The organism is Cryobacterium sp. TMB3-10 (assembly GCF_004402305.1).
Lineage (GTDB): Bacteria > Actinomycetota > Actinomycetes > Actinomycetales > Microbacteriaceae > Cryobacterium > Cryobacterium zongtaii.
Window position 1 is genome coordinate 1 of sequence record NZ_SOGH01000020.1, and the last position, 227,691, is coordinate 227,691.

A 227,691-nucleotide genomic window follows, 5' to 3' on the forward strand; every position below is an offset into this window, starting at 1 on the left:
CCCCCAGAGCAGACCAAATCCACGAACCTCGTCCGCGTTCCCGCCGGAAAAAGCTTGACCATCCAACACTCCTTGAATCAGAGCGTTGCTACGACCGTATGACTTTGCCGCGAATTTCTGGGGCTTAACTCACGGTTCGCGGGGGAGATCCGGGTTAGGTTGGGCGCATGGCGAGTGAAGCGACGGAGCTTGTTGTCCAAGGGCCACACGGCGAAAGAGTCATGCGCATCTCCAGCCCGAGCCGGGTGCTCTGGCCGGAGGTCGGCATCACCAAGCTCGACCTGGCCGAGTACCTCGTGGCGGTGGGGGAGCCCTTCGTCGCGGCCAACGGCGACCGCCCGGTGTCGCTGCAACGGTTTCCGGCCGGCATCGACGGTGAACAGTTTTTCTCGAAGAACCCGCCCAAGGGCGCCCCCGAGTTCGTGCGGGCGGTGCCGGTGGTCTATCCGAGCGGGCGCACCCATCCGCAGCTCGTGATCGACGAACCGGCCGGTGCCGTCTGGGCGGTGCAGATGAATACCGTGGTCTTTCACCCGTGGCCATCGCGGGCAGAGGACACCGACAACCCCGACCAGCTGCGCATCGACCTCGACCCGCAGCCAGGCACCGACTTCGACGACGCCATCCCGGTGGCCATCGAGCTGCGTGCCGTGCTCGCCGAGGCGGGCCTCACCGCGTTCGTCAAGACCTCCGGCAATCGCGGCCTGCACGTCTTCGCGCCCATCGAGCCGAACCGCGAGTTCCAGGTGGTGCGGCATGCGGTGATCGCGGCCGCACGCGAGGTCGAACGGCGGATGCCGACGACTGTCACCACGAACTGGTGGAAGGAAGAGCGCGGGGCCCGCATCTTCGTGGACTTCAACCAGGCGAACCGGGACCGCACCATGGCCGGTGCCTACAGCCCGCGGGCGCTCGCCCATGCGCCGGTGTCGTGCCCGATCACCTGGGACGAACTGGGGCGCACCGACCCCAAGGCGCACACCATCCTGACCGTGCCGAAGCGCCTGCAGAGCACCGGCGATCCCTGGGCGCAGATGCACGAGAAGCCGGGCCGTATCGACGTATTGCTTGAGTGGTGGGAACGCGACCTGGCCGCCGGGCTGGGCGAGCTGCCCTTCCCGCCGGACTATCCCAAGATGCCCGGCGAACCCCCGCGGGTGCAACCCAGCCGGGCCCGGCACGACCCGTAGCGCGGCTCCCGGCATCTCCGCCGCGCGACGGATGTCGGCCGGTCGGTTGCTGACTAGCGTTGCAGCCATGAGCACACCAACCCTCAGCGATCCACAACCCTCGACCACCGCGGCGGCGGTGCCGTTTCCGGATCGGGTGCCGTGGACCGCGGTGGCGGTGTTCGTGATTCTGGCGTGCGGCCTCGCCTGGCTGGTGGCCCTCCCACTCTGGCTGGACGGCAGCGGACTGGCCAACCCGCTCGCCGCACTCCTGCTGCCGGTCATGATGTTCACCCCCGGCATCGCCGCGCTCTTTGTGGTGCTCGTGGTGCAGCGCCCCCGCCCCCGATCCATCCCGGAGTACCTCGGCCTGTGGCCGTTGCGCCCGCTCAAACGCACCCTCTGGATGACCGTGTTCGGCCTTCTCGGCAGTGCCCTGCTGGTGATCACGGGCGTGTTCCTCGCCGCGGCGCTCGGGCTCGCGCAGCTTGACCTTGTGACCTTCTCCGGCTTCGCGCAGGTGCTGCAGGACGCCGATCCCACCGGGGCGGCCGCACCGTCCTCGGTTCCGGTTGGGGTCATCGTGCTCCTGCAATTGCTGACGCTCCCGGTGGCCGCGATCTTCAACGGTCTCTTCGCGCTGGGCGAAGAGATCGGCTGGCGCGGCTGGCTGCTGCCGTCCCTGCGCCCGTTGGGCACCTGGCCGGCCTTGCTGATCAGCGGGGCGGTCTGGGGGTTCTGGCACAGCCCGGTGATCCTGCTCGGCTACAACTTCGCCCAGCCCAACCTGCTCGGCGTCGCCCTCATGATCGGGGGCTGCATGTTCTATGGCGTCCTGATCGGCTGGCTGCGGCTCCGCACCGGCTCGGTGTGGCCGGCGGTCTTCGCGCACGGCGCATTCAATGCCGCCGCGGGCTTCCTGTTCCTGGTGGCCGTTGACGGCACCTCCGCCGACCCTGTGGCGCTCGGCCCTCTGGGCTGGGTGGCCTGGATCGTGATGGCCGTTGTCATCGCGGTGCTCGCGCTCACCGGACAGTTCCGGATTCAGCCGGCCCTGCAGCGTCGGGCGCGTCAGCTGGCGCCGGCCGACCGCTAAGCGCACGTTCCCGAGTTGCCAGTTGCGGCCTCTTCGAGCGCATCGAGAGGGCGTCATCTGCCAACTCACTGTGGACACCGTTGCGAGTTGCCAGTTCCGGCCCCTACGAGCCCATCCAGGGGGCGCCAACTGGCAACTCACCGGGCGTGTGTTGGTGGCTAGGCGGGTTCGCGATGGTAGCTCACGAAGCGGTAGCGGAGGTCTGTGCGGGAGGTCTGCCATTCTGTGACGGCGGTCTGCGTGAACGCGGCGTCGATCACCGGAGCCAGGGTGTCTCCGACGGGTTCGGCGTCGACCTCGGTGACCTCGAGATGATCGGCCAGCGGCATGGCCTGGCGATAGATCTCGCCGCCACCGATGATCCAGACGCGCTGGCGGGCGGCAGCGGACTCCTGGGCGGCCCAGTCCAGCGCGGCCGTCAGGGAGTGCAGCACGGTGGCGCCCTCGGCGACCCAGTCCTCCTGGCGGGTGACGACGATGTTGTCGCGCCCGGCCAGCGGGCGGAACCGTTCCGGCAGCGAGTCCCAGGTGCGGCGGCCCATGATCACGGCGCCGCCGAGGGTGAGCTCCTTGAACCGGATGAGGTCCTCGGGCAGTCGCCAGGGGATGCTGCCGGCGTCGCCGATGACCCCGTTGACCGCCTGCGCCCAGATCAACCCGATCCGGGCGTCCTCAGACGGCAACTGGAGCCTTGATCGCGGGGTGGTGCACATAATCGACGACCTCGAGGTCCTCGAACTCGTAGTCGAAGATGCTGTCGCGCTCGGTGGTGATCTTCAGCCGGGGCGCCGGGAACGGGGCGCGGCGCAGCTGCTCGGTGACCTGTTCGAGGTGGTTGGAGTAGATGTGGCAGTCGCCGCCGGTCCAGATGAAGTCGCCGACCTCGAGGCCGGTCTGCGCGGCGACGAGGTGGGTGAGCAGCGCGTAGCTGGCGATGTTGAACGGCACGCCGAGGAACAGGTCGGCGCTGCGCTGGTAGAGCTGGCAGGAGAGCTTGCCGTCGGCCACATAAAACTGGAACAGGGCGTGGCACGGTGCCAGGGCCATCTCGGGGATGTCGGCGACGTTCCAGGCCGAGACGATGATCCGACGGGAGTCCGGGTCGGTCTTGAGGGTCTCGATGACCTGGGCGATCTGATCGATGTGGCCGCCGGCCGGGGTGGGCCAGGAGCGCCACTGCACGCCGTAGACCGGGCCGAGTTCACCCTGCTCGTCGGCCCACTCGTTCCAGATGCGCACGCCGTGCTCCTTGAGCCAGCCCACATTGCTCTCACCGCGCAGGAACCAGAGCAGCTCGTAGGCCAGCGACGGGAAGTGCACCCGCTTGGTGGTGATCAGCGGGAAGCCCTGGCTGAGGTCGAAGCGCAGCTGGGCGCCGAACACGCTCAGCGTGCCGGTGCCGGTGCGGTCGGCCTTGGTGGCGCCGGTTTCCAGAACCAAACGCAACAGGTCTTCGTACGGGGTGGCGATCGGGCTGGTCTCGGCTCGAGTGTTCATCGACTCAAATCTACAGGGCGATGCCAGAAGACGGGAGTCACATCCGGTGCCCTGGCCGCCAGACTCGGTAGCATGGGGCGGTGAAGCCCTTTCTGCTGCTGGCGACCCGTTCCGAGGATGAAGCCGCCGACGACGAGTACGCCGGCTTCCTGGCCGCCGGCGGCCTGCTGCCCGAGCAGCTGCACAGGGTACGCCTCGAGGCCGCCCCGATGCCGCCGATCACCCTCGCCGACTACTCCGGCGTGATCGTGGGCGGCAGCCCGTTCAACGCGAGCGACGCCGACGAGACCAAGTCGGCGGTGCAGCACCGCGTCGAAGGTGAACTCGCCGGCCTGCTCGACGACGTGGTCGCCCAGGACTTCCCATTCCTCGGCGCCTGCTACGGCATCGGCCTGCTCACCAGCTACCTCGACGGCGTCGTCGACGACACCTGGTCGGAGGTGGCCGGCCCCATCGTGGTGAGCCTCACGCCCGAGGGCAGCGCCGACCAGCTCTTCGGCCGGATCACCCCGACCTTCGAAGCCTTCGTCGGCCACAAGGAGGCCTGCACGGTGCTGCCGACCGGTGCGGAGCTGCTGGCCACGGGGGAGGACTGCCCGGTTCAGGCGTTCAGGATCGGCCGGAACGTCTATGCCACCCAGTTCCACCCGGAACTCACCCAGGCCGGCATCCTCACCAGGCTGCGGGTCTACCACGACAACGGCTACTTCGAGCCGGATGCCTATGACGAGGTCATCGCCGCCATCGATGCCTCGACGGTGACCGAGCCGGCCACCATCATGAAGGCCTTCGTGGAGCGGTTCGGCACGGCCTAACCCATTAGAGCAGTTTGCGCGCCGTGGCCCACGCCGTGAGCTCGTGCCGGCTGGAGAGCTGCAGCTTGCGGAGCACCGCTGACACGTGGGTCTCCACGGTCTTGGGGGAGATGAAGAGCGCACTGGCGACCTCCTTGTAGGCGTAACCGCGGGCGATCAGCCGCATCACCTCTTGCTCTCTGGCCGAAAGCCTGTCGAGCTCGTCGGTGGTCGCCGCGGTCTCGCCGGCGACCGCGCCGAAGGCATCCAGCACAAAACCGGCCAGGCGCGGCGAGAAGACGGCGTCCCCGCCGGCCACCCGGCGGGCGGCTTCCGATACCTCGGTCCCTGACGCGCTCTTGGTGATGTATCCGCGGGCACCGGCACGGATGACCGTGACGACGTCGTCGGCCGCATCCGACACGCTCAGGGCCAGGAACAGCGTCGACGGAGCCAGCGGCGCGGCGGCCCGGATCACTTCGGCGCCGCCACCGCCGGTGCCACCGGGCAGGTGCACGTCGAGCAGCACCACCCGCGGCTGGGTGGCGACGACCACCGCGATGGCCTCGTCGACCGTCGCCGCCTCGCCGAGCACCCGCAGCGCCGGGTCCAGCTCCGAGCGCAGCCCGGACCGGAAGATCGAGTGGTCGTCAACGATCACGACGGTGAGGTCATTCATGGGGTGTCTTCCTGGATGTCGAGGGGGAGGGAGAGCCGGATCTCGGTGCCGGTACCACTCGGGCCTGGGCTTACCGAGGCGGCGCCGCCGGCCCGCTGCATGCGGGCCAGGATCGACTCGCGCACACCCATGCGGTCGGCTGGGATGTCACCGATCGTGAAGCCCGGCCCGCGGTCGGTGACGCTGACCTCGATGGCGGTCGGCGACGACTCCACGTACACCGACACACTGCCGCCGGCGTGCCTTGCGGCGTTGAGGATTGCTTCGCGTGCGGCCGCGAGCAGGGCCTCGGGCACCTCCCGGTCGACGGAGCCGACCGCGACGACGTCCACGTGTACCGCATAGTCGCGTTCGACGGTGGTCGCGATACCGCGCAGCTCCGCGGCCAGGTCGACCGGACCGTTCGCGGCCCCGGTGAACAGCCAGTCCCGCAGATCGCGTTCCTGGGCGCGGGCGAGCCTGGCGGCATCCGAGTGCGGGCCCGCCTTCTGCTGGATGAGAGCAAGGGTCTGCAGCACCGAATCGTGCAGGTGCGCGGCCATCTCGGCCCGGCCGGCCTCCCTCTCGCGTGCCGCCCGCTCGTCGGAGAGGTCGCGGGTGAGCCGCACCGCCCAGGGGGCCACGACCACGGCGACCCCGACGAGCACCGACATGGCCGCCACGACGACGGTCCAGACGTTGGGGTTCTCGCTGGTGACGAAGAACAGCAGGATGCCCAGCGCCACCAGGACCAGCGCCCCGAGGGCTCGCACCAGCATGCCGGAGCTGCGGGGACCGGCGCCGCTGCGCAGCTCGGCGAACTGGCGCCAGGCCAGCCCGGCGCCCGCCAGTGCCACGATCGCGGGGATGATGGCGTCCAGCGGCAGGTCGGCGCCGAGCCGGTTGGCGATCAACGCGCCGGCCGTACCGACCAGCGCGAGCCCCAGCAGGATCTCGGTGACCGGCGCGCGACGGGGCTCCGCGGTGCCGGCATCCGCCTCCGGCCCTGCCGTTGCTACGGCCGGACCCGACGTCGCACCGGCGGACGGGGCGCCCGGCGGGGTGCGGGCATCGGGCAGGGTCACGGTGGAGCCGGTGAGCGCGGCCTTGGGCAGGGGGTCCCGGTGCGGGGCACTGCCGGCCGCGCCATCCGCCGATTCGTCGGGGGTCGTGGCCCACAGCCAGCCGTAAAGCAGCACCCCGGCGCCGCCGCAGAGGGCCAGTACGAAGGTCACGGTGCGTACAAAGGTGACGGGCAGGCCGGAGTGCCGGGCGAACCCCGCGCACACGCCGGCCACGATGCGCAGGCGTGGCCGCACGAGGTGCCCGGTGAAACGGGTGTCGGTGGGACGCAGGTCGGTCACAGCACCATCCAAGCACCCATGGGCTGCTCGCTCGCACCCCGAACCGCTTCGTCAGGGTGCAATCAGGGTCTTCCCCCATGGTCGGCCGCGCCGCACGGCAGCAAGATGGAGTCATGACCGAGACACCGTCCTACAACCCGCCGCCGACCCCGTACGGCGCTCCAAGCGCCACCCGGCCGCCCCAGGCCCCTGGCGGCGCCGCGTTCTTCGACTGGGTGCGTGGCCTCGGCTTCGTGCGTGGACAGGATCGTTGGCTGGCCGGCGTCTGCGGGGCCGTCGCGGCACGTACCGGTCTCGACCCGTTGATCGTGCGCGGCATCGCCGTCGTGGTCGCCATCCTCGGTGGCCCGATCTTCTTCCTGTACGCGGTGGGCTGGGCGTTGATGCCCGATGAGTCCGGTCGCAGCCTGGTGGAGCAAGCCGCCCGGCAGATCTTCGAACCTGCCATGATCGCCGTCGGTGTGCTGTTGTTTCTCACCTTCGTCCCGTGGATGCAGGGAATCTGGTGGCAGGGACCGCCGGAGGTCTGGGGGATGCCCGGCTGGCTGGAGGTGCTGCTGCGCACCAGCTGGGCCATCGGGCTCACCGCGGGCATCATCGTGCTGGTGATCTACATCGCCAAGCGAGTGCCGTCGCCGCGTAACCAGCCGGCTGGGGGCAAGACCGCCGGGGGGTACCAGCCCAGCACAGCGGCGCAGCCGAGCGCGGCTCAGCCGACCGCTCAGTCCGAGTCAGCTGGTGCGTCCCAGCCGACCCCCACCGCGACCTTCATCCCGCCGATTCCGCCGGTGCCGGAGCCGCCCGCCGCCGGCCCGTCACTCTGGGACGACCTGACGGGCAAAACCAGCGCGGCCGGATCAGCGCCGCACGGATCTGCGCCCTACGGGTCCGCCGCCCCTTACGGGACGGACCCCGGCCAGTCTGCCCCGGCGTCCACCTTCGACCCGCACAGCTACCGGGCGATCCAGCGCCGCAAGCACCTCGGCGCCGGCTTCATCTCCGTCGTCGCCGGTCTCGCCCTCAGCGCGGGAGCCGTCGCGGCATCCTTCGTTGCCGACGGGGCCTGGTCGAACAGCGCCTTCCTGGTGGGTGCCTCCGCCGCGCTCGCCGTGATCGCCCTGGGCATCGTCGTCGCCGGAGTACGGGGCAAGGAGGGCGGCTGGCTGAACTTCTTCAGCATCGTCCTGGCCGGCGCCATGGCCTGGACCGCCGTCATCCCGGTGGGAACCGATGTGGTCCCCGTCGGCGATCCCACCTGGCAGTACAGCACCAGCAGCCCCAACGGCTTCGCGATGTTCGCCGGCGCACCCGTGATCGATCTGACGGATGTCGACACCGCGCCGGCCGGCGCCGACCACACCGTCGACGTCTGGATCGCGTTCGGCGACGTTGAGCTGCTGCTGCCCGACAACCGCACCGTGGCCGTCGAGGCCAGCAGCCTCGCCGGCGGCGTGGATTACACGGGAATGGACGACCTCGACAGGGGCGGCGTGCTGTTCCACGACTCCCGCGTCGTGGCCGAGGGCCGCGGCACCGGCGTCACGACAGTCCGGGTCTGGACGCTCTTCGGCCAGGTCACCATCAACCAACCGGCACTGCGCTAGCCGGCACTGAGCTCGTAGGAGAACACCATGACCGACCCGAACAGCCCCACCGAAACCACGCCGCTGAAGACCTCACCGACGGCAGAGACTTCCTCCCCGACGCCTGACCGGCTGCCCAGACAACGACCGCTCTTCGCGACCATCCTCTGGGGCTCCCTGATGCTCGCGCTCGCGGCGTTCATGGCGGCCCGTGAGCTGGTGCCGGGTGGGTTCGACCTGGTCACCTGGCTTCTCACGGCTGTCGTGGGCATTGGGCTCCTGCTCGTAGTGGCCGGCATCATCGCCGCTTCCCGTCGCGCCGGCTGATGATGCCCCAGGACCGCGCGCATTTCCAGCCCCGACGAGCTAAACGACCCTGAACACCTTGCTGATCACGGGTTCATCATCCGTCAGCTGCCAGTCGGGCTCGCCGAGGTGCTTGCGGACGGCGGGAACCAGGGTCTCCCAGTAGTCGCGGTGCACGGTGCGCCAGTGCTCGAGCGTCGGCGCTTCGTGCTGCGCCTGCTCGAGGGTGACCTCACGAACCGTGGTCTCCACCACCTCGAGGATCTCGAGCACGGCGACGCGCGTGTTGGCGGAGTCGACCAGGGCGTAGAGCGAGCCCACGGTGGGCAGCGCCTCATCGGTCATCTCGTAGGCGACCCGCAGGTTGGAGGAGCCGGTCTTCGCCCCGGTCATGACCAGGGCCACCATCAGTTCGCGGAACTCGCTCGGTTCACCGAACACGAGCGGGGGAAGAGTGTCGATATCGGCGATCATGGTGGCTTTCTTACGCGGGCGCCCGCGTCTACGCGCGCGAGAGGGGAACACCAGCATAAGCGGCACTGACAGCTCAATGTCCCGGCGCGTCGCGCGAGCGGTGCGCCGGTGGCATGATGCGACTAACGCGCTCCGCCAGTTCCGGTGCCTGCGCGGCAACGATGGGAGAAAACCATGGCATCACGGAAGTGGAGCGAGATGACCGGGGGCCAGAAATCCGGCGTCATCGCCGGCGGTCTCGTGCAGCTGGTTCTGGCCGGACTCGCCTGGAGCGACCTGGCGCACCGGCCGGCAAAGAAGGTCAACGGACCCAAGGGTGTCTGGGCCGCCGTGATCTCGATCAACTACGCCGGCCCGATCGCCTACTTCATCGCCGGCCGCAAGGACTAGCCACCGAACGATCGTGACCCCGCGGTGTCGGTGATCGGTCAGCGGCGCATCCGAAAGCGCAGGTGGAGCACCCGGGTGCCCTGAATCACCACGTCCGGATCCTCCAACAGATGCTGTGCGTGCACCGACCCGAAGTAGCGCTTGCCGGACCCGAACACGACGGGGACGACGTCCATGCGCACCTCGTCGACCAGGCCCGCGGCGAGCACCTGGCCACCGACATCGCCGGCGGCGACCTCGACGATGCGGTCACCCGCGAGCTCCCGCGCCATGGCCACTGCCGCCTCCACCCCGTCGACGAAGTGAAACGGCGCCTCGGCATCCCAGCCCTCTGGCTTCGGCCGGTGCGTCACCACGACCACGTGGTCGACCCCGCCCGGAGGTATCCCGTCCCAGCCGTCCGTGATGTCGAAGACGTGACGGCCGACGATCGTCACCCCGATCTGGTCCCAGTAGGGCCGGATGTAGTCGTAGGACGTCTGCGACACCGTCACCGCGCCGCTCTCGTCCACTGGGACGTCACCGCCGGACAGCCAGTCGAACAGCGGTCCGGGCTGGTCGTTCTCGTCCGCGATGAAGCCGTCCACCGACACCGAGCTGTACATGACCACCGTGCTCACGGGGCTCTCCTTTGGTCGGGGGTGCGCCAGACGTCACACCCGGTCATCCTGCCGGTCAGTCCAGCACGTCGCCGAGGTCGTAGTCGATCGGCCGTTCCAGCTGGTCGAAGGTGCAGGACCGGGCGTCCCGGTCCGGGCGCCACCGCTCGAACTGCACGGTGTGCCGAAACCTCTCGCCCTCCATGTGGTCGTACCGCACCTCGAGCACCCGGCTGGGCTGCAACCGCACGAAGGAGGTGTCCTTGTTCGCCGAGAACCGGTTGCGCTCGGTCTCCCCGGTGACCACGGCGCCCTCCTCGTCGCGGAGCACCAGCGGTTCCAACTCGTCGATCAGCCGCAGCCGCCAGGCATCGCTGAACGCGGATGCGCCGCCGACGCTGTGCAGTTCACCGTCGTCGCCGTAGAGGCCGAGCAGCAGCGATCCCACACCGCTGCCGCTCACGTGCGTGCGGTAGCCCAACAGCACGACATCGGCCGAGCGGTGGTGTTTCACCTTGAACATCGACCGCTTGCCCGGCGCGTACACGGCCGCGAGCGGCTTGGCGACGATGCCGTCAAGGCCCGCGCCCTCGAACTCGATCAGCCACCTTCGGGCCAGGGCGACATCCCGCGTGGTTCGGGTGAGGTGGATGGGGTCGCCGAGGTCGCCGATCAGGTCTTCGAGGGCCGCCCGGCGGTCGACGAACGGGGTGTCGAGCAGGCTGTGACCATTGCGAGAGAGCAGGTCGAAGGCGACGAAGGTGGCCGGGGTCTCGTCGGCGAGCCGGCGCACCCGGCTGGCCGCCGGGTGGATGCGCTGCGACAGCTGCTCCCAGGAGAGGTGTTCGCTGCCCGGGTCCCCGGTGCGCAGCACGATCTCGCCGTCGAGGACGCAGGGCTCCGGCAGCAGGTCTTCGAACGCGTAGGTGAGTTCGGGGAAGTACCGGGTGAGCATCTTGGATCCGCGGCTGGCGATCGTGCTGCTGGTGCCGTCGAAGGTGACGATGCTGCGGAAGCCGTCCCACTTGGGCTCGTAGCTCAACCCGCCGGGCACACTGTCCGGTTCGGGAACCGTGTCGACGGCCCTGGCGAGCATGGGGGAGACGGCTGTTGCGACTGCCATGCCCGCAGTCTGGCCCGCTTCGGCCTGACCGAACACCCCTTCGTGCACATATTCCCAGCCAGATGGGTGTCCATGCCCGTGGAGGCATCCAGGGTGAGGAAGATGGAACCATGACTGAGCGCCCGAGTACGACCAACTTCCGCCGCGCCCGCGACCAGCTCCTCGAGCTGCGGGCCGACCACCAGGGCGCCGCCGCCGCCTTCGTCTGGCCGGACGTGGGCGACAGCTTCAACTGGGCCACCGACTGGTTCGACGTGATCGCCACCGGCAACCACAAGACCGCCCTGTGGATCGTCGAGGAAGACGGCCGCGAACTGAAGGTCAGCTTCGACGCGATGGTCACCCGCTCCGACCAGGTCGCCACCTGGCTCGTGCAGCACGGCGTCACCCGGGGCGACCACGTCATGCTCATGCTCGGCAACCAGGTGGAGCTGTGGGAGACCATGCTCGCCATCCTGAAGGTCGGCGCGGTCATCCTGCCCACCTCCACGGTGCTCGGCAGCCACGACCTGGCCGACAGGGTGCTGCGCGCCGGCGTGCAGCACGTGATCGCCAACACCCAGGACACCGCCAAGTTCGCCGACGTGCCCGGGGAGTACTCACGTATCTGCGTCGGTGAGCCGGCAGCGGGCTGGACCGACTACGCCGAGTCGCACCGCGCCGAAGCCGACAAGGTCGACGTCGCGGTGTCCTCCACCGACCCGTCGCTGATCTACTTCACCTCCGGCACCACGAGCAAGCCCAAGATGGTGGTGCACAGCCAGACCTCGTACCCGGTCGGGCACCTCACCACGATGTACTGGCTGGGCCTCCGCCCCGATGACGTACACCTGGCCATCAGCTCACCGGGCTGGGGCAAACACGCCTGGAGCTGCTTCTTCTCGCCGTGGATCGCCGAGGCCACGGTGTTCATCTACAACTACTCGCGATTCAACCCCGCCGCGCTGGCCCACCAGCTGCACCGCGCCGCCGTCAGCACCTTCTGCGCGCCGCCGACGGTGTGGCGCATGCTGATCCAGGCGGATGTCGGCGCCAAGCCGGCGAGTCTGCGCGAGATCCTCTCGGCGGGTGAACCGCTCAACCCCGAGGTCATCAACCAGATTCAGCGCGCCTGGGGTCTGACCATCCGCGATGGCTACGGCCAGACCGAGACCACCGCGATCGTGGGCAACGTGCCCGGCTCGGTCCTCAAGGCCGGTTCGATGGGGCTGCCGCTGCCCGGTGTTGCCGTGGTGCTCGTCGACCCGGTCACCGGGGCACTCACCGAGGAGGGCGAGATCTGCCTGGACCTCAGCACGCCCGCGGCGAACCTGATGTCCGGCTACCACGGCGACACCCGGCGGAGCGCCGAGGTGCTGCGCGACGGGTACTTCCACACCGGCGACGTCGCCATCCGCGACGAGAACGGCTACCTCACCTTCATCGGTCGCACCGACGACATTTTCAAGTCCTCCGACTACAAGGTCTCGCCGTTCGAGGTGGAGAGCGTGCTGATCGAGCACCCTGCCGTGATGGAGGCCGCCGTCGTGCCCGCCCCCGACGACACCCGGCTGAACATCGCCAAGGCCTATGTGGCCCTTGCGGCGGGCTGGGCGCCGGATGCCGAGACGGCCCTGGCGGTGCTGCGGCACGCCCGCAACGGCCTGCCGCCGTACATGCGGGTGCGCCGGGTGGAGTTCTTCGAGCTGCCCAAGACCAACTCGGGCAAGATCCGCCGGGTGGAGCTGCGGGCGCGGGAGACCGAGGCCGCGGCAGCGAACGTGCGCCTGGCCGATGAGTGGCGCGACGACCAGTTCCCCGAGCTGAAAAAGCGGTCCTAGCGGGGAAACTCGCGGGAGGTCAGCCCGGGCTGTTGGCGGCGGCGTTGGCCTCCTGGGCGAGGCGCCGCACCGCACGCAGCGGAATCGGCAACCAGGTGGGCCGGTTGCGGATTTCGTAGATGCTCTCGTAGACGGCCTTGTCGAGTTCGAACGCGGCCAACAGGGCCTCCTGCCCGGCATGGGCGGTCCCGGCCTGGTAGTCGACGTCCCCGGCGTGGTAGCCCAGCAGGAAGGCCGCCCGGGCGGTCATCGCCCACTCGATCGCGGCGGGCGCTGCAGCGGGGTCCCGCATGGCGATGGTCGCGCCCACGTAGTCGAACGAGCGGAGCATGCCGGCCACATCGCGCAGCGGGATGTCCGGCAGCGAGCGTTCGGCGAGCGGGCGCAGAGGTTCGCCCTCGAAGTCGATCAACACCCAACCGCGCCCGGGCACATCAAGCACCTGGCCGAGGTGGTAGTCGCCGTGGATGCGCTGCAGCCGCGGCCACGGCGCCGCCTTCGCCCTGGCGAATACGGCCTCGATGGCCTCGCGGTGCGCGGCCAGCTCCGGTACCTCGCGGGCGGCCAGACGGTACCGTTCCCGCATGGTCAGGCACAACTGGTTGATCACATCCGGGGTGGACGCCACGGTGGGGAACACCCTGTCGAGGTCCCGGTGTACCGCGGCGGTCGCGACTCCGAGGGCGTGGGCGGGGATGCTGAAGTCGTCACCGGCCGCGGCAGCAGCCAGGGCGACCCGCCAGGCGTCGTCGACCCCGGGCAGGAACTCCTGAGCGAACACGAGGTGACCGCTGTGCCGGGCGGCAGAGAGCGGGTTCGTCCACTCGCCCGACACGGCTCCGATCGGCTCGGGAACAAACCTGGATCCGGCGCCGGCCAGGGCCGACTGCACCGAGACATCCGGGTTCGACCCGGCTGCGACCACCCTGAACACCTTGCAGATCACCGGGCGACCGGGCCGGCCGGTCTCGTCGGCGACGTCGAGGATGATCGAGGTGTTCGACTGTTCGCCGCTGATGACCCGGCTGGCCGTGACGCTGTACGGGGTCGAGTCAGCGGGCCCCACTCCCGCCCGCAGCAGCTCACCCCGCGCGGTGACACCGTCCGGGTCGTCGGACGATGGCGACGCGGCCGAGGTGATGAACCCGAGCAGCGCCGCGGCGTAGACGGGATCGTGCGGGGCGTCGTACACGTAGCGGGGGAGCCCGTCACGACCCACCGTCTGGGCGATGAGAGCCGACGACTCAGGCAACGGCGCCGTGCGCTCGGTCAGCGGCAGTTGGTAGAGCGTGGAGAACCTGCTGGCCGTGTCGAGCACCAGGTGGCAGGCGATGCGCACCCCCGCCTCGTCGGCCGGCAGCGCCCACTGGCCGATGCTGCGCAGCACCGGGCTGTGCGCCTTGCCGGCAAACCAGCGCTGCGCGCCCACCCAGCCGTCGATGGCCGGGGTGAGGTCGATGCCGGTGCCGGCGCTGGCGTGCTTCATGTGGTTCAGCGTAGCCGGACCCGCTACCGCCCAGACGCCGAACGAACCTTCGGAACGGCTGCGCTCAGCAGCGACACGACCACGGTGTCGTTTTTGGTGGCCTGTTGCCCGATCTCGGTGAAGCCCAGCCGGCCGTGAAAGGCCAGCGACTCGGGATTGGCCGGCCGTAGGTTGACCTCGCAGAACACCACATCGGCGGGCAGGGCACGCGCGGTGTCGAAGACCGCCGCGTAGAGCCTGGCGCCGAGGCCCCTGCCGCGATGGCCGGCCGTCACGACGATGCGGTCCACGTAGAGGAAGGTGCGGGCGCGGCCGGAGAAAAATCGGTAATTCTCACTGGCATAGTCGGCGCCGGCCGCGAACAGAATCGCGAAGCCGAGCACAGTGTCCGGCTCGGCATCCGCCACGACGACGATCGCGCTGTGGCTCGCAATGATCAGCGCCGCCAGGGCGTCGGCGTCGAGGTCGTTGACGGCGGGCACGGCGGCGCTGTTGAGCGCGAGCACCTGCGCGGAATCGGTGTCGAGGAAAGGACGCAGGGACACCTGAGGCAGCGTTGCGGTCATTCTCTGACGATAATCGATGTTTGCTCCGGTGTATCGCTGGGCACGGGGGCGGGGGCGCTACGCTGATCCCGACGTGAGGGGGAGCCGTGACGCAGGACCCGACGCTCGCGGCGCCCGCCGTCGAACCGTCGTCCGCCCCCACGCCCCATCCCAGAACGCGCCGCACCATCCTGACGACGCTGGCCGTGCTGCTCGCCGTGGCCGTGGGCGGTGGCGGATTCTGGGGTTGGGGCGCAGCCGCTCAGGACCGCTACGAGACGGCAACCTCTGCGCTCACCGCCCAAGTCGGCGAGGAGACCGACGCCAGGAACGCCTCCGACGCCAGGTCACGCAACCTGGTCTGGCTCGCCGAGCGAATCCGCGCTGTGGCCGCCACTCCCGCCTTCGCCGCCGACGCACTCCCCGAAGCCGACGCGCTTCGCGAGATCCTGGCCGAGCTCGAACCCGTCCTCGAGGCATCCGACACCGCCGAAGCGATCAGACCCCCGGCAAACGACGAGCCCGTCAGCGACAACGACCACAGCCTGCCCTGGCAGGCCATGGCCGAGGCCGAGCGCATCGAGGGCCTGACCGGTCAATCACAGAGTGCCGAAGACCGGCTTCGCGCGTCGGCTCAGGCGGCGACGACCGGCCGGGACGACCTCGATGCGGCGGAGGCGGCATATTTCACCGCGGCGGCGACCCGGGCCGAGCAGACGATCGTCGACAACCGACTCTCGAATCGTTCGGTGCAGGTTCCGCTCATCCGGCTGATCGAATACGCGCGGGATCCCGCCATGTCGAGCGCCAGGGACGCCGTGTTCCTGACCTCGATGACGGATGCCGAGGCGCAGGTGCGTTCCTCGGAGGCCATCCACCAGGCCGAGGCCCACGATCCGGCCTGGGCGGTGCGGCGGGAGATCGAAGCGTACGCCCGCTCGCTCAGCAACGGCATCGCCCTGGAGTTCATCTGGGCACCCGAGGTATCCGGTCTCGGCGCGGACTGGCTCTCCGGCACCGCAGAGACCTACGATTCCGATGGCGGCTGGTCGATCATCAGCCTCAACTACACGATCGAGAATGTCTGGTACGAGGGCTCGGACGCCCACGCGGTCGTCGCCCACGAGGTGGGGCACACCCAGGTCTACCGGGAGAACTGCTGGCCGCTCTTCTCGGGCTCCGCCTTCAGCCAGGATCAGGAGGCCTGGGCCACGGCCTGGTCGATCAGCCAGGGCTTCGACGAACCTGGGTCGGGCATCGAGGCCTACGGCCGCCCCACCGACGAGCAGATCGCCGTCGCCGGTACGTGCCGCTGAGCCCGGCCCCGCAGGCCGCGGCACTCTAGCCGCATCCGCCGCAGAGCAGTAAGTTGCGGCTGGGGAGTGCGGCGCTGCACCAATGCCAGGAGGAATCATGCGTGGTCGCGAAGTGGTCTGGTTCAATTCCATCGGCCTGACGGACATCCCGCAGGTCGGCGGCAAGAACGCCTCCCTGGGAGAGATGGTGCGCTCGCTCTCGGCGCGCGGCGTGCGAGTACCCAACGGCTTCGCCACCACCGCGGATGCCTACCGCGCGTTCATCGAGGCCAACGGCCTGGAACCGGTGATCCGTGAGCAGCTGGACCGCTACCACTCCGGCGCTGCGTCACTCCGCGAAACCGGCCAGAACCTGCGCGAGGCCTTCCTGGCCGGCGAGTTCCCAGCGGCCATCGCTGAGGACATCCGGGTGTACTACCGCACCCTGTCCAAGGACGCCGAGGTGCCCAACCTGCCCGTCGCCGTGCGCAGCAGCGCCACCGCCGAGGACCTGCCCGACGCCAGCTTCGCGGGCCAGCAGGAGACCTTCCTGAACGTGAGCGGCGAACGCGACCTGCTCGACGCCTGCCGCCGCTGCTACGCGTCGCTGTTCACCGACCGGGCCATCAGCTACCGCGAGGTGAAGAAGTTCGACCATCTCGACGTGGCCCTGTCGATCGGGGTGCAGCGGATGGTGCGCAGCGACCTCGCCGGCTCCGGCGTGATGTTCTCCATCGACACCGACACCGGTTTTCCCGGCGCCGCCGTGATCAGCGCGGCGTGGGGCCTGGGCGAAACGGTGGTGCAGGGCGCCGTCGACCCCGACAAGTACCTGGTCTTCAAGGCACTGCTGGACGAAGAAGACTACGAGCCCATCATCGAGAAGACCCTGGGCCGGAAGGACCGCAAGATGACCTACGCGGAGGGCGGCAGCGCACGCACCCGGGTCATCGACACCCCGGAGCGGGAACGCCGGGCGTTTGTGCTCAGCAACACCGAGATCGTGCAGCTCGGGAGGTGGGCGACCATCGTCGAAGACCACTACGGCCGGGCGATGGACATGGAATGGGCCAAGGACGGCCTCACGAGTGAGCTGTTCCTGGTGCAGGCTCGGCCGGAGACCGTGCACTCGCAGAAGAGCCTGACCCGGTTCTCGGTCAGCCGCCTCACCGAGACCGGACCGCTCCTGGTCTCCGGCGTGGCCATCGGCGACAGCATCGCGTCGGGTACGGCCTGCGTCATCCGGGACCCCGCCGACATCGAGAACTTCCGCGACGGCGCCATCCTTGTCACCGAGATGACCGACCCGGACTGGGTGCCGATCATGACCAGGGCGGCCGGCATCGTCACCGATCACGGCGGCCCCACCAGCCACGCCGCCATCGTCAGCCGCGAACTCGGCGTGCCCGCGGTGGTCGGCACCCGCAATGCCACCGAGGTACTCACCGAGGATTCGCCCATCACCATCTCCTGCGCCGAGGGCGACGAAGGATTTGTCTACGCCGGCATCCTGGCCTCTGAGACCGAACAGATCGACCTGGGCGCCGTGCCGATCACCCGCACCCAGGTGATGGTGAACATCGCCAGCCCGGCGGCGGCCTTCGAATGGTGGAGACTGCCCACCGCCGGTGTGGGGCTGGCGCGGATGGAATTCATCATCAACAACCTCATCAAGATCCACCCGATGGCGCTGGTGCATCCGGAGCGGGTCACCGACTCGGCCGTGCTCCGCCAGATCACCGAGCTCACCCGCGGTTACGCCGACCTCGGCGAGTACTTCGTGAACACCCTGGCTCTGGGTATCGCGAAGCTGGGAGCGCCGTACTACCCGCACCCGGTGATCGTGCGGCTGAGCGACTTCAAGTCGAACGAGTACGCGCACCTCATCGGCGGCGACGTCTTCGAGCAGGCGGAGGAGAACCCCATGCTGGGCTTCCGCGGCGCATCAAGGTACTACGACGCCAAGTACGCCGAGGGTTTCGCGCTGGAGTGCCGGGCGCTCAAGCGCGTGCGCGAGCGGATCGGCTTCAGCAATGTGATCGTGATGGTGCCGTTCTGCCGCACCACCACCGAAGCCGACAGGGTGCTCGCGGTGATGGCGGAGAACGACCTGGTGCGCGGCGAGAACGGGCTGCAGGTGTACATGATGTGCGAGATCCCGGCGAACGTCATTCTGGCCGAGCAGTTCGCCACCAGGTTCGACGGCTTCTCGATCGGCTCCAACGACCTCACCCAGCTGGTGCTCGGTGTCGACCGGGACTCCGGCGACCTGGCGGCGCTCTTCGATGAACGCAATGAGGCGGTGCTGCGGATGATCAGCGAGGCCATAGACAAGGCTCACGCGGCCGGCATCAAGATCGGTATCTGCGGGCAGGGACCGAGCAACTACCCCGATTTCGCCGAGTTCCTGGTGGGCGAGGGTATCGACTCGATCTCGCTCAACCCGGATTCATTCCTCAAGACCGTGCACCGCATCAAGGAGGCCGAGACGGCGGGGGCGGCCGGCGAATGGCCCCAACCCGCCAGGGTGACGAAGCCAGGCTGACGAGGCCAGGCGGCGAACCTAGTCCAGGTCCTCGTTGCCACGCAGATCCGCACCGTCGAGCACGGCACGTTCGTAGTCGGCCTCTGCGGCGTCGGCGACCTGCCGGGCCGCGATCACACGCTCGCTGATCCGGTGTTCGACGGCCTCGGCCATCGCCACCTCGTCCGGGGAGGCGTTGGCCAGTAGGTCCTCGAGAACGTCGGGATCGCGATGCATGGCCTCGATCGCGGACACCTCGGCACGAGCCACCGCCGCCCGGCTGCGCAGGAAGGTGATCCGCGCCTCCCACCGGCTGTCGGTCAGGCTCGGCTTGGGTCCTGGGTCCGGGTTTTCGCTGTTGTTGTCGCTCACGGCGCCTCCCTTGTCGGTGGGAGCCTAGCGCCGCAATCCGGCCTGCGGAATGGACCGTCAAACCGGACCGGACCCTCAGTCATAGGCACGCAGCAGCTGCCAGCGGCCGCCGCCGTCGTCGTGCTGGATGTCGAAGACGAGCGAGGTGCCGTCCTCGGCGGTGCCCTGGCAGCGCCAGGCGGCCACCGGTTTGGGCGGATGGGTGAGGAAGTACAGCAGCTCGTCGGGCAGCGACACCGACGCCGTCAACGGCGTGGGGGTGTCGGTCACCCTGAACCGGCGGGCACGCCAGACCAGGCGAACCGGAGAACCCTCCGGCGATACCCAGACCGCGACGGTTTCGTTAATCAGACTCATGGCACATCACCTCAACAGTTAGAACATATGTTCGAAGTTTACTCCTCGGGGTCTGACAATGCGAGATCGGGTTGCCTCCGGTGCGAATGACGCTTCGGGTGATCACCGACCCGGCAGGCCGACTCAACTGCGGCTCATAACCGCCGCATAGCCGACTCATAGGGGTGTCCGGCTAGATGGACAACGTTGCGTTACCGATTGTTCATTTGGAGGACACCATGCTGCAGGCCACGATCATCCTGATCGATCTGCTCTTCATCAGCCTGCTCACGTTCGGGCTGTATTTTCCGCGTCACCGGCGCCGGGACCTCGTTGTCGCGTACCTCGTGGTCAATGTCGGCGTGCTGGCCGTGGCCCAGGTGCTCGCTTCCAGCACCGTCGGCGTCGGCCTCGGCCTCGGCCTGTTCGGCGTGCTGTCGATCATCCGCCTGCGCTCGAGCGAGATCGAGCAGCACGAGGTGGCCTACTACTTCGCGGCGCTGGCCCTGGGCCTGCTCGCCGGCCTCAGCGCCGAACCGACGGTGCTCACCGTGGTGCTGATGACCCTGATCCTCGCCGTGGTCTACGTCGGCGACAACCCGCGCCTGTTCCGCAGCTACCGGCAGCAGAGCGTGGTGCTGGATGCCGCGTTCGCCGAGGAGTCCGCTCTCATCGCTCACCTCGAGGGGCTGCTCGGTGCCCGGGTGCACGGGGTGCACGTACGCAGTCTCGACCTCGTGAACGACACCACCCTCGTCGACGTGCGGTACCAGGTGGGTGCGGGGCGTGCCCCGACTGCCACGCCGGCTCCGGTTCTGCAGGAGACGAGCCGATGAGTGCCGTGCCGATGAGTGCCGTGCCGACCGGCGTGGTGCTGGACGTGCCGCTCGCGGGCCTGGGCACCATCGGCCTGGCCGAGCTCACCGACCGGGCCGGTCTGCTCACCCGCATCGACCGCAAGTACGTGGTGCCCCGCTCGGAGCTGGACGCGGTCCTGGTCGACCTGGACCCCGGTGTGCGGGTGCTCGACATCGACGGGGTGCGCTCCAGCGCCTACGAGTCGGTGTACTTCGACACCCCCGATCTCACCAGCTTCCTGATGGCGGCGCATCCGCGCCGGCGCCGCTTCAAGATCCGCACCCGCACGTACGTCGACTCGGCCCAGAGCTACCTCGAGGTGAAGACCCGCGGCGGCCGGGGCGTGACGGTCAAGGACCGCCTGCCGTATCCGATCGGCGACAGGGCAACGCTCACCACCGAGGGGCGCCGGTACACCGACACCGTGCTCGACGAGGCCGACATCACCGGCGCCGAGGGGCAGGACCTCGTGCCGACCCTCACGACCAGGTATCGACGGACGACCCTGTTCCTCCCGGAATCCAGCAGTCGCGCCACCATCGACACCGGACTGTCGTGGTCGACGGTTCGCCGGGGGAGCACCCCGCAGCTCCGGCTTGACCGGCCGGGGCTGTCGATAGTAGAGACCAAGTCCGGCTCCCGGGCATCCGCCGTTGACCGGATTCTCTGGGCCCACGGCCATCGCCCGGCCACCATCTCGAAGTACGGCACCGGCTTGGCCGCCCTCCGCAGTGACCTGCCCGACAACAAATGGGCGCCGGTGCTTCGCCGGTACTTCCGCTAGCCGGCCCCGCACTCCTTGATCCTGTTCGACCCCACCGATTGTGAGTACCCCATGAAGAAATCTCCCCAGACCCCCTCTCCCCGGACCGCCCACCGGGTGCTGCCGTTCCTCGTCACCGCGGCACTGCTGACCGGCTGTACGGCCGTCACCGCGACCACGGACTCGACGGGAACCACGTCCGCCGGCACCGCCGCGGTCGCGATCGACGAGTCCACCACGGCCGCCGAAGTGCTGGCCGCCAACCAGGCGACCCACGCCGACGCCGACGACGACGAGTGGGACGCCGCCGACGTGGTGCAGATCACCCTGGCCGGCGACAGCGTGTCGGCAGAAGGCGGTGCCGTGACCGTCGCCGGCAGCACGGTCACCATCACCGCGGCCGGCACCTACGAACTGAGCGGCACCCTGGAGGACGGTCAGATCGTCGTCGCCTCCTCGGGCGAGGGCACCGTGCGCCTGATCCTCAACGGCGTCGAGGTCAGCAACTCCACCGGGGCAGCACTCGTGGTGACCGAGGCCGACGAAGCGATCATCGTTCTCTCCGACGGGTCTGCCAATACCCTGGCCGACACCGACTCCTACGCCGAGGACACCGACGCGAACGCGGCGCTTTACAGCGCGGCCGATCTCACGATCACGGGCAGTGGGTCGCTCGAGGTGACCGGCAACGGCAACGACGGCATCACGAGCACGGATGGCCTGATCATCAGCTCGGGCACCGTCACTGTGACGGCGGTGGACGACGGCATCCGGGGCAAGGACTATCTGGTGGTTGACGGTGGCACCGTCAGGGTGACCGCCGGCGGCGATGGCCTCAAGTCCGACAATGACGAGGACGACAGCCGCGGCTACCTCGCTCTCATCGGCGGCGCCGTCGAGGTGATCGCCGGCGGCGACGGCCTGCAGGCGTTCACCGATGTGGTGTTCGCCGGGGCCACCGTCACGGTCGAATCCGGCGGCGGCCACACCACCGCGGTGTCGGAGGACGCGTCGGCGAAGGGCGTCAAGTCTGGGGTGGTCACTGTCGTCGACGGCGGCACCCTCACCGTCGACGCGGCGGACGACGCGCTGCACTCGGACGGCACCGTGCGGATCGCCTCCGGAACGGTGAGACTCGCGGCCGGTGACGACGGTGTGCACGCAGACACGGCGCTGGACGTCATCGGCGGTGACACCACCATCACGACCTCGGATGAGGGCCTGGAGAGCACCGCCATCAGCATCGGCGGCGGCACGGTCTCGATCACCGCCAGCGACGATGGCATCAACGCGTCCAGCGGCACCGAGACCGGTGCTGGGACCGGCACCGAGGCACAGGGCGGCGGCGGTGGCGGTATGGACGCCGACGGCGGGGAGACGATCACTATCACCGGCGGCACCACCACGATCGACGCCGGCGGAGACGGGTTCGACTCCAACGGGTCCGCGACCATGAGCGACGGCATCCTCGTCGTGAACGGGCCGACCGACAACGGCAACGGGGCACTCGACGTGAACGGTAGCTTCACCGTCACCGGCGGCACCCTGCTGGCCGCGGGCAGTGCAGGAATGGCGGTGTCGCCGGAAGCCGGGTCAGAGCAGACCTTCGTGGCCATCGCCCTCGACTCGACGCCGGCTGCCGGCACCGTCGTGCAGCTCGTGGACAGCGCCGGCGACGTGGTGATGGCCTACGAGTCGGCCAAGGACTTCCAGTCCGTGGTGTTCTCCTCCGACGAACTGGTCGCGGGCGAGACCTACAGCGTCTACGTGGGAGGCACGGCGTCCGGCGAAATCGCCCCGGGCGTTTATGCCGACGGTGATTACGCGTCGGCGACGAACATGACCACCGTCACGGCCGGCGAGGCCGCGACGGGCACCATGGGCGGCGGCGCTGCCGGCGGACCTCGCTGACCGAGACTCTCACCGCAGTGTGACGGCCGGCCCCGACGGGCCGGCCGTTTCGCGGTGCGGAGCCTCCCACAGCAGGTAGAGCAGCCACAGGGCGGCCGGGGATGACGCGGACCCGTGGCGGCGCTACCATCGCGGCATGATTCGCATCCTGCTGCGCGCGCTGGTCTTTCTGCTTTCGGCGGCCCTGGGCCTGTGGGTGGCGTCGCTGGTGCTGCCTGACCTCACCGTCACCCCGAGCGGATTCGTGACCGCGGTGGTCGTCTTCGCGGTGACCCAGAGCGTGCTCTCGCCATTCTTGGCCAAGGTCGTCGCGCGGGGAGCGCCGGCGTTCCTGGGCGGCATCGGCCTGCTGTCGACGTTCGTCGCGCTGTGGATCGCCTCGCTGTTCCCGGGCGGCCTCACCATCGAGGGCTGGCAGACCTGGATCCTGGCCGCGCTGGTGGTCTGGCTGATCACGGCCGTGGCGACTCTCCTGCTTCCGCTGGTGTTCCTGCGTGAGGCGAAGGACAAGCGAGGCACGACCGCGCGCCCGACGCCCTGACAGCATCCTGAAGCCGGCGCTCACCGCTTACGCGCGGCGCAGTCCCACCGCGGTCAGCGCCAGGCAGCCGGCGCACGCGGCGGCTAGCAGCGAGAGCATGGTCGGGTAGTTCGCGAACTCGGTCAGGCTGGCGAAGGCCACCGGGAGCAGGAAGCCCAGGTAGGTGAGGCTGTAGTAGACGCCGGTGATGCCGGCCAGGTCGGTGGCGGTGGAGATCCGCTGGATCTCGACGAGGCCGGCGACGACCGTGATGCCGTAGGCCGCGCCCAGCACGATGCCCGTGATCAGCGCCAGTAGCGGGGAGAGGGTGACTGCTGTTCCCACGGCACTGAGGATGCCCGTGAGCATGAGGCCCATGCCTACCAGGAGAGCCCGGCCGTTGGTGATCGAGTTGAGCCTGGAGACCTGAGGCTGCACCAGGGCTCCGGTGCCCAGGGTGACTACGGTCAGGAGGGTGGCGAAGGCCAGGTTGAGCTCGCCGAGCTGCGACTCCACGAGCTTGGGCATCATGGCGTAGGCGATGCCGGCGGCGCCGAACACCCACGGCGCCGTCGGCAGCACCACCCGCAGGAAGCGGCGGTGGCCGGCCAACGGCACCTGCAGGTCGAGCCACAGCGACCCGTGTGCCCGGCTGTGCGGCACGGTCTCCGGGGTGCGCAGCAGGCGGGGCAGGATCAGCAGGCTCAGCACGATGTGCACGACGTAGGGGAGCAGCGTTGGCATCGGGCCCCACTGTGCCAGGAGGCCGGACACCCCGGCGCCCAGGCCGAAGCCGACGGTCAGGGTGAGCGCGGGACGCCGGGCGCCGGCGGTCGGTCGGGCCACGAGGTCGAACGGGGCGCTCGAGAGTTCCTTGATCCACGCGGTGCCGACCGACATTGCCACGCCCACGCTCAGGCCGGCGAGGAACCGGCCCAGGCAGATGACGACCTCGCTGGAGAACCCGAGCCCCAGCAGGATGCTCGCGGTGATGCCTGCGAGGACCCCGGCGACCATGAGGGGCTTGCGTCCGTGGCGGTCGGAGAGAGCCCCGGCCAGCAGGAGACCGGGAACCAGGCCGACGACGTAGAAGCCGAGGAACAGATCGGCGGTCACCGTGGAGTAATTGCCGAGGGTCTCGTACATGTGCAGGAGCGGGGTGAAGTGGTTTCCGCCCCAAGCCATGACGAACAGGGCGGGTGCGGCGAGGTGCCACGGGGGAGTAGAGCGGGGAGTGCGGCGGCTGGTCATGGTTCTTTCTGGTTGCTAGAGCATCCGGGGCAGGCGGTGCCCGGATTCCAGGTGGGCCCGCAGCGCCTGGTCGTAAGCGACGGTGTCGCCTGCCCGTAGGTGCTCGGCCAGGAGGCGGTGTTCCGCGATGAGCCTGTCGATGCTGTCGGGGTCACGGGCGGCCACCCTGTGCACCAGGCGTTCGAGCCGGGGGCCGAGGCGGGCGTAGATCCCGTCGATGACACTGTTGTGGGTCTCGTCGACGATCCGCGCGTGGAAGCGGTGATCGGCGCGGGCGTAGGCCAGGAGGTCGCCGGCGGCGGCGGCATCCGTTTGTGTCTGGATCAGGGCAGTCAACTCGGCCTCGACGGCGTCGATCTGGCTGGGGCGCTCGCCGAGGACCTGCACGGCCTTGGTCTCGAGCAGGATGCGCACCTGCAGGAGCTCGGCGGTCTCGGTGTCGTCGGCCGCGGTGACGATGGCGCCCTTCTTGGGGAAGAGCCGCAGCAGGCCGGCCGACTCCAGTGCGAGAAAGGCCTCCCGGACCGGGGTGCGGCTGAGTCCGAGGGAGGCAGCGACATCACCCTCGGTGATCAGGGCGCTCGCCGCGAGCTCGCCGGAGATGATCGCCTCGGCCACGTGGGTGTACGCGCGGTCCACGGCCGAGGAGCCGGCCGGGTGGGAACGTGCCGAAAACTGCATTCCTTCATCGTACCGAGAAACCGGACTGATAAATGCATCAATAACCTCAACAGGGTTCGGCGGCGGTTCGGCTGCGGCTCGTTTGACGGCGTCCCGGCCGCCCGCAGTAGAGTTCAGGCACTGTGAGTCGACGATGCCTCGCCCCGAAATGAGCGGAAGAGCACCAGATGACCGACCGAACCATTGTGATCACCGGTGCCAGCGACGGCATCGGTGCGGCAGCCGCCCGAGCCTTGGCAGCGACCGGTGAGCGCATCGTGATTGTCGGGCGCTCGCCGCAGAAGACCGAGGCCATCGCCGCCGAGCTCGGTGCAGACCACTTCATCGCCGACTTCGGCCGGCTCGCCGAGGTGCGCACCCTGGCCGCCGAACTCCTGCAGCGCTATCCGCGCATCGATGTGCTCGCCAACAACGCCGGCGGCATCATGGGCAACCGCGAGATCACCGTCGACGGCCACGAGAAGACCTTCCAGGTGAACCACCTGGCGCCGTTCCTGCTGACCACCCTGTTGATGGATCGCCTGCTCTCCAGCCGGGCGTCGGTGATCAACACGTCGAGCACCGCCAACCGGTTCGGTCGAATCGACCTCGACGACCTCGAGAACGACCGCAAGTACTCGCCCAACAACGCTTACGGCGATGCGAAGCTCGCCAACATCCTCTTCACCCGCGAACTGCACCGGCGCTACAATTCGCGCGGTCTGGTCACGGCGGCGTTCCACCCGGGTGTGGTCGCCACGAGCTTCTCCACCGACTCCACAAGCATCATGCGGCTGGTCTACCAGACCGCACTCAAGCGCATGCTCATCACGCCGGAGAAGGGCGCGGACACCCTGGTCTGGCTGGCGAGCACGGCCGCCGGCGTCGACTGGCAGTCGGGCGAGTACTACGAGAAGCGCAAGGTGCACTCCACGAACCATCAGGCGACGGATGCCGGCCTCGCGACGGCGCTCTGGGAACGCAGCATCGACATGGTCGCCACCGACCTGCTTCCACAGGGCAGCTGAGCCCGACCGATACCTGTTCGGCCTAGACGATCTTGGTCAGGGCCGTGAACGACATGGTCGAGGATTGCCCGTTCTGGCAGGTCTGGTAGAGCAGGTCGTAGCCCCGCGGGATGTCAGCGGTGCTGTCCCGGTCGGCGTTGAGCATGACCACGATGCCGTCCACCCGGTAGGTTCCGGCGTGCACCCCGGTGAGGGTGATCACGGTGCCGGCGTCGTCCGGAAAGTCCTTGCCGCCGCACGACCAGTGCTCGGCGATGGTGGGAACGTCCTGGTAGTGCGCGGTCACGTCCACGGAGCCGATGCACTGGTCGAGCTCCGGCGTCCAGCCCGTGGCGTGCACATTGTTGGTGTACCTCTCGCGCAGGATCCGCTCTTGCTCGGCCTGCCACTCGGCCATGGCGGCGTTGACGGCCGCCATCGGCACGGCGAGGTCCTCGGCGACGCCGTCGACGCCGTTTGCGGCACCGAAGTCGAACGCGGAGAGGGTGCGGGCGTCATCGCGCACCCCGACGCCCATCTCGAAGAGGGTGGTCGAGGCGGCCGACGACGCAGCGGTGCTCTCCGCTGTCGTGAGCTTCTGGGCGGCCGCGCTCAGGCGCGTGGTTGCGGTATCGATGGCGTCAGCCAGCTCGAGTCTGGGTTGCTCGGTGAAGACCTTGCCCTCGCTCGCGGCCAGGGTGGCGATGGCATCGTCGAGCGCGGTCTCGCCATCGGTGACGGTTCGCACGGCCGCGGCCTGATCGCTCTGGAAGGCGGCAGCGGCGGCATCGTATTCGCTCTGGGCCGTCGCCAGGGAAACCGCCCGTACGACCAGGACGACAGCCACAACCAGTACGAGGGTGATCGCGGCCACGATCATCCGGGCGCGGTGGCCCGTCGCCCAGCGCGCCGGTGGCAGGCGTGGGCGAGACGTGTGTCGAACATCCCCTGAAATCCGTGCCACCCCCCGCTGCGTAGACGTGCCGGTCATGTCGCCGGACCGTGACTTGAAATACTACAGACCCGGTGTTATGACCGGACCGATGATTCACATCGGTACCTCGGGCTGGAGCTACGACCACTGGGAGAACGTGCTCTATCCCATCGGCCTGCCCGCAGCGAAGCGGTTGGCGTACTACGTGGCGGCCTTCGACACTGTCGAACTCAATGCGAGCTTCTACCGGTGGCCCCGCGCGACGGTGTTCGCGGGCTGGCACCGACGGTTGCCCCCGGGCTTTCAGATGTCGGTGAAGGCTCCCCGGGGCCTGACCCACGCGAAAAAGCTCTATGCGCCGGAGGTCTGGGCAGAGCGGATCGGCGCGGGCTGGCACGAGCTGGGCGACCGGCGCGGCGTTCTCCTGGTGCAACTGGGCCCAGGCCAGACCCGCGACGACGCACGCCTGGACTACTTCCTCGGCTCCCTTCCGTGCTGGATCCCGGTGGCGGTGGAGTTCCGGCACGAGAGCTGGCTCGACGACGAGGTCTTCGCCCTGCTGGAGCGGCACGGAGCCGCCTATTGCGTGATGAGCGGGGCGGGGCTGCCCTGTGTGCTGCGCGCGACCGCGCCCTTCGTCTATCTCCGGCTGCACGGCCCTGCGCATGACTCCCTCTACGCGGGGTCGTATTCCGATGCCGACTTGCGGTGGTGGGCAGGCCGCATTCGCGAGTGGTCGGCCCAGGGCCGGGAGGTGTTCGCCTACTTCAACAACGATGGCGACGGCAACGCGGTGCGGAATGCCTGGGCGCTGCGCGCGGAACTCGGGGTGTGACGGAACACGGTTCCCCGGGTCACAATGCCCGCACAAGGCCCCTAGCGCCCGCGGCGAGGGTGAGATATGCAAAGCGGTATGGACGCCCAGAATTACCGGGCCGGCCTTGCCAAAGCGCGGGTCACGGTGAAATCACCTGCATAGAATTGTGGCCCCGGGCGCGGTCTGACGAGTGAGCGCGTCGATGAGGCACCGGTCGACGGTGCGATTCCAGCAGAGGTATTCATGACCGAGACCCACGTCGCGTCCACAGTTGTCACCGAGCTCTCCGCCGTGCTCTCCGCCGCGCAGATCGTGACGGGTCCCAGCACCGAGAGCAACCGTCGGGACCAGTCCGAAGGAACCTTCAGCGGTGAGCCGCTGGCCGTGGTCTTTCCGGCCAGCACCGAAGAGGTCGCCGCGGTCGTCACCATCGCAGCCGCCCACCGCATCCCGATCGTGCCGCAGGGAGCTCGCACCGGGCTGGCCGGCGGGGCGAACGCCATCGACGGCGCCATCGTGCTGAGCACCACCCGGCTCAAGAAGATCCTGGCCGTCGATGCCGCAAACCAGACCGCCACGGTGCAGGCCGGCGTGCGCACCATCGCGCTGGCCCGCGCGGCCGAGGCCGTTGACCTGTTCTACCCGCCGGATCCCGGCTCGTGGCGAGCCTCGACCATCGGCGGCAACGTGGCCACCAACGCCGGCGGGATGCTCTCTGTCAAGTACGGCGTCACCGGCAACTTCGTGCGCCAACTCACGGTGGTGCTCGCCGACGGGTCGATCGTGCGCACCGGGCAGCGCACCATCAAGGGCGTCGCCGGTTACAACCTCACCGCGTTGCTGGTGGGCTCAGAAGGAACCCTGGGCATCATCACCGAGATCACCGTGGGCTTGTTGCCCAAACCCGGGAGCCCCTCCGGCGTGGCGGCGACCTTCGCCAACACCGCGGATGCGCTGGCGGCCGCCAATACGATCGTTGCCGGGGACCGCCGGCCGAGCGTTGTCGAATTCCTCGACGGTGCCTGCATCGCCGCGATCAACGCGTTCGATCCGGCCTCCACTCTGCCGGCCGGGGCCGGCGCGCTGCTGCTTGTGCAGTCGGACCAGATCGGCCAGGCCCACGACGACGTCGAGGTCTACGCCGAGGTGCTGCGAACCGCCGGAGCCGGCGTGGTCACCATCGCACACGATGCCGAGTCGCTCGAGCGGCTGATGAGCGCGCGGCGTCTGCTGCACCCGGCCGTGCAGGCCGTGCGTGGCGGCTGCCTGAACGAGGACATCACGGTGCCACGCTCCCAGCTCGGCGCCCTGCTGCAGGGTCTGGCCGAGATCTCCCGGGAACTCGACGTGCCCATCAGCACCGGCGGCCACGTGGGCGACGGCAACCTGCACCCGGTGATCGGCTACGACCCCGAGGTGCCCGGTGAGATCGACAAGGCGCACGCGGCGTTCGCCAGGGTGATCGACCTGGCGATCTCGCTCGACGGGTCGGCGTCGGGGGAGCACGGAATTGGTGTGCTCAAGCGGGCACACCTCGATGACGAGCTCGGCCCGGTGCTGCGCGACCTGCAGTTGCGGGTGAAGGCGGCCTTCGACCCGCACTCGATCCTCAACCCCGGCAAGAAGCTCTAGGGCGTCGGCCCGCGCGCGAGGTCCGAGCGCTGGTCGGGCGCGAGAGTGTTCTATCCCCGCTTGTCGTGCCTGTCGATTTCGTGGTGACCATGCCGAATTCGAACCCGCAACCCGTCCTCGACAACGCGCCCGTCCCGGCGGGCGAGCTTGTCGAGACCCCGCGAGCCATCCTCTGCAGTTAGGAAATGTTTTCGATATCCGTTCCGGAACTTGCTGACATTTCCTCGCATATAGGTGCGATTCGTGAGAGAATGGGGGTATGGACGACGAGCTGGATAGTGGCTCCACCGCACCGACGGGAATGACTCCCACCGGTCCGAACCTGCACGACTGGAACACCGGTCTGGTCGGTCCGGATCCCTTCACCGGCCCGGATGCCGACAGTCTGAGCGGCACCACCGACATGAAGGCCGCCGCTGCAGCCGGCCCTGCGGCCGGCCCCGCGACGGGCTCGTCCCGTCCCGGTCGGTCCGGTCGGGGTCCGTCTAAGCCGCGGCCTGAGTGGCGGGATCCGGCCGAGCTGCCAGGGGTGCAGCGCGCGCATACTGGTGCGTTCGGTCAGAAGCTCCAGGCGTTGGATGATGCGGCGCGGACGGTGATGGCGGTGATGGATTCCATTGATGTGAACGCGTTGAGTGACCCGGAGGTGGTCGCGTTGACGCAGATGGTCGAGCGGACCGGCCGGCCGGTGGATGCCGCCCGGGTGGCCACGGCGACCGTGGTGGGTTACCGGTCCCGCAGCGGGCTGGGCACGGAGTCGTTGGCCTGGCGGTTGGGGGCGTCGCACCAGAATGATCTGCTGATCGGGCTGACCGGCACGTCGGTGCCGGAGATGAAACGGCGCGTGGCCCTGGGTGAGAAGGTCGCCCCGCGGATGCTGGGCGGCATGGTCCTCGAGCCCGAGTTCCCGTTCGTGGCCGCGGCACTGAGCGCCGGGGAGATCGGTCTTGATGCGGCGGAGAACATTGTGAAGGGCCTGGCCGACTACAAGGTGCACGGCCGCTTCGATGCCGACCAGTTGCTGGTGGACGGTGGTGAGGCCGAGCTGGTGGAGTCCGCGACCGGGTCCGTGTTCGGCCGCACCCCCGGACCCGGCGACATCGCCACCGCCACCGATGCCGATGATGCCGGCGCCGGCGCCGGCGCCGGACAAGTCTGCACGGGGCCGGTCCGGCGTCTGGGTGCGTCGGCGGGGTTCACTTTCCCGGCGGACCGGATCCGGGAGATGGCGGCGACGTGGCAGGCGGTGTTGAACCCGGACGGGGCCGCGCCCACTGCGGAGATCCTCGAGGCCAAATCCACGTTCTCGTTCGGCAAGCTCGCCCAGGGGTTGCACCCGCTGCGCGGCGGGGTGACCCCGGAGCTCAAGGGCATCATGCAGAACCTGTTCGACACGTTCCTGTCCGCGCGCAGCGCTCCCGCGTTCCCGTCCGCGGAGGAGCAGCAGCGTATCGAGGCCGGCGAACTCGTGCCCGGCGAGATCCTCGACGAACGCGACGGTGGTCAGAAACGCGCCGATATTCTCCGCGGCATCCTGGTCCAGGTCGCCCAAGACCCTCGCACCCCGACCATGGGCGGGATGCCGCCGACGGTGATGGTGCACGTGAACGCAACCGACCTGATCAACGGGGTCGGGGTCGGTTGGATCGACGGCGTCGAGGGGCCGATCCCGATGAAGACGATCAACCAGATGGTCGACAACGGCGGCTTCCGGCCGATCCTCTTCGGCGGCACCGGCGCCGTCCTCGCCCTCGGCGACACAGTCCGCTGCTTCACGCCGCTGCAACGCAGGGCGATCACCGCCCGAGACGGCGGCTGCATCATCCCCGGCTGCACCTGCCCACCGCAATGGACCGAAGTCCACCACGTGACACCGTGGCAGCACGGCGGCCCCACCAACGTCTCGAACGGGGTACTGCTGTGCTGGCGCCACCACCACAACATCGACACCTCCGGGTGGCACATCCGCATGGTCCTGGGCATGCCCGAAGTCAAAGCCCCACACTGGATCGACCCCACCGACACCTGGCGAAAACCACCCCAACACCGCGCCCACGACCCCAAATACCGCCGGCAAGACGAGTAGCCGCGGCATGAGGGCGCCCGAGTCCGGATTCTGGGTCACCAGGCTCGACGGGCTCAACCGACGGTGATTTGTTGCTGGCCCTGCCATCGGGGCGGCCCGCGACGTACTATCGCCTTGGGCGTCAGCCGGCGCCCGGTTACGGCTACGGAGGTATGCAGTGGGCATCAATGACGACGACATCACCACATCCGGCGCGGATGCGAACGAAGGTACGGCCGATGGCGGCGCCAATTCGGCGGGCCACGACGGCGGTGCCGACGGAACCGCGGACGCCGGAGAGGGCACCGCGGACGGCGGCGCCAACCCGGCAGGCCACGACGGTGGCGCTGACGGCTCCGCCTCGAGCGAGGGCGTTGCAGACGGCGGCGCCAACCCCGAAGGTCACGACGGCGGCGCCGACGGAACCGCCTGATGACGAGCGAAGGGCGCGGGGCGAGCGATCGTCCCGCGCTCATGCGCTTGCTCGAGGTCACGCCGGAGGCCTTCGCCACGGACTACTGGGACCGTCGGCCGCTCTTCACCCGCGCGGCCGCCCTGCGGGGCAGGTTCGATGACCTCTTCACCGCAGACGCCGTCGACGAGCTGGTCACCCACCGTGGTCTGCGCACCCCGTTTGTGCGCATGGCGCGGCAGGGCACCGTGCTCGACCCCGGCCGGTACACCGCACCGGGCGGCCTGGGCGCTGAGATCGCCGACCAGGTGAGCGCCGACAAGGTGCTCGACGAGTTCACCGACGGAGCCACCCTGGTGCTCCAGGGGCTGCATCGCACCTGGCCGCCGCTGGCCGAATTCACCCGGCAGCTCACGAGAGACCTCGGGCACCCCGTCCAGGTGAACGCCTACGTCACCCCGGCCGCGGAGCGCGGCTTTGACCCGCACTACGACGTGCACGATGTGTTTGTGCTCCAGATTGCGGGGGAGAAGCGCTGGCGCATCCATCCTCCGGTGCACCCGCGCCCACTCCGCGACCAGCCGTGGACCGACCATCGCCGTGCGGTGGAGCGACGGGCCGAGGACGAGCCGGCCATCGACGAGGTCTTCAGGCCGAACGACGTGCTCTACCTGCCCCGAGGGTGGATCCACTCGGCGACGGCGCTGGGCGGCACCTCGATCCACCTCACCATCGGCGTCGCCGCCCTCACCCGCCACGATGTGCTGCGCGAGGCCGTCGCGCACGCTGCGGCCGCCGAGAGCCTGCGCGCCGCCCTTCCCCTGGGTGTCGACCTCACGGATGCGGCGACCGTCGGCGCCCTGCTGGCCGACACCGTCGACGACTTCAGCCGGTTCACGGGCGCGGATGCGGCCCCGGCCGAGGCGGTGTCCCGGCGACTGGCCGGGCGCCTGCGGGCGTCCACCCGGGCCGAGCCGATCGGCCCCTTGGCGACCACGGCGGCCGCCACCGCACTGCACGAGGCCACCACCGTGAGCCTGCGGCGGGGACTCGGCGCCCGGTTCCGGGCGGGCCCGAACCCCGGTGACGTCTCTCTCGTGCTGCCGGACAAGACCGTGACGCTCCCGGCGGAGGCCGCCGACGCCCTGGCCCAGATCCTCACCGGACACCCCCTGCAGGCCGGCGGCCTGGCCGGACTGGATGCGGCGTCCTCCCTCGTGGTGGCCCGGCGCCTGGTGCGCGAGGGTGTCCTGGTGGTGCGATGAGCCTCCCCTCCGCCCCGGGCTGGCTGCCGTGCAGCGATCGGTCGCTGGAGCGCGGCGATCCGCTCCCGGGTACGGCCGGCTATGGCGAACGCTGGTTCCTCGTCGAGATCGACGGGGCCTGGGGCGCGCACGCGTTCCTGCAGTCGCCGCTGGACCCCGCACTCGCCCGGGCTCTGGTGACCCGCATCGAATCCGCGGGCATCCGCCCGCTCGCCATTCGTCGAACCGGCCGCACCGCGCACCAGCGCCGCGCCCAGACCGAATGGCGGTGGGCGGCCGTTGACGCCAGGGTCGGACACGAACGGGTGCACTGGGGGGTGGTGACCGATCCCGCCGATCTGTTGCAGGTGCCGTTGGACGGTGCGACCGGCGCGCCGTCGACCGAGCCGCTCATCTGCGTGTGCACCCATGCCCGGCACGACCAGTGCTGCGCCGTGAAGGGGCGGCCGGTGGTCACCGCCCTCGCCCAGGCCTACCCGGCCGCCACCTGGGAATGCTCGCACCTGGGCGGAGACAGGTTCGCGGCCACCCTGATCCTGTTCCCGCACGGGTTGTACTACGGCCGGGTGACCGCCGCCGAAGCCGCGGACCTCGTCGACGCCTACCTCGACGGTCGTATCGAACCGCGCTGGTTCCGGGGCCGCAGCTCGCTGCCCAATGTGGTGCAAGCGGCTGCCGCGTTCGCGCGGGCGAACCGGGGTGACGACCGCATCGACGCCTTCGACTACAGCTCCTGGACGGAATCGGGGGGAGTGCACACCGTGAGCTTCATCCACGGCGATGAACGGCTCGCGGTGAAGCTCACCGAGAGCCTGTCGGCGCCGCTGCTCAGCACCTGTGCGGCCAGCACTGCCCGGCCGGTGCGGGAGTTCGAACTGCGCTCGATAACCCCGGGCTGACACCCCCCAACTGGAGGTGAATACGGGACCAAGGTCCCGGTTTCGGGCCCCACTCGGAGGGTAGTGTTCCCAGTAGAGGGCGAATCACCGGCACCGTGGCACTAGCTGGTACCTCGTGGTCCTGCTCTCATGGCCCGCACGGTGGGATAAACACCCAGTCAGCGGGAAAGCCTCGATCCTACAAGGAGAGCACACCATATGACCGTCACAGATGGCATCCGAAGCGACCAGCAGGGTCTTGCAGAAACCGGCGCCGCCGAATTCGTCAGCGGCCCGTGGCAGGACTCGATCAACCTGCGCGACTTCATCCAGCGCAACTACACGCCGTACCTCGGCGACGCGAGCTTCCTCGCCGGCGCCACCGAGCGCACCACCGGCATCTGGGCAAAACTGTCCGCGATGTTCCCGGTCGAGCGCGAAAAGGGTGTCTACGACATCGACGCGACGACCCCGTCGTCCATCACCGCGCACAAGCCCGGCTACATCGACGAGGCCAACGAGGTCATCGTCGGACTCCAGACGGATGCGCCGCTCAAGCGTGCGATCATGCCGTTCGGCGGCTGGCGCATGGTCGCCACCTCCCTCGAGACCTATGGCTACCCCGTGTCGCCCGAGCTCGAGACGATCTTCACCGACTACCGCAAGACGCACAACACCGCGGTCTTCGACGTCTACCCTCCCGGTGTGCGTCGTGCGCGCAGCAGCCACCTGATCACGGGACTCCCGGATGCCTACGGCCGCGGCCGCATCATCGGTGACTACCGCCGTGTCGCCCTCTACGGTGTCGACGCGCTGATCGCCGGCAAGAAGAACGACCGCGCCGAGCTGGACATGGAGCCCTCGACCGAGGACATCATCCGTGCCCGCGAGGAGAACTCGGAGCAGATCCGGGCCCTCAAGGAACTCGTGCAGATGGCAGCCAGCTACGGCTCCGACATCTCCAAGCCCGCCACCACCGCCAAGGAAGCCGTTCAGTGGCTGTACTTCGCGTACCTCGGTGCGGTCAAGGAGCAGAACGGTGCGGCAATGTCGTTCGGCCGCAACGCGGCCTTCCTCGACGCCTACATCGAGCGCGACCTCAAGGCCGGCACCCTGACCGAATCCGGCGCCCAGGAGCTCATCGACGACCTCGTCATCAAGCTGCGCATCGTCCGGTTCCTCCGCACCCCCGAGTACGACGACATCTTCGCCGGCGACCCCACCTGGGTCACCGAGTCGCTCGCCGGCATCGGTGAAGACGGTCGCCCGCTCGTCACCAAGACCGCGTTCCGCTTCCTGCAGACCCTGTACAACGTGGGCCCCGCACCCGAGCCGAACCTGACCGTGCTGTGGAGCGACAAGCTGCCCGAGGGCTTCAAGCGCTTCTGCGCCCAGGTCTCGATCGACACGTCGGCCATCCAGTACGAGTCCGACGACCTCATCCGCAACGAGATGGGTGACGACGCCGCGATCGCATGCTGCGTCTCGCCGATGCGCGTCGGCAAGCAGATGCAGTTCTTCGGAGCCCGCGTCAACGCTGTCAAGGCGCTGCTGTACTCGATCAACGGCGGCCGCGACGAGGTGTCCGGCAAGCAGATCGCACCGGCCACCGCAGCGAACACCGACGAGGTCCTCGACTACGACACCGTCTTCCCGGCCTACCTCGAGACCCTCGAATGGCTCGCCGAGACCTACGTCACCGCGCTGAACTGCATCCACTACATGCACGACAAGTACGCGTACGAGCGCCTCGAGATGGCCCTGCACGACCAGAAGATCATCCGCACCCTGGCCTGCGGCATCGCCGGCCTGAGCGTGGTTGCTGACTCGCTGTCCGCTATCAAGTACGCCACGGTCCGTCCGGTGCGCGACGAGACCGGTCTGGTTGTCGATTACACCGTCGAGGGCGAGTTCCCCGCCTTCGGTAACGACGACGACAGGGTCGACGCCATCGCGATCGACGTCATGGAACGCTTCATGACGATGATCCGCAAGCACCCGACCTACCGCGACGCCATCCACACCCAGTCGATCCTGACGATCACGTCCAACGTGGTCTACGGCAAGGCCACCGGCAACACGCCGGACGGCCGTCGCAAGGGTGAGCCGTTCGCACCGGGTGCAAACCCGATGAACGGCCGCGACACCCACGGCATGCTCGCGTCGGCACTCAGCGTCGCCAAGCTCCCGTACAGTGAAGCGCAGGACGGCATCTCGCTGACCAACACCGTCGTTCCCAGTGGCCTCGGTCACACCAAGGACGAGCAGGTCACCAGCCTGGTCGGACTGCTCGACGCGTTCACCTCGGCCAGCGGATACCACCTCAACGTCAACGTGCTCAACAAAGAGACTCTCGAAGACGCCATGGAGCACCCGGAAAACTACCCGCAGCTGACGATTCGCGTCTCCGGCTACGCGGTGAACTTCGTCCGGCTCACCCGCGAGCAGCAGATGGATGTCATCAGCCGCACGTTCCACTCGCACTAAGAGAACACCCTTACAGATGACCGGCAACGCTAGGTAGGACGAGACCATGACCGCAATCAACCTCGGCTTCCCTAGCGTTGCCTGTCCTGTAGTCGTCGAGCACGTCGACCTTTCGGTCGACGTGGCCGACGAGATCAGTGCCCTGAACGACGTCGACCGCAAGGCCGAACTGCACACCCTCGAAATGAAGGCAATCCGCGAGGGCACCGTCGCCAGCGTGCACTCCTGGGAGCTCGTGACGGCCGTTGACGGCCCCGGCACCCGCATGACCCTGTTCCTCTCCGGCTGCCTGCTGCGCTGCCAGTACTGCCACAACCCGGACACCTGGAAGATGCGCGACGGCCTGGTCACGCCCATCGACGACCTGGTCGCCCGCATGACCCGCTACCTGGGCGTCTTCAAGGCCACCAACGGTGGCCTCACCATCTCCGGCGGCGAACCGCTGATGCAGCCCGCTTTCGTCAAGCGGATGTTCAAGGAGGCGCACGCCCTGGGCGTGCACACCACCCTGGACACCTCCGGCTACCTCGGCAAGAGCGCCTCCGACGAACTTCTCGACAATGTCGACCTGGTTCTGCTCGACGTCAAGTCGGGCCTGCCGGACACCTACAAGAAGGTCACCGGCCGCGAACTTGCACCGACGATCGCCTTCGGCGACAGGCTCGCCGAGCGCAACATCCCGGTCTGGGTGCGCTTCGTGCTGGTGCCCGGGCTCACCGACGCCGTCGACAACGTCGAAGCCGTCGTCGACATCGTCGCGAGCTGGCCCAACGTTCAGCGCGTCGAGGTCCTGCCCTTCCACCAGATGGGCGAGGACAAGTGGGACCGCCTGAGCATCCCGTACCCGCTGCACGGCGTGCACCCGCCGGAGAACGACGTGCTCACCCGGGTGCGCGGCCAGTTCGAGGCACGGGGACTGACGGTCTTCTAGGAGTCGAGAAATCTGACACACCGACGAATATCGGCCTTACGCATATAAATGTGTGAGGCCTTTTTTCGTTCTGATCAGCACCTTAAGTGTTACGAATTTGAAGCCAGGGACTTTGTACCCTGACTGGGAAAACCGGATGCTGCCAGACTGTGAGCATCTTCAGAACCGCAACGAAAGGCAACATCGTGTCAACAGCAACCGTTCCGGCCACCACCCTGGGAGCCACCAAGGTCAAGGTCCTCAAGCTCATCGGCTGGGCCGGAATTCTTGGCGCCGTCGTCATGATCATCGGTGGAGGTGTGGTCTGGGGCGTTGTCAGCTCGCAGCTCTCCGCCGAGAAGATCACCGTCTCCGAAGACGCCGCGTTCCTCGCCGGCACCCCGGTCGTCGGACCGTTCTCCGCATTCGCCCAGGCCGACATCATCAACCACCACGCGCTGGACATGGCCGAGGGCAAGACCTACGCCGAACTCGACAAGGAAGACCCGCTGCGTGCGACGGTCATGAACGCGTCGTTCCTGCGCACCTCGCTCTTCACCTCCGTGGTGTCGTTCGGTGTCTCGGCCTTCGCCATCGGCATGGGCGTCCTGTCCGGCCTGTTCGGTTGGGCCATCCTTACCCTCGCTCCGGCCTGGCCCAAGAAGACCACGGCCACGGGCGTTCGCGCGTAGTCGTACCCGCTTCACGAACGACCCGGCAGCTTTCGCTGCCGGGTCGTTTCGGGTTCAAGGGGGTTGGCTCGCTCTGGAGCTCAGTACTCGGTCGCGCCCTCGGTGTCTTCGCCCCAACTCACGATGCGCGGCGGCAACGGGTACTCGTGGGTGCCGCTGGCGGCCAACACCTCAACACTCACCACGCGGGGAGCCGTGGTGCCGGCCCGGCTCACAAACCAACCGCCGACGAGCACCACATCGCTCACCGTCGACGCGACAGCCACCCCGGTGACGGTGAACGGCCCGTAGGCCGGGTCGACGAAGAGCACCGAGATCAGGTCGCCGTGTGCCACGGCGGGTGCTGTGAGGTCCTGTTCGATGCCCGGCGCCTCATCCGCCGTCTCACCGTCGCTCGGCTCAAGGGTGCGCAATGCCTGCAGGGACTTGTGCGGCTTGAGATTCTGCTCGATGGAGCGGCCGCCGACGGTGAGTGTCTTGACCGACGCGGAGATGAATGCGGTGCCGTCGATCGTGAAGGCGCCGTAGCGCTTGGTCAGGAACATGGCGGACACGCCGGTTCCGGATTCGAGGGCGATGATCGCATCCGTGAGCACCTTGACGTTGCGCCTGCTGGGCACATTGGGCATTGCCGGTCCGGCCATCTTTCCTCCAGAGAACGTGACACGCAACTCTAACGCCGCCCGAAACCCGCGCCGTCCGTCCAGCGGCGCACTGCCCCTGTTCGAGGGGTTCGGCAAGCCCCTAGCGAAGCGTTCCCGAGCGGCATTGAGTGGATGACTACTGGCGCGATTGGGCGTGCCTGGTGTGTGGAGGGGCGGACGGCGGAACCATGGTGAGCACAGAATGGTGAGCAACGGCACAAACGGGATGAACGGAACCGGAGTCACCCCACCGCGATCCTTCGGCGGTGTGCTCGGCGGCCTGATCGGTCTGGCCGCGACGAGCGCCATTGCCGGGCTGTTGGTCACTGTGAGCCTGACACCGGTCGTTGCGCTCACCGGCGTGGCGGCGACCAGCACGATCAACGTCTTCGAGACCCTGCCGAACTACCTCGAGATCGAGCCGCTCGCCCAACGCAGCAACATCTATGCCACCGGCCCGGACGGAACGTCGATCCTGCTCGCGACCCTGTACGACCAAAACCGGGTCGAGGTCGGCTGGGACGACATCGGCCAGAACGTGAAGGACGCCGCGATCGCCGGGGAAGACCCGCGCTTCTACGACCACGGCGGCGTCGACCTGCAGGGAACCATGCGCGGCGCGTTGACGACGGCGTTCCGGGGAAGCGTGCAGGGCGGATCGTCGATCACCCAGCAGTACGTCAAGAACGTGCTCGTGCAGAAGTGCGAGATGCTCCCTACCGAGGAGGAGATCTCGGACTGCTACGCGGCGGCCACGGTGACGACGGCATCGCGCAAGCTCAAGGAGATGCGACTGGCGATCGGCGTGGAAAAGAAATACGCAAAAAACGACATCCTGCGCCAGTACCTCAATATCGCCGGCTTCGGCGGCCGCGTGTACGGCATCGAGGCCGCGGCCGCCTATTACTACGGGAGCACGGCGGCCGATCTCACGGTGGCGCAGGCGGCCAGCGTCGTGGCCATCGTCAACAATCCCGGCAAGTTCAGGCTCGACCGGCCGGCGAGCGAGACCAATGGCGTGGCCAATGGCTACCTGGACAACCGGCAGCGCCGCGACTACATCCTCGGGGAGATGCTCAGATACGGCAAGATCACCCAGGTCGAGTTCGATGAGGCCATGGCGGCACCCATCGAACCGACCATCCATGAGCCCAGCACCGGATGCCAGACCGCCGGGGCAAACGCGTACTTCTGCGACTACGTGATCCATGTCCTGGCGAACGACCCGGTCTTCGGCGACGACGAGGATGCGCGGATCAAGAACATCCGCCGGGGCGGCTTCGACGTGTACACCACCCTCGACCTCGACCTTCAGAACGCCGCAGTCGCGACGATGAACGAGAACGTGCCGAAGACCCGCGCCGGCTGGGACGTGGGCGGTGTCATCTCGAGCGTCGAGGTCGGCACCGGCCGAGTGCTCGCCATGACGCAGAACAAGGACTACAGCCAGGACCCCGAGGTGCAGGCCACCGGGAGCAACTGGAGCAGCGTGAACTACAACACCGACTTCGTCGCCGGGGGATCCCGCGGGTTCCAGCCCGGCTCCACCTACAAGGTCTTCACCCTCGCGGACTGGCTGAACACCGGCCATTCCCTGGACGAGCGCGTCGACTCCGCGCCCAGATCACAATGGGGAACCTTCAACGACAGTTGTTTCGGCCCACAGAACTACGATTCGGAGGGCTGGAGCCCCAAGAACGACGCCAACGAATCCGGTCGCAACTACAGCGCGCTGGAGGCCACCATCGGGTCGATCAACACGGGGTTCATCGCCATGGCCAAGCGGCTCGACCTCTGCGGGATCCGGAAGATGGCCGAGGCCTTCGGAGTGCACCGCGCCGACGGCGAACCGCTGAGCCAGAGCGCGGCATCCGTGATCGGCACGAACGAGATCGCCCCGTTGAGCATGGCCGTCGCCTTCGCCGGCATCGCCAACAACGGGACAACCTGCAGCTCGATCGTGATCGACCGGATGATCGGCGCCGACGGCACCGAGGTGCCCATCCCCGTCTCGCGGTGCGAGGACTCAGTGCTGCCGGAAACCCAACGTCAGATGGTGGCCGCTCTCAGTCAGGTGATGTCGAGGGGAACCGCCGTGCAGTCGAACACCGGCACGGTGCCGTGGGTGCCGATGTTCGGCAAAACCGGAACCACCGACAACGCCAAGGACACCTGGATGAGCGGAGCGAGCAGCAAGGTGGCGACCGTCGTCGGCGTCGTGACCGTCACGGGGAACGCCAATCAGCGCGCAATCAACTTCGAGAGCGGGCCCGCCGCCACCGCGCGGCACCGGATGTGGCCGGCCGTGATGTCGGTGGCGAACGCGAAGTACGGTGGAGATCCGTTCCCCGGGGTGTTCGTCACTCCACCGGCGGTCGCGGAGGAGGAAGACGTGGGTGTGGACGTCGACGAAGACGTCGATGCAGACCAGGATCTCGGGGGCGACGACACCGAGCAGAACGATCCGGCACCTGACGTTCCCGAGGGGACCGACTAGAGATCACGCGCTCTGCGTCGACCACAGGTCGAATTCAGTCGTACCGGAGCCGGCCGCCCGCCGCATCGGCGGCCGGGCCACCGCGGCCGCCGTTGCTTTGGCGACGGACGGTTCGGCGTCCAGCGCCGCCGCCCTGGCCGCCTTGAGAGCCTTGGCCTGTGCCCTGGCCCGGTCCCTGGCCACCGTGACGAGGTCCCACATGCCCTCACCCGTCACCGAGACCCCGCGGGCACCCGAGCGCCGGGTGCGGCCACGCACCAGCATCAGTTCGGTCTGGAAGACGCCGCCGCCGATGCGTTCCTGGGCGTCGTGGAAGAACACCACGTTGGCCACCGGACCGGTGCCGTCGTCGAGGCTGACGAACACCACCCGGCGCCCGTCACGCATCGGCGGGGTGTTCGTGGCCCGGCGCACGCCGGCCAGGAGCACATCGGTGCCGCCGGGCAGGGTGGCCAGCTGGGCGGCCGGGGTGACGCCGAGTTCGGCGAACAGCGGGTAGTACTTGCGCATCCGGTGGCCGGCGACGGCCAGACCGGTGTCGAGCAGCTCGAGGTCGGACTGGGTGCGCCCGCGCAGCTGCAGCGAGGTGACGGTGTCGAAGCGCGCACCCTCGTAGTCGAGCACCGGCAACGGAACCTCGAAGGCGAGCTGGTCATCGGCGATGGTGATGGCCGTGCCCCGCAGCGACTGGATGTGCGCGAGCAGCTCGTGCCGGCGGGTGCGATCGTGATCGATGAAGCTGTCCAGCGCGCCGACGCGGGCGAGGGCCTCGAAAGTACGCCGACGCGGGTGCACCCGGTCCCGAAAGTCCTGCAGCGACGTGAACGGCTGGTGCCGCACGATGCGGGCGCGCTCGGCGTCGCTCGATCCGGAGAGCTCCGGCAGCGGCATCCGGATGCCCTGGCCCTCACCGACGGACTCCACCCTGTAGTCGAGGGCGCTGTGCTGCACGTCGAGGCCCAGAACCGGCACGCCGAGCACCCGGGCTTCGGCCACGAGCAGGTCTTTGGGCCACATGCCCGGATCGTGCGTGAGCAGTCCGGCCAGGAACGCCGCCGGGTGGTGGGTCTTCAACCAGGCGGACTGGTAGGTGGGCAGGGCGAACGCCGCCCCGTGCGCCTTGGCGAAGCCGAAGCTGCCGAACCCGGCCAGCACGGTCCAGACCCTGTCGATGGTGCCGGCATCGAAGCCACGGCCGAGGGCGTTCTCGCGCACGTACGCCTCGATCACGCTCAGCTGCTCCGGCCGGCCCAAGTGCCGGCGCAGCACGTCGGCGTGACCGAGCCCGCAGCCGGTGAGCTCGTCGAAGAGGCGCATCACCTGTTCGTGGAAGATGACGACGCCATTGGTCTCGCGCAGGATCGGTTCGAATCGAGGATGGATGTAGTCGGGCGCGACCTCACCGTGCCGAGCCTCGAGGTAGCGCAGCGGCATGTTGTTCTTCATCGGCCCGGGGCGGAACAGCGAGATCTCCACGGTGAGGTCGTTGAACACCTCCGGCTGCAGCTTGCCCACCAGCTCCATCTGGCCGGGGGACTCGATCTGGAAGATGCCTAAGGTGCGGGTGGAGCGGATGAGCTCGAAGGTGGCCGGGTCATCCAACGGCACCCGGTCCAGGTCGATGTGTTCGCCGGTGAGCCGGTGGTGTTCCTCCACGGCGTGCGCCATGGCCGACTGCATGCGCACACCGAGGATATCGAGCTTGATCAGGCCCATCGGGTCCATGTCGTGCTTGTCGAATTGGGACATCGGCAGGCCCATCCCCGAGGCCTGCACCGGGGTGCGATCCAGCAACGAGGCATCGGAGAGGATGACGCCGCAGGGGTGCACCGAGATGTGCCTGGGCAACCTGTCGAGCCTGGCGGTGAGGTCCACGAGCAGGTCGAGCTGCGAGGACTCCCGCACCTCGGCGGCCAGCTCCTCCAGCTCCGGCTTCTCGGCCAGGGCCGCACGAAAGTCGCGGGCGTTGAACCGCCACATCTGCTTGGCGATCGTGGCGACCTGGGCGTCCGGCATGCCCAGGGCGAGGCCCGCGTCCCGCACGGCGCCCCGACCCCGGTAGGCGTTGGTCATCGACATCAGCGAGACCCGGCTGGCGCCGAACGTCTCGAAGACCTTCCGATAGATGTCGTGTCGCCTGGCCGACTCCACATCGAGGTCGATGTCCGGCAGCGTCTGCCGTTCGGGGGAGAGGAAGCGTTCCCAGAGCAGGCCGTTGCCGATCGGTTCCACCGACGAGGTGTGCAGGGCGTAGTTGAGCACCGAACCGACCCCGGAGCCGCGGGCCTGGATGCGGATGCCCATGTCACGCACGAGGTCGGCGACGGTGGCCACGGTGAGGAAGTAGCTGGCGAAGCCGAGCGATTCAACCGTCGACATCTCGTGGGCGAGCCTGTCGTGGGCCGCCGTGAGCCCGCGGCGCCCGGCGTCGGCGTAGCGCTCGTCGATGCCGTGACGGGCGCGGGCCCACAGCTCGGCGAGCGGGTCGCGGGTGACCCCGATCACGCTCGCCTCCGGCATCCGCGGCCGGCCGAGCCCGATGTCACCGACAGGGTCGAGCGCACAGCGTTCCGCGAGGTCGTGGGTGTCGCGCAGCAGCCGGGCCAGCGCTCCGTCGCTGTGCTGCCCGGCGTCGACCACCATGCGGGCCACCTGCCGCATGGCGGCCGCCGGCTTCAACCAAGCTTGGCCGTTGACCTGCAGGGGACGGGCCTCGGTTTGAATGTTCGGCGGCTGGGCCTGTGCTGGCTGGGCGAGCTGCGCGAGCGGCATGAGGTGCCTGGCCGCATCGGCGAGGTCGGCGGTCACCGCCTCCTCGGCGGTGCCATAGCGCACCGCGTTGCTGAGTACGGCGGGCAGCCGGGCGTACTCGGCGAGGGCGAGCATGCGCGTGGCCGGGGCGACGCTGCCCGGCATGCCCGGTTCGGTGAGATGGCAGACGACCTCGAGAGCGAGCGACTGGGGCGGCATGATCCGTTGCCACTCGGCGAGGGTCGCGCGGGCCAGCGGGTTGTCCCGGCGCTCAATCGCGTGGCCGACATCGGAGGCCGGCCCGAGCAGCACCGTCAACGAGTTCAGGCCGGCCAGCTCGGCGAGGCGGCTGCGTGGGATGCTCGGCGGGTGGCCGGGCACGCGCACCGTGGTCTCGTGGGCGCTGGAGACGGCCCGGCAGAGCGCCGCGTAGCCGCGGCCGGCACCGCCCTCACCAGCACTGCCGCCGTGCGCCAGCACCACCACCCGGCCGAGAGGTGCGAGGGTGTCGTCGTCGTGCACCTCGAGATCGGCGCCGAGCCCCGGGCGAATGCCGGCAGCCACACAGGCACGCACGTGCTTGACGGCCCCGTACAGTCCGTTCCGATCGGTGACAGCCAGGAAGGTCGCCCCGTCGGCGGCCGCCTGCCCGGCGAGGGCCTCTGGCAGGGTCACGCCATAGTGGGTCGAGTAGGCGCTGGCGACGTGCAGGTGCGGAAAACTCATCGCGGCGTCACCCCCAGTCGAGCGCGAGCACCCAGGTGCCGTCGGCGTCGTGGCGCAGGTCGTACCGGTGCTGGTCCTCGCCGCCCTTGGCGGCATCCAGCCGCCACAGTTCGGTGTCGATGCGGGTGGGCGTACCGCTGTGCTCCCACCATCGGGTGCGCGTGAAGACGGCCTGGGGTTGCCCGATGACAGTGTGTTCGAATCGGTCCCACACGAAGGCCCGGGGGTCGCCGTCGGCGGAAAGCTCGACCTGCACTGCCTTGTCTATGATCACGGCTGTGTCTTCGAACTGAGGGGCGTCGACAATCTGGGTCATGGGCCCACCTTCCGCGTTACTTCGAACAAATGTTCGATATTCGAAAGTGTACGTCACGCCTCCGACAGACGCCAGCGGATGGAGCGCGCGGTCGGTGGGTGGTTCGCGGGGGTAGCCCACGGACCGGCGCGGGGGCACTCTGGTGTTCCATGTCGACGAATCCGGAATTCACGCAGATCAATCCGCTCTTCGCCCGGCCCGGTGAAGATTCCCGCGCCCCCCGCCACACGTTGGCGGCCGGCCCGATGGGGCCGGAAACGGCCTACCAGATCATTCACGACGAGATCATGCTCGACGGCAATTCCCGGCTCAACCTGGCGACCTTCGTGGGCACCTGGATGGACGACTACGCCCGCAGGCTCTACGCCGAGTCCTTCGACAAGAACATGATCGACAAGGACGAGTACCCGCAGACCGCGGCCATCGAGGACTACTGCTGGCACATCATCGCCGACCTCTGGCACGCGCCGGAACCGCGGGCGACCATCGGCACATCGACCATCGGGTCGTCCGAAGCCTGCATGCTCGGCGGACTGGCCTTCAAGCGTCGCTGGCAGCAGTCCCGTCGCGCGGCCGGGCTGCCCACCGACAAGCCCAATCTGGTGATGAGCAGCGCCGTGCAGGTCTGCTGGGAGAAGTTCTGCAACTACTGGGAGGTCGAGGCGCGTCTGGTGCCGGTGACCGACGAACATCCGTGCCTGGACGGGCACGACCTGGCCGCCTACGTCGACGAGAACACCATCGGTGTCGTGGCCATCATGGGCGTCACCTACACGGGGATCTACGAGCCGGTACAGGAGATTGCCGCCGCACTCGACGCCATCCAGGCCGCGACCGGGTTGGATGTTCCGATCCACGTCGACGCGGCGTCGGGCGGCATGGTCGCGCCGTTCCTGCAGCCCGAGCTGATCTGGGACTTCACATTGGAGCGGGTGCATTCGATCAGCACCTCGGCGCACAAATACGGCCTGGTCTACCCGGGGCTGGGCTGGGTGGTCTGGCGCAGCCGCGAGCTGATGCCAGAGGAGCTGGTCTTCAACGTGAGTTATCTCGGCGGAGACATGCCGACGCTGGCCCTGAACTTCTCCAGGCCCGGCGCCCAGGTGCTTCTGCAGTACTTCCTATTCCTCAGGCTCGGCTTCGAGGGCTATCGGCTCGTGCAGCAGACCTCGCAGAATGTCGCGCTGTTCCTGTCCAGCGCCGTCGCGGAACACGGCGCCTTCACCCTCATCAGCGATGGATCCGACATCCCGGTGTTCGCCTGGAGTCTCAAGGCCGGGCACACCGACAAGTGGAACCTGTTGACCGCGATCACCGAGGAGACCGCATACCTCGACAGGCTGGAGGGTGCGATGCCGGCGGAGAAACACCACCCGGGCTTCACCCACTGAGCGCCCGAACTGAGCGCCCGAACTGAGTGCCCGGTCTGAGTGCCCGGTCTGAGTGCTCGATTGGAATGACCGGCAATCCTCCCTATTCCGAGCCGGCCGAGCGTAGCATTTGCTTGGGGCGCATTGACATAGACGCCCGCGTTAGAAGGTACTCATGACACTCAAAGTGGAGTCTCAAGAATCGGTGGAGGTTCGGCCGGCGGAGTCTCCAAAAGCAGAGTCGTTGACAACGGAGTCTTTGAAGACAGAGCCGCGGAAAGCGGAGTCGCTCCGAACGGAAACTCGGAAATCGGAATCCCGGGAAACGGAGCCTCCCGCGACGCGGTCTCACGACATGAGGCCCCAGACGATGGAGGACCAGGCCGCGGAGGTCGTGAAGGCCCCGAGCCCGGTTGCGCTGGTCACCGGAGCCGGCTCGGCGATGGGACGGGCGGTCGTCCGCAAACTCCTGGAGAACGGCTATGCGGTCGCCGGCATCGACGCCAAACCCACCGACCTCGCCGGCGAACAGCACTTGGTGCTCGTCGGCGACATGAGCACCGAGCACGGCTCCAGGCTGGCGGTCTCGCAAGCTATCGACACCTTCGGCCGGCTCGACGCCGCCGTGTTGCTGGCCGATATCGGCGCGTCCAGCACTCTGCACATGCCCGGAACGGAGGCCGAGGGGGAGCGCCTCCTTGCCCGCAATCTGAACAGCATCGCCCTGGGCATTCAGGCGGCTGTCGAGGGACTCTCGATCGACGGGCACCGGAGCATCGTGGCGACGGCGTCCGTAGCGGGACTATTGGCCGACCCGGGCAACTGGGCCTACCACGCCTCGAAGGTCGCCATGATCGACCTCGTGCGCTCCACAGCCCTGACCTATGCGGCCAGGGGAATCCGGGTGAACAATGTGGCCTCCGGCCTGATGCGGGCGGATGAACCGAATGACACCCCGACCACTCAGACCTTCGGCCGGGATTTCTCCCGCCGCATCCCACTCTTCAGGCTCGCCCAGCCATCGGAGATCGCGGCGGTGATAGCTTTTCTGATCTCCCCGGCAGCGTCCTATGTGACGGGCACCACCCTCGCCGTCGACGGCGGGCTGACGGCATCCGCCGGGCTCGTGTTCTGAAGCGAGAGCGGCCGACAAACCTGCGAATGCCCTGACCAAATACCCGCGGCCCACGAAGCGAATGATCCACATGGGAGAATGTCGCTCCGGGGCAAACTCTTACGGGATCGGCACCGAAGTACCAGCGCGGAGTCCGCTCCGCCACGAGAGGCGGACGCATCCGCCGCGAGGGAGACACCGTGGGGACTCACACGACGCTGGACGAGATGCGCCAGGCCGACAGCATCCTGGCCGGCATCCGCTCTGCAGACGACCTGACCATCGCCGCCAGCCGGGACGGCGGTAACCGTGCCGTTCGCCTGCTCACCCAGGCCGCGCTCGACCCTACCGACCAGCTCACCGCCATAGCGGCCGTGCACTCGCTCGCCCAGGTATTCGACGAGTCCGCCGACGACGTCCTGGTGTCGCTGCTCGAGCACGACTCGGCCTACCTGCGCGAACACGCCGCCTGGGCGTTCGGCACCAGGCTCCCGCGCTTCGATGCCATCGGAGGCCTGTTGCAGATGGTCGTCGCCGGCGGCTTCTCCGGCATGATCGCCCAACGTACCCTCGAGCAGTGGGCGGCATCCGTCCCCGAACACGTGGCACTGGCCACCGAAGGCGCCATGCTCGGCATCGCCGACCCGGCCGCCCGCGCCCGCCTCGTCGAAACCCTGGGCCTGATCTCCGGGCGGATCCCGGAGCGGATGCTGCGACGCATCGCCGGGGACGCCGGCGAAGGCCTCGACCCCCGGGCGGCGGCCGTGGCCGCCCTCGGCGATAGACCGGCCACCGACGCCGCCATCAGCTTGGTGACGGTCCTCGCCCGCGGCGACGACGACCTGGCCGACGTGGCCAGGCTCGCCCTGCTCGACCTGACCGTGCCCGCCTACCCGCGTGCGCCGTGGAGCCGGGGCCAGACCGTGGCCCAGCTGTTCCTGCACGCTGACATCGACCGTGAGCTCAGCCAGGTGGGGTCCGGCGACAACGGCGGCATCGCCACCCTCCTGGTGCGGCTCGGCGACGCCCTCGTGGCCGGCGACGACGGCTCACCGGCCGTCGACAGGGTGCTCACCCTGTCACGTGGCGGACCCGCCGCCGCCCTGGCCTGCCTGCCGGAGGTCAGTTCCACCCTCTCCGGGCACGCCTTCGCCACGGTGCCGTTCTTGGGCGCCCCGATCTCCTCCGCCGACGCGTGGCCCCGCCGGGTGGCCGTGCAGCGCGGCATCCGCCGGATTCTGCGAGCCGCAGGCACCGTCGACGTCATGCACCTGCGGATGGCCGACGTCGGCACCCTCGCGGCATCGACCGTCGCCCGCGAGCTCGAGATCCCCATCGTCTTCACCGTCGCCCCAGACCCGCACAGCGTCATCAACGCCATGGACGCCTCCGGCGCCCTCACCCGGGCCAACTTCGGCACCGTCGACGAGGTCGAGCACTTCTGGTTCCGGGCCCGACTCGTTCAGCGGATCGCGGCCGATGCCGCGCACACCGTGCTCTTCCCCCGCCCTGAGTTGGAGCGGGACATGCGCGACCTCGTCGGTATCGACATCACCGCGCACCCCGAGCGGCACTCGGTCGTGGCGGAGGGCATCGACCTGACCGTGATCGAACGCTCCGCGCAGGCCGCGCTGCAGGCCGACCCCGCCGACTTCACCGACCTCGACTCCCTGCTGGAGACCCTGCCGGCGTCCCGGCGCCACCTGCCGCTGGCGGTCACGGTGGGCCGGTTGCACAGGGTGAAGGGCATGGCCACGCTCGTGCACGCCTGGGCCGATGACGCCGCCCTGCGGGAACGGTGCAACCTGCTGATCGTCGGGGGAGACCTGCTCACCCCGTCGGTCGACGAACGCCGTCAGCTGGACCTGATCGGCACCGCGGTGCCGCTGGACGCCGCCGCCGAACACGGCCTGCTGCTGGCCGGCCACCGTGCCAACGACGCCGTCGCCCGCTGGCTGGCCGCCGCCCGGCACGGCCGGCCCGGCCTGGCCGCTCCGCGCGGCGTGTACGTCTGCGCAAGCATGAAGGAAGAGTTCGGCATCGCCCTGCTCGAGGCCATGGCGACCGGGCTCACGGTGGTGGCCCCCGACGCCGGCGGGCCGGCGACCTACGTCGAGGACGGCACCACGGGGTTCCTGGTGAACACGGCTGATGCCCGCAGCCTCGCCGGCGGGATCACTGCGGCTCTCGACCTGGCCTCCAGCCCGTTCGGCGACGACTTCGCCCAGCGGGCCGCCGACATGGTCTCGTCGACCTTCGCCATCCAGGCCATGGCCGGAACCCTCGGGGGCGTCTACACCTCCGTCGCCGAGGCCCAGGAAGCACTCAACTGGGCGTTGAGCGTCTCATGACCCTCCTGATCATCAGCCCGGACTACGCCTCCCACCTGTTCCCGCTCGCGACCCTCGGCAGCGCCTGGCAGGCCGCCGGCGAACGGGTCGTCGTGGCCAGCGGACCGGCCACGGCCGGCATCGTCGCCGACTTCGGCTTCGAACGGGTGAACCTGCAGCTCGGCCGCGGGTCCAACCCCGGCACCATCCGCGCCGAAGACCAGCCCACCGGCGAGGACGACGCCCTGCGCGGCTTTTTCGACGCCACCAGGGTCGGCCTCGTCGAAACGCTGAGGTTCCAGGCCGAGGCGCGCAGCACCGACCTGCTCTGGAACCCCGTGGTCGTGGCCCGCGAGGTGCAGCGCATCGTCGCCGAGATCCGGCCGGACCAGGTGATCGTCGACCACCTCGCCTTCAGCGCCCGTCTGGCCCTGATCAGCGCCGGGGTGCGGCACGCGGACGTGGTTCTCGGGCATCCGTCGGCACTGCCCGTTGGCGACGAGGTCTACGGGTACCCGGGCGCCTGGCCCGCCGCGTTCACCCCTGACCCCCAGGAACTGGTGCAGCTGCGACTGCTCTGCGAGCGGGTGCGGGACGACTTCACCCTGGCGTGGAACGATGCGCTGCTGCAGCTGGATCCGACCGCGCCGCCCAGCGGCGATGCCTTCACCGAGACCGGCGACGTGCTGCTGCTCAACTATCCGGCCGAGCTGCACCCGGTGGCGCGCACGGCGCTACTGCCCGAGCACGCCTTCCTCGGTTCGGCGGTGCGGAGCGAGGCCGACGACCCCCAGGTGACCCGCTGGCTGGCCGACGCCGACGAGCGTCCCCTCGTCTACGTGAGCTTCGGCAGCTTCCTGTCGGTGCGCGGCGATGTACTCGCCCGGGTGGCCGAGGCCCTGCGCGGCCTCGACGTGCGGGTGGCGATCGCGGTCGGGTCCACCGACGCCGCCGAGCTCGGGCCCATCCCGGAGTCCTGGCTGGTGCGATCGTTCCTGCCCCAGGTGACGGTACTCGGCCACGCGGCCCTGGCCGTCACCCATGGCGGCAACAACTCGGTCACCGAGGCCATGACGGCCGGGGTGCCTCTGCTGGTGCTGCCGTTCTCGACGGACCAGTTCGCCGGCGCCGCAGCACTCGACGAAGCCGGCTTCGGCATCTCCCTTGACCCCAACACGGCGGGTGCGGATGCGCTGCGGCAGGCCGCCGCGACGCTGCTCGGGTTGAGCGATGAACCGCGGCAACGGCTGCGGGCGCTCAGCGCGTCGCTCGCCGACGGCGCGGGGCCGCAGCGGGCCTACGCGGCACTGCAGGGGGAGTCCAGCGACGCCCGACCGGCGGCCTGAACCGCGACACGGCGGGGCTACGCGTCGATCGCGTAGACCAGCGACTCCTGCATCATGCCCAGCCAGTTATAGACGTCGTTGACGACGTGCGCCTGTTCGTCGTCGAGCTGCGGAGTGCCGTGCGGGTCGATCTGCAGGCGGTCCGCCAGGACCAGGCGCAGGTCCGTGAGGGTGCGGAGCCAGGACTGCACCTGCTGCTCGGTGAGCACGATCGGCACCGGCAGCGGGTCGTGCGCCGGGGCGTCCAGGGAGGCGTCCGCTGAGGCATCCGTCGGCTCGTCGTCGCCGAGGGCGGCGAGTACCGTGGTGGCGTTGGCGAGCTTGCCCTCGAGCAGTCCGTCGGCCGTGAAGCGGCGGAACTCCTCGGCGGCCTCCGGGTCGTTCGGGTAGGCGTCGGGCAGTAGTCGCCGGATGGCCGGTTGGGCGAGCATGGCCGCGTCGTCGGCGTCGACGGAGCCGAGCATCTGCAGCAGCTGGGACGTCACGTTGCGCAGCAGGTCGACCTCGATGGGTTCGAACATGGCCGAGACCGTGCCGGAGTCTTCACGGCGGAATTCCATCACGCTTCGGCGCTCATTCTTCGGCACGGTCCAGGGTGGCCCAGAGCCCGTAGCCGTGCATCGCCTCGACGTGCCGTTCCATCGACTCGCGGTCGCCAGTGGCCACAATCGCGCGGCCGTTGTTGTGCACCTGCAGCATGAGGCGCTCGGCCTCTGCCGCGGTCACGCCGAAGTAGCTGCGGAACACGTAGGCCACATAGGACATCAGGTTCACCGGGTCGTCCCACACCACGGTCACCCAGGGGCGGTCGAGGAAGATCGCCTCTCGGACTCGGGTGGATTCATCGATCTGGGGCACCCGTTAAGCCTCACACGCCCGCGCCGATCCTGCCACCACCGGGGGAGAAGCGGCGCATGGCAAGATGGGGAGATCGTGAGACACCAGCACCCTGAGACACCCGCATGAGCCGCCGCCGACCCAATCCGTCCCTCTTTCCCCGTCGACGGGGCACCCGGGGCCAGAGCCCACGCCTCCTGCTGACCCTGCTCGTGATCGGCGGTATCGTCGCGGGCGTCAGCTACTTCTCCACCGACCTGGCCGACCGGCCCACGACCCAGGCGACGGTCCCACCCGGCGCCTCGTCGACCGCGCCGATGCCGGTACCGCCCTCCGGGCTCACCAGCGCAGAGGCGCTCGCGTTGGTCGCCGCGCTGCCAGACGCCGTCTACACCGACAACGGCAGCTATGCCGGCAACCGGGAAGAGCTGTTCGGCGATGCCTGGGCCTTCGATTTCGACCAGAACGGCTGCGACACCCGCAACGACATCCTCACCCGGGACCTCACCGGCACCGACATCGATCCGGCCACCTGCCGGGTGTACACGGGCATCCTCACCGACCCGTACACGGGCGAGACCATCGATTTTGTGCGTGGGCAGGACACCTCGGCCGACGTGCAGATCGACCACCTGCTGCCGCTGAAGGCCGTGTACGCCACCGGCGGAGAGGCCTGGCCGGCCGAGAAGCGGGAGGCGCTGGCCAACGACCCGGTCAACCTGCTGGCGGTGAAGGGCACCGAGAACTCCTCCAAGTCCGATTCGCTGCCGAGTGAATGGCTGCCCGGTTTCTACCCCGACGTGTCCGACCGGCACGACCTGGGCCAGCGCGTGGTCTGGGACGACCTGCCGGAGGACACCGGCCTGCAGTGCTGGTACATCGACAAACTGGTGCCGGTCTTCGTCGCCTACGACCTCGGGCTCACCCCGGAGGACCGCGCGGCGATGACGGCCGTCCTCAGCACCTGCGACGCCTGAGCCTGACAGCCGCGATTCCGTTCAGCCCAGTGCTGACCGCGGGCCAGGGGATCAGGCCTGGGGCACGGGGGCGTGGTGCGGGCGGCCCGCGGCATGGCCGATGGCGGTCACCACGAGGGTGATCACGGCTGTGAGGGCGATGCCCCAGCCGATGTGCACCATGAGCAGCAGGGCGCCGACGCCGGCTCCGGCCAGGATCAGCACGATCGCGGCGAAGCGGCGGAACCAGGGCTGGTTCTTGGCGCCGCCGAAACGGGAATCGGCGGCGAAGCCGGTAATGGTGGAGGTGACGACGACCGTGGTGACATCCTTCACGGCGATGTGCCGGGCCACCGCTGCCTGCAGACCCATCACGGCCGCCAGCAGCCCGGTCACGATCAGGTCGAACGGGGCCGGGGGAGTGCCGTCCACCACGAACAGGACGATCGACAGCGCGGCCATCACCACGCCGACCGCGCCGAACAGCACCGTCGACTCGGTGGTCCAGCCGACCTTGACGTGGCGCAGCACCCGGCCGCCGATCGCGGCACCGACCATGAAGGTGAACAGCGCGATCAGCGGGCCCACCACGGGCAGGTCGTCGGCGCCGGCGATGGCCATGCCCAGGATGACGACGTTGCCGGTCATGTTGCCGGTGAACACCTTGTCCAGGCCGAGGTAACCCACCGCATCCGCCACCCCGGTGGAGAACGTGAGGGCCAGCATCAGGCCGAGGTGCAGGTGGTCGGGCTTGCTGCGCAGACGGTGGATGACGGGGGTGGAGGGCACGGGGGTCCTATCGGCTCGGAATTGTCACGGTAGTGGCTGGTCGTCCCGGCCGCAAAACTGGCGCTACTCTCGACCAACGGGGATGCGCCGGCCGGCGTCGAGCCGGCTCCCGACCCACAACGGAAAAGGCGCATCCATGCCATTCGACGTCATGCCATTCGACATCCTGCAGCCCGGCACCGGGCCCATCCGCGCCGCGCAGTACCTGGCCGCCACCCCGGCCACCGTGCTCTGGGGCCGGCTGCCCTGTGCCACGGATGCGCCGGTGCTCGTGATCGATGCCGGCACCGAGGTCACCATCGACACGATCAGCCACGAGGGCGTGCTCGAAGACCAGGGCCGCGACCCGGCGGCCTTTTTCGCCGGCCACGGTGTCGACCGCGCCTTGGTGCTCGACGACGCCGTGCTGCTGGCCGCCTCGAACACGACCCGGGACCCCGGCGTGGACGGACCACACCTGGTCACCGGCCCGATCCACGTGCGCGGCGCCCGGCCGGGCGACCTGCTCAAGATGACCGTGCTCGAGGCCACCCCGCGGGTGCCGTACGGCGTGATCTCCAACCGGCACGGCCGCGGCGCCCTGCCCGGCGAGTACCCGCTCGGCGAGGGCAATGTGAGCGTGTTCGCCGCGCTTGCGGACACCGAGACCGGCCAGGTCGGCACCCTGCCGCTGGTGCCGGGCGGGGCGCGGAGCGTGCACTTTCCGCTCCGGCCGTTCCTGGGCATCATGGGCGTCGCCGTCGCCGGTGACACCCGCCCGCACTCGGTGCCGCCCGGTGCGCACGGCGGCAACATCGACATCAACCTTCTCACGGTGGGCTCTGCCCTCTACCTGCCGGTGCAGGTGGACGGCGCGCTGGCCTACGTGGGCGACCCGCACTTCGCGCAGGGCGACGGCGAGGTGGCGCTCACGGCCATGGAGGCGTCCCTGCGGGTGACCATCCGCTTCGACGTGGTGAGCCAGGCCGACGCTATCGCGGGCTTCGGCGAACTGGTCGGACCTCTCGCCGAGACCGGCGAATTCCTGGTACCGACCGGCCTGGACGCCGACCTCGACGAGGCCGTGCGCAAGTGCGTGCGCGCCGCCATCGACCTGCTCGCCGCCCGGTACGGCATGGACCGCACCCTCGCCTACGCCTACCTGAGCGCCGCTACCGACTTCAACATCTCCCAGGTGGTCGACCTCGTCGCCGGCGTGCACGCCCGCATCCGGGTGGCGGACTTCAATGCCTGAGCCGCTGGTTGTCCCGACACCCACGTCGGTCACGGGCGCGCTGCCCGATGGGCTCCTGACCGCCTTCGCCGGCTATGAGGACGCGCTGGCCACCAACGACCTCGCGGCGCTCGACGCCTGGTTCGCGCCCGGCGAGAACACCTTGCGCGGCGACGCCGCAGGTCTGCTGGTGGGCCACGACGCGATCAGCGGCTTCCGCGGCGCCCGCAGCGGAACGGTGGCCAGGGGCATCCGGTCGCTGCACGTACGCGTGATCGACCCGCGGCACGCCGTGATCGTGTCGGTGAACGCCCCGGATGCCGGCGGCGCCGGCCTTCTCACCCAGCTCTGGTCGCTTTCGGCGGCGGGGGATTGGCAGGTGGAGGTGGCCCAGGTGGCCGCGCCGCCGGCCGCGATCAATCCCACGGTGTGGCGTCTGGTGGGCAACCCGCTGATGGCCGCGGCCGCCTCGGGTACTCTGGCCGGCGAGACCATCGCCGTGAAGGACCTCTACGACATCATTGGCTTCACCGTCGGCGCCGGAAACCCCGCCTACCTGCGCGAGGCCTCTCCCGCCACCGAGACGGCTGCTGCCGTCGCCGCGCTGCTGGGCGCCGGCGCGAGCGTGCGCGGTATCGCCCAGACCGACGAGTTCGCGTACAGCATCGCCGGCGACAACGAGCACTACGGCACCCCGCCGAACGTGCGGGTGCCCGGCGGGCTGCCCGGTGGCTCGTCGAGCGGACCGGCCGCCGCCGTGGCGCTGGGTCAGGCCAGCATCGGCCTGGCCACCGACACGGCGGGGTCTATCCGGGCGCCCGCCTCGTACCAGGGCCTCTGGGGACTGCGCAGCACGCACGGCGCCGTCGACAGGGCCGGTCTGCTGCCGCTGGCGCCCTCGTTCGACACCGTCGGCTGGCTCACCCGCACACCGGGTGTGCTGCGGGCCGCCGCTGCCGCCTCGCTCGACCCCTCGCAACAGACCAGCGCTGCCCAGGCGGATGCCCCCACCCGTTTCGCCGTGTCGAGCGCGCTGGTCTTCGCCTGCGACGACGACGTGCAAGACGTATTCGTGGCCGGACTCGACAGGCTCACCCGGGCCGGGCTGCTGCCCGCACCCGACCTTGTCGATGTCGGCGACCTCGCCGAGGCGCTGCGCATCTTCCGCGCGATTCAGATGGCCGAGGCGTGGAAATCCAACGGGGACTGGGTCACCGCTCACCCCGGCGCCCTCGGTGCCGCCGTCGCGGGCCGGTTCGAGATCGCGTCCCGCACCGACCCGGCCGCCGAGGCCGAGGCTCGCATCGCGCTGGCCGCCGCCCGCGAGCGGTTGGACGCTGTGCTGGACGGACGCATCCTGCTGCTGCCCTCGGCGTCGTCGACCGCCCCGTCGCGGCACGCGAACCCGGCCGCGATCGATGCGACCCGCACAGCCACGCTCACCCTGACCAGCCCGGCCGGGATCGGCGGCTACCCGGCGCTGTCCGTGCCGCTGTTCGAGTCGCGAGGCAAACCGGTGGGGCTCTGCCTGGTGGGACCGCGGCACACCGACCTCGCCCTCATCGACATCGGGGCGAAGCTGGCCGCCGGGAGGTAATCACTCGAAACACGACTGAAACACCTGTTGCGTAGACTGGGCATCTGAAACAGATGATTCAGAATTGCCGAAGGGTGAAACAGTCATTTCCAGTCTGCCGATCAATCCGCCGTCCCGCCTGCTGATGGGCCCCGGCCCGGTGAACGCCGACCCCCGGGTGCTGCGTGCCATGTCCGCCCAGCTCGTCGGCCAGTACGACCCGTCCATGACGGCGTACATGAACGAGACCATGGCGCTCTACCGCGGCGTCTTCAAGACCACGAATGAGCACACCCTGCTCATCGACGGCACCTCCCGCGCCGGGATAGAGGCGGCGTTGGTTTCGCTGATCAGCCCCGGTGACCGGGTGCTGGTGCCCATCTTCGGCCGGTTCGGCCACCTGTTGCGCGAGATCGCCGAGCGCGCCGGCGCCGAGGTGCACGTGCGGGAGATCGAGTGGGGCACCGTGTTCACCCCCGCCCAGATCGAGCAGGCCATCCGCGAGACCAAGCCGGCGCTGCTGGCGATCGTGCACGGCGACACCTCCACCACCGTGGCCCAGCCGCTCGACGAGCTCGGCGATATCTGCGCCAGGCACGGCGTGCTGTTCTACACCGACGTGACCGCGTCGCTGGCCGGCAACACCTTCCAGGCGGATGCCTGGGGGCTGGACGCCGTGACCGCCGGCCTGCAGAAGTGCCTGGGCGGCCCCTCCGGCTCGGCACCGGCCACCTTCTCCCCGCGGGCCGTCGAGGTGATCAATGCCCGCAAGAGCATCGAAGCGGGTATCCGCGAGGCTGGCGACGCCGTGAACGCCCACCCGATCCGCTCCAACTACTTCGACCTGTCGATGATCTTCGACTACTGGGGACCCAAGCGCCTGAACCACCACACCGAGGCCACCACCATGCTCTACGGGGCCCGCGAATGCGCCCGGCTGCTCGTTGACGAAGGTATGGACACGGCCGTGGAACGGCACCGGCTGCACGGCGCGGCGATGCTGGCCGGCGTGCAGGGCCTGGGCTTGAACGTCTTCGGCGACCTGGAACACCGGATGAACAACGTCGTGGCCGTGCACATCCCCGACGGTGTCACCGGCGACGCCGTGCGCGGGGAGCTGCTGAACGACTTCGGCATCGAGATCGGGACCTCGTTCGGGCCGCTGCGCGGCTTGGTCTGGCGCATCGGCACCATGGGCTACAACGCCCGCAAGGACACCGTGCTGACCACCCTGGCCGCCCTCGAGCAGGTGCTGCGTCGCGCCGGCGCGAGCGTGACCGGCGGGGGCGGCGTCGGCGCCGCCTACGAGGTCTATCAGGATGCCGCGGGCGCATGACGACGCCTGATCCGTCGAAACCACTCACCGGCGCCGCCGCCGTGCTCGAACGCTGCGACGAACTCGCCAGCCACTCCAGCCTGTCCGACGGCCTGATCGAACGGGTCTACCTGTCGCCGGAGCACGCTGCGGTGAACGCTCTCGCCGCCGGCTGGATGCGGGACGCCGGCATGGCCACCTGGCAGGACGCCGTGGGCAACCAGTGCGGCCGGCTCGAGGGAGCCACCCCCGGCCTGCCCGCGCTCCTGCTCGGCTCGCACCTGGACACGGTGCCCTCGGCCGGCCGGTACGACGGCATCCTCGGGGTGCTCACCGCCATCGCCGTGGTCGAGCGCATCAACGCCGACGGCCGCAGCCTGCCGTTCGCCCTCGAGGTCGTGGCATTCGGCGACGAGGAGGGTACCCGGTTCGGCACCGCGCTGCTGGGCAGCCGGGCGCTGGCCGGCACCTGGCTGGATGCCTGGTGGGAGCTCACCGACGAGGCGGGAATCACCCTGCACGACGCGTTCGTGGCCTTCGGCCTCGACCCGGCCGCCGTCACCGCCGCCGCCCGCACCTCCAACGACTTCGTCGGCTACCTCGAGACCCACATCGAACAGGGCCCGGTGCTCGAGGAGAACGACCTGCCGCTGGGCATCGTCTCGTCGATTGCCGGCGCGCGGCGCTTTCAGATCACCATCACCGGCAAGGCCGGACACTCCGGTACCCCGTGGACGCACCGCCGCGACGCCCTCGCCGGGGCCAGCGAGGCCATCGTGGCCATCGAACGGCTCGCCCGCGATGCCGACCTGATCGCCACCGTCGGGCACCTCGAGGTGTTCCCCGACGCTGTCAACGTGATCGCCGGCCGGGCCGAATTCAGCCTCGACCTGCGTGGCCGCTTCGATGCGGACCGCGACGCGGCCTGGCAGCGGATCGAGGCCCTGCTCGAGGAGATCTGCAGCACGCGTGGACTGCACGTGGCCGTGCACCAGACGCACGCAGCGCCGGCTGCGCACTGCAGCGACCGGTTGCGCAGCGTGATCGCCGCGGGCATCAGCGCCACGGACGGCTCTGACGACGGGCCGGCGCCACTGGAGCTGCTCTCGATGGCCGGCCACGACGCGATGGCCGTGGCACACCTCACCGAGATCGGCATGCTCTTCGTGCGCTGCGCCGGGGGAGTGAGCCACCACCCCGACGAGTCGGTCACCGAGGCCGACGTCGCCAGGGCGCTGGATGCCTTCGAGGCCGCCGTGCTCGCCCTGGCCGACGGTCACACCCTGCAGGACCCGGCATGACGCTGAATATCGGGCAACGCATCGACGGCCGCTACGGCGAGCTGTCCCCACAGGAGCAGCGCGCCGCCGACTTCATTCTCGACCACATGAGCGACCTCGCCGTGTACAACGCGTCGGAGCTGGCCCGGCTCAGCGGTGTGTCCAAGGCCACGGTGTCCAGGCTGTTCCGCCGGCTCGGCTTCCAGGACTCGGCCGAGGTGCGCGAGCACGCCAGGTCACTGCGTAACCTGGGCTCACCGCTCGGCGGCCCCGGCGCATCCGCCGGCACCCCCTCGCGGCTCGCCGCGCACGCCGAAGCCGAACAGGACAACCTGCGCCGACTGCTGGTCACCCTGGAGGACGGCCGGCTGGATGCCGCGGCCCGGCTGGTACGGTCGGCCCAGAACGTCGTGATCGTGGGGCTGCGCAACAGCTATCCGCTGGCGCTGCACCTGCGCCAGCAGCTGGTGCAGGCCCGCGACCACGTGCGCCTCGCGCCGCTGCCCGGCCAGTCGCTCGGCGAGGAGCTGGCCGGCCTCGGCCCGCGTGACGTGGTGGTGCTGATGGGCTTCCGCCGGCGGGTCTCCGGCTTCGGGGACATCGTTGCGGCCATCCGGAGCCGCGAGGTGCCGCTCGTGCTCATCGCCGACTCCTCTGCTCGCAAGTACTCCGACCAGGCCACCCACTGGCTCGAATGCCCGGTGGATTCGGTGTCGGCCTTCGACAGCTACGCCACGGCCATGAGCCTGATGAACCTGCTCGCCACCGGCGCGATGGGCGCGCAGGTGCGGGAGAGCCGCACCCGGATCGCGGCCATCACCAGCGTGTACGAGGACCTCGACGAGCTCGAAGCACCCTGGTGAGCGCGCCGGGTTGCGGGTGCGGCGCGGACTACCGCGTGCCCGGCTCGTCGACGTCCAGGCCCGTGCCCAGATCGTCGCAGGCCACCGCGGTCGCGTCTCGTGCCACCAGGTACTGTCGTGCACCGGTGTCGCCGATCAGGCTCGCTCGCAGCGGTGCCCAATGCTCGCGACCGATCACCACCGGATGCCCTGGCCGGCCGCCGAAGTGCGCCTGCCGGAGGGTCTGCGGGATTGCTCCGTCGATCAGCCGGCGCACGGTGGCGGCAGTGAGGTCGGGCACGTCCACCAAAACCAGGGCTACCGCGATGACGATGTCGTTCTCTCTCTGCTGCAGCCGCGCCAGGCCGGCATCTAGGGATGCCGACAGTCCCGCCGCCCAGTCCTCTGCGTGCACCACCGTCAGCCTGTGCGGCCTTTCGAATCGGGCCGCGGCCGAGCGCAGCAGGCCTTCGGCCTGGGTCCCGCTCGCTCCGAGCACCACAACAACGGGGTCGCAGCCGCCGGCCTCCAGGGCCAGGGCGGCTCGCACCAGCCAAGGCTCGCCGGAGGCGTCGACGACCAGCGACTTGGGTTTGCCATACCGGCTGCCCGCGCCGGCGGCCAGGACCAGTCCGGCCACCCGAGGAGTCTCTGCGGAGTGCATGCCTGTCATCGTACGGGCAGCGGCCCGGGCTGCACGTCGTCTTGTGCCCCGCTCGCCGCTCACCGCCCCGACCCTCGTCATTCCACCCCTCGTCAGCCCGATTTTCGTCACCCGGAGGACCCCATGACCACGATTCCCGTCGGCGACGAGCTGCGCACCGCCCTCCTGGCCTGCCTGGCCGTTCCGCGCTGGGCCGACGCGGTGGCCGTCCGGGCGCCGTTCTCCTCGGCCGCAGACCTCATCGAAGCGGCCAGGGCGGCCGCAACACCGCTGCCCTGGAGCGAGATCGACGAGGCCATGGCGGAGCATCCGCGGATCGGCGAGAAGCCCGCGGGCGACTCGCAGGCAGCGGGGTTCTCCCGGGCAGAACAGGCGTCGGTCGACTCCGACGACGCCGAGCTCGCGGCGGCCATCGCCGACGGCAACCGGATCTACGAGGAGCGTTTCGACAGGGTGTTCCTCATCCGCGCCGCCGGCCGCAGCCGCCGGGAAATCCTCGCCGAGCTACGGCGCCGGCTCACCCTGGACGACAACACCGAGGCGGCAATCGTGGGCTCAGAGCTGCGCGACATCGCCCTGCTCCGGTTAGGGGTTCTCGCCCGTCAGTGGCAGGATGACTCGGTGCAGAAAACCGAAGCCACCGACTCAGCAGCCCCGCGGGATGCCCGGTGATGAGCGCGCGCAGCCACATCACCACCCACGTGCTCGACGCGGTGTCCGGCAGCCCAGCGGCATCCGTGGGCGTGGTCCTGGAACAATACCTCGACGGGGGTTGGCGCGAACTCGCCACGGCGCAGACGGATGCCGACGGCCGGGTTGCCGACCTCGGGCCAGAGGCTGTGTCCGCGGGTCGGTACCGCATCACTTTCGAGACCGGCAGCTACTTTTCGGCTCGGGGCCAGAGCACGTTTTACCCCTACGTCACCATCGTCTTCGAATTGGACGACGAGTCGGCGCACTATCACGTGCCGCTGCTGCTCAGCCCGTTCGCGTACTCGACCTATCGGGGTAGCTGACTAGAGGGGTCGCTGAGCCGTCCGGCTGCGAACCTCGAGCTTTTTCATCAATACGGAGGCCGGGAGCAGGGCGAGGCCGAGTGGAATCACGATGTTCCGCAGTGGACTGACCACGAAATAGAGCGCATCCAGGGCGATGCTGGGGCGTCCCTGTGCGGCCAGTGTGCCCATCCAGCCGTCCAGCGAGGCGACCACGAGCAGGCCGACCAGCGTGAAGACGATCCCGGCCCAGAACACCCCGGCGGCGGTGATGCGGCGGGCCGGCTGCGCGGGCACCGTCGGGACCCGCTCGATCAACCGGGCGACGAAAAACGCCGCAATCATCAATGTACCCAGGGGTGCCACCAGCAGGAACACGACGTCGAACGAGCCGAACCACCAGCTGTTCGCCACGGCCTGGAGCGAGTCGGTGGCGACGAGGCGGTAGGCGAGGTCCCTGCCGACCTGGACGAGGACGCTGGCCGTGATCAGGCCGATGCCGATCCAGAGGATGCTGCGTGCAGACAGGTTCGCGGGCATGGTGTCCAATCTGTGTATGCAGAGGCAGGTCAGCAGCGAGATCACTGGGGGCGCTGCCCAACCTAGTGGTCTAATCCGACGGCGACACCCGCTGGGTCATCAACTTTTGTTGACACTTGCGCTGAGCATCAACTAAAGTTGACGCATGTTCGAGACCAGCGGAATTCCCACCCCGGACCATCCGGACGAAGCCTTCGCGGCCGTAGTCGCCTTGCGTCGGCTGTCGGCTCGGCTGGAGCGGTCCGCGGTGGATCACGCCCTCGAACAGGGCTGGACCTGGAACCAGATCGGCCAGGCTCTCGGCATGACCGCCCAGGCGGCGCACAAGCGGCTCTCGCCGCAGCGCCGCGCACCCCTGGACTAGTACCGCAACGACGACGCGCACCACCGACAACGAAGGACTTCTGACATGGGAATTCGACAGGCGATCGCAGACATCCGCATGATGAATGAGCTGTTCACGACGGCGGAACAGGAAGCCGCCGCACTGGGCGACGAGGTGCCGGGGGCTGAGCATCTGCTGCTGGCCGTGCTGGCATTGCCGGACGACTCTGCCCGACGCGCGTTCGCCACCTTCGACGTGACGACGGCGGATGTGCGGACCGCCATCGTCCAGACGCACGCGCTGGCCCTCCAGTCCGTGGGAGTCGACGCGGAGGCAGAATCACCGGAGCCGTCGCCACACGCAGCGCCGTCGCCCGCGCGCACGGGCCCGTACCGCAGCGCCGGCAGTCTGCAGGATGTCTTCCAGCGGGCCGTGGCCCTGTCGAAGGAGGGCGCGGGCCGTGGTCACGAACTCCGGTCGGCTCACGTGGTGTGGGCGGCCGCCGAGGTCGAGCACGGCACGATGAGCCGGGCCCTGCGCCAGCTGGGGGTCGACCGGACTGAGCTGCAGCAGGCCGCCCGGCAGGCCGTCACTGGCGCCGCCGGTTAGGTTTCGAGCGCCGCCACCAGCGTCGCGTCCTGCGGGTCGATGGCCCGCACACTGTTGACCCTGCGGTCCACCAACCGGGTGCGTATGGTGGCCGCCACCGCGGTGGACGTGCGATCCAGCAGGTCGATCATGGTCGAGCGGTTCGCCGCCGACTCGGTGGGGTTCGCCCCGGTGATCGACTGCGGGTTCAACCAGGTCGCCCAGGTGTCGGGTTCGAGGAAGGCCGGCATCCGGTCATGGACCTCACCGGAGGCGTCCCTGGCCTCCCTGGTGACCACGGCGAAGACGCGCGACCAGTCACCGTCGGCATCCTTGGATGCCCAGCTGACCCCGGCCGCCGCGAGCAGACCGTCGCCGTGGATGAAGTGCGGCTGTTTCGCGCCCTTCTCTCCGGTCCACTCGTAATAGCCGAGCATGGGAACTATACAGCGGGCGTTGGAGAAGGCGCCTACCCAGAACCGCTGGTCAAGCTTCTCCAGCCGGGCGTTGATGATCGGGCCGCGGCGCGGCGCCCCCGCCGGTTGCGGCCAGTCCCAGGTGGCCAGGGTGACCTCCCGGGTGGGGGCGTCGGCGCCCTCCGGCTGCCACTCGCGCACGATGGGGGCCGAGTCGGTCGGCGCGATGCTGTAGCTGGGCCGCCAGTCCCCGGCACGGCCGCCGGCCGCGACGAAGTCCCGGATCAGATCGTCGACGTCCTCGTTCATTGCAAATCTGCCGCACATGAGGGCGAGATTACCCCGTGCGGGCGACCGAGTCACGCGGATGCTGCGAATCGGGGAGACCACGGCGGGCGCCGACGTCAGGTTCAGCTGCAGAGTCAGCCCTCGGCGCTCACCCGCGACGAGAACCGCACGAGGTAGCCGTCCGGGTCCTGCACCAGGAACTGCGCCACGCCGGCCTGGGTGTCGCCGGTGTCGTACCACCTGGTCTCGGCGGCCATGAAGAGCGGCCAGTCGGCCGCCGCGAGGCGCTCCAGCAGGGGAGCGATGTTCGGCATCATGATCTGGAAATTGATGCCGCGCCCCAGCGGACGCTCCAGGGCGGCGGGGATCCAGTTGCGTCCGATGCCGACCTGTTCGAGCATCAGGTGCGCGGTGCCGGCCCGCAGGTACGCGAATCCGTCGTCTGGCCGGTCGTAGAGCACCTCGAAGCCACACAGTTCGACCCAGAAGCTCAGGCTGACCGTAAGATCGCCAACCAGGAGTTCGGGCACGAGATCCGGGAAGAACACCGGTTCCGGTGTCGGGGGTAGTGCGGCATCGGCTGCTGTCATGCGTTCCAGTATGGCGCTGGGCCGCGCCGGAAGGTGCTGTGGGAGGCTGAGGTCATGACACGCACCGACCCGCACCCCGCCAGCGACGAACACCGTTCGCTCAACGAGTTCCTCGACTTCCAGCGAGAGACGCTGCTGATCAAAGCCGAGGGACTGGACCGCGCGGGCCTCAACCTCGCCGTGGCACCATCCACTCTCACGCTGGGCGGCTTGCTCAAACACCTCGCCTTCGTGGAGGACCGCTGGATCCAGTCCCGGTTCCTCGGCCGCTCCGACGACGAGCTCGAGCCCTGGGGTAGCGCGCCGTGGCACGACGACCGCGATTGGGAGTTCACGAGCGCCGCGGGCGATGACCCGGACGAGCTGCGCGGGCTGTACCGGTCGGCCTGCGAACGCAGCCGACGGGCCACGGCCGGCCGGGGCCTCGACGAGCTCGTCGCGTCCCCGGGCCGGGACGGCGAACTGTGGAGCCTGCGCTGGATCCTGCTTCACTTGATCGAGGAGACGGCCCGGCATTGCGGCCATGCCGACCTGATCCGCGAGGCCGTCGATGGGACCGTCGGCGAGTAACCGTTGCCGCATCGGACAAATGGTCCCGGTGCGCCGGACGCACTTGTCCGCACGGGCAACAGTTGGGCCGGGACCGGACGGCGGCGTGGGCGGGCCGGGCCGGGCTAGGCGGCCGTGACGCGGCGGCCTCGCACGAAGACGCCGGTGATGGCCGGCTGGCGAAGCGCCATCAGCAGGGCGAAGAGGGTCTGGTCGGTGGCCATCGCCTCGTCGTCGGCCCGGATGCCGTTGGCCAGCACCGCCGCGAGCGGCTCCCACTTGTCGGGCTCGACGAGCAGGAAGTCGGCATCCTTGCCCACGTCGAGGTTGCCGTAGCGCTCCTCCATGTCCAGGGCACGGGCACCGGCCAGGGTGGCGGTGAAGAGCAGCTCGGCGGGGCTGATCGACAGGCCGGCATCGCCGGGTTCGGACAGGTGCACCTTGAAACAGTCGTTCAGCACCCGGCTCATCAGCCACTCGTCGCCCGCGCCGATGTCGGAACCCAGCGCCACGTTCACGCCGAAGCCGGTGGTGCGGGTCCACGGCATGGTGCCGGAGCCGAGGAACTGCTGCGAGGTGGGGCAGTGTGCGATTGACGAACCGGTCTCGGCCAGGCGGGCCAGCTCGACGTCCTCGCAGTGCACGGCGTGTGCCAGGATGCTGCGTCGGCCGAGCAGGCTCGACCCGCCGACGGCCGAACCCGGCAGGAACCTGCCGTCGTAGGTGTCCAGGTAGTTCTCGACCTGGTAGATCGCCTTGACCACGTCGATCTCGCCGGTCTCCGGGCGGTTGTTCTCGTTGAGGTGGCTGTGGAAGTAGACGCCCCGATCGCGCACGCCGTCGTAGAGCTCGCCGAGCGCCGCGAGGGTCTGCGGCGTCACCGACAGGCTGAACCTGGGTACGACGGCCACCTGCAGCAGCGCCGTGTGGGAATCACCGGTGTCGCGGGCGTGCCAGCGGGAGATCTCGTCGCTGACCAGGTCGACCGCCTGGCGTTCCGAGGTGATCAGGGCGCTGGCCGAGTCGGGGCCGACGGTCTGGATGCCGCGCCCGCTGACCAGCCGCAGCCCCGCCCGTTCGGACTCGGCGAACAGTGCGTCCTGGGCGTGCGGAAAGGCCGACCCGAACACCAGGGCGCTCGTGGTGCCTGCCGCGGTGCGCCGGCGGGTGAAGTCGCGGGCGATCGCCGCCGCGAAGTCGTCGTCCTGCAGCCGGGTCTCGGCCGGGAAGACGCAGTTGTCGAGCCACTCGAGTAGCTGGCCGCCGCCATAGGCATCCGTGGAGTAGGTCTGCGGAAAGTGGATGTGGGTATCGACGAAGCCGGGCAGGATGAAGCCGCCGCGGGTATCGGTGACCGGCAGCGCTGCGAAGCTCGACGGCAGGTCGACGGCACGGCCGACCCAGGCGATGGTGCCGTCGACGGCGGTGACCAGTGCGCCCTGCGGCAACGACACCAGGTGCGCCGGCGCTTCGGCGAGGGTGGGGGAGCCGGCCACGTGGAAGACGTGGCCGAGGTAGACCTGCTCCAACGACGGCCCCACCGAACCTGCGGCCAGGCTCATCAGACCAACCCGGTGTAGGAATCCCAGGCGGGCCCGGCATCCGCGGCGTCATCGTGCATCACGGTGGCCTGGATCAGCCCGTACGGGCGGTCGGCGGCGTGATAGACCTCGTTGTTGTTCTCCACACCGAATGGTGACAGGTCATAGAGGAAATGGTGCTTGTTGGGCGCGGAGAGCCGGATCTCGGCGATGTTCGGGTAGGCCGCGAGCACGGCCTCGCCCATCTTGTAGAGGGTCTGCTGCAGGGCCAGGGAATGCACCACGGCGAACTGGGTCTTCAGCAGCGCGGAGATACCGGCGTAGCTCGCCTCCCAGTCCACCACGGTGTGGTCGGTGAAGCGCCAGCCGGCTGTGAGGGAGGTGGCCATCACCCTGTCGGTGGTGGGCTGCAGCAGCGTGTACGGGTCCTGCATGAAGCCGGAGAACTCCGAGCCGGTGGACTTGAGCAGGATCAGATCTTTCAGCCCGCCGACCACCCAGACCCGCTGCTCGGTGCCGGTGCCCTCCACCGAGATCGACGCGGTGCGCACCTCCTGGCCGCGCCGCACCCAGGTGTGGTCGTGCTCGGTGCCGTCCACGACAACGCGTTCCCAGGCGAACTCCTCGATCTCCACCCTGGCGCCTGCCACCGACGTGATGTGATCGACGAAATGGGTGGCCAGATCGAGGCCGTAGCTCTCGATCGAGAGCAAGCCCTTCTCCTTGGCGAAGGAGTACGCGGTCTGCTTCTGGGTGTCGGTGGGCAGCACCTGCAGCTGATCACCGGCGAGGTGTGCGTCGGCGAAGTCGCCGTGCAGGGCAGTGGAGACGCTGATGTCGTGGATCTCGTGGCGGGGCGTGTCGCGGTAGATGCGCACGATGCGGTTCTCCGCCTTGCCGTAGCGGTTGGGTCCGAGAACTATCGACATGGGTGCTCCTTCTGGTTCGTACATGATGCGGTGTTCGGGAAAAAGTTCGGGTCAGCGGGCGGTCAGCATGCGGCCGGCTGGTGGCCGGGCGGATGCGTCGGATCCATCGAATGCGGTGTCGTCGACCGCGTAGATCACGTTTCCGGCCAGCCAGGTGGTGTGCACCCGGCCGATCAGGGTGGCGCCGTCGAAGGCGCTCACCCGGTTTTTGTGCCGCAGGGTATCGACGTCCACGGTGAAGACCTCCTCGGGCGCGAAAGCCACCAGATCGGCGGCCGCACCGACACGGATCCGCCCAGACGGCAGGCCCACGAAGTCGGCCGTGGCACGGCTCATCCAGTGCAGCACCTGCTCGAGCGTGAGCCCGCGAGCCCTGGCGGCCGTCCACACGGCGGGCAGGCTCAGCTGCAGGCCGGAAATACCACCCCAGGCCAGGCCGAAGTCACCGCCGTGGCCGAGCTTGAGTTCCCGGGTGGCGGGGGAGTGATCGGAGGCTATGAGATCGATGACACCGTCGGCCAGGCCCTGCCAGAGCAGGTCACGGTTGTCCTCGCCGCGGATCGGCGGGCAGCACTTGAACGCCGTTGCGCCGTCGGCGATGCTCTCGGCGGCGAAGCTGAGGTAGTGCGGGCAGGTCTCCACCGTGATCGGCAGGCCCTCGGCGCGGGCCGCGGCCAGTCTGGGCAACACCAGTGCGGAAGACAGGTGCAGGATGTGGGCGCGCACGCCGGTGCGTCGCACGACGGCGATCACCCGGGCGATCGCGGCGTCCTCGGCCGCATCCGGTCGGCTGGCGACGAAGTCCCGGTAGCCGGTGCCGCCGGCGTTCTCGGCGCTTTCGAGCACGGACGGGTCTTCGGCGTGCACCACGAGCAGTCCGCCGAATCCGGCGATCTCGGTCGCAGCGGCCTCGAGTTGCTCCGAGGAGAGGTGCGGGAACTCGTCGACGCCGGAGGGGGAGAGGAAGGCCTTGAAGCCGAAGACCCCCGCGTCGTGCAGCGGCCGAAGCGAACCGAGGGTGCCCGGAATCGCACCGCCCCAGAAGCCCACATCGACCGTGGCTTGGGGCGCGGCCGCGGCGCGCTTGAGCTCGAGAGCCGGCACCGTCGTGGTGGGCGGGATGCTGTTCAGCGGCATGTCGATGATCGTGGTCACACCGCCGGCCGCGGCCGCGCGGGTGGCACTCGCGAAGCCCTCCCAGTCGGTGCGGCCGGGTTCGTTGACGTGCACGTGGGTGTCCACGATGCCCGGCTGCAGCACCTGGCCGACCGGGAGGGTGACGTCCTGCCGGGCCGCCAAGGGCGCATCCACCGGCGCGATCGCACGGATGACGCCGCCCGCGATCGCGACGGCCGCCGGGATGAAACCCTGCTCGGTGAGCACACGAGCCGAGCGGATGACCAGGTCGTACATCGGTTCTCCTTCTCGGTTTCTGTGCCGGTCCGAAACGACTCCAGCGGCCCCGTTCGGTGGCTCACCGCTCACCCTAGTGAAGTCGTTCTGGCCTCGTTCCGGGGTTCCGAAACCTGTCGGACACACGACATTTCCGGTGATGAAACACCGACGGTGCCCAGCAGGTCAGGCAGCCGGGTACCCTGCGACGTACGCGTCGATTTCCGCCAGGTAGGCCTGCTTCTCGGCGTCGGGCAGCCAGGAGGCCTGGAAGGAGTTCTTGGCCAACTGCACCAGCTCGTCGGTGTCGAGCCCGGCCTTCTCGGCCAGCGCCAGGTAGTTGTCGGCCACGTAGGCGCCGAAGTAGGCGGGATCGTCTGAGTTGACGGTGACCAGGACACCGAAGTGGAGCAGGGCCACCATTTCGATGGCCTTCATGTCTGCCGTGACGAAGCTGTTCGACACCGGACAGCAAGTGAGCCCCAGGCCGCGCTCCCGCACCAGGGTGACCAGTTCCGGGTTCTCGACGATATTGGTGCCGTGGTCGATGCGGTCCACCTGGATCTCCTCGAGTACCTGGCGGATGTTCTCGATGCTGCCGACCTGGTCGATGTCGCAGTGCATGGTGAGCTTGAGGCCGTTCGCCCTGGCCAGCGCGAAGACCTCGGCGAACTTCGCCGGCGGGTTACCACGCTCGTCAGAGTCGAGGCCGACACCGATGAACCTGTCCAGATAGGGGAGTGCGGACTGCAGGGTCTCCAGCGCGCTCTCGGCGGTGAAGTCGCGCAGGAAGCAGAGGATCAGCTCCGCGGAGACGCCCAGACCGGCGGCATCCACGGCGGCCCTGTGGTAGCCGAGGATGACTGTTTCGATGGGGATGCCCCGCGAGGTGTGCGCCTGCGGGTCGAAGAACGCCTCCACCCGCCGCACCCCGTCGGCGGCGGCGCGGCGGAAATACGCGGCGGCGAGGTCGTAGAAGTCGGCCTCGGTGACGAGCACGTCCATCGCGGGGTAGTAGACGCCGAGGAAGCTCGCGAGCGAGTCGAACTCATAGGTGGCGCGCACCTGCTCCACCGTGCTCTGGCCGATGTCCACGCCGTTGCGTCGGGCCAGCTCGAGTTTGAGCTCGGGTTCGAGGGTGCCCTCGAGGTGCAGGTGCAGTTCGGCCTTGGGCAGGCCGGCGACGAACGCGATGCTCGGTACGATAGCGGAAGACATTGGGGTTCCTTTCTGGGTGAACTCCGTGACGCTATCACGCCAGGGTTCCGGGACCGCTCGGGGAGGAATCCAGTGTTCCAGCACGACTTTTCGGACGTAATGAGCCGGAAATGATTCGGTCTTCGCGGCGTCACACGCAGCAATTAGTGTTCGAGTGATCCGAACATCTGTTGCAGCGGATGCGCTGCGTTGAAACACCTTGATCACCCCAGCAACGCAGTCACACCAGCAGCACCCCAGCACCGCGATCACAGCCGCACCGCAGCACATTCCATTTCAGCATTCAGGCATTCCGCCCCAGCACGCCGTTGAGTTCCACGGCAATCCCCGAGCACCATCGAGAGGACCGCGTCATGACGCAAGCCCCAGTTTCCCCGTTCACCCGTCGCTCGGCCAAGCGCGTCGGCACCGGCGTCGCCGTGGCCGCCGCACTCACCCTGCTGCTGTCCTCCTGCGCCGGCGACGCCGGCTCCGCCGAGTCGGGCTCCGGCGACGCAGCCTCGTTCGGCGAGGCGAGCATCCAGCTGTCCTGGATCAAGAACGCCGAGTTCATGGGCGAGTTCGTGGCCGAGGATGCCGGTTACTTCGCCGAAGCGGGCTTCGACTCCGTCGACCTGATCCCCGGCCCGGCGTCGGCCGAGGCCGGCGTCATCTCCGGCAACGTCGATCTCGGCGTCGGCAACGCCATCTCCACGGGCACCGTCATCGCCGAGGAGGGCGCACCGCTGAAGATCATCGGGGCGACGTACCAGAAGAACCCGTTCACCATCCTCTCGCTCGCCGGCGTGGGCAACATCGCCACCCTCGACGACCTTGCGGGCAAGACCATCGGCGTCCAGGCCAGCAACCAGAGCCTGTGGGACGCCTTCCTCAAGGTCAATGAGATCGACCCGTCCACGATCACCGTCGTCCCGGTCGAGTACGACCCGACCCCGCTCTTCAACGGCGAGGTCGACGGATGGTTCGCGTACCTCACCAACGAGTCGATCGACGCCGAGCTGGCCGGTCTCGACCCCGTGAACCTGCCGCTGGCCGACAACGGCCTGCCGTTCGTCGCCGAGACGTTCACCGCCTCCGAGGATGCGATCGCCAACGACCGCGAGATGCTCAAGGCACTGCTGGTCGCCGAGATCAAGGGCTGGGCCGACGCGATCAACGATCCCGCTGCCGCCGCGAAGCTCACCGTCGACACCTACGGCAAGGACCTCGGACTGACCATGGAGAAGGAGACCCGCCAGGCGGAGATCCAGGCCACCGACCTCGTCGTCAGCCCCGACACCGCGGCCAACGGGCTGTTCACCATCAGCGACGCGCTGCAGAAGGAGTCTGTCGCCACGCTCAAGGCCGCCGGTATCGACATCGACACCGCCACCCTGTTCGACATGAGCCTGCTGGCCGAGGTGTACGAGGAGAACCCCGACCTCATCGCCTACAGCAAGTAGCCACCCGCAGCACAACTCTCGTCGCGGCACCCGTCTCACCGAGGCGGGTGCCGTCGGCGATACTGAACTACCGGCATCCGACGACGCCCAGTAAGGAAAGTACGACGTGAGCACGATCGACACCGCTCCACCCATCGCTTCGGGAACCGGCCTGCACGGTACCGGCCTACACATTGAAGCGCTGCACAAGACCTTCTCGGTCGGTCGCAGGGAGGTTGTCGCGCTCGACAACGCGAACCTGCACACCGACAAGGGCAGCTTCCTTTCGCTGCTCGGCCCCTCCGGCTGCGGCAAATCCACGATCCTGCGGATCCTCGCCGGCCTGGAGAACCCGACCAGCGGCACCACCCGGGTGGACGGCAAGAGCCCCGCGGAACTCCGCAGCGGCCACGAACTCGGCATCGCCTTCCAAGACTCCGCCCTGCTGCCCTGGCGGAGTGTGCGCAGCAACATCAAGCTTCCGTTCGAGGTCGCCAGGATGCCCGTCGACGAGGACTACGTCACCGAACTCATCCAGCTCGTCGGCCTTGCCGGATTCGAGAAGGCCAAGCCGGCCCAGCTGTCCGGCGGGATGCGCCAGCGCGTCTCGATCGCCCGTTCCCTCGTGCTCAAGCCGTCGGTGCTGCTGCTCGACGAACCGTTCGGTGCCCTCGACGACATGACCCGGCAGCGCCTCAACATCGAGCTGCTGCGCATCTGGACCGAGAAGCCCGCGACGACCTTGATGGTCACCCACGGGATCTCCGAGGCGATCTTCCTCAGCGACCAAGTGGCCGTGATGAGTCCGCGGCCCGGCCGCGTCAAGGAAGTCATCGAGATCGACCTGCCCCGCCCGCGCCTGCCCGAGATGATGCGCAGCCCCGAATTCCACGCCCTGCACGACCGGGCGTCCGAACTGCTCTTCGGCGCCGACACCCCGGCCGCCGCCGGGGCGCACTGATGCCGGTCAGCCGCGGCCTGCCCGGTTGGGCCACCGGGCTTCTCGGCGTGATCGTCGTGGTGGCCCTGTGGTGGATCAGCGCGCTCACCATCTTCCAGAACGCCGGCTCGGTGCCCGGCGGTGCCATCCCCACCCCGGCCGAGGTATTCCGCCAGTTCGCCGGCGACGGCATCGGCTTCTACCTGCCGCACATCACCATGACCCTCAGCGAAGCGGCGATCGGGTTCCTCTGGGGCAACGGCCTGGCGCTGCTGCTGGCCGGACTGGTCCTGGTGCTGCCGCGCATCGAGAAGATCGCGCTGCAGATCGCCGTGATCACCTACTGCGTGCCGATCGTGGCGATCGGCCCGATCGCGTATACCGTGATCGGCCCGCCGCGCGGCGACCCGTCCGGCACCGCGATCTTCCTGGCCGCCATGTCGGTGTTCTTCACCACGGTGGTCGGCTCGTTGGTGGGGCTCAAGGCCGCCGACACGGCCAGTCTCGACCTCGTCACCGTGTACGGCGGCACCAAGTTCACCCAGCTGCGGAAGGTCAGGCTGATCGCCGGGCTGCCCAGCGTGCTGAACGCCCTGCAGATCGCGGCTCCGGCCGCGCTGCTCGGCGCCATCCTCGGGGAATACCTCGGCGGCGCCGAGCGGGGCCTCGGCCTGGCCATGCTCGCCGCCGGCAACGCCGCGAACGTGGAACGGGTCTGGAGCCTCGCCCTCGTCGCGGGACTGCTGGCCGGCATCGGCTACCTGCTCTTCGCGCTGATCTCCCGTTTCGCCACCCCCTGGACCACCGGACGGAGCAGCTCATGAGCGCGCAAACCCATGTTGCCGAGGCCATCGTCGTTCAGGCCGCTGTCCTCACCAAGAGCAGCGGGGCGCAGGCGCGCGGCATCGGCGCCTACATCGGCCGGGCCCTGGCGACGGGCCTGCTGACGCTCGTGATCGTCCTCGTCGCCTGGCAGGGCCTGATCCTGCTGCTGGGGATCTCGCCGTTCATCGCCAAGGGACCGCTGGATGTGTTCAACTGGCTCTTCACGGTGCCGGATGCCGCCGAGAACCGGGCGCTGATCCTCACCAACCTCGGTGTCACCCTCACCGACGCGTTCCTCGGTTTCGTCGCCGGGCTGCTGCTCGCCCTGGTGCTGGCCACCCTGTTCACCTTGTCGAAGGGCATCGAGCACGCGCTGATGCCCATCGCCCTGCTGCTGCGCAGCGTGCCGCTGGTGGCCTTCGTCCCGGTGCTGATCCTCATTACCGGCCGCGGACCGAGCATCGCCGTGGTGACCGGTGCCATCGTGGTGCTCTTCCCGGCCCTGGTGAACATCGCCTTCGGCCTGCGGTCGGCGTCCCCTCAGGTCAGCGACGTCATCGCCGTCTACGGCGGCACCCCGTTCACCGCGCTCCGCAAGGTGGCGCTGCCCAGCTCGCTGCCGTCGTTCTTCGCCGCCGTCAAGATCTCCATCCCCGGCGCCATCACCGGCGCCCTGCTGGCCGAATGGCTCGCCACCGGCCAGGGCCTGGGCTACGGCATCGTCGTCGCGGTCTCGCAGGTGAAGAACTTCGAGGTGTGGTCGTCCGTCGTGGTCATCACCATCGTCTCGATGGTGCTCTACGGTGTGGCGCAGTTCGCCGAGAACCTGGTGCTGCGACGGATGGGCATGGACCAGAGCGCGAGCAACTGACCGTGCTCGAAATCGCCGGTGCACTCCTGGACGCCCTCGCGGACGGTCGCCGGGTGGCCGTGGCGACGGTGACCCGGGTGCTCGGCAGCGCGCCGCGCACCCTCGGCACGGCCATGGCCGTCACCGACTCCGGTGCGGTACTCGGCAGCATCTCCGGCGGCTGCGTCGAGGGTGCGATCTACGACAGTGCCCAGGAGGTACTCGAGACCGGCCGCGGGCACCTCACCGAATTCGGGGTGAGCGATGACGACGCGTTCGCCGTAGGGCTGTCCTGCGGCGGCACCGTCGAAGTGTTCCTCGCCGAGATCGCCCCGGCCGGACGCAACGCCATGACCGCGGACGTGCGCGCCCAGCTGGAGCGAGCCGCGGCCGGCCAGGCCGCCGGGCTCGCCCTGGTCGTCGCGGGAACGGGGGCCGGCCTGATCCTGGCACCGGACGGCGCAACCGACCGCGCAACCGACCGCGGGGAGTCCGCCGGCCTCGACGCCGACTCGGTACGCCGCATCCGGGCGCAGCTGGCCGCCGCTGTCAACGCCGGCGAGACCAGCCTGGGCTCGGTGGACTGCGACGGGGCGATCAGCCGGGTGCTCTACCTCGTGGCCCAGGCCCCGCCGCGCTGCCTGATCTTCGGCGCCGTGGACTTCGCCGGCGCTCTGTCGGCCGCCGCGACCCTGCTGGGCTATCGGGTCACCGTCTGCGATGCCCGCGCCGTGTTCGCCACCCCAGAACGTTTCCCGACCGCTGCGGAGGTGGTGGTCGAGTGGCCGAGCGACTACCTCGCCCGCACCCACACCGACGCCCGCACCGTGGTGTGCGTGCTCACCCACGACGAGAAGTTCGACCTGCCGCTGCTCAGCACGGCCCTGAGCCTGGACGTCGGCTACGTGGGCGCCATGGGGTCCCGGCGCACCCACGAAAGACGGATGCTGCGCCTACGAGAGGCGGGCGTGTCCGCCGCCGCCCTCGACAGGCTGCACTCGCCGATCGGCCTGGACCTCGGCGCGAGCAGCCCGGCGGAGACGGCGGTGTCGATCCTCGCCGAGGTTCTCGCCACCCGCTCCGGGGCATCCGGCGCCCCCCTGCGGGACCGGCAGGGCCCGATTCACCCCTCGGTCTGACGCGACCGATTCCCCTCCGGGCTGACCGGGATTTTCCTTCAGCCCTCACCCCATTCGGGGGACGAATCGGGCGCGCCCGCGCATTAGCGTGCTCACCGAATCCCTTGAATGGAGGAGTCACCATGACCAGCACACGGCAGGCACCGGGCAGCACGACCGGGGCGGAAACCAACAACTACACAACCGACAGCGGTACGTCGGGCTGGACCGGCTGGATAGTCTTCGCAGGCGTCATGATGTTGATGATGGGCGCGTTCCACGTCATCCAGGGCCTGGTCGCACTGTTCCAGGACACCTATTACCTCGTCGGCCAGGAAGGACTGGTGGTGCAGGTCGACTACACGACCTGGGGCTGGGTGCACACGATCCTGGGTGCTGTGGTGATCCTGGCCGGCGTCGCCCTGCTCGCGGGGCAGATGTGGGCACGAGTCGTCGCCGTCATCCTGGCGTTCGGAAGCGCCCTGGTGAACATCGCCTTCCTCGGCGCCTACCCGCTCTGGTCGCTCACCATGATCGCCATCGACGTTTTGGTGATCTACGCGGTGACCATGCACGGCAAGGAAATGAAGCCGATCAGCTCCTAGCCCTGGCGCTGTGAGCCACGTGCGACCGCCTGTCAGGCGCCCCTGTTCATCAGGCGCCACAGGCGGTCGCGCGACATCGGCAGTTCGTACGAGCGGATGCCGAGAGCATCGCGCACCGCGTTGGCCAGCGCCGGCGCCACCGGGTTGTACGGCGACTCGCTCATCGACTTGGCGCCGTACGGCCCCAGGTCGTCGGCGGTGTCCGCGAAGTACACCTCGGTCACCGGCAGGTCCGCCAGCTGCGGTATGTGATAGTTGCGCAGCACCCTGGTTTCAACGGTGCCGGCGCCGTCGAGGATGAGTTCCTCGTACAGCGCGGTACCGATGGCCTGCGCCACCCCGCCCTCGATCTGGCCGCGGCACTGTTCGGGATTCATCACGAAGCCGGCATCCGCGGTCTGGATGGACTGCAACATGCGCACCTCGCCGGTGGCGGTGTTCACGGCCACCCGGAACGCGTGCACGTTGAATGCCAGCGAACGGCGGGCGCCGTCCTCCCGGCCGGTTCCGGTGAGGCCGTCCGGGCCGGAAAGCGCGGCCAGCGGCACGAACACGTCGCCGGCCCGCAGTCCGTCGGCCGCCAGGACGAAGTCCCCGGCCGCAATGCCGGTGAGTCGGGCCGCTTTCTCGCGCAGCAGACCGGCCAGCTCGAGCGCCGCGCCGTGCACGGCCTTGCCGGCCACCACTACCCCGGCCGACCCGAAGGCGCCGGTGTCGTAGCCGGCGGCGTCGGTGTCGGACTGGCGGATCTCGATGCGATCCGGGCCGGTGTTCAGCACCGTCGCCGCGATCTGGGTGTGCACCGTCGTGGTGCCGTTGCCGAACTCGGCGGTGCCCACCCGCACCAGGTAGCGTCCATTCTGGTCCAGGGTGATGGTCGCCTGCGAGAAGTGGCCGCGCGGCGGGGTCGTCGCGATCATCGCCGACGCCATGCCCTCGCCCACCCGCCAGGTGGCGCCGGTCGGGGCGGTCACCCCATTGCCGCGAGTCAGGGCCGCCTGGGCCAGGTCGAGGCACTGGTCCAGGCCATAGCTGGCGAAGCCGATGTCGTCGCCCTCCTGATGGGTCACCACAAGAGGGTCGCCGGGGCGCACCGAGTTGATCCGGCGGATGTCGAACGGGTTCAGGCCCAGCTCGACGGCGAGTTCGTCGAGGGCGCACTCGATCCCGTAGATGACCTGGCCCAGCCCGTAACCGCGGAACGCGCCCGACGGCGGATTGTTCGTGTACACGGCCTGAGCATCCACCCGTTTGTTGGGCACGTTGTACAGCGCCACGGACTCGCTGGTGCCGTGGAACATGACGCCGGGGGCGTGGTTGCCGTATGAGCCGGTGTCGGAGAGCACGTCGACCGTCAGGGCGGTGAGCCGGCCGTCGCCCGTGGCAGCCAGGGTGACGCCTACCCGCATCGGGTGCCGAGTGGGCGAGGCGGCGAGTTCGTCGGTGCGGGTGAACTCGTACTGCACGGGCCGCCCGGTCTTCAGCACCGCGAGGGTCACGATGTCCTCGGTGAGGATCTCCTGCTTGCCGCCGAAGCCGCCGCCGACGCGGGCGGTGAACACCCGCACGGCCTCGAGATCGAGGTCGAAGATGCGGCTGATCTCCTTCTGCACCAGGAACGGTACCTGGGAGCTGGTACGCAGCACGAGCCGTTCGTCCTCCAGCCAGCCGATGGTGGCGTGGGTCTCCAGCTGGGTGTGGGCGACCCGCTGGGTCTGCCAGGTTCCGGTCACCACGGTGTGCGCAGTGGCCAGTGCCGCCGTCACATCGCCGTACTCGCCGTGCAGCTCGGCGACGAGGTTCCGGGACGGGTCGGCCAGGCGGCTGATCGTCGCATCCTTCTCGCCGTGCACCAGCGGGGCGCCGGGGCGCAGCGCTTCGGCGGGGTCGAAGACCGCGGGCAGTAACTCGTAGTCCACCTCGAGCAACCGGCAGGCGTGCTCCGCGATGGCCACGGAATCGGCGACCACCGCGGCCACCCGCTGGCCGCGGTGCCGCATCACGGAGTCCAGAACCAGGCTGTCATCGGGGTCGTCGAGCCGGCTCTCGTGCCGGGCCGAGGAGTACAGGGCGGCGGGGGAGTCGGCGGCGCTGAGCACGGCGTGCACCCCGGGCAGGGCGCGGGCGGCGGTGTCGTCGAGGGAGATCACCCTGGCGTGGGCGTGCGGGCTCCGCAGCACGGCGAGGTGCAGCAGGCCCGGCACGGCCACGTCGAGGGTGTACGGCTCCTGTCCGCTGACCACCCTGGCGGCGGCGGGGGCGCGGAGCGAGCCGCCCACGCGGCCGTCGGTGGCGGAGGTGCGCGCGGTGGTTCGGGGCTTGGTGGGGCGCACCGGGCCGAGGCCGGAGATCGGGGCGGCGACCGGTGCGGAGCCGGCTGCGGAGTCGGGGGTTGCCGCATCCGCTGCACCGGCGGCGGTCTGTTGGTGGTCGTGGTCGTGCCCGCAGCCGCCGTCGGCCGGGGTGTGCCGGTCGCGGATGGCGTCGTCGATGGCCCGGTAGCCCGTGCACCGGCACAGGTTGCCCTTGAGCAGGCGGGGCAGGTCGTCGAGCTGGTGCTCCTGGATGGTCGACGCCGTCACGATCATGCCCGGCGTGCAGAAGCCGCACTGGAAACCGGCCGCGTCGATGAAGCGCTGCTGGATCGGGGCCAGGGTCTCCGGCCCGCCGATGCCGGTGGCGGTGGTGACCTCGCGACCCTCGGCGCGGTAGGCCGGGTAGATGCAGGAGTGCACCGGGGTGCCGTCCACGAGCACCGAGCAGGCGCCGCAGTCGCCGGTGTCGCAGCCCTTCTTGACCTCGAAGTGTTCCTGCTGGCGCAGGTAGGTGCGCAGGGCCTGGCCGGCCGCGGCCGGCGCGTCGATCGGGTTGCCGTTCACGGTCAGCTTCATGCGCGGCTCCCGTCGCCGGTGCCGGGTCTGGGCGGGTCTGCCGGCGCGGCCAGTTCTTGGCGGATTTCCTCGCCGAGCAGTCCGCTCATGGCGCGGCGCCAGTCCGCGGCGCCGTGCGCATCCGTGAACCAGGCGTCCAGACCTGCGATGTCGGCGGCCAAGGCGGCCGAATCGGGCAGAGAGGGGTAGCGCAGTTGCACCGGGCGCACGGTGCCGCCGGTCACGGTGAGCACAAAACGGCCGTCGGTGTCGAGGCGGCCGATGAGCACGGCGCCGGAGCGGCCGAGGGGGGACAGGGCGATCTTGCGGTACGCGGTGCGGGCAGTGAGCGTGGCGGCGGGCACGTGGATGGAGCGCAGCACGTCGCCGGGTTCGAGCACGTTGGTGGTGTTGCCGGTGACGAAGTCGAGGGCCGGCATCCGGCTGTCGGTGCCGTCGGCGTGCCAGATCAGGACCTCGGCGTCGAGGGCGGCGGTGAGGCAGATCATCGGGCCCGCGGGCAGCGAGGTGCACAGGTTGCCGCCGACGGTGGCGACGTTCCAGACCTTGAAGGAGCCGAACAGGGCCGTGCAGGCCAGGTGGAAGATGGGGTGGGCGACCCAGCCGGGCTCGGCGGGCATCCGCGACAGTTCGGCGAGGGTGCAGGTGGCGGCGATCTCGAGTCCGTCTGCGCCGGTGGTCAGCGCCGGCCAGCCCATGGTCTGCAGGTCGACGAGGCCGGTGAGGTGGATGCGCGGGTCGGCGAAGAGTTCGGAGCCGCCGGCCAGCGGCACCACGGTCTCGCCGAGGGCGGCCAGGTCGGCGCGGGTGCGGGCCTGCGTGATGGTCGCAACGGTGGTCAGGTCCATCCGTGCCTCCCAAGGTCGTGGATGCGCAGCATCCGGGTGTCGCCGGGCCTGTGAGCCCGCCGAGGGGCGCCCTCGCGGGCGCCGACATCCCTAGTCAAGCGCAGCATTGTGTCGGTCGTGTAAACCGGCCCGGCCGCCCTCAGCCGATGCCCAGTTTTGTGGCGTGATCTGGGTGCACCTGTTGCCCGTGCGGACTTCTGCGCCCGTGTACCGGGATTATTTGTCCGTTGGGGGAACCGTTGGCGGGGCGTCGGGGGACGGGTCAGCCGAGCGCGGCGACCCACTCGGTGCTGCCGTCGGTGAAGCCCTGTTCCTTCCAGATGGGCACGCGGGCCTTGATCTCGTCTACCAGGGCGGCGCAGGCCGCGAAGGCCTCGGCCCGGTGCGCGGACGCCACGGCGCAGGCCAGCGCCACGTCGCCGATGCCCAGATCGCCCACCCGGTGCGCGGCGGCGATCCGGCAGCCCGGGTGGGCCAGGGCCACCTCGTGCGCGACCTCCTCGAGCACGGTCTGGGCGCTCGGATGGGCGCTGTAGCGCAGCCAGGTCACGCCGCGGTCCTCGTCGTGGTTGCGCACAACACCCGCGAACGACACGACGGCGCCTGCTGTGGCGTCGGCCACGGCATCCGTACACTCGTCGACGGTGATGGGGGTGTTGTCGACGCGGGCGAACAGCACGTGCGGGGTGGGCTCAGTGGCCATGTCGGGGGTCCTTAGGGGGTGTGCCAGTACGGGGTACGGACTTAGGCGATGGGGCCTTCGACGATGAGGCCTTGGCTGGAGCGGCCTGGTGGTCGGCGGCGGCCGGCGTGCCGGCATGGTCGACTCCGCGCACCTGGTCGATGAGGTGGTCGAGCAGCTCGGCGAGCACGGCCAGCCCGTCGCGCACGCCCCCGGTGGAACCGGGCAGGTTGATCACGACGGTGCGGCCCCTGGCGATGCCCGCGTAACCGCGAGAGAGCACGGCGAGCGGTGTGGCGGCCGTGCCCCGCCGCCGCAGCTCCTCCATGATTCCGGGCAGCTGGCGATCCAGCAGCGGCAGGGTCTGCTCCGGGGTCTGGTCGGTGGGGCTCACGCCGGTGCCGCCTGTCGTGATGACCAGGTCGAGGCCGGCTTCGATGGCCGCGGCCAGAGCGTCGCCGACGGGTTCGCCGTCGGCGACGACGGCCCGGTCCAAGACCAGCCAGCCGCGCTCGCGCAGCCAGGCATCGATGACGGGTCCGGTGCGGTCGGTGTACACGCCGGCGGCCGCGCGGGTCGACGCCACGATCACCTGCCCGGTGCGCCCGTCGCCGGGCCGTCCGCTCGGCCCGACGGTCGCGCTCACTCGGTGCTCCAGTCGCCGCTCTTGCCGCCGGACTTCGCCAGCACCCTGATGTCGGTGATCACCGCGTGTTTGTCCACGGCCTTGATCATGTCGTACAGGGTGAGCGCCGCCACAGACACCGCGGTCAGCGCCTCCATCTCGACACCGGTCACCCCGGTGGTCTTCACCGTCGCGCTGATGAGCACCCGATCGTCACCGGGAGCGAAGTCGATGGTGGCACCGCTGAGCGGGAGGGGGTGACAGAGCGGGATCAACGCCGAGGTCTGCTTGGCGCCCATGATGCCGGCCACCCTGGCCACGGCGAGGGCCTCGCCCTTGGGTAGTTCGCCGGCGATCAGCAGGGCGATCACGTCGGGCCGGGTGATCAGCGTGGCCGTGGCGGTGGCTCGTCGTTTGGTGACGGGCTTGTCGGTCACGTCCACCATGAGGGCGGCGCCGTCGGCGCGCACGTGGCTGAGCCGGCCGGGCGGGGCCGGGGTGTTGTCGGACGGTGTTTCAGTCATCGATACTCCAATAGTCCACGGGTTCGCCCGCGGCGACACTGCCGACCCCGACGGGCAGGTGCACGAGCACCGTCGCGGTGGCATAGGCGTGCAGGAGGTGCGAACTGGCACCGCCCACCAGTTCGAGGGCGCCGTCTGGGCGCAGGATGCCGCGCCGCAGCTGGTGCTTGCCGGCCGGCGACTCCACCGGCGCGGCGAGGGGGGCGCTCCGCAACTCCCGGTCGGGTCTCGCCAGTCCGGCCAGGCGCCGCAGCACCGGCCGCAGGAACACCTCGAACGAGATGAGGGCGCTCACCGGGTTGCCGGGGAAGGTCATCACGGGCACGGTGTTGATCGGCACGGTGTTGATCGGCACGGTGGTGCTCGGCACAGCGTTGATCGGCACTGTGTTGATCGGCACAGCGTTGATCGGCACCGCGATCGCGCCGAGCCCCTGCGGGCCGCCGGGCTGCATCGCGACGTGCTGGAAGGTCACACCGAGGGGGCCCAGCGCGTCGCGCACCACCTCCCGGGCCCCGGCGCTGACGCCGCCGACGGTGACCACGAGGTCCACCTCCGGGGCCTCGGCGAGGAGGGCGAGGAGGTCGGCGGCATCGTCGGAACGGCACGGCCGGGCGGTCACCGTGCAGCCGGCATCCCGCAGGGCCTGGCCGAGGATGACGCTGTTGGAGTCGTAGATCTGGCCGGCGGCCAGGTTCTCGCCGGGCTCGCGGATCTCGTGGCCGGTCGCGATGAGCAAGACCCTGACACGCCGCAGCACGGAAACCGAGGTCAGCCCGGTCCCGGCGAGGACCCCGTACTGGGCCGGGCCGAGCCGGGTTCCCGCGTCGAGGAGCCTGTCACCGGGGTGCACGTCGCTGCCGGTCGGGCGCACGAACCCGCCGACCGGAACGGCGGCGCGGAACGAGACGCTCTGAACCTCGGGAGACATGCCGTCGGGGTCCTGCGGCTGGAAGCGGGGCGGATCGGCCTGCTCGATCGGCACCACGGCATCCGCGCCCGCCGGGATCGGCGCGCCCGTCATGATCGGGGCGGCGGTGCCCGGCGCCAGCTGCCCGGCGGGGTCACCCGCGGCGATCCGGTCGGCCACGGTCAGGGTGGTCGGTGTGAGCTCCGAGGCCGCCGCGAGGTCCCCGGCGCGCACGGCATAGCCGTCCATCTGTGAGTTGTCGAAGGGGGGCAGCGCCACGGGGGAGTCGACGGCGATCGCGAGGGACCTGTCCCGGTAGCTGTCGGGGTCACCGGTCAGTCGAGCACTCGAGAGGGGGAGCACCTCAGCGGCGCGGTTGTGGAAGAGCGGTGCGAGAAGCGCCGCCACGGCCTCCCGGTGCTGGTCGATCGTGCGCGCGCTCATGCCACCATCTTGCCGCAGTTCGCCGCCGCGAAGCCGTGTGTGCACCGGCTCCGGCGGCGGCCGGCGCAGCCCGGTTGCTTGAAGGCGGCTCGGCCCGGGCGTATCGTGCCTCGAATACACGGGCCGTAGGACGGGCTCTCATACGGAAGGGCAACTCATGGGACACCTCGTGGTGCAGCAGTTCGTGACCCTCGACGGCTTCGCGGCCAACCTCGACAACGAGTTCACGGCCTACGAACTTCTCGACGGCCGCACCGACGAATTCGACCGGAGCCAGCTGGCGTGGCTCGACGGCGTCGAGACAATGGTGCTCGGCGCCAACACGTACCGCATGTTCGTGGGCTACTGGCCCACACCGGAAGCGGCGGGCGAGGTCCTCACCGGCCCACTCAACGCTTTGCGTCGCCACGTGTTCTCCCGCACGCTCAGCCACGCCCCGTGGGGCGACCTGCCCGCGGCGACCCTGGAGTCCGGCGACGCCGTCGAGGCCATCCGCCGGATCAAGGCCGAGACCAGCGGCATCGTCGTGCTGTGGGGCAGCCTGAGCCTCAGCCGGGCCTTCTTCGCCGCCGGCGAGGTGGATGAGGTGCGCCTCGTGGTGATGCCCGTCGTGATCGGCGCCGGCCGCGGGGTGTTCCCGGCCGACTCCGACCCGGCCGTTCTCGACCTGCGCGGTGCGCAGAGCTTCGATGACGGCCTGGTCGAGCTTCACTACGCCCTGCGCGCCGCTCCGGAGTGGTGACCCGTCGTAGGCTGGACGAACGGGCCGGTAGGTACGGCCCGCCCACCGACGAAGGGTTCATCACCATGCAGGTGCAGGTGCGCTATTACGCCGCGGCCAAGGCGGCGACGGGGGTAGCTGAGGAAACCCGCGACCTGCCGGCCGGGGCCACCATCGGCGCCTTCCTGACGGATCTCGGCAGTAGCTCGCCCGCCGTCTTCGCCCGCTGCTCCTTCATCGTGAACGGAACGGCCACCACCGACCGCGCCCGCGTGCTGAACGAGGGCGACAGGCTCGACGTCCTGCCGCCGTTCGCCGGCGGCTGACCTGTCCGGAGGGTCAGGGCGCTACGGCGTCACGACGGCGAAGGTCGGATCCGGGCTGTCCAGCAGCGCGAACAACCTCGGCAGCACGCCGGCGTCCCCGGTCATGTCCACCCCGCTGAAGGAGCCGCCGGCCACGGCCTGGGCCAGCCGGGCGTGGGTGATGCGCACGTTGAGGTCCGCCGGGCGGGGTCTGTCGATCGGATAGTGGATCAGCGCTCCGTGGCTGAGCTCCAGCCTGTAGAGCTCCCGCGTGTCCGTGATCACCCAGTTGATGGCGAAGCCCTCGTTCCACGACCGGGGCCCCACCAGCCGGATCGCCAGGGTGTCGAAGAGCTGGGTGACGGTGAGCACGTCGAGCAGACCGCCGGCCTCGAGGTCGTTGCGGCCCACGCCGTACCGCAGCTCGGTCGCCCCGGTGAGGAAGACGTTCCGCCAGGTGGCGTTCTCCGCGCCGAAGCCCAGCCGCTCCAGGCCCGTGGCCAGCAGTTCGCGGGCCGCGCCGTCACCGGGGTCGGCGAAGACGGCGTGACTGGCCAGCTCCACGGCGAACCGCAGATCACCGGCATCCAGGTAGCGCCTGGCGTGCTCGAGGGTGGCTGCGACGCCGCCCATCACATCGACGTACCGGGTGGCCGCGGCCGTCGGCGGATGCTGCCACAGGTGCGCCGGGTTGCCGTCGTACCAGCCGAGGTAGCGCTGGTAGATCGCCTTGACGTTGTGGCTCACCGACCCGTAGTAGCCGTGGGTGTGCCATTTCCCGGCCAGCGACGGCGGCATTTCGAAGTCCTCGGCGATCTCGCTACCGGTCTGGCCCTGGTTCATCAGTCGTACGGTCTGGTCGTGCAGGTAGGCGTAGAGGTCGCGCTGCTCGGTGAGGAAGGCGACGATGGCGTCGGTTCCCCAGGTCGGCCAGTGGTGCGACGCGAATTCCACGTCGGACCGGTGGCCGAACAGTTCGGTGGCCTCACTCAGGTAACGGGACCACATGCGGGGGTCGCGCACCTGCGCCCCGCGCAGGGTGAGCAGGTTGTGCATGGTGTGGGTGGCGTTCTCGGCCATGCACAGGGCGCGCTGCGCCGGGAAGTACAGGTTCATCTCCGACGGGCACTCGGTGCCGGGGGTGAGCTGGAAGACGATCCGCACGCCGTCGAGCTCCTCTTCCTGGCCCGTCGCCGTGATGTCGAGGGTGGGCACGACCAGGCCGATGCTGCCTGTCGACGCGCCGGCGCCCAGGCCGATACCGATTCGGCCGGCGGCGTTCCGGGCCAGTGGGTGCCCGTCGTAGTAGTAGCCGCGGCGGAACATCGCGGTTCCGGCGTAGACGTTCTCGGACACCGCGTTGTCGAGAAAGTGTTCGGGGGCGACGATGGGGATGCCGGTGTCGGGTTCGATCACACCGAGCACGCCGCCGAAGTGGTCGGCGTGAGCGTGGGTGTACACGACCGCCGACACCGGGCGGTCGCCGCGATGGCTGCGGTACAGCGCCAGTGCGGCCGCCGCGGTCTCCGCCGAGATGAGCGGGTCGATCACGATGACCCCATGGTCGCCCTCGACGAGAGTCATGTTGGACAGGTCGAAGCCGCGTACCTGATAGATGCCCTCGGTCACCAGGTAGAGGCCGTGCCTGGCGGTCAGGGCGCTCTGCCGCCAGAGACCGTCGTGCACATTCTCCGACCCCGCACCGGCCAGGAAGGCGAGGGACTCCATCTCCCAGACCACCCGGCCGTCGGCGGCGTGGATGATCAGGGGGTCGAGGGTGCCGAGGAAACCACGGTCGACGCCCTCGTCGCTGCCGCGCGACCCCGTCGCCGTGTTCCCGGTTGGATGTTTGTCATCGCCCATGATGACCACCTCTCTTGCCGTGCTCTCTCGGGACGTTCTACCGTGCCCGTTGCGCACACCATAACCGGGCGCCCACCCGGCAACCACCCCGCGATTTCCACGGGCCAGGCGCCAGTGCGGGCATCACCCTCGGTGCTGCCCACCTCGACCGGGACGCCAGCCGGCTCTCCTACTGCTGTCTCAACGTGCGGCGAGATCAGTACCGCGCTTTGTCCGGTTCGATCTGCCGCACCCAGTCGTCGACGCCGCCCGCGAGGTGGGTGACCGCCGACCAGCCGTTGTCGCGGAGCACCTCTCGGGCGTACTCGGACCGGGCGCCGTGGTGGCAGTAGAGGACGACGCGGTCGTCGGGTTCCATCACCGTGCGGGCCTCGTCGGTGAGCAGCTGCGCCATCGGCACCAGCGCCGATCCGTCGATGGCGACGATGTCGCGCTCCCACGGCTCCCGGATGTCCACGAGCACGAAGTCGGCGAGCCCCGCCTGCCGGTCGGCGAGCAGGCCGGCGAGCTCGGCCGAGGTGACCTCGTCGGGTACCGGTGCGCCGGGGCGCGCCTGCACCGGGATCGGGTGGGTGTGAACCTGGCTGTGGCTGGTGTCGCGGGGCGGGTCGGCGGCCGCAGCCGGCTCGAGGGGGCCGGTCACACCTGTCGCGGCGGCCGCACCGTATGGCACCTCCCGCCAGGAGGCGTCGAGGCCGTCGTGCACGAGCAGCCGGCCGAACAAGGGTTCGCCGAAGCCCACGATGAGTTTGAGCGTTTCGGTGGCCATCATGGCGCCGACGCTGGCGCACACCGAGCCGAGCACTCCGGCCATGGCGCAGGTTTCGGCCTCGTCGGCGCCCGGGGTGCTCGGGAACAGGTCTTCCAGGCGGGTGCCGCCGGCCGGCCCGTCGACCCAGAACGTCGTGACCAGGCCGTCGAAGCGCAGCACGGAGCCCCAGATGTACGGCTTGTGCAGCAGCGCCGCGGCGTCGTGGGCGAGGTGGCGGGTGGCGAAGTTGTCGGTGCCGTCGATGACGATGTCGTAGTCGGCGATCAGGGCGAGCACGTTGGCAGCCGTCAGGCGGGTCTGATGCGCCACGACCTCGATCAGCGGGTTGTGCGCGCGCAGGGCGGCCGCGGCGGCCTCGGCCTTGGGGCGGGCCAGGTCGGCCATCGTGTAGATGGTCTGGCGGTGCAGGTTGGAGACCTCCACGCTGTCGGAATCCACGATGCCGAGAGTGCCGACGCCCGCGGCGGCCAGGGCGGTGAGCACCGGGGAGCCCAGCCCGCCGGCACCGATCATCAGCACCCTGGCGGCCGCGAGGCGGCGCTGACCGAGATCGCCGACCTGCTCGAGCGAGAGCTGTCGGGCGTAGCGTTGGCGTTGGGCCGGGGTGAGCGGCGGTCCCGGCGAAACCAGGGGAGCGTGCGGCATGGTGGCCCTTTCTGCTGGCTTCCAGCCTAGGCCTGAACCGCGCCAGGACGGCCGGCGCCGGCGTTTCGTATCCCGCCGTCATCCTCTGCCGGGGCCCGGCCTGTGGCGGTACCCTGAAGTATGACGTTCGTCGCACCACCCTCTGCCCCCGCGCGTGACCAGGCTCCGCATCACGAGAGCCTGCCTGACGGGAGCCTGGCCGACCAGACTCTGAGTTCCGATGAGGTGCTGCGGATTCGCAATGACTTCCCGGTGCTGCACCAGCTCGTCAACGGGCATCCGCTGGCCTACCTCGACTCCGGTGCCACCTCGCAGAACCCGATCAGCGTGATGGAGGCCGAGCAGGAGTACTACGAGCAGCGGAACGCCGCCGTGCACCGCGGCGCGCACACCCTGGCCTTCGCCGCCACCGAGGTGTTCGAGGCCGCCCGCGCCACGGTCGCCGCGTTCGTCGGCGCCCGGGAAGACGAGATCGTCTGGACCTCCAACGCCACCGAGGGTGTGAACCTCGTCTCGTACTCGTTCTCCAACGCGTCCCTCGGCCTCGGCGGCCCCGCCGCCGCCCGCTTCAAGCTGGGGTCCGCCGACGAGATCGTCGTCACCGAGATGGAGCACCACTCCAACCTCATCCCCTGGCAGCAGCTGGCGCTTCGCACCGGAGCCACCCTCCGTTTCATCCCGGTTCTGCCGGACGGCACCCTCGACATGGCCGCCGCCGCCGAGATCCTGAACCCGCGCACCCGGCTGCTGGCCGTCACCCACGCCTCCAACGTGGTGGGCACCATCAACCCCATCGACGAGCTCGTGGCCATGGCCCACGCCGTCGACGCCCTGGTCTTCCTGGACGCCTGCCAGTCGGCGCCGCACCTTGCCCTGGACCTCACCGCGCTCGACGTGGACTTCGCGGTGTTCTCCGGGCACAAGATGCTCGGCCCCACCGGCATCGGCGTGCTCTACGGCAAGGCCGAGCTGCTCGCCGCGATGCCGCCGTTCCTCACCGGCGGGTCCATGATCACCACCGTCGACATGCAGGGCGCCGAGTTCCTCACCCCGCCGCAGCGGTTCGAGGCCGGCACCCAGCGCATCTCCCAGGCCATCGCGCTGGCCTCCGCGGTCGACTACCTCAGCCACACCGGCATGGGCCGCATCCGCACCCGCGAAGCCGAACTCGGCCGCAGGCTCGTCGAGGGCGTCACCGCCATCCCCGGCGTGCGGCTGCTCGGCCCCGGACTCGGGGTCGAGCGCATCGGCCTGGCCGCGGTGGATGTCGCCGGCGTGCACGCGCACGACGTCGGCCAGTTCCTCGACGAGGCCGGCATCGCCGTGCGGGTCGGGCACCACTGCGCCCAGCCGCTGCACAAGAAACTCGGCGTCACCGCGTCCACCCGCGCGAGCACCTACCTGTACACGACCGACGACGAGGTCGACCAGTTCCTGGCCGTGCTCGCCGAGGTCGGCCCGTTCTTCGGAGTAGCCCGATGACCTCGTCCGCCATGCAGCAGCTGTACCAGCAGATCATCCTCGACCACGCGAAGTCCGCGCACGGCGCCGTCTCCGAGCTGTCGGAGCTCGACGAGGACGCGGCAGCGGTCGCCGCCGCCGCCGGTCTGCGCCAGGCCCAGTCGCACCAGGTGAACACCACCTGCGGCGATGAGATCACCGTGCGGGTGGCCCTGTCCGGCGCCGGGGCGGATGCCCGGATCGACGGCTTCGCCTGGCGGGGCGTCGGCTGCTCCATCTCGATGGCGTCGGCCTCAGTGCTCAACGACACCGTGCGCGGCGCCAGCGTCGCCGAGTCGCTGGTCATGCTCGATCTGTTCCGGGAGATGCTGCGCTCCCGCGGCACCATCGAACCCGACGAAGAGGTGCTCGGCGACGCCGCGGCGTTCGCCGGCGTCTCCAAGTACCCGGCCAGGGTCAAGTGCGCCATGCTGCCCTGGGTGGCCTTCGAGGCCGCCCTGCTCCAGCTGGGCTAGCCGACTGACAATCCGGCCTGCCGGCGCTAGCCGATCGAACTGGCGATGCGGTCGCGCAGGGCGCTGGTGGGGGCCAGCCGGGCCAGGTACTCGGCGCCGTCGAGGGCGTTGGCGATGGCGGGGCGGATGTCGACGTCTGGCCACAGCTCGCGCAGACCCCGCTCGAACCGGGTGGCGATCTCGGGGGCGCGCAGCACCCCGCCGATGCCGCAGACCACGGGGGACGGGCCGGTGTCTTCGCCGACCCGGCGGAGCCCGGTGGCGGCCGAGAGCACCAGCTCTGCGGCGGCTCCGGCGCAGATCGCGGCGGCGACGGCATCCGTTGCGGCCAGTTCGGTGACCTGACGGGAGTAGGCGGCGATGCGGCTCACTCGCAGCGGATCGGCCTGCAGCTCGAGGTAGGCCATTTCGATGTGGGGGAACTCCCGGCGCATGACGGCGGACAGCGCCGTTGCGGGGCCGCGGCCGTCGTAGGCGCGCATCACGGCGTCCAGGGCCGCGCGGCCGAGCCAGTAGCCGCTGCCGGCGTCGCCGATCAGGTTGCCCCACCCGTCGATGCGGGCCACATCGTTCGCACCCACCGCGAGGGTGACCACGCCGGTGCCGGCGGCGACGACCACGCCGAGCTCGTCCCCGAGGGCGCCGAGGTAGCTCGTGACGGAGTCGTGGGCGAGGAAGACCTCGCGCACCCCGAGTGCCGCGCCGGCGGCGAGGAGTTCGCGCGGGTCGGTTTCGGCCTTCGAGAAGCCGGAGATGCCGGCGCTGACGGTGACGATCGGCTGCCGGGTCGATGACGCGACGGAGGCGACGACCTCGCCGAGCTGTGGGATCAGGGCGCTGTCGGTGCGGATCCCGCCGAATTCGAACGGAACCCACTCGCCGTTCCCGGTGTGCAGGCGCGCCCGGATACCGGTTTGGCCGGCATCGATGGTGAGGGAGCTGGGTTCGACACTCATGGGTGGTCCGTTCTTGCGGGTGGTACGGGTGCGGGTCGTACGGGTGCGGGTGGTGTTGAACTGGGCGGTGTGGAACTGGGCGGTGTGGAACTGGGCGGTGCGGCCAGCCAGGCCCGGTACTGGCGGCCCAGGAAGTCTGCGGCGGGTTTGCCGTAGACGCAGTAGTCGTCATTCTGCGCCGCATCGGCCGCCGCGTACAGGGTCGTCGGCCAGTCCCAGAGCATGAAGCCGCGCATCCATTCTCGCCGACCGGTGGCCGCGAACATGTCCTCGTAGTAGCGCAGCTGCTCGGCGCCGGAGGGAACCCCTGGCAGGGCCCAGTCGTTGGGCTTGTCGGGTGACCCGGTGCGGCTCGGGCAGCCGGCCTCCATGAAGAAGAACGGTTTGCCGGTGGCCGTCACGACCTGCTCGATGCGATCCAGCTGCTCGTCCCAGCTATCGATCGGGTAATAGCCGCTGGACGTGATCACGTCGACGGCGTCCCACCAGGAGACGTGGTCCTCCTGGAACTTGTCGCAGTTGTAAGTCACCAGGCCGCTGTATACCTCGCGCACCGCGGTGATCAGGGTGCGCCAGCGCGCATCCTGGCCGTCGGCGCGCACCATCTCGCAGCCTATGCAGAGCATCTCTGCGCCCTCCTCCTCGGCGAGCCGGGCGGCATGCAGGATGAACGCCGTGTACGACCGGAACCAGGCGGTCCAGCCGGGTTCGCCGGGCACCTCCCAGTCGAAGAAGCCGATGTAGGCGCGCCAAGTGCCGTCGGCGCAGTTGACCACGGGCTTGAGGCAGACCTTGAGCCCGTGCGCTTTGGCCTCGCGGATGGCCCAGCGCACCTCGTCGTCGGTTACCGTCGGCGCGTCGCCGAACGGGATCTCCTCCGATTGGGCGGTGTCCTGCAACGCCGCGTAGGCCAGGGCGGTCCAGTTCACGCCGAGGTCGGCCATGAGCCGCATCGAGTCGGCGGCCGCCGGGGTCGCCCAGGTTCCCCGAACGCCCGTCCAGCCCCAGGTCATGCCGCAGACCGGTTCGGTGAGAACGGATGCCGCATCGGGGCCGGTCTTGTTCCTCACCGCCGCACCAGCTGGTTGGTGCTGCGCAGCACACCCGGCGCCGTGAAAGCTGCCGGGTCGACCTCGAGCAGAGAGGTGACCGTGAAGACCACGCTTTCGCCGGGCAGCAGGGTGACCAGCATGTCGTCGACCAGGGCGTCCGGGTCGACCTTGTCGACCAACAAGACCAGGTCGCGGGTCAGCACCGGAACGGTGACCCGCACGCTGTAGCCGTCGGCGGTGCGCACGGCGCTCACCTTGGGGGTGCCCGGTGTCAGGGTGCTGTCTCGGGCTTCGGCGAAGAACCAGTGCCCACGCACCCCGGTCAGCTCGGCGCGGAGGAGCTCCGCTGCCGCATCCGTTGCCGCGGACACGGATGCGGGCAGCGGCACGGTCACGCTCGACCGCGCCGGCAGGGTGACCCGCTCGGCGTGCTCGGCCAGGACGGCTCCCGTGTCTGTGTACCGCCGCACCAGGAGCTCGCCGCTCCAGGTGTCGGCGGAGTCGTTGACCGCGATGACGGCCAGGCCGCTCTCGCGGGGCTGGATGGTGACCAGCCTGTCGGCGTAGGCGTGCTTGATCGCGTACAGCAGGGGCTTCGGCCGGCCGTAGCCGTCCACGGCGGCCCAGGAGGTGACCGGCCAGCAGTCGTTGAGCTGCCAGACGATACTGCCCATGCAGTGCGGGGACAGCGAGCGGAAGTGCTCGATCGCGGTGCTGATGGCGGTGGCCTGGTTCAGGGACATCGCCCAGTGCCAGTCGCCGATCTCGTCGGGGAGCGGCAGGTGCGGCAGCAGTCCGTCGGTGAGCTTGACGTTGCCCTCCATGGCCTTCTGGTGCACGAGCATGCCCGGCGATTCCGGGGTCAGCGGCACATCGTGGATCGTCTCCGTCAGGGTCGACCAGGTGGGCGGGCCCTGCCAGCCGAACTCGGCCACGAAGCGCGGCTGGTACTCACGGTATGCGGGGTAGTCGCGCTGGTTCCAGAGGTCCCAGATGTGCATGGTGCCGTGCTCGGGGTCGTTGGGGTGCAGGTCATTGGAGGCAGTGCCGGCAACCGGGGAGAACGGGCTGCCGGGCGTGTAGCCGATGTGCGGGGCCAGCTCGGCGACCAGGGCGGGAAACACGTCGTAGTAGAAGCCGCCGCCCCAGGTCTTGCCGTCCAGGCGCAGTTTCCAGTTCCATTCCTCGAAGCCCCAGAGGTTCTCGTTGTTGCCGTTCAGCACCACGAGCGACGGATGCGCGGCGAGCCTGGCGACGTTCTCCCGGGCCTCGGCCTCGATCTCGTGACCGAGCGGGGCCTCTTCGGCGTAGGCGGCGCAGGCGAGCAGGAAGTCCTGCCAGGTGAGGAGGCCGCGCTCGTCGCACAGGTCGTAGAAGTCGTCGCTCTCGAAGATGCCCCCGCCCCACACCCGGATAAGGTTGATGTTGGCGAACTCGGCCTGTGTGAGCCGGTCCAGGTAGCGTGCCTTGGTGACGCGGTGCGGGAAGGCGTCGTCGGGGATCCAGTTGGCGCCGCGCACGAACACCGGTTGGCCGTTGATGACCAGGGTGAACGGGGTGCCGTTCTCGTCGGGGGTGGTGTCGAATTCGACGGTGCGGAAGCCGATCCGGGTGCTCGACCGGTCCAGTTCCACCGCGGTGTCGGCCGCGCGCAGGGTGACCTCGAGCTCGTAGAGCGGGTGCTCACCGTAGCCGAGCGGCCACCACAGGTCCACGTCGGGCACGCTCAGGCTCACGGTGGCGCCGGACGCTCCGGCCGGCAGTTCCACGGTGCGGCTGACGCCGGCGACGGATGCCGTGACGCTGACCGGGGTCTCCGTCGCGCGGTCCACCTCCACGTGCACGTCCACCAGCCCGGTGCTGGTCGGCCCTGTCGGGTCAGACACCGTGGCGATCGGGTGCACACTCGCCAGCCGGGCGGTCGACCAGCTGACCAGGGTCACCGGCTTCCACAGCCCGGAGGTGGACGTGTCGATGCCCCAGTCCCAGCCGAAGCTGCAGGCCATCTTGCGGATGGCGTTGTAGGGGTGGTGGTTCACGTGCGGACGGTAGCCGAGGTCCAGGCTCGCGGCATCCGCGGCCTTGATGGGGGAGCGGAACACCACCACGAGCTCGTTGAGGCCGGCTGTGAGGCGGGCGCTCACGTCGAAGCGGTAGCTGCGGTGCATATTGCGGGTAGTGCCCAGCGACACCCCGTTCAGTTCGATCTCGGCGATGGTGTCGAGCCCGGCGAAGACCAGCTCGGTCTTCTCGGCGCCGGCCGGGTTCCAGGCGAAGGTGGTGCTGTAGCGCCAGTCGGTCAGCCCGATCCAGGAGAGCAGCTGCTCGTTGCCGTCGAGGTACGGGTCGGGAATCAGCTCGGCGGCCAGCAGGTCGGTGTGCACGGAGCCGGGCACGGTGGCCGGCACGGTGAGGCGCCGGATGCTCGCCGGCACCGGTCCGTCCAGAGCGGTGACACTCCAGTCGGTGTCGAGCAACCGGGTGACGGGGGCAAGGGAGGACGAGGGGATGGTGTGTGCAGACATTACGGGTTTCCAGACATTACTTGGTGGCTCCGGACGTGACGCCGTTGTAGATGAATCGTTGCAGGAACAGGAAGATGATCAGGGTCGGCACGATGACGATCATGATGCCGGCCGCGATGATCTCCCATTGTGCGCCGTACGGTCCCTGGAACCTGAAGAGCGAGGTGCTGATCACGGCCAGGTCCTGAGCGGGCATATAGAGGTAGGGGATGTAGAACTCGTTGTAGATGGCGATGCCCTTGATGATGACGACCGTGGCGATGGCGGGGCCGAGCAGCGGCAGGATGATGCGCCAGTACACCCCGAACCGGCTCGCGCCGTCGAGCATGGCGGCTTCGTCGAGCGACCGGGGAATCGACTGCATGAACTGGATGAAGATGTAGATCGAGAGGATGTCGGTACCCATGAACAGGATGATCGCGGCCCCGTGGGTGTTCACCAGGTGGAAGAAGTTCACCACCTGGTAGGTCGCCACCTGGGTGGTGACGGCCGGCACCAGGGTGGCGACGAGGAAGAGCCCGAAGACCACCTTCTTGAAGCGGAACTCGAACCTGTCGAGCACGTACGCGGCCATGGTGCCGATCAGGATGGTGCCGGTGACGGAGATCACCGCGATGATCGAGGTGTTCAGGAACCCGAGCATCATCCGTCCGTCGACGAAGGCCGTGGCGAAGTTGGCGAAGTTGAACCAGTTCGACGGCGGCACCAGGGGACCGGTGGTGGCGTACTCGGTGTTGCTCTTCAGCGACGCGAACAGGATCACGATGATGGGCACGAGCGCGACGAGCGAACCGAGAACGAGGGACAGGTACTTCCCGGTGGTGCCGAGATGTCTGATCATGAGGCCAACGTCACTTTCTCGTCGGGGACGACCTTGCGCTGCAGCCAGGTGACGAGCAGCACGATGATGAGCAGGATGACCGCCATCGCCGAGGCGAGTCCGACCTTGCGGTACACGAAGGCCGTTTGGATGGTCTGGATGACGAAGGTCATGCTGCCGTTGGTGCCGCCGGTGATGATGTACGGCAGTTCGAACGCGGAGAGGCTGCCGGCGATAGCCAGGATGAAGGACAGGCTGATGATGCGCTGGATGCCCGGGGCGATGATGTAGCGGAACTGCTGCCACTTGTTCGCGCCGTCCAGGTCGGCCGCCTCGTAGAGTTCGCCGGGGATCGACTGGATCGCGCCGAGGAAGAGCACGAAGTTGAGGCCGATGTAGCGCCAGATGGCGACGCCGGCGAGGGAGTAGTTGACCACATCCGGGTTGCCGAGCCACTGGGTGGAGAGCTCGCCGAGGCCGACGAAGCCGAGCACGGCGTCGAGGGTGCCGCCCGGGCGGAAGAAGAACAGGAAGATGAACGCGATGGCGACGGCGTTGATCAGGTAGGGAAAGAACAGGATGCCCTTGAACAGGTTGCGGAACCGGGTCTTGAAGCTGAGGATCGTGGCGAAGTAAAGCGCCAGGGCCATCTGCAGGAACGACGCCCCGAAGTAGTACAGGCTGACCACGAAGACCTGCCAGTACTTGGGATCGGTGAAGATCTTGACGAAGTTGTTCAGCCCGACGACGTCTTTGGTCTTGTCCAGGCCGTCCCAGGAGGTGAAGCTGTACCAGATCATGTTGCCCACCGGGATATAGGTGAACGTGATCAGCAGGGCCAGCGGGATGGCCAGGAACAGCCACGGCATGACGATGGAGTCTTTGCGTTTGCCGGTTGCGCTGATGGTGGTGCGGATGAAGCGGTTCGAGAACCGGCTGAACAGGTCCGGCGCTTTCGCTGGGGCCAGTTGTTGAGACACCGAGCGTCCTTTCTTTTGCCTGGGGCAGTGTCGGTCTGGGCAGAGCGCGGCCGGCCGTTGAATGCCCGGCCGGCCGGCTGTTACTGCGGACTTCCCCTGGTGGTGCGGGTGGGGACGGGGGCTAGCCCTCGACGGATGCCTTGGCCTTGGCCCAGGCAGCGTTCAGGTCGGCGAAGAGCGACGCCTTGTCGCCGTCGGCGGCACCGCGGGCGGTGTCGACGATCCTCTGGCGGTAGAGCGGGCCGGTCAGGTCGATCTCGGACTCGCTGGTGATGTCGTTCTCCAGGGTGGCCTGGTCGGCCGGCACCGGCGTGAGCTCGAGGAATTCGACCCCGCTGGCCGTGAAGTCGGCGAGGGCGTCAGGGGCGGGGCCGTCGACGACGGGGGAGAGCCCGCCCTGGTCTGTGGCGTAGCCGGACTCCTGGGCGAACCAGTCGATCCAGGCGCGGGCCGTGGCCTTGTTCTTCGAGTTGATGCTGATGGCGTTCTGGTAGTCGCCACCGATCGTGGAGTACGACTGTCCGTCGACGGCACTGGGGAAGGCCATGTAGCCGATGTCCTCGGCCGATCCGCCGGCGGTCACCGCGGCATCCTGCATCTGGGTGATGGCCCAGGAGCCCAGGACCATGGAGCCGATCTCGCCGCTGCCGAGCCCGCCCTTGGACGATTCCCAGTCCGTTGTGGTGGGGTCTTCTTCACTCAGGCCCTGCGCGACGATGTCGTAGAGCAGCCCGTCGGCGATCTCGTGGTACTCGCCGGTTGCCCACGGGGCGTCGGACTCGACGAGGGTGATGGACGCGTCCTTGTCGCCGGTCGCGGCCCGGTTGCCGTCCCACTGGCTCAGCGGCCAGCCGTCGCCGTAGTTCGTGTAGTACGGCACCGCGTCGGTGTTGTCCTTGATGAGCTGGAGGTCGGCGAGGAATTCATCGGGGGTGGTCGGCATCTCGGTGACGCCGGCGTCGGCCCAGACATTCTTGTTGTAGACGATGCCCTGAGCATTTCCGGTGATGGCGACGCCGTAGGCGAGGTCGTCGTAGGCCTTCTCGGCGACGAAACGGTAGGTCTCGCTCATCTCCTCCAGGGAACCCAGCGGCTCGAAGAACTGTGCCAGCTGTACCTTGGTGACGGTGCTGGGAATGAGGAGCACGTCACCGTAGCTGCCCGAGGACAACCGCGTGGAGATGTCGGTTTCGTAGTCCTTGATGGCCTCGAACTTGACGGAGGTGCCGGGGTAGGCCTTTTCGAACTGGGCGGCGTAGTCCTTGAACACGGTGTCGACGATGTCGGTGCGCTGGGTGATCACGGTGATCTCCCCGGTGATCTCGCCCTCGTCTGCCGGGGCCGACCCGGAGCATCCTGCTAGTAGTGCGGTGGCCGCCAGAGCGGCTACCCCCATGATGAGCTTCTTTGCCATCGGTTTTCTCCTAATCGGTATCACCATTGACCCGTTGAGACACGACCGCGACTTCCCGCCCGTGGATCTCTGGTGTTGCTGTTGGGCCTCATGCTAGGCCCGGTTTTGGCGGGCCGTCAAACAAAAATGTCAGCGCTGTCCGAAGTTGTCCTATTCGCACTTGGGTGCCGTTGATCGTTGAAATAGCGGGGAACTCACGGGTTCCTCGATCAAAAAACTCTTGCCAATGTCTACAAAATGTCTTACGTTGACATGGCGATGATCTGGCCGGTTTTGGACTGCTCGCGGATCGAAGGAGATCTCATGACAACACAATCGCGCGCGACACTGGCCGACGTGGCGATGCTCGCGGGAGTGAGCTCCAAGACGGTGTCGCGGGTCTTCGCCGGTGCCGGCAACGTCTCGTCGGACACGCGGGAGCGGGTTCTCAAGGCCGCCAAGCGGTTGCGCTTCCGGCCCAACAACCTGGCCCGCAACCTGCGCCGCGGGGGAGTCACCAACACCGTCGCGTTCGTGATCGGCGACCTGAAGAACCCGTTCTACTTCCACGTCGCGGCCGGTATCGAACGCGAACTGGCGCTCCGCGGTCTCACCATGGTGCTCGCCACGACGGATGACTCACCGGACAGCGAGGAACGCGTCGTGGACGCCCTGATCTCGCAACGGGTGCGGGCGCTGCTGCTGATCCCCATCGCCGACGACCAGTCCTACCTCGAGGGCGAACGCCAGCTGGGCACCCCGGTGGTGAGCGTCGACCGACCGGCCCGCAACCTCGTCGCCGACTCCGTGGTGCTGCAGAACCGCCAAGGTATGGCGGACGCGGTGCGCTCACTCACGGCCATCGGCCACCGTAGGATCGGTTTCATCTCCAACCCGTCCGCGATGTACACCCAGCGGGAACGCCTGGCCGGGTACCGCGAGGCGCTGCGCGAGGTGGGCGTCACCGAGACCGCGCAGTGGGAACGCCTCGACGATGACCCCGATATCTCGCCGGAGCTCGCCGTGCAGAGCCTGCTCGACCTGCCGGACCCGCCGACGGCGATCGTGGCCGGCAACAACCGCGGCAGCGCGGGCGCCGTGCGGGTGCTGCGCAATCTCGAGCCGCCGGTGGCGTTCATCGGCTTCGACGATTTCGAGTTGGCGGACGCCCTGGACATCTCCGTCGTGGCCTACGACCCGATGGAACTCGGCCGCACCGCCGCCCGGCTGGCGCTCGAGCACCTGGCGGACCCCGACTCGTTCACCAAGCAGGTCGAGATCCCCACCCGGCTGATCCACCGCGGCTCCGGCGAGATCCCGCCGCCGCGCTGAGCCGGCCGGCGGGCCAGTTGGCACCGGCGGGCGGCTACCCGGCCAGCTGGCGGGCCAGCCAGGCGGCCTGGCGCACGAAGTGGTGGCCCTGGCCGCCCTCGTGCTCGTTGAACGGGTACACCTCGATGTCGGCATCCGCTGCCCAGTGGTTGTGCGCGGCGAAAACCGTGGACGGCGGGCAGACGGGGTCGAGCAACCCCACCGAGAACAGCGCGGGAGCGGTGGCCCGCTTGGCGAAGTTGACCCCGTCGAAGTACGAGAGCGTCGCGAAGGTCTGCTCGACCTCGTCCCGGTGCACCGCGAGGTAGCGCACGACCTCCTGGTACGGGTCGTTGCCGGTCATTCCGACGGCGCGCTCGAAGTGGCAGAGGAAGGGCACCTCCGGCATAGCCGCAACCAGGCCGGTGGAGAGGGCCGCGGCCGCGATGGCGATGCCACCGCCCTGGCTGCCGCCGCACACCGACACCCGGTCCGGGTCGACCCTGTCGAGCGTGCGCACGGCGTCGATCGCGCGCACGGCATCGGTGAACACCCGCCGGTAGTAGTAGTCGTCGGGTGACTGGATGCCGCGGGTCATGAAGCCGGACCCGGCCGGTCCGCTGCCGTGCGGGTCGGCGGTGTCGCCACCGGAGCCCCAGCCGCTGCCCTGCCCGCGGGTGTCCATGAACAGGTAGGCGTAGCCGCTGGCCACCCAGCCGAGGTGCTCGTGCGGGAAGCCCCGGCCGCCGCCGTAACCGTTGTACTCGACCACCGCGGGCAACCGGGCCGGCAGCAACCCGGCCCTGTCGACGGGGAGCATGAACCACGCCTTGACGGGGTCACCGGCGAAGCCGTTGAAGGTGACGTCGTAGACCTCCACCTCGCTCAGCGGCGAGTCGACCCTGGTGAGCCGGGGCTCGGCCGGATGCAGCCGGGACTCGGCCAGGGTGCGCTGCCAGAACGCGTCGAAGTCGGCCGGTTCGGAGACCGCGGGGCGGTACTGCGTGAGCTCGGGCAGGGGCATGTCTAAGCGGGGCACTGGTTGCCTTTCTGGAGGGGCGAATGCGGGTGGCTGGGTTCTGTCAGGAGTTCTGGTGCAGGACGATGGCCGAGTACCGGCCGCCGAGCGCCATCAGTTCGTCGTGGCTGCCGAGTTCGACGATGCGGCCGGCCTCGATGTAGACGATCCGGTCGGCCTCACGGATGGTGGACAGCCGGTGCGCCGCGATGATCGTCGTGCGATCGCGGAAAAGGGTGCTGAGGGCATCCTTGACCTTCTCCTCGGACACGGAGTCGAGGGCGCTGGTGGGTTCGTCGAGCACGAGGATGCGCGGGTCACGTACCAGGGCCCTGGCGATAGCGAGGCGCTGGCGCTGGCCGCCGGAGAGCCGGGCGCCCCGGTCGCCGACCACGGAGTCCAGGCCGGCGCCCTGGCCGGCGAGGATGTCCAGCGCGTTGGCGCCGGCCAGGGCGGCCAGCACGGCTTCGTCGCTGACGCCGGTCAGTCCGTAGGCGACGTTGTCGCGGATGGTGCCCTCGAACAGCACCGATTCCTGCGGCACGACGGAGACGAAGAACCGGGCGCTGCGCAGGTCGAGGGTGGCGGCGTCGACGCCGTCCAGCAGCAGCCGCCCGGTGCTGGGCCGCACGAAGCCGAGGACCAGGTTGAGCAGGGTCGACTTGCCCGACCCGGACGGGCCGACCAGCGCGATGGTCTCGCCGGCCCGGATCGACAGGGAGATGTCCCGCAGGGCGGGCCGGTCATCCTCGTAGCTGAAGCCCACGCCCTCAAGGTCGATCCGGCCGGCAACCGCGGTCACGAGCTGCTTGCCCTCGTTCACCTCCACGTCGGGCTCCTCCATCACCTCGGCGATCGACCGAATGGAGTCGATGCCGCGGGTGAAGATCGGCGTCACATTGAGCAGGGCCACGATGCCGCCGGTGAGCACCGTGAAGTAGGTGCTGAGCAGCACAACCTCGCCCGGGCTGATGGCGATGACCCGGGTGATCGATGCCGCGGATGCGCCGATCAGGCAGATCACGCCGAGCGCCTGGTACGACAACCAGGAGAGCGCCCCGAACCGGCCGTTGAGGGTGTCCAGTGCCTGCCCGGCCGCGCGCACGTTCTCGGCCTGGCCGGCGACACGACGGGTGGCGACGCGTTCGAGGCCGTGCCCGCGGGTGATGGGGATCAGGGCCGCCATCTCGCCCACACCGGCCGAGAATCGTTCCACCTCGTGCCGGAAGTTCTCGTTGCGGTCGGCGGCCCGCGATCGGATGTAGCCGATGAGCAGCACGGCCAGGGGCACGGTGACGGCGAAGACTCCGACGAAGGCGGGCACGGTGAGGGCGGTCAGCACCACCGCGCCGGTAAGGGTGAACAGGGCGGAGAGGAAGGTGGGCAGGGCCTGCTGCATCATCATCTCGATGCTCTCGACATCCCGCACCACCTTGGTGTGCACGATCGAGGCGCTCTGCCGGTTGTGGAAGCCGATCGACAGCCGTTGGAGGCGCTCGGCGAGGGCGTTGCGCACATCCACGGCCATCGACCGGATCGCCCGGCTGGACAGCCGCACGAAGATCATGTGGAACGGGTAATTCAGGCTCAGCAGTGCCAGGGCGCAGGCCGCCCAGAACCACAGCTGCGGCAGGGGACCGCGGTCCACGACGATGTCGATGACCGCCGCGGTGATCGGCGGCAGCAGCCAGGCCGGGCTGTCCTTGATGAGAAATGCCACGGTGGCCAGGGAGAGTCGGCCGCGGTGGGGGATCAACAGGCGCAGCAGCGAGCGGACCGGGGAGGAGGCGACGAAGGACCGTTCGATCGATCGCAGTGCGGAATTGTCACCCATGGAAGACCTTTTGGAGCTCATCCGCGGCGCTTGATGGCGCGGCGGCAACCTCGACACTGGTCGAGGGGCTGGAGGTGCGTCCTCAGCCGGGAGCTGTCGGAGCCCACGGCTGTCGCGGGGTGAGGTCGCCGGCACCAACGCTGGTGCCAGGACCGACTATACCGGCGTTGAGAGCGCGGCCACACGACCGGATTGCGGCACGCCGGGTCAGATGACGCCCAGGGCGGTGAGGGCGTCGCGGATGGACGGGGCCACGTGTACCGCGTACGCGGGGGTCAGGTGCACGGTGTCGTACTTGGTCGGGAGGGTTCCGGCGAAAGCGGGGCAGATGCCCGCCGAGCAGCTGAAAGGCAGCGAACTGACAAAGTGGTCACCGGTCGCAGACGGGGCCGACAGTGCTGCGGCGAACTGCTGCCAGACCGATCCGACCCCGACGTTGCAGTCCTGGGGACTGGATACCGCCGAGTAGCACCGGCCGAGCTCTGCCCCGAGCGGTGGGGGCGCGAGGTGGACGATCTTCCCGGCGGCGTTGTAGCCGGCCGTTTCGGCGAGGGTCGATGCGACCAGGCTCTCGACCGACAGCGGTGACCGGTTGGCGTCTTGCCCTTCGGCGAAGGCGTTGGCCACCACCACCAGCTGCGGGGCGTCCGCGACGATCCGTTCGCTGATGTCGAGTTTGCGTTGCGGGCAGGCGTCCATCACCCCGGCACCCTCGTTGGCGACCAGCACCTCGGTGAACCGGCAGCCGTAGAGCCCGATGGTGGTGATCTTCCACTGTCCGTCGCTGGCTTCGGCGATGGCCTTGATTCGAGGTCCGTGCCATGGCGTCGTCGAGGGAGGGGGACAGGTTGCCCGGCCAGGCGGTCGCGGCCACGGCGGCGGCCAGCTCGGCCTGCAACGCCACGTCGGGGTTCATGGCGGAGTCGGCGCCTGCGACCGAGGGCGCCTCGGTCGTCGCCCGCCCGCCGGCGGGCTGGAATGACACAGCGACGACGATCACGATGACGAGGACGCCCATCGACGACAGGATGAACTGGCTGCCGAAGGCCTCTCGCCAGCTGTGCCAGGCGTCGCGGCGCTCACCGGCCGGGCGGCGGCTGCGAAGCCAGGGGGAGTGGTGGAACGGCTGTTCAACAAGGTAGTACGACGTAACCGAGACGGCGAGGATCGTGCCGAGGATGATCAGGGTCGTCTGCATACTCTGGGCGGGAAGCAGCATGCTGAGGAAGGCGAAGATCGGGAAGTGCCAGAGGTACAGCGAGTAGGAGATGTTGCCGAGGTACACGCTGACCGGGTTGGTGAGCGGGAGCAGGGTGCGCTGCGGGCCGCCGATACCGGCTGCGAGCACGAGCGCCGTCGCCAGCACGGGGAGGGCGGCACCCGGGCCGGGGAAGGCGATGTCCCCCGTGACCACGATGAACGATGCCACGATGCCGGCCAGGCCGGCCCAGCCGAGTACGACTCGCCAGGCGACGGGCATCCGTGCGGCGAGCGGTGCGGCGACGGCCAGGATCGCGCCGATGCCGAGCTCCCAAGCCCTGGAGAACGTCGAGAAGTACGCGACTGTCGGATTCGTTGCGCTGTCCCAGACGGCGTAGGCGAAGGATGCCGCGACGACGACGGCCGCGAGGATGCCGACGGCGCGCCGGCCGCGACCTGGCGTGCGGGATCCCCGGGCAAATACGAGCAGCATCAAAACCATCAGCCACGGCCAGACGAGGTAGAACTGTTCCTCCACCGAGAGCGACCAGTAGTGCTGCACCGCCGAGGCCGGTGCGAGGGCACTGAAGTAGTCGGTGCCGAGGGCGGTGAACCGCCAGTTGGCGACGAAGAGGAACGACGCGCCGGCGTCCCACAGGGTGGACATCGCCCGGGTCTGGTTGAACAGGACGGAGCCGATCGCGCCGGTGGCGACGAGCACCACGGCCGCGGACGGGAGGAGGCGGCGGAGCCGACTGCCGTAGAAGGACCGGAGCGAGATACGCCCGGTGCGCTCGTGTTCGCGCAGCAGGATGCCCGTGATGAGAAAACCCGAGATGACGAAGAAGATGTCGACGCCGACAAAACCGCCGGCGGGCCAGTGGAGCACGTGGTCGAAGATGACGGCGATGACCGCGAGGGCGCGGAGCCCCTGGATGTCCCGCCGGCGGGTGGACGGCGGCGCGGCCGGGTGCCTGGCCGGCGGCCGGGCCGGTGGCCTCGGGCGGGGTTGCGGGGCCTCGGCCGGCGCTGTCGTACGGATCGTGACGGTGCGGGTGGCATTGGGGCGGGAGGCGCCCGGGCGGGACGGCGTCTGTCGGGACGGCGTTCGTTGGGACGGCGGGGTCGCTGATGCGTCGGGCGGTGGTGCCCCGATCCCAGTGTGCACGCGTCCCCCAGCTATTGAAACGTTGCCGAGCCTATCCCGACGGCGCTCGTTCTAGACGGCAGGGTCCTGCAGGTCCTGCGGCGCGGCGCGTGGGGTGAGTTCGGCGCGGAGCGGCCAATCCTGGCCGTCCAGGATGATCTGGGCGCACCGGCCGGTGTCGGCGTTCACCACGATGGGAGCCATCAGGTTCACGGTCGTGCCGGTCTCGCCCGGGTTGGTCACCACCAGGACCAGCGCCTGCTCTGGTGCGGCGAGGTCGAGGGCCCTGGCGTGCTCGTCGGAGATCACGGGCGCGTAGTCCGGCAGGTACACCGACGCGTCGAGCACGAACAGCCGGGTGTGCTCGTCGATGGCTGACTGCAGGGCGAACAGTCCGGCGGCGCCGGTGATCTCGCGCAGCTGGAAGTCGGTCAGCGGGGCCAGTCCGGGCGGCGGGGAGAGGAAGCTCAGGGTGGCGGTCATGAAAGGAAGTCCATCAGGGTCGGTTGAATCACGCGGGCGGTGACGGCGAGGGCGGACTGGTAGGCGACCTCCTGCAGCTTGAGGTCGAGGATCACCGTCGCCAGGTCGGCATCCTCGAGCTGTACCCGCTGTGCCTCGAGGGTGCCCTTCTGGGTGGCCAGTGCGGCGGTGGCGCTTTCGATGCGGGTCTGCCGGGCGCCGACGTCGGAGTTGGCGGCGATAACCCTGTTCAGGGCGGTGTCGATGGCGCCCAGATGGCTCGACACCGTCGCCGGCGAGTTGCGCAAGGCATCCGAGACCGTCGCGAGCAGGGCGAAGATCGAGTCGGGGCCACTGCCGAAGACGGCGGCGCCGTCGGCATCCACCCGCACCGTGCTATCGGCGCCTACGCGCCGGTCGACCCCGGGGGTGGATCCGCCGCTGTGCACGCCAGCGTCGGTGAACGCCACGCCGGTGTCGGAATTGCCGGCGAAGACGGTGCGGCCGAGGTGCGTCGCGTTGGCCTGGCTGAGCAGGTCCTGTTTGAGGCCGTCGATCTGCAGGGCGATGGCTTCCCTGGCAGCCGGCGACATGGTGCCGGCGTTCGCGCCCTGAACGGTGAGGTCGCGCACCCGGTTCAGGATGGTGGTGCTCGCGCCGAGCGCGGTGTCCAGCGCGGTCAGCCAGCCGTTGCCGTTGTCGGCGTTGCGGGTGTACTGGGCGGTGGCACGCTGCTCGGCACGCACCGCGAGGGCGTTGGCGGCGCGGGCGGGGTCGTCGGAGGCCCGGCTGATGGTCTTCAGCGAAGAGGACTGCTCCTGCAGCTGGGCCAGGCGCTGGGCGCTGGCCTGCAGATTGGCCTGGGCAGCGCGCATCTGGGTCTGGCTGGTCACGCGGGGGATCATCGGCTACCTTCCCACCAGTCCGGTGCGGTTGATCAGGGTGTCGAGCATCTCGTCCACGGCCGTCATCACCCGGGCGGCGCCCTGGTAGGCGTGTTGGAAGGTCAGCAGGTTGACGTTCTCCTCGTCGATGTCGACCGAGGAGTTGGACAGCTGCAGGGTGACCGCGGCGGTGGCCGACAGGTTCGCCGACGATGCCTGGGCGAGTTCGATGCCGGTGGCGACGCCGAGCCTGGTGACGAATTCGGACCAGACCGAGTTGGGGGAGGAGACCGGGAGCCCATCCTTGTCCACCGCGTGCGTGGTACCGAGCTGGGCGATCTTGTCGGCGTTGGCGCCGTTGGCTGCCCCGGCACCGACGGCGCCAGCGGCGATCTCGTCGGCATTCGTGGGTACCACTCTCAGCGATGCGGCGGCATTGCCGTTGACGTACTCGAAGAACTTCCCGCCGAGTTCTCCGGTGCTGGTGACCCCGTCCAGGTGGATACCGTTGACGGTGTCGGCCAGATGCACTGCGAATCCGTTGTACGAAGCCGCGGCCTGGGCAAGCGCGCCGCCGGTACCGGCCGAATCCGCGGGTCCCAGCAGAGAGAGTGCGCCAGCAAGTTCGCCGCCATCGATCCCGACGGTTTCGGGGCGGTGGGTCCAGACCACGCGCACCGCGTTGGTGGCATCGGATGCAGTGGGCATGGTCGTGGGACCGACGACCGCCAGGGTCTGCACGTCGGTACCGGATACCAGGGGGTTTCCGCCGATCAGGACGTCTACGGTGCCGTTGGCCTGGGGGCGCACGCTGGCCCCGGTGATGGCGGAGATCGTGGCGGTGAGCGCGTCACGCTTGTCGATGAGTTCGTTGGCCGACCCGCCGGAGGCGAGGGTCTGGCGGATGATGCCGTTGAGCTCGCCCACCTGCGCCGCGGCCCCGTTGACCTCGGTGACCAGCGCATCGGCGCTGCCGCGTACAACGGCCCATTCGTCGGTCACGGCGCGGTATCCGGCGGTGATCTGGCTGGTGAGCTGGCCGGCCTCGCCGAGCAGCAGCCCGGCGGATGCGGCGGGGTCGGCCCCGTTGACCAGATCCTGCCAGGCCGCCCAGAATTCCTGCAGCTGGTGGGAAAGCCCGTTGACGCCGGGTTCCTTGAGCGAGTTCTCGACCGAGCCGAGGGCATTGGCGCGCACGGCGGTGTAGCCGGCGGTCGCGGCGGTCGCCCGAACCTTGGCATCCAGGGTGGCACTGCCCAGGCGCGCGATGCCGTCGACGGATACTCCTGTGCCGGGGGTCGCGCCCCAGGCGACGAGGCCGGCCCGCGCTGCGGCGTTGGTGGCGGAGGTCGTCACCCGCTGGCGGGTGTAGCCCTCGGTGTTGACGTTGGCGATGTTCTGCCCCACCACGTCGAGCCCGGCGCGTGCCGCGACGAGTCCGGAGTATGCGGTGTTCAACCCGCCGAATGTGCTCATGGGGTCCTCAGTGGTGGAGTCATCGCGGAAGTCTCACAGGCTCTGGTCGAAGAGTCGGGCACCGGCGCTCTGAGCCCCGGAGGCACCGCGGGAATCGTAGGTGGTGGCCTGCGCGTCGACGCCGGCCAGGGATTCCTGGGTGTAACGCGCGGCCGAACGCAGGAACTGCTCGTTCACGTCCCGCAGGCTGCGGATCTGCGCGATCAGCTCGGTCATGGCCGTCAAATGCGCGGTGAGGATGTCGCCCCACGGGCCGGCGGGCGCCTGCTGGACCAGTTCGCTCAGCGTGGCGTCCGGTGAGGTGCCCCACTCCTGGGCGACCGCGGCCACCTCGACCGATCGGCCCAGGCCGGCCTCGCGCACCAGCTCGAGTACCTGCTCCACCTCGCGGGTGGCGTGCTGAATCCAGCGCGTGCGGCCGGCGCTGAGCAACAGCTGTTCCTCGTCGAGCTTGAAAACGAGCAGTTCGAGCAGTTCACGTTCGCGCCACAGCAGGGCGGACAGTTCATTGGCGCCCATGTCGTCACTGCCCTCCCGCTGTTGAAAACCCGATGGTCCATCGTACGAGCCCATGCTCGTTCGGGGGTACTATCGGCCGGTTCTCCCGGTTGGTTAGCGGCATTCTGGTCACACCGCGCACGCGGGACCCGATTTCCGGTGGCCGAGTCCTCTAAAGAGAGGACACCGTAAGCCCCGTTCTGGGGGCACGCCTACGCCAGAATCAACAAGCGCGGTTGTTACCGTAATAGCTAGGCGAAAACACACCGAAACGGGACCCGAACCCCTGTTCCGGCGGGCTGTTTGCGCTCTTGATACGACGTCACCCCCCACGCGTGCTTACCCGGCAGTGAAGCGCAGAACCAGTCTTGCGCTCACCGTCAGCGAGAACAACGCCGGCACCAACCAGGAGGGCAACCGTTGAACCGTTCGGAACGTAACCGGCTTGTCGTCGACAACCTGCCCCTCGTCGGCTATCTCGTCTCCGAAGTCTGGGCCAAGGCTCGCCACCTCTCCCGCGACGACCTGGCCTCGGCCGGCTCTCTGGCCCTGATCACCTCCGCGGACGCGTTCGACCCGGACCTGGGCGTGCCGTTCGGCGCCTTCGCCCGCCGCCGCATCATCGGCGCCTTCGCCGACGAGATGCGCTCCAACGACTGGGCCACCCGGATGGCCCGCCGCCGCATCAAGGACACCCGCCAGGTGCAGGAGACCCTCGCCTCCGCGCTCGGCCGCAGCGCCACCGTCGACGAGATCGCCTCCGCGCTCGGCGTGGACCGCGAGACCGCTCTGGCCGGCCTGGCCGACTCCGAGCGCACGCTGAGCACCCTCGACGACAGCACCGCCGAGTTCCTCGTCGCCGACACCGTGCTCCCCGAGGAGTCCCTGCTGTCTGCCGAGCGACTCGCCTACCTGCGAGCGGGCGTGTCTGCGCTGCCCGAGCGGATGCGGCTGATCATCGAGCAGGTCTACTTCGAGGACCGCTCGGTCAAGGAGATCGCAGCTAGCCTCGGCATCACCCACTCCGCCGTGTCCCAGCAACGCTCGGAGGCCATCCGGTTGTTGCGTGACGGCCTGGGCACCCACTACGCGGACGACGCGGAGGCCGACTTCGTACCGGAGTCCACCGTGGCGCCGGCTCGCCGCAGCGCCTACCTATCGCGGATGGCCGACCAGGCGATGCTCGGCATGGCCCACCTGGCGCACGACAGGATGCCGGCCGCAGTTCCCGTCCTCTCCGCGGCCCCCGCCGCTCCCATGGCTTACACGGTCGACGGGTTGGCCGGCGTCACCGATATCGCCCACGCGGAGGCGGTCACGCTCGACAGCCGCGAACTTTTCTCCAGCAACGGCTAACGCGCCGCGGGGTGGGGCCGATAGGTCTCAGTGTCAGCCCATGGATGGGCCGGCGCACACCACCCAATCACGGAGGAACACATCATGGGTATGCAGATCAACACCAACCTCGCGGCGAACAACACCTACCGCAACCTGGCTTCGACCCAGACCGACATGGCCAAGTCGCTCGAACGCCTCTCCAGCGGCCTCCGCATCAACCGCGCAGGCGATGACGCGGCCGGTCTGGCCATCTCCGAGGGACTGAAGTCGCAGGTCGGTGGCCTCACGGTCGCCAGCCGCAACGCCCAGGACGCCGTCTCGGTCATCCAGACCGCTGAAGGTTCTTTGAGCGAGGTGCAGACCATTCTGCAGCGCGTTCGTGACCTCGCCGTTCAGGCCGGTAACGGCTCGAACAACGCCAAGTCCCGCGACGCCATCGCCACCGAGGTCACGGCGCTGGGCCTGGAGCTGACCCGCATCAGCGAGTCGACCAACTTCAACGGCACCAAGCTGCTCAACACGGCGGCTGCGACCACCGACCTGACGTTCCAGATCGGCGCCGGTGGCACCGCCGCAGCCGACCAGATCGACGTCAAGCTCACCGACGTTTCCGCCATCGGAACCGCCGTCTCCGGACTCGCGACAGCCGGCTTCGCCGACTCCGCAGCGGCACTCGCGACGATCAACACGATCGACGGCCACATCACCGCTGTGTCCACCTCGCGCGCCTCGCTCGGTGCCGACCAGAACCGGTTCGAGAGCGTCATCCGCAACCTCGCCGTCTCCAAGGAGAACCTCACCGCAGCCGGTTCGCGTATCCGCGACACCGACATGGCCGAGGAAATGGTCAAGTACACCCGCTCCAGCATCCTGTCGCAGGCCGGTACCGCCATGCTCGCGCAGGCGAACCAGTCCAACCAGGGCGTTCTCTCGCTGCTGCGCTAAATCACGGACTGACCGACCGACCGGCCCAAAAGCCGCAGAGTCGACTGACCGGGAATCGGCCGGTGGCACGCACGATCTGACCTGGACCTCAGACCGAGCGGGCCGCCGGCCACTCGCACACCCGCAGACAACGGAACGGACACGGCGCCATGGGACTCTCCATCGATGGCCTGATCAGCGGCCAGGACACCACGACCCTGATCAACAACCTCATCGCGGTCGAGGCGATCCCGCAGACCCTGCTCAAGGGCAAGGTCTCCGCCGCCCAGAACTACACCACCGCCGTGCAGGGCCTGAACACCCAGGTCGCCGCTCTCAACGACGCCGCCACCAAGGCCGCCAAACCCGCCAGCTACGACCTCTACACCGCCACCAGCAGTTCCAGCCAGGTCACCGCGACCACGAGCACCGGCGCCGCCGCCGGCGTGCTCGACATCACCGTCGGCCGGCTCGCGCAGAACCAGGTCACCGTCACCGGGCCGCTCACCGCCTGGCCCGACGCCACCCTCACCCTCACCGACGCGGCCGGAAAAGCCACCGTGCTCACCCCGGCCTCCACATCGCTCGACGACGTCGTGACCGCCGTCAACGCGGCCGGGCTCGGCATCACCGCCACCAAGGTCGCCGTGGGCGCCGACGGCTTCCGCGTGCAGTTCAGCAGTGCCGCCCCCGGCGCCGCCGCGTCTTTCACTCTCACCGGCGGCACGGTCCCGACCACCCAGGTCAAGGCCGCCCAGGATGCCCAGGTCACGCTGTGGGCCGGCACCGCGGCCGAACAGACGATCACCTCGGGCAGCAACACCTTCACCAACCTGCTGCCCGGCCTGGATATGACCGTCCAAGCGGTCTCCACCACACCGGTCACGCTCACCGTGACACGGGACGACGCCGCCATCACCAAGATCGCCGGCGGCCTGGTCAGCGGCCTCAACGACATCTTCGCCGTCATCACCAACCGGTCGGCCGTGTCGACCACGACAGACTCCACAGGTAAGAGCGTCACCACCGCCGGGCTCTTCGCCGGCGACGGCACCATCCGCACGGTCAACCAGAACCTGCTCACCGCCGCGTCGATGCCCGTGGACGGGCGCTCCCCGTCGGAGATCGGCATCAGCATCACCAAGAGCGGCACCCTGGAATTCGACGCCGAGAAGTTCGCCGCTGCCCTGGCCAAGGACCCGGCCGGCGTGATGAAAACCGTGCAGGAGATCTCCGGCCGGGTCGCGTCGGCCGCGGCGACGGCATCGAACAAATACGACGGCACCCTCACCACCACCATCACCAGCCAGCAGTCCCAGGTGCGCACGATGGGCCTGGAGATCAGCGACTGGGACCTGAGGCTCACGGCCAAACGCACCTCGCTCGAACGGGTCTACACGGCCATGGAATCCAGGCTGGGTGAGCTGAAAACGCAGTCCTCCTGGCTCACCTCGCAGATCAATTCACTACCCGATACCTACACAGGGAGCTCCAGCTGATGACCACCGCACTGTTCCCACCCCACCAGCTTTCGATGCCACAGCAGTCAGCCCAGCCTTCGGCGGCCAAGCTGGCCGCCGCACAGGGCAAACGCGCCCAGCTCAACCGTGAGGCCGTGCTGTCGGCCACGCCGGTGCGCCTGCTCACCATGCTCTACGACAGGCTGATGCTCGACCTGGACCGCGCCGAGGCCGCCCAGGACGGCGAGAACTGGCCGATCGCCTCCGAGAACCTGCTGCACGCGCAGGCCATCGTCGACGAACTCACCACCTCGCTCAACGTCACCGCGTGGGACGGAGCCGACGGGCTGCTCGCCATCTACACCTACGTCTCGAACGCGCTGATCGGTGCGAACATCCACCGTGACGTTGCCCGCACCCGGGAGAGCATCGTTCTGCTCGAGCCGCTGCGTCAGGCCTGGCACGAAGCGGCCGCTGCGTTGCCGGCGACGCCGACCGCGGCGAGCGGAGAGGGCTACCGTGGAGTCGCCTGAGGTCCACTCCAGCAGCGCCCGGCCCCACAGCACCCGTTCGGGCCTCGCCGCGCCGGGGGAGCCGCGCACCAGCAACGCCGAATGGCTGCAGGTGCTCGACGAGCTGGAGACCAGCCTGGGCAGCGGTGCCCGGGACGCCGTGCTCTCCGCCCAGGGCGGCCAACTCGTGACCGGGGTGCAGTGGCGTGCCCCCGAACACATCGGCCAGCTCCCGCGCGAACTCGAGGAACGGGCGCGGGTGCTGCTCACCGGCCAGCTCGAACTGATCCGCGAGATCGAGGATGCCCGCCGCTCCGCCGGCGCCCACCTGGCCGCCGTGCGCACCATCCTCTCCACCCACCTCTCCGACCAGCCGGTCTATCTGGATATCGCGGGCTGACCCGGCAGAATTTCTGACAGATTCCCTGACAAATATCCCGAAACGTCCTAACGAACGCTCGTCGACGGCCGATAGCTACGGATGAGCACGGATTGCTCATCACAGGCCACGGATCGGCCGTCCGGAACATTGACGACGAATCGGGCCCCTGCGTGATTGAATCCGTGACCACCGCGGCGCTGACCAGCGCCCTGGACGGACTGGCCCTGCGCCAGCGCACCATCGCGAACAACATCGCGAACGTGAACACCCCCGGCTACCAGGCCCAGCGGGTCTCGTTCGAGGACGCCCTCGCCCAGTCGGTGCGGGACGGCGACGGCCACACCGCGGCCAGCACCGCACGCTCGCTGGAGCCGACCAGACTCGACGGCAACAACGTGAACCTCGACACCGAAACGGTCTCGAACATCGACACCGTGCTGCGCTACCAGTTCGCCGCCCAGGCCGTGGCGGGCGCCGACTCGAGCATGCGCGCAGCGCTCCGGACCAGCTGATGGGCCTCGACGCTCTCGGCATCGCCGGCACCGGTCTCACCCTGCACCGCAAGTGGCTCGACGCTGTCGCCGACAACATCGCCAACGCCAACACCGCGACCGCCACCTCCGGGGATGCCTTCCAGGCCCGGTACATCGTCGCCCAGGAGGGTGAGGGCGTCTCGGGTGCCTACGTGGCCGGCGCCGCGCTGGGCGACGCCGAGGGCCTGCTCGTCTACGAACCCGACAACCCCATCGCGGATGCCGACGGCTACGTGCGCCGCCCCGACATCGACATGGCCGAGCAAATGGGCGAGCTGATCATGGCCCAGCGCGGCTACCAGGCCAACGCCGCCGTCATCGACCGCGCCAAGACCTCTTACGAAGCCGCCCTGCAGATCGGACGCAACTGATGACCATCCCCGCCATCGGCTCCGTGCCCGCCGTCAGCGCCACGTCGTACCTGCCCGCCAGCACGGCCACGGGCGCCACCGAATCCTCTGACACCGGCTTCGCCAGCGCCCTGACCGGCGCGGTGAACAACCTCCAGCAGCTGCAGTCCACCTCCAACAGCTACGCCATCCAGGCGGTGACGGGTGACCTCGACGACATCCACACCGCCACCATCGCGTCTTCACGCGCCGCGGTCACCCTTGAGCTCGTCGCTGCCGTGCGCAACAAGGGCGTCGAAGCGTTCAACGACATCATGAGAATGCAGGCCTGATGCCCGCTCAGATCACCTCGGTGTTCCGTCGCCTGGGCAACGCCGTCCGCGAATTCACCGTCGCCCAGCGCACCATGGCCATCATCGGGGTCGCCGTGCTCGCCCTGGGCACGGCCGCGCTCACGATGTGGGCCACCCAACCGGCGTACACCCCGCTGTACTCGGGACTGAGCGGCTCCGACGCCAACACCATCGTGGAGCAGCTGCGCACCGACGGTGTCGCCTACGAGCTGAGCGACGGGGGAGCGACCATCCTGGTGCCGGAGGCCGACGTCTACGACCAGCGGCTCAAATCCGCCGCCGCCGGCCTGCCGACGTCGAGCACCGGAGGCTACTCGCTGCTGGACACCATGGGGGTCACCGCCTCCGAGTTCCAGCAGTCGGTCACCTACAAGCGGGCCCTCGAGGGCGAACTCGCCGCGACCATCGAGGCCATGAAGGGTGTGCAGACCGCTTCGGTGCGGCTGGCGATCCCCGAGGCCACGGTGTTCACCGAGGAGACCAATGATCCCACCGCATCCGTCTTCGTGGGCACCCGGAACGGCGTCACCCTGAACGCCGAGCAGGTGCAGGCCATCGTGCACCTCACCAGCGCCTCCATCGACGGCATGAAGCCCACGGATGTCGCGGTCATCGACGCGGCCGGCGTCGTGCTCTCCGCCGTGGGCGTCGGGGCCACGGGGTCGGCCGGCCAGCAGGCCGGCGACTACGAGGAACGGGTGCGCGGTTCGGTGCAGGCCATGCTCGACAAGGTCGTGGGACCCGGCAACGCCACCGTCGTGGTCGCCGCAAATATGAGCAACCAGAGCGCCCAGGTCGTGGAGGAGACCTTCGCGGTTCCCGAGAACGCCCCGGCGCTCAACGAGGCCGTGACGACAGAGTCCTACTCCGGTGCCGGGGATGCCGCGGCCGGTGTGCTCGGACCCGACAACATCGCCGTGCCGGCCGAGACCACGGCGGACGGCACCTTCACCAGCGAGGACACCACCCGTAACAACGCCATCAACAAGGTCACCGAAACGCGCACGGTGCCCGCAGGGGAGATCAACCGGCAGACGGTGTCGGTGGCGGTGAACGCCGCGGTCGCCGAAGACCTCAACGTGACCGACCTGACCAGCCTGGTGTCCTCCGCCGCCGGCATCGACGTAGCCAGGGGAGACGCCGTGACCGTGGAGGTCGTGAGCTTCAACGCCGCCGGCGCCGACGCCGCGGCTGCGGCGCTGGCCGAGGCCGCCGCGGCCGAAGAGGCCGCCCGCAATGCCGGCATCCTGCAGGTGGGGCTGATCGTGGCTGGCACCGTGATCGCTTTTGTGCTCGGGCTGATCCTCTATGCCAGGCGCTCACGCCGGCAGAGCCGCAAGGCCATCGAGCTGAGTGACCTGGTGCAGGCGCGGTCTGCGCTGGATGCGCCGACGGTGCCGTTGTCGTTGCCGCCGCAGATGGCGCCACTGTTCATCGACTCCACGCCCACCGAGGTCTACCCGGTCGCCGGCGGCGGTGCCCTGCCCAGCGGCGGCGACCAGCGGGTGGCCGACATCGACGCCCTTGCCCTGCGTGACCCGCAGATGGCGGCCGAGATGCTGCGCGGTCTGATGGACGATCGGCAGCCCGCATGATGGACGCCAAGACCGGCCTGACCGGCACCCAGAAGGTGGCCGTGGTCCTGATGACCATGGACCAGCAACGCGCGTCAGAGGTGATGAAGCAGTTCTCCGAGGTCGAGGCGGCCGAGATCATCGCCGAAATCGTGCAGCTGCGCCGGGTCGACGCGTCGGTCATGGACAGCGCCGTAGCCGAGTTCCACGAACTCACCACCATCGGCGCCCGCAACCCGCGCGGCGGTCACGCCGTCGCGGTCGGACTGCTGGAGAAGTCTTTCGGCGCCGAGCGGGCGGCCGGCGTGATGAGCCGGGTGGCGACCTCCATGGCCGGCAAGGCATTCGAGTTCCTCGACACCGTCGACTCGATGCAGGTGCTCGCGCTTCTCGACGGCGAACTGCCGCAGACCATCGCCCTGGTGCTCGCCCACCTGCGTCCGGAACACGCCTCCGCGATCCTCTCCGGGCTGGACGGCCCGGTACGCACCGATGTCGCCCAGTGCATCGCCTCCACAGGGCCGGCCACGCCGGAGGCCGTGCGGGTGGTCACCGACATCCTCAAGAAACGCATCGGAGCCGTCGCCGCGTCGCGGGACTCCGCCGAGGTCGTCGGCGGTGTGCAACCGCTGGTGGAGATCATCAACCGCGCCGACATCAACACCGAACGGGCCCTGCTCGAGGCGCTGGATGAACGCGACCCGGTGCTCGCCGAAGAGGTGCGCTCCCGCATGCTCACCTTCGCCGACATCATCAAGCTGGAAAACCGCGATGTGCAGCTGGTGCTGCGCGGCATCGACGCCGCCGTGCTGGCCGTGGCCATGAAGGGGTCCACCGAGCTGGTCGTCGACATCATCCAGCGCAACCTCTCCGAGCGGAACCGCGAGATCCTCAACGACGAGGTCACCGGCCTCGGACCGGTGCGGGTCTCGCAGGTGGAAGAGGCCCGCGCCACCATCGTGCGGTCGATCCGCGACCTGGCCGCCCAGGGCGCGATCACCGTGCAGCGTGCCGACGAGGATGACTTCGTTGTTTAGCGCGGCACGCACCGGCGCTGGGGTTCCGGATGCCGACTTCTCGGCGCTGGTCTTTCCCACCCTCGCCGACGCCGGGGGGAATATCGGACGCGATGACGACCGCACCAGGGTCGAGCGCCAGTGGCAGGCCAGAGGCCACGCCGCCGGGTACGCCGAGGGACTGCGGGCGGCGGCGGCGGCCGTCGACGCGCGGGTGGCCACGCTCGAGGCCGAGCATGCCGAGCTGATGCAGGCCGCCGGCCGGCAGCGCGACCGCACGTTGGAGGTGCTCAACGCCGTGGTCCGCGCGCTCGAGACCCGTACCGTGCCGGTGCTCCACGACGTCGAAGACACCCTGCTCGGCGCCGCCATCGACCTGGCCGAGGCGATCATCGGCCACGCTCTCGCCGACGAGGCGACCGCGGTGCGCTCGGCGCTGGCTCGCACCCGGGCCGACGGGGCAGCGGGGTCTCTCGGTCACACTGTGCGGCTGAACCCGCACGACCTCGCTGCCCTCGACGGCTCCGCACTCGACGGCTCCGCGCTGGCCGGGTCTGGCGTCACCCTGGTGGCGGATGCGAGCCTGTCCCGCGGCGACGCCGTCAGCGAGTTTCCCGACGGCTACCTCGACGCCCGCATCGGCAGTGCCCTGCAGCGGGCAAGGGCGGCGTTGGCCGGAGGCGTGTCATGACCCTCACTAGGCCGGACAGCACCGACCGCCTGGCCAGAGCCCTGGCGGCGGCCCGCCCGGAGCGGGTGGGCGTGGTCGCGTCGATCGTGGGCCTGAGCGTGGACGTGCGCGGGCTGAACGGCGCCATCGGCGACCTCGTCGTGATCGGCGGACCCGGATCGCAGGCAGGCACCGGTGCCGGGGGCGTTGACGCCGAAGTCGTGGCCACCACCCCCGATGGCATGCGCTGCATGCCGTTGGCCAGGCTCACCGGCATCCGGGTCGGCGACCCCGTGCGTGCCGGTGGCGGCGGCACCGGCTTCCTCGTCCCGACCGGTTCCGGCCTGCTGGGCCGGGTGATCGACGGGCTCGGCCGTCCCATCGACGGCAAGGGACCACTCGTCGTGGAGCAGCGGGTGCCCCTTGATCACGCCAGCCCGTCCGCCATGGCGAGGTCGCGCATCCAGTCGCCCTTGCAGCTGGGGGTACGGGTGCTCGACACCCTCACCACCGTGGGCAAGGGCCAGCGGATGGGCCTGTTCGCCGGTTCCGGCGTGGGCAAGTCGTCGCTGCTGTCGATGATCGCCCGCGGCACCGATGCCGAAGTGTCGGTGATCGCCCTGGTGGGCGAGCGCGGGCGCGAGGTGCGCGAGTTTCTCGAGGACGACCTCGGCGCCGAGGGACTGGCCAGGTCGATCGTCGTCGTGTCGACCTCGGACGAGCCGGCCATGATGCGCCTGCGGGCCGCGTTCGTCGCCACCCGCATCGCCGAGTCGTTCCGCGACCGGGGTGCCGACGTGATGCTGATGATGGACTCGCTGACCCGGGTGGCGATGGCCCAGCGGGAGATCGGACTGTCGGTGGGCGAGCCGCCCGCCACTCGCGGCTACCCGCCGTCGACGTTCTCACTGCTCGCCCGCCTGCTCGAACGGGCCGGCACCGACCAGGCCGGCTCCATCACCGGCATCTACACTGTGCTCGTCGACGGCGACGACCACAACGAACCCATCGCCGACGCCGCCCGGTCCATCCTCGACGGCCACGTGGTGCTCGACCGCAAACTTGCCGTGCTCGGCCATTTTCCCTCTGTCGACGCCCTCGCCTCGATCTCCAGGGTGGCCTCACGGGTGACGACGCCTGAGCAGGCCGCCGTGGCCGGCACCCTGCGTGCGGTGCTCGCCGCCCGGCGCGCCGCACAGGACCTGCTCGACGTTGGCGCCTATCGCCGCGGCACCAACCCGTTGGTCGACGCCGCCGTGGAGCACGACGCCGCCATCACCGCGTTCCTGCAGCAGCGGATGGACGAGCACACCCCGGCCGCCGAGGCCTGGGACAGACTCGCCGCGCTGGCCCGGCTGCTGGGCGGTGCCCGATGACCCGCCAGTTCTCTCTCGCCGGCCTGCTGCGCCTGCGCCACCTGCAGCAGGACCAGGCCGCGGGCGACCTCGCCGTCGCCAATGCACGGCTACGGGCCGCCGCGACCCGCATCGACGAGACCCGTGCCGCGCTGGAGCACCTGCCGATCAGCGCCACCGGCGCCGACACCCTTTACGCGATCGCCGCCGCCCGGGCGTCATCCCGCAGCATGCTGGCTGAACTCGCGGCCCTCGACGCGGTCGCCCAGCAGGGCGTCGTCGACGCGCAACGCGAATTCGAGTCGAGGAAGTCCGCCGCCGTGAGCCTGGAGAAGCTCGAGGGGCGCCACGGTGACCTGGCCGCGGCCGAAGACCTGCACGCCGAACAGACCATCATCGACGAGATAGCGTCGACCGGCTGGCACCGACGGCTGGGCGACGAACGAGCCGGCACCGCTTCGTCGGGCACCGGGGCACCAACGGGGGAGAAGCGATGACGATGGTGGAAGCGCTCGGCCGGATGGGCGAGATTCAGGCCAGGCTGGTGCAGCTCAACGACCTTGTCGCCGGCGGTACCGGAGCGACGAGCGTCACGGCCGGCAGTGGGGCCGGGTCGTCAGTCTCCGCGACCAGCTTCGCCGATGCCCTCGCCGCGGCCACCGGCACGACAGCCCCGACCACCGGCGCAGCCGGCTCGGGAGCGACCGGTGCCGGCGTCGTCGCGGCGGCCGAGAAGTACCTGGGCGTGCCATACGTCTTCGGCGGCGAGGACAGCACCGGAATGGACTGCTCGGGTCTCGTGCAACGCGTCTACGCCGACCTCGGCATCGAGGTGCCCCGTCTGGTGTCCGGGCAGATGACCATCGGCACCGAGGTGGCGTCGCTGGCCGAGGCCAAGCCCGGTGACCTCATCGTCACCGGCGGCGGCGACCACATCCTGATCTACGCCGGCAACAACCAGGTGATCCACGCGCCATACGAGGGGCGCACGGTCAGCAAGGTGGATGCCTACATGGACGATTCCGAGATCACCACCATCCGCCGGGTGATCCCCGATCAGGCGGCCACCGCCAGCGTGGCATCGAGCTCCACCGACCTGCTCACGGCGGCATTCGCGTCGATGTTCAACGGCGCCGCGTCCAACGGCAGCGCGTCCACCGGCTCCTCGTCCGCTTCGGCACTGTCCCTGTCTGGATTGCTCTCGTGACCGCGCCCACGCAGTTCCCTCGTTCCCCGGGAGCGCCCGGGGTCGCCCCCGGTCGCGGGTCCCGCGGTTCCCAGCCGGATCCCGCCGTCGGCGCCGACGCGTTCGCGGGAGCGTTGCGCGGTGCCGCGTCCGGTCCGGAATCCGGCGCCGGATCGGTTGGGGCACGTCGCGTAGCTTCTGCAGGCCCCGGCGGTGCTGGGCCCGGGGGAGCTGTCCGTAGCGGTGTTCCTTCCAGCGGTGGCACCGCGCTCAGCAGGCCCGTGCCCACCCGGCCCTCACCCACCACAACCGCATCCGCGAGCCGCACCGAACTCAGCGACACTGAACCCGGCGACGACGCTGAACTCAACGACGAACCCTTCGCGTCTGCGCCTGCCGCGTCCCTTCCCACAGGGTCGCCGTCGGTATCTTCCGCAATCGTCGCGTCACCTCAGCCGGGATCAGGTTCGGCCGTGGCCGGAGCCCTGCCGGGCGGGATGAGCCAAGCGTCGGCTTCACCTGCCGATCCCGGCGCCACCCCGATCGGCCCCGGCATCGTCGCCCCGGTCGGAGCGGGGGATGCCGGTGTCGGATCCGGAGCCGGCCCCGCTGCGCCGATGGCACCGGCCTTGGGCCAGCCGGCGGGAACCGCCGCCACCGGGCACGCAGCACCCGCTACTACCGGGAGCACCGACACCAGCATCGCCCCGATCGGCACCGCGGCGAACGGCACTGCCGCGGACGAAACTGCCGCGAACGGAACTGCCGCGAACGGAACTGCCGCGAACGGAACTGCCGCGAACGGCACCGCCGCGGACGGGGCCGCGTTGATCGCGACCGCAACGGCCGCCACTGCCGCGACCCCTAGTGCCGCGACCGCCGCTGCCGCGACCATCATTGCCGAGACCACCCCTGCCGCGAACGGGACCTCGTTGACCGCGGCCGCAGCGACCGACACTGCTCCGACCACCACTGACGCGACAGTCACCGACGCGACAACCACCGACGCGACCGCCCCTGCCGCGACCGCCCCTGCCGCGACCGCCTCTGCCGGCACCGCGGCTGCCGCGACCGGCACTGCAGCGACCGGCACCGCAACGACCGGCCCTGCCGCGACGGCGACTGCAGTCACCGGTGCTGGCACGACGGCGATTGCGGCGACCGATACTGCCGCCGGCGCCGCCGGCGCCGCCGGTGCCGTGGGGTCGCCCCGGACGCCCGGTGCGGCTACAGACGAACCCGCTGGCGCTGAGGCACCAGCGGCCGGCCTCACTCTGGCGGCCGCCTCCGGGCCGGTGGCCGCGGTACCCGTCAACGGCTCAACCGCCGGTGCCCCGGCGCTGCCGCCCTCGACCGGTCCTGCCGTTCCGGCGCCGCTGGCGAGCCAGGTGGCCCGTCCGCTGTTCACCCTGGCGGCCGCCGGACCCGGCGAACACACCATGTCGATCAGCGTCACCCCCGATGAGCTCGGGCCGGTCCTGGTGCGGGCGCAGATCAGCGCCACTGGCATCCGTCTGGAGCTCTTCGCCCCCACCGACGTCGCGCGGGACGCCCTGCGGCTCATCCTGCCCGACCTGCGCCGCGACCTGGCCGGCGGCGCACTGTCGGCGAGCCTCGACGTCTCCACGCGCAGCCAGCCCGGCGATGCCGGCTCGTCGGGCCGGCAGGACCGCCCCGCCGCCGACCAGCCCGGCCAGGGCAACGCGGCGCTCGGCGGAGATCCGCGCGGAGCCCAGGACCGCCGCCGGGAATCCGGTGCACCCGACCAGTGGCTGCGGTCCCCGCCGATCGGCGCCGACGCCGCGGACCCGCTAGCGGACCCGACCCAACCCGACCAGACCAGGGGACGTATCGATGTTCTCGCCTGACCCGCCGCCCGGCACCCCTTTGCCCTGTACCTCACCACGCACCGCTCACCGCACGCAGCCTCCCAGAAACGAGAACCCATGACCGTCGACGCCGTCGGCTCCGTGTCCACCGCCGCAGCCGACTCCAGCGCCGGAGCCAGCCTCTACTCGACGACACCGGTGCGCACTCCCAAGCAGACTCTCGATTCCGAGACCTTCATGTCGCTTCTGGTGGCGCAGTTGCGCAACCAGGATCCGAGTTCGCCCATGGACACCAACCAGATGATCTCCCAGACCACCCAGCTGGCCATGATGGAGAAACTCACCGCGCTGTCCACCACCGCGGACGAGAACTTCTCGCTGCAGATGCGCACGGCCGCAGCCGCTCTCGTCGGACAGAACGTCACCTACACGGATGCCACCGGCGCGAGCGTCACCGGCATCGCGTCAGCGGTCTCCTACGCCGGCCCGGTGCCCCAGGTCACCGTCGGCACGGCCAGCGTGGCTCTCGACGCGATCTCGGGGGTGACCGCCCCCACCGGGTGATCCGGCTCCGCGCCCGCACCCAGCGAGCCCGCCACTCGCCAGCTCGATCTGCACCAACGCGACACACTCCCGCAAACCGGGCGGGGTCGCCGCATCCCTACTCCGTCATCACCTTCTGAAAGGCAGCACCCATGCTTCGCTCCCTGTACTCCGGCATCTCCGGCCTTCGCGCCCACCAGACCATGCTCGACGTCACCGGCAACAACATCGCCAACGTCAACACCACGGCGTTCAAGGGCTCGGCCACCCAGTTCCAGGACACCCTCTCGCAGCTCACCCAGGGCGCCGGCGGCCCGGGCGCCACGACCGGCGGCACCAACCCGGCACAGGTGGGCCTCGGTGTGCAGGTCGCCGGCATCGCCACCAACTTCGCGCAGGGGTCGTCGCAGGCTACCGGCAAGGCATCCGACATGCTCATCTCCGGCGACGGGTTCTTCCTCACCCAGCAGGGCGGCGAGACCATCTACACCAGGGCCGGCTCCTTCGACTTCGACTCCGCCGGTCGCCTCGTCACCCCGTCGGGTGCGATCGTGCAGGGCTGGGGCGCGGTGGATGGCGTGGTCAACGAGGGCGGCGCTGTCGGGGACCTGTCCCTGCCGCTGAACGCGGTCGTTCCGGGCAAGGCGACGAGTTCGGTCGCGATGAGCGGCACCTTGCCCTCTGATGCTGTCGGAGGCACGCAGCTGCTGCGGGACATCAAGGTCTACGACGCCTCGGGTGCTGCCCGAACGGTCTCCCTAACCTTCACCAAGGCTGCGACGGGCAGCGGTTGGGGTGTCTCGGGTACCGATGGCGGCACTGCGGCAACGACCACGCTGGGCTTCACCGGCAACGTCGTGACGTCCGGCGGCTCACTCGTCATCGGTGACCCCGCCGCCGGCGGAATCACCGTGGACCTCAGCGCGCTGAACGGCCTGGCCGGTATCAGCACTGTGGGGGTCAAGTCGCAGGACGGCAGCGCCCCCGGCTCGCTCGAGTCCTACACGTTCGGCAAGGACGGCACCCTAATCGGTCTGTTCAGCAACGGTGAGCAGAAGGCGCTGGGCCGGATCGCCCTCGCCACTTTCACCAACCCGGGCGGGCTCGAGAAGACCGGCTCGAACGGATACCGGGCCACCTTCAACTCCGGCACCGCCGAACTCGGCGCTCCCGGTTCCGCCGGCTTGGGCTCGCTCACCGGTGGAGCCCTGGAAATGTCCAACGTGGACCTGTCGCAGGAGTTCACCAACCTGATCGTCGCCCAGCGCGGCTTCCAGGCGAACGCCCGCATCATCACCACCTCCGACGAGGTACTGCAGGAACTCACCAACCTCAAGCGTTAACGCAGCGCACGTGCCGGCTTGATCAGGCCCTGGGCGGTGCTGTTGTTTCTGGCGGCCCGTCCCGGGTGCGGCCGGGCATCTCGATGAGTGTTTGGCCGGGGTCGATGGTTGTGGGTGGGCGGAGCCAGTAGCGGCCGGTGTTTTCGAAGATCTGCCAGTGCTGGTTGTGGAGCAGCAGGTGGTGGGCGGGGCAGAGCAGGATACCCTGGTTGATGTCGGTTCTGCCGTGGTCTCTGAGCCAGTGTTCGATGTGGTGGGCTTCGGTGAACGCTGGTGGGCGGTCGCAGCCGGGCCACCGGCAGCCGCCGTCGCGGGCGGCGAGGGCCCGGCGTTGGGCCCGGTTGAACAGGCGTTGTTCGTGGCCGAGGTCCAGGGGCCGGTTGAACTCGTCGACGGTGATCTCAACACGTCCCGAGTCGCAGATGAGGCGTTCGATGGTTTCGGGGGAGACCGGGGCGTTGTTGCCCTCGATGTAGCCGTGCCCGGTTTGGCCGGGAAGGGAGATCAGGACGTTGTCGGCGGCGGGTTCGCCGGCGTTGGCCGGTTCTGCCGGTTCTGCCGGTCCTGCCGGTTTCGCGGGCGCTGCGGGCCGGGCCGTCGTGGCGGTGGTGGTGAGGATCTGCACGGCGGGGCGGCGGCCGCCGAGCATCTCGTTGGGGTTGATGGTGGTGCCGGCTTTGAGGAGGTCGATGAAACCGTCGCAGGTGATTTGGCTGGTGTTGCGGGGGTCGTTCTTGACGCGTTTGGCCCAGGCGGCGCGTGCGGTGTCGACGAAGCGCACGCCGCCGCGACGGGGGCTGGTGAGACTGTCGAAGGTGGCTTTGATGAACTCGCCCTGTTCCGCCGGGAAGAGCCCGTCGATGCGGACCTGGCCGGTGTTCAGGGTCCAGATGCGCAGGTAGCGGTCGTCCCAGGCTTTCTGTTCCCGCACCCTAATGCCGGCCTCGTCGAGGCTGTCGCGCGTCTGCCGGGCCCGTTTGAGGAGCTGGTCCACGTCCATCGCCGCGGCGTCGGCGAGCAGCCCGGCGAGGGCGTCGGCGAGGACCGGGCCGGTGACGACGGTATCGATGTCGCCCAGGCCGGTGCGTAGGGCGTGCGCGGCATCGATCGAGAGGGTGCCGCCGGTCACGGCGTGCGAGATCGGTGCGTGCCACGGCATCGGCGCCGGCAGCGGAACGACCGGAGCGACCCCGCCGTGGCCGTCGACCCCGTCGACCCCGTCGAGCCCATCAGAGATGTCCGGGTCCAGCGCCCCCTCGAGTAGCCGGCGGGCCGCTTCGGCGTCGATCGCGGCGGCCTGCGCTTGGGCGACTTCGACCTCGGCGAGCATCCGGCCCACCCCCACGAGCTTGCGGGACTCGACCTTGCTCGTGCCGGTCAGCTTCTGAATCAACCCCTCGGGATTGAGGAAACCCTGCTGCGCAGCCAAACCGGACTGGCCCAGCTCCCATCGGGAACGCTGGGACAGGGTCTTCGCCAGCCACGCCTTGCGGGTGTCCAGCTCGCGTTGGGCCCGGGCCAGGGTCTGCTGACCGGACAGGACAGCGGCATCCGTGAGCTTGTCGTAATCGACACTGCAAGAGCCCAGTCGGGCCACGTCGACCGCCGCATCCACCAGCCCATCGCCGCGGGAAGCGGCGAAGATGTCTGCGATACTCGACTGGTTTGTCATGCCCCGAATCTAGCCCGATTCCGAAACTTTGTGTGAGCAAAAGTCAACTTGTGGATAACCTCTTTTTTGGGCCATTCCTGGGCCCCGTGCGTTAGCTTGACCTCATGGACGCACGAGCGATCGGCTATGGGGGACACATGAGAACGGCAGCAGCCAGGGCCACGCGGGCCGGAGCCATCCTCGCCGCGGCTGCGCTCTGCCTGGGCGTTGCGCTGGCCCCGGCACCGGGCACCAGCGAGGCCAATGAAGCGGCGGCACCGTGGCGCGTCACCGAGCACGCCGGGGCCGGGCTCGCCACCGACCATGACGCCATCATGGCTCGGGAGATCTACCCCGGCCACACCCTTGCCGAGCTGAACTACTCGCCTCAAGAGCAGGAGTGGGCGCTCTACCAGAAGCCTCTGGGTGACGCCGCGAGTGTCATCGAGACCGAGTTCGCCGACGACTACGCCTACTGCTACTTCGGAGAGTCGCACACCTTCACGATGGGCTTCGCCGGCGATGCGCCGGCCGGGGCGATCGCGGTGCTCGATGCTACCGGTCTGCCCTACACCACCGTCGAAGGCCTCGGCTTCTCTGCGACCGAGTACCAGGCCGCCGCTGACGCCGTGACAAGCCAGGTCGTCGATGCACTCGACGAGGCGGGACTGAGATCGACTGCAGGATTCACGGTCGGGTCGGATCCCACCACTCAGCCCCGAGTCATCGTGGTGTCGATCATGGGTGACAACGCCGCAAGCCGCCAGGCGGGGATGGCCGCTGTCGGCGCACCCACGATCAGCGCGCCATTCTCGGTGACCGTCCTCGAAGGCGACGGGATGCCCACCGTGGTTGCGTTCTAGCCCGCACGGCTCCGGCTCACATCGCGGCCGCTAACGCAACGCAGTGAGCAGCCGACAGTGGTTGTCGACGGCTGCTGGAGTCGTCCGGGAACCAGGGACGGGTCCATGATCGTTGTAACCAGGCTGAACGACAGTCAGTTCGCGATCAATCCCGACCTCATCGAACGCATCCACGTCAACCCCGACACCACCCTCGTGATGGTGGATGGCGCCAAGTTCATCGTCACCGAGAGCCTGGCCGAGGTCATCGAGAAGATCGCGGCCTACCGGGCGCACGTGATCGGCCTGGCCTACAGCTCCGGAGATGGTTCCGTCGTCGACCCCGACACCCGGCCGGACGCCGTTGTCCCCCTGCGCCCCCGGAGGATATAAATGGATCCCGCAACCCTGATCGGCATCGTGCTCGCCTTCGGCGCGCTCTTCGCGATGATCACCATCGAGGGCTCGCACATCACCGCGATCCTGTTGCCCGCCCCGATCGTGCTGGTTTTCGGCGCCACTATCGCCGTCGGCGTCGCCGGCGGAACCCTGCGCGACACCGTCAAGGCCATCAAGGCGCTTCCCGGTGCCTTCCTGGGTAAGACCACCCCGCCCCAGAAGCTCATCGACCAGGTCGTCGGTCTGGCCGAGAAGGCGCGCAGCTCCGGGCTGCTCGCCCTCGAGCAGGAGGCCGACACGATCACCGACCCGTTCCTGCGCGGGGCACTGCAGAACATCGCCGACGGCACCGACGGTGATGAGCTGCGCATCCTGCTCGAAGACGAGATCGCCACCCGCACCAAGGAGAGCCGTAACGCGGCCAAATTCTTCACCACCCTCGGCGGCTATGCCCCCACGGTCGGCATCATCGGCACCGTGATCTCGCTCACCCACGTTCTCGAGAACCTCGACACCCCGTCCACCCTCGGCCCGATGATCGCCGCCGCGTTCGTTGCGACGCTCTGGGGGCTCCTGTCCGCGAACTTCCTCTGGCTGCCGATCGGCAGCCGGCTGAAGAGGCTTTCCGACATCGAGGCTGAGCGGATGATCCTCCTCATGGAGGGCGCGCTGGCCGTGCAGGCCGGCAGTCAGCCACGCCTGCTCGGCGAGCGGTTGCAGGCCATGGTTCCGATGGCATCCGCCAAGGGCGCCAAGGCCGGAAAGTCGTCGTCCAAGCCGCTCAAGAAGGCCGCGTGAGCGGACGCGGCCGGGGCCGTGGTCGCGGACTCGAGGAGGAACACGAGGAGCACGTCGACGAGCGCTGGATGGCCTCGTACATGGACATGGTCACCGTGCTGATGTGCATGTTCATCGTGCTTTTCGCCATGTCGACGGTGGACCAGGCCAAGTTCGTGCAGTTGAAGAACTCGTTGGCGACGGGCTTCGGAGCGGTGGACGTGGGCAAGGTGGACACCGCGGAGGGCATCGTGGTGCCGGCCGACCTTGTCGACACCCCGGCGGTGAACCAGGATGTCGGTCTCACCGACCTCGATCTCGCGATAGCCGAGGTCAACGACCTCACCGCGGTGCAAGCGGCCATGCAGGCGGCGCTCAGCGCGGTCGGCCTCGACGCCCTCGTGGAGTACACCATCGACGAACGCGGCCTCTCGGTGGGCCTGATCGGCTCCGAGACCTTCTTCGAACCCAACGTCGCCACCCTCAGCGGCCAGGCGGTCTCGGTGCTCGACACCATCGGCCCGGTGCTGGCCGGCAGTCAGCGCGGGGTGTCGGTGGAGGGGCACGCCGACCGGCACGGCGTGACCATCAACTACCCGACCGACTGGGAGCTCTCCAGCGCCAGGGCCACCCAGGTGCTGCGGCACCTGGTGGAGCGCACCGGGGTGGCCCAGGACCGGATCGGCGCGATCGGATACGGTTCGGCCCGGCCGGTGGACACCGGTGACGACCTGGCCGCGATGGCCCGCAACCGGAGGGTCGACGTGGTGCTGCTCTCCAATCAGCCAGACAGCGTGCGTGCCCTGATCCCGTCGGTGCTCGACGGCACGGCCGTGCCCGACGAGACGGCGCCGGCCAAGAGCGTCCCGGCCAAGAGCGGCCACAAGACGGGCAGTGACAAACCCGTGGTCAGCTCCGGCCACTGAGGTCCCGGAATCCGCCGCCGGCCGGGCAGCGTCCGCCCAGGAACAGGCTTGCCCGGATAACCTTCAATTCCAGGCTCCGTCAGGAAGGTCTTTCATGGCCAACGACAAGACCATTCTGAAGACCAGCGCTGGAGTTGAAGCGCTCCTCACGCTATTCCGGTCTGAAACCACGCTCTTCCCGTCCAACACGGCGATTGTGCTCGAAGCTACGGCTATTACTTCCGCCGCGACAGGGCAATTTGATGCTGTCTACGGGCGGGCCCTCAAGCGCTATCTCGACGCAGCGGCCCGCACGGGGATTCGCTACGCCGGAGCGCCTCCCTTATCCGGTGCTCAGGTGATGCTGGCGGAGATTCGAGTGACACCGCCAAGAGCAATGCGGACGATCGGACGAGAGATCCAAGGCAAGGGGGGTACGGGTACGGAATGGGTGGCTCGATGGACATGGGACCTCGCCGGGATTGAGTCCATCGACGGAGAGCTGCTGATTCAGACAGCGGTCGATGCAATCACACTGCCCGTGCCCCGACGGTGAGGCTGGCAGCCGCAGCAGCACGATGGTCGAGACCCCTCGCGCGCAGCATATTCTCTCAGTGAGCACCGGTGAGACAGGTGCTCACAAGACGCGTCCATAGATGACGACGTCCAGCCTGTCGGCGCCGATCGGCAACGCCTGACGAAGAACTCCCTCTCGTTCGAACCCGAGCCGTTCGGCAACGGCAGCGCTACGTCTATTACCCACCGCCGTTCGAATCTCAATGCGGCGAACAGCAACGGATTCCGCGTGCTCGATCATCCGGGCACAAGCGCGAGTCACTACCCCGCGCCCCTCTGCTTCTTCGTCGATCCAGTAGCCAAGCTCGGCAGTGTGCAGACACGCATCGATTCTCAGAGATACCGATCCGATGGCCGTGTCGCCGCGCAGGATCATCCCAGGCACTGCGGACCCTGTGGCGAACTGCTCGAGCTGGAATTGTGTATACGCCGCGGTTCCCTCCAACGTCTGCTCGGTCTGAGCCCATGGCTCCCACTCGCGAAGTCGATCGAGGTTTTTGAGGGTGAGATCACGCATTTCCGTGACACTGTCCTCGGTGCGCAATACCAGCGCATATCCCTCACCCAAGTCACCGAATTTCATTCCTCCAGCCTCCCGCACCGAGATCGAATTCACCAGGCACGTCTTCACCGCGCTGATAGATTGTGCGCCATGTCGGTCTCGTTCGAATGCGCCACAGAGTCCGTGCTTGCTCCTGAACGCCTCTTCGATCTCGCACGGGACATCACCGCTCACACGGATTCCATGTCGGGTTTCCGGGAGACGGCGGTCGGTGGTGTCCACAGTGGGTTGATCGGCCTCAACGAGGACGTCACCTGGCGTGCGTGGCACTTTGGGCTACCTCTGCGAATGACAAGTCGGATCACCGCCATGAGCTCGCCGCGAAGTTTCACCGACGAACAGACGCGCGGGCCGTTTCGCTACTTCACCCACGAGCACGTATTTCGCCCGCACGGAGAAGGCACTCTCATGATTGATCGGGTGTCGTTTGCGGCGCCCCTGGGGCTCCTCGGTCGGGTAGTCGAACGCTTGGTGCTCGCCAACTACATGCGGAAACTGATCGAGCAGAGAAACGCGTTTCTGCAGAAGATCGTCCGTTAGGTGTCCCGTGACCGAAGTGCGTCACGACCCCTGAATTTCGAGGGCGAGAATGTCTCTATGAGCAGAATGCGCAAGCCGCGGCGTCCCGATGTCACGACCGTCGAGCTGGTCGGGGGAGCCGAGGCGCTCACACTCCAGCTCCACCCCTATGACGGGCGCTGGGCGGGCACCTATCTGGAACACCGGCGGCGGATCAGCGACGCTCCCACGGTAGGGGAGATCGGGATCCAGCACATCGGTTCCACCTCCGTCCCCGGACTGGCAGCGAAGCCGATCATCGACATCGTGGTCACGGTGGACGACATCACCGCTGAAGAGGACTACCTGGATGCGCTGTTGGACGCCGGATACGAACTGCGGGTCCGCGAACCGAGACATCGCCTCGTGCGCACGCCGGCACGCGACGTGAATGTGCACCTCTTCGAACACGACGATCCTGCCGTGGACGGCTACCTCCTCCTGCGTGATCATCTCCGTTCCGATACGGAAGACCGCTCCCTCTACGAGAACACCAAGAGGGAACTGCTCAGCAAACGGTGGGACGACATGAACGATTACGCCGACGCCAAGACTGAGGTCGTCATGGCTATCAAAGCGCGAGCGAGGGCAGCGCGCGGACGCTGATGCCGGGTCAGCAGGTCCGGAACGGGCCGAGGGGTTCCCGCCGGAACAGTCACTCCGAGGGGGCGAGTCGAGCCAAGAGATCAGCGAGGGTCTCCCGCTCGGTTGATGTGAACAGGGAAAGAATCCGCTCCTCGGCCGCGAGGTGATCGGGGAGAACCCTGTTCAGCAGCTCATGTCCGGGCTCCGTGAGCTGCACGAGTTTTCCTCGACCGTCATGGGAGCTGGGTTTCCGGGTGATGAATCCCGCGGCCTCCAGGCGGTTCAAACGCTGCGCTACGGCGCTGCTGGAGATCATGCTGCTTGCGGCCAGCGCTGCAGGGCTGATCCGATACGGTGCACCCTGACGCGCCAGGGTCGCCAGGACGTCGAAAGTGGCGGAATCGATGCCGTGCCTTGCAAAGGTCGCCGAAAGCCGCGCGTCCACTATCGCGGCTGCACGACTCAGACGTCCGATCACGGCCATCGGTGACGGATCCAGATCGGGTCGTTCAATGCGCCACTGCTCGATGATGTGGTCAACATGATCCATGAACTCAGCTTATAGCTAAGGACTTAGCTAGTATTGCTAAGTGCTTAGCAAACGAATGTCTCTCCTCCTGGTCACCGCTGCCGCGCCCGTGATGTGGGGCACGACGTATTACACATCGACCACTTTTCTCATTGGGGGACACCCCCTCCTCACCGCCACTCTGCGCGCGCTTCCCGCGGGTGTCGTACTGCTCGGCGTCTCGCGCCAGCTGCCACACGGGGCGTGGTGGTGGAAATCGGCCGCACTGGGCATTCTCAATATCGGTGTCTTCTTTGCGCTGCTGTTCGTTGCGGCAGAACGGTTGCCCGGCGGTGTCGCTGCGGTCGTCGGCGGCATCCAGCCGCTGCTCATCGCGGTGCTCGCATCCGGCGTGCTCTCTGAGCGCGTGGGGAGCAGAGTGCTTGTCGCCGGTGCAGGAGGGTTCGCCGGGGTCGCGCTTATCGTGTTGCGCTCTCAGGCTGGCCTCGACCCCATCGGAGTGGCCGCTGCGATCGGGGGCGCGGTCTCGATGGCGATTGGAGTGGTGCTCACCAAGAAGTGGTCTGACGGTCAGTCGCCTTTGGTCACCACCGCGTGGCAACTGCTCGCCGGCGGGCTCTTCCTTGCACTGTTGACCACCGTCCTTGAGCCCCTCCCGGCGCTCGCCCCTTCGCTGAGCAACATCGCCGGCTACACGTATCTCTCGCTCGTCGGTACTGCGCTTGCCTACCTGCTCTGGTTTCGCGGCATCAAACTGCTGCCCACCCACATCCCGGCATTCCTCGGCCTGCTCAGCCCCATCGTCGCACTGACCATCGGGCTTGCCGCCGCCAACGAGACCCTGACCTGGATCCAGGGCGCAGGCGTCGCGCTCGTTTTCGCTTCCGTCACAACGGTCGTCAGTCCTTCCCGTTGCAGCCCGACGAAGCTACGAAAGAAACGGCTTTGGCATCGGCAATTTTGCCGACGCCGCTAACATCCGTTTCCGACCGGCCGATAGTGCCAGTCGTGACGGTCCAGGAACACATCAGCACCGGCGTGCCCGGAAAACCCGCGCGGGCGGTGGAAGTCTACGACTTCAGCCGGCCGACGACGCTGGCCCGTGACCACGCCAGGGTGCTGGAGCTGGCCTTCGAGACCTTCGCCCGCCAGTGGGGCACCCAGCTGACCGCCCAGGTGCGGGTGATCTCGCAGGTCACCTGCGAGCAGGTCGTGATGAGCGGCTACGACGAGTACGCGGCCTCACTGCCGGCCACGACCACCATGGTGCTCTGCACCGTCGAGGGCCTCGAAGCGCAGGCCGTCCTCCAGTTCCCATCCGCGGCGGCGCTGTTCTGGGTCGCCCACATGCTCGGCGGCACCGGGCTGCCCGCACCGCCGGAGCGCCCCTTCACCCAAATCGAACAGGCCCTCGTTCGCCGGCTGATGGACGACGCCCTCGAGGACCTGCGTTACTCGCTCGGCGGCCTGCTCACCCTGCCCATCGCGGTCGGCGGCATCCAGTACAACTCCCAGTTCGCCCAGGCCGCGGCCACCTCCGATCTGATGATCGTGGCATCCTTCATCATCAGGGTCGGCGACAAGACCACGGCGGCGACCCTGGCCCTGCCGGCCGAGGCGCTGCTTCCCCAGCTCGGCGAGCCCGGTCCGCCGGTGTCGGCCACCCCGCCGGTGGACCTGCTGCGCGCCCAGCTCGGCTGGGTGCCCGTCGATGTCTCGCTGCGCCTGGCCCACGCGCGGGTGCTGCCGAGCGCCATCCTGGCCCTCGCCGTCGGCGACGTCCTGCCGATCCCGCATCCCACCCACCGGCCGCTCGACCTGGTGGTGGATGGCCGCACTCTCGCCCGGGCTGCCGTCGGCGCCACAGGCTCCCGCCTGGCCTGCATCATCATCGACACCGAGGAAAAGACTCCATGACGATTCATAGCCCCGCCTCCGCCCAGTCACCGTCAGCCGCCCGCGGCACCGGGGTTCTCGGCTCCGGGCTCTCCGACGGCGTCGCGGGTGCGGCTGTCGACGCCCTGCTGACGGTGCTGCCCACGCCCACCGTCCTCACCGCGGCGGCCGGTTCCGGCACCGTCGTCCTCGGCCGCGCCGGGGGAGCGGTGCACGGCGCCGTCGTCGCCTCGTTCGTGGGCGCCACCTCCGCCGACCTCGCCGTGGTGCTGGCCGATCCGGGCTCCCTCGACGCGGCGGCCGGCGCCGACGGCGGACTCGTCTCACGGGAGGACATCATCCGCCCGGCCCTCGAGCGCGCCGCGGTCGTCCTCGGCCTGGGCGTACTGGGCGACGCGCGGATCGACGATGCCACGACGCTGTTCCTCGACCCGGAGACCGTGGTCTTCGATCTCACCGGCGCCGGCGTCACCTTCGGCTGGTTCGCGATCCGCCTGCGCCAGAACGGTACGGCCGTCGCGGCCGGCGACCGCACCGTGGTCGGCAACCTCGGCCGCATCAACAGCGTCGAGATGGCGCTCACCGTTGAGATCGGCCGCACCCGGATGACGGTACGCGACGTGCTCGCCCTCGAACCCGGCGCCGTCGTCGAACTGGACCGGTCCGTCGGATCGCCCGCCGACATCCTCCTCAACGGCCGGCTGATCGCCCACGGCGAGATCGTGGTCGTCGACCAGGACTACGCGGTTCGGATCACCAAGATCCTCGACGTCGCCGAGAGCCTGACCTAGGTGGACACCGTCGTCGTCGCCCTGCGAGTGATCCTGTCCCTGGCCGTTGTGCTCGGGCTGCTCTGGGTGCTGCAACGACGCCTGAGCCGGGGCGCCGGAGCGCGCGCGAACAACGTCGTCACCGTCGTGGGCCGGCAGGGCGTCGGCCAGAAGGCATCCGTGGTGGTGGTGGATGTCGACGGCCGCCGCTTCGTGCTCGGCGTCACCGAGCAGTCGATCAATGTGCTGCACGACGCCGAGACCGACCACGGCGCCGCCCGGGCGAGCCGCCCCGTGCGGGCCGGCTCCGGCAACGATCGGTCGGCGGTGGCGTTCGCCAGGTCGCTGCACGCCGCATCCGGTGGCCCGACCCTCGTGCCGCCGGAAACCGAGATGCCGGCCGACGAGCCGCCCCTCACCTTCCGTCCGCGCAAGGACCGCAGCGCCGGCGCCCGGCTCGGCGGCTCCATCCTCTCGCCGTCGACCTGGCAACAGACCGCCGCCCTGCTCCGGCCCGGCCGGTGACCACCACGAACCACCCTCCCGGCCGGTCAGAGATCGCGGCTCACGCCGCCGCCGTGCGGGAGCGGCGCCGGCGGCTGGCCCGCGTCTTCGTCATGGTGGCGCTGCTGCTCGTCATCGTCGGTGCCCTGCAGCTCCTCGTCGCCTCGACCGGGCACGCGGCGCAGCTCACCGAGCCGATCGCGCCCACCGACCCGGCCACCCCCACACCGGCCGCCACCCCCGGCGCCGGCCTGACCGTGGAGATCAACGGTCCGAACGGCGCGCCGTCCTCGGCCATCGTGACCCTGATCGGCATCACGCTGCTGTCGGTGGCGCCGGCGCTGCTGCTGATGATGACGTCGTTCACCAAGATCTTCGTGGTGCTCGCCATGACCCGCAACGCCCTCGCGCTGCCGTCGATCCCGCCGAACCAGGTGCTCGCGGGGCTGGCCCTGTTCCTGTCGCTGTTCATCATGTCGCCCATCCTCACCGACATCAACACCGACGCTCTGCAGCCCTACCTGAACGGGTCGATGACCTTCGACGACGCCGTCACGACGGGGTCGGAGCCGCTGCGCACCTTCATGCTCGCGCACACCAGGCAGGAAGACCTCGCACTGATGGTGCGCGCGTCCGACCAGCCCAACCCGGCCAACCCCGCCGCGGTGTCGCTTCTCACCCTGATCCCCGCGTTCATGATCTCCGAGCTCCGCGCGGCATTCATCATCGGCTTCGTGATCTTCATCCCGTTCCTGGTCATCGACCTGGTGGTGTCGGCCGCGCTGATGTCGATGGGCATGATGATGCTGCCTCCGGTGATGATCTCGCTGCCGTTCAAGATCCTGCTCTTCATCCTCGTCGACGGCTGGGGCCTGGTCATCACCACCCTGGTCAACAGTTACCGGGGTGGCTGATGGACTCCAACGCCGTCCTGGACATCGGCCTGCAGGCCATAGTCGTGTCCGCCAAGCTCTCCGCGCCCATCCTGATCACCGCTCTGGTTGTCGGCTTCGCCATCTCCCTCGTGCAGTCGATCACCCAGATCCAGGAGGTGACGCTCTCATTCGTGCCCAAGGCCATCGCGGTCTGCTTCGCCATGCTCATCTGCGGGCACTGGATGATCTCCGAGATCGTCTCGTTCACCACCAACCTGTTCGACAAGATCCCAGGCCTGATCGGCGGAGGCTAGGTGAACATCACCCTGGAGTTCGCCTGGCTGGAGGCGGTGATGCTGGCCGGGGTGCGCATGGTCGTGTTCCTCGTCATCGCGCCGCCGTTCTCGTTCAACGCGTTCCCGCTGCGCATCAAGGGCATGCTCTCGATCGGCCTGGCCCTGGCCGTGGCCCCCAGGGTGGTGCCCGGCTACGTCTCGCCGGACACCGGAGGGTTCATTCTCGCGTTGCTGCTGGAGATCGTCGTCGGCGGGGTGCTCGGCTTCCTGGTGCTCGTGGTGTTCTCCGCGATCCAGTCGGCCGGTAACCTCATCGACCAGTTCGGCGGCTTCCAGCTGGCGCAGGGCTTCGACCCGCAGTCGATGGTCAACGGCGCCCAATTCACCAGGCTCTACCAGATGACCGCGCTGGCGCTCCTGTTCGCTTCCGGCGGCTATCAGCTGATCTTGGGCGGCCTGGCCCGCTCGTTCGCCGCGCTGCCCGTCGGCGGCGGCATCGACCTCGCCGTGCCGATGCAGGCGATCACCGCCGCCGTCGGCCAGATGCTGCTCGCTTCGGTGCAGATCGCCGGCCCGCTCATCGTGGTGCTGTTCCTCGCCGACGCGGGCCTCGGCCTCCTCACCCGGGTGGCCCCGGCGCTCAACGCCTTCGCGCTCGGCTTCCCGCTCAAGATCCTGATCACCCTCACCCTCGGCGCCGCCGGGTTCATGGCCCTGCCCGGCATCGTCGCCTCCCTCACCGACGACGCCGTCGCCGGCATGTGGGGGGTGGGCTAGATGAGCGACTCCGGCGAACGCACCGAACAGGCCACCGAGAAGCGGATGCGGGAGGTGCGCTCCAAGGGCCAGCTGGCCCGCTCGCAGGACCTCACCGCCTGGGTCGGCATCGGCGCGGCCGCGGTGATGATGCCGATGACCATCGAGGCCGGCGCAGCGGCCGGTCGGGCGCAGCTGTTCGACATCCGCGCCGTGGCCGAGAACCCCGACCCCGAGCGGGCCCTGCAGCTGCTCGGCGAGGGGCTGGGCGCAATGGGCGGCATCCTCACGCCCATGCTCGCCGTGGTCTGCGTGGCGGTGCTGGCGGGATCTGTCGCGCAGGGCGGCATCCACGTGAAGAAGATCGCCGGAAAGTACGATCAGTTCAACCCGGTCACCGGGCTCGCCCGCACCTTCGGCACCCAGGCGCTCTGGCAGGGGGTGAAGGCCCTGCTCAAGACCATCGTCGTCGGCGTGGTACTCACCGCGGTGATCCAGGGCCTGACCCCGGTGCTGATGACCGCCGGGGGGCTCCCGGTGAACGTGCTCATCGGCGCGGCGGGGGACGGCACCGCCGCGCTGGTGCAATCGGCGGTGATCGCCGGACTGGTGCTGGCCGCCGCCGACGTGATGGTCGTGATGCGGCGGAACCGCAAGCGCACCCGGATGACCAAGAAGGAGGTCACCGACGAGCACAAGAGCTCGGAGGGTGACCCGATGATCCGCTCGCAGCGTCGTGCCCGCCAGCTGGCGATGAGCCGCAACCGCATGATCGCCGCCGTAGCCACCGCCGACGTCGTGCTGATCAACCCCACCCACTTCGCCGTCGCGCTCCGGTACGAGCCCGGCAAGTCCGCACCCCGGGTCGTCGCCAAGGGCGCCGGGGTGATCGCCGCCCGCATCCGCGAGCAGGCCGAGACCGACACGGTGCCCATTGTCAGGGACATCCCGCTCACCCGGGCGCTGCACGGTGCCTGCGAACTCGGCCAGGAGATCCCGGTCGAGCTGTACAACGCCGTGGCCCGGGTGCTCGCATTCGTCCTGGCCCTCAAGACACGCGGCTCCCGGGCCGGCGTGCACACCATGACCCAACCCTTTCGTTCCTCGGAGGCCACCTAAGTGAACAGCACGCTCGCAAAACTCGCCGTTCCCATCGGGGTGGTCGGCATCATCCTGCTGCTGGTGGTGCCCATCCCCGCCGGGCTGCTCGACGTTCTCATCATCGTGAACATCCTGCTCGCCCTGGTGACCCTGCTCACCACAATGTTCGTCAAGAAGCCGCTGGACTTCTCGGTGTTCCCGTCGCTGTTGCTGGTGGCCACCCTGTTCAGGCTCGGCCTCAACGTGGCGTCCACCCGGCTGGTGCTGGGCGAGGGCTACGCCGGCCAGGTGATCGCCTCGTTCGGCCATGTCGCTGTCGGCGGGTCGATCATCATCGGCGCGGTGATCTTCCTGATCCTGGTGGTCATCCAGTTCGTCGTGGTCACCAAGGGCGCCGAACGTGTCGCGGAGGTGGGCGCCAGGTTCACCCTCGACGCCATGCCCGGCAAGCAGATGGCCATCGACGCCGACCTCAACGCCGGCCTGATCACCGACGTGCAGGCCAAGGACCGGCGCGCCGAGGTCTCCGCCGAGGCCGACTTCTACGGCGCCATGGACGGCGCCTCCAAGTTCGTCAAGGGTGACGCCATCGCCGGCCTCATCATCATCATCATCAACCTGATCGGCGGCATCGCGATCGGCATGCTGCAGCGGGGCATGGAGGTCGGCGACGCTCTGAACACCTACGCGCTGCTCACCATCGGCGACGGCCTGGTCACCCAGATCCCCGCCCTGCTGATGGCCGTGTCCACCGGCATGATCGTCACCAGGTCCAACGCCGAGTCCGACATCGGTGCCACGGCGTCGGCCCAGCTCACCCAGTCGCGCACCGCGTTGATGATCGCCGGCGCCGCCGCGATCCTGATGGCGCTCATCCCCGGCATGCCGATCATCCCGTTCATCATCGTCGGCGCCGGCCTGATCATCATCTCCCAGCGGATCAAGGGCAACGAGGCCAAGGCCAAGGCCGGCGCCGCGTCGGCGGCGGCCATGGAGAGCCTCGCGCCCCGGTCGGACACCGCCGAAGACCTCATCGAGCAGATGCGCGTGCACGCGCTGGAGATCCAGCTCGCCCCCGACCTCGTCGACCTGGTCTCCGGGGCCTCCGACGACCTGCTCGCCCGGGTGCGGGCGCTTCGCCGCAAGGTCGCGATCGACCTCGGCGTGGTCGTGCCGCCGGTGCGCACGAGGGACAACATCGACCTGCCGCCGTCCACCTACGCCATCCGCATCGCCGGGGTCGAGGCCGGCCGCGGCGTCGCCCCGGCCGGCAAGGTGCTCGCTCTCGGCGACAACCTCGAGTCCCTGCCGGGCACCGCGACCGTCGAGCCGGTGTTCGGCCTGGTCGGCAAGTGGGTGCCGGGCGAGATGCGGCCCCGCGCCGAAATGGCCGGCGCCACCGTCATCGACAGGGTCTCGGTGCTCGTGACCCACCTGTCCTCGATCATCACCGGCAACGCCGCCCGGCTGCTCACCCGCGAAGACGTGCGGGTGCTCACGGATGGCGTCCGCCAGGTCAGCCCGTCGGCCGTGGACGACCTCATTCCCGGCCTGCTGTCGCTGGCCGAGGTACAGCGGGTGCTGCAGGGGCTGCTCGCCGAGCAGATCCCGATCAACGACCTGCCCCGCATCTACGAGGCCCTGTCGGTACGGGCCAAGGTCTCCGCCGATCCTGAGGGACTCGTCGAGGCGGCCCGGCAGGCGCTCGGCCCCGCGCTCACGGCCCTGTACCTGGACGGCGCGGTGCTCCGGGTGATCATGATCGAACCCGGGCTGGAACAGTCCATGCTCGAGGGCATGCGCCCCAGCGACCAGGGCAGCCAGATTCTGCTCGACCCGGTGCGGATCGACGCGATCCTCGGCTCGCTCCGCACGGCCATGGCCACCGTCGAGGCGAGTGGCCTCACGGCAGTGCTGGTCTGCGCGCCGGCACTGCGACCGGCCATTCGCCGCCTGGTGTCCGCCCAGGCCGGCGGCCTGCCGGTGTTGTCCTACGAGGAGGTCACCTCCGCGCGGGTCGCCATCGAGACCGTGGGGGTGGTCCGTGGAACCGAGACGATTGCGGCTTGAGGGCGCCACCCTGCCCGAGCTGCAGGCCCGGGTGGTCGCCGAGCATGGCGACGGTGCCCGCATCATCGCGGCCGAGCAGGTCACCGTGGGCGGCATCCGCGGCTTCTTCGCCAAACGCCACATCGAGGTGACCGTTGAGGTGCCCGCAGACGACCCCGCAGACATCCTCGCGGCGGTCCCCTCGGGGCGCCGGCGCGCAGCACACAACCGCGACGAGCTCAGCACCCGCCTCGGCATCGCGGCACTGCTCGACGATGCGGATGATGCCGAGTCGTTGTTGCACGGCGACCGGGCACCCGGGCCGACCATCGGTGGCACCGGCAGTGGTGCCGCTTCGAACAGCCCCGCTTCGACCGGCGCCGCTTCGACCGGCGCCGGCCCGGCCCGGCGCCGCGCCCGCCAAGCCGCAGCGTCACCGGATGTCGTGTCGACGGATACGCCGGACTTCGCCCGGCTGATGGACGAGTTGACCTTCGCGACGTCCCCCGCCCGGGCCGCCCAGCCTGTGGCTGTGCCGACGCCGGTGCCCTGGGCTGCCGTGGCGCCGACCGACGCCGCGGCGGCCGCCGCACCCCAGGATTCGGTGAAACTCACCCCGGGGGCGCCGCGGATCCTGGCCGGCCCCGGCGACCTGGTACTGCTCATCGGGCTGCACGACGATGTCCTCGAGGCCGCCCGGCTGATCTCCAACGGACCCACGGCACCGATCTTCGACGGCACCGACCACGCCGTGACCGACCGGCGGTCGGCCCTCGCCGCGCGGGCCAGGGGAGTGGAACGAGGCCGCGGCATCCTCGTGGTCCAGGGCCTGCCCGCCGGTCCCGTGGCCGCGCTGGGGGCCGACCAGGTCTGGGCCGTGGTGCACGCCGGCCGCAAGCCCTCGGACACCGCCCGTTGGGTGCGGGATGCCGGAGCCGACGTCAGCATCGACGGCATCGCGGTGCTCGGCATCGAGACCACCGCCACCCCGGGAACCGTGCGGGAACTGGGCCTGCCGATCGGCTGGCTCGCCCCTGCGCCCGCGGCGTCCGCCGGGCCGTCTGACCCGTTCGCGATAGGCTGAGCGGATGCTGGTTCTCACGCGCAAACAGGGGGAAAAGATCCTCATCGGTGACGACATCGTCATCACCGTGCTCGACGTCCGCGGCGACAGCATCCGCCTGGGCGTAGACGCCCCGCGGGGCATCTCGATCCAGCGCGCCGAGATTCTCAAGGCCGTCACCGAGGCCAACCTCGAGGCCAACCTCGCCGCGGACCGGGACGACCAGGTCGCGGCCGACCAGCTCAAGTCGAGCCTGGGCCTGCTCCCCGCCGCCCCGCCGCCGCCAGCCCAGCCCTAGCCCTAGCCCGAGCACTCCGGCCCGAGCCGAACCGCCGCCAACTGTTGCTCAAACGGACAATTGCGCCCGGCGTACCGGGCGCAATTGTCCGAACGGGCAACAGTTGTTGCTCGCGGGGCCTACTCGGCGTCGCGGCGGTCGAGCCTGGCCACGCCGATTTTCGAATCGGCCATGCCGTAGAACACGAATAGCTGCCCGTCGATCTCCTCGATCGCGGTGGGGAACACCACGTTCGGCACGATGCCGCTGGTCTCGTCGGCGGTCTCGGCCTTCAGCAACGGTTCGCTCGTGCGGCTGAGCACGGTCGTCGGGTCATCAGCGTCCAGGATCATGCCCCCGGCGGCGTAGTTCACCTTCTGCTGCTGGTCGAACGCCTTCGCGAGGATGCCCGTGACACCGTGGTGCAGCAGCAGCCAGCCCTCCGGCACCCGCAGTGGCGCGGGGCCGCCGCCGATCTTAAGCTCCTCGAAGGCGAACTCGGGTCCGGCCAGAAACCGGTGCCCGCGCCAGAAGGTCAGAGCCGAGACATCCGTCACCGCGTCGGCGACGGGCACGTAGCTGATCCAGATGCTCTGCCGCTGGTCGGTGACGCCGACCGGCACCCGGATGCCCTCACCGGGCTTGGTCTCGTCCAGGTCCCACATCGGCCGGTGCAGCACCGCGAAGCTCTCCACGCCGTCCGGCGCGGTGACGGGCTCGGGGAAGAACACGGTGTCCTTGTTGTGGAACAGGTTCAGGTCCATGTCCAGGGCCTCGTCGTAGGCGAACAGGGCCGGGCCGAGCCTCCGCCAGTCGCGCAGGTCCTCCGACACGGCCACCGCGGTGCGCGGGCCCAGTGGGCCGTAGGCGACGTAGGTCATCACGTGCAGGCCAAGCCGTGCCACGAAGGTGACCCTGGGGTCCTCGACGCCGGCGGTGTTCGCCCCGCGCTCCCAGCCCCGGTCGGGGGCGAGGACCACGCCCTCCCGCTCGACGCCGGTGGGCACGCCGTTCTCGATGATGACCCGGGCCAGGCCCACCCTGGAGACGTTGCCGGCGGCCACGAGCCGGGGGAGCAGGTACAGGGTGCCGTCCGGAGTGTGCCCGCTGCCGGGGTTGAGAACACCTTCGGCCTCGAGTTCGTTGCCGTCCTCCGGCGTCATGATGACGCCCATCCGGGTAAGGGTGTACGGGAAGGGTGCTGGTGTGCTCATGACTAACCTTTCACGCCCGAGCCGATGTCGCTCGAGACGAAGTGCTTTTGGAAGATGATGAAGAGGAGGACCATGGGGGCCGCCAGCACGCAGGCGCCGGCGAGGACGGCGCCGATCGGGTTCGCCGCGGTGCCCGCGATGTTGGTGAGGTAGTTCGCCAGCGAGACCGCGAGTGGTTGCAGCGAGGCTTCCTTGGTGATCAGGAACGGCCAGAGGAATTCGTTCCACGGGCCGATGAAGGTCAGCAGCACCACGGTCAGCAGCGCCGGCCGCACGAGCGGGAGCGCGATACTCCACAGGATCTTCAGCTCGCCGGCGCCGTCGATCCGGGCGGCGTCGAAGAGGGCCTTCGGCACCTGCAAGAAATACTGCCGGAACACGAGTACCGCCGTCGAGTTGATCGCGAACGGAAGGATCATGCCCGCGTAGGTGTCGGCCAGGCCGTAGTCCCTGGCGATCATCACGTAGAGCGGGATCATCAGCAGTTGGAAGGGAATCACCTGCACGAGCAGCATCAGCCCGAAGGTGACGCCGCGTCCGCGCCACTCCAGCTGCGCCAGGGCGTAGCCGACCAGCACACCGAACACGACGGTGCACAGGATGACGCCCCCGGCGAAGATCCCGGAGTTGACCAGTCCCTGGAACAGATTGATGCGGCTGTTGATGTCGACGTAGTTCTGGCCGGTGATGTTCGCCGGGTTGGGGAATGCCCCGGCGATGGTCGGGTCGGGTGCTGTCTGCAGGGAGCCGATCACCATGTAATAGAACGGGAACAGGAACAGCAGGGCACCGATGGACAGGACCACGTACCGCAGGATGTTCTGCCCCCGGCTCATGCCGTCGACCTTGCGGACGCGGGGCCGGCCGGTTCCTGCGCGCACGTTTTTCGCCTTCGCGTGGTCTTCTCCGGCGAGGTCCGCTGCCAACGCCGGATTCTGTGCGTTGCTCATGAGTCGTCTCCTCCGGCCAGCTTGCGTTGGGCGAATGCCAGGATGAGCACGCCGATCACGAGGATGACCCCGATTGCGGCGGCAATTCCCGGCTCGCCCTGTTCGATGCCACGCTGGTACATGATCAGTACGGGCGACGACGAGGCCCCGTTCGGGCCACCGCCGCCGGTGAGCAGGTACGGCTCCGTGAAGAGGTTCGCGCCGGTGACCGTGGCCAGGAGCAGGACCAGCACGGTCGCAGGCCGCACGCCCGGCACGGTGATCGAGAAGAACATGCGGATCTTGCCCGCACCGTCCGTGGCCGCTGCCTCGTACAGCTCGTCGGAGACGTTCTGCAGGGCGGCCAGGTAGAGCAGGATGAAGAAACCCATCTGCTTCCAGGTGACGAAGATGGCGATCGTTGGCATCGCCAGGAGCGGGTTGATCAGCCAGGTCGGTTCAGGCGCCAGCGGACCGAGGATCTGGTTGACGAGGCCATTGCTGTTGAACAGGAACAGCCAGACGACGACGACGGCGACGCTGGCCGTCACGTACGGCACGTAGAAGGACACCCGCAAGAACGTACGGGCATGCACGACCTTGTTCAGCGCCGTGGCGAGCACCAGTGACAGCACCACGGTGAGGGGCACGTTGATCAGCAGGAATATGGCGACGTTGCCGAACGAGCGGATGATGGCCGGGTCGGTCAACACCTCCTGGAAATTCGCCAGCCCGACGAACGGTCGGTCCACTACGGCGCCGGGAGCGGCGAAGAAATAGTCGTGGAACGACATGTAGAAGGCGAAGACCAGCGGGTAGGCGAAGACCAGGAGCACGAAGAGCAGGTAGGGGGCGCTGAGCAGGAGCCCGAGGGGATTCCTTCCCAGCGGCTGGCGCCGACGGCCCCGGCGGGGTTCGGGGTGACGCTCCCGGAGGAGACGGTCGAGGACATCAGACTTACGGCTCCGCGATCANGCCCCCGCCGCCAGGCCGTGCGGGCCTGGCGGCGGGGTTCGGGGTGACGCTCCCGGAGGAGACGGTCGAGGACATCAGACTTACGGCTCCGCGATCAGTTCATTGACCTTGTCTGCCGCAGCGTCGAACGCCTCGGTGACGTCGCCCTCACCGCTGATGACCGTCTTCGTCCAGGCATCCCGGAAGGCCTGCCAGGCGGCGACGGAGTTCGGCACCTGCGGCACCTCGACCGTGCGTGACGCCTGGTCACCGAACTGCTCGTAGGCCGGGTTCGCCGCGAAGTAGTCCGGGTAGACCTCGGGGAGGTCCTGGCGCAACGGCATCTGGCCGGTCAGCTCGAGCAGCTGGCCGTCCTGCTCCTCGCTGGTGGCGAATTTCAGCACATCCCAGGCCGTGGCCTGGTTCTCGCAGGCCGTGAACATGCCGACGTTCTTCGCGTCACTGAAGGTGTACGCGTCCTCAGGGGCGACGCCGGAGCTGGTGGGGAAGGGAACGGCGCCCCAGTTCACGACATCCTTGTAGACGGACACCGCCCACGGTCCCGCGCTGGCCATGGCGGCCACGCCGTCCGCGAACGAGTCACCTGTGTACTTTTCCTTGCCGGCGAGGTTCTCGGCGTATACGGTCTTCCAGAATTCGCCGACCGCGACACCCTCGTCCGAGTTGAAGGTGGCTTCGCCGTCTTCGACGAACAAGGTGCCACCGGTCTCGTTCCCGTAGGCCGGGTAGAAGTCGAACCAGCTCTGGAAGAACTCGCTCGTTGCCGACGGGTTGATGGCGTACTGCGACACGCCGGCGGAGACCAGGGTGCGCGCGGTGGCCAGGAACTCGTCGTAGGTGGCCAGCTCGGGGTTCTCCGGGTCCAGCCCGGCCGCGGCGAAGAGGTCCTTGTTGTAGAACAACATCACCGGGTTGGATTTCCACGGCATCTGGTAGAACTTGCCGTCCTCGCTCGCGTACTGCTCGGCCAGGTCGCCGGTGCGTTCCTCGATGTAGGAGTCGCCGTCCTCGAAGCTGCTGAGGTCGACCAGACCGCCCTGCTTGACGAACTGCGGCACCGCGACCGGGGCGGTGTTGAAGATCAGGCAGGGGGCATTGCCGGCGGTGATGGCGGCGCCGATGACCTCCTCGCTGCTCTTGCCGGCCGGGATCTCCTGGGCCTTGACCTGCTCGTCGGGATTGTCGGCGTTCCAGGCGTCGACCATCGCCTTGCCCCATTTGACTTCGTTCTCGTTGTTCGAATACCAGATGGTGATGTCGCCGCGTTCCGTGGCCGAACCGGAGTCGCCGCCGCTGGAACAGGCGCCCAGGGTGACGATCATGGCCGCTGAGGTGGCGGCGGCGGCCAAGAGTCGCCGGGTTGCTCGCGCACTACGGTGCGGTCTTGTGGTGCTGCTGTGCATTTCCTTCTCCATTCATGAATCCGCAGCGGCTCTGCTGCGGCATGGTGTGTAGTTGACAAGGCTCTGTGCAGGTGGGACGACTAGCTGGGTGCAGGGACGGACGCCGAGTTTCGGATGATCAGCCGGGCGGCGGGGAGGTCGACGTCGTCGGCGCTTCCGGTGCGGATGAGCCCGAGGAGCGTGGCGGCGGCCGCGCGGCCCCAGACCAGGGGAGTGGCGCCGACGGTGGTGAGTGCCGGGTACACGTACCGTGCGAATTCGATGTCGTCGAACCCGGTGATCGACACATCCTCCGGCACCCTGATGCCGAGTTCCTGGGCCACCCCGATGCCGGCGATGGCCATCGGGTCGTTGGCGAAGACGATGGCGGTGGGCGGTTCGGACTGACTGAGCAGCCGCCGTGCGGCGTCGGCGCCGGCGGCGATCGAGAAGTCGGTCTCCATGATCTGGCCGTCCCCGAGACCGGCCGCGCGCATGGCGCTGGTGAAGGCCTCCTGCCGCCGGCTGCCGTGCAGCATGGCGGGGCTGCCGGCGACATGGGCGATGCGCCGGTGGCCGAGACCGGCCAGGTGGCGCACCGATTCCGCGATGCCGTGGGTGTCGTCGATCGACACGGCGGGGAACGGGCTGGGCTGGTCGGGCCGGCCGAGGGTGACCGTGGGCAGCCCGAGGTCGGCCAGGCACTGGATGCGCGCATCGTCGATGCGCAGGTCGCTGAGGAACACCCCGTCGACACGGCCGTCCGAGACCAGGGTGCGGTAGGTCTGCAGCTCGGTCTCCTCGTCGGGCACCACGCTGAGCACCAGCGCGAGTCCCTCCGGGGCGAGAACCGTTTCGACACCGGCGATGAAGGAGGTGAAGAACGGGTCAGACCCGAGCACCTCCGGGTCACGGGCGATGACCAGGCCGAGCGCGAAAGACCGCTTCGACGAGAGCGACCTGGCGCGCAGCGACGGTGTCCAGCCGAGGGCTTCGGCCACCTGGAGGATCCTGGCCCGCGTGTCGGCCGCGACGCCGGGCCGGTCATTGAGCGCGAACGAGACGAGGCCCTTGCTGACCCCGGCCTCCCTGGCCACATCGGCAATGGTCACCTTTGCGGAGCTCTTGACCGAATCCTGGGTGGACTGCACGGGGCCTCCTCGTTGATGGCGACCGGGCGGCATCCTCGGATGCCTGAACCGGTTTAGGGCAAACCTATACCGGTTTAGTCGGCGAAGTCAAGCACTTCTCACATTGAGGCGGCGGCCGCCCGAGCCTAGGGTGAACTGCACCATGGACTGGTTCGGAACCGGGGACTACGACATCGCACGCGAGGTGTTGCAACGGGGGATCGCCGCCATCTTCCTGGTCGCGTTCGCCTCGGCCTTGGCCCAGTTCCCGGCCCTCCTGGGTGACAACGGACTGCTGCCGGTGCGCGATTTTGTCGCGCGGGTGCCGTTCGGCCGTAGCCCGAGCCTGTTCCACTGGCGCTACTCCGACCGGCTCTGTCGCCTGGTCGCCTGGTCGGGGATCGTCCTGGCCGCTGCCGTTGTGCTGGGTCTGCCGCAGCTCGGCCCGGCCTGGCTGGTGATGATCGTGTTCCTGCTGCTCTTCGCCGGATACCTGTCGATCGTGAACGTGGGGCAGACCTTCTACGGGTTCGGCTGGGAGAGTCTCCTGGTCGAGGCCGGTTTCGTCGTGGCGTTCCTGGGCTCTGCCGACGTCGCCACGCCGCTGCCCGTCCTGTACTTCCTGCGCTGGCTGGTGTTCAGGCTGGAGTTCGGTGCCGGCATGATCAAACTGCGTGGCGGGCGGGAATGGCGTGACCTCACGGCGCTGTTCTATCACCACGAGACTCAGCCGATGCCCAACCCGGTGAGCTGGTTCGTGCACCACCTGCCCCAGTGGTTCCATCGCGGCGAGGTGCTCGCCAACCACACCGTGCAGCTCATCGCCCCGTTCCTGCTGTTCGCTCCGCAGCCTGTGGCCTCGGTTGCGGCGGGCGTCATCGTGCTCAGCCAGCTGTGGTTGGTGCTCACCGGCAATTTCGCCTGGCTGAACTGGATCACCATCGTGCTGGCCGCCGCGGCGGTCGATGATGCTGCCTTCCGGTGGGTCGGCGGGCTGTTCGTTCCGGCCCTGCACGCGCCGGAGTCGGCGGCCGCGGCGGGGGAGCAGCCGGCTTGGTTCGTGGTTGTGGTGCTCGCCGTGACTCTCGGCCTGCTGGTGCTCAGCTACTGGCCGGCCCGCAACCTGCTGCGCCGCCGGCAGCTCATGAACGCGAGCTTCAACCCGTTCCACCTGGTGAACGCCTACGGTGCGTTCGGCACCGTCACGAAGGAGCGGTTCGAGGTGGTCGTCGAGGGCAGCGACTCCGCCGACCCGCGGGACCCCACGGCCTGGCGGGCCTATGAGTTCCGCGGCAAGCCCGGTGACGTGGCCCGGGTGCCAGGGCAGTTCGCGCCGTACCACCTGCGGCTGGACTGGCTGATGTGGTTCCTGGCCCTCGGGTCACGCGAGTCCCGGTGGTTCGAGGTATTCCTGGCCCGGCTGTTGCAGGGCGACCGCGCCACCCTGCGGATGCTCGCGCACAATCCGTTCGCCGCGGCGCCGCCGCGCTATGTGCGTGCCCGGGTGTTCCTATACAGGTTCAGCACGCCGGCCGAACGCCGGGCCGAGCACGTCTGGTGGGTGCGTAGTGAGGTGGGCACCCTGGTGCCGCCCGTGCGGCTGCCGGCCGACACCGAGGACGGCAGCGCGTCGTGACACGGCCTGGCTGGGCGGCCCGGCCGCTCAGTGCCCGCGCAGCTCCTCGATCTCGCGGCGCTCACGCTTAGTGGGCCGGCCGGCGCCGCGGTCGCGCATCGGCACCAGGGCCAGCTCCTCGCGTGGTGGCGGTGGCGGTGTGTTGTCCACGAAGCACTCGGCGGCCACGCTCGGACCCACCCGCTTGACGATGATCCGCGACACCACGAGAACCCTGTCGAAGCCGTTGGCCCGGATCCGCACCTCGTCGCCGGGCTTGATGGATTGGGCGGACTTGGCCCGTTCCCCGTTCACCCGAACGTGCCCGGCCCGGCAGGCTGCAGTGGCCTGCGAGCGGGTCTTGTACATCCGCACCGCCCAGGCCCAGCTGTCCACCCGTGCACTGCTCAACTCCATGCCTAGACTCTACGCGGGCCAGGGCTCTGGGTCAGCGCAGCACGACCCAGAGGATGAGCAGCATGGTCACCAGGAACCCCGTGAAGAAATTCAGCCGCAGGAACCGTTTCCAGCCGTTGTTGGCCCGTTCGGACTCGGCGTCGCTGATCGACCGGTACGGCCAGGCGGCGAGAACGTAGGGGATCACCAGCAGTGCGGCGAGCGGCCCCGGCCAGTCGGTGACCAGCATCAGCACCCCGGCCAGCAGCCAGAAACCGATGGCCAGGCGCACGGTCTGCGCGGCACCGAACGCCGTCGCGATCGAGCTGATACCGCCCTGCCGGTCGGGTTCGACATCCTGCACGGCACCGAAGGCGTGGCTGGCGATGCCCCAGAAGAAGAACGCCGCCAGCACCGCGACGAGGTCTGGCGTGACCAGGGCGCCCGCCACGGCGAGCCCGTACACTGCCGGGCTCACGAAGTGGATGCTCGAGGTGACCGAGTCCAGCACCGGCCGCTCCTTGAAGCGCAGCCGGGGTGCCGAGTACGCGACCACTGCGAAGAGGCTGATCATCAGCACCAGCCAGGACCCGGGGTTCGCGCCGGCGAGCACGAGCATCAGCAGGAGTACCGGCACCGCCGTCGCGACGCCCGAGATCAGCACCGTGCGGTGCAGGCTCTGTTCGAGCATGGCGCCCTCGACGCCGCCCTTCCGGGGGTTGCGAAGGTCGGATTCGTAGTCGAAGACGTCGTTGATGCCATACATGAGCAGGTTGTAGGGAATCAGGAAAAACAGGGTCCCCACCACCAGCAGCGCGTCGATGCGGCCCGTCGTGACGACGTAGGCGGCGGCGAACGGGAAGGCCGTGTTGATCCAGCTCAGCGGGCGGGACGACAGCAGCACCTGCCGAAAGGTGTGGCCGAGTCCGGCCGCCGCGGCGCCGGTGGGGGGAATCGACTCGGTCATTCGTCCTGCTCCGATCGTGGGGTGGTCCGGCGGCGTATGGGCGGCCTGGTGTCGCCGCCGAGCAGCGACCAGACGGCCGGAAGCAGCAGGGCGGCTGCCACCGGATACGCAAAGTCTTCCACTGGCGCGATTCCCACGAACACTCCGGAGATCAGGGCCGGGTCGTACGCGACGAGCCCCACCCCGATCATGATGTTATCGAAGACCGCGGTGAGCACGAGCACAGCGACCAGGGCGAGCCCGGATGCGGCGTAGAGCAGTCTGGAGGCCGGCCGCCGCCACAGGGCCGCGGCAGCCGCCAGCACCGCGAGGCCGAGGAAGATCGTGTTCAGCGTCAGGTAGTTCACGCGGGGTGCCGCCGCTCCAGCAGCATCCGAGCGCCCTGCAGGGCATTCATGAACAGGTAGCAGAGGAAGGTCAGGAAGAAGACCTCTTCGATCGGCAGCTCGGGGGCCACCTGCAGACCGGTCATGAAGACGGTCTCGCCGCGGTAGAAGATGCCGGTACCGATACCGACCAGGTCCCAGGCCAGGAAGAACAGCACCCCCGCCGCGAGCACGACGGCCGCGGTGCGGGGCGCCCGCCAGAAGAACAGGCCGAACCGGCGGTCGAGCACGACCATCCCGGTCAACGACACCAGCAGGGCAAGCAGATACGCGAAACCCAGCATCAGTGCAGAACGGCGGCCAGGGGCTCGGGCAACGGCCCGGTGCTCACGTCCCCACGAATCCGCTTGAGCAGAATCTCGGCGCTGATCAGGCACATCGGCAGGCCGATGCCGGGGATGGTGGTGCCACCGGCGTAGTACAGGCCGTCGATGTGCTTGGACACATTGGTGCCGCGGAAGAACGCGCTCTGCTTGAGGGTATGCGCCGGTCCCAGCGCCCCGCCCTTCCACGAGTTGAGGTCGTCGGCGAAGTCGGCCGGCCCGATGGTGCGCCGCACCAGGATGCGCTCGGCGAGGTCGGGGATGCCGGCCCACTCGGCCAGCTGGCCGATCGCGGCATCCGCGATGCCCTCGACACCGGCCGAACCGGCGCCGTCGATGCCACCGTGGCCGATGCCGGTGTCGGCGGGCACCGGGATGAGTAGGAACATGTTGCTGGCACCGTCGGGCGCCACCCCGGGGTCGGTAGCGCTCGGCAGGCAGGCGTAGAACGACGCCGGGTTGGGCACCGAGGTCTCCTTGCCGAAGATGCGGTCGAAATTGTCGGCCCAGTCCTCGGTGAAGAACAGGGTGTGATGAGCGAGCTTGGGCAGCTCGCCGCTCACGCCGAGCAGCACCAGCACGGCGCCGGGGCCCGAGGTGCGCTTCTGCCACCAGCGCTCCGGGTAGGTCTGCTTGGCCGGTTCGACCAGCTCGGTTTCGGTGTGGTGCAGGTCGGCGGCCGAGACGACCAGATCGGCATCCAGTCGCACCGTCGCACCGGCCGCGTTGGTGTATGTGACACCCTCGACGGCGGCCTTGGCGCGCCGGCCGGCAGGGGTGGGCCCGCTGCGGATGGCCTGCACGGTGGCACCGGTTTCGATGGTGACGCCCTCCGCTCGGGCCAGATCCACGATGCTCTGGATGAGCCGGCTGAAGCCGCCCTGCGGGTAGAGCACACCGTCGGCCAGGTCGAGGTGGCTCATCAGGTGGTACATCGACGGGGTCCGGTCGGGCGAGGAGCCGAGGAACACAGCCGGGTAGCCGAGGATCTGGCGGATGCGCGGGTCGCGGAAGTAGCCGGCAACGAATTTGTCCAGCGGCTGCAGCAGGAGGCGGCCGAGCCGGCCCATCCTGGAGAGCACGTCTTGCACCAGCAGGGGCTTGAACGAGGCGAAGCTCGTGTACAGGAACCTGTCCACGGCCATGTCGTAGGTTTCCTTGGCGCTGACCAGGTACTTCTCCAGGCGGGCGCCGGCACCGGGTTCGAGGCTCTCGAACAGACGGATGTTGTCGGCCCGCTCCGCGCGCACATCCACGGGCTCGGTGTCCGATTCGAAGAACACCCGATAGCCGGGGTCGAGGCGGGTCAGCTGCAACTGCTCGGCCGCGCTCGTGCCCATCAGCCGGTAGAAGTGCTCGAACACCTCCGGCATGAGGTACCAGGACGGACCGGTCTCGAAGCGGAAACCTTCGGCCTCCCAGAAGCCGGCCCGGCCGCCGAGCGTGTCGTGGGCCTCCAGCAGGGTGACCTGGTGGCCCTCCCTGGCCAGGAGTGCCGCGCTGGCCAGGCCCGCGATGCCGCCCCCGATCACCACAGTCCTGGTCGGCGCGTGTGTGGCCGGCGCTGTTCTGGTCGGGGCGGGGCGGGGCTGGCCGGTCTGGCCGCTCACCGTCGCCACGCCTGCGGGCCGAGCGAGGACGAGAGGGCGATCATCAGTTTCTCCGGATCCGGCACCCGAACGCGGGTGCTCATCAAACTCTGGGCGGGGGTCTCCCGCAGTTTCGCAGACAACCGGGCGAATAGCCGGTGGGCGGCGGTGACGGCGCGGCGGCTGCCAGGAGGCAGGAGCGGCAGCACCCGCGCGGCGGCGTCGAGGTCGGCATCCATGTCGTCCAGCAGCAGGTTTTTCTGCGATTCGGTGAGCCGGGTGAGGTCGATACCCGGGAAGTAGTTGCGCCCCAGCGCATCCCGGTCGGCGGCCAGATCGCGCAGAAAATTCACCTTCTGGAACGCGGCGCCGAGGCTGCGGGCACCGTGTTCGAGGACGGCCCGCTCCTGCGGTGTCCGGGGGGACTCGCGCAGAAAGCTGCGCAGGCACATCAGCCCGACGACCTCCGCGGACCCGTAGATGTACTCGGCGACACCCGCCTCGGTGAACGGGGCCGGGTCGAGGTCTCGACGCATCGAGGAGAAGAACGGGCGGGTCAGGGCCGGGTCGATGCCGACCCGGCGGGCGGTGACGGCGAACGCGTGCACCACCAGGTTGGTGCTGAAGCCGCGCGCCATCGCGCGCTCGGTTTCATGCTCGAGATCGTCGAGCAGCTCGCGCTGTCCGGCCAGGTCGATGCCTGCCCCGCTGGCGGCGCCGTCGACAATCTCGTCGGCGATGCGCACGAGCGCGTAGATGCTGCGCACCTCGTCGCGCCGTGCCGGGGCGAGCAGTCGGGCGGCCAGGCCGAACGAGGTGGAGTACTGGGCGATCACCGTATTCGCGCTGGCCAGCGCGGCGGCGTTGTAGCTGTCCAGGCCCGTAGTCTCCGCGCCGACCAGGGAACCGGCCGTGTCGCGGCTCATTTCTGCCGCGTCACGGCGCTGAGGGCGAGCTGGGTGAGGGTGGCGCGCAGCTCGTCGGGCATGAGCGGGCCCTGCAGGGCCTCAACCGCACGGCTGGCGTACTCCCGGGCGAGAGCATCCGCGGTGTCAGGGGCTCCGCAGTCGCGGAGGTGCCCGCGCACCAGTTCGGCCTCGGCCTCGGTGAGGTCGTCCTTGCCCAGGAACGGCGCGATCAGGGGCCACCGGTCGGTGGCGCCGGCGTGCGCGATCAGGGCGGTCTGCTTGCCCTCGCGGAGGTCCGCGAGAACGCTCTTGCCGGTCCTGGCGGGGTCGCCGAACACGCCCAGCAGGTCGTCGGTGAGCTGGAAGGCGACACCGATCAGGCGGCCGAACCGGCCGAGGGCGTCGATGGCCTCCTCCGGCGCGCCGGCCAGGACCGCGCCGGCCTGCAGGGGAGCCTCGAAGGAGTAGATCGCCGTTTTGTGTTCGAGCGTGGTGACGACCTGGTCGATCGTGAGGGGGTCCCGGCTGACGGTGTTGGTCACATCCGCGAGTTCGCCGGCTGCGGAGACGAACACGGCCCGGTCGAGCAGATCGAGCAGCCGGCCGCGCAGTTCGGCGGGCACCGGCAGCAGGGCCAGAGCGCGATGCGCCTCGCTCAGGGCCAGGTCGCCGGCGAGGATGGCCGCTGTGGCGGCCCAGGCCTCGGCCTGCCCGGTTGCCGCACCGTGCGCGATGGCACGTTCGGTGAACCGGCCGGCGATGTTGGCCATCCCGCGGCGGGACAGGTCGCGGTCGATCACGTCGTCGTGGATAAGGAACGCCGTGTGCAGGAGCTCGAAGCTCACCGCGACGGGTGTGGACAGGGTGCGGTCGGTGCCGCCGAAGCCGTCGTAGGCGGCCAGCACCAGGGCGGGCCGGACCCGTTTGCCGCCGCGGCTGGCCTGGTCCAGGGAATCCCAGAGCGCGACGTAGTGGTCGCCGTAGTCGCTGGCGCGCAACCGGGCCGCGGCGAAAAACCTGTGCAGTTCGGTTTCGACGCCCAGCGTCGCGATCTCATGCACGGAAGGTCTCCAGTTCGCGCATCTGCAACACCATCCAGGGACTGAAAGCGAACGGACTGGCCAGCACCGAGCGTCGCAGGGTCTCGGGCTGGGTCCAGGTGAATTCCATGACCTCGTCGGGGTTGGGCACCGGATCCGCGGATGCCCGCGCCAGGTAGACCGGGCACACCTCGTTCTCGACGATGCCGCTGCTGTCGGTCGCGCGGTAGCGGAACAGGGGCAGGGCCAGGTCGATGCGGTCGATGTCGAGGCCGAGTTCGAAGTCGGCGCGCCGGTGCACGGCGTCGGTGAGAGTCTCGGCCGGGGCCGGGTGGCCGCAGAAGGAGTTGGTCCAGACGCCGGGCCAGGTCTTCTTGGCCAGTGCCCGCCGGGTCACCAGGACCTCACCGCGAGCGTTGAACACGTAGCAGGAGAACGCCAGGTGCAGGGAGGTGTCGGCGCCGTGCACGCTGCTCTTGGCGGCGGTGCCGATCTCGCGACCCTCCTCGTTCAGCAGTACAACCAGATCGTCGGCAGGGGCGGCGTGCCGAGATTCGATGGTGTCGAATTCGATCGTGTGTTCTGCTGTGTGCATCACGGGACTTCCTCTCGTGCAGCCAAGATACCCGAAAAAGTACCTAACCGAGTTAGCGATATTCGAGGCTAGCATGGTGCCTATGCCTCCCGCCGTCATACCCGCCGCGGAGCCGAGTCGAGTCGGTTCCGACGCGTACTGGTACCCGGATGCCGCCGCCGGTGCCGGCCCGGAGCCGGTCACCGCGGTCGACGTGCTCCGCGCCGTGCGCAGGTTCCGCGCGGCCGACGTGGCGATGCGCATCCGGGCGCGCTCCGACATGGACATGAACGACTCCGACCTGGTCGCCCTGCGGCACCTGATCGCGGCAGAGGAGCGCTCGGAGCCGATCGGCCCGAAGGACCTCAGTGCCGTTCTCGGCATCACCTCGGCCGCCACGGCCAAGCTGCTCTCGCGGCTGGAGGCATCCGGTCGGCTGCGCCGGGAGCCGCACCCGAGCGACCGGCGTGCGCAGGTGCTGCACGCCACCCGGCGCGCTCACGACGAGATGCGGCGAACCCTGGGAGCGGCACACCAGCGGATGCTGGCCGCCGCCGAGAAGCTCACCGCGCCGGAGCAGCTCGCCGTGGTGCGTTTCCTCGACGAGCTCAGCGGAGCGATGGACGAGCCGGCCGACTCGGCCGCGCCCGACACCGACGCCCCCACCGCACCCTGACTCGCGGGTTTGCGGCGGCTGCCGGTGGCCGAGGGGCTAGGAAGCCGGGCGGTACCCTTGAGTACGTGATTATTCCCGCCGCCCAGCACGTGCACACCCTCCTCGCCTCGTATCCGGACTTCCCCCAACCCGGGATCCTGTTCCATGACCTCAACCCGGTTTTTGCCGATGCCGTGGCCTTCCGAGCGATCATCGACGACCTGAGTGAGCGCTACCGGGGCCAGTTCGACGCCGTGGCCGGCATCGAGGCCCGCGGGTTCCTGCTCGCGGCCGGGATCGGTTACGCCGCCCAGTGCGCGGTCCTCGCGGTGCGCAAGGGCGGAAAGCTCCCCGGCACGGTGCTGACGGAGGAGTACGACCTGGAGTACGGCTCGGCACGCCTCGAACTGGAGGTCGGGCAGCTGCCCGCCGGGTCCCGGGTGCTCATCGTGGATGACGTGCTGGCCACCGGCGGCACCGTCGCGGCCACCGCGCGCCTCATCGAACGGGCCGGCTACCTGACGATCGGTGTCGGCGTGGTGCTTGAACTGGCCGAGCTCGACGGGCGTAGCCGTATCGGCGACGCACCCGTGCACACCATCGTCTCGGTCTAGCCGCGCGCTTTGTGACCCGTGTCGCACGGTTCCTTCGGCACGGGTCGTCTCCGATGGCACAGGTTGTTGCTCGCGGCACGTGGTATTTCCGGCGGCCCGGGATAGAACGCAGGCCGCCGCGATTGCCACGTGCCGCCGGGGCTAACCCGCGCCACGACGCTCGTGGCGGGGTCAGGTCCGGGTACCGCTAGTAGGCGGCGGGGTTGGCCGAGGGCTCGACGGCTGCGCCGGAGAGCACGGCCTTGCTGCCGGACACGCCGAGACGGCTCGCGCCGGCCTCGATCATGGCGAGGGCGTCGGCGTGGCTGCGCACCCCGCCGGAGGCCTTGACGCCGAGGGCATCGCCGACGGTTTCGCGCATCAGGCGCACGGCGTGCACGGTGGCGCCGCCGGCCGGGTGGAACCCTGTCGAGGTCTTGACGAAATCGGCGCCGGCGGCCACGGCCGCGCGGCACACGCCGACGATCTCGTCGTCGGTGAGGGCGGCGGACTCGATGATCACCTTGAGGATCAGGGGTGCGGGGATCTCGGCGCGCACGGCGCTGATGTCGGCTTCGACGAGATCGAACCGGCCGGCCTTGGCCGCACCGATGTCGATGACCATGTCCACCTCGTCGGTGCCCTGCGACACCGACAGGGCGGCCTCGGCAGCCTTGATCGAGCTGGCGTGCTTGCCGCTCGGGAAACCGCAGACCACGGCGACCTTGAGGTCGGCATCCGCGGGAAGGGTCAGCGGCAACATCGACGGCGACACGCAGACCGAGTAGACGCCAAGCTCAACGGCCTCGGCGATGAGGCCGGCCACGTCGGCCTGGGTGGCCTCGGGCTTCAGCAGGGTGTGGTCGATATAGCGGGCGAGGCCGGCGGCGTCGAGTGCGGGGGCGGGTGTGGAAGAGGTCATGCTCGTAAGTCCTTTGGGAGGGGCGGCGAGGTGTCCGCCTGGCTCGATCTTACCCGGCGAGCGGATGATGTTCCCTGGCGGGTGCGGCATGCTTGAGTTATGAGCGGGAGCGGTGATGCGTGGGTCTACGGCCCCGACGGTGCCAGGTTCTGGGGCCGGTACGGGGCGGCCGGTCTGCTCGTGCACCATCCGGACCTCGGTGTCCTTCTGCAGCACCGTGCCCTGTGGAGCCATCAGGGCGACACCTGGGGAGTCCCGGGCGGCGCCAGGCACGAGAACGAGAGCGCCCTCGACGCCGCGATCCGGGAGGCCGGTGAAGAGGCCGGTGTTCCCGCGCACCTGCTCAGGCTGAGCTTCAGTTCGGTGGTCGACCTCGGCTTCTGGTCGTACACCACGGTGGTCGTCCGAGCGCTGGAACCGTTCGACCCGATCATCAGCGACACCGAGAGCATCGCGCTGCGCTGGGTGGCGCCGGCCGAGGTGCAGCAGCTGCCGCTGCATCCGGGTTTCGCGGCCAGCTGGCCCGCGCTCAGGGACCGCCTGGTCTGACCGGGCCGTCGCCGGCGGATGCGCCCACCGAGTCGGGCGCCGGTCGGCGCGGCGGCCACGGCACGAGGGCGGAGACCTCGCGCTGATAGGCCCGATAGCCGGGATGCCTGGAGACCGAGATGCTCTCGGTGAAGGCGGTCGATCCCGCGAAGAGCAGGGTCAGCAACACCGCGCCGAGTGCACCCGGCTGCAGCCAGGTGCCGGCGGCGATGGCGCCGAAGCCGGCGATCACCCACCACTGGGCGATCTCGCAGAAATAGTTCGGATGCCTGGAGAACCCGAACAGTCCGCTCCGCAGAAACCCCGGGTCGGCCCCGCCCCGCGCACGGAGCACGGCGCGGGAGCGTTGGAAGTCCCACTGCTGCTGATCGGCCACGGTCTCCCCGGCGAGGAAGGCGAGGAACAGCACGGTGGCGACCAGGTCGGTAGCGCCGAACGGTGTCTGTGGGTGCTGCAGCCCGATCCACGCCGGCAGGGTGATGAGCAGCAGCAACAGGTTCTGGTAGCCGGAAATGAAGACCAGGTTGAACAGGGCGAACTGGCGCCGGCTCATCCTGCGCCCCAGCGCCGCCCACCGATAGTCCTCACCGCCGGGCCGGTAGCCGCCCTTCCGCGCGAAATTGAAGGTCAGTCGCAGGCCCCACAGTGTGCCGAGCACGGCCATGACGACCAGCCGGGGATCGGTGAGCCCGCCGGCGACGGCGAACACCCACAGATAGACCGGCGGCAGCACCGACCAGGCCCGGTCCACCCAGGAGTACTCCCGGGTCAGAACCGACAGCAGCCAGGTTGTGGCGATGGCGGCCGCACACAGGCTCAGGCACACCAGCAGGGCGGATGCGGCGGCGGTCATCGGGGCGCCGTCCCCTCCGGCACCGCGTCCGCCGACATCGCCTCGTCGAGCACCACATCGCTGGGCGCTTTGTCTGGGCGCAGGCCCCGCCAGCTCGGGTGCCGCAGCCGGCCGGCCGGTGTCCACCCGGCGAACTCGACTTCGCCCACGAGCACCGGGCGCACCCACACGGCGTCGGACGCCTCCTCCGACGGAACGTCGTCGAACGGGGTGTCCGTCGTGGGCAGCTCGTCGAGCCGGCGGCGCAGGCTCGTCAGGTCGCGGTCGCGGAAGCCGGTGCCGATCCGCCCGGCGTACCGCAGTCGGGCTGTGTCGCCGGCCGTCGGCACGCCCACGAGAAGCGAGCCGAAGGTGTCGCCGCGGTGCCCGTTTCCGGGCCGCCAGCCGCCGATCACGACCTCCTGTGCCCTGACGTGTTTGATCTTCACCCACCGGTCGGTGCGGCGTCCGCTCGTGTAGGTACTGCCGGTCTCCTTGGCGATCAGTCCCTCCAGGCCGAGTTGCCGGCTGGTGGCCAGCACCGTGGCGGCGTCGCCGGAGAAGGACGGCGGCACCTGCACGGTTCCGGTGGCCGTCACACCGGCCTCCAAAGCCGCCCGGCGCTCCGCGTACGGCTGGTCGACCAGAGCAGCGCCGTCGTTCTCGAGCAGGTCGAAGACGAAATAGTGCACGGGGGCCCGCCGCTGCGCCCGGCGCACATCACCCTCATCGGTGAGCCCGAGCCTGGTCTGCAGCAGTGAGAAGTCGGGCCGGTTTGTGGTGTCCAGGGCCACGACCTCCCCGTCGAGCACGGCGCCGCCGGTTCCCACGGCCGTTCGCAGGTCGTCCACGAGCTCGGGGAAGGATGCCGTGACGTCGTTGCCGTTCCGGGTGAGGAAGCGCACCTTCCCGCCGCCGTCGAGGTAGGCCAGCATCCGGATGCCATCCCACTTCATCTCGTAGGCCCAGTCGGACTCCGCAGACAGCTCGCGCAGGCTGCCCAGCCTGGCGAGCATGGGGGAGTATCGGGCCTCGGCAGGACCCCAGCCGGCCGGGATCGATCGTTTCGGTTTCATCAGGTGGATCAGCCAGTTGCGCGACCCCGCACCGCCGGTCCGGATGAGCGCGAACTCGTGTTCGGCACCGCCCAGACCGCCGTCCGGTTTGCCGTGCAGGGTGACGATTACCTCATCGTCCCGCCATTTCTGCAGCGAATAGGTGCCGGAATCCCAGATCGACATGGTGCCGGCGCCGTACTCTCCCGCCGGAATATCACCCTGGAACTCGAGATACTCCAGCGGGTGATCCTCGGTGTGCACGGCCAGGTGGTTGTGGGTGGGGTCGGCCGGCACGCCCTTGGGCAGCGCCCACGAGACCAGCACGCCGCCCTGTTCCAGGCGCAGGTCGAAGTGCAGGGCCCTGGCGTGGTGCTCCTGGATCACAAACGATGCCCCGCCACCACCGGAGGGCGTCGGCGGTGTCGCCGTCGGCACGGGCTCAGGGGTGCGCCGGGCGTCGCGCTTGCTGCGGTACTGGTGCAGGCGGTCCTCGTCGGTCCGTGAGGCCGAGCCGGCGCCCGCGTCGATGGCGTCCGCCACTGGGCCCAGCAGGTCGGGGCGTCGTTCCAGTCGTTTCAGCACCTGCCGGTAATCCAGCTGCTCCAGTCCGGGCGACTCCAGCTCCCGCCAGGTTCGCGGTGCCGCCACCAGCGGCCGCAGCAGTCCGCGCAGGCTGTACGGCGCGATGGTGGTCTTGTTCGCGCTGTTCTGGCTCCAGTCCACGAAGACCTTCCCGTCCCGCAGCGACCGGGTCATCGCGCTGAGCACCTCTCCTGGATGGTCCGCTTCCAACGCCCGCGCGAGTTCATGCGCCACCTGGCCCACCTGCTCAGAGGTGTGGCTACCGTCCAGCGCCGCATACAGGTGGATGCCCTTGCTCCCGCTGGTCACCGGCAGGGTGTCCAGGCCCATGTCCAGCAGCAGGGCCCTGGCCCACCGGGCCACCTCCGCGCACTCGGCGAGGCCGACGCCCTCGCCGGGGTCCAGGTCCAGCACCAGCCGGTCGGGGCGGGCCGGGGCGCCCGCCACGTCGAACCGCCACTGCGGCACGTGGATCTCCAGGGTGCCGATCTGGGCGAGCCAGGTGAGGGTGGCCAGGTCGTTCACCAGCGGGTACACGGTGGTGCGCGCCTTGTGAGCGAGTTCCCGGCGCTCCACCCAGTCCGGCGTGCCCTCGGCCAGGTTCTTCTGGAAGAACACCTGCCCGGGCTCCTGGGGCGTGCCCACGCCGTGCACCCAGCGCTTGCGGGTCGCCGGCCGGTCCCGCGCATGGCGGATGAGCTCATCCGCGACCGCCGCGTAGTAGCCCAGGATGTCGGCCTTGGTGGTGCCGGTCTCCGGGTACATCACCTTGTCCAGATGGGTGAGGGTGACCCGGCGGCCACCCACCGTCACGACCTCCCGCTGAGCGCCGTCGGCGCTCACAGCGCCATTCCCCGCAGCCCCCGCGCCAGTTGCCATGTGCCCAGCTTGCTCCACGCCCGCCCACCGGTCTAGCCTCACCCCATAGGACGGGTGTGTACTGGGCTCTGGAGGACGAACGATGCGATCAATCTGGAAGGGCGCCATCACGTTCGGGCTGGTCAACGTGCCGGTCAAGGTCTACAGCGCCACCGAAGACCACGACGTCGAACTGCACCAGGTGCACGACGCTGACGGCGGACGCATCCGCTACCAGCGCCGCTGTGAGGTCTGCGGCAAGGTCGTCGACTACGCGCACATCGACAAGGCCTTCACCGACGGCGACAAGACCGTCGTGATCACCGATGCCGATCTCAAGTCCCTGCCCGAGGAACGCAGCCGCGAGATCGACGTCGTCGAATTCGTGCCCAGCGACCAGCTCGACCCGATCATGTTCGACCGCAGCTACTTCCTCGAGCCAGACGGTTCCTCGCCCAAGGCCTACGTGCTGCTGCGGCGCACCCTGGAGCAGACCGACCGCACCGCCATCGTGCACTTCGCGTTGCGGCAGAAAACGCGGCTCGCCGCACTCCGGGTGCGCGACGGCGTTCTGATGCTTCAGACCCTGCTCTGGGACGACGAGGTGCGGGTGGCCGAGTTCCCGGCGCTTGAGCAGGCCGTGAAGATCTCCGACCGTGAGCTGGACCTCTCCGCGGCCCTGGTGGACTCCTTCGCCGCCGATTTCAGCCCGGGCGACTACACCGATGAGTACCAGGCCCAACTGCGCCGCCTCATCGAAGAGAAGCTCGAGAAGGGTGACGCGATCGACACCGAGGCCACCTTCGGCGGCGCCGACGAGGAGGTCGGCGGGGGAGAGGTGCTCGACCTGATGGAGGCGCTGCGCCGCAGCGTCGACCGCAGCCGGTCCGGGGACGGTGCCGCCAAGACCGGTGCCGCCAAGACCGGTGCCGCCAAGACCGCAGCAACCAAGACGGCAGCAACCAAGACGGCAGCAACCAAGACCGGTGCCTCCAAGACCAAGGCCGCCACGAAGAAGCCCGCCGCCAGGAAAGAAGCCTGAGCCTCTTCCGTGGCCGCTCGATAGACTCGTGTCGTGACCGGGCCCGTTCCACCTCACCTCAGCTCCAGGGTGCTGACGGTGCCGAATCTGCTCAGTTTCCTGCGACTGGCGCTCGTCCCGGTCTTCCTCGCCCTGCTGGTGAGCGGTGAAGACGCCTGGGCGCTCCTGGTCCTCGCGGTGGCCAGCCTCACCGACTACCTCGATGGCGTGATCGCGCGAAGGTTCAACCAGATCACCCGGCTCGGCCAACTGCTCGACCCGGCCGCGGACCGGCTCTACATCTTTGCCGCACTCGTCGGGCTCGCCTGTCGCGATCTGGTGCCGTGGTGGATCGTTGCCGTCGTCGTCGGTCGCGATGTATTCCTGCTCGGCCTGGGAGTTGTGCTGGCCAACCACGGTTTCGGCCCGCTTCCTGTGCATCAGCTGGGCAAGGTGGCCACGTTCTGCCTCTTTTATGCCCTCCCGATGATCATGCTCGGCCAGGCGTTCCCCGAGCTGTCCTGGTGGTCGCAGCCCGTCGGCTGGGCGTTCGGTCTCTGGGGCGCCTACCTCTACTGGTGGGCCGGGGCCATCTACGCGATTGAAACGGTTCGGGTGATTCGGCTTCCGCGCGCTTGAAGGTCCGTTCCATCCGATACGATTTACCCAGTAGGAGGTGCACCGTGGTCGATCCCGACGACAAGAAAGAACCCGTGCGTAAGGTGGCGCCTGAGAATGCCACGGGCAACGTCGACACGACGATGACGTTCAGCCAGGAGTTCGCGGCGTCCTTGGCCGCGCTCGACGCCAACGTCACCGTCGAGGAGCAGGAGGCCATTGCGGCGCTGCCCTCAGGGTCAGCCCTCCTGGTGGTGCGCCGCGGTCCCAATTCGGGTGCGCGTTTCCTCCTGGATGCCGATGTCACCACGGTGGGACGACACCCGAATGCCGACATCTTCCTCGATGACGTCACGGTGTCGCGTCGCCATGCCGAATTCCTGCGCAACGGCCGCATCTTCCAGGTGAAAGACCTGGGATCGCTCAACGGCACGTATTTTGACGGCGAACGCATCGACCTGGCCGTCCTCACCGACGGATCCGAAGTTCAGGTCGGCAAATTCCGCCTCACGTTCTACGCCTCGCGGCTCGACCTCGTTCACCTGGCGAGCGACTAGTGTCGGCGTCCTCCGCCCAGGCCAGACTGCCGGGCGCGACGTCACTCTTGAGTATCGGCCAGGTCCTGGCCCGGTTGACACCGGAATTCCCGGACCTGACCCCGTCCAAACTGCGGTTCCTTGAGGAACAGGGGCTTGTCTCCCCGGCACGCACGGAGTCCGGCTACCGCAAGTTCAACGGCGGCGACGTTGACAGGCTGCGCCTGATCCTGTCGATGCAGCGCGACCACTACCTGCCGCTGAAGGTGATCCGCGCCTACCTCGACGACCTCGACGCGGGCCTGTCACCGGTTCTTCCCGGCGGCGGGGCACCCGGTCCGAGCATGCTCGTGATCGCGCGACGCTTCACCCGCGAGGACCTCCTGCGCGAGTCCGGAGCCTCCTCCACTCTTCTGCACGACGCCGTCACCGCGTCGATCATCGTGCCGGCCGAACACTACGGCGACGACGCCCTCAAGGTGCTCCGCGCCCTGGTCGACCTGCAGCAGAGCGGGATCGAACCCAGGCACCTCCGCGGCTTCCGCGGTGCGGCCGAACGCGAGCTCGGCCTGATCGAGAGCGCCCTGGTTCCGCTGGCCCGCCGCAAAGACGCCTCCAGCCGCGCCAAGGCGGCCGAAATGGCCGTGGAGATCGCCGGGCAGCTCGAAGTGATCCGTGGCAGCCTGATCCGCTCCGCCCTGGGCCGCCTGACCAAATAAGTCGTAGACTGAAAGTTCAACGCACCGAGAACCAGCGTTCTCTCGACACGCCGACACGTTCGGGCGGATGTCATCGCTAGGGGCCGCCGGTCTCGCTAACGTTGAAGTGCGGCCTGAAGGTTCGCATCCACCCCCGAGAGGCGTTCTGTATGAGTGAACTCAATCCCCGAGATGATTCGTCTCGGTACGGTCAGGGGCTGCTCTTCACCGACGGGATGCCCGAGCTCGACGAGAACTCCGGCTACCGGGGCGCCGTCGCGGCGCGCGCCGCGGGTATCAGCTACCGCCAGCTCGACTACTGGGCCCGCACCGAACTCGTGGAGCCCACGGTTCGCGGTGCGGCCGGCTCCGGCTCGCAGCGACTCTACGGCTTCCGCGACATCCTGGTACTCAAGCTCGTCAAACGTCTGCTCGACACCGGCATCTCCCTGCAGCAGATCCGCACCGCGGTCAACCAGCTGCGCGAATCAGGCGTCAACGACCTGGCCCAGACCACCCTCATGAGCGACGGCGCCAGCGTCTACCTCTGCACCTCCAACGACGAGGTCATCGACCTCGTCAGCCGCGGCCAGGGTGTCTTCGGCATCGCCGTCGGCAAGGTCCTGCGCGAGGTGGAAACCACCCTCGTCGAACTCGACACCCAGACGGCCGACCCGTCCGACGAGCTCGCCGCCCGTCGCGTCTCCCGCAAGGTCTCCTAGCCGCAGGAAGTGTGAGAAAAGCCCCGAAAACGCTCGCGTTTCGGGGCTTTTCTCACAGCTCGAGAGCTCTTAGCGCGCGGGGACTTCCGCGTACTCGCCGATGCGTGCGGTGCGCAGGACCCGGTCCAGCAGCTGGTCGAAGTAGTGCGCCATCTCCTGGGCGCTGTCGCCCGGCCAGGTGTGCAGGGGCTTCGCGGCGCCCTGGGCCTGCTGCAGGCTGGTGCGCTCCGGAAGCTGCGGGCTGAGCACCAGCGGTCCGAACATGTCGCGCAGTTCCTTGATCCGGAACTGGTGCTCCAGTGACGCGGTGCGGGCGCGGTTGACGATGATGCCCAACGGCTGCAGCCGGGGGCTGAGGCCACGACGGATTTCCTCGATCGCGCGCAGGGCACGGTCGGCGGCGGCCACCGAGAACAGGCCGGGCTCGGTGACCACGGCAACCCGGTCGCTGGCGGCCCACGCGGTGCGGGTGAGCGCGTTCAGCGAGGGGGCACAGTCGATCAGCACGAGGTCGTAGTCCTTCTCCACCGTGGAGAGGGCCTCCTCGAGCTTCCAGATGTCCCGGATGCTGGGGTGCGGGCCGTCGAAATTAATGGCGGAGGGGCTGCCGATCATGACGTCGATCGTGCCGGGGCGACCGCGGGTCCAGCCGCTGGGCGCGATGGCGGCCCGAACGACTTTTTCCTTCGGCGAAGCCAGCACGTCGGCGACGTTGAGGTGGCCGGCGAGCTGGATGTCGAGCCCGGTAGAGACATCTGATTGCGGATCGAGGTCGACCACGAGGGTCCGAACACCGCGGGCGAAGGCGGCAGAAGCCAGACCAAGGGTTACCGTGGTCTTGCCTACCCCTCCCTTGAGGGAGCTAACGCTAAGTACGTGCACAAGTAGATACGTTACCTTCACTAGTCTTAGAGAACCTAACCGTCAGCTGTGTGCCGCTCCCGGATCGAAAGGTCTCTATGTTCACCAAAATCCTCGTCGCCAACCGTGGAGAGATAGCAATCCGCGCGTTCCGCGCCGCCTATGAACTGGGCGCGAAAACCGTCGCCGTCTTCCCGTTCGAAGACCGCAATTCACTGCACAGGCTGAAGGCCGACGAGGCTTACGAGATCGGCGAACCCGGACACCCCGTCCGCGCCTACCTCGATGTGTCCGAGATCATCCGGGTGGCCAAGGAGAGCGGCGCAGACGCCATCTACCCCGGCTACGGATTCCTCTCCGAGAACCCCGAGCTCGCCGAAGCGGCCAAGGCCGCCGGCATCACCTTCATCGGGCCGGGCTCGCACGTGCTCGAGATGGCCGGCAACAAGGTCACCGCCAAGGAACACGCCATCGCTGCCGGTGTGCCCGTCCTCAAGTCCAGCGCGCCGTCGCGAGACGTCGAGGAGCTCATCGCGGCCGCAGAGGAGATCGGCTTCCCCATCTTCGCCAAGGCCGTCGCCGGCGGCGGTGGACGCGGCATGCGCCGCGTCGCCTCCATGGCCGACCTGCGCGGTTCCCTCGAAGAGGCCATGCGCGAGGCCAACAGCGCCTTCGGTGACCCCACCATGTTCCTCGAGCAGGCGGTGCTCCGGCCCCGCCACATCGAGGTGCAGATCCTTGCGGACGCCACGGGCGAGACCGTGCACCTGTTCGAGCGCGACTGCTCGGTGCAGCGCCGCCACCAGAAGGTCATCGAGATCGCACCGGCCCCCAACCTGCCGGAGGAGATCCGTCAGCGACTGCACGCCGACGCCGTGGCCTTCGCCAGGTCGATCGGTTACGTCAACGCCGGCACCGTCGAATTCCTGCTCGACACCGTCGGCGAACGCGCCGGCCAGCACGTGTTCATCGAGATGAACCCGCGCATCCAGGTGGAGCACACCGTGACCGAGGAAGTCACCGACGTCGACCTCGTGCAGTCCCAGATCCGCATCGCCGCAGGGGAGACCCTGGCCGACCTCGGCCTGGGCCAGGACACGATCAAACTGCGCGGCTTCGCCCTGCAGTGCCGCATCACCACAGAGGACCCCACCGCGGGATTCCGCCCGGACACCGGCAAGATCACCACCTACCGCTCGCCCGGCGGCGCCGGCATCCGCCTGGACGGCGGAACCATCAACCCCGGCGCGCAGATCAGCCCGCACTTCGACTCGATGCTCGCCAAGCTCACCTGCCGCGGCCGCGACTACGCGTCCGCCGTCACCCGCTCCAAGCGCGCGTTGGCCGAGTTCCGCATCCGCGGCGTCTCCACCAACATCGCCTTCCTGCAGGCCGTGCTGGAAGACCCCGACTTCGCCAACGGCGACCTGAGCACCTCCTTCATCGACGAGCGTCCGCAGCTGCTGCGTGGCCGGGCCTCCAAGGACCGCGGCACGAAGATCCTCAACTGGCTCGCCGACGTCACCGTGAACCAGCCCAACGGTGTGCCCCTGACCCTGCTGAACCCCGCAGAGAAGCTGCCCAAGCTCGACCTGTCCATTCCGGCGCCGGAGGGTTCGCGGCAGAAGCTGCAGCTGCTCGGCCCGGTCGGCTTCGCCAGCGCCCTGCGCGCCCAAACGGCGCTGGCCGTCACCGACACGACCTTCCGTGACGCCCACCAGTCGCTGCTGGCCACCCGGGTGCGCACCAAGGACCTCGTCGCCGTGGCTCCCTACGTGGCCAGGCTCACCCCCGAACTGCTCTCGGTCGAGGCCTGGGGCGGTGCCACCTACGACGTGGCCCTCCGCTTCCTCGGCGAAGATCCGTGGGAGCGTCTCGGCGCCCTGCGCGAGGCCCTGCCGAACATCAACATCCAGATGCTGCTGCGCGGCCGCAACACCGTGGGCTACACCCCGTACCCCACCGAGGTGACGGATGCGTTCGTCCGCGAGGCCAGCGATTCAGGTGTTGACATCTTCCGCATCTTCGACGCCCTCAACGACGTCAACCAGATGCGTCCGGCCATCGACGCCGTGCTGAACACCGGCGACAGCGTTGCCGAGGTGGCGCTCTGCTACACCGGCGACCTGCTCGACCCTGCCGAGGACCTCTACACGCTCGACTACTACCTGCGCCTGGCCGACCAGATCGTGGCGTCCGGCGCGCACATCCTGGCCATCAAGGACATGGCCGGGCTGCTGCGGCCCGCCGCCGCGGCGAAGCTCGTCACCGCGTTCCGCGAACGGTTCGACCTGCCGGTGCACGTGCACACGCACGACACCCCCGGCGGCCAACTGGCGACCCTGCTGGCGGCCTCCCAGGCCGGAGCCGACGCCGTGGACGTGGCCAGCGCCCCGATGGGCGGCACCACCAGCCAGCCGTCGGCGTCCTCCCTCGTGGCCGCGCTCGCTCACACCGAACGGGACACCGGCATCTCCCTCCAGAACGTCTGCGACCTCGAGCCGTACTGGGAAGACGTGCGCCGGGTCTACCACCCCTTCGAATCGGGCCTCCGCGCCCCCACCGGCCGGGTGTACAAGCACGAGATCCCGGGCGGGCAGCTGTCCAACCTGCGCACCCAGGCCATCGCGCTCGGCCTCGCCGATGACTTCGAGCTCATCGAAGACATGTACGCGGCAGCGAACGAGATCCTGGGCCGCGTGCCCAAGGTGACACCGTCCTCCAAGGTCGTCGGTGACCTGGCCCTGTACCTCGCGGCCGTGAACGCCGACCCGGCTGATTTCGAAGCCAACCCTTCCAAGTACGACGTGCCGGACTCCGTGGTGGGCTTCATGGCCGGCGAACTCGGCGACCTGCCGGGCGGCTGGCCGGAGCCCTTCCGCAGCAAGGTGCTCGAGGGCCGCAGTATCCGGGTGAGCACGACCGAGCTGACCGACGAGGAACGTACCGCCCTCGACGCCGACAGCCCCACTCGACGCGCCATGCTCAACCAGCTGCTCTTCCCGGCTCCCACCCGGACCTTCCAACAGATCCGCGAACTCTTCGGCGACCTGTCCGTGGTCGACACTGTCGACTACCTTTACGGTCTGCGGCAGGGCACCGAACACTCGGTCGAGATCGACAAGGGTGTGCGGCTCTACGTCGGGCTCGAGGCGATCGGCGAGGCCGACGAGAAGGGCATGCGCACCGTCATGACCATTCTCAACGGGCAGCTGCGTCCGGTCTTCGTGCGTGACCGCAGCATCGCCGTGGTCAGTAAGGCGGCCGAGAAGGCCGACGCCAACCAGCCCGGCCAGATCGCCGCACCGTTCTCCGGTGTGGTCACCCTGCAGGTCGCCGATGGCGACCACGTGACCGCCGGCCAGAGCGTCGCGTCGATCGAGGCCATGAAGATGGAAGCAGCCATCACCTCACCCATCGCCGGCGTCGTCGAAAGGGTCGCGATCCCCGCCACCCAGCAGGTCGACGCGGGAGACCTGCTCGTAGTGGTGCGGCCACGCTAGGCTGAGGCCTGATTTGGGGCCCATTCGTGGCCCGCGAAAAAACGAGGAGTCTGCTGTGACAGATCGACGGACAGACGATGCCCAACCGCACGATGAAGGCGACGGCCAGCTGAGCCCGGCCCCGGCAGGGGCCGGGTCGCCGGAGTCCGGTGCTGCCAGAGCGCGACCGGGTGACGAGTATCACAGCGAACTCCCGCCGCACACCTTCGACAACCTCGCCGCCGCCTTGCCGGAGAGCTTCGTCTCGCTCGGCGCCGCCGGCCTGCCCAGGTCCGCGGTAGCGCCCCGCGCCGCGCACGACCCGGCCACCCCGACGGCGGGCGCACACCCCGGCACTCACACCATCGAGATCGTCACCCCGCAGCCGGCGCGGGGCGTCACAGCTCCGCTGGGCGCGAGCGGCACCGCAGCGGCAGCGCTGTCCCGCAACACCGGACCCACGAGCGCGGCAACGGCCAGCCGGCGCGACCGCACCCGAACGGACGCCGTCGCCCCGGAATCCGCATCGATGCTCACCTCCGACCGGCTGCTGGAGATCAACCGCAAGACCCGGCGCCCGCCGAACGGCAGCTGGAACCGGTTCGTCTACAACGCCACCTTCCACCTGGTCAACCTGGGCGATTCGGCCGCCGTGCGCGCGCACCGGGCAATGGACGAACGCATCCAGAAGCAGTTCGAGGGCGGCGCGAGGTTCGTCCCGATCCTCACCCGCAAGGGCGGCGTGGGCAAGACCACCGTCACCGCACTGCTCGGCATGGCCATGGCCGACGCCAGGGAAGACCGGATCATCGCCGTCGACGCCAACCCCGACCGGGGCACCCTGAGCGAACGGGTGTCCAAGCAGACCAGGTCGACGGTGCGCGACGTCGTGACCAAGGCCGCCTCCATCGGCGGCTTCACCGATTTCTCGGCGTTGGTATCCAGGGACGAGACCCGTCTGGACATCCTGGCCAGCGACACCGACCCGCTCCTGTCCGAAGCGTTCGACGAGAACGACTACAACGTCGTCGCCGACCTGGCGGCCCGGTTCTACTCGATCGTCCTGACCGACTGCGGCACCGGGATCGTGCACTCGGTCATGCGCGCGACCCTGCAGCGCGCCGATTCCATCGTGATCGTGTCCGGCGGCAGTGTCGATGAGGCCCGGTTGGCCTCCGAAACGCTGACCTGGCTCGAGGCCAACGGTTACGGTGAACTCGTTCGCAACGCCATCGTCGCCCTCAATACCGCGACCCAGGGCACCAACCTGGTCAAGCTCGAGGAGATCGAGTCGCACTTCCGGTCCCGGGTTCGCGAGATCGTGCGGATCCCGTACGACCCGCAGTTGGCCGCCGGCAGTGTGGTGTCCTTCAAGGACCTCAAGCCGATCACCCGACTGGCCGCGCGTACCCTCGCTGCCCTCGTCGTCGAAGGGTTGCCGGCCGAGCGCCGCGCCTGACTCCCTCGCACCGTATCCGTTCCATCCGTTCCATCCGTTCCATCTGATCCATCCGTTCATCCTGAAGAGAGTTTCCCCGTGCCCGAACGCCAGATCCGCCTGCTGGGCGATCCCGTCCTCAAGACCCGCTCAGAGCCGATCGGCACCATCGACGCCCGGGTGCGCAGCCTCGTCGAAGACCTGGTGGACAGCGTGAAGCTGCCGGGCCGGGCCGGCGTTGCCGCGGCCCAGATCGGCGTGAACCTGCGTGCCTTCAGCTACAACATCGACGGGGACATCGGCTATATCCTCAACCCGGTTCTGGTGGAGCTGGCGGGGGAGCCGGCGATGGTCGACGAGGGTTGCCTGTCGGTGCCCGGCCTGTGGTACCCGACCAAGCGCTACCCGTTCGCCAGGGTTACCGGCATCGACCTGGCCGGCAACCCCGTCGCGGTATCCGGCGAGGGCCTGATGGCGCAGGCTCTGCAGCACGAGACCGACCACCTCGACGGGCTGCTCTACCTGGACCGGCTCGACAAGGAAAACCGCCGTGCGGCGATGAAGGAAGTGCGCGAGTCCGACTGGTTCTAACCTGTAGAGGTTGTAGCCGACACAGACGAACGAGCTGCCCCGCTGTAGCCGGGCAGCTCGTTCGTGTGTGCGCGCCTAGTCTTGTGCGGTCTCGCGCACCGGCACGGCTGCCGTCATCGGGTTCGCACCGTAGAGGTTCTGGATCTCGGCGGCGAAGTCCCGGAGGATCACGTCCCGCTTGATGCTCATCTTCGGCGTGAGGTAGCCGGCCGCCTCGGTGAGTTCGATGGGCAGCACCACGAACTTGCGGATGGACTCCGCCCTGGACACCGTCTCGTTGGCGTGGTCGATCGCCCGTTGGACCTCGGCAAGGACCTTCGGGTGCACCGACGCGTCCATGAGGGACATCCCGGCGTCTTCGTGGTTGTTGTTCAACCAGACCGGCAACATCTCGGGGTCGAGGGTGACCAGCGCCGCGATGAACGGTTTCTGGTCGCCGACCACGACGACCTGGCCGACCAGCGGGTTCGACCGGATCGGGTCTTCGAGGGCTGCCGGAGCGACGTTCTTGCCGCCGGCGGTCACGATGATCTCTTTCTTGCGCCCGGTGATCGAGAGGAACCCGTCGTCGTCGAGGGCACCGATATCACCGGTCTTCAGCCAGCCGTCGTCGAAGACGGCGGCGGTGGCTTCCGGGTTCTTCCAGTACTCGGTGAAGACGTTGACACCCTTGACCTCGATTTCACCGTCGTCCATCACCCGCACCGAGACACCGGGCAGCGCCGGGCCGACACTGCCGATCTTGGACTTGGTGGCCAGGTTCACCGTAGCGGGGGCCGTGGTCTCGGTCAGGCCATAGCCCTCGAGGATGACGATGCCCAGGCTGTGGAAGAAGTGGCCCAGGTGAGCACCGAGCGGCGCGGAGCCGGAGACGGCGAATTTGACGTTGCCGCCCATCGCGGTGCGCAGCTTGCTGTAGACCAGCCTGTCGAACAGCGCGAACTTGATCTTCATGCCCAGCGGGATCCGCTCGCCGGCCTCGACCAGCTTGGAGTGCGCCACGGCGACCTCGGAGGCGGCCTCGAAGATCTTCCCCTTGCCGCCGGCCTCGGCCTTCTGCTCGGCGGAGTTGTAGACCTTCTCGAAGACCCGGGGGACGGCGAGGAGGAAGGTCGGCTTGAAGCTGCCCAACGACGGCAGCAGCTGCCGAGTGTCCGGCTGGTGACCCACCCGGACGCCACCGTGCACGCAGAGCACCGCGATGAAGCGGGCGAAGACGTGCGCCGTGGTGATGAACAACAGGGTGGATGCGCCGTTCTCGTCGGTGAGAACGGGCTTGAGGGCGATCCCGGCGTTGCGGCTGGTCTCAACGAAGTTGGCGTGGCTGAGCACGCAGCCCTTGGGCCGGCCGGTGGAGCCTGACGTGTAGATCAGGGTGGCGATGTCGGAGCCGACGGCCAGACGACGGCGTCGCTCGATTTCGGCATCCGGAACATCGACGCCCCTGGCGGCGAGCTTGTCCAGGTCGCCCAGGTCGATCTGCCAGACCGTCTCAACGTCGGGCAGGTCGGGGTGCACCTCATCGAAACGGGCGAAGTGGTCCGCGGTCTCCACGATCAACGAAGTCGCGCCGGAATCGCTGAGGATCCACTGCACCTGGCTGGGCGAACTCGTCTCGTAGACCGGCACGAGCACCGCGCCGGCGAACCAGACGGCGAAGTCGATCAGGGTCCATTCATAGCGGGTTTTGCAGGTCAGGCCGATCTTGTCGCCGGGCTGAATACCGGCGGCGACGAACCCCTTGGCCAGGGCGACGACCTGGGCGTGGAAGGCGGCGGTCGTAACCGGAAGCCAACCGCCGTTCTCGGGCCGGGAGAACAGAACCAGCTGCGGGGTCAAGGCGAGACGGTCGACCAACAGGTCGGTGACGTTCGCGTTCGGGTCTGAGGGGACGACGGCGGGCTCATCGAACTGTTTCACGGTAACTCCTTTGGCACCGGACGGGTAAGTGCGACCACTCTAGCCGCTGAATCGACACGAACCTGCGATTCTCCCGGCGGCGTAGTCATTTACTACACTCTAGGGGGTGCCTTGCGTGGTCGATCAGGTCGCTGCGTGCCCCGTTCCCTTTTTGAGCCGACCTGAAGAACTTCCTGTTGCTCCACCAACGAAAGGTGCGCTCGTGCACGCCATTGGGATTGACATCGGCGGAACCAAGATCGCTGGTGCCCTCGTCGACGAATTCGGAACCATCATCAAATCGGATCGTCGACCGACCGACGCCGCGAACCCGAGCGAGATCGAAAACGCTGTCGTGGAGATGATCAAGGATCTCTCCGCCGGCGAAGACGTCATCGCTGCGGGTGTCGCCGCTGCCGGGTTCATCGACGCCGCCCAATCGACCGTGTACTACGCCCCGAACATCAACTGGCGCAACGAACCGATGCGCGAGAAGCTCGAGTCGCGCCTGTCGCTGCCGATCATCGTCGAGAACGACGCCAACGCCGCCGGATGGGCCGAATTCTGCTTCGGCGCCGGCCGCCTGTACAGCGACATGGTCACCCTCACCATCGGCACCGGCGTCGGCGGCGCCATCGTCTCCAACGACCGCCTGTTTCGCGGTGGCTTCGGCGTGGGCGCCGAGCTGGGCCACATGCGCGTCGTTCCCGACGGCCTGCCCTGCGGCTGCGGCGCGCACGGGTGCATCGAACAGTACGGCTCCGGCCGTGCGTTGGCCCGCATCGCCAACGAGTTCGCGGATGCCGGCGGCATCGGCCTGGGCCTGGCCGCCGCCCGTGGCAAGCGCGGCAAGCTCACCGGCAAGGACATCGGCCGGCTGATCCAGGACGGCGACCCAGGCGCCCTCGCGGCGCTGCGCCAGTTGGGCACCTCGCTCGGCCAGGCCTGCGCCAGCCTCGCCGCGGTGCTCGACCCGCAGGTGTTCGTCTTCGGCGGCGGTGTCGCCGCGGCAGGCGAGCAGCTCCTGGAGCCCATCCGCACCGCCTACCTGGCCAACCTGCCAGCCCGCGGCTATCACCCCGAGGCAGAGTTCGCGATCGCGGAACTCGTCAACGACGCCGGCGTCGTCGGTGCCGCCGACCTCGCCCGCCGACACGTCACCGGTGAGTAGGCTGGCTGTGTTTCTCCACCGCGTGTTGCGCGACTGCGCCGGCCGGCATCCGCTTATCTAAGGACACCGATGTTCTACTGGTTCATGAAGAATGTTGTGGCCGGACCGCTGCTACTCGGCCTGTTTCGGCCCTGGGTGATCGGGCTGGACAACATCCCCAAGGAGGGCGGTGTCGTTCTGGCGAGCAATCACCTGTCCTTCATCGACTCGGTCTTCCTGCCTCTGGTGGTGCCGCGCCGGGTGGTCTTCCTCGCCAAGAGCGAGTACTTCACCGGCACCGGCCTCAAGGGCTGGGCGACCAAGCAGTTCTTCAAGGCCACCGGCCAGCTGCCCATCGACCGCTCCGGGGGCAAGGCGTCGGAGGACTCCCTGAACACCGGCCTCGCGGTCCTGAACGGCGGGGGAGCTCTCGGTATTTATCCCGAGGGCACCCGCAGCCCGGACGCCCGGATGTACCGGGGTCGCACGGGTGTGGCCCGCATGGTGTTGGAGGCCGGCGTCCCCGTCATCCCCGTGGCCATGATCGACACCGAGAAGGCCATGCCCACCGGCACCCGCATCCCCAAGGTGCGCCGGATCGGCATCGTCATCGGGGAGCCGCTGGACTTCAGCCGGTTCGAGGGAATGGAGGGTGACAGATTCGTGTTGCGCTCCGTGACGGACGAGCTGATGTACGAACTGCGCCGCCTCAGTACCCAGGAGTACGTCGACGTGTACGCCACCAGTGTCAAAGAGAAGCGCGCCAGCCTTTCACGCTAGGCTCGAATATCGTTCATCCCAGACCCGCGCTCGTGCGGGCCGCATTAGAGAAAACAGGCTCAGTCCCGTGGTAGACCCCACCGAACCGGTTGTAATGGCAGACAAATCTGTGATCGCCGGACTGGACTATTGGCGCACCCTTCCCATCAAGCAGCAGCCGGCCTGGCCGGATGCCGATGCCGTCGCGGCCGCCTCCGCCGAGCTGGCCACCCAGCCGCCGTTGGTCTTCGCCGGCGAGGTGGACATCCTGCGCGACCGCCTGGCCGAGGCGGCCCGCGGCGAGGCCTTCCTGCTGCAGGGCGGTGACTGCGCCGAGACCTTCGGCGGCGCCACAGCGGAGCAGATCCGCAACCGGGTGAAGACAGTGCTGCAGATGGCTGTCGTGCTCACCTACGGTGCGTCGATGCCCGTGGTGAAGATGGGCCGCATGGCCGGTCAGTTCGCCAAGCCCCGCTCCAGCGACTTCGAAACCCGCGGCGGCGTCACCCTGCCGGCCTACCGCGGCGACATCGTGAACGGCTACGACTTCACCCCGGAGTCCCGCGAGGCCGACCCCGACCGGCTGGTGAAGGCGTACCACACGTCGGCGTCCACCCTCAATCTCATTCGCGCCTTCACCCAGGGCGGCTTCGCGGACCTCCGCCAGGTGCACAGCTGGAACCAGGGCTTCGCCAAGAACCCGGCCAACCAGCGTTACGAGGGCCTGGCCAAGGACATCGACCGCGCCATCAAGTTCATGATCGCTTGCGGGGCCGATTTCGAGGCCATGCGTCGCACCGAGTTCTACACCAGCCACGAGGGCCTGCTGATGGACTACGAGCGCCCCATGACGCGGATCGACTCACGCACCGGAACGCCGTACAACACCTCGGCGCACTTCGTCTGGATCGGCGAACGCACCCGGGAGATCGACGGCGCCCACGTGGACTTCCTGTCCCGCGTGCGCAATCCGATCGGCGTCAAGCTCGGCCCGAGCACCTCGATCGACGACATGCTGCGCCTGATCGACAAGCTCGACCCGAACCGCGAGCCCGGCCGGTTGACCTTCATCACCCGGATGGGCGCCGGCAAGATCCGCGACGCCCTGCCGCCGCTGCTCGAGGCGATCAAGGCCAGCGACGCCATGCCGCTCTGGGTCACCGACCCGATGCACGGCAACGGCGTCACCACGCCCACCGGCTACAAGACCCGTCGCTTCGACGACGTCGTCGACGAGGTCAAGGGCTTCTTCGAGGCGCACCGCGCCGTGGGGACGCACCCCGGCGGCATCCACGTGGAGCTCACCGGCGACGACGTCACCGAGTGCCTCGGTGGCTCGGAACACATCGACGAGGCCGCCCTGGCGACCCGCTACGAGTCGCTCTGCGACCCGCGGCTCAACCACATGCAGTCGCTCGAACTGGCGTTCCTGGTCGCCGAGGAGCTCGCGGCCCGCTAACCCGCACGACCAGCACCACCGAGTTGCCCCGTTCCGGACGAGCTGCTCCCGTATCCCGGGGCAACTCGTCCGTAGCGGGGCATCTCGCATCTGACGCCAGCAGGAGACGGTAGGTCTAGCCGAAGGGGTTGGTGGGGGTCAGGGTGATGGAGCTGCCCTTGGCCGCGAGGGTACCTGCCGCCGGATCCGTCGACTTGATGCTGATGATCGCCGCAATGGCATCCGCGGCCAGGTTGTAGTTCAGCTTGAAGCCGAGGTCGGTGAGCACCTGCTTGCCCTCGCTCCAGGCCATCCCCACCACATTAGGGATCTCCACCGGCTCTGGGCCGCGGGAGACCGTGAGGATGAGAGTCGAGCCTGCCCGAATCGGACCCTCCTCGGCAGCGGCGACCGAGATGACGTCGCCCTCTGCGATGGTGTCGCTGTAGGTTTCCTCGCCTGCTGTGGCGACGAGGCCCTTGTCTTCGAGGATGCTGACGGCGTCATCGAGCGACTCCCCACCGACGTCGGGGATGGGTCCGAGCGACACCACGAAATTGACGTTGAGCCCCTCGAAGTAGTCACCGCCCGCCGAGATGTCGCTGCCGTCGCTCTCCCGGCTGGCCGAGAGCACCAGGCCCTCCTCGACGTCGCCGTTGAACACCTCGTCGACCTCACCGGGAACCGCCTTCGCTTCGGCGATGGCCGAGGCGGCGGCATCCGCGCTGAGACCGGCCAGCGGCGGCAGCGTGATCGGCGCGGGTCCCTGCGAGACGTTGAGGGTCACCGTGCTGCCCTGGGCAACTCGGGCCCCGTCGCCGGGGTCGGTGCTGACGATCAGCCCGGCCGGGATCTCGGTGCTGTATTCGGTGCCCTGCTCGGCGACGAGGCCGAGCCCTTCGAGTGTCGCCGTAGCCTCCTCCGGGCTCACCGAAACCAGGGAAGGAACCTGGACCTCCGAACCTGGACCGGCACCGAAGTACCAGCCGACACCGCCGGCCAGGGCGGCCAGGAACACGATCAGGGCGAACAACCAGTAACCCCGGCGGCGGCGCTTCGTGGCACTGCCCGCGAGCTGGGCGGTGTTGTCGGGTTCGTCGTCGTCTGCTGGCGTGACTGCGGCGGCGGGCGCGACAGCCAGAGGGCTGCGGCCGAGGATTTGGGTTTCGGCGTCGGCCGATGCGGCCGCGATGCCCCGGGGGAGCACCATGGTGGCCTGCATGGCTGTGTCGCCTTGGGGCCGCACGAGTTTTTCCACGTCGAGAAGCTGGTCGAGCATCACTCTGGCATCACGGGGACGCTCTTCGGGGTCGCGTGCCGTCGCCCAGAGCACGAGTTCGTCGAGCTCGGTGGGAGTGCCGGGCGCGACCAGGCTGGGCATCGGCACGGTGTCGTTGGCGTGCTGGTACGCCACCTGCATGGGAGCCTCACCGACATACGGCTGCTCGCCCGTGAGCATCTCGTAGGTCATGATGCCCAGGGCGTAGATGTCGCTGCGGGCGTCGGCGATGCCGCGGGTGACGAGTTCGGGGGAGAGGTAGGCCACGGTGCCGAGCAGGGCCTGACCGGTGGCGGTGTTGTTGTTCACGGCGCGGGCGAGGCCGAAGTCACCGATCTTGATGCGACCGTCGTCAGCGAGCAACACGTTCTCAGGCTTGACGTCCCTGTGCACGATGCCGGCCTTGTGTGCGGCTGCGAGACCCGAGAGCACCGCCTCGAGGATGTCCATGGTCTGCTCGGGCGTGAGCTTGCCGTAGTCCTTGAGCAGGTCACGCAGCGTGATGCCGGGCAGGTGCTCCATCACCAGGTAGGCGATGTCGGCATCCTGGCCCTGGTCGAACACGTTCACCACGTTGGGGTGGGCGAGTCGGGCCGCGGAGCGGGCCTCCTGGATGAAGCGACTGCGGAACGCATTGTCGTCGGCCAGGTGGCCGTGCATGATCTTGATGGCCACCCGGCGCTCGAGGCGCAGGTCGGTGGCGAGGTACACGGTGGCCATACCGCCGCGGGCGATCCGGGAGCGCACCTGATAGCGGCCGTCGATGAGCCGGCCGATCATGGGGTCTGTGGGGCTTTCGGTCACCCGATGAGTCTACGGAAAAGTCGGGCGTTCCTCTGGACGGCCCGCAGCGCGGCGTGACACGATTCGGTCACTGATCCTTCGGATCGCCGGTTTCAGCCGAGGTCGGCAAGCCAACTGCGGGCGGATGCTTCCCAGTTGGCGTAGAGGTCGGGGTGTCCGGACAGCTGAACGGCCTGTGCCGCCTGGGTGACCGTCATGGCCTCCCAGCCCGGGATGTCCAGGAGCCCACGGGTGATGCCGGGGTTCGGGTTCACCGATCCGCCGAAGAAGGCCCGGGTGGCCCGCTCCGCGTCCATGACCTGCTCCTCGGTGCCCCAACCGGAACTGGGGCGCTGCTGGAAGAGGCCGAGCGAATCGCGGTCGCCGTAGTCGATGTTGCGCATGCCGGATTCCTGCGCGGCGGCGGCCAGAGCCACGACGAGGGCGGCATCGCTCGCGCCGGCGTCCCGTCCGACGGAGATGATCAGGCGGGCGTTCGCGGCCATGTCCGCTGTGAGGGGCGTCACGGTACCGCGGGCCGGAGCGGGTGTGATGACCACGGCGGGGACAGCGTTGAGGACCGGTGCGGTGCTTGTGGGTGCGGGGCTCGCGGATGCGGCGCCGGGGAGGGTCAGCACCTGGCCGGGGTAGATGATGCTCGAGTAGCCCAGGCCGTTGGCTTCGAGGATCGCCTGCACCGAAACGCCGGCGCCGGTGGCGACCTTGTCCACGGTGTCGCCGGCCACCACAGTGTGGCTGCCGGGCGTCGAGGCCCTGACAGTTGTCGAGGCGACCGTCGTGACGGGGGCAGCGGCCGAACCGGAGGCGGGCAGCACGATGACCTGGCCGGGGAAGATGATGCTGTTGCGGCCGAGACCGTTCACGCTGAACAGGGCGTCGGTGGGCACCCCGTGGGCGGCCGCGACGCCGCTGAGCGTGTCGCCGGACTTGATGGTGTACCTGGTGAGTTCGGTCGCGACAGGGGCAGGGGTGGCGGCGACGGCGATCGGCGCCGTGGACAGGGTGAGAACCTGGCCGGGGAAGATCACGGCGGACCAGCCCAGCCCGTTCAGGGCCAGGACCGAGGCCGTCGACAGGCCGAACTTGCCGGCGATGGCGCTGATGGTGTCCCCGTCGACGACGGTGTACTGGCTGGGTGCGGGCGTCGCCGTGGCCGGCTGAACGGCCTGCGCCGGCTTCACGGCGACCTGCGGCACCGTGGTGCGGCTCTTCAACGGCTTCTTGAGGGCGGTGGCGGCCTGGGCCGGTGACGCCAGGTTGAGCACGATCGCGAGGGTGCTCACCACAACAAGGGGAATGCTGGCGAAGGCGCCGATGGACCGCCGCATTCCGGTCGGAGCCGGACGGTGCCGTGCTGAGCTGGTCTCGACGGGGGAGTCCGGTCGGACCGTCCCCGTTTCGATCTTGCTGGCTCTAACCGACATGACGCTCCGCTCGTTGACTACTCGTCGACAGCTGTCTCCGTGAGAGCTGACGTGTCCTCAACGCTGACACAGATGGAATGCCGAGTCAATTAACCACGCGGGTACGCCGCAGGAAGTGTCAGGAATTGGCGACGAAGCAGGGGTTTGTCGGCGATGACGAATCATGGGAAGCTTGAGGAGTGACCGAATCGTCTTCTGTTCAAACATCCGCCTCCGGCCCAGACTGGCTCGACATTCCCGACCTCGTAGAGGTCCTCGGTATCAGCCACAGCCGGGTTCGGCAGCTCATCGAGGACAAGCACCTGCTGGCCGTCCGCCGCGACGGCAAGGTCAGCGTGCCCGCCTCCTTCATCCGTGATGGCGCGCCGGTCGGTGAGCTTCGCGGCACCCTGATCGTGCTCGCCGACGACGGTTTCACCGACGACCAGGCCATGGAGTGGCTGCTCGAGGTGGACGACAGCCTCGGAGTTCCCCCGATCGACGCACTTCTGGCCGGCCGCAAGGCCGAGGTCCGTCGCGTCGCTCAAGCCCTGGCCTGATCGCACTTTCGATCCACGCCCCCGCGCCCCCGTCGTTAGACGAGGTGGCGGGGTGCTGAGACACGCGCCGCGCTACTAGAAGACGCGCCGCGTCACCGTCCCGGCAAAGTCGGTCAGCTCTGCCGCGACCCCGGCCGCCACGTCCGAACCGGTCAACGCCTCCAGCGCCTGGCCGACGTTCTGCTGGATGAGGGTCTCCACCCTGTCGACGGCTCCGCTGTCCACGATGATCTGTTGCAACGACAAGATCTGATCCGGCGTCAGGTCGGGCCGGCCGAGCAGCCGGTCGACGGTGTGCAGCGAGGACGTGTCCAGGCGCTCCCTCGCCAGAGCGATCAGGACTGTGCGCTTGCCCTCGCGCAGGTCGTCCCCGCTGGGCTTGCCGGTCACTGCTGCGTCCCCGAAGACTCCGAGCAGGTCGTCCCTCAGCTGATAGGCGATGCCGAGCGGCAGGCCGAAAGCACGCAGGGTGTCCAGCTGGTCGTCGGTGGCTCCAGCGAGAGCGGCGCCGATCACGAGGGGAGCCTGAACGCTGTACTTGGCCGATTTGAAGATGATCACCCGCACGGCGCGGTCGAGGAGCTCCGCCTCCGGCTGGGTGAGCCAGGCGCGTTCCTCGAGGATGTCCAGATACTGGCCGGCCGTGACCTCGGTGCGCATCAGGTTGAACTCCCGCCGCGCGCGACGGGCGCTGACCCGGTCGGGGGCGTCGTCGAGGCCCTCGTCGAGTAGCTCGTCGCTCCAGCCCAGCAGGAGGTCGCCGAGCAGGATCGCCGAGGCCCGGCCGAAGTCACCGGGGCTGCCCGCCCATCCTTCGGCGCCGTGCAGGCTCTCGAAGCGGCGGTGAGCGGATGGCGCACCGCGGCGGGTGTCGGAATTGTCGATGATGTCATCGTGCACGAGCGCCGCGGCGTGGAAAACCTCCAACGCCGAGGCGACCGACACGATGCCTGCGGTCCCGCCCTGCACGCCGGCGGGAGCGCCCGCCGCGGGGTGCCCGGGGGAGGCCGTAACGCTCTGCCAACCGAGGTGGGCGAACTGGGCCCGGAAGCGCTTTCCGCCGCTGAGAAACTGCCGTGAGAAGTCGACCAGCACAGCCAGGTCGCCGCTGATGGTCGTCACAATTGACTCACGCGTATTGATGAATTCGTCGATACGAGAATGAACCAGATCGACCAGTCGAGTGCTTTCGGTCACCTGCCTAGCCTAGCCATCTCGGCGGGACTAGAATTAGGGTCTAATCCGCTCGATCCCCAATTGGAGGAATGAGATGCCGCTTTCAGAACAAGAGCAGCGACTCCTCGAAGAGATGGAGCGCAGTCTCTATCACAACGATGCCGAATTCGTGGCGAGCGTTGGAGGCACCCGCCTCCGCCCCAACTACCGTTCTATTGTGCTCGGAGTACTCGCCGGCGTCGTCGGGATAGCGACTCTTGTCGCCGGTGTCGCGGTGCAACAGCTGTGGCTGGGTATCGTCGGATTCATCATCATGTTCGGAGGTGTGCTCCTGGCCATCACGCCTGGCCGCACAGCTCGGGCGACGAGGCCGTCGTCCAGCCAGCCCCGCCGTCCGGCTCAAGCTCGCAGCCAGCAGGGCTTCATGGACAAGCTCAATGACCGCTGGGACCGTCGACAGGACGGCCAGCAGTAATCACTCAGCAGTAACCACTCAGCAGTAACCACTCAGCAGTAACCAGCAGCGCCCGCCCTCACCCAGACGGCGGGCGTTCTGCATTCCCCGGCTCCCGGCTCCCGTCGCCCGCCACCCCGAACCCTCCCTTTTCACCCACTTCGTCTCACCAAACAGGACCGGCCACCAGGTCGGTCCATTTTTGCGCCCAAAATGTCCCCAAACGGCCCCAAAGCGTGGGATTTTCCTCCACCCAATGATTCCCAGTGTTTTCAGGGATAATCAAGCAAGTTCGCAGCAATATCGCGCGTTTTCCAGACGCGGTGGTTGATAGTGGAGTAAAGTGGAGCAACACCTGACCTTGGCCGGAAGAGAGGGGTGATGAATGTTCCTCGGGACCTATGCCCCCAAGCTCGACGAAAAAGGACGCGTCATCCTGCCGGCCAAGTTCCGCGAGGAACTCTCGACCGGCATCGTCATGACGCGCGGCCAGGAACGGTGCCTGTACGTCTTCACCTCGCGTGATTTTGATGAGGTGCACGAAAAGATCCGCCAGGCGCCCATCACGAGCAAAGAAGGGCGCGACTTCTTTCGTGTCTTCCTGTCCGGAGCTAGCGCCGAAACACCCGACAAGCAGAACCGGGTGACCATCCCCGCCAACCTCAGGGCCTACGCGGGCCTGGGCCGCGACCTCACGGTGATCGGCGTGGGCAACCGCGTGGAGATCTGGGACACCGAGGTCTGGGACCTCTACCTCATCGAGCAGGAAGCCTCGTTCGCCAACATCACGGAGGAGGTGATTCCGGGACTCTTCTAGCTCCTGGTTCCTGACTCCCAGCCGTTGCCCTCCTGACACACTTCCCCGGTGCCAGGCGGAACGGATGGGGATCAGGCTCCAGGATCCGGCCCCGGTAGCCATGAACAACAACAACAACAACAACGATACGAACAACGAGATGAACAGCGACAAGACCCCCGATGCCTCGGCCGAACGGCCGCAGCTCAACGAGATCCACACCCCGGTGCTGCTCGAGCGCAGCATCGAGTTGCTCGGCCCGGTCCTGGCCGCGCCCGGCGCGATCCTCGTCGACGCCACCCTCGGCATGGGCGGTCACGCCGAGGCCATGCTGACCCGGTTCCCCGGTCTCACCCTGGTGGGCCTGGACCGCGACCTCGACGCCCTGGCCATCGCCGAGGAACGCCTCAAGCCGTTCCGAGACCGCATCCACCTCGTGCACACCGTCTACGACGGAATCCTCGACGCGCTGGCCGGCCTCGGTATCAGCGAGGTGCAGGGCATCCTCTTCGACCTCGGCGTCTCCAGCATGCAGCTCGACCAGGTCGAACGCGGCTTCTCGTACTCCAAGGATGCTCCGCTGGACATGCGCATGGACAGCACGTCGCCGCTCACCGCCGAGCGGATCCTCGCCGACTACAGCGAGGGCGACCTCCGCCGCATCTTCCAGGAGTACGGCGAAGAGAAACTTGCCGGCCGATACGCCAAGGCGATCGTGGAGGCCAGGGCGACGACCCCGTTCGTGCGATCCGCCCAGCTTGTCGAGGTGATCACCAAGGTCACTCCGGTTGCCGTGCAGCGCATGGGGCACCCCGCCAAGCGGGTCTTCCAGGCGCTCCGCATCGAGGTCAACCAGGAACTGGCCGTCCTCGAACGCGCTATCCCCGCCGCGATGGAGGCGGTGGCCGTCGGCGGCCGCATCGTCTCGATGGCCTACCAGTCGCTCGAAGACCGCATCGTCAAGCGGATGTTCGCTGCCGCATCGCAGTCGAGCGCCCCTGCCGGCCTCCCCGTGGAACTCCCGGAGCACAAACCGCTGTTCACCCTGCTGATCCGGGGCGCCGAACTGGCCTCCGAAGAAGAAAAAGCCATCAACCCCCGTGCAACATCGGTTCGCCTGCGTGCCGCCGAACGACTGAGGAGAGCCGAATGAGCGACAACCTGGCCCGGGTGCTGACAACAGAACCGCTGCGCCCCGACTTCACCGAACGCAGCGGCGCCGACGAACGCCGCCACATCGAGATCGTGAGCCCCAGCACTCACACGCGTCCCCGCGTCGTCTACGCGCTGTCGGCGGTGGCCTGTGTCGGTGCCGTCATCGTGGCTCAGCTGTTGCTGAGCGTGGGGATCTCTCAGGGTGCCTATGAGATCTCGGCCCTGCGAGCCAGCCAGGTCGAACTCGGCCGCACCGCCGACAGCGTGAGTGAAGACCTCATCCGCGTGTCCTCGCCGCAGAGCCTCGCCGCCAACGCCGAAGCACTCGGCATGGTCAGCAACTCCACCCCGGCCTACCTGCGGCTGTCCGACGGCGCCGTTCTCGGGGCGCCGACCTCCGCCAGCGGCGGAGCGGCCGGCGCCGCCAGCCTCGTTCCCAACTCCCTGCTCACCGGGGTTCCCCTCGTCACCCAGCTGCCCGCCGGCGGCCAGGGAACCAGCGTCGCCTCCGGCGCGCCTGCCGCCGGAACCGCCCCTGCGGCGGTTACGGTAGCCGACGGCCTGCCGTCGCCGACCACTCGATAGACACGGCAGTCCGATACGGGAGGACCACCACGTGGCGAGAACACACATGTCCAGCAAGCGCAGGATCGCGGCGACCATCGTTGTACTCGTCGCCATCATCGGCGTGTTCGTCGTTCGCCTCGTCGATATCCAGGTGGTGCGCGCTGACACCCTCAGCGCCGACTCCCTCGGCAACCGGTCGGTCGAGAGAACCGTCTACGGCTCGCGCGGTGAGATCCTCGACGCCAACGGCGTGGTGCTGGCCGGGACCGTGATGCGGTACGACGTGGCACTGTCGCCCAAGAACGCCTCGCCGTTCACCCGCACCGTCGACGGGGTCGAAACCACGGTGCCACTGGCACAGTCCGTGGCGGACATCGGCGCCATCGTGGGTATGCCCACCGAGAAGGTCCAGGCCCTCATCACCGAGGCCCTCGCCGACAACCCTAAATCGGACTACGCGCTCGTCGCCAGGCAGGTCGGCGTCGATGCGTTCCGGGCTCTGTCCGCCCTCGATATCCCGTGGCTCACCTTCCAGCAGAACCCGGGCCGGGTCTACCCCAACGGCGCCGTCGCCGGCAACCTCGTCGGCTTCGTCTCGTCGGCGGGCGAGGCTCAGGCAGGCCTGGAAGTGGGCCAGGATTCCTGCCTCGCCAGCAACAACGGCTCGGAGACCTACGAGCGCGGCGCCGACGGCGTGCGGCTGCCGGAAAGCACCGTGACCACCGAGCCCGCCTCCGACGGCAGCGACGTCATCACCACCATCGACTCCGACCTGCAATTTTTTGTGCAGAAGGTGCTCGCCGAGCAGGCCCAGAAGACCGGAGCAGCGTGGGGCAACGTCATCGTGCAGGAGGTCAAGACCGGCAAGCTCGTCGCCGTGGCCGACTACCCGAGTGTCGACCCCAACGATGTCAGCGCCACGACCAACCCAGAGGATCGCGGCTCCCGCGCCTTCACGGCCTCTTACGAGCCCGGCTCCACCTTCAAAGCCCTCACCGCGGCATCCGTGATCGACGCCGGCGTGGCGACCCCCGAATCCCAGGTCGTCGCCCCCTACCGTTACCTGCCGGAAAACGGCGCCAACATCAATGACAGCTCATCACACCCCGACCTCAACCTCACCCTCACCGGGGTACTGATCGAGTCGTCCAACACCGGCACATCGCAGTTCGGCGAGCGTCTGACCAATCAGCAGCGCTACGACTACATGACCAAGTTCGGGGTCGGCACCGAAACCGAGACCGGCTTCCCCGGCGAAGACCCCGGCATTCTGCACCCGGCCGACGAGTGGGACAACCAGACCCAATACGCCACAATGTTCGGCCAGGGCCTGACCACGACGGCCCTGCAGGTGTCGAGCATCTACCAGACCATCGCCAACGGCGGCGTCCGGATGCCCGTGCAGCTGGTCTCCGGCTGCCGCGCCGCAGACGGCACCCTCACCGACGTTCCCGCGGCGGAGGGCACCCAGGTCGTGTCAGCCGAGGCGGCCCGCGACACTGCGGACATCCTCGAAATGGTGTACCAGAAGGCCTGGCTGGCCGACACCTGGGAAATCCCGGGCTACCGGGCCGCCGCCAAGACCGGTACCGCACAGATGCCAGACGGCAACGGCGGGTACTCCAAGGGCTACCTGGTATCGGTCTCAGGCTTCGCTCCGGCCGACGATCCGCAGTACGTCGTTTCGGTGAGTCTGGCCGACCCTGTTAACATGAATTCGTCAGCAGCCCCCGCTCCGGTCTTTCAAGAGGTCATGAGTCAGGTGCTGAAAAAGTACCGGGCAGTTCCCTCGGGCGCCGCCGCGCCTGATCTCCCCGGTACCTGGTAAGAAAGTGAGCCTCGTGACCGATTTGGCACCCTCGGCTCTCCGTCCTCAGCATCCGGTCCCGCGATCGTTGTCCGGACTGGTCGATGAATTTGAGCTTGACGTCCGCGGCGACACCGCGGGCGTAGAACTGACCGGCGTGAGCCTCAGCTCGCGCACGGTGCAGCCCGGCGACCTGTTCGTCGGCGTGCCCGGACGGATGATCCACGGGGCATCCCACATAGGGGCGGCCCGCGAAGCCGGGGCCGTTGCCGTACTGACCGACGAGGCCGGTGCACTGCTGGCCGCCGATTGCGGCCTCCCGATCCTCGTGACGGCGGATGTCCGCGCCGCGCTGGGCACCGTGGCGGCCTGGATCCACCGCACAGTCGATAACCCTGCGGACCTGTTCGCCGTCACCGGCACCAACGGCAAGACCAGCGTCGTCTATCTGCTGTTCGCCATCCTCAGTCAGCTCGGTGTCGTCGCCGGGCTCACCTCCACAGCGGAACGCCGGATCGGCGACATCGCCGTGACCAGCTCCCTGACCACTCCGGAGGCCAGCGAACTGCACGCACTGCTGGCCCGGATGCGCGAAGCCGAGGTCCGGGCCGTCGGCATCGAGGTCTCCGCCCAGGCGATCAGCCGCCACCGGGTCGACGGCCTGGTCTTCGATGTCGCCGGGTTCACAAACCTCTCCCACGATCACCTCGACGACTATGCGTCCATGGAGGAATACTTCGAGTCGAAGTTGGAGCTCTTCCAGCCCGACCGCTCCCGCCGCGGAGTGGTCACGGTGGACTCCGAGTGGGGCCGCCGCATCGCGTCGGAGAGCCGGATCCCGGTCACTACCCTCGGCAACAACCCCGTGGTCGGGTCGGCCGACGCCGACCGCAGCCCGGCCGATGCTGACTGGCGCATGAACGTCGTGCGGACCGGTGCCCGCTTCACCGAATTCACCCTCGACGGCCCCGATGGCCGTCGGCTGCAGACCCGAGTGCCGCTGCTCGGCTGGTACATGGCCGCCAACGCGGCCCTGGCCATCGTGATGCTGGTGGAGAGCGGCTTCGACCTTGCCGCCATCGAGCATGCCCTCACCCGCGACGGCGGCATCAACGCCTACATCCCTGGGCGTGCCGAACTGATCTCCGGCGACCGGGGCCCGCTGGTCTACATCGACTACGGCCACAGCCCGGATGCCTTCCTCAACACCCTCGGGGCGATCCGCGACTCCACCGCCGGGCGCATCATCATGGTCTTCGGCGCCGACGGCGACCGGGACAAGACCAAGCGCGCCGCTATGGGCGCGATTGCCGCCCGCGGTGCGGATGCCGTCGTCATCACCGACTTCCATCCGCGATTCGAAGACCCGGCCACCATCAGGGCGACCCTGCTCGCCGCGGCACGGGAAGCCGTGCCAGAGGGGGAACTCTACGAGGTCCCCGACCCCGCCACAGCCTTCCGCCGCGCGCTATCGTTGGCCGCGGAGGGCGATGTCGTGCTCTACGCAGGGCCCGGCCACGAGAACTACCAGGAGGTAGCCGGAGTGAAGCTCCCGTATTCAGCCAGGGATGACGCCCGACTCGCACTGCAGGAAGCCGGGTGGCTGTAATGATCGCCCTGACCCTGGCGGAAATTGCCGCAGCCATGAACGGCACTCTGCACCTTTACCCCGGGCACCTCGTCGACCCGTCTGCCGCTGACGCCCTGACCAGCGAATCAGTCGTCAGCGGGGCCGTGCACACCGACTCCCGCGAGGTCTCCGCCGGCGACATCTTCGTCGCCAAGCCGGGGGAGGAGACCGACGGCCATCTCTTCGCGCCGGCCGCCGTCGCAAGCGGCGCCGCCGTGATCATCGTCGAGCGGGTGCTCGACCTGCCCGTCGCCCAGGTGCTGGTTCCCGACGCGGTCGTCGCCCTGGGTGACCTTGCCACCACGGTGATCGCCAGAGTCCGCGCCGCCGGCCGACTGAAGATCATCGGCATCACCGGATCCAACGGCAAGACCACCACCAAGAACCTCCTGCGCGCCATCCTGGAAAGCGTCGGCCCCACCGTCGCCGCGCGCGCCTCCTTCAACAACGAGGTCGGCGCCCCGCTGACCATGCTCGAAGTCACCGGCGACACCCAGTTCCTCGTCGCAGAGATGGGAGCCAGTGCCGAGGGTGAAATCCGGCGCCTGGTCCGGATGGCCCGGCCGGACATCGGCATCGTGCTCAAGGTCGGCCTGGCCCACGCCGGCGGTTTCGGCGGCATCGAAGCCACGGTGCGCACCAAATCCGAGATGGTCACCGACCTCGGCCCCGACGACATCGCCATCCTGAACAGGGACGACGACAGGGTGGCCGGCATGGCCGCCGTCACCGCCGCCCGCGTGGTGTGGTTCGGTGAGAGCGACGGCGCCACCGTACGTGCCTCCGCCGTCCACGGCAGCCGAACCGGAACGAGCTTCACCCTGCACCTGCCCGGCGGCGAGAGCCGACCGGTGTCCTTCAGGGTCCTCGGCGAACACCATGTGATGAACGCCCTGGCCGCCGCCGCGGCCGCCGACGCACTCGGGGTTCCCATCGACGACATCGTGACCGCGCTCGAATCCGTCACCGTCGCCGAACGCTGGCGCATGGAGGTCATGGGTGGACAGGACGACATCACCGTCATCAACGACGCCTACAACGCCAGCCCCGACTCGATGACCGCGGCCCTCAAGACCCTCGCCCAGATCCGGAAATCCGACGGCCGCAGCATCGCGGTGCTCGGCGAGATGAGCGAGCTGGGGGAGCTCTCCGGCGAGGAACACGACAGGATCGGACTCCTGGCGGTACGCCTCAACATCTCCCGACTGATCGTGGTCGGCCGTGCCGCCCGCCGCATGCACATCAGCACCATCAACGAGGGTTCCTGGGACGGGGAATCGGCCTACGTCGAGACCGCCGACGAGGCCTTCGACCTGCTGCGCGACACCGTGAAACCCGGCGACACCGTGCTCGTCAAATCATCAAATTCAGCCGGACTCCGCTTCCTCGGAGACCGACTGGGAAAGTTGTACTCGTGATAGCCCTTCTCCTGGCCGGAGCGATGTCCCTCGTCTTCACCCTGCTGCTCACCCCGCTGTTCATCAGGCTGTTCCACAAACTCGGCTGGGGCCAGTTCATCCGCGATGACGGACCCAAGAGCCACCACGCCAAGCGCGGCACGGCCACCATGGGCGGCATCATCATCATCGTCGGCGTCCTGGTCAGCTACTTCCTCGCGATGTGGTTGCAACAACGGCCGCTGACGGCGTCACCCCTCCTCGTGCTGTTCATGATGGTGGGCTTGGGCCTGGTCGGTTTCCTCGACGACTACCTCAAAACCCGCAACCAACGCAGCCTGGGCCTGGGCGGCTGGCAGAAGATCGCCGGCCAGGTCGTGGTCGCCGGCGCATTCGGCTGGATGGCGTTGCAGTTCCCCGACAAATACGGTCAGACCCCGGCCTCCACGCACATCTCGTTCATCCGGGACCTGCCGCTGGACTTCATGAAGCTGGGCACCTTCATCGGCATCGCCGCGTTCATCATCTGGATCTGCCTGATCGTCGCCGCCACCTCCAACGGCGTCAACGTCACGGACGGTCTCGACGGCCTCGCCACCGGCTCCCTGGTCTTCGCGATCGGTTCGTACATCATCATCGGCTTCTGGCAGTCCAACCAGTCCTGCAACACCGGCGGATCCGACATCGCCGACATGTACAAGTGTTACGCCGGCCCGGACTCCTTCGACCTGGCCATCGTGGCCGCCGCCATCGTCGGAGGGCTCATCGGCTTCCTCTGGTGGAACACCTCGCCGGCGAAGATCTTCCTCGGTGACACCGGTTCGCTCGGCCTGGGCGGTGCGCTGGCCGCGCTGGCGATCCTCAGCCGCACCGAACTGCTGCTGGTGCTCATCGGCGGTCTCTTCGTGATCGAGGCCGGCTCGGTCATCGTGCAGCGCGCGTACTTCAAGGTCACCCGCGGCAAACGGATCTTCCTGATGAGCCCGATCCATCACCACTTCGAACTCAAGGGCTGGGCAGAGGTCACCGTCGTGGTGCGTTTCTGGATCATCGGCGGGCTGCTCGTGGCCGCCGGCGTCGGAACGTTCTACCTCGAGTGGCTGGCCCGCGTATGAGTGCCCACTCCTTCGACGACCCGGCCACCGAACCCGATCGCCTCAACGCCCTGACCAGCTGGCACTCCGACTGGTCCGGCCTGCGGGTAGCCGTCCTCGGCCTCGGGATGACCGGATTCGCCGCGGCGGACACCCTGGCCGAACTCGGCGCGCAGGTTCTCGTCGTCGCCGGCCGCGCCCCCGACGAGCGTGCGCGCCTGCTCGAGGTCCTCGGCGTCCCCCTGGTCACCGCCGACCTTGACGCCGCGCCCCCGGCCCTGGTTCAGCACAATCCCGAGCTGGTCATCGTGTCGCCGGGATTCCACCCTGACCACCCGCTGCTGCTGTGGGCCGCCGAACAGGGCATCCCGGTCTGGGGCGACATCGAACTGGCCTGGCGGCTGCGGGACAAGGTCGGTCCCGCCGCGCCCTGGATCCTCGTCACCGGTACCAACGGCAAAACCACGACAGTGCAGATGACCGCGACGATGCTGGCTGCCGGCGGCCACAGGGTCGCCCCCTGCGGCAACATCGGCGTGCCCGTGCTCGACGCCATCCGCGACCCCCAGGGCTGGGACGTGCTCGTCGTCGAGCTGTCCAGCTACCAGCTGCACCACCTGCCGTTGACCGGCCCCGGCGCCCTGGTCCCGGTCTCCAGCGTCTGCCTCAACATCGCCGACGACCACATCGATTGGCACGGCTCCGCGAGCGCGTACCGCGATGCGAAGGCCAAGGTCTACTCGAACACCACCGTCGCCTGCGTGTACAACAAGGCCGACCTCGCCACGATGCGGATGGTCGAAGACGCCGACGTCAGCGACGGCGCCAGGGCCATCGGCTTCGGCCTGGGCGTGCCGGGACCCAGCGACCTGGGAATCGTCGACGGGATCCTCTGCGACCGGGCGTTCCTCGAGGACCGCTTCGACAGCGCCATCGAGCTCACCACCATCACCGACCTCGCCGCCGCCGGGCTGGCCGCGCCGCACGTGGTGGCCAACATCCTGGCCGCCGCCGCCCTCGCCAGGTCCTTCGACGTGTCGCCGGAGGCCATCCGGGCGGCCCTGGCCACCTTCAGTCTCGACGCGCACCGCATCGAGGTCGTGGCGATCCGCGACGGCATCAGCTGGGTCGACGACTCCAAGGCGACCAATCCCCACGCGGCGGATGCCTCGCTGGCGGCGTTCGACTCCGTCGTCTGGCTGGTCGGCGGCCTGCTGAAGGGCGTCGACATCGGTGACCTGGTGGCCAAGCACGCCGGCCGGCTGCGCGGCGCCGTCGTGATCGGCGTCGAGCGCGAGGAAGTGCTGGCGGCATTTAGACGACACGCCCCCGCCCTGCGCGTCTTCGAGATCGACTCGGATGACACTGGGGAGGTCATGCCGTCCGCGGTCGTTCTGGCCGCATCCCTCGCCACGGCCGGGGACGTGGTCCTGCTGGCCCCGGCGGCCGCATCCATGGACCAATTCGCCAGCTACGCGGAACGCGGGTCGAAGTTCGCCCAGGCCGTACACGATTATTTGGGAGGTGGGTCGCATGAAGACTCGTCCTCGTACCCGGGTGCCTGAGGCCGCCGAGAACCACAGTTCCCAGGACCGCGGCAGTAGCCTGACGCGGATCAACCTCGGCCGGGTGTTCCGGGCCGAATCCACCAACTACCTGCTCCTGCTGGGCACCACGCTCTTCCTGGTCGTCTTCGGCCTGGTCATGGTGCTGTCCTCCTCGTCGGTGGACTCCTACCTGGAAGACGCCGGATTCTTCGGTGGGCTGTTTCGGCAGGGAATCTTCGCGGTGCTCGGAATCCCGCTGATGCTCGTGATCAGCCGGCTACCCGTGACGTTCTGGAAACGCGTCGCCTGGCCGGCCCTCGCTATCTCCTGTTTCTTCCAGTGCCTGGTGATCTTCACCCCGCTCGGCGTCACCGTGGCGGGAAACACCAACTGGCTCTCCATCGCGGGTGTGCAGTTCCAGCCCTCCGAAGCCATCAAGGTGGCCCTGGTGATCTGGCTCGGCGTGATCCTCGCGCAGAAGAAAGACAAGCTCGACGACTGGCGACACGTGTACATCCCCGTGTTCGGCGTCGGCGGCGGCGCGGTCATGCTCGTGATGATCGGCGGTGACCTCGGTACCGTGATCATCATGGCCGGCATCCTGTTCGGCGCGCTGTTCTTCGCCGGGCTGCGACTGCGGATGCTCGCCCTGCCCCTGATCGTCGGTGCTGTCGCCGGCATCCTGCTCGCCATCAGCAGCGAGAACCGGATGACCCGCATTCTCAGCTTCGCCGCGGAGGGCTGCGATGAGCTGAAGGGCACCATCTCCGCCGCGTGCTGGCAGCCCCTGCACGGCACCTGGGCCCTGGCCAACGGGGGAGTGTTCGGCGTGGGGTTGGGCAACTCCAAGGCCAAGTGGTCTTGGCTGCCCGCCGCCGACAACGACTACATCTTCGCCATCATCGGCGAAGAACTCGGCTTGATCGGTTGCATCGTCGTCCTGCTGATGTTCGTCCTGCTGGCGTTCGCATTCATCCGCATCATGCGTGGTACGGCCAACATGCAGATCAAGGTCACCACCGCGGCCGTCATGGTCTGGATCATCGGGCAGGCCCTCGTGAACATCGGTGTCGTGCTGGGAGTCCTCCCGGTCCTCGGTGTGCCCCTGCCGCTGATCTCCGCCGGTGGCACGGCGCTGCTGACCACCCTCGCGGCGATCGGGGTGGTGCTGTCCTTCGCCAGAAGCGACCACAACCTGAGCGAGGACGCCAAGACCCGCGACCCTGCGGCCGCGCCCGCACGCCCGGCGCCCGTCGGTGCCGCACCGAAACGAGGAACCACCCGATGACCACATACCTGCTGGCCGGGGGCGGTACCGCCGGCCACGTCAACCCGCTGCTCGCGGTCGCCGACGCGCTCCGCCTGCGCGAGCCCGACGCGACGGTCCTCGTCCTCGGCACTGCCGAGGGCCTCGAGGCCCGGTTGGTACCCGAACGCGGCTACGAACTGCTGATAGTCCCGCGGCTGCCCTTCCCCCGGCGGCCCAACCGCGCGGCGCTCGGCTTCCCGCCGAGATTCAATCGCGCCATCAACGACGTGGTCACCATCCTGCGCGACCGCCGCGTCGATGTCGTCGTCGGCTTCGGCGGTTATGTCGCCACGCCGGCCTACCTGGCCGCGCGCCGGGCCGGCGTACCGATCGCCATCCACGAAGCCAACGCCAAGCCCGGGCTGGCCAACCGGGTCGGCGCCCTACTGACCCGTTCGGTCGGGGTCGCCTTCGCCGGTACCCGGCTGCGCCACGCCAGGGTCGTCGGCATGCCGCTGCGCCGGGAAATCGAGACTCTCGATCGGGCCGGCTCCCGCGCGGCCGGGTTGGCCTTCTTCGGCCTCGACGCCGACCGGCCGATCCTGCTGGTCACCGGCGGCTCGCTCGGCGCCCGCCGCATCAACCGCACCGTCGTGGATTCCGCGGCTGTCCTCACCGACGCCGGCTGGCAGGTACTCCACATCACCGGTAACTCCGCCGAGGTCGACGATCCGAACCTGCCGGGTTACCGGATGATCGCGTACTGCGACCGGATGGATCTGGCGCTCTCCGTCGCCGACTTCGCCGTCTCCCGCGCCGGAGCTGCCACGGTCTGCGAATTGAGCGCCCTCGGGATCCCCGCCGTGTTCGTGCCGTACCCGGTCGGCAACGGCGAACAGCGGTTCAACGCCGCCGACGTCGTGGCCGCCGGCGGCGGAATCCTCGTCGATGACGCCGCCTTCCTGCCGGGCTGGGTCCGGTCTGAATTGCTGCCGGTCCTCGCCGAGCCCGAGCGCATCCACGGCATGAGCGTCGCCGCCCACTCCGCGGGCGTGCTCGACGGCACCGCGCGCACGATCGACCTCATCGACGAGGCGGCGGGTGCGACCGCACCGCACTCCGCGTAACGTTGAACCCGCAGAACCTGCACCACCCCGCGCACCGCCAGCCAGAAAGACCTTCACGTGATCAAGCCTGACCTGACCCTGATAGTTCCCGAAGACCTCGGCATTGTGCACTTCGTGGGCATCGGCGGCTCGGGAATGAGCGGCATCGCCCGACTGTTCCTGGCCGCGGGCCACACCGTGACCGGCTCAGACTCACGCGACTCCGATAATGTGCACGCGCTCCGCGAGCTGGGCGCAACCATCACCATCGGTCACGACGCCGCCAACGTCGGCGACGCGGACAGCCTCGTCGTCACCGGCGCACTCTGGCAGGACAACCCCGAGTACGTCCTCGCCACCGAACGCGGTCTCCCGGTGCTGCACAGGTCCCAGGCGCTGGCCTGGCTGATCCGCTCGCACCGGCTTGTCTCGGTCGCCGGCGCGCACGGCAAGACCACCTCGACGGGCATGATCGTCACCGGCCTGCTCGGCATCGGCCAGGACCCCAGTTTCGTCAACGGCGGGGTGATCGAATCCCTCGGCGTCAGCGCCGGCAGCGGCGCCGACGACCTCTTTGTCGTGGAGGCCGACGAGTCCGACGGCTCGTTCCTGCTCTACAACACCGGCGTCGCGCTGATCACCAACGTCGACCCCGACCACCTCGACCACTACGGCTCGCTCGAGGCCTTCGAAGCGGCCTTCGTCGAATTCGCCCAGAACGCCGACGAATTCGTCGTGGTCTCCTCGGACGACCCCGGCGCCGTGCACGTCACCGCCCGGCTCACCGACAAGCGCATCATCACCTTCGGCGAGGCCGAGGGCGCCACGGCGCGGGTGCACTCCATCGGCACCAGCGGACCGGTGAGTTTCACCGTGACCTGGGACGGCGTCGACTACTCCGCCACCCTGCGCATCCCCGGCCGGCACAACGCCATCAACGCGGCGGGCGCCTTCGCCGTACTCGTGGGGCTCGGCTTCGAGCCGGCCGCCTCCCTGGCGGCGATCTCGGCGTTCGGCGGCACCGAGCGCCGGTTCGAGCTGCACGGCACCGTGCGCGGTGTGAGCGTCTACGACGACTATGCCCACCACCCCACCGAGGTCGCCGCGGCGCTGTCCGCCGCACGCACCGTGGTCGGAGCCGGCCGGATCATCGCCGTGCACCAGCCGCACCTGTACAGCCGCACCCGGCTGTTCGCCCAGGAATTCGCCGACACCCTGGAGAAATACGCCGACGAGACCATCGTGCTGGCGGTCTACGGCGCACGGGAAGACCCCGAACCCGGCGTGACCGGTGCGCTGGTCTCCGAACGCTTCCAGGACCCGGCCCACGTCGCCTATATCCCCGAGTGGCAGGATGCTGCCGACTACCTCGGCACCATCGCCAGAGACGGCGACTTCGTCGTGACACTCGGCTGTGGTGACGTGTACCGCATCGTTCCGCAGCTGCTCGAATCTCTCGCCGACGAGTCGGCGGCGGGTACGCGCGGATGAGTCACCGTCCAGGCGCTCGCGCATGAAGCGTCCCGCAGGCCCTGCGGCGCGACCAGCGGCACCGAAGCCCGCTGCAGCGAAACCAGCTGCGGCGACACCGCCGCGTGCCCCTGAGCCGCGCCAGCAGCCTGCCCGCGGGCCTAAACGGCCGGCCGCCGGCCCCGGCGCCGCGCCCACCCGTGCCGAGCCTGAGGCGCTGACCGAGCCCATCGTCCTGCCGGCCAGCGCTGCGTCCGACACCCCAGCGACGGATACCCCACCGACACGGCGGCGCCCCGGCGGCTTCAGTCTGCCTCAACGAGGCGTCAAGGCCGCCGCCGCACCGGACGCTCCGGAGACGTCGACTCCACAATCGTTGGGACAGGAGCCCCCGCTGACCGCGCGAGCGGCCCGGGCCCGGCTGCGAGCGGCGCGGCGAGCCCGGAAGCAGTACGAGCGCAACGAGGTGCGTCGCTTCACCTCCCGCTCCCGCCACCGCCGCAATCTCTGGCTCGCCGCCGGCGGCACCGTGGTCGCCCTGGTGGCCTTCGTCCTGGTCGGCGTGTTCTCCCCGCTGATGGCGTTGCGCACCATCGAGATCACCGGAACCAACCGCATCCCGGCCGCCGACGTGGCGCAGGCGCTCGAGGGGCAGCTGGGTACCCCGCTGCCGCTCCTCGACCTCGCCGAGGTGAAGGGGCAACTGAGCGAATTCAGCCTCATCCGCAGCTACGTCACGGAGAGCCGGCCGCCGGATACCCTCGTGGTGCGCATCGTCGAACGGGAGCCCGTCGGCGCTATCACGTCCGCCGCCGGCTTCGACCTCGTCGACGCGGCCGGTGTGATCATCCAGAGTGGACCGGACCGGCCGGAGGGCTACCCCCTCATCGACGCCGCTGGCGGTGCCAGCGGTGCCGGTTTCCAGGCCGCGGTCGCCGTGGTCGGAGCACTGCCAGAGGGCATCCGCGGCCAGTTGGACAGCGTGACAGCCGCCACCAAGGACGACGTGACGCTCACCCTGGGTGGGGGAGCGCGGGTCCTTTGGGGCAACGCTGAGCGCAGCGAGTACAAGGCGCTCGTTCTGGCGGCCCTCCTTGTGAGCCACCCCGTCGGCAGCGTGACCGAATACGACGTGTCATCGCCGGACAGCGCCGTCGTTCGCTGAAACCGACCGGGTATTCGCGACACGCGGGCGCGCCTCCCCAAGCCATCAGCGGTGGCACCTAACTTCGAATTTAGAATTGCATACTCAGAATAACTTTAAGCCTCGAGTAGAGGTTTAGGGTTCCACCGGAGGCCGGACGTGTCAACTAATCAGAACTACCTAGCAGTCATCAAGGTTGTTGGAATTGGCGGCGGCGGCGTGAACGCCGTCAACCGCATGATCGAGCTCGGCCTCCGAGGGGTCGAATTCATCGCCATCAATACGGATGCCCAGGCACTCCTGATGAGCGATGCAGACGTAAAGCTCGACGTCGGCCGCGACCTCACCAGGGGTCTCGGCGCCGGAGCGGACCCCGAGGTCGGCCGTCGCGCCGCCGAGGACCACGCCGAGGAAATCGAAGAAGCGCTGGCCGGAGCCGACATGGTCTTCGTCACCGCCGGCGAAGGCGGCGGTACCGGTACCGGTGGCGCCCCCGTCGTCGCCCGGATCGCCAAGTCCATCGGCGCTCTGACCATCGGTGTCGTCACCAAGCCGTTCGGCTTCGAGGGCAAGCGTCGTCAGGCTCAGGCCGAGACCGGTGTCGCCTCGCTCAAGAACGAGGTCGACACCCTCATCGTCGTGCCGAACGACCGCCTGCTGGAAATCAGCGACCGCGGCATCAGCATGCTCGAGGCCTTCGCCACCGCTGACCAGGTGCTCCTCGCCGGCGTGCAGGGAATCACCGACCTGATCACCACACCCGGCCTGATCAACCTCGACTTCGCCGACGTCAAGTCGGTCATGCAGGGAGCCGGCTCCGCCCTCATGGGCATCGGTTCCTCGCGCGGAGCGGACCGGGCCATCAAGGCGGCGGAACTCGCCGTTGCCTCTCCTCTGCTCGAGGCGTCGATCGATGGCGCCCACGGCGTGCTGCTCTCTATCCAGGGTGGCTCGAACCTCGGCATCTTCGAGATCAACGACGCCGCCCGCCTGGTGCAGGAGGCCGTGCACCCCGAAGCCAACATCATCTTCGGTGCCGTCATCGACGACACCCTCGGTGACGAGGTGCGCGTCACCGTCATCGCCGCGGGTTTCGACGGCGGTGAGCCCGGTGCCAAGGTTGCCGAGGTCCGTCGTTCCGACCTGGTCGCTGCCGGTGTGGCAGCGGGAGTCTCCGGTGGCGCTGCCGGTGCCATCGCCGGTGCCTCTGCCGCAACAGACAACGCCCCGGTCGCCGAGCCCAGCGGCTCGGTCTGGTCCAGCGACCCCGCTGCGAGCACTCCGGTCGCCGACCCGGCCTTCGAGGACGATTCAGACGACCTGGACATCCCCGATTTCCTGAAGTAATGAGCGAACCGGACCTCGCCCAAAGGCTGGCGAACGTGCGCGGCGGCATAGCCGACGCCGCACGGCTCGCCGGTCGCTCGGTGGACGACATCACCACGGTGGTGGTGACCAAGTTCCAACCGGTGTCCCTGATCCGGGAGCTCCTCGAGCTCGGGGTGCGGGACCTCGGCGAGAGCAGGCACCAGGAGGCCCAGGCCAAGGCGGCCGAACTGGCCGGAGCCGGCATCCGCTGGCACTTTGTCGGTCAGGTGCAGGGCAAGAAGGCCCGCCAGGTGCGGGCCTACTCGTCGGTGATCCACTCGGTGGACCGGGAGTCGCTCGTGACCGGCCTTGCCACCCCGGTGGCGGAGCACACGGGCGCCCTCGAGGCCGGTGCCGAGGTGGACTGCTTCGTGCAGGTCAACCTCACCGAGGACCCGGCCAGGGGCGGGGTGTCGATTCCGGACCTCGCACCGTTGGTGGAGCGGGTTCTGTCGGCCCCGGGCCTCAGGCTGCTCGGGCTCATGGCCGTCGCGCCGCTCGGCGCGGAACCGAAGCGCTCCTTCGCCCTGGTCAGCGAGCTGGGCGCCCAGATGCGCGGCATCGCTCCCGACGCCAGGTACCTGTCGATGGGAATGTCCCAGGACTACGCGGCCGCCATCGCCGAAGGCGCGACACACCTGCGAATTGGCACCGCAATCACCGGGAATCGCCCGGCAGCGGTTAATCTGAAAACGTCGTAATACCAACACGGAGGTCGAGATGTCCAACCCGCTCAAGAAAACCATGGTCTACCTGGGTCTGGCAGACGAAGAGCTGGAATATGAGGCGCCGGCAGCGGCTCCCGTCTCCACTCTCCCCACCCAGTCAGCCCATGTCGCGTCGTCCCACGCTGCTCCGGCGAACGCCGGCCGCGCACCGGTCACGCCGTTGCACAAGACCTCCACCCCCAAGAATGTTGTCGTGTCCGAAATGAACGAGATCCTTACCGTCCACCCGCGCCAGTACCGCGACGCGCAGGTGATCGCCGAGTCCTTCCGTGATGGAATTCCGGTCATCATCAACCTCTCCCAGATGAGCGATGCCGATGCGCGCCGTCTCATCGACTTCGCCAGCGGCCTGTCTCAGGGCCTCTACGGCAAGATCGAGCGCGTAACGGCCAAGGTCTTCCTGCTGTCGCCGTCGCACGTCGTCATCTCCGGCGACAACGCCGTCGAGGAGGGGGACGCCGATTCCTCCTTCTTCGCCCAGTCATAACCCGACGTGTCCGTAGTCAATCTGGTCCTGGGGATCGCCTACTACTTCCTGCTGCTGTACTTCTTCGTCATGTGGGGCCGATTCATCGTCGACCTCGTCCGGGGAATCAACAGGTCGTGGCGGCCGCACGGGTTCGTCCTGGTTCTCATTGAGCTGGTCTACACACTCACCGACCCGCCGATCAATTTCTTCCGTCGGATCTTCCCGCCGCTCCGCGTCGGCCCGATCGCGTTCGACTTTGGCTGGAGCCTGACCATGCTGTGCTGCATCATCGGCATGTGGATTACGGCGATTCGGTTCTGACACGCAGCCTCACCAGGGCCTCGGCATGTATTCTTGATCGATGACGGCCAACCGGCCCGGTACAACACCGAGTGCCAGTTGGTCGTAAGCACGTGTTCGCACAACTGTTCGCAATTAAGTTTTGAGGTGGAAAGCCATGGCGCTAACTCCGGAAGATGTAGTCAACAAGAGGTTTCAGTCGACCAAGTTCCGCGAGGGATATGACCAGGACGAGGTTGACGACTTCCTCGACGAGGTCGTTGTCGAGCTGCGACGCCTGACCCAGGAGAACGAGGACCTCAAGGCCCGTCTCTCCGGCGGCGAGGTCGCACCTGCTGCTCCGGTCAGTGCCGCTGCGGCCAAGACCGCTGAGCCCGTCAACACTCCTGAGCCCGTCGCAGAGCCCGTCGCTGCCGTCGTGCCCGAGCCCGTCGCTGCAGCACCCGTCGCCCCGGCGCCGGTTGCCGAGCCGATCGACGAGACCGCCGGCACGACGAACCTGTTGCAGCTGGCCCGCCGCCTGCACGAGGAGCACGTCAAGGAAGGCGCCGAGAAGCGTGACGCCCTGATCGCTGAGGGCCACGCCACGGCTGCCCGCGTGATCGCGGAGTCCGAAGCCAAGCAGCGCGCCCAGATCAACGTCCTCGACAAGGAGCGTGCCGTCCTCGAGAACAAGATCGAGGAACTGCGCACCTTCGAGCGCGAGTACCGCCAGAAGCTGAAGAGCTACATCGAGGGTCAGCTGCGCGACCTCGACTCCACGTCGCCCGTCGGCGCGGGTGCGGGCAAGGACTCGGGCAACTCGCCGAAGGCGAGCTTCCAGGGCTTTGGCGCGTAACAACCCGTCGAAGGTCAGCTACCGCGCACTTATCGTCCTGGCCCTCGTGGCCGTGGGCGGGTATGCGTTTGATCAGATCAGCAAGGCCCTCGTCGTCAGCTCGATGACCGAGGGTCAGACCGCCCGGGTTCTGGGTGATGTGCTTCAACTGCACTTCATCCGGAACCCCGGCGCGGCCTTCTCCTTCGCCACCGGCCTCACCTGGGTGTTCTCACTCATTGCGGCCGGTGTCGTCGTGTTTGTCGTGTGGTTCGCCCCACGCATCCGCTCGAGCCTGTGGGCGATCGTCTTCGGTCTCCTGCTCGGCGGTGTGCTCGGCAACCTGACCGACCGACTGTTCCGGGAGCCGTCTTTCGGCCTCGGGCACGTCGTAGATTTCATTTACACCCCGTGGATGATGCCGGCCATCTACAACATCGCGGACTGCTGCATCGTGGTGAGCATGGCGCTCTTCATGCTGCTCACCCTGCGTGGCATCGGCCTCGACGGCCGTCGCACCCCGACATCCGACCCGGATGCCGCCGAACCGGCCGTCAGCACCGTGCCCGCCGGCAGCGCCGCGCCCCTCACCCCCTCCAACTGAACGGCATCATGGAAAACCGAGCCCTTCCCCTGCCCGATGGTTTGGACGGTGTACGCGTTGACGCGGGCATCGCCAAGCTGTTCGGCTTCTCCCGCAGCTTCGCGGCCGAAATCGCCGAGTCCGACGGGGTCACCCAGGACGGCGTCGTGGTCGGCAAGTCGGACAAGCTGCGTGCCGGGGCCTGGCTCGACGTGAGTTGGGCGCCCAAGCAGGACCTCGTCATCGTGCCCATCGCGGTACCCGATCTCACGATCGTGCACGACGACGACGACATCGTCGTCGTCAACAAGCCATCCGGCGTCGCGGCGCACCCCAGCGTGGGCTGGACCGGCCCGACGGTGCTCGGCGCCCTCGCCGCCGCCGGCTACCGCATCGCCACCTCCGGTGCGTCCGAACGGGCCGGCATCGTGCACCGTCTCGACGTCGGGACCAGCGGCCTCATGGTCGTCGCGAAGTCCGAGCACGCGTACACGCACCTCAAACGGGCCTTCCACGACCGGGAGGTCGACAAGATCTACCACGCCGTCGTGCAGGGCCACCCAGACCCGTCCAGCGGCACCATCGACGCGCCGATCGGGCGCCACCCGCGCTCCGACTGGAAGTTCGCTGTGATCGCCGGAGGCAAGGACTCCGTCACTCACTACGAGACCCTGGAAGCCTTCCCCTCCGCGTCCCTGCTCGAGGTGCATCTGGAGACCGGTCGAACCCACCAGATCCGGGTGCACATGGCCGCCCAGCGGCATCCGTGTGTCGGCGACGCCATGTACGGGGCCGACGCGAAGATCTCGGCCAGGCTCGGCCTCACCCGGCAGTGGCTGGTCGCCAAGCAGCTCTCCTTCGATCACCCGACCAGCGGCGAATGGGTCACCTTCAACGCCGAGTACCCGGACGACCTGGCCAACGCTCTGCGCTTACTGCGCGGCGATTAGGCTGCGTTGATCAGGACAGGGGCGTCCTCCGGCGCTTAGGCTGGAAGACCAGCACCCCCCACTTCGTCATCAGATAAACCCCAGAGCAGCTGGAGCAGTCGTGTCGCCGCAGAATGATTCGTTCGTCCACCTTCACGTGCACAGCGAGTACTCCATGCTCGACGGCGCCGCGCGGGTCAAACCGTTGATCGCCGCGGCCGCTGAACAGAAGATGCCGGCCATCGCCGTCACCGACCACGGCAACGTGTTCGGCGCGTTCGATTTCTGGAAGACCGCCACGGATGCCGGGATCAAGCCGATCATCGGCACCGAGGCTTACATCACGCCGGGCACCGACCGTCGCGACAAGACCCGGGTGCGCTGGGGCACCAACGCCCAAAACCGCGACGACGTCGGCGGTAGCGGTGCGTACACCCACATGACCCTGCTCTCGGAGAACACCGAGGGAATGCACAACCTGTTCAGGCTCTCGTCCCTCGCGTCGCTGGAGGGCTACTACTTCAAGCCGCGAATGGACCGCGAACTGCTCAGCACCTATTCCAAGGGTCTGATCGGTACGACCGGATGCGTGGGTGGCGAGGTGCAGACCCGCCTCCGGCTCGGCCAGTACGACGAGGCCAGGCAGGCCGCGGGGGAGCTGCGGGACATCTTCGGGAAGGACAACTTCTTCTGCGAGATCATGGACCACGGCATCGACATCGAGCGCCGCACCATGACGGACCTGCTCAAGTTGGCCAAGGAACTCGATCTGCCGCTGGTGGCCACCAACGACCTGCACTACACCCACGCGCACGACGCGACAGCGCACGCGGCGCTGCTCTGCGTGCAGTCGGCATCCACCCTGGACGACCCCAACCGGTTCAAATTCGACTCGAACGAGTTCTACCTCAAGACCGCCGCCGAGATGCGGCACCTGTTCCGGGACAACCCGGAGGCGTGCGACAACACTCTGCTCATCGCCGAGCGGTGCGAGGTCAAGTTCAACACCTCGGCCAACTACATGCCCCGGTTCCCCACCCCTGAGGGCGAGAACGAGGAAAGCTGGTTCATCAAGGAGACCGAACTCGGCCTCATCCGCCGCTACCCGAACGGGATCACCGCGGCCGTGCGCAAGCAGGCCGACTACGAGGTCGGCGTCATCACCCAGATGGGCTTCCCCGGCTACTTCCTGGTCGTAGCCGACTTCATCAACTGGTCCAAGGAGAACGGCATCAGAGTCGGTCCAGGTCGTGGCTCCGGCGCCGGCTCGATGGTCGCGTACGCCATGGGCATCACCGACCTCGACCCGCTGGTGCACGGCCTGATCTTCGAGCGCTTCCTCAACCCCGACCGAGTCTCCATGCCCGACTTCGACGTCGACTTCGACGACCGTCGCCGCGGCGAGGTCATCCACTACGTCACCGAGAAGTACGGCTCCGAGCGCGTCGCGCAGATCGTCACCTACGGCACCATCAAGGCCAAGCAGGCGCTGAAGGACTCCAGTCGGGTGCTCGGCTTCCCGTTCGGCATGGGCGACAAGCTCACCAAGGCCATGCCGCAGCCCATCATGGGCAAGGACATGCCGCTCACCGGCATGTTCGACAAGGACCACCCCCGTTACCGCGAGGCCGGCGACTTCCGCGCCGTCATCGAGACGGATGCCGAGGCGCGCACGGTCTTCGACACCGCGCTCGGTATCGAGAATCTCAAGCGCCAGTGGGGTGTGCACGCCGCCGGCGTGATCATGTCCTCCGACCCGCTCATCGACATCATCCCGATCATGCGCCGCGAGGCCGACGGCCAGATCGTCACGCAGTTCGACTACCCGGCCTGCGAGAGCCTGGGCTTGATCAAGATGGACTTCCTGGGGCTGCGCAACCTCACCATCATCGACGACACCCTCGACAACATCGAAGCGAACCGTGGCCACCGCCCGGTGCTCGAAGACCTCGACCTCGACGACGTGCTCGCCTACGAACTGCTCGCCCGCGGCGACACCCTCGGGGTGTTCCAGCTGGACGGCGGCCCGATGCGCGCGCTCCTGCGCAGCATGAAGCCCGACAACTTCGAAGACATCTCCGCCGTCATCGCGCTCTACCGGCCCGGCCCCATGGGCGCGAACTCGCACACCAACTACGCGCTGCGGAAGACCGGTCAGCAGGAGATCATCCCGATCCACAAAGAGCTCGAGGAGCCCCTCAAAGACATCATCGGCGGCACCTACGGCCTCATCGTCTATCAGGAGCAGGTGATGTCGATCGCGCAGAAGCTGGCCGGCTTCACACTGGGTCAGGCCGACCTGCTGCGACGCGCGATGGGCAAGAAGAAGAAGTCCGAGCTGGACAAGCAGTTCGAGGGCTTCTCCGGCGGAATGATAGCCAACGGCTACTCAATGGAAGCCATTACCACCGTCTGGAACATCCTTCTACCGTTCTCTGACTACGCCTTCAACAAAGCCCACTCCGCGGCCTACGGAGTGCTGTCCTACTGGACCGCATACCTCAAGGCGCACTATCCGGCCGAGTACATGGCCGCCCTGCTGACCAGCGTCGGCGATGCCCGCGACAAGCTCGCGCTGTACCTCAACGAGTGCCGCCGGATGGGCATCCAGGTGCTGCCGCCGGATGTCAACGAGTCGATCGGCTTCTTCGCCGCCGTCGGCACCGACATCCGCTTCGGCCTGGGCGCCGTGCGTAACGTCGGTTTCAACGTGGTGGAAGCCATCCGGGCCGCCCGCACCGAGAAGGGCGACTTCGAGTCGTTCCACGATTTCCTCCGCAAGGTCCCGCTGCAGGTCACCAACAAGCGCACCGTCGAGTCCCTGATCAAGTCCGGCGCCTTCGACTCCCTCGGTGCCACCCGCCGCGCCATGTTCGAGATCCACGAGGGTGCCGTCGACTCTGCCGTCAAGATCAAACGCGACGAGTCGCACGGCATGGTCGGCTTCGACTTCGACAGCCTCTTCGACGACCCTCAGGAGACCGATCAGGTGCCGGACCGGCCGGAGTGGAGCAAGAAGGAAAAGCTCGCACTGGAGCGCGACATGCTCGGCCTCTACGTCTCCGACCACCCACTGGCCGGCCTCGAGATTCCGCTGGCCAAGCACGCCAGCACCACGATCACCGATCTGATCAGTTCCGAGCACACCCAGGATGCCGACACCGTCACCGTGGCCGGCCTCATCACCAATGTGCAGCACCGCATCGCCAAGAAGTCGGGCAACCAGTACGGCATCATCTCGGTCGAGGACTTCGGCGGCGAGATCGACGTCATGTTCATGGGCAAGGCATACCAAGAGTTCTCCCTTGACCTCGTCAGCGACTCCGTCGTGGTGGTGCGCGGCCGGGTGAGTATGCGCGATGACGGAATGAACCTGCACGCGTACAGCATCTTCGCGCCCGAGCTCGGTCAGGCGTCCGATCACGGCACCCTGTCGATCACTCTGTTCGAGGCGCGAGCCACCACCGATACCGTCACCCAGCTCGGCGAGGTGCTCAAGAGACACGGCGGTACCTCAGAGGTGCGCCTGAAGTTGATCAAGGGTGACACCGCCCGCGTCTTCGAGCTGCCGAGCCGGGTCACCGTGACCGCCGACCTCTTCGGCGAACTCAAGAGCCTCCTGGGCCCGTACTGCCTGACTTGACCCTCTGCCCGCTCCAGATGGATTCGGGCGGAGGCCCCGGTCAGAACGGTGGGTTCTCGGGTGCCGGTGGGGTCGGCTTCCGACTCGGCCGCTGCCGGGGCATCAGGTAACTGTCATCGGCGGGCCGCTTCCGGGTCTTCGGCCCCATCACCGGTGGCCGTGGCCGGGGTGGTCCCATCGGGTTGGCAGGGTCGGTGCGGTAGCTGCGTTTGCCGGGTGAGGTCCAGTGCAGGATCCCGCCGGGTTCCTGGGTGACTCGCCACTGGCTGAGGTGTTTGAGTCGGTGGTGGGGTTCGCAGAGGTGGGCGAGGTTGTCGCAGTCGGTGTTGCCGCCGCCGGCCCAGGGGTCGGTGTGGTCGACGTCGCTGGTCACCGCGGGTCGGGAGCAGCCCGGGAACCGGCAGGTTTCGTCGCGCACCCGCAGGTACTTTTTCATGGCCTTGGTGTTCTTGTGCTGGGTTTTGCCGAGCGAGAGCACCACCCCGGTCTCCGGGTGGGTCAGCAGCCGGGTGAAGCTCGGTGCGTGCCCGGCGATCTCCCTTGCGACCTCGGGGGAGATGGGCCCGTAGCCTTCGAGGGTGCCGGGTTCCTCGTCCAAGCCCAGCAGGGTCAGCACGGGCACCGTCACCATGACGGTGCCGCGGATGCCGGCGCCCATCCCGTCGGGCGTGATTCCGTCCAGCAACAGGGCGGCGGTGATGTCGGCGCGGAGTTGGTCGAGGGTGCGGGTCGGGAGCTCTTCCGTGGCGTCTGGGCGGAGGCCGACTGCGGTGCCGCTTCCGCTGCCAGCGGTGTCGGACGCGGTGTTCCCATTCGGTGCGGGGTCGCCGAGGTGCTTGAGCTTCACGGCCATCGTGTTGATCCGGTCGTAGGCGGCCTTGGTGTCGTGGGCGGTGCCGTACCAATGCAACCAGCCCATCCCGTCCGGGGCGGCCTCCCAGCGGCTGTGCCGTTCGGTCAGGGCGTTCGTGCTGCGGGTCACGATCGACTCCGGGTGCAGCCGCTCCCGCAACCGGCGGGCCTTGTCGATGAATCGGCCCACCGGCAGGCGCTTGGCCTCGGGCAGCACCTTCTCTTCGAACGCCGCCTGGTCCTCCATCGGCAGGGTGCGCATCTGATCGACGAGCGCGGTGGCGTGCCGGTAACTGATCTCTCCGGTCGAGATGGCCTCGAAGGTCGCCGGGGCGGCCAGGAGCCAGAGGGACTGGTCCATCAGGTGCTCCACGGTGCGCTCGGACAGGCGCAGCAGGCAGGCGGTCTCACTGACAATCGTGCGGCGGGCCACGTCCCGGTCGTCCCACCGGTTGTAGGCGGCCGCGCGGGCTTGGTCCTCGGTCAGGGTGGCCGCGTTCACGTCGGCCAGCCGGATGCTCTCCGGGTTGCCGTGCAGGCGCGAGGAGACGAGCGGGTCCTCACTCCAGCCCTGCAGGGCGACGAAGAACTCGGCCTGCCGGGCCTGCGCCTGCGCAATGGCGCGGGCCTCGGCCTCGAAACCCCAGCCAACCGGCTAGCCCAGCTGCTCACAGCAGCACAAACCACCGGCGTTGCTTAGACCGCTTGACTTTGCCGCGGGCTTCTGGGGCTCAACTCACAGTTCGCGGGGGCGTCAGCGGAGGATTTCCACCATCAGGACCCAGGCGTCGAGCATGGAGCCGATGACGGTGAGGATCACCCCGGCCGCGACCAGGTAGATGCCGGTGGAGGAGCCGGTGACGATGAGGAGCACCGCGCCCAGCGCGAAGGGAAACAGTTGAAGGGCCGCGAGCGGTAGATAGAGGGCCAGGGAGAACCGCCCACTCGCGCTGTTCCGTGCCCGGTGGCGGAGTGAGATCGTATGCAGGACGACCGCCGGGCCCACGGCGACGAGCACCTCGACGCCCAGGACCGCCCCGGGCTGGCCGGGCACCAGAAGGAGGCCGCCGGTCACCACCACAAGCACGAGGGAGCCGACGGCGGCCGCGGCCCGTGCCGTCAGCCCGGGCAGCGCGAGGATCTCCCGGATGTTCACCGAGATCGCCACCATGACGAGGCCCGCCAGCGCCGCGGCGGCGCCCACCATGGCCACGGCGAAGTCACCCCAGCCTGTCGTCACCGTCTCGTCGCTGTCTCGTCGCTGTCTCGTCCATGGTTGCCTTCGCTCGGATGCCGACACGATAGCGCGACCGCTCCGATCGTCATGAACCCATCGGTGCCTGACACCGGCCACGGCGCGGGACCAATGACCCCCGTGTGACCAGCAGTTTGACAGCCGTTTGTTCTACGCTGGGGGCATGAGAAGGCGCAGCGGGGAACCGATCTACAGCACGGCGATTGCAGCGGGTCGCACAATTTTCGGAGCCTTCAGGCTCAGGCCGTCGGCGTCGGGCCTCACCAACCTTCCGGACGCCGGAGGGGCGGTCCTCGCCATCACCCACTTCGGCTACGCGGACTTCGCCCTCGTGGAGTGGATGACCTGGCGAAAGAACCGCCGGCACATCCGCTTCATGGCCAAGAAGGGTGCGTTCGACAAGCCCGTCGTCGGCTGGCTGTTGCGTGGGATGCGGCACATCAACGTCGACATGACGGCCGGGGCCCAGGCCTACGCCGACGCGGTGCGGGCGCTCAACGCCGGCGAACTCGTCGGGGTGTTTCCCGAAGGGGGAGTGAACGCGTCGTTCACCGTGCGGGACCTGAAGACCGGTGCGGCGCGGATGGCGATGGAGGCCGGGGTGCCCATCGTGCCCATCGCTGTCTGGGGTGGCCACCGGCTGCTCACGAAGAACCACAAGCCATCCGTGCGGGAGGCCTATCGCACCCCGGTCTCCTTCGCGGTCGGCACGCCGGTACGTGTAGACGCCGAGGACGATCCGCAGCAGGTGACCCAGCGACTGCACGGCGTGCTGCAGGAGCTCGTGGACGGCCTGCAGGCGCGTTACCCGGAGCCTGGTGCCGGCCGCTGGTGGCAGCCCGCCCACCTGGGCGGAACCGCGCCCACCCCGGCGGAGGCCGCCGCGACGGAAGCGGAACGACAGCGACGCAAGGCGGCCGCCAGAGCGGCCCAAACCCCGGCCGGGTGAACCGCGCCGTCCGCAGGTTTGCCACCGCGGGGTCGGCACCCACCGGCCCGAACCGGATGAGCTAGAGCGTTTCGCCCAACGCCCGGTACTGGCGTTCGTGGTAGATCAGCGCCTCGTCGTCATCGCCGAGGCCGCCGCCCTCGATCTGCACTACGACCACAGCAGAGTTGTGCACGGTCACGCGCTCCACGATCCGTCCCACCATCCACGACGTCACGTTGTTGAGAACGGGCAGGCCGTACGGTCCCACCCGCCAGTGATCGCCGACGAAGCGCTCGGCGTTGGGTCCGGCCAGCCGCTCGGCCAGGGTGCGGTTGCGCAGTCCGAGCAGGTGGATGACGACGCGCTCGGTCTCGTTGATGGCCGGCCACGAGCTGGCCGACTTCGCCATGTTGAAGGTAGCCAGGGGCGGCACCGCCGACATGGACGCCAGGGATGTCGCGGTGAATCCGACGGGCTTGCCCTGAGCGTCCAGCGCGGTCACGACCGCGACGCCCGCCGCATGACGGCGAAACGCGTTCTTGAACGCGGCCAGGTCGCCAGGCGCGTTCGGGTCGGTGTCGAGGGCCGGGGCGTGGGGGAGACCTGCGGAGGGAAGACCTGCCGGTGCGGTGGTGCGTTCGTTCATAGTGGTGCCAATCGTTTCACCGATCAGCCTATTCCCGTGCGAGCACCGTTCTTGGATAAGCTGGAGTGACATGATCCAGACGATTGACCTTCGAGGAACGCGGCCTGCTCCGGCCGAACTTTTGGCCTCGGTGCCCCGGGCGCTCACCAGCGTCACGGTCGCCAGTGACGTTGCCGCCGAACTGATCGATGATGTGCGCGCACGCGGCGAACAGGCCCTGCTCGACCAGGCCGAGCGCCTCGACAGGGTACGCCCCGAGCACGTTCGCGTTCCGGCTTCCCACGTCGCCGAGGCCCTTGAGGCCCTCGACCCGGATGTCCGCGTCGCGATCGAGGAGACCATCCGCCGGGTACGCCTGGCCAGTGCCGCACAGGTGCCGCCCCTGGTGACCACCACGATCGCCGACGGCGCCGAGATCGTGCAGCGCTGGCGCCCCGTCCAGCGGGTCGGCCTCTACGTTCCCGGCGGCAAGGCCGTCTACCCGTCCAGCGTCGTGATGAACGTGGTGCCCGCGCAGGTGGCCGGGGTCACCTCCATCGCCCTCGCATCCCCGCCGCAGAGCAACTTCGATGGACGAGTGCACCCCACCATCCTCGCCGTCGCCGGTCTTCTCGGCGTCGACGAGATCTACGCCATGGGCGGCGCCGGCGCCGTGGGCGCCTTCGCCTACGGCGTGCCCGGCCTCGGCCTCGACCCCGTGCAGCTCGTCACCGGCCCCGGCAACGTCTACGTCGCCGCCGCCAAGCGGCTCGTTCGCGGCGTCACCGGGATCGACTCCGAAGCCGGACCGACCGACATCCTCGTGATCGCCGATGCCGCGGCCGACCCGGCCTTTGTCGCCGCAGACCTGGTCAGCCAGGCCGAGCACGACGAACTCGCCGCCGCCGTGCTCGTCACGGACTCCGCCGAGCTCGCCGAAGCCGTCGAAGCGCTCCTGAACGACCTGGCCACCACCACCACGCACGCCGAACGGGTCACCGCATCGCTGGGTGGCAGCCAATCGGCCATCGTGCTGGTGGACGACCTCGAGCAAGCCGCCGCGTTCAGCAACGCGTTCGGTCCGGAGCACCTCGAGATCCAGACCGAAGACCCCGACGCCGTCCTCGGCCAGATCGACAACGCCGGCGCCATCTTCCTGGGCCCGTACGCGCCGGTCAGCCTCGGCGACTATGCCGCCGGCTCCAACCACGTGCTGCCCACCGGGGGACAGGCGCGGTTCTCGGCGGCCCTCGGCGCGTACACCTTCCTACGCCCGCAGCAGGTCGTGCGCTACACCAGAGACGGCCTCGCCGGCGTGGTCGACCACATCCTTGCCCTGTCCGCTGCAGAGGCGCTGCCCGCCCACGGTGACGCCGTCAGCGTCCGATTCAGCACGGCCGCGGAACGGTAGGCTCGTAGGCACAATGTATTGCCCGTTCTGTCGCCACCCAGATTCCCGTGTCATCGACTCCCGCACCAGCGACGACGGGCTCTCGATCCGTCGCCGCCGGCAGTGCCCGGAGTGCGGTCGCCGGTTCAGCACCACCGAAACCGCCAGCCTGAACATCATCAAGCGCAGCGGCGTGGTCGAACCGTTCAGCCGGGAGAAGATCGTCTCCGGCGTGCGCAAGGCCTGTCAGGGCCGCCCGGTCACCGACTCTGACCTGGCCATGCTCGCGCAGAAGGTCGAGGAGACCATCCGTCAGACCGGTGCGTCCCAGATCGAGGCCAACGACATCGGCCTGGCCATCCTCGCCCCGCTGCGCGACCTCGACGAAGTGGCCTACCTGCGCTTCGCCAGCGTCTACCAGGCATTCGATTCGTTGGAAGACTTCGAGAGTGCGATCGGCCAGCTGCGCACCGAGCACACCGCCGCGTCGGAATCCGATCCCGAACCCGAACGGTAGACGTGTACCCCACCCTTTTCAAGCTGGTGCTCACCCGGATCGACCCCGAGCGGGCTCACCACTTGGCCTTCGAGGTCATCCGGTGGATGCCGCGCCTCGGTCTCGGCCCGCTTGTGCACAGGTTCACCCGCCCGCGCACCGACATCGGGGTGGACACCCTCGGCTTGCATTTCGACTCGCCGTTCGGTGTTGCGGCGGGGTTCGACAAAGACGGCCACGCCGTCATCGGGCTCGGCCGGCTCGGCTTCGGGCACGTCGAGGTCGGCACGCTCACCGCGGTCGCCCAGCCCGGCAACCCCACACCGCGCCTGTTCCGTCTCGTATCCGACCGCGCTGTCATCAACCGGATGGGCTTCAATAACGGCGGTGCCGAGGCGGCCGTCGCGCGCCTGGGTCAGGTTCGCCGTACCCCCAGCCGTCCGGTCCTGGGCATCAACATCGGCAAAAGCCGAGTCACCGCGGTCGAAGACGCCACGGCCGACTACCTGGTCAGCACCGTTGCACTGGCCCCTCTCGCGGACTACCTGGTGGTCAACGTGAGCTCCCCCAACACCCCGGGCCTGCGTGGCCTGCAAGAACTCGATCAGCTCGCCCCACTGTTGCGGGCGGTGCAGGAACACGCCGGCGATACCCCGCTGCTGGTCAAGATCGCACCCGACCTCACCGATGACGAGGTGACCCGCATCGCCGGTCTCACCGTGGAACTCGGCCTGGCCGGCATCATCGCCACCAACACCACCCTCAGCCGGGAGAATCTGTTGACCGACCCGGCCGTCGTGGCCGAGGCCGGCGCCGGCGGGCTCTCCGGTGCGCCCCTGAACGACCGGTCGCTGTCCGTCCTGCGCCTCATCCGGGCCTCCGTGCCGGCCGAACTGTGCGTCATCTCGGTCGGCGGCGTCGAGACTGCGCAGCAGGTCGTCGAGCGTCTCGACGCCGGCGCCACCCTCGTGCAGGGCTACACCGGCTTTCTCTACCGCGGACCGCTCTGGGCACGCCAGATCAACCGCGGACTCGACACACTCCTCGCGGGTCGTTCCACCGGCCCGATCCTCTCCTGACCGGCAGGCCGGCACCCGCCGGCGCCCGGCCACGAGTCAATCGGTGGGTCCGGGCGCTCCGGGATCAGTGATGAGTCCGAGGCCGGCCAGCTGGGCCGCGAGGCTCGCGCCGTCGGGTCCGTAGACCCAGAGCGGATCCGGCTTGGCCTCCACGGCGTCCTTGGCCCTACGGCCGGCCAGCACGGCCTCGCTCGGCGACAGCCGACGGATGGCGACCGCGGCGACGCACTGCGGGAAATCCTGTTGGAACTCGCTGTAAATCGCCTCGTCGTGCTGACCGTCGTCGCCGATGAGGACCCACTTCATGTCGGGGAACTCGTGCGCCAGCCTGCGCAGGTTGTCGCGTTTGTGCTCCTTGCCACTGCGGAACAGCCTGTCGTGGGTGGGTCCCCAGTCGGTGAGCAGCAGCGCCCCGGCCGGGTAGAGGTTACGGGAGAGGAACCGGCTGAGCGTCGGCGCAACATTCCAGGCACCTGTGGACAGGTAGATCACCGGAGCCCCCGGTGTCGCATCGGCGAGGCGGTCCAGCAGCACAGCCATGCCCGGCGTCGGAACGCGAGCGTGCTCGTCGAGGACGAAGGTGTTCCACGCGGCCAGGAGCGGACGGGGCAGGGTGGTGACCATGACGGTGTCGTCGACGTCGGAGATCACGCCGGTGCGCACATCGGGGGCGACCACGAAGACCGGAGCGTCGACGCTGCCGGAGGCGTGGGTGTGCAGCGAAGCGGTGTGCCAGCCCGGCTCGAGGTTGACCTGCATCACGGTGTCGACGACTCCGCCGCGGTCGGCCTGCACCCGGTGTGCCTTGCCGCCGATGTCGATGGTGACGGTGACGTCGTTGACCGGCACGCTGGTGAAGCTCCGCCAGCCGCGGATGCTCCCGTCACGTCTGTCGGTGCGACGCCGCTTGGGGGTGGTGCCGGTGGACTTCACGGGTTTTGCCAACAGGACGCGGCAGAGAATCCGCACGCGTTCCGTGGTGCCATAGCCGGTGTAAGGGATGACGACCGGCAGGTGTCCGCGCCGACGGGCGAACTTTTCCCGCTTGTCGTGAAGCCAATCCTCGATCCGCGCGGCTCGGTGCATGAGGCGCACGGGGTTGAGGGGAGTGGACGGTGTGGCGGGGGACTTTGACACAGTTCAGTCTCTCATGCGCCGCGGGGCTGCTCGGCACGGTCCCGGGGTGGAGAACCACCACGGCGACCCGCCCGGGGCAGCCGCTCACACTCCGTTTGGGGGGTGTGTTCTGTGTCTGGGTGTCAGTCGGGGGCCCTAAGATTGTGACGTATATTCAAGGAGGACACGTGGCGCTGATCGACATATTCGGGGGAGACTCTGTCGCACAGGGGCGGCAGATCCGCACCGAGCCCATCCAGCAGCGCAGTGCCGCCAGGTTGACCGCACTTCTGGACGCTGCGGCCGAGGTCGTCGACGAGGTCGGTTTCGACCGCATCACGACGGCCATGGTCGCCGAACGTGCGGGAGCCTCGATCGGCACTGTGTACCGCTACTACCCCGATCGGGTCGCGGTCCTCGAGGGACTGCGCGAGCGTGCGGTCCAGCGCTTCCGGCAGCGTGTCGCCGACACCCTCAAGGAAACCCAGCCGGGAACCTGGTGGGAAGCCGTCGACTGCGGGATCTCGGCCTTCGTGGAGCTGTATCGCGCCGAACCCGGATTCCGCATCCTGCACTTCGCCGATCGTGAACGCGCCCAGTCCACCGGGCCGGACCAGCTGGATTCGGGATTCTTCGCCAACCAGATCGCCGGAGTCCTGTCGGAAGAATTCGGCCTGTCCGGTGGCCCCGACCTCATCTTCAGACTCGAAGTCGCCGTCGAAATGGCCGACTCCCTGCTGTCTCGCGCCTTCACCTGGAACACCCAGGGTGATGAGCGCTTCATCGCAGAGTGCCGACGCATCATGCACGACTACCTCGTCGGCTACTACGGTACGGACGCCTAGCCCGACTCGTCGCCGGTGGCGCTGACGACGAACAACGGCAATCCGCTTTGGATTCGGCTCCGAAGAATGATTGGCTGGTCATCCGCACTTGCCTGCTTCCGTCGCCCCGCATCCGCGGGAGCGAGGGACGTCAAGCCCGCACCGAGGATTGAGCCCAGCCATGATCGAGTTCCGTTCCGTCAGCAAGCGCTTCCCCGACGGCACCCTCGCAGTCGAGGATTTCAGTCTGGTCCTGCCCTCCCACAAGACCACAGTGCTCGTCGGGTCCTCCGGATCGGGCAAGACCACTCTGCTGCGGATGATCAACCGCATGGTCGACCCCACCAGCGGCTCGGTCGAGATCGACGGCGAGGACATCGCCACTCTGCCCCCCGTGAAGCTGCGCCGCGGAATCGGCTACGTCATGCAGAACTCGGGACTCCTGCCGCACCGCACCGTCCTCGACAACGTCGCCACGGTGCCGCTGCTTCGCGGCACGCCGAAGCGTCAAGCCAGGGCGGATGCCCTGGCGATGCTGGACACCGTCGGGCTGGACCGCGCGCTGGCCGACCGATACCCGAGCCAACTCTCCGGCGGCCAGCAGCAACGCGTCGGCGTGGCCAGGGGGTTGGCCGTCAACCCGAACATCCTGCTGATGGACGAACCGTTCGGGGCCGTTGACCCCATCGTGCGCGCCGAGCTCCAGCAGGAGTTGGTTCGGCTGCAGAAGGAGCTGGACAAGACCGTCGTCTTCGTCACCCACGACATCGAGGAAGCGTTCCTGCTGGGAGACCAGATCGTGATCCTGCGGGACGGCGGCCGCATCGCCCAGGTGGGCTCGCCCGCCGAGCTGCTCGCCAACCCCGCCGACGACTTCGTCGCCAGTTTCGTGGGCGCCGATCGGGGCCGGCGGGCGCTGCACGTGGAGCGGCACGGGAATGAGGACGTCGTGGTCGACAGCGACGGGCGCCTCGCCGGTGTGCTGAAGCCAGAAAGCGCCCGATGACCTGGGTCCTGGCCAACCTCGGCCTGATCTGGGCGCGCACCCTCGACCACGTGGTGCTGAGCCTGCCGCCGATCGTGATCTGCTTCGTGATCGCCGTTCCGCTGGGCTGGTCCGCCCGGCGCTACCGGGTGAGCCGCGGGATCATCCTCACCGGCGCCGGCCTGCTCTACGCGGTGCCCTCGCTGCCGCTGATCTTCGTGCTGCCGGCCGTGATCGGCACCAGCCTGCTGTCCCCGGTGAACGTGATCATCGCCCTGACGCTCTACGGCATCGCCCTAATGGTGCGGGTCGTCGCCGACGGTCTCGATTCGGTGGATGCCGACGTCCGCCAGTCCGCCTCCGCGATGGGCTATTCCACCTGGTCGCGGTTCTGGCAGGTGGAGCTCCCGCTGTCCGGCCCGGTCCTGCTCGCGGGCATGCGGGTCGTGGCGGTCAGCACCGTCAGCCTGGTCACCGTCGGCGCGGTGATCGGGGTGCAGAGCCTGGGCAGCCTCTTCACCGACGGTTTCCAGCGCGGAATCCAGGCCGAGATCGTCGCCGGTCTCGTCGCCACGGTGGCCCTTGCGCTCCTCTTCGACGGTGCGCTGGTGCTCGCCGGTCGGCTGCTGATGCCCTGGACCCGACGGGTCGCCCCGCCCAAGCCGAGTGTTCCTCTCGAGGTGAGCGCAGCATGAACCTCTTCGCCAGCGCCATCGACTGGATCCTCGACCCGGCCAACTACGTCGGGCTCAACGCAATTCCGCTGCGCATCGGACAGCACCTCGTCTTCTCCCTCGTCACCCTGGTGTTCGCGTCGGCTATCGCGATCCCGATGGGCTACCTCATCGGTCACACCGGCCGAGGCCGCGGCCTCGCGGTGACGACGTCGGGAGGGCTGCGGGCCATTCCCACCCTGGGCCTGCTCACCCTGGTCGCGCTGTGGGTCGGCATCGGCGTCGTGGCCCCGTACGTGGCCCTCACGGTGCTCGCGATCCCGCCCATCCTGGCCGGCGCGTACACAGGGTTCGAGGCGATCGACCGGCGCACCATCGACGCCGCGCGCGCCGTGGGAATGAGCGAACTGCAGATCGTGCGGAAGGTCGAACTGCCCCTGGGCCTGCCCCTGTTGATCGGTGGGCTGCGCTCGGCCACCCTGCAGGTGATCGCGACAGCGACCCTGGCCGCTTATGTGGCCGATCTCGGTCTGGGTCGATATCTGTTCTCGGGGTTGAAAACCAGGGATTATGCCGAGATGCTGGGCGGGTCGATCCTCGTAATCCTGCTGGCCCTGGCGCTGGAGGGAATCTTTGCGCTGATCCAACGGTTTGTTGTACCGCGGGGTGTCTCCGGGCGCCTCGGCACCGCCCCCAAGCTTCGCACCGGCGGCCCCGCAGTCGCACGGTGATACATCTACCGAATCTTCGGTACCTGAGGAAGGACAACAGCATGTTCACAAACACACGAGGCCGGCTCGCGCTTGTCAGCGCGGTCGCGGTTGGGGCTGTCGTAGCCCTTGCAGGGTGCGCGTCCGGGGATCCCCTGGACGAGGGAGAGAGTTCGGCCGGATCCGAGACTCTGGTCGTCGGATCGCAGGACTACTACTCCAACGAGATCATCGCGGAGATCTACGCGCAGGCACTGGAGAACGGCGGTTTCACGGTCGACCGCCAGTTCCGCATCGGCCAGCGTGAGGCCTACCTCCCCGAGATCGAGGCAGGCTCGATCGACGTGTTCCCCGAATACAGCGGCAGCCTGCTTCAGGCCCTGGAGGCCGATGCCCCGACCGGCACCGCCGACGAGGTCTACACGGCCCTGGAAGCGGCCCTGCCGGAAGGCTTGACTGTGCTCGATCGGGCCGAGGCCAGCGACCAGAACTCCTGGACCGTCACCCAGGCGTTCGCGGACACCTACGGCCTCACCGACATCGCCTCGCTGTCCGAGGTCACCGAACCGATCACCGTCGGAGGCAACTCCGAGCTAGAGACCCGCCCGTATGGACCGACCGCCCTCAAGGAGGAGTACGGCATCGAGATCGCCGGCTTCACCCCGGTTGAGGACAGCGGCGGACCTCTGACGGTCAAGGCTCTTGTCGACAACAAGATCCAGCTCGCGAACATCTACACGGCGGATCCCAACATCACCTCGAACAACCTCATCGCCCTTGACGACCCCGACAACCTGTTCCTGCCGGACAACGTCGTGCCCGTCGTCTCCGACAAGGTCGACGACTCGGCGGCGGACATCCTGAACGCCGTCAGCGCTGCACTGGACACCGACACCCTGATGGCCCTGAACGCCCAGAGCGTGAACGACCAGGCCGCCGCAGACACCATCGCGACGGAGTGGCTGACCCAGGAAGGCCTGATCTAGCCGCCTTCGTACACAAGAAACGGCCCCGTGATCTTCACGGGGCCGTTTCTTGTGTGTTCGGGTGTGTGCTCGGTGCCCTAGACGGCGGGACCGACCGGGATGTCGTTGAGCGTTCCCGGGCCGTCCACCAGGATGACCGGCTGCTTGCCTCCGTTGATCGCCACGATCTGGTCCCACGAACCGAGCGGACGTCGTGTCCCGGCCTCGACGACGTACACCGTGCCGTTGTCGGAGGTCTTCACGAAGACGTGCTCGATGGGTGCGCCGCCGCCCTGGGGAAGCACAGCGCAGGTGCCACCGGTCAGATCGGTCACGGGCATTCCATGAGTGACTCCGCCGGCCAGCGGGTAGATGCGATCTCCCGCGGCGAAATACTCCGTGGAATCGCAGCGCACGACACGCGTCAGGCTTCCGGCGGCCGCGGTATACGTGGCCAGTGACGCATCGGTCGCGTACGACCACGAGTTGATTCCGAACGCCGACGTCGTCGTGAACGAGGCCACCGGGATCTTGCGGGTGGCACCGTCAACGAAGTAGATCGTGGCGTCGCCCGGGCTGCGAACGAGCGAGGCGCCCGGCAAGTACGGGGAAGCAAGCGGGATCGCGGATCGGGCATCCTGCGAAATCCACACGATCTGAGGAGCGGAACCGTTGTTCAAGGCGAGCAGCGTGGTCCAGGTCGGTACGCCGCGAGCCGTGCCGGCCTTGACCCCGTAGACGGTGGGGCTTTCCGGCGAGATCACGAACAACGCGCCGGCAATGGTTTCGCCCCGGGGCAGCCGGGCGCACGAGTCGGCCGACAGGTCGGTGACCGGCAGGCCTGACGCTTCCGCGCCCTGCGCCAACTCGCGCAGAGAGCCGGCGGCCGCGAAGTAGGCCTTGCCGTCGCACCGAACGGTCTGCGTCAGTGCCGCACCCGTGGAGTAGGTGTCGAGCTGGGACTGCGGCACGGTTTTGAAGCCGTTCGCACCGAACTCGCTCGCCAGACCGAACGAGGCGATCGGGAGCTTACGGTCAAGCCCGTCGATGAAGTAGACGGTTGCCGAACTGGACGACCTGGCCAGGCTCATCGGTGCCAGCACGGCCTGGACGATCGGAAGCGCTGCGGCAGCCTGGGCGCTCATGGTGGCGATGTAGGGGACCGTGCCTCCGTTGAGGCTGATGACGGTCTCCCACGCGGTGATCGCGGTGCGACCGCCCGGCGACAGCATGTACACGGTTCCATCGTTGACCACGAAGAACTTGGTCATCTCGCCACCCACAGGCAACTTGGCCAGCTGGGCAGGGGAGAGGTTGACGGCCGCGGCACAGGCGAACCCGTACGAGGTCACGAGCTCACACGAGGTGAAACGATGCCGCACACCGGCTTGGACGAGCGAGATATCGCCGCTGCCCGCGTCACGCACCAGGGTGCTCGCCAGGAGGGGAGAGGTCGAGAAGCTGTCGAGGTAGCTCTGCGAAACGATCCGGAACGGGCCGAGCGCGCCGAGGGCGTTCAGGACGTCCATCGACGGAACGGCGTACTTCGTCGTTCCGGAGAGCAGGTAGATCGTGCCGTTCGATTCGGTGCGAGCGAAGTCGCCCCCGCCCTGGGTGTTGCCGAACCAGTCCGTGAAGATACGGAAGAAGTTGCGGTTGCCGTAGGTGGAGCAGCCGTCACCGGTGCCGTACATGTTGGCCAACGAGGCGCTGTTGGGTCGATACGGGGTGTAGTTGTAGAGGCCTGCCGTGGCCTGGTTCTCGATGTACACCTGTGACGATCCGCACCCGGCGTTGGGGTGCCACTGGATGGTGTTCGTCCGGCCGGCCTGGAAATTGCGTCCGCTCGGTGTGGCCTGGTACTTCTTGTACTGGTATGCGGCGTTGTAGACCTGATTGAAGAAGCCGTAGTACACGGCGTCGCAGTCGGCGGTATCCGGGCAGCCGAACCCCGTCGCCTTGCGGTAGATGCCGGACGTGGGTGAGGTCGCACTCACCAGTCCCTGTTCTTTTTCCAGCAGGACCAGCATCACCTGCGGGTTGATGCCGCAGAGGGAGGACACCTGCCAGATGATCTCCGCAGCGCTCTGATTGGCCGGGCCGGGGTAAGCGGCGCAGCCGGCGGCCCGTTGCGGCTGATAGGACGAGTCTGCGCGGTAGTCCTTGAGGCAGACGTAGCCGGACCGGCAGGAGGGCACCTTGGAATTGAGGAACGCCTGCACCTGCGCGACGCTCATCGTGTTCGAGTTGTAGAACTGAGCGTCAGAGATGATGTTGCCGGGGTTGAAGTCGGCCGCCGAGGCGGCTTCCGCGCGGGACGGCGCCTGGCCGACCACCAGAAGCGGGGCAATGAGCACGACGGCGATGATCGCCGCGAGGAATCCCGTCCAGCGCCGAGCGCTCATCCGTAAGACATTCGGCAGACGGATCATGAGCGTTTCCCTACGTTGGCCAGCGCGTTCAGAGGTCAGATTCGGGTGGCCGCCCACAGGCAATCGCGCGCTCCCCCCAGCAGCTGAACGCGTGTTGCCATTCAGTACTTTTAGGTACTCTATTACACTGCGTCGGCTACACCCCCTCGATGACACTCCGGCGACAGCACCCCATCTCGCGGGTCAGCGCGGCTCTTTGGAATTCCCGTCGTTAGACTGGTGGGTGAACGTCGCGGCAACATGGCCCTGGGCCGCAGGAGATCCGATCGATAGTCACCAGAGAGTCCTAATCAGAATGTTAAGCACATTTTCGCTGGAACACACGGTTTGCAGCGACGCTGACGTCGCTCGTGCCGCGTCCGCACCTAGCGCAGACGTCAGTCGCTCATGACGTCGTCGAGCGCTCACGCGATCCAGGCCCTTTCCGTCGACCTGATGATGCCGTTCTACGGCGATCCGGCCCTGTTCCGGCTTGCCGTGGAGAGTGTTCTGGCGCAGACGGATCCGAACTGGCGACTCGTTGTGATCGATGATCAGTATCCGGATGCCGCCCCGGGAGCCTGGGTGGCCGGTCTGGACGATCCCCGCATCGTCTACCTCCGCAACGAGATCAATCTGGGCGTGAGCGGCAACTTCAAGAAGTGCGCCGAACTGGCCACCGCGGATTTCACGACCATCGTCGGATGCGACGACCTCCTCCTGCCCAACTACGTGGCCCGGATTCGTCAGCTTGTCGAGGAATTCCCCGAAGCGGACTTCGTTCAGCCGGGGGTCCAGGTCATGGACGCCACCGGCCAGGATGTCCTGCCCCTGGCTGATCGGGTCAAGGGCTGGTATCGGCCGCGCGTGGCCGGGGCGACGCAGATCTCGGGAGAACGGCTGGCATCGAGTCTTCTCGCGGGCGCCTGGACCTACTTCCCGTCCATCGCGTGGCGCACGTCACGTCTGCACCGACACGGCTTCCGGGACGACCTCGATGTCGCCCTCGACCTCGCCCTGCTCATCGACATCGTCGTAGCCGGTGGCACGCTCGTGCTCGACGACCAGCCGAGTTTCCGGTATCGCCGGCACTCCGGCAGCGTCTCCTCGTGGAAGGCCGACGACGGGTCCCGCTTCGTCGAAGAGCAGCGCTACTTCGCGGAGTGTGCGGAGCGGATGACCGCCATGGGGTGGAAACGTGCGGCGCGGGTGGCCTCGCGCCACTACTCTTCCCGGCTCAACGCCGTGACCCGCATCCCCGCGTCCATCACGGCCAGGGACCGCCGGGGCACCCGCGCTCTTCTCGGCCACGCCCTGGCGATCACGCCGGGGGACCGCTCCCTCGGGAGCGTCTCGGTCCCGCCGGTCGGGGCCAGCCCGGTGAGGCTCGCCCAGGACATGTCGTCGGTCCTCGCGCGTACCCTGATCGTCATGCCGGCCTTCAACGAGGAAGAGTCGGTCGGTGACGTCGTGCGTGAAGTCTTCTCCGCTCTGCCGGGGGTGCACTGCCTGGTGGTCAATGACGGTTCGGCCGACCAGACGACGGCCTTTGCCCGTCGCGCCGGCGCCGTCGTCGCTGAGCTTCCCGTCAACCTCGGGGTCGGCGGTGCCATGCGACTGGGCTTCAAGTACGCCATTGCTCACGGCTTCGACAATGTCGTTCAGATCGATTCAGACGGCCAGCATGATCCGGCGAACGTGCTGGCCCTGCTCGAGCGACTCGCTGACGCTGACCTGGTCATCGGTGCCCGCTTCGCCGGAGTCGGCGACTACGAGGCACGCGGACCTCGCCGATGGGCTATGCGTGTGCTGTCCGTCATTCTCAGCCGGACCGCGCGGACCACGCTGACCGATACGACCTCCGGGTTCAAGGCCTCCGGGCCTCGTGCGGTCGCACTGTTCGCGTCGCACTATCCGGCGGAATATCTGGGCGATACCATCGAGGCCCTTGTCATCGCTTCTCGTGCCGGCTGCCGCATCGAACAGGTGCCTGTCATCATGCGGGTGCGCGCAGGGGGGCAGCCGTCACACAACCCGCTTCGATCCGCCGCTTACCTCGGCCGGGCCTTCGTCGCCCTGTGCTTCGCACTCATCCGTCCGTCGCTGCCACTTCGACCGGAGGCCTGAGTCCGTGAGCTTTTCCACCTATATCATCGGCGTCCTTGCCGCTCTCGCGACGCTGGGCGTTGTGATCGAGATGCTGCGCCGACGTCGCCTGCGCGAGCGCCACGCGCTGTGGTGGGTCATCGCCGGCCTTCTCGCGCTTGTCATCAGCGTGTTCCCCGACACTCTCATCTGGGCGGCGGCGCGCTTCGGAGTGGATGTGCCGACCAACCTGGTCTTCTTCGTGAGCATCGCCGTGTTGTTCCTCGTCTGTATCCAGCACAGCGCCGAATTGACGGATCTGGAAAGCAAGACCCGCACTCTCGTGGAGATGTCCGCATTGCAGGATCTGCGCCTCCGGGAGTTGGAAAGCCGCGTGGATTCCGAAGATCTGCACGGTACCGCGACCGGCCGCGGAGAGCGGCTGCAGGATACCCAGGAGCTCTGACCCGAGCGCTAAACTTTCCGCGGCGTGGGCAGCCCGCCGTGATTCCTTTCCTCCCGTCCTCGGTCGCCCCCGCCGAACGGTTCAATAGATGCGGACACAGCAGCGGCATGAAGACAGCAGCAACCAGCGATACGTCATCGGCACCATGGGATCGCACCGGCCGCCGATGGCGGGTCTTTGTCACCAGTTTTGTAGTCATCCTGGCCCCGATGCTGCTGTGGGCCCTGGCGTCGCCGATGATGTCAGCACCCGATGAGGCGTCGCATGCGATCCGCGCCGCCGCCGTCGCCCGCGGACAGATCGAGAGTGTGCCCTGGGACCAGGACCTGTCGCTGGCTCGCGCTGAGGTCCCGCGGTCCGTTGCCCACGCCCACGAACTCAGCTGCTACAAATTCCGGCCGGATATCTCTGCCGGCTGCGTTCGCCCTGTCGAGGGCGATCCGACCGACATCGTGGTCACCGGTACGTCCGCCGGGCTGAACAGCCCCGCCTACTACGCCATCGTCGGGCTGCCGACGCTGGTGATGGACGGGACACCGGCGCTGTATGCGATGCGAGCGCTCAGTGCGGTACTGTCCGCCGCCGCCCTGGCCGTGATGTTCATGCAGTTGATGCAGTTGCCCCGGTCCCGATGGGTCATCGTCGCTGCCGCGGTCGCGGTGACGCCGATGGTGCTGTATCTCGGCGGGTCGATCAATCCCAACGGCGTCGAAGTCGCGTCAGCGGGGGCGCTGTTGGCCACTCTGGTGCTCACCCTGCAGACACCGGCCTCCAGACGTCTCCTGTGGGAACGGGCAGCACTGGTAGTCGTCACGGCCGCGGCGCTCCTGAGCACACGAAGCATCTCGCTGCTCTGGGTGCTGATCATCGTCGGAGCGGCACTCGTGTTCGCCAATCCGCGTGTCGTGGCGGGTCTGGTCCGCCAACCGGCTGCATGGGTGGCGATCGGAGCATGCGGCCTCGTCAGTGGACTGACGGTCGCGTGGTACCTCGGCCTGGCCACCTTCGCGGAGCACCCCACCGCCAATACCGGGAGTAGCCCGACCATCGAGTTCTTCACGATGGTGCTGCGTACGCTCGACTTCAGCGACGGGCTGATCGGGTTCTTCGGTTGGACCGACACACCGTCGCCCAGCTTCAGCATCATCGTGTTCAGCTTCGGCATCGTGACCGTGCTGGTCGCCGCCGTGGCCTGGGGATCGCGGCGGGGAAAGTTCGCCGTTCTCGGCCTGGCCCTGGTCATGGTGCTGGTGCCGGCGATCACGCAGGCCATTCTGATCAGTTCGATCGGCAGCATCTGGCAGGGTCGCTACATGCTGGCCATGATGATGTGTCTCCTGGTCGCCTGCGGCCTGGCGATCGACGATTCCGATCATCGGCCACAGCCTTCCGCGGGCCTCAAACGCTTCGTGATCACCCTGCTTGCTCTTTTGTCGATCGGGCAGGTGTTCTCGTTCGTCTCCACCCTCCGGCGGTACATGGTCACGGTCAATGGCGGCATCGAAGCCATGTTCATGGCACCGAGTTGGCAACCGCCGGTGGGATGGCTCATTCTCACGGCCGTTCTCGTCGCCGCCGTGACCGTGGGCGCGCAGCTCACGTACCGGGCGGCATTCCGCGAATCCCGCACGGCGGTGGGCCCGCTCGACGCCGCCAGGCCCGAACCGGCCTCTGCGGCTTAACCGCGCAGACGTTCCCGGGGGACCGTCCCGGGGACCGTTCTGGGGGGCAACCCCGAACGTCAGGTCGTCAGCAGCAGCGCCGGCGGCAGCAGGAGCAGGGCGACGGTCGTGCAGACCACCAGGGTGCGCGCCGTCGTGCTCAGCCCAGGGACGTTGCCCAGCAGACGGCTCACCCGCGGCCCGACCAGGTCGGCCGAGGAGACGTCATCGAGGCCGCCCGCGGCCGCGAGCGGCGTCTGGGTACCGGAGACCTCCGACAGGTGGGCGGTGCCCACGAGCGCGATCGCCCTGGCCAGGGTGCGGTCGTCGACAGCCTGCCTGGCCTGGTCGTCGGCCATCATCTCCACCAGCAGGGCCACCGCATTCTCGGCGCGGTTGGCGATGGGGAACCAGGGCAGGGCGCTGTGCCAGGACTTGAACGCCAGCAATACCACGTGGTGCTGCTGACGCAAGTGGGCGCGCTCGTGCGCCACGACGCCACGCAGCTGGTCGGCATCCAGCAGGTGCAGCAGACCTCTGGACAACACCGTGGCCGACCTGGTGCCCCCGGGCAAGCAGTACGCGATCGGCGCGGCATGGTCGATGACCCTGGTGCCCTCGGTATCGAAGGGCAACGGATCGCTGAGCAGTCCGATCAGGGTGTGGTGGCGACGGCGCTGCCGCTCGGCGCGGATGAACGTGGCACTGAGGTTGAGCAGCAGGTGGGTGCCGAGGATCAACGCCAGGCAGAGCGCCATCACCCCCGCCAGCGTGGCCCCGGCGGGTAGAGTGCCGGCCGCGACGTGCCCGGCGAGGGCGCCGAGGGCCGACACGGGGGTGGCTCCGAACGGGATCAGGCCGAAGACCAGCAACGAGCCGATCATCGAGATGCCACCGGCCAGGGCGATCGACTGCCACAGGGCGAGGGCCAGGCCGGGCGCGCGAGGCGGCCAGTCTGCCCCGGCAAGGAGAATCGGAACGGGCCAGGCCAGGAGTACGGCCAGCGCCATCAGGGCCAGTGCGGTGTTGAGCACGGCGCGCTACCCGGCCACGGCCGACAGGCTCGTGCCGGGGATGACGGCCATCGTCACTCCGGCGACGGGCCGATGCTCTCGAGCAGGGCGCGCAGGGTCTGCGCCTCCTGCGGGCTGACGTTGCCGATGAACCGGGCCAGCGTCGCCGTGCGGTCGCTCGTCGTGCCCAGAACCTCGTGCATGAGCTCGGCGGTGTGCTGTGCCCGGGAGCTCACTGCCGTGTACCCGTGCGGCCGGCTATCGCGGTCGCGAGTGACGAAGCCCTTGCTCTCCAGGCGCGACAGCACGGTGAGCACCGTCGTCGTTGCGAGGGGCTTCGCGCCGGTGGCGGCGGGATCGAGCAGAGCATCACGCAGTTCGTTGGCGGTCAGGGGAGCGTCGGCAGACCAGAGCAGGTCCATCAACATTCGCTCGAGCACGCCCAGACTTCCCATGAGGAAACTTTACCAAGCGAAACGGCGCTTTCTACCGAACGTAGAATAGTAGTCTTCTACGACACGTAGAAAAACCGTCTTGGAGGGCAAATGAACGAGTGGCTTGATCCGTTACTCCTGTCGCGCTGGCAGTTCGGCCTGACGACGATCTACCACTTCCTGTTCGTACCACTGACCATCGGCCTGGTCACGACGGTGGCGATCTTCCAGACCGCCTGGTACCGCACCAACAAGGCCATGTACCTCCAACTGACCCACTTCTTCGGCAAGATCTTCCTGATCAACTTCGCCATGGGCGTCGTGACCGGCATCGTGCAGGAGTTCCAGTTCGGCATGAACTGGTCGGACTACTCCCGATTCGTCGGCGACGTCTTCGGAGCGCCCCTGGCCTTCGAGGGCATCACCGCCTTCTTCCTCGAGGCCACCTTCATCGGCCTGTGGATTTTCGGCTGGGACAAACTGCCCAAGGGCCTGCACCTGGCCACCATCTGGCTGACCACGGTGGGCAGCATCGCGTCGGCGTACTTCATCATCGCCGCGAACGCCTTCATGCAGAATCCTGTCGCGTACCAGATCAACGAGGAAAAGGGTCGGGCCGAGCTCACCAGCATCGGCGAGCTGCTCACCAACCCGATCGCCCTCGCGGCCTTCCCGCACACGATCTTCGCCTGCTTCATGGTCTCCGCCGGCCTGATCATCTCGGTCGCCGCCTGGCACCTGTCCCGCAATCAACACCTCGAGACCATGCGGCCCGCGCTCAAGTTCGGCCTCTGGATGATGGTCATCTCCGGAGCCCTCACCACCCTGATGGGCGACCAGCTGAGCCTGGCGATGGTGGCGGCGCAGCCGATGAAGATGGCCGCGGCCGAGGCCATGTACAACACGGCCACCGGCGCCGAGGCCTCCTTCTCGATCTTCACCCTCGGCACCCCCGACGGTGTCAGTGAACTCTTCTCCGTGCGCATCCCGTACCTGCTGTCGTTCCTGTCCACGCACACCTTCGACGGCACGGTGGAGGGCATCAACAACCTCCAGGAGCAGTACGTGCAGCTCTACGGTCCTGGCGACTACGCGCCGATCATCTGGGTCACCTACTGGTCGTTCCGGTGGATGATCGGACTCGGCATCGCCCACATCCTCGTCGCCGTCGCCGGCCTCTGGTTCACCCGCAAGGGACGGAGCCCGAAGACCTGGATGTGGAAGATCGCGATCTGGTCCTTCCCGATGTCGTTGCTGGCCATGAGTGTGGGCTGGGTCTTCACCGAGATGGGCCGACAACCGTGGCTGGTCTTCGGCCTCCTCAAAACCGCAGACGGTGTCTCGCCGAACGTCAGCGGGCTCGAGATCCTCATCTCTCTGATCGCCTTCACCCTGCTCTACGGCGCCCTCGCCGTGGTGGAATTCCGCCTGATCCTCAAGGCGGTCCAGAAAGGGCCGGACGACGCTCCGGCGCCGGACCCGGTGTCCGGCGAAATCAAGCACACGACCACGGTCTACTAGGAGCTCACCATGGAACTCAATATCCTGTGGTTCTGGATCATCGCCGCGATGTTCATCGGCTACTTCGTCCTCGACGGGTTCGACTTCGGGGTGGGCATGTCCCTGCCGTTCCTCGGCAAGGACGACACCGACCGCCGGGTCCTGATCAACACCATCGGCCCGGTCTGGGACCTCAACGAGACCTGGGTCATCGTGGCCGGCGCCTCGCTGTTCGCCGCGTTCCCCGAGTGGTACGCCACGATGTTCAGCGGCTTCTACCTCGCGTTGCTGCTCATCCTGTTGGCCCTGATCGCACGGGGCGTGTCGTTCGAGTACCGGCATCAGCGGCCCGAGCTGAAGTGGAAGAAGTCCTTCGACACCATGATCGTGGTCGGTTCGGCCGTGCCCGCCCTGCTCTGGGGTGTGGCCTTCGGCAACGTCGTCCGCGGCGTGCCGCTGGATGAGAACTTCAACTACATCGGCAGCTTCTTCGATCTGCTGAACCCCTACGCGTTGCTCGCGGGCCTCACCACGCTGCTGCTCTTCTTCACGCACGGCGTGATCTTCGTCTCCACCAAGACCGAGGGCGACATCCGGGTGCGGGCCCGCGCCCTTGCGATCAAGTCGGGGCTGGTCACCATCGTCGTGGCAGCGACCTTCCTGGTCTGGACAACGCTCGCCTACGGCACCCTCGCCTCCGGCATCCTCGCCGCCGTCGCGGCCGTGGCCCTGATCACCGCCTACCTGGCCAACCTGCGCGGCAACGAGCGCACCGCGTTCGGCCTCATGGCCGTCACCATCGGTTTCGCCGTGCTGACCCTGTTCGCGTCGCTGTTCCCTGATGTGATGCCGGCCAGCAACGATGTGGCCAACAGCCTGACCATCGAGAACGCTTCGTCCACGCCGTACACGCTGCAGGTGATGAGCTGGACCGCGCTGATCGCGGCCCCCGTGATCCTGGGCTACCAGGGGTGGACCTACTGGGTGTTCCGCAAGCGGATCAGCCGGTCGCACATCGAAGCCGCCGTACACTAAAACGGATGCGTCCCCTCGATCCTCGGCTTCTCACCCATGCCTCCGCAGCCCGGTGGTTCCTCCTCGTCGGTGCGGTTCTGGGCCTGGCCCAGACCCTCACCATCGTCGCGTTCGCCTGGTTCCTGAGCCAGAGCATCACGCTCGCGGTCAGCGGCGAGTCGCTGGAGTCACTCAGCAGCACCGTCTCCGCGCTGGCCGCCGTGGTCATCCTGCGCGCCACACTGGTGTGGCTTCTCGAGGTCGCCGCCAGCCGGGGGGCCGCAGCCGTGAAGAGTCAGCTGCGCACCGCGGTTCTTCGCCGGCTGGCTGAGCGAGGACCGGACTGGCTGGCCGGCCAGCAGTCCGCCAGGGTTGCGACAGTGGTCACGAGCGGATTGGACGCACTCGACAACTACTTCGCGAGGTACCTGCCCCAACTGCTGTTGACGGCCATCGCCACGCCGATCCTGGTGCTGGTGATGCTCTGGCAGGACCCGGCCAGCGGCATCACGGTGATCATCGTTCTCCCGCTCATCCCCGTGTTCATGATCCTGATCGGCCAGGCCACCCAGGTCGTGCAACGTCAGCAATGGGATGCCCTGCAACGGCTGTCGGCGGGTTTCCTCGATGTGGTCGGCGGTCTGGCCACCCTGAAGATCTTCGGTCGGGACCGCCGCCAAGCCGCCCGCCTGGGCAACCTCACCGACGAGTACCGGGGCCGCACCATGAAGGTGCTGCGGGTCTCGTTCCTCAGCGGATTCGCGCTGGAGCTCGCCGGCAGCCTCTCGGTGGCCCTGATCGCCGTGTCCATCGGACTGCGGCTCGTCGACGGGTCGTTGCTGCTGGGTGTGGGCCTGTTCGTGCTGCTGCTGGCGCCGGAAGCCTTCCTACCGGTGCGACAGGTCGGCGCACAGTTCCACGCCGCGGCCGACGGCCTCGCCGCGGCCGAAGAAGTCTTCGCCATTCTGGAAGACGACGACCTCCCGGACCGTATGCCCCGGGTCGGTTCGGAAGGGACGGCCGGCGCGACTGTTCCCGCAACGCCCCACGACGTCGACAGCGTCGACACCCTCCGCTTCGACGCGGTGACCATCCGCCGCGGCGACGCCACGATTATCGACAGTCTCCGCGCTGACTTCGCCGCCGGGCAGCTCAGTGTGCTCAGCGGCCCGAGCGGCGTGGGCAAGTCCACCCTCATCGGTGCCCTTCAGGGCTTCATTCCGTACGACGGCCGGCTGTTCCTCGGCGCCAGGGCCGTGCTCCCCGACGACAGCCGGCATTGGCTCGCCTGGTCCGGGCAACGCGCCGGCCTATTTTCCGGCAGTATCTCGAGCAACGTCGCCCTCGGCGCAGCCGTCACCGACGATGCCCTGGTCACCACCGCGCTGCGGTGGGCGGGCGCCGGCGATCTGGATCCCGCACTGCGCCTGGGTGTCAACGGGGCCGGACTGTCCGGCGGTCAATCCCAGCGGGTCGCCGCCGCGAGGGCCATCTACCGGTGCATCTCCCTGGACTGTCCGGTCCTCGTGCTCGACGAGCCGAGTTCGGCTCTCGACACGACCGCCGAGCAGGCCCTCATCGAGGGACTGCGCCGGTTGGCCGGCCAGGGCCGCATCGTCATCGTCGTGAGTCATCGCCCGGCCTTCGTGTCCGCCGCCGACCACGTCGTCCACCTGAACGAGGTCGCCCATGTCTGATCGACGTTCTCCCTTCGCGCTGGGTGTGTCCACGGCGACCCGGTCCGTGCTCA

At 68.5% G+C, this 227,691-nt stretch carries 219 protein-coding genes and 2 pseudogenes (1 of these 221 only partly in view); 140 read left to right on the forward strand and 81 right to left on the reverse strand.

What is annotated here, in order from left to right:
• The first annotated feature begins 167 nt into the window (after positions 1-167).
• Positions 168-1,190 carry a non-homologous end-joining DNA ligase gene (gene ligD, locus E3T22_RS08080; RefSeq protein ID WP_088455906.1) on the forward strand — a complete coding sequence of 341 codons (1,023 nt, stop codon included), beginning with the start codon at positions 168-170 and terminating at the stop codon, positions 1,188-1,190.
• Between the two features lie 67 nt (positions 1,191-1,257).
• Positions 1,258-2,265, forward strand: a complete 1,008-nt coding sequence (locus tag E3T22_RS08085) for a CPBP family intramembrane glutamic endopeptidase (protein ID WP_134480860.1) — start codon at positions 1,258-1,260, stop codon at positions 2,263-2,265.
• A gap of 158 nt (positions 2,266-2,423) precedes the next feature.
• On the opposite strand, the gene E3T22_RS08090 is transcribed toward E3T22_RS08085, so the two are convergent.
• Both E3T22_RS08090 and E3T22_RS08095 read right to left on the reverse strand, forming a co-directional pair.
• Complete coding sequence (locus tag E3T22_RS08090; RefSeq protein WP_241980246.1) at positions 2,424-2,948, reverse strand: dihydrofolate reductase; 525 nt, start codon at positions 2,946-2,948, stop codon at positions 2,424-2,426.
• A complete protein-coding gene (locus E3T22_RS08095; protein ID WP_088455909.1) occupies positions 2,938-3,762 on the reverse strand; it encodes a thymidylate synthase in 825 nt (274 codons plus the stop codon). The genes E3T22_RS08090 and E3T22_RS08095 overlap by 11 nt, the downstream gene beginning before the upstream one ends.
• Positions 3,763-3,842: 80 nt before the next feature.
• On the opposite strand from E3T22_RS08095, the gene E3T22_RS08100 reads away from it, so the two are divergent.
• On the forward strand, positions 3,843-4,577 hold the full coding sequence (locus tag E3T22_RS08100) for a glutamine amidotransferase (RefSeq protein ID WP_088455910.1): 735 nt from the start codon (positions 3,843-3,845) through the stop codon (positions 4,575-4,577).
• A gap of 4 nt (positions 4,578-4,581) precedes the next feature.
• Here E3T22_RS08100 and E3T22_RS08105 read toward each other — a convergent pair whose 3' ends face one another.
• Together E3T22_RS08105 and E3T22_RS08110 are read right to left on the reverse strand one after the other, a co-directional pair.
• Positions 4,582-5,235: a response regulator transcription factor gene (locus E3T22_RS08105; RefSeq protein ID WP_088455911.1), complete on the reverse strand. Its 654-nt coding sequence runs from the start codon at positions 5,233-5,235 to the stop codon at positions 4,582-4,584.
• Positions 5,232-6,578 (reverse strand): ATP-binding protein, encoded by a 1,347-nt coding sequence (locus tag E3T22_RS08110; protein ID WP_240632435.1) that lies wholly within the window; start codon positions 6,576-6,578, stop codon positions 5,232-5,234. The genes E3T22_RS08105 and E3T22_RS08110 overlap by 4 nt, the downstream gene beginning before the upstream one ends.
• 113 nt (positions 6,579-6,691) lie before the next feature.
• Between E3T22_RS08110 and E3T22_RS08115 the strand changes: the two genes are divergently transcribed.
• Together E3T22_RS08115 and E3T22_RS08120 are read left to right on the forward strand one after the other, a co-directional pair.
• The gene (locus tag E3T22_RS08115; protein ID WP_166788887.1) at positions 6,692-8,182 is read left to right on the forward strand and encodes a PspC domain-containing protein; all 1,491 of its coding nucleotides are present in this window, start codon (positions 6,692-6,694) and stop codon (positions 8,180-8,182) included.
• A gap of 27 nt (positions 8,183-8,209) precedes the next feature.
• Positions 8,210-8,488, forward strand: coding sequence for a hypothetical protein (locus E3T22_RS08120; protein WP_088455913.1), 279 nt, complete (start codon positions 8,210-8,212; stop codon positions 8,486-8,488).
• A gap of 39 nt (positions 8,489-8,527) precedes the next feature.
• Here the strand turns inward: E3T22_RS08120 and E3T22_RS08125 are convergent, their stop codons facing one another.
• On the reverse strand, positions 8,528-8,941 hold the full coding sequence (locus E3T22_RS08125; protein WP_165787912.1) for an ASCH domain-containing protein: 414 nt from the start codon (positions 8,939-8,941) through the stop codon (positions 8,528-8,530).
• 174 nt (positions 8,942-9,115) lie between these two features.
• On the opposite strand from E3T22_RS08125, the gene E3T22_RS08130 reads away from it, so the two are divergent.
• Complete coding sequence (locus tag E3T22_RS08130; RefSeq protein ID WP_088455915.1) at positions 9,116-9,331, forward strand: PLDc N-terminal domain-containing protein; 216 nt, start codon at positions 9,116-9,118, stop codon at positions 9,329-9,331.
• A gap of 38 nt (positions 9,332-9,369) precedes the next feature.
• Here the strand turns inward: E3T22_RS08130 and E3T22_RS08135 are convergent, their stop codons facing one another.
• Positions 9,370-9,951, reverse strand: a complete 582-nt coding sequence (locus E3T22_RS08135; protein ID WP_088455916.1) for a dihydrofolate reductase family protein — start codon at positions 9,949-9,951, stop codon at positions 9,370-9,372.
• Between the two features lie 55 nt (positions 9,952-10,006).
• Positions 10,007-11,053, reverse strand: a complete 1,047-nt coding sequence (locus E3T22_RS08140) for an ATP-dependent DNA ligase (protein ID WP_088457950.1) — start codon at positions 11,051-11,053, stop codon at positions 10,007-10,009.
• Positions 11,054-11,163: 110 nt separating this feature from the next.
• Here E3T22_RS08140 and E3T22_RS08145 point away from each other — a divergent pair, with 110 nt between their 5' ends.
• Positions 11,164-12,873, forward strand: a complete 1,710-nt coding sequence (locus E3T22_RS08145) for an AMP-binding protein (protein ID WP_088455917.1) — start codon at positions 11,164-11,166, stop codon at positions 12,871-12,873.
• A gap of 19 nt (positions 12,874-12,892) precedes the next feature.
• On the opposite strand, the gene E3T22_RS08150 is transcribed toward E3T22_RS08145, so the two are convergent.
• The gene (locus E3T22_RS08150) at positions 12,893-14,359 is read right to left on the reverse strand and encodes a phosphotransferase (RefSeq protein ID WP_134480859.1); all 1,467 of its coding nucleotides are present in this window, start codon (positions 14,357-14,359) and stop codon (positions 12,893-12,895) included.
• A 23-nt stretch (positions 14,360-14,382) separates the two neighbouring features.
• The gene (locus tag E3T22_RS08155; RefSeq protein ID WP_088455919.1) at positions 14,383-14,925 is read right to left on the reverse strand and encodes a GNAT family N-acetyltransferase; all 543 of its coding nucleotides are present in this window, start codon (positions 14,923-14,925) and stop codon (positions 14,383-14,385) included.
• 86 nt (positions 14,926-15,011) lie between these two features.
• On the opposite strand from E3T22_RS08155, the gene E3T22_RS08160 reads away from it, so the two are divergent.
• Together E3T22_RS08160 and ppsA are read left to right on the forward strand one after the other, a co-directional pair.
• Positions 15,012-16,220: a hypothetical protein gene (locus tag E3T22_RS08160; RefSeq protein ID WP_134480858.1), complete on the forward strand. Its 1,209-nt coding sequence runs from the start codon at positions 15,012-15,014 to the stop codon at positions 16,218-16,220.
• 97 nt (positions 16,221-16,317) lie between these two features.
• The gene (gene ppsA / locus E3T22_RS08165; RefSeq protein ID WP_134480857.1) at positions 16,318-18,744 is read left to right on the forward strand and encodes a phosphoenolpyruvate synthase; all 2,427 of its coding nucleotides are present in this window, start codon (positions 16,318-16,320) and stop codon (positions 18,742-18,744) included.
• An 18-nt stretch (positions 18,745-18,762) separates the two neighbouring features.
• Here ppsA and E3T22_RS08170 read toward each other — a convergent pair whose 3' ends face one another.
• Both E3T22_RS08170 and E3T22_RS08175 read right to left on the reverse strand, forming a co-directional pair.
• Positions 18,763-19,095 carry a hypothetical protein gene (locus E3T22_RS08170; RefSeq protein WP_088455922.1) on the reverse strand — a complete coding sequence of 111 codons (333 nt, stop codon included), beginning with the start codon at positions 19,093-19,095 and terminating at the stop codon, positions 18,763-18,765.
• A gap of 75 nt (positions 19,096-19,170) precedes the next feature.
• A complete protein-coding gene (locus E3T22_RS08175) occupies positions 19,171-19,452 on the reverse strand; it encodes a hypothetical protein (RefSeq protein ID WP_088455923.1) in 282 nt (93 codons plus the stop codon).
• Between the two features lie 218 nt (positions 19,453-19,670).
• On the opposite strand from E3T22_RS08175, the gene E3T22_RS08180 reads away from it, so the two are divergent.
• From E3T22_RS08180 to E3T22_RS08195, 4 genes are all read left to right on the forward strand, one after another.
• Positions 19,671-20,267 carry a DUF4956 domain-containing protein gene (locus E3T22_RS08180; protein ID WP_088457951.1) on the forward strand — a complete coding sequence of 199 codons (597 nt, stop codon included), beginning with the start codon at positions 19,671-19,673 and terminating at the stop codon, positions 20,265-20,267.
• Positions 20,264-21,073: a polyphosphate polymerase domain-containing protein gene (locus E3T22_RS08185; protein WP_241983639.1), complete on the forward strand. Its 810-nt coding sequence runs from the start codon at positions 20,264-20,266 to the stop codon at positions 21,071-21,073. The genes E3T22_RS08180 and E3T22_RS08185 overlap by 4 nt, the downstream gene beginning before the upstream one ends.
• A 51-nt stretch (positions 21,074-21,124) precedes the next feature.
• A complete protein-coding gene (locus E3T22_RS08190; RefSeq protein ID WP_134480856.1) occupies positions 21,125-22,963 on the forward strand; it encodes a carbohydrate-binding domain-containing protein in 1,839 nt (612 codons plus the stop codon).
• A 136-nt stretch (positions 22,964-23,099) separates the two neighbouring features.
• Complete coding sequence (locus E3T22_RS08195) at positions 23,100-23,504, forward strand: phage holin family protein (RefSeq protein ID WP_088455925.1); 405 nt, start codon at positions 23,100-23,102, stop codon at positions 23,502-23,504.
• A 27-nt stretch (positions 23,505-23,531) separates the two neighbouring features.
• Here the strand turns inward: E3T22_RS08195 and E3T22_RS08200 are convergent, their stop codons facing one another.
• The gene (locus E3T22_RS08200; RefSeq protein WP_088455926.1) at positions 23,532-24,734 is read right to left on the reverse strand and encodes an MFS transporter; all 1,203 of its coding nucleotides are present in this window, start codon (positions 24,732-24,734) and stop codon (positions 23,532-23,534) included.
• 15 nt (positions 24,735-24,749) lie between these two features.
• Positions 24,750-25,415, reverse strand: a complete 666-nt coding sequence (locus tag E3T22_RS08205) for a GntR family transcriptional regulator (RefSeq protein ID WP_088455927.1) — start codon at positions 25,413-25,415, stop codon at positions 24,750-24,752.
• A gap of 167 nt (positions 25,416-25,582) precedes the next feature.
• On the opposite strand from E3T22_RS08205, the gene E3T22_RS08210 reads away from it, so the two are divergent.
• Entirely contained in the window at positions 25,583-26,422 is an 840-nt protein-coding gene (locus E3T22_RS08210) for an SDR family NAD(P)-dependent oxidoreductase (protein ID WP_088455928.1), read from the forward strand.
• Between the two features lie 22 nt (positions 26,423-26,444).
• On the opposite strand, the gene E3T22_RS08215 is transcribed toward E3T22_RS08210, so the two are convergent.
• Entirely contained in the window at positions 26,445-27,281 is an 837-nt protein-coding gene (locus E3T22_RS08215; protein WP_134409148.1) for a hypothetical protein, read from the reverse strand.
• A 151-nt stretch (positions 27,282-27,432) separates the two neighbouring features.
• Here E3T22_RS08215 and E3T22_RS08220 point away from each other — a divergent pair, with 151 nt between their 5' ends.
• The 9 genes from E3T22_RS08220 to E3T22_RS08260 all read left to right on the forward strand — a co-directional run bounded on the left by E3T22_RS08220 (position 27,433) and on the right by E3T22_RS08260 (position 38,493).
• Positions 27,433-28,170: a DUF72 domain-containing protein gene (locus E3T22_RS08220; RefSeq protein ID WP_241983640.1), complete on the forward strand. Its 738-nt coding sequence runs from the start codon at positions 27,433-27,435 to the stop codon at positions 28,168-28,170.
• Positions 28,171-28,395: 225 nt separating this feature from the next.
• Positions 28,396-29,784, forward strand: a complete 1,389-nt coding sequence (locus E3T22_RS08225) for an FAD-binding oxidoreductase (RefSeq protein ID WP_134480855.1) — start codon at positions 28,396-28,398, stop codon at positions 29,782-29,784.
• Between the two features lie 259 nt (positions 29,785-30,043).
• The gene (locus E3T22_RS08230) at positions 30,044-31,870 is read left to right on the forward strand and encodes an HNH endonuclease signature motif containing protein (protein ID WP_134480854.1); all 1,827 of its coding nucleotides are present in this window, start codon (positions 30,044-30,046) and stop codon (positions 31,868-31,870) included.
• Positions 31,871-32,027: 157 nt separating this feature from the next.
• A complete protein-coding gene (locus E3T22_RS08235) occupies positions 32,028-32,282 on the forward strand; it encodes a BatC protein (RefSeq protein ID WP_134480853.1) in 255 nt (84 codons plus the stop codon).
• Positions 32,282-33,526 (forward strand): cupin domain-containing protein, encoded by a 1,245-nt coding sequence (locus E3T22_RS08240; protein ID WP_134480852.1) that lies wholly within the window; start codon positions 32,282-32,284, stop codon positions 33,524-33,526. The genes E3T22_RS08235 and E3T22_RS08240 overlap by 1 nt, the downstream gene beginning before the upstream one ends.
• Positions 33,523-34,425, forward strand: coding sequence for a sucrase ferredoxin (locus E3T22_RS08245; RefSeq protein ID WP_088455934.1), 903 nt, complete (start codon positions 33,523-33,525; stop codon positions 34,423-34,425). Before E3T22_RS08240 ends, E3T22_RS08245 begins: the two co-directional genes overlap by 4 nt.
• A 198-nt stretch (positions 34,426-34,623) precedes the next feature.
• Positions 34,624-36,891: a formate C-acetyltransferase gene (pflB, locus tag E3T22_RS08250; RefSeq protein ID WP_088455935.1), complete on the forward strand. Its 2,268-nt coding sequence runs from the start codon at positions 34,624-34,626 to the stop codon at positions 36,889-36,891.
• A 46-nt stretch (positions 36,892-36,937) separates the two neighbouring features.
• Positions 36,938-37,822: a pyruvate formate-lyase-activating protein gene (gene pflA, locus E3T22_RS08255; RefSeq protein ID WP_088455936.1), complete on the forward strand. Its 885-nt coding sequence runs from the start codon at positions 36,938-36,940 to the stop codon at positions 37,820-37,822.
• Positions 37,823-38,007: 185 nt separating this feature from the next.
• Positions 38,008-38,493, forward strand: a complete 486-nt coding sequence (locus tag E3T22_RS08260; protein ID WP_134480851.1) for an aromatic ring-opening dioxygenase LigA — start codon at positions 38,008-38,010, stop codon at positions 38,491-38,493.
• 80 nt (positions 38,494-38,573) lie between these two features.
• Here E3T22_RS08260 and E3T22_RS08265 read toward each other — a convergent pair whose 3' ends face one another.
• Positions 38,574-39,137 carry a hypothetical protein gene (locus E3T22_RS08265; protein ID WP_088455937.1) on the reverse strand — a complete coding sequence of 188 codons (564 nt, stop codon included), beginning with the start codon at positions 39,135-39,137 and terminating at the stop codon, positions 38,574-38,576.
• Between the two features lie 226 nt (positions 39,138-39,363).
• Between E3T22_RS08265 and E3T22_RS08270 the strand changes: the two genes are divergently transcribed.
• Positions 39,364-41,634 carry a transglycosylase domain-containing protein gene (locus E3T22_RS08270; protein WP_166789289.1) on the forward strand — a complete coding sequence of 757 codons (2,271 nt, stop codon included), beginning with the start codon at positions 39,364-39,366 and terminating at the stop codon, positions 41,632-41,634.
• 3 nt (positions 41,635-41,637) lie between these two features.
• Here E3T22_RS08270 and E3T22_RS08275 read toward each other — a convergent pair whose 3' ends face one another.
• Both E3T22_RS08275 and E3T22_RS08280 read right to left on the reverse strand, forming a co-directional pair.
• Positions 41,638-45,111 carry a DNA polymerase III subunit alpha gene (locus E3T22_RS08275; RefSeq protein WP_166789290.1) on the reverse strand — a complete coding sequence of 1,158 codons (3,474 nt, stop codon included), beginning with the start codon at positions 45,109-45,111 and terminating at the stop codon, positions 41,638-41,640.
• A gap of 7 nt (positions 45,112-45,118) precedes the next feature.
• Positions 45,119-45,427, reverse strand: coding sequence for a hypothetical protein (locus E3T22_RS08280; RefSeq protein ID WP_088455940.1), 309 nt, complete (start codon positions 45,425-45,427; stop codon positions 45,119-45,121).
• Between the two features lie 149 nt (positions 45,428-45,576).
• Between E3T22_RS08280 and E3T22_RS08285 the strand changes: the two genes are divergently transcribed.
• From E3T22_RS08285 to E3T22_RS08300, 4 genes are all read left to right on the forward strand, one after another.
• The gene (locus tag E3T22_RS08285; RefSeq protein WP_134480848.1) at positions 45,577-46,818 is read left to right on the forward strand and encodes a glutamate decarboxylase; all 1,242 of its coding nucleotides are present in this window, start codon (positions 45,577-45,579) and stop codon (positions 46,816-46,818) included.
• A 334-nt stretch (positions 46,819-47,152) separates the two neighbouring features.
• The gene (locus tag E3T22_RS08290; protein ID WP_198415034.1) at positions 47,153-47,932 is read left to right on the forward strand and encodes an SDR family NAD(P)-dependent oxidoreductase; all 780 of its coding nucleotides are present in this window, start codon (positions 47,153-47,155) and stop codon (positions 47,930-47,932) included.
• A gap of 179 nt (positions 47,933-48,111) precedes the next feature.
• Complete coding sequence (locus tag E3T22_RS08295) at positions 48,112-50,262, forward strand: glycosyltransferase (protein WP_134480847.1); 2,151 nt, start codon at positions 48,112-48,114, stop codon at positions 50,260-50,262.
• Entirely contained in the window at positions 50,259-51,587 is a 1,329-nt protein-coding gene (locus tag E3T22_RS08300) for a glycosyltransferase (RefSeq protein ID WP_088455944.1), read from the forward strand. Before E3T22_RS08295 ends, E3T22_RS08300 begins: the two co-directional genes overlap by 4 nt.
• Before the next feature lie 17 nt (positions 51,588-51,604).
• On the opposite strand, the gene E3T22_RS08305 is transcribed toward E3T22_RS08300, so the two are convergent.
• Entirely contained in the window at positions 51,605-52,147 is a 543-nt protein-coding gene (locus tag E3T22_RS08305; RefSeq protein WP_088455945.1) for a DUF2017 domain-containing protein, read from the reverse strand.
• 13 nt (positions 52,148-52,160) lie between these two features.
• Positions 52,161-52,445, reverse strand: coding sequence for an ATP-dependent Clp protease adapter ClpS (clpS, locus tag E3T22_RS08310; RefSeq protein ID WP_241983641.1), 285 nt, complete (start codon positions 52,443-52,445; stop codon positions 52,161-52,163).
• A 104-nt stretch (positions 52,446-52,549) separates the two neighbouring features.
• On the opposite strand from clpS, the gene E3T22_RS08315 reads away from it, so the two are divergent.
• Complete coding sequence (locus E3T22_RS08315; RefSeq protein ID WP_241983642.1) at positions 52,550-53,401, forward strand: HNH endonuclease family protein; 852 nt, start codon at positions 52,550-52,552, stop codon at positions 53,399-53,401.
• Between the two features lie 51 nt (positions 53,402-53,452).
• Here the strand turns inward: E3T22_RS08315 and E3T22_RS08320 are convergent, their stop codons facing one another.
• Positions 53,453-54,169: a YoaK family protein gene (locus E3T22_RS08320; protein WP_341476132.1), complete on the reverse strand. Its 717-nt coding sequence runs from the start codon at positions 54,167-54,169 to the stop codon at positions 53,453-53,455.
• Between the two features lie 136 nt (positions 54,170-54,305).
• Here E3T22_RS08320 and E3T22_RS08325 point away from each other — a divergent pair, with 136 nt between their 5' ends.
• The 5 genes from E3T22_RS08325 (at position 54,306) to E3T22_RS08345 (ending at position 60,416) form a co-directional block, all read left to right on the forward strand.
• Complete coding sequence (locus tag E3T22_RS08325; RefSeq protein ID WP_241983643.1) at positions 54,306-55,403, forward strand: acetamidase/formamidase family protein; 1,098 nt, start codon at positions 54,306-54,308, stop codon at positions 55,401-55,403.
• On the forward strand, positions 55,396-56,979 hold the full coding sequence (locus tag E3T22_RS08330; protein ID WP_198415032.1) for an AtzH-like domain-containing protein: 1,584 nt from the start codon (positions 55,396-55,398) through the stop codon (positions 56,977-56,979). Before E3T22_RS08325 ends, E3T22_RS08330 begins: the two co-directional genes overlap by 8 nt.
• Positions 56,980-57,103: 124 nt before the next feature.
• Entirely contained in the window at positions 57,104-58,294 is a 1,191-nt protein-coding gene (locus E3T22_RS08335) for an alanine--glyoxylate aminotransferase family protein (protein WP_134480870.1), read from the forward strand.
• Positions 58,291-59,574: an allantoate amidohydrolase gene (locus E3T22_RS08340; protein ID WP_134480846.1), complete on the forward strand. Its 1,284-nt coding sequence runs from the start codon at positions 58,291-58,293 to the stop codon at positions 59,572-59,574. The genes E3T22_RS08335 and E3T22_RS08340 overlap by 4 nt, the downstream gene beginning before the upstream one ends.
• Positions 59,571-60,416 (forward strand): MurR/RpiR family transcriptional regulator, encoded by an 846-nt coding sequence (locus E3T22_RS08345; RefSeq protein WP_103431617.1) that lies wholly within the window; start codon positions 59,571-59,573, stop codon positions 60,414-60,416. The genes E3T22_RS08340 and E3T22_RS08345 overlap by 4 nt, the downstream gene beginning before the upstream one ends.
• A 28-nt stretch (positions 60,417-60,444) precedes the next feature.
• Here the strand turns inward: E3T22_RS08345 and E3T22_RS08350 are convergent, their stop codons facing one another.
• Positions 60,445-61,059 (reverse strand): NTP transferase domain-containing protein, encoded by a 615-nt coding sequence (locus E3T22_RS08350; RefSeq protein ID WP_134480845.1) that lies wholly within the window; start codon positions 61,057-61,059, stop codon positions 60,445-60,447.
• Positions 61,060-61,182: 123 nt separating this feature from the next.
• Here E3T22_RS08350 and uraD point away from each other — a divergent pair, with 123 nt between their 5' ends.
• Together uraD and uraH are read left to right on the forward strand one after the other, a co-directional pair.
• Positions 61,183-61,731 carry a 2-oxo-4-hydroxy-4-carboxy-5-ureidoimidazoline decarboxylase gene (gene uraD, locus E3T22_RS08355; protein WP_088455953.1) on the forward strand — a complete coding sequence of 183 codons (549 nt, stop codon included), beginning with the start codon at positions 61,183-61,185 and terminating at the stop codon, positions 61,729-61,731.
• Entirely contained in the window at positions 61,731-62,075 is a 345-nt protein-coding gene (gene uraH / locus E3T22_RS08360) for a hydroxyisourate hydrolase (protein WP_088457957.1), read from the forward strand. Before uraD ends, uraH begins: the two co-directional genes overlap by 1 nt.
• Here the strand turns inward: uraH and E3T22_RS08365 are convergent, their stop codons facing one another.
• Positions 62,076-62,594: a hypothetical protein gene (locus E3T22_RS08365; protein ID WP_121678480.1), complete on the reverse strand. Its 519-nt coding sequence runs from the start codon at positions 62,592-62,594 to the stop codon at positions 62,076-62,078.
• Between the two features lie 145 nt (positions 62,595-62,739).
• Here E3T22_RS08365 and E3T22_RS08370 point away from each other — a divergent pair, with 145 nt between their 5' ends.
• Positions 62,740-62,958, forward strand: a complete 219-nt coding sequence (locus E3T22_RS08370; RefSeq protein ID WP_088455955.1) for a sigma-70 family RNA polymerase sigma factor — start codon at positions 62,740-62,742, stop codon at positions 62,956-62,958.
• A gap of 45 nt (positions 62,959-63,003) precedes the next feature.
• Positions 63,004-63,528, forward strand: a complete 525-nt coding sequence (locus tag E3T22_RS08375) for a Clp protease N-terminal domain-containing protein (protein WP_088455956.1) — start codon at positions 63,004-63,006, stop codon at positions 63,526-63,528.
• Here E3T22_RS08375 and E3T22_RS08380 read toward each other — a convergent pair.
• Entirely contained in the window at positions 63,525-64,250 is a 726-nt protein-coding gene (locus tag E3T22_RS08380; protein ID WP_088455957.1) for an SOS response-associated peptidase, read from the reverse strand. The two genes, E3T22_RS08375 and E3T22_RS08380, sit on opposite strands and share 4 nt — an antisense overlap.
• 95 nt (positions 64,251-64,345) lie before the next feature.
• Entirely contained in the window at positions 64,346-64,801 is a 456-nt protein-coding gene (locus E3T22_RS08385; RefSeq protein WP_166788877.1) for a VOC family protein, read from the reverse strand.
• 54 nt (positions 64,802-64,855) lie between these two features.
• On the opposite strand from E3T22_RS08385, the gene E3T22_RS08390 reads away from it, so the two are divergent.
• On the forward strand, positions 64,856-65,371 hold the full coding sequence (locus E3T22_RS08390) for a DinB family protein (protein ID WP_088455958.1): 516 nt from the start codon (positions 64,856-64,858) through the stop codon (positions 65,369-65,371).
• Between the two features lie 104 nt (positions 65,372-65,475).
• Here E3T22_RS08390 and E3T22_RS08395 read toward each other — a convergent pair whose 3' ends face one another.
• The 4 genes from E3T22_RS08395 to add all read right to left on the reverse strand — a co-directional run bounded on the left by E3T22_RS08395 (position 65,476) and on the right by add (position 70,430).
• The gene (locus tag E3T22_RS08395; RefSeq protein WP_134409080.1) at positions 65,476-66,912 is read right to left on the reverse strand and encodes an amidohydrolase family protein; all 1,437 of its coding nucleotides are present in this window, start codon (positions 66,910-66,912) and stop codon (positions 65,476-65,478) included.
• Positions 66,912-67,820 carry a factor-independent urate hydroxylase gene (pucL, locus tag E3T22_RS08400; RefSeq protein WP_134480844.1) on the reverse strand — a complete coding sequence of 303 codons (909 nt, stop codon included), beginning with the start codon at positions 67,818-67,820 and terminating at the stop codon, positions 66,912-66,914. The genes E3T22_RS08395 and pucL overlap by 1 nt, the downstream gene beginning before the upstream one ends.
• A 51-nt stretch (positions 67,821-67,871) precedes the next feature.
• Positions 67,872-69,233: an allantoinase AllB gene (gene allB, locus E3T22_RS08405; RefSeq protein ID WP_134480843.1), complete on the reverse strand. Its 1,362-nt coding sequence runs from the start codon at positions 69,231-69,233 to the stop codon at positions 67,872-67,874.
• 165 nt (positions 69,234-69,398) lie between these two features.
• Positions 69,399-70,430 (reverse strand): adenosine deaminase, encoded by a 1,032-nt coding sequence (gene add / locus E3T22_RS08410; protein ID WP_134480842.1) that lies wholly within the window; start codon positions 70,428-70,430, stop codon positions 69,399-69,401.
• Between the two features lie 353 nt (positions 70,431-70,783).
• Between add and E3T22_RS08415 the strand changes: the two genes are divergently transcribed.
• The 6 genes from E3T22_RS08415 (at position 70,784) to E3T22_RS08440 (ending at position 76,189) form a co-directional block, all read left to right on the forward strand.
• On the forward strand, positions 70,784-71,872 hold the full coding sequence (locus E3T22_RS08415) for an ABC transporter substrate-binding protein (RefSeq protein WP_088455963.1): 1,089 nt from the start codon (positions 70,784-70,786) through the stop codon (positions 71,870-71,872).
• Between the two features lie 106 nt (positions 71,873-71,978).
• Positions 71,979-72,812, forward strand: coding sequence for an ABC transporter ATP-binding protein (locus tag E3T22_RS08420; RefSeq protein WP_240632439.1), 834 nt, complete (start codon positions 71,979-71,981; stop codon positions 72,810-72,812).
• Positions 72,812-73,615: an ABC transporter permease gene (locus E3T22_RS08425; RefSeq protein ID WP_088455964.1), complete on the forward strand. Its 804-nt coding sequence runs from the start codon at positions 72,812-72,814 to the stop codon at positions 73,613-73,615. The genes E3T22_RS08420 and E3T22_RS08425 overlap by 1 nt, the downstream gene beginning before the upstream one ends.
• Positions 73,612-74,487, forward strand: coding sequence for an ABC transporter permease (locus E3T22_RS08430; RefSeq protein ID WP_088455965.1), 876 nt, complete (start codon positions 73,612-73,614; stop codon positions 74,485-74,487). The genes E3T22_RS08425 and E3T22_RS08430 overlap by 4 nt, the downstream gene beginning before the upstream one ends.
• Positions 74,488-74,489: 2 nt before the next feature.
• Positions 74,490-75,605, forward strand: a complete 1,116-nt coding sequence (locus E3T22_RS08435) for an XdhC family protein (RefSeq protein WP_134480841.1) — start codon at positions 74,490-74,492, stop codon at positions 75,603-75,605.
• Positions 75,606-75,727: 122 nt separating this feature from the next.
• Positions 75,728-76,189, forward strand: coding sequence for a hypothetical protein (locus E3T22_RS08440; protein ID WP_088455967.1), 462 nt, complete (start codon positions 75,728-75,730; stop codon positions 76,187-76,189).
• Between the two features lie 32 nt (positions 76,190-76,221).
• Here E3T22_RS08440 and E3T22_RS08445 read toward each other — a convergent pair whose 3' ends face one another.
• From E3T22_RS08445 to E3T22_RS08470, 6 genes are all read right to left on the reverse strand, one after another.
• Complete coding sequence (locus tag E3T22_RS08445; protein ID WP_134409076.1) at positions 76,222-79,080, reverse strand: molybdopterin-dependent oxidoreductase; 2,859 nt, start codon at positions 79,078-79,080, stop codon at positions 76,222-76,224.
• Positions 79,077-79,928, reverse strand: coding sequence for an FAD binding domain-containing protein (locus E3T22_RS08450; protein WP_088455969.1), 852 nt, complete (start codon positions 79,926-79,928; stop codon positions 79,077-79,079). The genes E3T22_RS08445 and E3T22_RS08450 overlap by 4 nt, the downstream gene beginning before the upstream one ends.
• Positions 79,929-80,190: 262 nt before the next feature.
• A complete protein-coding gene (locus tag E3T22_RS08455) occupies positions 80,191-80,631 on the reverse strand; it encodes a molybdenum cofactor biosynthesis protein MoaE (RefSeq protein WP_174776262.1) in 441 nt (146 codons plus the stop codon).
• Complete coding sequence (locus E3T22_RS08460) at positions 80,621-81,256, reverse strand: molybdenum cofactor biosynthesis protein B (RefSeq protein ID WP_134480840.1); 636 nt, start codon at positions 81,254-81,256, stop codon at positions 80,621-80,623. The genes E3T22_RS08455 and E3T22_RS08460 overlap by 11 nt, the downstream gene beginning before the upstream one ends.
• Positions 81,253-81,759, reverse strand: coding sequence for a cyclic pyranopterin monophosphate synthase MoaC (gene moaC / locus E3T22_RS08465; RefSeq protein ID WP_134409073.1), 507 nt, complete (start codon positions 81,757-81,759; stop codon positions 81,253-81,255). Before moaC ends, E3T22_RS08460 begins: the two co-directional genes overlap by 4 nt.
• Positions 81,752-83,113: a molybdopterin molybdotransferase MoeA gene (locus E3T22_RS08470; RefSeq protein WP_134480839.1), complete on the reverse strand. Its 1,362-nt coding sequence runs from the start codon at positions 83,111-83,113 to the stop codon at positions 81,752-81,754. Before E3T22_RS08470 ends, moaC begins: the two co-directional genes overlap by 8 nt.
• 157 nt (positions 83,114-83,270) lie before the next feature.
• Here E3T22_RS08470 and E3T22_RS08475 point away from each other — a divergent pair, with 157 nt between their 5' ends.
• Positions 83,271-83,855, forward strand: coding sequence for a dihydrofolate reductase family protein (locus E3T22_RS08475; protein WP_134480838.1), 585 nt, complete (start codon positions 83,271-83,273; stop codon positions 83,853-83,855).
• Positions 83,852-84,160 carry a MoaD/ThiS family protein gene (locus E3T22_RS08480; RefSeq protein WP_241980223.1) on the forward strand — a complete coding sequence of 103 codons (309 nt, stop codon included), beginning with the start codon at positions 83,852-83,854 and terminating at the stop codon, positions 84,158-84,160. Before E3T22_RS08475 ends, E3T22_RS08480 begins: the two co-directional genes overlap by 4 nt.
• 21 nt (positions 84,161-84,181) lie before the next feature.
• Here E3T22_RS08480 and E3T22_RS08485 read toward each other — a convergent pair whose 3' ends face one another.
• Positions 84,182-86,002, reverse strand: a complete 1,821-nt coding sequence (locus E3T22_RS08485; protein ID WP_134480837.1) for an alkyl/aryl-sulfatase — start codon at positions 86,000-86,002, stop codon at positions 84,182-84,184.
• A 196-nt stretch (positions 86,003-86,198) separates the two neighbouring features.
• Positions 86,199-87,419 carry a ThiF family adenylyltransferase gene (locus E3T22_RS08490; protein WP_134480836.1) on the reverse strand — a complete coding sequence of 407 codons (1,221 nt, stop codon included), beginning with the start codon at positions 87,417-87,419 and terminating at the stop codon, positions 86,199-86,201.
• 120 nt (positions 87,420-87,539) lie between these two features.
• Between E3T22_RS08490 and E3T22_RS08495 the strand changes: the two genes are divergently transcribed.
• On the forward strand, positions 87,540-88,901 hold the full coding sequence (locus E3T22_RS08495) for an aminotransferase class V-fold PLP-dependent enzyme (protein ID WP_134480835.1): 1,362 nt from the start codon (positions 87,540-87,542) through the stop codon (positions 88,899-88,901).
• Positions 88,898-89,395 carry a Fe-S cluster assembly sulfur transfer protein SufU gene (gene sufU / locus E3T22_RS08500; protein ID WP_134480834.1) on the forward strand — a complete coding sequence of 166 codons (498 nt, stop codon included), beginning with the start codon at positions 88,898-88,900 and terminating at the stop codon, positions 89,393-89,395. Before E3T22_RS08495 ends, sufU begins: the two co-directional genes overlap by 4 nt.
• Positions 89,396-89,421: 26 nt before the next feature.
• Here sufU and E3T22_RS08505 read toward each other — a convergent pair whose 3' ends face one another.
• The 6 genes from E3T22_RS08505 to E3T22_RS08530 all read right to left on the reverse strand — a co-directional run bounded on the left by E3T22_RS08505 (position 89,422) and on the right by E3T22_RS08530 (position 97,142).
• Positions 89,422-90,351 (reverse strand): BadF/BadG/BcrA/BcrD ATPase family protein, encoded by a 930-nt coding sequence (locus tag E3T22_RS08505; protein ID WP_134480833.1) that lies wholly within the window; start codon positions 90,349-90,351, stop codon positions 89,422-89,424.
• Entirely contained in the window at positions 90,348-91,364 is a 1,017-nt protein-coding gene (locus E3T22_RS08510; protein ID WP_241983666.1) for a 1,4-beta-xylanase, read from the reverse strand. Before E3T22_RS08510 ends, E3T22_RS08505 begins: the two co-directional genes overlap by 4 nt.
• A 53-nt stretch (positions 91,365-91,417) precedes the next feature.
• Entirely contained in the window at positions 91,418-93,928 is a 2,511-nt protein-coding gene (locus tag E3T22_RS08515) for a glycoside hydrolase family 2 protein (RefSeq protein ID WP_134480832.1), read from the reverse strand.
• Positions 93,929-93,944: 16 nt separating this feature from the next.
• The gene (locus E3T22_RS08520) at positions 93,945-94,769 is read right to left on the reverse strand and encodes a carbohydrate ABC transporter permease (RefSeq protein ID WP_088455979.1); all 825 of its coding nucleotides are present in this window, start codon (positions 94,767-94,769) and stop codon (positions 93,945-93,947) included.
• The gene (locus E3T22_RS08525; RefSeq protein WP_240632488.1) at positions 94,766-95,665 is read right to left on the reverse strand and encodes a carbohydrate ABC transporter permease; all 900 of its coding nucleotides are present in this window, start codon (positions 95,663-95,665) and stop codon (positions 94,766-94,768) included. The genes E3T22_RS08520 and E3T22_RS08525 overlap by 4 nt, the downstream gene beginning before the upstream one ends.
• A gap of 184 nt (positions 95,666-95,849) precedes the next feature.
• Entirely contained in the window at positions 95,850-97,142 is a 1,293-nt protein-coding gene (locus E3T22_RS08530; RefSeq protein WP_088455980.1) for an ABC transporter substrate-binding protein, read from the reverse strand.
• Between the two features lie 303 nt (positions 97,143-97,445).
• Between E3T22_RS08530 and E3T22_RS08535 the strand changes: the two genes are divergently transcribed.
• Positions 97,446-98,453 carry a LacI family DNA-binding transcriptional regulator gene (locus E3T22_RS08535; protein ID WP_088455981.1) on the forward strand — a complete coding sequence of 336 codons (1,008 nt, stop codon included), beginning with the start codon at positions 97,446-97,448 and terminating at the stop codon, positions 98,451-98,453.
• 34 nt (positions 98,454-98,487) lie between these two features.
• On the opposite strand, the gene E3T22_RS08540 is transcribed toward E3T22_RS08535, so the two are convergent.
• The 8 genes and pseudogenes from E3T22_RS08540 to E3T22_RS08570 form a co-directional block, all read right to left on the reverse strand.
• Complete coding sequence (locus E3T22_RS08540; RefSeq protein WP_088455982.1) at positions 98,488-99,471, reverse strand: acetylxylan esterase; 984 nt, start codon at positions 99,469-99,471, stop codon at positions 98,488-98,490.
• Positions 99,472-99,514: 43 nt separating this feature from the next.
• Entirely contained in the window at positions 99,515-101,284 is a 1,770-nt protein-coding gene (locus tag E3T22_RS08545; protein WP_088455983.1) for an ABC transporter ATP-binding protein, read from the reverse strand.
• 207 nt (positions 101,285-101,491) lie between these two features.
• A complete protein-coding gene (locus tag E3T22_RS19380; protein ID WP_370297531.1) occupies positions 101,492-102,091 on the reverse strand; it encodes an SGNH hydrolase domain-containing protein in 600 nt (199 codons plus the stop codon).
• 355 nt (positions 102,092-102,446) lie between these two features.
• A pseudogene (locus E3T22_RS19385) lies at positions 102,447-103,652 on the reverse strand (acyltransferase family protein); the annotation flags it as partial.
• A 51-nt stretch (positions 103,653-103,703) separates the two neighbouring features.
• Entirely contained in the window at positions 103,704-104,114 is a 411-nt protein-coding gene (locus E3T22_RS08555; RefSeq protein ID WP_134480831.1) for a flagellar assembly protein FliW, read from the reverse strand.
• Positions 104,111-104,986, reverse strand: a complete 876-nt coding sequence (locus tag E3T22_RS08560) for a flagellin (protein ID WP_240632440.1) — start codon at positions 104,984-104,986, stop codon at positions 104,111-104,113. Before E3T22_RS08560 ends, E3T22_RS08555 begins: the two co-directional genes overlap by 4 nt.
• A 15-nt stretch (positions 104,987-105,001) precedes the next feature.
• Positions 105,002-106,453 (reverse strand): flagellar hook-associated protein FlgK, encoded by a 1,452-nt coding sequence (gene flgK / locus E3T22_RS08565; RefSeq protein WP_134480830.1) that lies wholly within the window; start codon positions 106,451-106,453, stop codon positions 105,002-105,004.
• 33 nt (positions 106,454-106,486) lie between these two features.
• The gene (locus tag E3T22_RS08570; RefSeq protein ID WP_088457965.1) at positions 106,487-106,972 is read right to left on the reverse strand and encodes a flagellar protein FlgN; all 486 of its coding nucleotides are present in this window, start codon (positions 106,970-106,972) and stop codon (positions 106,487-106,489) included.
• A 399-nt stretch (positions 106,973-107,371) separates the two neighbouring features.
• On the opposite strand from E3T22_RS08570, the gene E3T22_RS08575 reads away from it, so the two are divergent.
• The 17 genes from E3T22_RS08575 to E3T22_RS08655 all read left to right on the forward strand — a co-directional run bounded on the left by E3T22_RS08575 (position 107,372) and on the right by E3T22_RS08655 (position 122,319).
• Positions 107,372-108,307 (forward strand): sigma-70 family RNA polymerase sigma factor, encoded by a 936-nt coding sequence (locus tag E3T22_RS08575; RefSeq protein WP_088455987.1) that lies wholly within the window; start codon positions 107,372-107,374, stop codon positions 108,305-108,307.
• 84 nt (positions 108,308-108,391) lie between these two features.
• Positions 108,392-109,234, forward strand: a complete 843-nt coding sequence (locus E3T22_RS08580; protein WP_088455988.1) for a flagellin — start codon at positions 108,392-108,394, stop codon at positions 109,232-109,234.
• A gap of 149 nt (positions 109,235-109,383) precedes the next feature.
• Entirely contained in the window at positions 109,384-110,712 is a 1,329-nt protein-coding gene (gene fliD, locus E3T22_RS08585) for a flagellar filament capping protein FliD (RefSeq protein WP_134480829.1), read from the forward strand.
• The gene (fliS, locus tag E3T22_RS08590) at positions 110,712-111,206 is read left to right on the forward strand and encodes a flagellar export chaperone FliS (RefSeq protein WP_241983644.1); all 495 of its coding nucleotides are present in this window, start codon (positions 110,712-110,714) and stop codon (positions 111,204-111,206) included. Before fliD ends, fliS begins: the two co-directional genes overlap by 1 nt.
• Positions 111,193-111,585: a hypothetical protein gene (locus E3T22_RS08595; RefSeq protein WP_088455990.1), complete on the forward strand. Its 393-nt coding sequence runs from the start codon at positions 111,193-111,195 to the stop codon at positions 111,583-111,585. Before fliS ends, E3T22_RS08595 begins: the two co-directional genes overlap by 14 nt.
• A 152-nt stretch (positions 111,586-111,737) precedes the next feature.
• The gene (locus E3T22_RS08600; RefSeq protein ID WP_088457967.1) at positions 111,738-112,079 is read left to right on the forward strand and encodes a flagellar basal body protein; all 342 of its coding nucleotides are present in this window, start codon (positions 111,738-111,740) and stop codon (positions 112,077-112,079) included.
• Positions 112,079-112,471 carry a flagellar basal body rod protein FlgC gene (locus E3T22_RS08605; protein WP_088455991.1) on the forward strand — a complete coding sequence of 131 codons (393 nt, stop codon included), beginning with the start codon at positions 112,079-112,081 and terminating at the stop codon, positions 112,469-112,471. The genes E3T22_RS08600 and E3T22_RS08605 overlap by 1 nt, the downstream gene beginning before the upstream one ends.
• Complete coding sequence (gene fliE, locus E3T22_RS08610; protein WP_103461893.1) at positions 112,471-112,782, forward strand: flagellar hook-basal body complex protein FliE; 312 nt, start codon at positions 112,471-112,473, stop codon at positions 112,780-112,782. The genes E3T22_RS08605 and fliE overlap by 1 nt, the downstream gene beginning before the upstream one ends.
• Positions 112,782-114,398: a flagellar basal-body MS-ring/collar protein FliF gene (gene fliF / locus E3T22_RS08615; protein ID WP_103461892.1), complete on the forward strand. Its 1,617-nt coding sequence runs from the start codon at positions 112,782-112,784 to the stop codon at positions 114,396-114,398. Before fliE ends, fliF begins: the two co-directional genes overlap by 1 nt.
• Entirely contained in the window at positions 114,395-115,414 is a 1,020-nt protein-coding gene (gene fliG, locus E3T22_RS08620; protein ID WP_370289794.1) for a flagellar motor switch protein FliG, read from the forward strand. The genes fliF and fliG overlap by 4 nt, the downstream gene beginning before the upstream one ends.
• The gene (locus tag E3T22_RS08625) at positions 115,407-116,084 is read left to right on the forward strand and encodes a FliH/SctL family protein (RefSeq protein ID WP_103461890.1); all 678 of its coding nucleotides are present in this window, start codon (positions 115,407-115,409) and stop codon (positions 116,082-116,084) included. Before fliG ends, E3T22_RS08625 begins: the two co-directional genes overlap by 8 nt.
• Complete coding sequence (locus E3T22_RS08630; RefSeq protein ID WP_088455996.1) at positions 116,081-117,439, forward strand: FliI/YscN family ATPase; 1,359 nt, start codon at positions 116,081-116,083, stop codon at positions 117,437-117,439. Before E3T22_RS08625 ends, E3T22_RS08630 begins: the two co-directional genes overlap by 4 nt.
• A complete protein-coding gene (locus E3T22_RS08635; RefSeq protein WP_088455997.1) occupies positions 117,436-117,915 on the forward strand; it encodes a hypothetical protein in 480 nt (159 codons plus the stop codon). Before E3T22_RS08630 ends, E3T22_RS08635 begins: the two co-directional genes overlap by 4 nt.
• Positions 117,912-118,625: a C40 family peptidase gene (locus E3T22_RS08640; protein WP_088455998.1), complete on the forward strand. Its 714-nt coding sequence runs from the start codon at positions 117,912-117,914 to the stop codon at positions 118,623-118,625. The genes E3T22_RS08635 and E3T22_RS08640 overlap by 4 nt, the downstream gene beginning before the upstream one ends.
• Positions 118,626-118,885: 260 nt before the next feature.
• Positions 118,886-120,472, forward strand: a complete 1,587-nt coding sequence (locus E3T22_RS19195; RefSeq protein ID WP_134480826.1) for a flagellar hook-length control protein FliK — start codon at positions 118,886-118,888, stop codon at positions 120,470-120,472.
• 78 nt (positions 120,473-120,550) lie between these two features.
• The gene (locus E3T22_RS08650; RefSeq protein WP_134409063.1) at positions 120,551-120,997 is read left to right on the forward strand and encodes a flagellar hook assembly protein FlgD; all 447 of its coding nucleotides are present in this window, start codon (positions 120,551-120,553) and stop codon (positions 120,995-120,997) included.
• Positions 120,998-121,128: 131 nt separating this feature from the next.
• Complete coding sequence (locus tag E3T22_RS08655; protein ID WP_088456001.1) at positions 121,129-122,319, forward strand: flagellar hook protein FlgE; 1,191 nt, start codon at positions 121,129-121,131, stop codon at positions 122,317-122,319.
• Positions 122,320-122,341: 22 nt separating this feature from the next.
• Here the strand turns inward: E3T22_RS08655 and E3T22_RS08660 are convergent, their stop codons facing one another.
• Positions 122,342-123,991, reverse strand: coding sequence for an HNH endonuclease signature motif containing protein (locus tag E3T22_RS08660; protein WP_134480825.1), 1,650 nt, complete (start codon positions 123,989-123,991; stop codon positions 122,342-122,344).
• 137 nt (positions 123,992-124,128) lie between these two features.
• Here E3T22_RS08660 and E3T22_RS08665 point away from each other — a divergent pair, with 137 nt between their 5' ends.
• The 5 genes from E3T22_RS08665 to E3T22_RS08685 all read left to right on the forward strand — a co-directional run bounded on the left by E3T22_RS08665 (position 124,129) and on the right by E3T22_RS08685 (position 127,449).
• Positions 124,129-124,833, forward strand: coding sequence for a hypothetical protein (locus E3T22_RS08665; RefSeq protein WP_088456003.1), 705 nt, complete (start codon positions 124,129-124,131; stop codon positions 124,831-124,833).
• Between the two features lie 105 nt (positions 124,834-124,938).
• Positions 124,939-125,205 (forward strand): flagellar FlbD family protein, encoded by a 267-nt coding sequence (locus E3T22_RS08670; RefSeq protein ID WP_088456004.1) that lies wholly within the window; start codon positions 124,939-124,941, stop codon positions 125,203-125,205.
• Positions 125,206-126,009, forward strand: coding sequence for a motility protein A (locus E3T22_RS08675; protein ID WP_088456005.1), 804 nt, complete (start codon positions 125,206-125,208; stop codon positions 126,007-126,009).
• Positions 126,006-126,914, forward strand: a complete 909-nt coding sequence (locus E3T22_RS08680; protein ID WP_103479132.1) for a flagellar motor protein MotB — start codon at positions 126,006-126,008, stop codon at positions 126,912-126,914. Before E3T22_RS08675 ends, E3T22_RS08680 begins: the two co-directional genes overlap by 4 nt.
• Before the next feature lie 94 nt (positions 126,915-127,008).
• The gene (locus E3T22_RS08685) at positions 127,009-127,449 is read left to right on the forward strand and encodes a hypothetical protein (RefSeq protein ID WP_134480824.1); all 441 of its coding nucleotides are present in this window, start codon (positions 127,009-127,011) and stop codon (positions 127,447-127,449) included.
• An 81-nt stretch (positions 127,450-127,530) separates the two neighbouring features.
• Here the strand turns inward: E3T22_RS08685 and E3T22_RS08690 are convergent, their stop codons facing one another.
• A complete protein-coding gene (locus tag E3T22_RS08690; RefSeq protein ID WP_088456008.1) occupies positions 127,531-128,052 on the reverse strand; it encodes a GNAT family N-acetyltransferase in 522 nt (173 codons plus the stop codon).
• Between the two features lie 69 nt (positions 128,053-128,121).
• On the opposite strand from E3T22_RS08690, the gene E3T22_RS08695 reads away from it, so the two are divergent.
• Both E3T22_RS08695 and E3T22_RS08700 read left to right on the forward strand, forming a co-directional pair.
• Entirely contained in the window at positions 128,122-128,571 is a 450-nt protein-coding gene (locus E3T22_RS08695; RefSeq protein WP_088456009.1) for an SRPBCC family protein, read from the forward strand.
• 57 nt (positions 128,572-128,628) lie between these two features.
• Positions 128,629-129,195, forward strand: coding sequence for a GrpB family protein (locus E3T22_RS08700; protein WP_166789291.1), 567 nt, complete (start codon positions 128,629-128,631; stop codon positions 129,193-129,195).
• A gap of 49 nt (positions 129,196-129,244) precedes the next feature.
• On the opposite strand, the gene E3T22_RS08705 is transcribed toward E3T22_RS08700, so the two are convergent.
• Positions 129,245-129,724: a MarR family winged helix-turn-helix transcriptional regulator gene (locus E3T22_RS08705; protein ID WP_134480823.1), complete on the reverse strand. Its 480-nt coding sequence runs from the start codon at positions 129,722-129,724 to the stop codon at positions 129,245-129,247.
• A gap of 40 nt (positions 129,725-129,764) precedes the next feature.
• Here E3T22_RS08705 and E3T22_RS08710 point away from each other — a divergent pair, with 40 nt between their 5' ends.
• The 11 genes from E3T22_RS08710 to csrA all read left to right on the forward strand — a co-directional run bounded on the left by E3T22_RS08710 (position 129,765) and on the right by csrA (position 139,311).
• On the forward strand, positions 129,765-130,679 hold the full coding sequence (locus tag E3T22_RS08710) for an EamA family transporter (protein WP_241983645.1): 915 nt from the start codon (positions 129,765-129,767) through the stop codon (positions 130,677-130,679).
• Positions 130,680-130,711: 32 nt separating this feature from the next.
• Positions 130,712-131,620 carry a flagellar motor switch protein FliM gene (locus E3T22_RS08715; protein ID WP_241983646.1) on the forward strand — a complete coding sequence of 303 codons (909 nt, stop codon included), beginning with the start codon at positions 130,712-130,714 and terminating at the stop codon, positions 131,618-131,620.
• Entirely contained in the window at positions 131,617-132,390 is a 774-nt protein-coding gene (gene fliN, locus E3T22_RS08720; RefSeq protein ID WP_103460648.1) for a flagellar motor switch protein FliN, read from the forward strand. The genes E3T22_RS08715 and fliN overlap by 4 nt, the downstream gene beginning before the upstream one ends.
• Positions 132,391-132,894 (forward strand): flagellar biosynthetic protein FliO, encoded by a 504-nt coding sequence (gene fliO / locus E3T22_RS08725; RefSeq protein ID WP_088456014.1) that lies wholly within the window; start codon positions 132,391-132,393, stop codon positions 132,892-132,894.
• Between the two features lie 92 nt (positions 132,895-132,986).
• A complete protein-coding gene (fliP, locus tag E3T22_RS08730) occupies positions 132,987-133,787 on the forward strand; it encodes a flagellar type III secretion system pore protein FliP (protein ID WP_134480867.1) in 801 nt (266 codons plus the stop codon).
• The gene (gene fliQ / locus E3T22_RS08735) at positions 133,787-134,062 is read left to right on the forward strand and encodes a flagellar biosynthesis protein FliQ (protein ID WP_088456015.1); all 276 of its coding nucleotides are present in this window, start codon (positions 133,787-133,789) and stop codon (positions 134,060-134,062) included. Before fliP ends, fliQ begins: the two co-directional genes overlap by 1 nt.
• Positions 134,063-134,821, forward strand: coding sequence for a flagellar biosynthetic protein FliR (locus E3T22_RS08740; protein ID WP_134480822.1), 759 nt, complete (start codon positions 134,063-134,065; stop codon positions 134,819-134,821).
• The gene (locus E3T22_RS08745) at positions 134,822-135,919 is read left to right on the forward strand and encodes a flagellar biosynthesis protein FlhB (protein WP_134480821.1); all 1,098 of its coding nucleotides are present in this window, start codon (positions 134,822-134,824) and stop codon (positions 135,917-135,919) included.
• The gene (locus tag E3T22_RS08750; RefSeq protein WP_134480820.1) at positions 135,920-137,971 is read left to right on the forward strand and encodes a flagellar biosynthesis protein FlhA; all 2,052 of its coding nucleotides are present in this window, start codon (positions 135,920-135,922) and stop codon (positions 137,969-137,971) included. It begins immediately after the preceding gene.
• Entirely contained in the window at positions 137,946-139,034 is a 1,089-nt protein-coding gene (locus E3T22_RS08755; RefSeq protein ID WP_134480819.1) for a hypothetical protein, read from the forward strand. The genes E3T22_RS08750 and E3T22_RS08755 overlap by 26 nt, the downstream gene beginning before the upstream one ends.
• A 4-nt stretch (positions 139,035-139,038) precedes the next feature.
• The gene (csrA, locus tag E3T22_RS08760) at positions 139,039-139,311 is read left to right on the forward strand and encodes a carbon storage regulator CsrA (RefSeq protein ID WP_088456020.1); all 273 of its coding nucleotides are present in this window, start codon (positions 139,039-139,041) and stop codon (positions 139,309-139,311) included.
• Between the two features lie 119 nt (positions 139,312-139,430).
• On the opposite strand, the gene E3T22_RS08765 is transcribed toward csrA, so the two are convergent.
• The 5 genes from E3T22_RS08765 to E3T22_RS08785 all read right to left on the reverse strand — a co-directional run bounded on the left by E3T22_RS08765 (position 139,431) and on the right by E3T22_RS08785 (position 144,941).
• Positions 139,431-140,504 (reverse strand): glycosidase, encoded by a 1,074-nt coding sequence (locus E3T22_RS08765; RefSeq protein ID WP_134480818.1) that lies wholly within the window; start codon positions 140,502-140,504, stop codon positions 139,431-139,433.
• A 2-nt stretch (positions 140,505-140,506) separates the two neighbouring features.
• Positions 140,507-141,340: a carbohydrate ABC transporter permease gene (locus E3T22_RS08770; protein WP_198415035.1), complete on the reverse strand. Its 834-nt coding sequence runs from the start codon at positions 141,338-141,340 to the stop codon at positions 140,507-140,509.
• A 110-nt stretch (positions 141,341-141,450) separates the two neighbouring features.
• Positions 141,451-142,320 (reverse strand): carbohydrate ABC transporter permease, encoded by an 870-nt coding sequence (locus E3T22_RS08775; RefSeq protein WP_134493533.1) that lies wholly within the window; start codon positions 142,318-142,320, stop codon positions 141,451-141,453.
• Positions 142,321-142,488: 168 nt separating this feature from the next.
• Complete coding sequence (locus E3T22_RS08780; protein ID WP_134409057.1) at positions 142,489-143,811, reverse strand: extracellular solute-binding protein; 1,323 nt, start codon at positions 143,809-143,811, stop codon at positions 142,489-142,491.
• A gap of 80 nt (positions 143,812-143,891) precedes the next feature.
• On the reverse strand, positions 143,892-144,941 hold the full coding sequence (locus tag E3T22_RS08785) for a LacI family DNA-binding transcriptional regulator (protein WP_241983647.1): 1,050 nt from the start codon (positions 144,939-144,941) through the stop codon (positions 143,892-143,894).
• Positions 144,942-145,083: 142 nt separating this feature from the next.
• On the opposite strand from E3T22_RS08785, the gene E3T22_RS08790 reads away from it, so the two are divergent.
• Positions 145,084-146,556: a lipase maturation factor family protein gene (locus E3T22_RS08790; RefSeq protein WP_134480816.1), complete on the forward strand. Its 1,473-nt coding sequence runs from the start codon at positions 145,084-145,086 to the stop codon at positions 146,554-146,556.
• A gap of 27 nt (positions 146,557-146,583) precedes the next feature.
• Here the strand turns inward: E3T22_RS08790 and E3T22_RS08795 are convergent, their stop codons facing one another.
• The 8 genes from E3T22_RS08795 to idi are packed head-to-tail and all read right to left on the reverse strand — an operon-like array spanning position 146,584 to position 152,739.
• The gene (locus E3T22_RS08795; RefSeq protein ID WP_088456025.1) at positions 146,584-146,952 is read right to left on the reverse strand and encodes an RNA-binding S4 domain-containing protein; all 369 of its coding nucleotides are present in this window, start codon (positions 146,950-146,952) and stop codon (positions 146,584-146,586) included.
• A 31-nt stretch (positions 146,953-146,983) separates the two neighbouring features.
• Positions 146,984-147,898: a prenyltransferase gene (locus tag E3T22_RS08800; RefSeq protein ID WP_088456026.1), complete on the reverse strand. Its 915-nt coding sequence runs from the start codon at positions 147,896-147,898 to the stop codon at positions 146,984-146,986.
• Positions 147,895-148,245, reverse strand: a complete 351-nt coding sequence (locus tag E3T22_RS08805) for a lycopene cyclase domain-containing protein (protein WP_134480815.1) — start codon at positions 148,243-148,245, stop codon at positions 147,895-147,897. Before E3T22_RS08805 ends, E3T22_RS08800 begins: the two co-directional genes overlap by 4 nt.
• Positions 148,242-148,568, reverse strand: a complete 327-nt coding sequence (locus E3T22_RS08810; protein WP_370291535.1) for a lycopene cyclase domain-containing protein — start codon at positions 148,566-148,568, stop codon at positions 148,242-148,244. The genes E3T22_RS08805 and E3T22_RS08810 overlap by 4 nt, the downstream gene beginning before the upstream one ends.
• Entirely contained in the window at positions 148,568-150,217 is a 1,650-nt protein-coding gene (gene crtI, locus E3T22_RS08815) for a phytoene desaturase family protein (protein WP_370291534.1), read from the reverse strand. Before crtI ends, E3T22_RS08810 begins: the two co-directional genes overlap by 1 nt.
• Complete coding sequence (locus tag E3T22_RS08820; RefSeq protein WP_088456029.1) at positions 150,214-151,122, reverse strand: squalene/phytoene synthase family protein; 909 nt, start codon at positions 151,120-151,122, stop codon at positions 150,214-150,216. The genes crtI and E3T22_RS08820 overlap by 4 nt, the downstream gene beginning before the upstream one ends.
• Positions 151,119-152,165 (reverse strand): polyprenyl synthetase family protein, encoded by a 1,047-nt coding sequence (locus tag E3T22_RS08825; RefSeq protein WP_088456030.1) that lies wholly within the window; start codon positions 152,163-152,165, stop codon positions 151,119-151,121. Before E3T22_RS08825 ends, E3T22_RS08820 begins: the two co-directional genes overlap by 4 nt.
• Positions 152,158-152,739 carry an isopentenyl-diphosphate Delta-isomerase gene (gene idi, locus E3T22_RS08830; RefSeq protein WP_088456031.1) on the reverse strand — a complete coding sequence of 194 codons (582 nt, stop codon included), beginning with the start codon at positions 152,737-152,739 and terminating at the stop codon, positions 152,158-152,160. Before idi ends, E3T22_RS08825 begins: the two co-directional genes overlap by 8 nt.
• Before the next feature lie 82 nt (positions 152,740-152,821).
• Here idi and E3T22_RS08835 point away from each other — a divergent pair, with 82 nt between their 5' ends.
• Positions 152,822-153,394 carry a MarR family winged helix-turn-helix transcriptional regulator gene (locus tag E3T22_RS08835; protein ID WP_166788875.1) on the forward strand — a complete coding sequence of 191 codons (573 nt, stop codon included), beginning with the start codon at positions 152,822-152,824 and terminating at the stop codon, positions 153,392-153,394.
• A 65-nt stretch (positions 153,395-153,459) separates the two neighbouring features.
• The gene (locus E3T22_RS08840) at positions 153,460-153,987 is read left to right on the forward strand and encodes an adenine phosphoribosyltransferase (RefSeq protein ID WP_134480814.1); all 528 of its coding nucleotides are present in this window, start codon (positions 153,460-153,462) and stop codon (positions 153,985-153,987) included.
• 187 nt (positions 153,988-154,174) lie between these two features.
• On the opposite strand, the gene deoC is transcribed toward E3T22_RS08840, so the two are convergent.
• Positions 154,175-154,888, reverse strand: coding sequence for a deoxyribose-phosphate aldolase (gene deoC / locus E3T22_RS08845; RefSeq protein ID WP_134409052.1), 714 nt, complete (start codon positions 154,886-154,888; stop codon positions 154,175-154,177).
• Between the two features lie 99 nt (positions 154,889-154,987).
• On the opposite strand from deoC, the gene E3T22_RS08850 reads away from it, so the two are divergent.
• Positions 154,988-155,437: an NUDIX domain-containing protein gene (locus E3T22_RS08850; RefSeq protein ID WP_088456035.1), complete on the forward strand. Its 450-nt coding sequence runs from the start codon at positions 154,988-154,990 to the stop codon at positions 155,435-155,437.
• Here E3T22_RS08850 and E3T22_RS08855 read toward each other — a convergent pair.
• Complete coding sequence (locus E3T22_RS08855) at positions 155,418-156,290, reverse strand: DUF1295 domain-containing protein (RefSeq protein ID WP_134480813.1); 873 nt, start codon at positions 156,288-156,290, stop codon at positions 155,418-155,420. The two genes, E3T22_RS08850 and E3T22_RS08855, sit on opposite strands and share 20 nt — an antisense overlap.
• Positions 156,287-158,788 (reverse strand): ATP-dependent DNA ligase, encoded by a 2,502-nt coding sequence (locus tag E3T22_RS08860; RefSeq protein ID WP_134480812.1) that lies wholly within the window; start codon positions 158,786-158,788, stop codon positions 156,287-156,289. The genes E3T22_RS08855 and E3T22_RS08860 overlap by 4 nt, the downstream gene beginning before the upstream one ends.
• 82 nt (positions 158,789-158,870) lie before the next feature.
• Between E3T22_RS08860 and E3T22_RS08865 the strand changes: the two genes are divergently transcribed.
• The 5 genes from E3T22_RS08865 to E3T22_RS08885 all read left to right on the forward strand — a co-directional run bounded on the left by E3T22_RS08865 (position 158,871) and on the right by E3T22_RS08885 (position 162,362).
• The gene (locus E3T22_RS08865; protein ID WP_134480811.1) at positions 158,871-159,809 is read left to right on the forward strand and encodes a Ku protein; all 939 of its coding nucleotides are present in this window, start codon (positions 158,871-158,873) and stop codon (positions 159,807-159,809) included.
• Between the two features lie 33 nt (positions 159,810-159,842).
• Positions 159,843-160,427 carry a CDP-alcohol phosphatidyltransferase family protein gene (locus E3T22_RS08870; protein ID WP_241983648.1) on the forward strand — a complete coding sequence of 195 codons (585 nt, stop codon included), beginning with the start codon at positions 159,843-159,845 and terminating at the stop codon, positions 160,425-160,427.
• A 122-nt stretch (positions 160,428-160,549) separates the two neighbouring features.
• Complete coding sequence (locus E3T22_RS08875) at positions 160,550-160,963, forward strand: FHA domain-containing protein (protein ID WP_088457974.1); 414 nt, start codon at positions 160,550-160,552, stop codon at positions 160,961-160,963.
• On the forward strand, positions 160,963-161,661 hold the full coding sequence (locus E3T22_RS08880) for a MerR family transcriptional regulator (protein ID WP_088456039.1): 699 nt from the start codon (positions 160,963-160,965) through the stop codon (positions 161,659-161,661). Before E3T22_RS08875 ends, E3T22_RS08880 begins: the two co-directional genes overlap by 1 nt.
• Before the next feature lie 149 nt (positions 161,662-161,810).
• Positions 161,811-162,362, forward strand: coding sequence for a MerR family transcriptional regulator (locus tag E3T22_RS08885; RefSeq protein WP_088456040.1), 552 nt, complete (start codon positions 161,811-161,813; stop codon positions 162,360-162,362).
• A gap of 69 nt (positions 162,363-162,431) precedes the next feature.
• Here the strand turns inward: E3T22_RS08885 and E3T22_RS08890 are convergent, their stop codons facing one another.
• Positions 162,432-163,244 carry a ParA family protein gene (locus tag E3T22_RS08890; RefSeq protein ID WP_088456041.1) on the reverse strand — a complete coding sequence of 271 codons (813 nt, stop codon included), beginning with the start codon at positions 163,242-163,244 and terminating at the stop codon, positions 162,432-162,434.
• 77 nt (positions 163,245-163,321) lie between these two features.
• On the opposite strand from E3T22_RS08890, the gene E3T22_RS08895 reads away from it, so the two are divergent.
• From E3T22_RS08895 to def, 3 genes are all read left to right on the forward strand, one after another.
• The gene (locus tag E3T22_RS08895; protein ID WP_088456042.1) at positions 163,322-166,726 is read left to right on the forward strand and encodes a pyruvate carboxylase; all 3,405 of its coding nucleotides are present in this window, start codon (positions 163,322-163,324) and stop codon (positions 166,724-166,726) included.
• 55 nt (positions 166,727-166,781) lie between these two features.
• Positions 166,782-168,164 (forward strand): MinD/ParA family protein, encoded by a 1,383-nt coding sequence (locus tag E3T22_RS08900; RefSeq protein WP_240632444.1) that lies wholly within the window; start codon positions 166,782-166,784, stop codon positions 168,162-168,164.
• Positions 168,165-168,242: 78 nt separating this feature from the next.
• On the forward strand, positions 168,243-168,734 hold the full coding sequence (def, locus tag E3T22_RS08905) for a peptide deformylase (RefSeq protein WP_088456043.1): 492 nt from the start codon (positions 168,243-168,245) through the stop codon (positions 168,732-168,734).
• 75 nt (positions 168,735-168,809) lie between these two features.
• On the opposite strand, the gene E3T22_RS08910 is transcribed toward def, so the two are convergent.
• Complete coding sequence (locus E3T22_RS08910) at positions 168,810-170,654, reverse strand: long-chain fatty acid--CoA ligase (RefSeq protein ID WP_088456044.1); 1,845 nt, start codon at positions 170,652-170,654, stop codon at positions 168,810-168,812.
• 202 nt (positions 170,655-170,856) lie between these two features.
• Between E3T22_RS08910 and E3T22_RS08915 the strand changes: the two genes are divergently transcribed.
• From E3T22_RS08915 to E3T22_RS08925, 3 genes are all read left to right on the forward strand, one after another.
• Positions 170,857-171,804, forward strand: coding sequence for an ROK family glucokinase (locus E3T22_RS08915; protein WP_088456045.1), 948 nt, complete (start codon positions 170,857-170,859; stop codon positions 171,802-171,804).
• 69 nt (positions 171,805-171,873) lie between these two features.
• Positions 171,874-172,563, forward strand: a complete 690-nt coding sequence (locus E3T22_RS08920; RefSeq protein WP_088456046.1) for a 1-acyl-sn-glycerol-3-phosphate acyltransferase — start codon at positions 171,874-171,876, stop codon at positions 172,561-172,563.
• Positions 172,564-172,657: 94 nt separating this feature from the next.
• Entirely contained in the window at positions 172,658-174,001 is a 1,344-nt protein-coding gene (locus E3T22_RS08925) for a class II 3-deoxy-7-phosphoheptulonate synthase (protein ID WP_088456047.1), read from the forward strand.
• A gap of 115 nt (positions 174,002-174,116) precedes the next feature.
• Here the strand turns inward: E3T22_RS08925 and pknB are convergent, their stop codons facing one another.
• Complete coding sequence (gene pknB, locus E3T22_RS08930; RefSeq protein ID WP_134480810.1) at positions 174,117-176,063, reverse strand: Stk1 family PASTA domain-containing Ser/Thr kinase; 1,947 nt, start codon at positions 176,061-176,063, stop codon at positions 174,117-174,119.
• 92 nt (positions 176,064-176,155) lie between these two features.
• The gene (locus E3T22_RS08935) at positions 176,156-177,487 is read right to left on the reverse strand and encodes a LysM peptidoglycan-binding domain-containing protein (RefSeq protein ID WP_240632445.1); all 1,332 of its coding nucleotides are present in this window, start codon (positions 177,485-177,487) and stop codon (positions 176,156-176,158) included.
• 179 nt (positions 177,488-177,666) lie between these two features.
• Between E3T22_RS08935 and E3T22_RS08940 the strand changes: the two genes are divergently transcribed.
• Positions 177,667-178,026 (forward strand): Rv2175c family DNA-binding protein, encoded by a 360-nt coding sequence (locus E3T22_RS08940; protein WP_103431709.1) that lies wholly within the window; start codon positions 177,667-177,669, stop codon positions 178,024-178,026.
• 75 nt (positions 178,027-178,101) lie between these two features.
• Here the strand turns inward: E3T22_RS08940 and E3T22_RS08945 are convergent, their stop codons facing one another.
• Complete coding sequence (locus E3T22_RS08945) at positions 178,102-179,223, reverse strand: polyprenyl synthetase family protein (RefSeq protein WP_088456051.1); 1,122 nt, start codon at positions 179,221-179,223, stop codon at positions 178,102-178,104.
• Positions 179,224-179,296: 73 nt separating this feature from the next.
• Here E3T22_RS08945 and E3T22_RS08950 point away from each other — a divergent pair, with 73 nt between their 5' ends.
• The 21 genes from E3T22_RS08950 to dnaE all read left to right on the forward strand — a co-directional run bounded on the left by E3T22_RS08950 (position 179,297) and on the right by dnaE (position 203,455).
• The gene (locus E3T22_RS08950) at positions 179,297-179,677 is read left to right on the forward strand and encodes a DUF3040 domain-containing protein (RefSeq protein ID WP_088456052.1); all 381 of its coding nucleotides are present in this window, start codon (positions 179,297-179,299) and stop codon (positions 179,675-179,677) included.
• Between the two features lie 364 nt (positions 179,678-180,041).
• Positions 180,042-180,473 (forward strand): division/cell wall cluster transcriptional repressor MraZ, encoded by a 432-nt coding sequence (gene mraZ, locus E3T22_RS08955; protein ID WP_088456053.1) that lies wholly within the window; start codon positions 180,042-180,044, stop codon positions 180,471-180,473.
• Between the two features lie 139 nt (positions 180,474-180,612).
• Positions 180,613-181,605, forward strand: coding sequence for a 16S rRNA (cytosine(1402)-N(4))-methyltransferase RsmH (gene rsmH, locus E3T22_RS08960; RefSeq protein WP_088457976.1), 993 nt, complete (start codon positions 180,613-180,615; stop codon positions 181,603-181,605).
• Positions 181,602-182,192 carry a hypothetical protein gene (locus tag E3T22_RS08965; protein WP_103431711.1) on the forward strand — a complete coding sequence of 197 codons (591 nt, stop codon included), beginning with the start codon at positions 181,602-181,604 and terminating at the stop codon, positions 182,190-182,192. The genes rsmH and E3T22_RS08965 overlap by 4 nt, the downstream gene beginning before the upstream one ends.
• Positions 182,193-182,223: 31 nt before the next feature.
• On the forward strand, positions 182,224-184,002 hold the full coding sequence (locus E3T22_RS08970; RefSeq protein WP_240632446.1) for a penicillin-binding protein 2: 1,779 nt from the start codon (positions 182,224-182,226) through the stop codon (positions 184,000-184,002).
• A 13-nt stretch (positions 184,003-184,015) separates the two neighbouring features.
• Positions 184,016-185,590 carry a Mur ligase family protein gene (locus E3T22_RS08975; protein WP_088457977.1) on the forward strand — a complete coding sequence of 525 codons (1,575 nt, stop codon included), beginning with the start codon at positions 184,016-184,018 and terminating at the stop codon, positions 185,588-185,590.
• On the forward strand, positions 185,590-187,029 hold the full coding sequence (gene murF / locus E3T22_RS08980) for a UDP-N-acetylmuramoyl-tripeptide--D-alanyl-D-alanine ligase (RefSeq protein ID WP_134480863.1): 1,440 nt from the start codon (positions 185,590-185,592) through the stop codon (positions 187,027-187,029). The genes E3T22_RS08975 and murF overlap by 1 nt, the downstream gene beginning before the upstream one ends.
• The gene (gene mraY, locus E3T22_RS08985; protein WP_088456057.1) at positions 187,026-188,123 is read left to right on the forward strand and encodes a phospho-N-acetylmuramoyl-pentapeptide-transferase; all 1,098 of its coding nucleotides are present in this window, start codon (positions 187,026-187,028) and stop codon (positions 188,121-188,123) included. The genes murF and mraY overlap by 4 nt, the downstream gene beginning before the upstream one ends.
• Positions 188,120-189,667: a UDP-N-acetylmuramoyl-L-alanine--D-glutamate ligase gene (murD, locus tag E3T22_RS08990; RefSeq protein WP_134480809.1), complete on the forward strand. Its 1,548-nt coding sequence runs from the start codon at positions 188,120-188,122 to the stop codon at positions 189,665-189,667. Before mraY ends, murD begins: the two co-directional genes overlap by 4 nt.
• Positions 189,636-190,937 (forward strand): putative lipid II flippase FtsW, encoded by a 1,302-nt coding sequence (gene ftsW / locus E3T22_RS08995; protein WP_134480808.1) that lies wholly within the window; start codon positions 189,636-189,638, stop codon positions 190,935-190,937. Before murD ends, ftsW begins: the two co-directional genes overlap by 32 nt.
• Positions 190,934-192,025, forward strand: coding sequence for a glycosyltransferase (locus tag E3T22_RS09000; protein WP_134480807.1), 1,092 nt, complete (start codon positions 190,934-190,936; stop codon positions 192,023-192,025). The genes ftsW and E3T22_RS09000 overlap by 4 nt, the downstream gene beginning before the upstream one ends.
• Positions 192,026-192,082: 57 nt before the next feature.
• On the forward strand, positions 192,083-193,495 hold the full coding sequence (gene murC, locus E3T22_RS09005) for a UDP-N-acetylmuramate--L-alanine ligase (RefSeq protein WP_134480806.1): 1,413 nt from the start codon (positions 192,083-192,085) through the stop codon (positions 193,493-193,495).
• Between the two features lie 22 nt (positions 193,496-193,517).
• Positions 193,518-194,639 carry an FtsQ-type POTRA domain-containing protein gene (locus E3T22_RS09010; RefSeq protein WP_134480805.1) on the forward strand — a complete coding sequence of 374 codons (1,122 nt, stop codon included), beginning with the start codon at positions 193,518-193,520 and terminating at the stop codon, positions 194,637-194,639.
• 138 nt (positions 194,640-194,777) lie between these two features.
• A complete protein-coding gene (gene ftsZ / locus E3T22_RS09015) occupies positions 194,778-195,965 on the forward strand; it encodes a cell division protein FtsZ (protein ID WP_088456063.1) in 1,188 nt (395 codons plus the stop codon).
• Positions 195,965-196,687: a YggS family pyridoxal phosphate-dependent enzyme gene (locus tag E3T22_RS09020; protein WP_134480804.1), complete on the forward strand. Its 723-nt coding sequence runs from the start codon at positions 195,965-195,967 to the stop codon at positions 196,685-196,687. Before ftsZ ends, E3T22_RS09020 begins: the two co-directional genes overlap by 1 nt.
• 19 nt (positions 196,688-196,706) lie before the next feature.
• The gene (locus tag E3T22_RS09025) at positions 196,707-197,201 is read left to right on the forward strand and encodes a cell division protein SepF (RefSeq protein ID WP_088456065.1); all 495 of its coding nucleotides are present in this window, start codon (positions 196,707-196,709) and stop codon (positions 197,199-197,201) included.
• Positions 197,202-197,207: 6 nt separating this feature from the next.
• Positions 197,208-197,504: a YggT family protein gene (locus E3T22_RS09030; protein WP_088456066.1), complete on the forward strand. Its 297-nt coding sequence runs from the start codon at positions 197,208-197,210 to the stop codon at positions 197,502-197,504.
• A gap of 136 nt (positions 197,505-197,640) precedes the next feature.
• Positions 197,641-198,321 (forward strand): DivIVA domain-containing protein, encoded by a 681-nt coding sequence (locus E3T22_RS09035; protein ID WP_088456067.1) that lies wholly within the window; start codon positions 197,641-197,643, stop codon positions 198,319-198,321.
• Positions 198,311-198,904, forward strand: a complete 594-nt coding sequence (lspA, locus tag E3T22_RS09040; RefSeq protein WP_088456068.1) for a signal peptidase II — start codon at positions 198,311-198,313, stop codon at positions 198,902-198,904. The genes E3T22_RS09035 and lspA overlap by 11 nt, the downstream gene beginning before the upstream one ends.
• 8 nt (positions 198,905-198,912) lie before the next feature.
• Positions 198,913-199,833 (forward strand): RluA family pseudouridine synthase, encoded by a 921-nt coding sequence (locus E3T22_RS09045; RefSeq protein ID WP_088456069.1) that lies wholly within the window; start codon positions 198,913-198,915, stop codon positions 199,831-199,833.
• Positions 199,834-199,987: 154 nt separating this feature from the next.
• A complete protein-coding gene (dnaE, locus tag E3T22_RS09050; protein ID WP_134480862.1) occupies positions 199,988-203,455 on the forward strand; it encodes a DNA polymerase III subunit alpha in 3,468 nt (1,155 codons plus the stop codon).
• 40 nt (positions 203,456-203,495) lie between these two features.
• Here the strand turns inward: dnaE and E3T22_RS09055 are convergent, their stop codons facing one another.
• Entirely contained in the window at positions 203,496-204,809 is a 1,314-nt protein-coding gene (locus tag E3T22_RS09055) for an HNH endonuclease signature motif containing protein (protein WP_134480803.1), read from the reverse strand.
• Here E3T22_RS09055 and E3T22_RS09060 point away from each other — a divergent pair.
• Positions 204,780-205,007, forward strand: a complete 228-nt coding sequence (locus E3T22_RS09060; RefSeq protein ID WP_134480802.1) for a hypothetical protein — start codon at positions 204,780-204,782, stop codon at positions 205,005-205,007. The two genes, E3T22_RS09055 and E3T22_RS09060, sit on opposite strands and share 30 nt — an antisense overlap.
• 54 nt (positions 205,008-205,061) lie before the next feature.
• On the opposite strand, the gene E3T22_RS09065 is transcribed toward E3T22_RS09060, so the two are convergent.
• Entirely contained in the window at positions 205,062-205,547 is a 486-nt protein-coding gene (locus tag E3T22_RS09065) for a hypothetical protein (RefSeq protein WP_088456071.1), read from the reverse strand.
• Between the two features lie 178 nt (positions 205,548-205,725).
• Here E3T22_RS09065 and E3T22_RS09070 point away from each other — a divergent pair, with 178 nt between their 5' ends.
• Positions 205,726-206,511 (forward strand): 1-acyl-sn-glycerol-3-phosphate acyltransferase, encoded by a 786-nt coding sequence (locus E3T22_RS09070; RefSeq protein ID WP_088456072.1) that lies wholly within the window; start codon positions 205,726-205,728, stop codon positions 206,509-206,511.
• Between the two features lie 61 nt (positions 206,512-206,572).
• Here the strand turns inward: E3T22_RS09070 and E3T22_RS09075 are convergent, their stop codons facing one another.
• Positions 206,573-207,139 carry a flavin reductase family protein gene (locus tag E3T22_RS09075; protein ID WP_088456073.1) on the reverse strand — a complete coding sequence of 189 codons (567 nt, stop codon included), beginning with the start codon at positions 207,137-207,139 and terminating at the stop codon, positions 206,573-206,575.
• A 70-nt stretch (positions 207,140-207,209) separates the two neighbouring features.
• Between E3T22_RS09075 and hisD the strand changes: the two genes are divergently transcribed.
• Genes hisD through E3T22_RS09090 form a run of 3 tightly spaced genes read left to right on the forward strand, consistent with a single transcriptional unit; the run spans position 207,210 to position 210,083 of the window.
• Complete coding sequence (gene hisD, locus E3T22_RS09080; RefSeq protein ID WP_134480801.1) at positions 207,210-208,529, forward strand: histidinol dehydrogenase; 1,320 nt, start codon at positions 207,210-207,212, stop codon at positions 208,527-208,529.
• Positions 208,530-208,542: 13 nt separating this feature from the next.
• Complete coding sequence (gene nrdR, locus E3T22_RS09085) at positions 208,543-209,025, forward strand: transcriptional regulator NrdR (protein WP_088456075.1); 483 nt, start codon at positions 208,543-208,545, stop codon at positions 209,023-209,025.
• Positions 209,026-209,027: 2 nt separating this feature from the next.
• On the forward strand, positions 209,028-210,083 hold the full coding sequence (locus E3T22_RS09090; RefSeq protein WP_134480800.1) for a quinone-dependent dihydroorotate dehydrogenase: 1,056 nt from the start codon (positions 209,028-209,030) through the stop codon (positions 210,081-210,083).
• A 36-nt stretch (positions 210,084-210,119) separates the two neighbouring features.
• Here E3T22_RS09090 and E3T22_RS09095 read toward each other — a convergent pair whose 3' ends face one another.
• A complete protein-coding gene (locus E3T22_RS09095) occupies positions 210,120-211,169 on the reverse strand; it encodes an App1 family protein (protein ID WP_088457979.1) in 1,050 nt (349 codons plus the stop codon).
• 218 nt (positions 211,170-211,387) lie between these two features.
• Here E3T22_RS09095 and E3T22_RS09100 point away from each other — a divergent pair, with 218 nt between their 5' ends.
• The 5 genes from E3T22_RS09100 to E3T22_RS09120 all read left to right on the forward strand — a co-directional run bounded on the left by E3T22_RS09100 (position 211,388) and on the right by E3T22_RS09120 (position 215,378).
• On the forward strand, positions 211,388-212,044 hold the full coding sequence (locus E3T22_RS09100) for a TetR/AcrR family transcriptional regulator (protein WP_088456077.1): 657 nt from the start codon (positions 211,388-211,390) through the stop codon (positions 212,042-212,044).
• Positions 212,045-212,204: 160 nt separating this feature from the next.
• Positions 212,205-213,029, forward strand: a complete 825-nt coding sequence (locus tag E3T22_RS09105) for an ABC transporter ATP-binding protein (RefSeq protein ID WP_088456078.1) — start codon at positions 212,205-212,207, stop codon at positions 213,027-213,029.
• Positions 213,026-213,703, forward strand: a complete 678-nt coding sequence (locus tag E3T22_RS09110) for an ABC transporter permease (protein ID WP_088456079.1) — start codon at positions 213,026-213,028, stop codon at positions 213,701-213,703. The genes E3T22_RS09105 and E3T22_RS09110 overlap by 4 nt, the downstream gene beginning before the upstream one ends.
• Positions 213,700-214,413 (forward strand): ABC transporter permease, encoded by a 714-nt coding sequence (locus E3T22_RS09115; protein ID WP_134480799.1) that lies wholly within the window; start codon positions 213,700-213,702, stop codon positions 214,411-214,413. The genes E3T22_RS09110 and E3T22_RS09115 overlap by 4 nt, the downstream gene beginning before the upstream one ends.
• 41 nt (positions 214,414-214,454) lie before the next feature.
• Positions 214,455-215,378 (forward strand): ABC transporter substrate-binding protein, encoded by a 924-nt coding sequence (locus E3T22_RS09120; protein ID WP_088456081.1) that lies wholly within the window; start codon positions 214,455-214,457, stop codon positions 215,376-215,378.
• 77 nt (positions 215,379-215,455) lie between these two features.
• Here the strand turns inward: E3T22_RS09120 and E3T22_RS09125 are convergent, their stop codons facing one another.
• The gene (locus tag E3T22_RS09125; protein WP_134480798.1) at positions 215,456-217,762 is read right to left on the reverse strand and encodes a hypothetical protein; all 2,307 of its coding nucleotides are present in this window, start codon (positions 217,760-217,762) and stop codon (positions 215,456-215,458) included.
• Positions 217,763-218,227: 465 nt separating this feature from the next.
• Between E3T22_RS09125 and E3T22_RS19390 the strand changes: the two are divergent.
• The 4 genes and pseudogenes from E3T22_RS19390 to E3T22_RS09145 form a co-directional block, all read left to right on the forward strand.
• Positions 218,228-218,719, forward strand: a pseudogene (locus E3T22_RS19390) (glycosyltransferase family 2 protein); the annotation flags it as partial.
• A 447-nt stretch (positions 218,720-219,166) separates the two neighbouring features.
• Complete coding sequence (locus E3T22_RS09135) at positions 219,167-219,895, forward strand: glycosyltransferase family 2 protein (protein ID WP_088457980.1); 729 nt, start codon at positions 219,167-219,169, stop codon at positions 219,893-219,895.
• A gap of 4 nt (positions 219,896-219,899) precedes the next feature.
• Positions 219,900-220,319 (forward strand): DUF2304 domain-containing protein, encoded by a 420-nt coding sequence (locus tag E3T22_RS09140; protein ID WP_088456083.1) that lies wholly within the window; start codon positions 219,900-219,902, stop codon positions 220,317-220,319.
• 107 nt (positions 220,320-220,426) lie between these two features.
• On the forward strand, positions 220,427-222,001 hold the full coding sequence (locus E3T22_RS09145; RefSeq protein ID WP_134480797.1) for a DUF2142 domain-containing protein: 1,575 nt from the start codon (positions 220,427-220,429) through the stop codon (positions 221,999-222,001).
• A 59-nt stretch (positions 222,002-222,060) separates the two neighbouring features.
• Here E3T22_RS09145 and E3T22_RS09150 read toward each other — a convergent pair whose 3' ends face one another.
• On the reverse strand, positions 222,061-223,014 hold the full coding sequence (locus E3T22_RS09150; protein WP_240632447.1) for a M56 family metallopeptidase: 954 nt from the start codon (positions 223,012-223,014) through the stop codon (positions 222,061-222,063).
• A gap of 53 nt (positions 223,015-223,067) precedes the next feature.
• Positions 223,068-223,448, reverse strand: coding sequence for a BlaI/MecI/CopY family transcriptional regulator (locus E3T22_RS09155; RefSeq protein WP_088456085.1), 381 nt, complete (start codon positions 223,446-223,448; stop codon positions 223,068-223,070).
• A 90-nt stretch (positions 223,449-223,538) separates the two neighbouring features.
• Here E3T22_RS09155 and E3T22_RS09160 point away from each other — a divergent pair, with 90 nt between their 5' ends.
• The 4 genes in view from E3T22_RS09160 to cydC are tightly spaced (at most 9 nt apart) and all read left to right on the forward strand, a layout consistent with a single transcriptional unit that may run on beyond the window.
• The gene (locus tag E3T22_RS09160) at positions 223,539-224,948 is read left to right on the forward strand and encodes a cytochrome ubiquinol oxidase subunit I (RefSeq protein ID WP_088456086.1); all 1,410 of its coding nucleotides are present in this window, start codon (positions 223,539-223,541) and stop codon (positions 224,946-224,948) included.
• 9 nt (positions 224,949-224,957) lie between these two features.
• Positions 224,958-225,962, forward strand: a complete 1,005-nt coding sequence (gene cydB, locus E3T22_RS09165) for a cytochrome d ubiquinol oxidase subunit II (RefSeq protein ID WP_088456087.1) — start codon at positions 224,958-224,960, stop codon at positions 225,960-225,962.
• A gap of 5 nt (positions 225,963-225,967) precedes the next feature.
• Positions 225,968-227,638: a thiol reductant ABC exporter subunit CydD gene (gene cydD, locus E3T22_RS09170; protein WP_134480796.1), complete on the forward strand. Its 1,671-nt coding sequence runs from the start codon at positions 225,968-225,970 to the stop codon at positions 227,636-227,638.
• Positions 227,631-227,691: the 5' portion of a thiol reductant ABC exporter subunit CydC gene (cydC, locus tag E3T22_RS09175; protein ID WP_134480795.1), read on the forward strand. It continues 1,694 nt past the right edge of the window; the window shows 61 of its 1,755 coding nt (coding positions 1-61); it begins with the start codon at positions 227,631-227,633; the stop codon falls past the right edge of the window. Before cydD ends, cydC begins: the two co-directional genes overlap by 8 nt.

Bases quoted from the DNA above. Each gene is read 5' to 3' on its own strand.
- E3T22_RS08510 (WP_241983666.1), bottom strand. From the start codon at position 91,364: ATGACCTGGGGCTGGACGGGCGTTCGGGGAACCTGGGCGACCCCGGCG.
- E3T22_RS08145 (WP_088455917.1), top strand. From the start codon at position 11,164: ATGACTGAGCGCCCGAGTACGACCAACTTCCGCCGCGCCCGCGACCAG.
- E3T22_RS08245 (WP_088455934.1), top strand. From the start codon at position 33,523: ATGAGCCTCCCCTCCGCCCCGGGCTGGCTGCCGTGCAGCGATCGGTCG.
- E3T22_RS08270 (WP_166789289.1), top strand. From the start codon at position 39,364: ATGAACGGAACCGGAGTCACCCCACCGCGATCCTTCGGCGGTGTGCTC.
- E3T22_RS08580 (WP_088455988.1), top strand. From the start codon at position 108,392: ATGGGTATGCAGATCAACACCAACCTCGCGGCGAACAACACCTACCGC.
- E3T22_RS08660 (WP_134480825.1), bottom strand. From the start codon at position 123,991: ATGACAAACCAGTCGAGTATCGCAGACATCTTCGCCGCTTCCCGCGGC.
- E3T22_RS08350 (WP_134480845.1), bottom strand. From the start codon at position 61,059: ATGCACTCCGCAGAGACTCCTCGGGTGGCCGGACTGGTCCTGGCCGCC.
- E3T22_RS09120 (WP_088456081.1), top strand. From the start codon at position 214,455: ATGTTCACAAACACACGAGGCCGGCTCGCGCTTGTCAGCGCGGTCGCG.
- E3T22_RS08115 (WP_166788887.1), top strand. From the start codon at position 6,692: ATGACCGAGACACCGTCCTACAACCCGCCGCCGACCCCGTACGGCGCT.
- E3T22_RS08545 (WP_088455983.1), bottom strand. From the start codon at position 101,284: ATGGGTGACAATTCCGCACTGCGATCGATCGAACGGTCCTTCGTCGCC.
- deoC (WP_134409052.1), bottom strand. From the start codon at position 154,888: ATGACCTCTTCCACACCCGCCCCCGCACTCGACGCCGCCGGCCTCGCC.
- E3T22_RS09145 (WP_134480797.1), top strand. From the start codon at position 220,427: ATGAAGACAGCAGCAACCAGCGATACGTCATCGGCACCATGGGATCGC.
- E3T22_RS08640 (WP_088455998.1), top strand. From the start codon at position 117,912: ATGACGATGGTGGAAGCGCTCGGCCGGATGGGCGAGATTCAGGCCAGG.
- E3T22_RS08875 (WP_088457974.1), top strand. From the start codon at position 160,550: ATGACGTTCAGCCAGGAGTTCGCGGCGTCCTTGGCCGCGCTCGACGCC.
- E3T22_RS08240 (WP_134480852.1), top strand. From the start codon at position 32,282: ATGACGAGCGAAGGGCGCGGGGCGAGCGATCGTCCCGCGCTCATGCGC.
- E3T22_RS09160 (WP_088456086.1), top strand. From the start codon at position 223,539: ATGAACGAGTGGCTTGATCCGTTACTCCTGTCGCGCTGGCAGTTCGGC.
- E3T22_RS08790 (WP_134480816.1), top strand. From the start codon at position 145,084: ATGGACTGGTTCGGAACCGGGGACTACGACATCGCACGCGAGGTGTTG.
- E3T22_RS08425 (WP_088455964.1), top strand. From the start codon at position 72,812: ATGCCGGTCAGCCGCGGCCTGCCCGGTTGGGCCACCGGGCTTCTCGGC.
- allB (WP_134480843.1), bottom strand. From the start codon at position 69,233: ATGTACGACCTGGTCATCCGCTCGGCTCGTGTGCTCACCGAGCAGGGT.
- E3T22_RS09010 (WP_134480805.1), top strand. From the start codon at position 193,518: ATGAAGCGTCCCGCAGGCCCTGCGGCGCGACCAGCGGCACCGAAGCCC.
- flgK (WP_134480830.1), bottom strand. From the start codon at position 106,453: ATGAGCACATTCGGCGGGTTGAACACCGCATACTCCGGACTCGTCGCG.
- murF (WP_134480863.1), top strand. From the start codon at position 185,590: ATGATCGCCCTGACCCTGGCGGAAATTGCCGCAGCCATGAACGGCACT.
- E3T22_RS08495 (WP_134480835.1), top strand. From the start codon at position 87,540: ATGACGTTCGTCGCACCACCCTCTGCCCCCGCGCGTGACCAGGCTCCG.
- E3T22_RS08895 (WP_088456042.1), top strand. From the start codon at position 163,322: ATGTTCACCAAAATCCTCGTCGCCAACCGTGGAGAGATAGCAATCCGC.
- E3T22_RS08215 (WP_134409148.1), bottom strand. From the start codon at position 27,281: ATGATCGTGGCCGCGATCACCCTCGTACTGGTTGTGGCTGTCGTCCTG.
- E3T22_RS08485 (WP_134480837.1), bottom strand. From the start codon at position 86,002: ATGGGCGATGACAAACATCCAACCGGGAACACGGCGACGGGGTCGCGC.
- E3T22_RS08390 (WP_088455958.1), top strand. From the start codon at position 64,856: ATGACACGCACCGACCCGCACCCCGCCAGCGACGAACACCGTTCGCTC.
- E3T22_RS09075 (WP_088456073.1), bottom strand. From the start codon at position 207,139: ATGAACGAACGCACCACCGCACCGGCAGGTCTTCCCTCCGCAGGTCTC.
- E3T22_RS09095 (WP_088457979.1), bottom strand. From the start codon at position 211,169: ATGCACCGAGCCGCGCGGATCGAGGATTGGCTTCACGACAAGCGGGAA.
- E3T22_RS08365 (WP_121678480.1), bottom strand. From the start codon at position 62,594: ATGCCCGCGAACCTGTCTGCACGCAGCATCCTCTGGATCGGCATCGGC.
- E3T22_RS08770 (WP_198415035.1), bottom strand. From the start codon at position 141,340: ATGAGCCGGGGGCAGAACATCCTGCGGTACGTGGTCCTGTCCATCGGT.
- E3T22_RS08105 (WP_088455911.1), bottom strand. From the start codon at position 5,235: ATGAATGACCTCACCGTCGTGATCGTTGACGACCACTCGATCTTCCGG.
- E3T22_RS08370 (WP_088455955.1), top strand. From the start codon at position 62,740: ATGTTCGAGACCAGCGGAATTCCCACCCCGGACCATCCGGACGAAGCC.
- E3T22_RS08505 (WP_134480833.1), bottom strand. From the start codon at position 90,351: ATGAGTGTCGAACCCAGCTCCCTCACCATCGATGCCGGCCAAACCGGT.
- E3T22_RS08535 (WP_088455981.1), top strand. From the start codon at position 97,446: ATGACAACACAATCGCGCGCGACACTGGCCGACGTGGCGATGCTCGCG.
- E3T22_RS08795 (WP_088456025.1), bottom strand. From the start codon at position 146,952: ATGGAGTTGAGCAGTGCACGGGTGGACAGCTGGGCCTGGGCGGTGCGG.
- E3T22_RS08440 (WP_088455967.1), top strand. From the start codon at position 75,728: ATGACCAGCACACGGCAGGCACCGGGCAGCACGACCGGGGCGGAAACC.
- csrA (WP_088456020.1), top strand. From the start codon at position 139,039: ATGCTGGTTCTCACGCGCAAACAGGGGGAAAAGATCCTCATCGGTGAC.
- E3T22_RS08675 (WP_088456005.1), top strand. From the start codon at position 125,206: ATGGATCCCGCAACCCTGATCGGCATCGTGCTCGCCTTCGGCGCGCTC.
- mraZ (WP_088456053.1), top strand. From the start codon at position 180,042: ATGTTCCTCGGGACCTATGCCCCCAAGCTCGACGAAAAAGGACGCGTC.
- E3T22_RS08175 (WP_088455923.1), bottom strand. From the start codon at position 19,452: ATGAGTCTGATTAACGAAACCGTCGCGGTCTGGGTATCGCCGGAGGGT.
- E3T22_RS08665 (WP_088456003.1), top strand. From the start codon at position 124,129: ATGAGAACGGCAGCAGCCAGGGCCACGCGGGCCGGAGCCATCCTCGCC.
- dnaE (WP_134480862.1), top strand. From the start codon at position 199,988: ATGCTCGACGGCGCCGCGCGGGTCAAACCGTTGATCGCCGCGGCCGCT.
- E3T22_RS08300 (WP_088455944.1), top strand. From the start codon at position 50,259: ATGACCCTCCTGATCATCAGCCCGGACTACGCCTCCCACCTGTTCCCG.
- fliS (WP_241983644.1), top strand. From the start codon at position 110,712: ATGACCACCGCACTGTTCCCACCCCACCAGCTTTCGATGCCACAGCAG.
- E3T22_RS09115 (WP_134480799.1), top strand. From the start codon at position 213,700: ATGAACCTCTTCGCCAGCGCCATCGACTGGATCCTCGACCCGGCCAAC.
- E3T22_RS08695 (WP_088456009.1), top strand. From the start codon at position 128,122: ATGTCGGTCTCGTTCGAATGCGCCACAGAGTCCGTGCTTGCTCCTGAA.
- E3T22_RS08375 (WP_088455956.1), top strand. From the start codon at position 63,004: ATGGGAATTCGACAGGCGATCGCAGACATCCGCATGATGAATGAGCTG.
- E3T22_RS08800 (WP_088456026.1), bottom strand. From the start codon at position 147,898: ATGACCGAGTCGATTCCCCCCACCGGCGCCGCGGCGGCCGGACTCGGC.
- idi (WP_088456031.1), bottom strand. From the start codon at position 152,739: ATGCACACAGCAGAACACACGATCGAATTCGACACCATCGAATCTCGG.
- pflA (WP_088455936.1), top strand. From the start codon at position 36,938: ATGACCGCAATCAACCTCGGCTTCCCTAGCGTTGCCTGTCCTGTAGTC.
- E3T22_RS09045 (WP_088456069.1), top strand. From the start codon at position 198,913: ATGGAAAACCGAGCCCTTCCCCTGCCCGATGGTTTGGACGGTGTACGC.
- E3T22_RS09125 (WP_134480798.1), bottom strand. From the start codon at position 217,762: ATGAGCGCTCGGCGCTGGACGGGATTCCTCGCGGCGATCATCGCCGTC.
- uraH (WP_088457957.1), top strand. From the start codon at position 61,731: ATGAGCGCGCGCAGCCACATCACCACCCACGTGCTCGACGCGGTGTCC.
- cydB (WP_088456087.1), top strand. From the start codon at position 224,958: ATGGAACTCAATATCCTGTGGTTCTGGATCATCGCCGCGATGTTCATC.
- E3T22_RS08605 (WP_088455991.1), top strand. From the start codon at position 112,079: ATGGGCCTCGACGCTCTCGGCATCGCCGGCACCGGTCTCACCCTGCAC.
- E3T22_RS08570 (WP_088457965.1), bottom strand. From the start codon at position 106,972: ATGGGCGCCAATGAACTGTCCGCCCTGCTGTGGCGCGAACGTGAACTG.
- E3T22_RS08475 (WP_134480838.1), top strand. From the start codon at position 83,271: ATGGGACACCTCGTGGTGCAGCAGTTCGTGACCCTCGACGGCTTCGCG.
- add (WP_134480842.1), bottom strand. From the start codon at position 70,430: ATGTCTTCCGCTATCGTACCGAGCATCGCGTTCGTCGCCGGCCTGCCC.
- E3T22_RS08860 (WP_134480812.1), bottom strand. From the start codon at position 158,788: ATGGCAACTGGCGCGGGGGCTGCGGGGAATGGCGCTGTGAGCGCCGAC.
- E3T22_RS08385 (WP_166788877.1), bottom strand. From the start codon at position 64,801: ATGACAGCAGCCGATGCCGCACTACCCCCGACACCGGAACCGGTGTTC.
- E3T22_RS08555 (WP_134480831.1), bottom strand. From the start codon at position 104,114: ATGACCGCCACCCTGAGCTTCCTCTCCCCGCCGCCCGGACTGGCCCCG.
- E3T22_RS08925 (WP_088456047.1), top strand. From the start codon at position 172,658: ATGGCAGACAAATCTGTGATCGCCGGACTGGACTATTGGCGCACCCTT.
- E3T22_RS08705 (WP_134480823.1), bottom strand. From the start codon at position 129,724: ATGGATCATGTTGACCACATCATCGAGCAGTGGCGCATTGAACGACCC.
- sufU (WP_134480834.1), top strand. From the start codon at position 88,898: ATGACCTCGTCCGCCATGCAGCAGCTGTACCAGCAGATCATCCTCGAC.
- E3T22_RS08810 (WP_370291535.1), bottom strand. From the start codon at position 148,568: ATGCTGGGTTTCGCGTATCTGCTTGCCCTGCTGGTGTCGTTGACCGGG.
- E3T22_RS08325 (WP_241983643.1), top strand. From the start codon at position 54,306: ATGCCATTCGACGTCATGCCATTCGACATCCTGCAGCCCGGCACCGGG.
- fliN (WP_103460648.1), top strand. From the start codon at position 131,617: ATGACGATTCATAGCCCCGCCTCCGCCCAGTCACCGTCAGCCGCCCGC.
- moaC (WP_134409073.1), bottom strand. From the start codon at position 81,759: ATGACTGAAACACCGTCCGACAACACCCCGGCCCCGCCCGGCCGGCTC.
- hisD (WP_134480801.1), top strand. From the start codon at position 207,210: ATGATCCAGACGATTGACCTTCGAGGAACGCGGCCTGCTCCGGCCGAA.
- E3T22_RS08150 (WP_134480859.1), bottom strand. From the start codon at position 14,359: ATGAAGCACGCCAGCGCCGGCACCGGCATCGACCTCACCCCGGCCATC.
- E3T22_RS08180 (WP_088457951.1), top strand. From the start codon at position 19,671: ATGCTGCAGGCCACGATCATCCTGATCGATCTGCTCTTCATCAGCCTG.
- E3T22_RS08280 (WP_088455940.1), bottom strand. From the start codon at position 45,427: ATGACCCAGATTGTCGACGCCCCTCAGTTCGAAGACACAGCCGTGATC.
- pflB (WP_088455935.1), top strand. From the start codon at position 34,624: ATGACCGTCACAGATGGCATCCGAAGCGACCAGCAGGGTCTTGCAGAA.
- E3T22_RS09155 (WP_088456085.1), bottom strand. From the start codon at position 223,448: ATGGGAAGTCTGGGCGTGCTCGAGCGAATGTTGATGGACCTGCTCTGG.
- E3T22_RS08470 (WP_134480839.1), bottom strand. From the start codon at position 83,113: ATGAGCGCGCGCACGATCGACCAGCACCGGGAGGCCGTGGCGGCGCTT.
- fliF (WP_103461892.1), top strand. From the start codon at position 112,782: ATGCCCGCTCAGATCACCTCGGTGTTCCGTCGCCTGGGCAACGCCGTC.
- E3T22_RS08275 (WP_166789290.1), bottom strand. From the start codon at position 45,111: ATGAGTTTTCCGCACCTGCACGTCGCCAGCGCCTACTCGACCCACTAT.
- ligD (WP_088455906.1), top strand. From the start codon at position 168: ATGGCGAGTGAAGCGACGGAGCTTGTTGTCCAAGGGCCACACGGCGAA.
- E3T22_RS09105 (WP_088456078.1), top strand. From the start codon at position 212,205: ATGATCGAGTTCCGTTCCGTCAGCAAGCGCTTCCCCGACGGCACCCTC.
- ppsA (WP_134480857.1), top strand. From the start codon at position 16,318: ATGCGTGGTCGCGAAGTGGTCTGGTTCAATTCCATCGGCCTGACGGAC.
- E3T22_RS08120 (WP_088455913.1), top strand. From the start codon at position 8,210: ATGACCGACCCGAACAGCCCCACCGAAACCACGCCGCTGAAGACCTCA.
- E3T22_RS08125 (WP_165787912.1), bottom strand. From the start codon at position 8,941: ATGATCGCCGATATCGACACTCTTCCCCCGCTCGTGTTCGGTGAACCG.
- E3T22_RS08205 (WP_088455927.1), bottom strand. From the start codon at position 25,415: ATGCAGTTTTCGGCACGTTCCCACCCGGCCGGCTCCTCGGCCGTGGAC.
- E3T22_RS08380 (WP_088455957.1), bottom strand. From the start codon at position 64,250: ATGTGCGGCAGATTTGCAATGAACGAGGACGTCGACGATCTGATCCGG.
- E3T22_RS09110 (WP_088456079.1), top strand. From the start codon at position 213,026: ATGACCTGGGTCCTGGCCAACCTCGGCCTGATCTGGGCGCGCACCCTC.
- E3T22_RS08155 (WP_088455919.1), bottom strand. From the start codon at position 14,925: ATGACCGCAACGCTGCCTCAGGTGTCCCTGCGTCCTTTCCTCGACACC.
- cydD (WP_134480796.1), top strand. From the start codon at position 225,968: ATGCGTCCCCTCGATCCTCGGCTTCTCACCCATGCCTCCGCAGCCCGG.
- E3T22_RS08855 (WP_134480813.1), bottom strand. From the start codon at position 156,290: ATGACCGCCGCCGCATCCGCCCTGCTGGTGTGCCTGAGCCTGTGTGCG.
- E3T22_RS08190 (WP_134480856.1), top strand. From the start codon at position 21,125: ATGAAGAAATCTCCCCAGACCCCCTCTCCCCGGACCGCCCACCGGGTG.
- E3T22_RS08330 (WP_198415032.1), top strand. From the start codon at position 55,396: ATGCCTGAGCCGCTGGTTGTCCCGACACCCACGTCGGTCACGGGCGCG.
- E3T22_RS08285 (WP_134480848.1), top strand. From the start codon at position 45,577: ATGTCGACGAATCCGGAATTCACGCAGATCAATCCGCTCTTCGCCCGG.
- E3T22_RS09025 (WP_088456065.1), top strand. From the start codon at position 196,707: ATGTCCAACCCGCTCAAGAAAACCATGGTCTACCTGGGTCTGGCAGAC.
- E3T22_RS08220 (WP_241983640.1), top strand. From the start codon at position 27,433: ATGACCGGACCGATGATTCACATCGGTACCTCGGGCTGGAGCTACGAC.
- E3T22_RS08340 (WP_134480846.1), top strand. From the start codon at position 58,291: ATGACGACGCCTGATCCGTCGAAACCACTCACCGGCGCCGCCGCCGTG.
- rsmH (WP_088457976.1), top strand. From the start codon at position 180,613: ATGAACAGCGACAAGACCCCCGATGCCTCGGCCGAACGGCCGCAGCTC.
- E3T22_RS08935 (WP_240632445.1), bottom strand. From the start codon at position 177,487: ATGTCGGTTAGAGCCAGCAAGATCGAAACGGGGACGGTCCGACCGGAC.
- E3T22_RS08515 (WP_134480832.1), bottom strand. From the start codon at position 93,928: ATGTCTGCACACACCATCCCCTCGTCCTCCCTTGCCCCCGTCACCCGG.
- E3T22_RS08130 (WP_088455915.1), top strand. From the start codon at position 9,116: ATGGCATCACGGAAGTGGAGCGAGATGACCGGGGGCCAGAAATCCGGC.
- E3T22_RS08885 (WP_088456040.1), top strand. From the start codon at position 161,811: ATGAGTGAACTCAATCCCCGAGATGATTCGTCTCGGTACGGTCAGGGG.
- E3T22_RS08140 (WP_088457950.1), bottom strand. From the start codon at position 11,053: ATGGCAGTCGCAACAGCCGTCTCCCCCATGCTCGCCAGGGCCGTCGAC.
- E3T22_RS08745 (WP_134480821.1), top strand. From the start codon at position 134,822: ATGAGCGACTCCGGCGAACGCACCGAACAGGCCACCGAGAAGCGGATG.
- E3T22_RS08315 (WP_241983642.1), top strand. From the start codon at position 52,550: ATGAGCCGCCGCCGACCCAATCCGTCCCTCTTTCCCCGTCGACGGGGC.
- E3T22_RS08920 (WP_088456046.1), top strand. From the start codon at position 171,874: ATGTTCTACTGGTTCATGAAGAATGTTGTGGCCGGACCGCTGCTACTC.
- E3T22_RS08520 (WP_088455979.1), bottom strand. From the start codon at position 94,769: ATGATCAGACATCTCGGCACCACCGGGAAGTACCTGTCCCTCGTTCTC.
- fliE (WP_103461893.1), top strand. From the start codon at position 112,471: ATGACCATCCCCGCCATCGGCTCCGTGCCCGCCGTCAGCGCCACGTCG.
- E3T22_RS08200 (WP_088455926.1), bottom strand. From the start codon at position 24,734: ATGACCAGCCGCCGCACTCCCCGCTCTACTCCCCCGTGGCACCTCGCC.
- murD (WP_134480809.1), top strand. From the start codon at position 188,120: ATGAGTGCCCACTCCTTCGACGACCCGGCCACCGAACCCGATCGCCTC.
- fliP (WP_134480867.1), top strand. From the start codon at position 132,987: ATGGTGGCGCTGCTGCTCGTCATCGTCGGTGCCCTGCAGCTCCTCGTC.
- E3T22_RS08635 (WP_088455997.1), top strand. From the start codon at position 117,436: ATGACCCGCCAGTTCTCTCTCGCCGGCCTGCTGCGCCTGCGCCACCTG.
- E3T22_RS08195 (WP_088455925.1), top strand. From the start codon at position 23,100: ATGATTCGCATCCTGCTGCGCGCGCTGGTCTTTCTGCTTTCGGCGGCC.
- E3T22_RS08685 (WP_134480824.1), top strand. From the start codon at position 127,009: ATGGCCAACGACAAGACCATTCTGAAGACCAGCGCTGGAGTTGAAGCG.
- E3T22_RS08445 (WP_134409076.1), bottom strand. From the start codon at position 79,080: ATGAAGCTGACCGTGAACGGCAACCCGATCGACGCGCCGGCCGCGGCC.
- E3T22_RS08780 (WP_134409057.1), bottom strand. From the start codon at position 143,811: ATGCACAGCAGCACCACAAGACCGCACCGTAGTGCGCGAGCAACCCGG.
- pucL (WP_134480844.1), bottom strand. From the start codon at position 67,820: ATGTCGATAGTTCTCGGACCCAACCGCTACGGCAAGGCGGAGAACCGC.
- E3T22_RS08225 (WP_134480855.1), top strand. From the start codon at position 28,396: ATGACCGAGACCCACGTCGCGTCCACAGTTGTCACCGAGCTCTCCGCC.
- E3T22_RS08415 (WP_088455963.1), top strand. From the start codon at position 70,784: ATGACGCAAGCCCCAGTTTCCCCGTTCACCCGTCGCTCGGCCAAGCGC.
- E3T22_RS08430 (WP_088455965.1), top strand. From the start codon at position 73,612: ATGAGCGCGCAAACCCATGTTGCCGAGGCCATCGTCGTTCAGGCCGCT.
- E3T22_RS08230 (WP_134480854.1), top strand. From the start codon at position 30,044: ATGGACGACGAGCTGGATAGTGGCTCCACCGCACCGACGGGAATGACT.
- E3T22_RS08950 (WP_088456052.1), top strand. From the start codon at position 179,297: ATGCCGCTTTCAGAACAAGAGCAGCGACTCCTCGAAGAGATGGAGCGC.
- E3T22_RS08650 (WP_134409063.1), top strand. From the start codon at position 120,551: ATGACCGTCGACGCCGTCGGCTCCGTGTCCACCGCCGCAGCCGACTCC.
- E3T22_RS08820 (WP_088456029.1), bottom strand. From the start codon at position 151,122: ATGAGCCGCGACACGGCCGGTTCCCTGGTCGGCGCGGAGACTACGGGC.
- E3T22_RS08690 (WP_088456008.1), bottom strand. From the start codon at position 128,052: ATGAAATTCGGTGACTTGGGTGAGGGATATGCGCTGGTATTGCGCACC.
- E3T22_RS08290 (WP_198415034.1), top strand. From the start codon at position 47,153: ATGAGGCCCCAGACGATGGAGGACCAGGCCGCGGAGGTCGTGAAGGCC.
- E3T22_RS08345 (WP_103431617.1), top strand. From the start codon at position 59,571: ATGACGCTGAATATCGGGCAACGCATCGACGGCCGCTACGGCGAGCTG.
- uraD (WP_088455953.1), top strand. From the start codon at position 61,183: ATGACCACGATTCCCGTCGGCGACGAGCTGCGCACCGCCCTCCTGGCC.
- nrdR (WP_088456075.1), top strand. From the start codon at position 208,543: ATGTATTGCCCGTTCTGTCGCCACCCAGATTCCCGTGTCATCGACTCC.
- E3T22_RS08700 (WP_166789291.1), top strand. From the start codon at position 128,629: ATGAGCAGAATGCGCAAGCCGCGGCGTCCCGATGTCACGACCGTCGAG.
- E3T22_RS09035 (WP_088456067.1), top strand. From the start codon at position 197,641: ATGGCGCTAACTCCGGAAGATGTAGTCAACAAGAGGTTTCAGTCGACC.
- E3T22_RS08655 (WP_088456001.1), top strand. From the start codon at position 121,129: ATGCTTCGCTCCCTGTACTCCGGCATCTCCGGCCTTCGCGCCCACCAG.
- E3T22_RS08865 (WP_134480811.1), top strand. From the start codon at position 158,871: ATGCGATCAATCTGGAAGGGCGCCATCACGTTCGGGCTGGTCAACGTG.
- E3T22_RS08965 (WP_103431711.1), top strand. From the start codon at position 181,602: ATGAGCGACAACCTGGCCCGGGTGCTGACAACAGAACCGCTGCGCCCC.
- E3T22_RS08630 (WP_088455996.1), top strand. From the start codon at position 116,081: ATGACCCTCACTAGGCCGGACAGCACCGACCGCCTGGCCAGAGCCCTG.
- ftsW (WP_134480808.1), top strand. From the start codon at position 189,636: ATGAAGACTCGTCCTCGTACCCGGGTGCCTGAGGCCGCCGAGAACCAC.
- E3T22_RS08835 (WP_166788875.1), top strand. From the start codon at position 152,822: ATGCCTCCCGCCGTCATACCCGCCGCGGAGCCGAGTCGAGTCGGTTCC.
- E3T22_RS08395 (WP_134409080.1), bottom strand. From the start codon at position 66,912: ATGAGCCTGGCCGCAGGTTCGGTGGGGCCGTCGTTGGAGCAGGTCTAC.
- fliQ (WP_088456015.1), top strand. From the start codon at position 133,787: ATGGACTCCAACGCCGTCCTGGACATCGGCCTGCAGGCCATAGTCGTG.
- E3T22_RS08530 (WP_088455980.1), bottom strand. From the start codon at position 97,142: ATGGCAAAGAAGCTCATCATGGGGGTAGCCGCTCTGGCGGCCACCGCA.
- E3T22_RS08095 (WP_088455909.1), bottom strand. From the start codon at position 3,762: ATGAACACTCGAGCCGAGACCAGCCCGATCGCCACCCCGTACGAAGAC.
- E3T22_RS08765 (WP_134480818.1), bottom strand. From the start codon at position 140,504: ATGAGCACACCAGCACCCTTCCCGTACACCCTTACCCGGATGGGCGTC.
- E3T22_RS09070 (WP_088456072.1), top strand. From the start codon at position 205,726: ATGAGAAGGCGCAGCGGGGAACCGATCTACAGCACGGCGATTGCAGCG.
- E3T22_RS08490 (WP_134480836.1), bottom strand. From the start codon at position 87,419: ATGCCGCACGCTCCCCTGGTTTCGCCGGGACCGCCGCTCACCCCGGCC.
- E3T22_RS08265 (WP_088455937.1), bottom strand. From the start codon at position 39,137: ATGGCCGGACCGGCAATGCCCAATGTGCCCAGCAGGCGCAACGTCAAG.
- E3T22_RS08450 (WP_088455969.1), bottom strand. From the start codon at position 79,928: ATGGACCTGACCACCGTTGCGACCATCACGCAGGCCCGCACCCGCGCC.
- E3T22_RS09020 (WP_134480804.1), top strand. From the start codon at position 195,965: ATGAGCGAACCGGACCTCGCCCAAAGGCTGGCGAACGTGCGCGGCGGC.
- E3T22_RS09000 (WP_134480807.1), top strand. From the start codon at position 190,934: ATGACCACATACCTGCTGGCCGGGGGCGGTACCGCCGGCCACGTCAAC.
- fliD (WP_134480829.1), top strand. From the start codon at position 109,384: ATGGGACTCTCCATCGATGGCCTGATCAGCGGCCAGGACACCACGACC.
- E3T22_RS08670 (WP_088456004.1), top strand. From the start codon at position 124,939: ATGATCGTTGTAACCAGGCTGAACGACAGTCAGTTCGCGATCAATCCC.
- E3T22_RS08335 (WP_134480870.1), top strand. From the start codon at position 57,104: ATGGGCCCCGGCCCGGTGAACGCCGACCCCCGGGTGCTGCGTGCCATG.
- E3T22_RS08085 (WP_134480860.1), top strand. From the start codon at position 1,258: ATGAGCACACCAACCCTCAGCGATCCACAACCCTCGACCACCGCGGCG.
- fliG (WP_370289794.1), top strand. From the start codon at position 114,395: ATGATGGACGCCAAGACCGGCCTGACCGGCACCCAGAAGGTGGCCGTG.
- E3T22_RS09135 (WP_088457980.1), top strand. From the start codon at position 219,167: ATGTCGTCGGTCCTCGCGCGTACCCTGATCGTCATGCCGGCCTTCAAC.
- E3T22_RS08210 (WP_088455928.1), top strand. From the start codon at position 25,583: ATGACCGACCGAACCATTGTGATCACCGGTGCCAGCGACGGCATCGGT.
- E3T22_RS08185 (WP_241983639.1), top strand. From the start codon at position 20,264: ATGAGTGCCGTGCCGATGAGTGCCGTGCCGACCGGCGTGGTGCTGGAC.
- E3T22_RS08850 (WP_088456035.1), top strand. From the start codon at position 154,988: ATGAGCGGGAGCGGTGATGCGTGGGTCTACGGCCCCGACGGTGCCAGG.
- E3T22_RS08305 (WP_088455945.1), bottom strand. From the start codon at position 52,147: ATGGAATTCCGCCGTGAAGACTCCGGCACGGTCTCGGCCATGTTCGAA.
- E3T22_RS08455 (WP_174776262.1), bottom strand. From the start codon at position 80,631: ATGGCCACTGAGCCCACCCCGCACGTGCTGTTCGCCCGCGTCGACAAC.